This window comes from Chryseobacterium oryctis (assembly GCF_025971925.1).
Lineage (GTDB): Bacteria > Bacteroidota > Bacteroidia > Flavobacteriales > Weeksellaceae > Chryseobacterium > Chryseobacterium oryctis.
The window spans coordinates 296,492-527,177 of the sequence record NZ_JAPDHV010000002.1 but is presented as its reverse complement, the minus strand read 5'-3'; the positions used below and the strand labels follow the sequence as shown (position 1 = coordinate 527,177).

The window sequence follows — 230,686 nt, the reverse complement described above, 5'->3', positions numbered from 1 at the left end:
GAATCTCTTCTTCCTCTTCTTTTTCTTTTTGCTTTTCAACAACAGCACTTTTGCTTTCCTTCATTTTTCTTTCAACCTCTTCAATCAGACGACGCATTTCCTCTTCATGCTTATTTATATTAGATTGAGGAATTTCTGCTTTTATCTCTTCAACGGTAGTCGATTGAATTTTCACATCCGGTAAAAAGGACTCTGTACCGTGAAAACTAAGTTCTGAAGCATTATCAACAACTTCTTTCTCTGTTTCAGATTCTATTTTATCTTCATCAATAACCGTTTCAGGAGTAAATTCTGCAACTTTCTCAACCTCATTATCAATTACCTTTACATCAATTTCTTCTTCGTTTGAAGATTGGGTTTCCTCTGTTGCTGGTTTTTCTTGTGTCTGTGTGACTAGAGTTCCAGATTCTAAAGTAGATTCCAAATCAATAGTTTCGACATTTGTATCATCTAGGAAGTTTTCTTCTCCCTCAAATAAAATACGATTTCTCTCACCATTTATATAAATAGGTTCCGACTGTGACGTATTCTGTAAAAGGCATGAAGCCTCTTCATATTTATCTTTTTCTTCTAAAGTTTCTTTATTATCAACAACCTCTTCCTTAGTTTCAACAGGTTTTTCAACTTCACTAACAGGAATTGTGATGCTGTCAATCACTTCGTTTTTGGGTTCCTCTCTTCTTAACGGAAAACTATTTGCCTGATAAACATATTTAAATGTACTCTTAGGTTCTAATGTATTCTTAGATTCTTCAGTTTTTTCAGGTATTGGTTTTATCGTTTTTTCAACAATTTCCAGATTTGGTTTTTGTTGAATCTTGCCATTAATCAGTTGATACAGAATTTTTTTATCCGTAGTATAAGCAGCCGTTGTTGATAGCTCTTTCTGGTAATTTTCTTTATCAAAGAGATGCACTCCATATAAATGCAAAGCTCTGATATTCTGAATATACGGAAAAGAATCAATCTCGCCCTTCAAAAGATCTAAATCTTCCGACTGAATATGTTTTGGGTTCTTTAATAATTCTAAAACTCTAGGATTCATCTTACCAATTCGCTACGATATCGTTAAATATTTTGTTTATAATTCTGTCTGTTACAATTTTTACTTGTGAAGCTTCTATGTCGGCCTGAGACAGACTACTATTGAATACTGCCTCGTCAGAATATGTTCTGTCAAAGCTAGAATCCGGATGTAATTTATTTTCGTAATGTACTTTTACCGTAATTGTAAGTTTATTCTGAGACTCCTGAACCACCCCTCCTACATTATTACTCATTGTATTTGAACTAATTGTTGTGGGAGAAATTGAGTAATCGGTAATTTCACCTTCAATCAAAATATCCGGATTTTCTTTTGTCCCTTTTAAAGTAGTTCTTTGTAAAAATCTATTCTGAATATCTGTAGAAAACTGTTGCGCTAAAGTCGGATTCACCAACGCAGCATTATTAGGAAATTCATTGATTTGAACAGTTTTTTCATCTGTAAGAGATGAACCCGTAAAAGAGTAACAAGATTGTAAAAATCCTAAACTGATAACCAAAATCCATGAGAATTTTAGTTGAAATATTTTAACCTTCTTTAATTTAATATTCATTTTTTAGTCCTATTTCTTGTATTTCGTCATGCTCAATCTGCTGCATTGCATCTTCAAAAGCGAAATAATTAGCTGTATAAGAATATGGCATCGTTAATAAAATACCTATCCCACATGCGATAATACCTAATTGAGAAAGAAACCCGACAACAATTGAAAAAAGCAAGATATTCCAAATATTTCCTTTTGTCATCACTTTAGACATATTCCATGCGGTTTTGACATCTTTTACTCCACCAAGAGAGATAAGCGCCGGCATATAAAACCCTTTTAAAACTACAGCAAAAATTATAATATACATAATTGCCAAATAAGGAAACAAAAGAACAGAACCTAAAGCAGAAGGCTCTCCATTTTGTTGCGTAGCAAACATTATGATAGCCAAAGGAATATATAAAACCAATATTCCTCCAATAATTATTAATTGTAAAATAAAATACGGTGTAAAATTATCAAAATTAAAAATTTCTCCAGCTCCAACGTTTTCTCCTTTTCTTAATTTTCTTAGATAAGTATATAAGTTACCCATTCCCAACATCGCGCAAAAAGGAATAATAGCCATAATAATGCAAAATATTACTGCTAAAAAAATGTTTCCAAAGTTAGCTTTCAAAAACTCATATCCTTTACTGAGATAATCATTAAATTTAAAATTGATTGGCTTTACACTAATTCTCATGATTTATTTCTTTAATTAATATTTAGTGATTTATTCTTCCAAATTGTATTGTTTTATTTTTCTATATAGAGTTCTTTGAGAAATACCTAATTCATCAGCAGCTTTATTCCTCCTTCCTTTATGTTTCTCCAACGCTTTGATTATTAAATCTTTTTCATTATTTTGGAGAGACAAAGATTCAGGTCTTTCGTCCTCAATTTCTATATCTTCCACATCTTCATAACTTTCTTCAGGATTTGAAATTATTGTCGGATTTTGAACATTAGAATTGGTATTCATATTATTTTCAAAAAACAACAAAGAATTAGAACTTACAGGTTGTTGACTCTCCTGAGTATAAATCCTGTTAATCAAAGTTTTCTCCTGATTACTCAAATCATTACTTCCTCTGTTTTTAATTAATTCCGAAGTTAAGGATTTTAAATCATTTAAGTCGTTTCGCATATCAAAGAGAATTTTATACATAATTTCTCTCTCACTGCCGAAGTCATTTTGTTTCTGAGTATTAGGCGTGTTTACCACCATTGGAAGATGTGCATCCATTGGAATATATTCTGCCAGTTTTTCAACCGAGATATGTCTTTCTCTTTCAACTACAGTCATTTGCTCAACCAAATTTCTTAGTTGGCGCACATTTCCCGGAAAGGCATAATTTTCAATATAATGAACTGCACTTGGTTCCAGTTCAAGCTCAGGCATTCTGTATTTTTCAGCAAAATCGATTGCAAACTTTCTGAATAACAAATGAATATCCCCTTTTCTTTCTCTCAAAGGAGGCATATCAATCTGAACGGTATTCAAACGATAATACAAGTCTTCACGAAATCTTCCATCCTGAATTGCCTTCATCATATTCACGTTTGTAGCTGCCACAATTCTCACATTGGTTTTTTGGATTTGAGAAGAACCCACTTTCATAAACTCCCCACTCTCCAAAACTCTCAACAAACGAACCTGTGTTTGCAAAGGTAATTCCCCAACCTCATCAAGGAAAATTGTTCCGCCATCTGCAACTTCAAAATATCCTTTTCTGGTTGCTGTAGCTCCTGTAAACGCTCCTTTTTCGTGCCCGAATAATTCTGAATCAATCGTTCCTTCCGGAATTGCACCACAGTTTACAACAATGTAGGGCTGATGTTTTCTTTTTGATTCTGAGTGAATAATTTTAGGAATAAATTCTTTTCCCACACCACTTTCTCCGATTACCAAAACGGAAATGTCGGTTGGTGCCACCTGAATTGATTTTTCCAAAGCTCTATTTAAAGCCGGAAAATTTCCGATGATTCCGAAACGGTTTTTTATATTTTGCAGCTCGTTGCTCATAAGTAAATTTTAGATTATTGATTTAATTTTTGTCTACATTAATTATTCTTACTGTAAACACATCTTGAATATATGATGAAAAAAACATCATATTTAGCATGAATTAAATTATCAAATCTAAATAATCTTTGTTTCTAACTTTTGAAACTTTATTTTTTAAATATGTGCTAACACTAAAGTTATTTGTTTTGTTTTGTCTTTCAAAATTTAACAAAAATAAGTCAACCGTCCTAGTTTGAGAATACATGAACCCCAAGCTCTGAACATCAGAACCTATATTCCTCTGGAACCTTGGAAAGTATTTCTTAATAATATCAACGGCTCTACTTTTCTGATTTAACTTCTGAAAAGCGAGTTCTTCGGTTGAGCAAAATACCTGAAAATCATTATTGAAAATTTGGTGATGTACCTCACAAATCTTTTTACAACCGTTATTCTCAATAGCATCATTACTTATCTGAGCCGAGATATTACCATAGATTATTACCAACAAAACACCAAGGCAATATTTTTGTAATTTTTCCATTGTCTTTATATTAAGCTATTGATAATAATTTTTATTTTTTTTATTCGAAACAATTGTTACTCTGCAACTCTTCCTAAAAGTGTGCCTTGTGTGTTATCATATACAAAAACATCCACAATGTCACCAATTTTCTGTCCTTCAGACATATCAAAAACACAAACGGCATTTTGAGAATTTCTCCCTTTCCACTGATTTTTGTTCTTTTTAGAAACTCCTTCAATTAAAATTTGATGAACTTTCCCAACATAACCAGCCATTCTTTTTCTTGATAATTCCCCTTGCAAAGCAATTACTTCAGCCAAACGTCTTTGTTTTACATCTGCAGGAATATTATCCTCCATTTTTTTGTGAGCAGGAGTTCCTGGTCTTTCAGAATAAGCGAACATATAGCCGTAGTCGTATTCCACCTCTTTCATAAGGCTTAAGGTATCTTGATGATCTTCTTCTGTTTCATTACAGAAACCAACGATCATATCCTGAGAAAATGCTACTTCAGGAACAATTTCTTTAGCTTTTTTAATCAAATCTAAATACTCTTCACGAGTGTGTTGTCTGTTCATCGCTTCAAGCATATTATTACTTCCGCTTTGAACAGGGAGGTGAACGTATTTACAGATGTTATCATGTTTTGCCATCATTCGGAATACGTCTAAACTCATATCCTGAGGATTAGATGTTGAGAACCTGATTCTCATTTCAGGCACTGCTTTCGCTACCAAATCTAATAACTGTGCAAAATCAACCGCCGTTGCTTTCTGCATTTCTGATGCTTTAGCAAAATCTTTCTTAGGGCCTCCTCCATACCAAAGATAAGAATCTACATTTTGTCCTAAGAGTGTAATTTCTTTATATCCGTTATTCCAAAGATCTTTACATTCCTGAAGTATAGAATGTGGATCACGGCTTCTCTCTCGGCCTCTTGTAAACGGAACTACACAGAAGGTACACATATTATCACATCCCCTTGTAATCGTAACAAAAGCAGTGACACCATTTCCTCCCAAACGAACAGGATTGATATCTGCGTAGGTTTCTTCTTTTGAAAGAATAACATTGATAGCATCTCTACCATCCTCGGTTTCTTTCAAAAGATTGGGAAGATCTCTATATGCATCCGGGCCAACAACTAAATCAACAAGTTGTTCTTCCTCTAAAAATTTAGTTTTCAATCTCTCAGCCATACATCCAAGAACTCCAACCGTCATATTCGGTTTCTCCTTTTTAAGATTTTTGAACTGAGAAAGACGCATTCTTACTGTTTGCTCTGCCTTTTCACGAATCGAACAGGTATTAAGAAGTATAAGATCAGCTTCTTCTACCTTCATCGTTGTATTATATCCTTGTTCATTAAGGATCGATGCAACAATCTCAGAGTCAGAAAAATTCATCTGACATCCGTAACTTTCTAAAAATAATTTTTTAGAGTTTTCAGGTCTCTCTGCAATTGCAAAAGCCTCACCTTGTTTTGTTTCGTCTATATATTTTTCTTGCACGATAGTCTTTTTAAATTCAAAATTTAAAGTTCAAAAAAAAGATTTTAAACTTTAAAAAAGATTAGTTTGCAAAGATACAAAATATTGTGACAGAATGTCAGCTACATTTTAAAGAGAATTATTCATCTAATCTCCATGGTCAAAATGATCTGATGTAAAGTTAATTTTTATGACTTTTTTGGAAATAACAGGATTACCATCTTTGATAGCGGGTTTCCATTTCTTTTTTACTTTTCTAATGGCAAAATCCATATCCTCAATAAACATTTCACTATTTTTTACTTTTGGCAAAACGTCTAGATTTCCTATTTTCCCATCCGTATTCACATCAAATACAAACACAAATTGCCCATTCACAGCATACTTTCTCAAGTCAATATATGCATGAACCATCCTTAAAAACTCTTTAGTAAAAGCATCATCACCTCCTGGGAACTCAGCGTTTCTGGAAATCTCTGTGTTTTCTATTTTCATTTTTTCTTCTTGTGAATATCCTTTAAATCCAATAAAAAGTAAGAATAAAATTAAAATATATTTCCTCATATTCATACAATTACATATCGACAGAAACTGAAGAGAAATTCATTTTAAGTTTCATCTCTGATTTCACTGGTTGATTATTACACGTTGCCGGAACCCAGTTTTTCTTTATTCTTCTCACAACATACTGCATATCATCAAAAAAAACTTCACTGTTTACGACCTTCGGATCGCCTGAAACATCAACAACTTTACCCGTTTCATCAATAGTTAAAGTAAATGTAAAATCACCTGCTATCGTATAAAAATCAGAATTAAGGTATGTGTACATATATTTCCTTAAAATTTCTTTATAAGTTGCCGCACCTCCTTCAAAAGCTGCAGGTTTAAAATCTTTGCAACCTTTCACAGCGACCTGAAGAAAAGGTTCTTTAATATCAATCTTTAAAAGGTTCTTATTATTTTCCATAATAAAAGAATCGTCTCTATCTTCTAAATCAGACTGTGCAAATGCAAAGTTTGCAACAAAAAGTCCTATAAATAATGCTATTGCTTTCATATAATATTCTTTTCTATTTAGTACTATTAAAAACCAAAATTACACCAAAAAAACAAAGAAACTCCACTAAATAGCGAAGTTTCTTGTAAATATTTTCGATTCGATTGTTTTAAAATTATAATATTTCTATCTGATTTCTCAACAAATCTTCAAACTCATCTCTTTTTCTAATCAAATGGGCTTTTCCGTCTAAATATAATACTTCAGCTGGTTTTAATCTTGAATTAAAGTTTGAGCTCATCTCAAAACCATAAGCTCCTGCATTATGGAAAGCCAAAATATCACCTTCTCTTACTTCATTCAGTTTTCTATCCCAAGCGAAAGTATCTGTTTCACAAATATTTCCAACTACGGTGTAAATTCTTTCCGCTCCTTTAGGATTCGATAGGTTTTCAATCACATGGTAAGAATCATAAAACATTGGACGAATCAAATGATTAAATCCTGAATTTACCCCAACAAAAACAGTAGCTGTAGTTTGCTTGATAACATTAGCTTTCACTAAAAGATAACCGCATTTTCCTACTAAGAATTTTCCAGGCTCAAACCACAATTCGAATTTTTTTCCTGTAGATTTCGTGAATTCGGAAATTACTTTTTCTACTTTTTTTCCTAAAGTTTTCACATCTGTTTCTTCTTCCGTATCCTGATAAGGAATTTTGAAGCCACTTCCCATATCAAGATATTTCAAATTCGGAAAATGCTCAGAAAGTTCTAACATAATTTCCAGAGCCTGTAAGAAAACGTCCGGATCTTTTATTTCACTTCCTGTATGCATATGAAGCCCTTCAACATTCAGATTTGTACTTTTCATCACCCTTTCAATGTGACGAACCTGATGAATAGAAATACCAAATTTACTATCGATATGACCTGTAGAAATTTTATAATTTCCTCCCGCAAAAATATGTGGATTAATTCTTACTAAAATCGGATACGTATTTCCATATTTATTCCCGAATTGTTCGAGAATCGAGATATTATCTATATTAATATGTACTCCAAAAGTCATCGCTTCTTCAATCTCAACCAAATCAACACAGTTTGGAGTAAATAATATTTTTTCTTTGGGGAAACCTGCTTTTAGCCCAAGTTTCACCTCGTTAATTGATACACAATCCAAAGAAGCACCCAAATTCTTGACATACTTAAGGATATTAATGTTTGTCAATGCTTTCGCAGCATAGAAGAACTTTGTGTGTTTTAAAAAAGAGGATGTAAGCTTCTCGTATTGAGTTTTAATAGATTCAGCATCGTAAACGTACACCGGTGTGCCAAACTCATTGGCAATTTTTAATAATTCTTTTGAATTCATAATATCATTTTAACATAAAAAGGGCAGATTCTTCGAAAAGAGTCTGCCACAATAATTATTTTTATGCAAGACAACTCTTTTATACATTCCAAACCTTAGAGAACTTTACAGCCCCCTTTTTACCAGTTTTATTTAGTTTAAAATTATGCATTGCTTATTCTTATTTTTTTGCAAAAGTACTATTTATTTTTATTTTGAAAAAATCGAATTGAAAGTCAGATTTTTCTTAATAAAAACTCATATAGGAAAAGACCGCTCTTATTTTGGCAATGGCAACGTCTCAAAATCTCCACGGAGTAAAGCCAATTGTAATTCATTAATCAAATCTGAAGATGAAAAAACCAAATCGATTTTCAATTTAGAAATCTTACTTAATGTTTGTATTTGAGTAAACAATTCATAAAAACCATAAGAAACAACTTTACCATTTTCAATGATTATGAATAACTTTTCTCCCAACTTTCTTCCTTGTCCAAGCCAAAGCTCGTTTCTTTTTTTGAAATCTATCTTCTTTTTAAAAGCTTCAATATCATTAAACTCTTCCCGAGAACCAATAAATTGAATCGCCTTTGAGCCTTGTGTAAAAGACCTAAACTTAAGAATAGGCTTTTCAAGTTTATTTAACTTATTTTTTTCAACAACATATTTATTATTTCGATGATATAACCCAAACGGAAGGCTTTCTTTTTTCCTTATATTTTTAGAACTCAATATCAGTTTAGCAATAATATCCGTTCCTGTAAGCTCAAAATTAATCTGTTCAACATTTTTTTGAGTCTGCTCCCATTTTTTAGACTTGGAATTAAAAACTTTCTTTGAAAATTTATTAATGTCCTGCACATAATCCGAAAAGATAATTTTACCTTCTTCATCCTGAAAGTAAACAAACCCTCTTTCGTTGGGCAAATCCTGGGTCAACTCTTTGATTTTATTAATATAGGTTTTAGCATTTGTTTCATCATGATGTTTTTGAATAATTTCATTCTCTACATCTTTGGAAACCAAAAGCTTGAATAATTCCAACGTTGCCCTCGCATCACCTTCCGCTCTATGATGATTGGTTAAGGGAATCCCAAGTGATTTCACCAACTTCCCAAGAGAGTAGCTTACCTCATCCGGAATCAGCTTTTTAGCCAAAGGAATTGTATCCAATGTATTGATTTTAAAATCATAACCAAGTCGACTGAACGATTGACGAAGCATTCTGTAATCAAAATCTATATTATGACCAACCAAAGTTGTATTTTCCGTTATTTCCACTATTCTTTTGGCAATTTCATGGAATTTCGGGGCAGTTTTGACCATTTTTGGAGTAATATTGGTCAATTTTTGTACAAACGGAGTAATATCACTATCCGGATTGACAAGAGAAATAAATTGATCAACAATTTTCTGCCCATCATATCTGTAAATAGCAATATCTATAATACTTTCCTTTCTGTAACCCGCACCGTTACTTTCTATATCAATTATGGAGTACAACTTATTTTATTAAAATCAAGCCCTAAAATTAGGAATTATTTAATAGATTTTCTTCATCCCTTCATAATTTTTCACTCGCAAACGATAGTTCTCATACCAATGTGAGCCGAAAATCTAATTCCCAACAAACAAGAAAATATCATATATACTTGTGGGAAGTTATTTCATTCTCAAAATATTATATGCCATTCCTTTATTTAGAATTTGCTATTAAATTTTACATCTTTTTTGAAAATTAAAAACATAAATCTGTTTCTATAGCATTACCTCCTTCTTCCTCCTAAACCAAGCATTCCCAAAATCGCTTTTGCTCCTTCTCTCATCAAAGTACTTGTAAAGGTACGCCCTGCTTTACTTTGTAACACTTGCTCAAACATTCCAGGTTCTTCTTTTACAGGTTTCGTTTTTTGATTTGGAACAGCGTTTTGTGTTGCCTGTTCCATTCTCTTCACCAATATTTCATATGCTGACTCCGAATCCACAACTTCATCATATTTAGCAACTAAAGCCGATTTACTTGTCAAGTCAGAAATTTCAGCATCATTTAATATATCCATTCTTGATTCTGGAGAGATTAAATAAGTATGAACTAATGGCGTCGGAATTCCTTTTTCATCTAAAGCCGTAATAAACGCCTCGCCAATTCCCAAATTCTGAATCAAGCTTGACGCATTATAATATTCAGTTATCGGATAATTTTCGACTGCTTTTGTTATTTCTTTTTTATCCTTAGCTGTAAAACCTCTCAAAGCGTGCTGAATTTTCAACCCTAATTGTGACAGCACATTTTCAGGAACATCGCCCGGAATTTGTGTAATAAAATAAATACCCACTCCTTTTGAACGAATCAGTTTCACCATCGTTTCAATTTGAGAAAGAAGTGCTTTTGAAGATTCATCAAAAATCAAATGAGCCTCATCAATGAAAAGAACTAATTTAGGTTTTCCACTATCTCCTTCTTCCGGAAAAGTCATATAAATTTCGGCAAAAAGCGAAAGCATAAATGTTGAAAACAATTGCGGTTTATTCTGAATATCTGCAACTCTCAAAATATTTACAACACCTTTCCCATCTCTTGTTTGAAGTAAATCCTGAACATCAAAACTCAATTCTCCAAAAAAACTTGCTGCTCCTTGTTGTTCCAAAGCCACAATTGATCTTAAAATAGCACCTAAAGATGCAGTTGCAATAGAACCATAATTCGCAGACAATTCTGCTTTTCCCTGAGGATTTTCTGTTACATATTGAAGAACTTTTTTTAAGTCGTTCAAATCAATTAAAGGCAAACCTTTATCATCACAATATTTAAAAACAATTGACATGATACTTTGCTGAGTATCATTCAGTTCTAAAATTTTACTTAATAAAACAGGACCAAACTCTGTAACCGTAGCTCTCAATTTCACTCCTTTTTCTCCGGAAATTGTCATCAGTTCAACAGGGAAAGCCTGTGGCTCATACGGAAGTTGAGTTTTTGCATATCTTTCTTCTATTACAGAATTCATCTTTCCAGCCTCTGCAATTCCAGAAAAATCACCTTTAATATCTAAAACTAAAGACGGAACTCCGGCATGAGAAAGTTGTTCAGCAAACGCTTGTAAAGTTTTTGTTTTCCCTGTTCCCGTTGCACCGGCAATAAGCCCATGTCGGTTAATCGTTTTTAAAGGAATCGTTACATTTACCTCAGGAACGACTTCTCCGTCCAACATTGCCTTCCCCAATATTATATGTTCCCCTTTTGGAGTGTATTTTGAGTTTAGTTCTTCAATAAATTTCGCTTTATCTGCCATTTGATTTTTTTTAACACACTAAAGATATAAGTTTTTGAAAAAAAACAATTAATAAAATAGTATGCTTCATTTAATTTTTAATCAAAAAATAAACTTCAACTCCTTCAGACAAATTATAATTCTAAAAAAACATGATAAAAAACATTCTTGCAATCACATCACCTATTTCAACCTGAAAATAAAGGTTTTTTGAATAAATTCATCCCCTCAAAAAACCATAAATTGACAGTTCCTATTATGCAGATTTAAACATTTAATTTACATATCTGACAATACTTTGTATCTTTATCTAAATTTTTAAAATAAAAGCAATGAAAGTTGAACAAATATACACGGGCTGTCTGGCTCAAGGCGCCTATTATATTGTGTCAGAAAATGAAGCTGCAATTATAGATCCTCTTAGAGAAATAAAACCTTATCTGGATAGATTAGAAAAAGACAATGTAACTTTAAAATATATCTTCGAAACGCATTTTCATGCTGATTTTGTTTCAGGACATTTAGATTTAAGCAAAAAAACAGGAGCTTCCATTGTTTATGGTCCTACAGCTCAGCCTGCATTTGATGCCATCACTGCTGAAGACAATCAAATTTTTGAAATAGGGAAGATTAAAATAAAAGTTCTGCACACTCCTGGTCATACTATGGAAAGTTCCACTTTTATGTTGATTGATGAAAACGGTGCTGAAACTGCTATTTTTACTGGTGACACTCTATTTTTAGGAGATGTAGGAAGACCTGATCTCGCCCAAAAAGCGACCAATCTTTCACAAGAAGATCTTGCCGGTATTTTATATGACAGTCTGCAAAATAAAATTATGCCTTTAGCTGACAACATTACTGTTTATCCGGCTCATGGAGCAGGTTCTGCCTGTGGAAAAAATATGCAAAAGGAAACAGTTGATCTTTTAGGAAATCAAAAAAGAACCAATTATGCGCTAAATCAACCTAATAGAGAATCATTTATAAGAGAAGTTCTTGACGGATTAACTGCTCCTCCAAAATATTTTGGAATGAATGTAGCAATGAACAAAGGAGGCTACGAAAGTATTGACAATGTAATAAACAAAGGATTAACTCCTATTTCTGTTGAAGATTTTGAAGATTATGCAGAAGAAACAGGTGCTCTTATTTTAGATACAAGAAGTCCGCTAGAATTCCATAAAGGATACATTCCTAACTCAATAAATATCGGATTGAAAGGAGATTTTGCTCCTTGGGTAGGTGCATTAATCGTTGATGTAAAGCACCCTTTACTATTAATTACTGACGATGGAAATGAAGAAGAAGCCATCACAAGATTGAGCAGAGTAGGATTTGATAATGTCATAGGATATTTAAACGGAGGTTTTGAAGCCTGGAAAAATTCAGGAAAAGAAACCGATGAAATCAAAAGAATTTCTCCGGAAGAGTTCGCAGAACAATTTGATGAAAATTCAAAAGTTATCGATGTAAGAAAATTAGCAGAATATTCTGCAGAGCATATTGATAATGCATTTAATAAACCTTTAGATACCATTAGTGATTGGGTAAAATCTATTGATGATTCTGAACATTTCTTTATTCACTGTGCAGGAGGATACAGAAGCATGATTGCCGCAAGCATTCTTAATTCTCACGGAATCAGAAACTTCAGCGAAATAGAAGGAGGATTCAATGGAATTAAGAAAACAGAAAAATTTCCACTTTCTGATTTTGTTTGCCAGTCAAAAACAATGTAATAAATAATTAAGACTAATATTATAACTAAATATGTCTCAAAAATTTCAAGAAATAATTGACTCCGAAAGACCTGTATTAATTGATTTTTTTGCAACTTGGTGTCAACCATGCAAAGTACAGTCATCTGTATTAAATACAGTAAAGGAAAACGTTGGCGAAGGGGCAAGAATTATAAAAGTAGATGTTGACCAATACCCCGCTATTGCCGCTCAATACGGAGTTCGAGGTGTTCCGACTCTGGCCATCTTTAAAAAGGGTGAATTACTTTGGAAAGAAAGTGGAGTACATGATGTGAATACCCTCACGCAACTTTTACAAGAATATATCTAAACTGTGATTTTATCACAGTTTTTTTATTTCATTACAATCGAAAAATCATCTCTGTCATTCAAAAACTGAAAATGTTTTCTAAAATCTTTTAGTTCATCTAAATTCAATTCTGCTGAAACAATATTTCCTTTTTTTTGTGAAATTTCCGTTCCATCTGCAAAAAAACAGTGAGAACTTTCAGGATAAAAAAGACTATTTCCGTCTATCCCAATTCTATTTAAACCAAAAACAAACGACAAATTCTCAATCGCTCTTGCTTTCAGCAAATGTTCCCAAGCTCCAACTCTTTTTTCAGGCCAATTCGCAACATATAAAACAATATCATAATCTTCATTATTTCTTGCAAAAACAGGAAAACGAAGATCATAACAAACCTGCAATAAAATCCTGAATCCTTTATAATTTACTACCACTCTTTCCTTACCCGGAGTATAGACTTTATCTTCTCCCGAAAAAGAAAACAAATGCCTTTTATCGTAAAAATCTACTTTAGAATCTGGCTGAACGAAATACATTCTATTATAAAAACAACCGTTATCTTCAACAGAAACACTTCCACAAAATGCCGCATTTTTTTCTATCGAAATTTTCTTTAAAAATTCTAATGACTCCTGATTTTTGTCTGAAACTTCGGCAGCATCCATACAAAAACCCGTTGAAAACATTTCCGGAAGTAAAAATAAATCAGCCTTTTCATTTTGAAGCTCTTTTTCAATCAATTGAAAATTCTCTAATTTATTTTTCCAAACAATATCCTGGTTCAGCCCTACAATTTTCATTTTTTTATTTTAAATATTTCATAAAAATACTGTTTTTAAAATTTGCTACAAAAGAAGAAACATCATTTTAATAAGTATGATTTTTATCACTAGAAAGTGATTTAAGTTTCTATTTTATCTATTTTTGTTTTGAACTAAATCTAAAAAATTATGAAAAAGTTTATTTTTGCCCTTCTTGTATTTGTTTTAGGGAGTTGTGCCAGTAATAATTTGGATGAAATCCAAAATGAAAACCATACCGTAGCTCACGGTAAAATGGCAAATACTGTTACACAATATGATATTTTTTTAATCGCCGGACAGTCTAACACTCATTTTGGTGTAGGTTACGATCCACGAATAGATACTACAGACCCTGATATTTTTCAAGTAGGAAGAATTTTTCCGTATAATAAACAAATTATCGCTGCATCTGAGCCACTTCAACATTGGACAGCTCTCCCAACTAATATAGGATTTGGACTTACCTTTGCAAAAAACTATAAAAAAAATTCACTAAAAGAAAACAGAAAAGTTTTACTTGTACCTTGTGGTTTCGGAGCTACCCCGATTGAGCTTTGGGAAAAAGGAACCCCTTTATATAATGACGCTGTAGAAAGAACATTAAAAGCATTGAATGACAACCCCGGAAGCACTATAAAAGGTATTTTATGGCATCAAGGAGAGTTCAATGTAGGAATTCCTAACTATACTCAAAAATTAGACAAATTAATTCTCGATTTTCGCACAGATCTTGGAAATCCTGACCTTCCGGTTGTATTAGGAGGAATGGTACCTTTCTGGACAAATCTACTTTCTATAAGAGTTACTCAACAAGAAAAAATTAAAGACACCCCGAATAGAGTCCCCAAAACGGCTTATGCAGATCCTACCGTTCCATTTGTTATAAAAAAACCAATCAATTCTATTGATGCCATTCATTTTGATGCTAATGGACAACGAGAATTAGGCCTTAGATACTACAATCAATATAAAACATTAGAGTAAAGCCGTTTTTCTGAATTACAAACAATCCTTAATATTTCTAAACATAAAAAAATTGATTTCTTAATAAATTATAAAGTATTCTATTTTTGCAGATAAAAAACTATTTCGGTTCTATTTTTGCTGCAAAACAATCTTAGTAATAACATTAAAAATGAAAAATCTATGAAGAAATTGATTTTTATGTTCACAATGCTCTTTTTCGGAGCTACAGCAAATGCTCAAGCTTGGACGGGAAAAGGAGACCAAAAAATTCAGTTAGGACTCAATGCCTGGGGATACGGAACCGGTGTAACAGGAACATATGATTATGGTTTAAACAAGCTTCTTTCCATAGGAGGAGGACTGAATGCTTATTTCGACGGATATAAAAACAATGACAAAGACAACAAAGTTTTTATTTTTGGTAGATTGAATTTCCACCTTCAGGATGCCTTAAATTTACCTTCAAAATGGGATATTTATCCTGGTGTTGATTTAGGGGTCCTTGGTAAAGAGTTCGGAATCGGAGCACACATTGGCGCACGATACTACTTCAATGATAAAGTTGGAGTTTTTGCAGAGGTTGGAAACAATGGAAGCATAGGGGTTTCTTTTAATTTATAAAAAATCATCATATTATATGACAAAGCTTCTCATTTCGGGAGGCTTTTTATTTGGCATAGTTTTGATAATTGTTACCTTTGCAAATTAAAATCTAAAACATATTAATGGAAATAGCAATTAAACTCTTTCAATTCATATTAAGTATTTCTATTTTAGTAATTCTTCATGAGCTTGGGCACTTCTTACCCGCAAAATGGTTTAAAACCAAAGTAGAAAAATTCTATTTATTCTTTGACCCTTGGTTTTCTCTTGTAAAAAAGAAAGTTGGCGAAACTGAATACGGTATCGGATGGCTTCCTTTTGGTGGATATGTGAAAATTGCCGGAATGGTAGACGAAAGTATGGATACTGAGCAATTGAAACAACCTGCACAACCTTGGGAATTTAGAGCAAAACCGGCTTGGCAAAGATTAATTATTATGCTTGGAGGTGTTACTGTAAACTTTTTCTTAGCCTGGTTAATTTATAGCTGCCTTTCTTTATTTAATGGAGAAATGTATACTGACCTTACCAAATTCAACAACGGAATTGGTGTAAGTGAAGCAGGAAAGAAAATGGGCTTCCAAACTGGTGATAAAATTGTAAGCATAGACGGAAAACCAGCAGAAAGATTAGAAAACGCTTCTATTAATATACTTTTTAGTAATAGTGTTACTGTACTTAGAGACGGAAAAGAAGTTACATTCAAGGTAAATGATGAAGGTGTAGCAGATGTTATCAAACAAAGAGAAGCAAAATTGTATATTACACCAAGAATCCCAATGATTATCGATTCTTTGGCAACACCCGCTTCTCAAGCTTCAGGCTTAAAAAAAGGAGACAAAGTAATTTCTATTAATGGGAAGCAAACTCCATACTTTGATGAAGTTGCTACAACACTAAATGAAAACAAAGGAAAAACCATCGAAATTGAAGTTTTAAGAAACGGAAAACCAGAAGTTGTTTCTGCATCTGTAGATAAAGACGGAAAATTAGGTGTTGGTGTTGACCAAAAAAGCATGTTAAACTTTGTTACTAATAAACAATATTCTTTTGGAGAATCAATCCCGAGAGGTTTCGCAAGAACTATTGAAGCGTTGACAATGCAGGTTAAACAATTTAAAATCATGTTCAATTCAAAAATTCAAGGATATAAAAATGTCGGAGGACCTATTGCCATCGTAAAATCTATGCCTGTAGACAGGGATGCAGACGGAGGTTTTGCGATCAACTGGCCTGCATTCTGGAGTTTTACAGCAATGTTTTCAGTTTGGTTAGCATTTTTAAACTTAATTCCTATTCCTGGATTAGATGGCGGACATGTTCTTTTTACTTTATATGAAATTATCGTAGGAAAACCTGTTCCTCAAAAAGTATTGGAAAATGCACAAATGATTGGAGTTATCTTCCTGTTAGGCTTGATGTTACTAATTTTCGGAAGTGATATTTTTAAAATCTTCACCGGAAAATTATAATATTTTTGAAATTTTTATTAAAAATATTTGTAGGGTATAAATATTCGTCCTATATTTGCACCACTTAAAAAACAAAGGACATTCCTCCTTAGCTCAGTTGGTTAGAGCATCTGACTGTTAATCAGAGGGTCGCTGGTTCGAGCCCAGCAGGAGGAGCTAAAAAGACTTACATTTTTGTAAGTCTTTTTTTTATTTTCATAATCCTGGTACAAACTCTAAAATTTCAATTCAAAACTTCCAAGCTATAAACACCAACTCGTTTTAATACAGACACAAAGTGTCAATAATTTTATAATAAATATATTGGAAAGTCTAACAGCAGATTGTTTCTTTCCAAAAAAAACGTCACTTAACTCGAAAAAAGTAAATGACGGTCAATTATTTTTAAACTTCGCTTAAACCGAACTCAGGTTAAATAACAATTATTTTCACCCTCTAGCTGTCAGATAAAGTTGTGACTATTAAAGATTATACAGAAGTATGATACAAAACAGACATATATTAAAGCCTAAACAGATTTCATACTAAAAATTTTTTTTCCACTTGGAAATTGTATTTCTACTCAGCTTAAATTCATTAGCCAGCTCAGTATTATTGAGTTTATTTTCTTTTTGATAGTGTAAGATTTTAAGGATTGTCTTTTTATCGTAGGAGCGAAGTCTTTGATTAAGAACACGTCCATCTTCGTCCGCACCGTTGACTATAATATTATTCAATTTTATTATATCTAAAATTGTCAACTTTTTTTTCTTGAGAATACTTTCACAATCACTTTTCTTATGCGGATATTTCCTTGAAATCATATCTTCATATATAAGTTTATAGTTGGGTGATAAATTCTTCATAACTATCATATTTATTTTACAATTCTCATCCTCTAGCCATTCTGACTATCAATTGTGTTGGAGAGCAATTGTTCATTATCATTATATTGTCCATTAGTTGGTTCTTAGGAATATGGAGACTGGAGGATGAGAATTGTAAATTATTAACTAATCCACTTCTATTATTGTTTATATTGAAGGAACAACAGAAGCTTCAAACAAACTTAATGAACATACTAAATATTGTTAAACTGAACAGCCTCACTTTTTTTGATTAAAAATGAATGTATTATTAAAGCAGATATTGATTTGATTACTATAGATGGTTTGATGTATCTTATCAATCCAATGATCTGATCCAAAACCGTTCGCGGGATTTGGAACCGTAATTAAGTCTCCCTTTGTGAGAAAATCATACGATATATTAAGTATAATTTATTAATCTGAATGTTTGATCTATGTTTTCGCTTATTCTCAATTTTTTGATTGCAAAACAATAGGATCTCCCAAATATTGCTTTATCACATATATGTAATAACCAATTTATGTGACCTAGTTAAAATGGGAGACCTATCTTTAAAAACTTTTACATTAGAGTCTATTTGATCTTTGGAATTTCATCTTTAATTTCAACTTAAAAGAGTAGAATATTTTTTTAAATTTCCCTAGATTATTAGTTATTATAAATCAATACCTGCATCTTTGAAAGCATACTTTCAGTATCCCCATCATATCCGACATAAGTAGTTGGAATAACATTTACTGCTTGGGAACCAGACCATGCTTTAAATTGCACTTTAAAAGTGTACGTCCCTTCTGACAAAGTGACAGCTTTTAAAAATGTTACAGGGACAGGTAAATCAAGTAACCCTCCACCATTTCCCACTTTCGATACATACGCCGAAGATATTTTTACATTATCTTGTAGTAATATAAACACTCCTTGTGTTGCCGTACCTGTCACAGCCGTGGATCCCACATATCCTAGAATTGAAAACAAAAGTGTTTGAGTTCTTCCAGCAGGAACAGTATGGGTAAATACCAATCCTGGCACATCAGCCGTTTGCCCAGCATTAACATTTACAGTTGATGTGCCCTGAAAATAATATACGTTAGAAACAAGCCCACTTATAATTGAGCCAATATTAGCCCAGCTAGGAGCAACATTTGGACCATTAGAAGTGAGTATTTGTCCCAAGGCACCAGCATTCCCAGCTGTATTAGAATTTCCTCCAACATTCAATTCATTGGTTAGCTGTATAGAACCATTAACATGTAGTGTCTTCTGAGGAGTGACAGTATTAACCCCAACCTGAGAGAAAGTTGCTATAGGGAAAATAGTTATCCCTGCTAGTAATAAAATTTGTTTTTTCATCTTAAATTATATTAAATTAAACTAAATTATGTAGTTATAGTGATTTTAAAAATTGTAGTCTAACAGACTCTTTTTATGTTATTTTTTTATTAGCTTATAGATTTATTTATTATTTGAAATATTGAAAACTTCCAAATCGATTCTACAATCTATTATTAAGTTATTAATTTAAAGCAAGTTACACCCATCCCAATCCACTGATTTCAATCAAATAAACAATATTTTTTTTCTTTTTTCCATTCATAATATGCAACAGATTAATTAATCCATTTCTATTTATCGTCATATTTTGACACCCATTTATAAAGCGTTGTTTTGGGAATCCTATATTCTTCAATAATTTGCTGCTTAGTCTTTTCCCCCGTATTGATAAGTTCCAAAACAAAATCTATTATTTCTCTTGTATAAATATTTTTTCTGAATTTCGGTAGCATCGTTTTATTTTTTTTTAGGTTTCTGGATAAAGGCGGAGCAAATAAAATCAGATGCTGAGTATAAAACCTGAAAAAATCATATTCCAGCAGCTTACTCCATTTCAGCAAAACATCTGTGTTCATATCTTTTTGTAAAAACATTTCTTGCAGTACATGTTCATTACATTTCATGAAATTACATATACGCAGCGTTTCTACATTAAGCTCCTTTACCCGTTGCTTAATCAACGAGCCTATATGAATATCCTTAAAATTGTTGAGCATGTTTAATTATTTTATTTATCATAATTTTAAACCAAAGAATATCCTTAAAAACCTTCAACCATGGTAATTCGGTATCAGAACTTATGAAAAACTAACACCTCACTACCAGGCTGAAGATATATAAGTTGATCTATCACATTACGGCTTCCAATAAGACCATACTGTACCATTGTATACCGCAAGCTGCCTTGCTATAGTATCATACACCATCATTCCTGGCGCAGGATTCACAATATTTAAATGGGGGCTGGCTACCTTAGGAAGAATCATCGCCTTGTTGCTTTCCTCCAGAACCAAAATCCCATCTACAGATGTTGGTATGCCTATGCTCACTTTCGCCTCAGACTTTTCTGTTTTGGAGCTCTGTATAGACAAGTCTACAACGCCTGTTCCATCTACACTCAGATCAAACCAACTTCCTCCTTTCAGGTATTTCACTTTCTTATCTGCTACATCGAAGATTACCGTTCCGTTTTCCGTAATTCCGCTACTGTCTTCTATGTAAGGGAGCACAAGACCCCTGCCCTCGCTGTCGGAAAACTCCAAAGACACAGAAGGGTTACTTACCGCTGTTTTACCAATAGCCACCTGCCCATGCAAGAAAGCCATACCGAATAATGTGATAAGCGCTATTATTTTTTTCATTTTCTTGATTTTTATATTTAAACCTGTAAGCAAAAGCTACTCAATAAACTTTTCACTTTTGCTTAAGGTTTACATTATTTATTAATCAGGACATGCCTGAGTATTCAAACACTGCCAACTAAAGGTAGCTCCTCCATCTGTGGATGTATACATCTTCAGACAGTTGTTGGTTATATCGTACACCAGCATACCTTCAACAAAATTAGATGGGGGAATTCCTACTGGTTCATTGGATGCATTAAAGGCAACACGGTTTACTACAAATCCTTTAGTTTTAGATTCAAGCACCATCCATGCTCCTTTACGAACCATCGGCCAATTATCCGGGTCGGCTATACCCGCTCTGCTTAGTGAGGTAATACCTACTTTACTATCCAGTAAGGTACCCCCTGTAAGCCCTGGTTTGTAACAATATGCTGTACCATCAGTCACAATAAGACATTGTGGAACAATGGTGGTGGTATTAAGAATACCACCTTGCGGAATGGTAATATTTGAAGAGCCGTTTGTAAAAGCAGAAGGATTGGTTGTACACGACACATTAAGCTCACCAGATACGTTTGTTATATCCACAGTAATAGTTGCACTTTCTCCTGGGTTAAGCAGCAATCCTGAAACCGTAACATGCCCAGTGTTAGGATCAGCAGTTACAACTCCACCTGTGCCACCAGTAATAGAAGCATTAGGCACAGCCGCAACTTTTATACTGCTTGGAAGATTATCCGTAAAATCAATTGATTGAAAAACAGCATCTGCCGCATTGTTGGTAACCGTCCATATATAAGAGGTAATACCTCCATCTGGTATGGAATTTACAGATAAGTTTTTTGTTAATACTGGAGGGGTTGCCACATCTATTGATATAAAGTAAGACCCACTTACCACAACATCTCCCGATCCATATTGTTCAAAAACTACATCAACAGGGGTTGAGGAAGGGGCAAGAATTCCTGTGATATCAAAAATATCTGCATCAAAGTCATAACTTTCTGCTGGACCATCCCCCCAATTCCACTGGCTTATCGGATTACGTGCCGTATAGTTTCCAGAAATTGCTGGGCCTCCGTCTGCCGATACATTATTATTGACAGCCCATGCAATAGAGCTATTCATTACATCAGTAGTCGATCCTGTCATAGGGTCTTTCAGATTTGTTAATGTAGTGCCTACTTTACCAAACCTCAGATAATCTGCCCCGGGTCTGTCACCATAAGTTCCCGTTATTCCTATTACTCCCTTTACGGTACCTGAAGCTGGAATTTTCACCCCAGAAACAACCTTTGTAATAGTTGTAGGGGGAGAAATCTGCCAGGAGTCTGTTACCAAAACGTGTCTATATTTAGAGTTGGCATTTTTATAAACAACAATCATCGACCATCCTCCCATATAAATATAAGCTGGCGCCGGAGTAGGCTGTGCCACAAAATATCTACCTCCAGCTCCTCCTCCCGCAGTACTTACATATCCGTTTGCAGGAATCATGGAGGTAATATCCCATATCATCTGTGCGTACCCGTTGGTTCTGTTAGCTATGCTCGTTGCAGCTGTCAAAGTAGTGTATGATGTGCTTCCTGGAACTTTCAGCATCACTGAAGTGAAATTAGCAGCTCCACTTTTTTCTGCTGACAGCAATACTTTTTCAATGGTGGATCCTGGCGGTAAAATAAGATCTGCCGATGTAGACCAGGTTGTAGTAGGATCATCATCCACATCTGGTACTATTGCTGTAGTACTTCCCGCATTAGCTCTGTACCAAGAATTCCCTATCATAGTTACTCCCCCTTGTATAACATCGTTATATCTAATTGTAGAGATTACAGGAATTTGATAATCCTCTATTTCTCCAAATGCCACAACAGGAGAGTTTGCAGAATTAGTCGCTGTCGTTGCGCTATTTCCCACACTCCTTTCATCAATTAAAGCACCTCCACTTGCTGACGTTGTGAAATCAACTAAACTTAAATTAGAAAGTCTAAGTCTTAAATAAATCTTCAAAGTTCCATTCACAATTGTAGCAGTTTGTGCCGCCGTCCATGTTAAGGTAATATTTGTATTAGAAGTCGCCGTTGTTGTTGCTGTTGCCACTTCTCCTACTTGAAAACGTCCATCTCCATTCAGATCAAGCCAACCGTATAAGTATTTAGTTCCAGCTAATGTTGAAGGGATACTCACAGGTACTGTGATACTATAAGACGTCTCTCTATCTACGCTTGCAAAAGCAGTAAGCCCATCCTCATCTGCCGTTCCGTCGGCATTATCTCCTGCGGTATTATTTTCATTAGGAGATACAACTGATGCAGGAGCACTTTCCACATCCAGAAGACTTCCTAAACTAAAGCCTGTTAGTGGTGCATGTAATGCAGGTAAAGGATTACCGTCCTTATCATTCTCAAAACTGGTAGGTACATCTCCATAATCAAAAGTATTCACTACTTCGATTTGATAATCTTCTACTTCTCCATTGGAAGCCGTACTGAAATCCGAGGCATTCGTTGCACTAGCTGCTCCATTACCTACACTTCTTTCATCGATTAACGCTCCTCCGCTCGCTACTGTGGTAAAATCTACCAAAGCACGATCTGAAAGCCTTAATCTCATATAAAGTTTGGTTACCCCAGAAACAATTGTCGCTGTTTGTGCTGCTGTCCAGGTAAGGGTTCTATTGGTAGCTCCCGTTACTGTAAACGTTGTAGTTGCAACTTCTTCTGCCTGGAACTTACCATCGTTATTAAAATCGATCCAACCATATAAATATTTGGTTGCTGTAGTAGGATTGGTAACTGGAACCGTTAAAACATAAGGAACACCAGCCCTAATCTGATTAGCAGATACATCAATTGCATCTTCATCACTACCATCACCATTTGTACCATTATTATCCGCACCTGCCGCTACACTAAGCGGAGACAGCTCAAGATCTGGAACTATACTTCCCAAGCTAAGCCCAGCAAGAAGACTGTGTCTTGCTGGAACATATACTCCATCTTTAGTATTATCATAAGAAACAGGTGTATCACCATAATCATATCCTGCAGCCATTACACTATTCCAGGTACTTCCTACATGGATGCCATCCACCTCAAGAGTCGGCGCATTTACAGCTGTACCCTGCATTAAGGCCACTGCAGAAAAACTTGAAGCGTCAGTTCCTACCGCTGCTGTATATTCAACTGTTGCAACCGCTGGCTCTGCTGCCGGCCCTGGATTAACATATAGTTTTACACCATCATTCGTTGTGCCGGTAACCACCTCATATTTTAATACAACCAAAATATTGGTATTAAATGGCCTTACCGTTGTTTCGTACACAGGTGTTCCTCCTGTTCCTCTCAGTACTCCAAAACTAAAGCCCGTACCATTAGCTCTTATAAACAGCTTGGCTCCCACGGTCGTAGCAGGAGCTGTCGTAGTACCAATGGAATAAAAGAAATCCCCTGTGGCATTTGCTGCTGATACGTTAACAATTAAAGAGGAATAAATTGGTGCATTGGTAGCAGTAAAGGACCTGTATACATCCTGCCCGTTGTTGGTAATGGAAACCTTGTTTCCCATTCCGTTACCCAAAGAGCCGACATACGCCAGGTTTCCACTGGAAACCGCAACATTATTGGTACCCGTACCTGCAATAGCTACCCAATTGGCAGAAGTAAGCAGGGTACCTGGTGCATAGTTGAAATTCTCAGAAAGAACCGTCTGCGCCCTAACAAAGGAAAAGATCATCAGCATGACACACATACAGACGAGCTGAGCACTACGTTTTATTAATGTATAATTTATTAATTTCATTTTTAAGTCAATATAAATTTTTATCATCTTGTGTTTCAATTAATCAATATCTTTTCATCATTACATTTTTTTATTAATTGAAACCTTAGATTACCTGTTTTGTAATATTTGTTATAAACATCACCTAAAAAATCAGGTGATAGTACCTTTAGAATAAGGAGGAGGCCGCAACCTAAATACAGTCAGGAAAATGAAGATTATAAACAATAAAACATCCTTAGACGGAAAATCTATCGGATGTGATAGGTATTTATTAATTACCAAAATATTATATGCTTTTACGGCAATATTTTTCTTAAAGGAAAATTGAATGCTACTAACTACGAATTGGGGAAAAAACTTCCAGGCTCCTGAACCAAAAAAAATGTCGGATGGAAAAATAGAAACAGAACTCTTTCTATTTATATCAGGTTGCTTTTTTTCTTTAACAACAAATTTTTCCTGAAGCTTATGTGGAGAAGTCAATTTTAGTTTCGAAGGAGTCGTTTTTTTACGAATGATTTTAACAACTGATTTATCTAAACCTGTTATTATAGTATTTTCCACCACATAAATTGCCGTCTTTTCCTGAGAAACCTTCGAAACAACCGAATCGGAGAAATACAGTACAGCACCTCCCGAGACTGTAAAACCAGAGCCATTACCAGCTTTAACAAAGGCACACACGTGAACCAGAAATAAAAAAATCCATTTCTGAATGATAATTGAAGGATGTATTTTTTTTATCATTTTTCGCTCAATTGTGTAAGTGTAGTCCTAATTAGACTACAATTTCACAACTCAACACTTTGTAGTACTTATTTGGCAGATGATTGCGGATTTAATAATTTCAAACAATAAACATTTATAACATAATTATCAATAAAACTAGAGACTATGCAAAAACAAAAAATCAGAGGTAACAACTTAAACACTAATCACATATATAGAATTTTTTTTACTATATTTGCCTCATAAAAGTAGTCTAATTAGGACTATTAATTTGTTTATATTTGCAGAAAATATTTACATTTTATGAATTTTGATTTTTCGTTGTCTGGAAATGGAATAAATAAGAATATTGATTTATGTATTATTGACAATCGATTCGAAAGATTAACTATTTCAACTCAGTTGGGCATCCCTAAGGCTGAATGGGACTATGAAAAACAACGTCCTTATAATATATACCGAAAGAAAAATAAATTACTAAACAAAAAACTAGATACTATTAAGGTAATTCTTTCGGAATACATCGAAAGCACTATTTTGCAAAAGAAAAAAGTCACTTCTAAAAAAATAGAAGACATTATAAATATAATCTGCTTCCAAAATAATTTTGAGAACTCAGAAGATTCTTTACTTTTCTATATAGACCAGTACATCAGTACACGCTATGGAATAATTTGCAGTTCTACTTATAAAAGATATAAAGTATTTTATAATCTCATTGAACGTTTTGAAGGTTTTTTGCAGTCGAAAATAAAAATAGACAAGATTGATAACAATTTTGCCAAAGAGTTTCTGCTTTTTGGAAGAAATGAGTCTTATAGTGAAGCCACCATCTTCCGTACCTTAAAATTTATCCGTACTATTTTGAATTTTATAGAAAAACAGGGTAAGGCTACAAGTATACGTAATTTTGAATTTAAAAAAGAAAAACAAGAAAAAGAACTTATTACTTTAAATGAAGAAGAGCTACTACGAATTAAAAATACAAAAGTCCCAGAAACTCTACAAAGCTCTAAAGACTGGCTTCTCATTAGTTGCTATACAGGTCAGCGAATTTCGGATTTTATGAATTTTTCTAAAGACAAGCTTTTGGAAATCGAAGGGAAACTTTGCATTAATTTTACGCAACAAAAAACAGGTAAAAATATTTTCCTTCCTCTACATCCGATAGTTCTGGAAATTATTAATAAAAACAATAACAACTTTCCTAAACCTCTAAGCCCTCACGTTTATAACAGGAATATAAAAAAGATAGGAAAAATAGCTCACATTGATACAAAAATTAAAGCGAGAAAAAGAATCGGGCACAGGGTAAAGAATCTTAATATAGAAAAATGGGAAGCATTAACCAGCCATATTGGAAGGAGAAGTTTTGCTACCAATTTTTATGGTAAAATTCCTACCTCACTTCTGATTAATGCCACAGGACATGGAACTGAAAAAATGTTCCTAAATTATATTAATCCTATTGATAAAGATCAGATTCTGGGTTTAGGTAGATATTTTGAACAAACTTACAACCCCAAAACGCGGTAAAAAAGCAGGGATCTTTCATCAAATTTAAAAAACTTTATGGCATTCTGTTGCTAAAAATCTATCCACTTATTTTCCTATCACACAAATCCATAACTGTTGTCAAATACAAAAATCTTTCTTTGGTTTGAATATAAGTAATATGAGAAACACAAATATGTGGAGGATCGATGGTTCGAGCACAAAAGAAGTAGCCATTAAAAATCAAACACTTACATCAACTTGTGAGTGTTTTTTGATCTCTATTTTTGGATTTCACAAAGCGATAGCTAACTTCTATAAAATAATTACAGAAAAATACCCTTTGTCTCCAAGCAACGTTTAACCGGATAATTGCTCTCTTATGTCTTTTAAATAATGGATGATATATACAGAAGCGGGACTTAAATCTACACTTTGAAAAATACCGCTAAGAGAACAGACTGCATGAATTTTGTAACCGTAAAAGTGCATTTGTTGAGAAGAACAAAACATCTAAGATTCTTTTGTAATTTGCATATAAGTTGTCCATTGCAAATGTTTTGACTTTAATTCAATTTATTGATTTTCAATCAAATGAAAAACTTTTTACTTTTTTTATTCATAATGTACAACGGAATATATAAAAGTTAGCTTTGATTTAGAAACATTAAACAAAATATCAATTGCTAAAACACAACTTATGAAGAAACTATTTGATGATGAGTAGAGTGATGATCTTTCCTAGTTCAAGATCATAAGATTTAAGCAAGGGATTTATAGGTCATAAAACGCTTTGGATAACCATATACTCTCCTGATTACCCAACTGGTTTTAGTTTAATAGTAATGATTTTATTCTCAGAAATGGTTTTTAGTTTTGTGACCCATTTAGGATTAAATGGAATTACTTATCCTCATAAAAAGATATTATTCTGAACATAGAAAAGTATACCCCATACATTTTCAGGAATTTAATAGTAAGTTTACAAAATGAAAAGACAGTTACCGATATTACTATTTGTAGTTTCCTTTTTATTTGGTATAAATCTCTGTTCATCACAAACGAGATTTACCAATACTAAAACAAAATATGCAGAACGTGAAATAGACAGTCTGCAAAATGCTATTACTCCTTTCCTTAGGAGCCAAGGCAAGTTCCAAGAAGTTATATCCTTAAATAAAAAATTAATAGAAAGATCAAAAGAGCTTAAATATTCTAGAGGAGTTGTCAGTGGTTATATTCACATTGCAAATGTCCTTTTTCTTGTTGGGAAATACGATGAAAGTCTTCGTTTTTTACAGTTGGCAGATAAAGAGAATAACAGACAGGATTATTATTTGTCAAGTTGGTTGGCTATTGAATTTGGAAACAACTTTGATGTATTGGGGTTTAAAGAAAGAGCAAGTAAAGACTTTAGTAAAGCCATACAGTATGCATCAAAAATTGATAATGATTTGAATAAGAAAAGAATGCTTTCGTATGCATATAACCGGAAAGCTGTTTGTAAATATATTGCTGAGATTCCAGATTCTTCACTTTATTATTTAAAAAAATCTGCAATTATCCTTCCCGAAGAACCTAGTTCCACCATAAATGTTGGTGATTGGTATGCAATAAGAAATCAAGCGGATTCAGCAAAACATTATTTTCATAAGGCTGAAGAAATTATTAAAGATAGGCCCGATTTTATTTATCAGAAAGGAAGCCTTTATTGGGCGTATGGAACTTTATACGATGCCGATAAACAATACAGCAAGGCTATTGATTCTTATAACAAGGCCCAAAATATTTTTCAGCAACTCAATCAGCCTAATGATTTAATGATCTTATACAAATTAATGGCTAATACATATGATAGCATGGGAATGAAGAAGCAGTCAGAAGTGTATTTTTATAAACATACTTCCTTAAAAGACAGCTTGAGTAATATTAAACAACCTGCACTGGATACATCTGTAATCTATTTTTTGGAAGAGCAGGAAAAAGAGAATCTTTCCTCTCGTTATCGTTTGTATTATATTATTGTAGGAATTAGTATAGTCAGTATTATTGTCGCGTTGCTAGGGCTAACTTATTATAAAAAAAATAAAAGAAAAAGTATTTTAATTGACGAAAAAGATGAAGAAACAGAGTCACTTAAACAGAAAGTGAACGAGAGTTTTGAGGAGATCATACAATTGGCCAAAAACAACAGCCCTGAATTTTGGGGGCGGTTTCAGGAAATATACCCTGAATTTCGGGAAAGAATCCTTGAGATTAATCCTAACCTCAAGACTTCAGAACTTATTCTGTGTGCCTATATTTATTTGGGGTTTAATACCAAAGACATAGCAGAATATACTTTCAAAGCAGTACAAACCATAAAAAATAACAAATACAATCTTAGAAAACGATTAAGTATTCCGCCTCAGAAAGATATTGTAGTTTGGATAAGAAAACAAACGGAGTCCTAAAGTTTTATGATATTAACAAAATTGCCAACTGATTAGTTTTGGTTGGTTCTTGTTTAAGAGATGTTTCTTTGAGAGAAGAACTTTATTTAGAAATTCATGCTTCTCAATTGTTCATAAAGCTCAACACATTATGTTATCTATAATAATCAATTTGACAAATGATTTCCAATTCATCATTAACGGTTTTTTCACTTGTTTTTATATGAAGTTCATGATATACTTCGCAGTTCGATGACAGAAAATTTTCTGAGTAAACTTTTGTCAGACATCGTCATCATAGAGTTACTTAGAATATTTCTACTTTTTGTGTAAAGTCTTTATAAAATTGACACATAATTGTAGGGGATAGAAAAATTGTGTCAAAAGAATTCCTTTTATTTTACATAAGTTAATGAAATTGAGTACTTTTGAACTTGACAAAAATTAGAAGCCTACACAATTTTACGCCTAACAGAACTTTTTCTAATCTTATGAGGCGAATATGATAAATTTTTAGAAAGTTTTAATAAATAAAGAAAACGATATGAAAAATCAGCTGAGATTGTTTTTCTTTTTGTTATCATTCAGTATATCCTATTCTCAGAAGTTGTCTCCTGTGGAAATAGATAGATTACAAAATGAAGATTTATATCTCCAGAAAGGCAAAATATATGAAGGAATTGAGCATAGTAAAAAGACGATACAATTATCAGAAAAGATAAATTATGCCAAAGGCAAAGCAAGAGGATATATCCAGATTGCACAATATCTTCATAATCTAGGGAAATACCGTGAAGAACAACAATATCTGGACAAAGCAGAGGTGTTGTATCCTGAGTATAAAGATGACCCGATATTATCATCATCGTTTTTTACTGCCTATGGAAGAAATTATTATGAACTGGGGTTGATTGGAAAATCCAATGAAACTTATAATAAAGCCCTAAGAGAGGCTTTAAAAATAAAAGACAACACACAAAAGCGAAAATGTCTACACTATATTTATGGAAACATGGTAACCAACTTTGGGATACTTCAAAATAGAGACTCATCCTACTATTATATTCATAAAGCGTACAAGAATATGCCGAGGGTAATAGAAGTAACCAATCTTATAGATTATTTTATTTTGCAGAAAAATCAGGATTCCGCAAAATTTTACCTAGATAGAGCCGAAGATCTTTTAAAAATATCACCGGATATGTTTGACCATATAGTATTCAACTATATGTCAGCACGTTACTATCAAGATAAAAAGGAGTATAAGAAAGCACAGACATTTTATGAGAAATCTCTCGAACTGTCTGTTAAAATGAAGAGACCTAAAAATATAATGAAGAATTATAGAGGATTAGCCGATGTGTATAATCTACAGAATAATGTCTATAAAGCTAACGAATATTTACATAAGTATACAAAACTTAAGGATAGCTTTGCCCAAAATAACCTTATAGCTTTACAAACTTCCGAAAAAAAAATTGTTTCGGATGAGAAAAAACAGCGTGAGGCTTCGAAAAGGAAAATGTCTTATATTTGGGGAGGTTTGTTATTAGCAACTATTATTATAATAAGTATATTAAGTTTCTTGCATTACAGGAAAATCAGAAAAAAAGATTTATTGCTGAAAGAAAGTAATAATGCCATTTTACAAAAAAATAATCATGTAAAAGAGCTGGAACAAAAAATCAATGAAACCTTCGAGGAGATCATACAATTGGCCAAAAACAACAGCCCTGAATTTTGGGGGCGGTTTCAGGAAATATACCCTGAATTTCGGAAAAGAATCCTTGAGATTAATCCTAGCCTGAAGACATCAGAACTTATTCTGTGTGCCTATATTTATTTGGGATTTAACACAAAAGACATTGCACAATATACATTTAAAGCAGTTCAAACCATAAAAAACAACAAATACAATCTCAGAAAACGGCTAAGCATTTCTCCTCAAGATAATCTCACTGTTTGGATAAGAGATCGTACAAACGCCTAACTATTTAATTTTATATCAGTTACAAAACAAGGTACTTTGTTGGTACCTTGTTTTTTTGATTTCAAGCATGACTTGTTTTGCTTTGTATACCTAGAACCACAAAAAAAATTTAAACACAAATGAAAAAATTCCTTCGCAAGAAGATATAATAGTATGAATAAGAAACCACACGGATAGATCCCATGTCTCAAATTTCGCAACCAAAATTAATTAATACTAGGCTTTAATGTGAAATCAATCGAGACCAAAAACCCAAAACCATTTCAAAAAACACACAACTGCAAACAACTAAAAATCAATGCAATATACTTAACAGTACCTTATTGGTACCGATGCTTTTTGCTTAAACTGAAATATTTTTAGTGATTTGTATGCAGAAAACACAGCCTCATGTACTGATGAAAAAATACAGTATTTCTACTCACTATATAATGCACATTTCCACTCTTCATATGGTGCATATTTTCTCATGCATATTAAGTAAGTTGACATTGGGAAAAAATATTTACTCAACACATAATGTTTAATATAACAAAAATTAATTTTGATGAAAAAAAATGTAATTATTTTAGGAACTATTTTATTCTCCACACTTGCTTACTCACAAGTTGGAATCAACACATTAACACCAGCAGCAACCTTAGATGTAGTAGGTAAGCCCTCAGACACTTCCAAATTAGATGGAATTATCGCTCCTCGTTTATCAGGAGATGAGCTTTCGGCAAAAACCTATACGCCTACCCAAACAGGAGCATTAGTATATGTAAATGCTGCTGCAGGTTCTCTTACCGGTCAGGTGGCCAATGTAGATGCACCCGGTTATTACTATTTTAATGGAAGTGTTTGGGTAAAATCTGGCGGTGGTTCCGGTGGAGCGGATACCGAGCCATGGTATAACCAGCTAACAAATACAGGAGCTACCAGCAATGTACAAAACGTTTATATGGGAGGTAGTGTAGCAATTGGTAAAACCTTCAACCATGGAGGTCCTGCTACTAGTGGTGGTACTATGTTAGATGTACAAGGTGCTGTACGCGGTGGTTCCAGTCCAGAAGGCTCCGTAGGAGAATCCTCTGTTGGCTTTGGTGCTCAGGTAGAAGCCTCTGGTGATTATTCAGCCTCATTTGGTCTGGCATCAGTAGCAAGCGGTAAGGCCGAATTTGTAGCGGGAACTTTTAATGCCATTACCACAGGAAGCACAGCAATCCTTCAGGTAGGGAATGGAGCCGACGGTGCAAGATCTAATGCTTTAACTATCCTAAAAAATGGGAACATTGGTACAGATCTAGCCATTGCTCCAACTGAACGATTAGATATAGGCTCTGGTAATGTACGTATCAGAGATATTAATGCCAACACAGGAACTTCTGGTGACAAATATGTTGTGGCAGATGCCAACGGTGTACTAAAAACTGTTACAGCCTCTCCTACAACAGCTCCTATGAATGTTACTTACCAGACAGGTAACTATACTGCATCGGCTACTGATGACATTATTTTATACACTACTGTAGCCGGTTTTAATCCTGTTTTAACCTTACCGACAACCGGAGTTCAGGTAGGTAAGAAAATATATATTTCTGTTATAGGGGACACATCAGTAGAACTTAACCCGTTACCGAGGGAGACATCTAATGTACTATGCTATCCGGGACAGGGTAATATTTTAATTTATACAGGTGATGCCACCTCCCCATGGTCTATTATATCAGGCTATTAACCAAAAACACAATTAACATAACTTAGTTAAAAAGGATGAAAAAAGAAATAAAACAAATTATACTAATCGGGGGAATGCTATGGAGCGGAATAGCCCAATCACAGGTAAGAATAGCTAACAGTAACTTGAACATTGCTCTTCCCGGAAGTTCAGCTTTTATAGATGCTTCTTCCAATCTCACCTATAATTCTACCACCAATGTAGGTAAAGGATTGCTTTATCCCAGAGTGGATTTGTCTGTATTTACAGCCTTTGGAGGTGTGCCGATAGGTATTCCAGGCTCATTTCCTACTTACTATGATGGGTTTGTGGTATACAATATAAAAGAAGGAGGAATAGCAGGAGTAGGTACTACACAAGGAACCTTAGCTCCTGGGTTTTGGTATTATGACAATAAATCCGGAACCATTAACGGAGGTACTTGGAAGCCTCTTGGTCTGTCATCAGAAGGTACATCCATTACCAATGCGTTAAGCAGTACAGCCAATACACTTACTTCTACAGTGAATGGAGTATCGGCAACTGCACCTGTTGTCAATACCAATACACTTTCCTTATCTGGAAGTAATATTACTAGTATAGTGAATGGTGTATTAAGTAATTCTTTGGATTTAACACCTGCAATTTCAACAGCAACCACCAACAGCTTAACCTTGTCTGGAAATAATCTTACCAGTACAGTTAACGGAGTTGCCTCCACGGTAAATATTTCCTCACTTGGAGGAGGAGGTTCTGATACGACAAATGTTTTGAGCAGCTCAGGAAATACTATGACCTCCACAGTTAACGGAGTAACAGATACTGCGCCTATCATCAACAGTATTATCAATACAGTTTCAGGCAATACACTGACAACAAGGGTAAACGGAGTTTCCTCAAGCTCCGTTACTCTTCCGCAGGGCGTAAATATTTACAATTCTGATGGAGCATTAACTGATAACAGAATGGTTTCAACTAACAGAAAAATGCTTTGGTTTCAAAACGGAATTATTAATGATAATAACCATATAGCATTTGATGTTAATGCTACAATTTCTGGAAATACAAGGATTATTACCAGGGGAAGTTCCACATCAATGGTAAGAGCTTTAGTAAACTCAAACCGTATGCTGGATATGGAACTCTTAAGTAACGGTAGCTCTAGATTATTCTCTACAGGAAGTACAGAACTTTTTGTAGGGACTAATACAGCTTCAGGGCCATTAGTTTTTGGAGTGGGAACAAACAGGGCAATATTAGCAACTAATGGAAATTTCGGAATAGGTTTAATCAATCCTTCCTACAAATTGCATGTTGCAGGTGATGCAAAAGCCGATAGATTTATTTCTAATACGAATTACTATCCAGATTATGTGTTTGAAAACTATTATAAAGGAACTTCTGCTATTAACCCCAATTATAGTTTCAAACAATTGAATGAAGTAGAAGAATATATAAAAGAAAAAGGACATTTACCTGGCTATGATTCTATTGAAGATGTCAGGAAAAACAATATGACCATTGATGTTGGGGAAAATTCAATAACCAATATGGAAAAAATCGAAGAGCTTTATCTACACGTTATTGAACTCAATAAACAAATAAAAGCATTACAGCAAAAAAATGAGCAATTAGAAAAGTTGTTAACTAAACAATAAAAAACACCTTACTTAACCTAAGATGTGTGTTAGAAGTTGTGCTTCTTTCTCCTTTTCGAGATAGAAGCTCCAACTCTAATTAATGAAAAAACGTCATACAATTAAAAATTTACACATTATGAGAAATTCAGTTTTAATCCTATTCATAGGTATTTCTGGGTTTTCCTACTCGCAGGTAGGAATCAACACAGAAATACCAGCAACAACATTGGATGTAGTAGGTAAGCCCTCAGACCCCTCCAAATTAGATGGAATCATTGCTCCTCGTTTATCAGGAGATGAACTTTCTGCTAAAACATATACGTCTGCCCAAACAGGTGCATTAGTATATGTAAATGCTGCTGCAGGTTCTCTTACCGGTCAGGTGGCCAATGTGGATGCACCCGGTTATTACTATTTTGATGGAACCGTTTGGGTAAAAACTAGCGGATCGGATACAGAGCCATGGTATAACCAGCTAACAAATACAGGAGCTACCAGCAATGTACAAAACGTTTATATGGGAGGTAGTGTAGCAATTGGTAAAACCTTCAACCATGGAGGTCCTGCTACTAGTGGTGGTACTATGTTAGATGTACAAGGTGCTGTACGCGGTGGTTCCAGTCCAGAAGGCTCCGTAGGAGAATCCTCTGTTGGCTTTGGTGCTCAGGTCGAAGCCTCTGGTGATTATTCAGCCTCATTTGGTCTGGCATCAGTAGCAAGCGGTAAGGCCGAATTTGTAGCGGGAATTTTTAATGCCATTACCACAGGAAGCACAGCAATCCTTCAGGTAGGGAATGGAGCCGACGGTGCAAGATCTAATGCTTTAACTATCCTAAAAAATGGGAACATTGGTACAGATTTAGCCATTGCCCCAACTGAACGACTAGATATAGGCTCTGGGAATGTACGTATCAGAGGTATTAATGCCAACACAGGAGCTTCAGGTGACAAATATGTTGTGGCAGATGCCAACGGTGTACTAAAAACCGTCACGAAACAAACTGCATTGTTGGTGGGTGGTGATCTTAGCGATGCGTTGCTCAGTACTTCTACTATAACAGCTCCTTCTGGAGGAAACACTTTTACCTCAAATGTTCTGGGGACCTATACGCTCAATATAACACAAAAATCACTGGTAAGCTTTAGTTATGATGTAAGTTATTCATGGAGTCCTCTTTCAACAATAGACAATGGGGCTCCTCGCATGGCTGCAACTTATATGCAGTTTACCGCTAAACCAGCATCAAGTACCATAGCTCTCAATACTGCATTTGCCAATCAGAGACTTCCTATTACTGCAAGTACTAACGTAGGCGCTCCTGGATATTATTTCCATAGTACCTCTGCAAGATTGGTTTTGGAGCCCGGTAGTTATACAGTAGAACTCAGAGGAGGGCTTTATTCTCCTTCCGGACCAGCAACGCTTACCTTTGGAGGGACTCAGGATAATATAACCATTGTTGCAGACCCTATTTTTTAAAAAATAAATTAACCTATTGTATTTACGATTTAAATTGAAGACTATTAACAATTAGATAGTCGAGTTTCCAAGTCTGGAATTTTTGGTTCTTTCGGTTTAACACAAAAGAGCAGATATTTAAACAGCTATGTTTTTATTTCTAAATGCACAACATTTTAGTTCATGAAAAAATTAAACTTTTTAATTTCAATCTTTGCTGTATTTTTATTCCTCTCTTTAGGAATGAACATGGTAAAAGCACAGGATTTTGATGGTGATGGTATTACAGATACTGTCGACATTGATGATGACAATGATGGTATTCCGGATGCGGAAGAATCTCCTAATTGTTTCTATAACTTTTATGAGGCTAACAGAATAGCATCTGTAACTTCAGCTTTGAACGGAGCTGTAGGAGATCCTCTGGCAGGAAGTGATATTCCGTTATTATATAATGACAATACCAATGACGGAACGGTTCTCACAGCCTATAATTTTGCCGCTCTACAGACCATTACTACGGGAACAGCTCTATTTACCATCCAGTATCCGACAGCGGTTATTATAAAATCCTTGGCAGTTACTCAGGCAAGCAGCGGAATGGCAGCGAGCGGATTTGCAAAATTATATGGCTCCAATGATGGAAGCGCTTATACACTCCTAACCACAGGGAGCGGGATAAGCATATCCACTTCCACTGTCACGTTCACCAATACTTCAACAACGGCCTATCAGTATTATCAGATCAGGTATATTGGAACAGCTTCTGGAGGTAATGCCACCTCAGTAACAGCAGGAACAGCTGCTATCCACGAAATAACTTCGCTACTTGCCACAACACCTGCTTATAATCCTTCGGCTCATCCGAAACTAGGGTCTTGTATGGATGATATTGATGGAGATGGCTCCCCTAATCACCAAGATATAGATAGTGATGGAGACGGATGTTCTGATGCTTATGAAGGGGGAGCTACCAATAATAAAACCCTTAGTACGTTGCCGGGACCTTACGGAGCCAATGGCTTAGCCAATTCCGTAGAAACCACTGCAGACAGCGGACGCGTAAATTATATATCTACTTATGCTAAATATGCTAATAATTCTTCTCAGGTTCTGTGTATGGATACCGATAATGACGGGGTACCCAATCCTATTGACGTAGATGATGATAACGATGGAGTATTGGATACCACAGAAGGAGATTTTTGTGGAAGGATAAACAGAAATATCAAGATAGGCTATTTGGCAAGTGGTGTAGGTGATGATGGTTTACCTATCAATATGTTATTGAACCTGAAGAATTTTGGGCCATATGGCACCTATAATAAAGTTGCGGGGATTACACTGGTTCCTTTTGCTACCGAAGCCAGTATCACAGAGGCAGCTTTGCTTGCCAATGAAATAGATGTGTTTTTTGTAGGTTCTACGGTCAATAATTCTACAGCCAGCGGAGAAAAAGTTTCCACAGCGCTTAATACCCTGCTGGCTAACTGGGCAAAAAATAATAATAAATCCATATTTGCGGTTCAGAATAATGCGTGGGATTACGGTTATATTCTTGCCAATAATAATGCGAATCCCAATACTCCAATCGGAGCAATTGGTATTAATACCTATACCAACGGCTATTGGCCTGCTACGTCTTTAATTCAGTCAGGAGGAGTACAGATGACCATTTATTCTACAACAAGACCGTTTGACATACTGATGGCCGATGCCAATCTGAGACCAGTCGTTGTTACCGATAAAGAATATAACTTATTAATCTTTCCAGATGCTACAATATTCAATGATAATGATGGTATCGTAACTCCATCTCCAACCTCAAATGACCAGAAAACCATAGCAGATACCTGGACCTATTTCTTTGACAGAATTGTGGCTACCCAATGTACCACATTGGATACTGATGGAGACGGAACACCGAACCATTTAGATCTGGACTCCGATGGAGATGGTTGTAGCGATGCTATGGAAGCAGCGGCGACCACCTCATTAACTGCTAATTTTGCTTTTGTTTCCCAGGCTGGTACGACAACAGATGCCAACAGCGACGGTTTGGCTGACATTATAGATGCTAATAAAAACGGAATTCCAGATTATTTAAGCTTTTATGATCCTAGAGCACTGGATAATACCACTAAAACATGTTTAGACAGTGATGGAGATACTATTCTTGATATTAATGATTTGGATGATGATAATGACGGAATTCTGGACATCAATGAAGGCAATGCCTGTGACGGCACACTCGACAGAAACCTAAGAATTGGTTATGTAAATACAACAACAGGACAATATGGACTGATGATGAATATGTTAAACAATCCTGCAAATTTTGGTCCTTCAGGTACCTATAATAAAATTCCGGGAATTACCTTTGTTCCATACGCTTCGGAAGCAGCCATTACAGAATCCCAGTTATTGGCAGATAATATCGATATTTTCTATTCGGGCTCTACCAATAACGTAGATAAACTGTTGACAACAACGAATGCGATATTAGCAGATTGGGCAGATAATAACAACAAAGGCATTATTTCTATGCAGAATAACGCACTTGACTTTGGCTTTCAGCTTACCAGTAACAATCTAAACCCAGATACCCCTTATGGAAATACCGGTGAAGCTGTATTTATCAACGGATATTGGCCACAAGCTACTTTTAATCAATCTGGAACCGCACAATACACGGTCACTCCTATTACAAGAGACTTCGAAGCTATCATGGTAGATGTGAATGGTAAGGCCGTTTTTGTCCGTGATTTAAACAGAAAGCTAGTGGCAATTTCAGATGCTACAATTTTTGGTGCACCAAATCAAACACAGCCTAACATCGGTAGTAATATTACAATGAGAATAGCAGCGGATGTATGGGCATATGCTTTTGATGTCTATTTAGGTAGTCTGGATATCTGTACCTCTATGGATACTGACGGAGATGGTATTCCCGATCATTTGGATCTGGATTCGGATAACGATGGTTGTTTAGATGCTTTAGAAGGAGATGCAAATATCACTTCCAGTCAATTGGTTACTGCCGCAAGTGGTGTTTCTGTAGGGTCAGGGTCATCTGCTTCTAATATGAACTTGTGTGCCAGTTCTTCATGTGTGGATGTAAGCGGAATTCCTACAGTTGTAGGTACCGCAGGTCAAGGCATAGGAGACTCACAGAATGCTGCCGTAAACTCAGGTTGCTTCTGTTATAAACCTGGGGTAACCTCTGGTACAACCTTAGAGACCAAACATGGTATTACTGCATTAGGAAGAGCGGGAACAAATAATGATAACTGGCCAATGGTACGTAAAGGAGCATGGTCCGCTTTAGAATCCAAAGAAAAAGGATTGGTGATTAACAGGATACCAACAACTGCAGAGGTAGAGGCGATTTCTAATCCAGTGGAGGGAATGATGGTATATGATGAAGAAGCAGATTGTCTGAAAATTTATACGACTAAAGACAATGGAGCTACGTTCAGTTGGCAGTGCTTTAATACCCGAGCTTGTCCAAATTAATAAAAACACACAAATGCTTATATAGAACTGATGGAAGGCATTTAACTTTTATAATTAAAGGCCTCCGGAAGTTAGAATTAATTAAATTTTTTTAAAATGAAAAAAATCACAATAATATTTACCATCCTCATTACCTCTTTATCAATAGCACAAGTGGCAATTGGTAAGAATGGTATAACTAAATTATCTGATGGTGTTACCCCAAACCCTAGTATCTCTTTGGAGTTTTATGATGCTGCAGATAATGCAAAAGGAATAGTAGTTCCCTGGGTATCTACAGTTGCTGATAATCCCGTGATATATAATGCTACAACGAGAGCTGGCTATCGAGGAATGCAGGGAGCAATAGTAGACGGAACCATCATTTTTGATCTTTCGGATAAGAAGATGAAATATATGAAAGATGGTTCGTGGTTTGATCTTACTGGAAATATTGTCTTTCCTTTAACGGTCAAAGATTCTTCGAATAACGACATTACATTTACCGCTTTCAATACTATTGATTCTTCTTTACAAGACAATAAAAAGGAGCAGGAAAATGCCAAAGCAGCCATCGGAATCAATAGTGCTACGGATACAACTACAGGGATTTTAGTACTTACCGATACTGACAAAGCAATGGTTTTGCCGAAAGTAGCAAGTCCACACCTTAACATTATCAACCCTTCTGCGGGTATGATGGTATATGATACAACAGCCAAACAATTAGCAGTTTATAATGGAACTGTTTGGAGTTTCTGGAAACCATAACGCAAATTCAATAAATGAACGTTTTTTTATAGACTGCATTCATAGAACATTTTCAACCATTTAAAGAAAAGCAAATGAATTTCAAAAATATCCATATCGGAGAAATGATGGAAAAAAGGGTTGCAGAAAGTGGAATAGAAATATCCCGCATCTGTAATTTCCTGAAGTGTACAGAAGATGATTTGAAAAAAATGTATGGTGCTCATAGCATAGATACCGAAACTCTTTTGCGTTGTAGCAAACTTTTAGAGTATGATTTTTTCAGAATCTATTCGCAGCATTTGATATTGTATGCACCACCGTCTGCGGAAGAAAGAAATGAAAAACAAAGTAGCAAAGAAACAAAGCTTCCTCAGTTCCGGAAAAACATTTATACCAAGGAAATCATTGAATTTATTCTAGAAGAGATTGAATCAGGAAAAATGACAAAAACACAGGTGATTGAAAGATATAGGATTCCCAAAACAACATTATATAAATGGATCAGTAAGCATAAGACATAATTGAATTCTTAAAACCTGAAAAATCCAGAAGAAATCTTCTAGGCAAAAGTGCCGATGAGATAGAAAGCAGATACAATCTTCTTCCACAGCAGCAGGATACAGAAGAGAAAGTGTATGTACCGCAAACATATTTTGGGGATTTTTTAAGAAGCGACTGTATTTGTTTTTTCATCAAGGAATGATACGAGAATATTATATAGGTTTGTTATTGTACTTGACAGTTCAAAATATGAATAATACTAGTAATTATAGCTTGGATGTATCTATTCTCCTTGGGAAAACCCATCAACAATCATTGAGGTTTTAGGAGACATAGTAGAAAAATAGAAATTAAGATTAAATATTGATTCCTCAAGCAGATATGGTGTTCCAAATAGGCACTGTAAGATACTGGCGGACAGAATAGTTATCTTCTAGTACGTTGCACAGCGTAGTCGTCCGCCAATTTCATCAATGTATTTCGCCGACGCACCTAAGCAATGCATCGGCATTTTATAAAAACAAAAATTTTATACATATGAATACAATTAAAAACAGACCCAATTATCAGAAAATTTACCATGATATGATTATGAAAAAGTTTCCTGATCAAATGGATAATTTCAAAACATTATTGGGTCAGGAGAATCTCTCCACCCTAACTATTCTGAAAATAAATGATAAATTGTTCGGAATGAAGAATAGAGAATCATATCTTCAAAATACAAAACTGGCTTCCTATACCAAGTCCGACATCCTACAAATGCTAGACTACCAAAGGAAAAACCAACTAAATAATACACAACTTGCCAATCACTTTGGATTAAGCAGAAATACCGTAGGGAAATGGAAAAAGAGATTTTTAATCTAGCTCAATTTTACTTAAAGAACATATTTGGTAAATTTGGTGTATTACTTAGAGCAAATCAAATCGTTCCATCGCACTAATTTTAATTTTATCAGCAATATCTATGTAAGGTTTCATTGCGCTATAATCACTATCCCAGTTTGTTTGATTACCACTTGTGGTGAAATACACAAAGATAGAGCATTACAAATAAACGTTCTGTGACCAATGTGCGTTCTAAGCAAAGAATATTTTGGAAGAGCTTCATCAATTCTGTCTTTTCATCTATAATAAGTTTGAGTGACAGTTTCGTTGATTTCAGCCAATTCAGCAATTCTTTCAAATACTCATTCATTTTTTGATTGCTGATCACGTGAAGAGCTTTATTATCAGCGAAGTCTTCTGACTCTTATTTTTTAAAATTTTGCGACTATGTTCATTTAGTTCATTCACTGAATATCACCTCTAACCGCTTCGAAATGGTGTCAATAGGATGAGCAAAAAAGACTTACAGCAATGTAGGTCTTTCTTTTATTTTAAAAGTCTTATTTTTTCTCTAATTATCCATAATTTAAAGTACTGAAAAATAGCAAAATACCTTCTAAAAGCCTTTAAACAAGAGAATTTTTCAATTATTTACAATTAAAAATTTGCTTAATATTAATATTCATATTATATTTGCATCACTTAAAACAACAAGGACATTCCTCCTTAGCTCAGTTGGTTAGAGCATCTGACTGTTAATCAGAGGGTCGCTGGTTCGAGCCCAGCAGGAGGAGCAAAAAAGACTTACAGAAATGTAGGTCTTTTTTTATTTCTACTCAATTTCTGTGGGTTATCCTTATGTTTAGGGGATTTCACAATATTCTAAATATTCTATTTCCCATATTTTTATTAAATAATAGGCTTCCAAAAAGGTATACCTTCCTTTTAGCTTTGGAACACCATAATTTTTTAAGAGCTGGAACACCACTTTTAAACATTGGAACACCATTCAAACCTCTATTAATTCTACAAAATTATGAACACTATAAGCATACTCTTTGTATTAGACAAAGCAAAGACAAACACTAAAGGTTTAGCCCCATTAAGATGTAGAATAACATATTTGGGAGAAAGAAAACCATTTGCTACAGGATTATTCATTAACCCTAAATATTGGGATAGTAAACAGCAGAAAACTAAACCACCCAATGAAGAACACAATTATATCAACAACCAATTAAGCCTGATTAAGAATAAGATTAATCAGGCTTTTTTATTACTCCAGCTCCAAGATGAAAACTTTGATGTAGATGATATTTACAGACAATACAGGGGTGAGACTCTAGTGAAAGATTATTCTTTACTAGAGTACTACAAACTCTATCTTGAAAGACTTAAAAAGCTTATAGGAATTGATATTAAACAACCTACCTATGATAAGTTTGAGTATATTAAAGATGATCTGGAAGAGTTCATAAGATTCAAATTCAAGAAATCAGATATAAAGTTAAAGGATTTAGATTTTGACTTCATTTCAGAGTTTGAATATTATTCTAAAACTGAGCTGAAACATAGTCAGATTACTATTAACAAAGCTATTCAGAGAATTAAGAAAGTAGTTAAAAAAGCTGTATCACAGAAGCATATAGAATCTAATCCTTTTGAGGAGCATACACCTAAAAAAGTGCATCCTAAAATAATATTCCTCACTCAAAAAGAACTCAATCAGTTAGAAAATCATATATTCCAGTCTGAAATATTAAATAAAATCAAAGACTGCTATCTATTTTGTTGTTATACAGGATTAGCATATAAAGAAATGTTTGAACTTAGGAAAGGAGATTTAATTACTAAGCCTGATGGAATTACATGGATCTATAAAGAGAGAGGAAAGACAGGAAGAAATTTCTCAGTTCCCCTAATACTTCCCAAAGCTCTTGCTGTTATAGCTAAATATTCTTCTGAAAGTGAATATCTATTACCCAGAGTAAGCAATCAATATTTTAACAGACTACTTAAGGAAATAGCCTCTGCACTAGAAATATCTAAAAAACTTACCCACCACACAGCAAGAAAAACTTTTGCTTCCACAGTCTTATTGAGTAATGATATCCCTATGGAAGTTATATCTAAACTTTTAGGTCACTCTAAGATTAACACTACACAGGAATATTATGCAGAGATAATGCCTGAAAAATTAAGCTTGCATTTAAGAGAATTGGAAAAAAAGTTGAATCATTAAAAAAGAATGAAATAACAGTGTTATATTTATTAATTATTTATAACACTGTTAATCTTAATATTTATGAATGTTAATGACCATTTTAATGATTTTCCAATAGATTATTTTAATCTTGAAGTTCTGAACTTTATTGATAATGTAGGTTTAAGAAACATTGAAGAAGCTAATGCACATTTGGAAAGATCTGAACAATTAATAACAAAGGAAGAACCTCTAGAGCTTAATTCTTATGGATATATTAAAGATTCTCTTTCAGAAAAGTTAAATTTAAATGTAAGGAATACCTCTGTCATAAATTGTGCTGTTGGGCAAGGAAAAACAACTGCAATTTTAGAAATAGTTAAAGAACATATACTTAGCAATGCTAACACATATATAATCATAGCAGTGCCTTTAGTGAGCTTAATTTCTCAATATAAAAAGGATTTATTAAACTTGGGATTCACAGAAGAACAAATATACTCCTATGAAAACATTAGAAATAAAGATCAAATTGATTATCTAAATCCTCTTTTTAGAATCCATTTAGTTACAGTCAATACTTTATTAGGAAACCCTGGAGACAATGCTCCTTTACAATCTGAAGCTAAGAATTCTTATTTGCAGAAACTTTCAAAGCAATTTGGAGATAATAATAAGAAAGTAATATTTATTTATGATGAAATACATGAGGCTATCAGAAATTTTAGCAAAATTGGAGAGGCTCATTTATATTATTTTTCCAAAGTTATAGCAAAAAACATTTTATTAAGTGCTACCTATAATGTACAATCTATTCCAGTAATAAAAATGCTATCAAAATTAACTGATAACAAGATTCAAATCCTAGAGTCTAAAAGAGAGGTTATAAATGAGCAAAGTAGATTATTTTTACATTTCACAAACTCATACAACACATCAAGTCATACTCCTATTTCACAATTAGTCAGACAGTTAATCAGAGAAGATAAGAATATAGATATTTTATGTTATTCAAAAAAACTATGCAAGAACCTTCTAGACCCTAATACTGAACCTGGAAACTTACTTACTGAAAAATTTGGTACACTAAGAGATTGTACATCAAATCTAGAAGATAACCAGAATAATACTGATGAAGATATTTCTACTAATAGATATGACAATAATTTTTGTAATATTGGAACCAACTTTAAATCTGGTGTAAGCATAAATAAAGAGGATCATGCTTTCATAATAATTCTTCCTCCTAAATCTAAAGGTCCTTATTTTTCTAACAATGGAATCTTCACAGAAGGAATAAATTCTGTTATTCAATCCATTGCAAGACAAAGAACAATTGGAGAAATACATATTATTTTACCACATCCTATTTTAATGGATTATAGTTCTTTAAGAAATATGTCTGAAGATCAAAGGAATCACTTTATACAAGCTTATAATGAAATAGCTATTGATCCTAACAGAACTAGGAATAGAAATGGAGTAACTACACCACTAGTTAGATATATCCCATTTTCAGAACATTTTGAGATTATCAGTAATAAGTATTCTGAGTTAATAACAAGATTAATGATTCCCTATTTAAGAAATTCTAACTTAGACATTCCTGACCTTTATGATTATATCATGGAAAATGGAGAAATGATTCTAACCTTAGAAGGATTTCTTGGTAAGAACCTATCCAGTTTTGTGACTTACTCTGCCTTTACTAATCAATTTTACAATGCAAGGTTAGCTGGATTTTATTATGCTCCTGCATTAGATGAAGAAGAATTTAGAGAAGTTATGAGAATAGCATATGAGGAATATAATGAGGATTCAAATAACACACATAAACATTTGTCAGTTAAATATAGAGAACTAAGAGATAAAATAATTGGCTCTATCCCATTAAGCTATGATTCAAACACTGTAGCAAAATTAAAAACAGAGATTTATAAGTATGTGACAACACAAGCTGAAATATCAGGAATATTCCCTAGAAAATTACCTTTGAAGTATCTTGCTGTTGAATATGCAAATTTTAATGACAACTCTACTCCTGAAAGGAGAAATTTCTCTGAAAAGATTAAAAGTTTTATAGACAAGGTACATAACAGTATGATAGCTAGTGTAAATAATGAGCCTGCATATTTTAAAAACTATGAAGAAGTTAAAATCTTTGAAAATGAAGAAAATGAACTTTTAAACTTAATTCAAGAGATTAAAGAGAAAAATCCTGCATTAAAATTAAATGGTGCTAATTTCTTCAGAAACATAAAACTGGAAGATATTGCCCCAAAATTTTATTATTATATTATTGATTCATTCTATGAAACTGCAAGTTATAGACCCAGAGATGGAGAAACACAAAAAAATTACAAAAGAATAGTTTAATAAAATGAGTTGCTTTTTGTAATCTAACATATATAAGTAATTACAATTTTTTACTCAATACATCATGAACACCCAAGAGTTGGGTGTTTTTTTATGTCCAAATTCTAACAATTAAATTTTAAACATATGCAATTAAAACAATCACAAAGACAACAAGTAAGGCTAAAATTAGGATTTTCAGGTGCAAGTGGATTTGGAAAGACCTACTCTGCCTTGCAATTAGCCTATGGAATGACAGAGGATTGGAGTAAAATAGCTGTTATAGATACAGAAAATTCCTCTGCTTCCTTATATTCAGACTTAGGAAATTACAATGTACTGGATTTACAGGCTCCTTATTCTCCTGAAAGATACATACAAGCCATAGAACTATGTGAAAACTCTGGAATAGAAGTAATTATTATAGATTCTATTACCCATGAGTGGAATGGTACAGGAGGATGTCTTGACATTCATGAAAAGTTGGGAGGAAGATTTCAGGATTGGGCTAATGTTACTCCAAGACATCAGGCTTTTATTAATAAGATACTACAATCAACATGCCATGTCATAACCACTACAAGAAGAAAGATAGACTATTCTTTAGATGTTGGAAGTAATGGAAAAACCCAAGTAGTAAAGCATGGTACTAAGGAAATCACTAGAGATGGCTTTGAATATGAATTGACTATTAATTTTGAGCTAGTGAATGAGAACCATTTAGCTAAGGCTTCTAAAGACAGGACAGGACTCTTCATGAACCAGCCAGAATTTATCATCACCTCTGAAACAGGAAAGATGATTTTAAATTGGTGTAATTCAGGTATAGAATCTGAAAGTAAATCTATGCCTATGAAAACTCCTTCCCAAATTCAACAGAGAGTCTCTACAGAAGAAGAAGTATATAAAGCTATTCAGGGATGTAATTCTATAGCTGAACTTTTAACTTTATATAAAGAGTTTCCCCAATATCACAAGACTTTAAAGCCAGATTTTGAAGCTAGGAAAACATTATTAATCCACACCAATAACCCAAATAATCAATTCAGTAGAAATGGATATGAAAAATAAAATTAAACCTGCTTCTCTAGAGGAAGCATTTGATGTAGAAATTTCAAAAACTACTAACATAATAGAGATAAATCATAGGAATATTTCTATCCCACCTGATTTACAGCTTAAGAGAGTGAATAATTTATCAGATAAGAAATCTCTAGGCAATATTTTCCTTGATAATGAAGAGATTGGAGATGCAGAAATATTCTATCCAAGCAGGATGAATATTCCTGAACAGCCCAAAAGTGAATCCAGTACAGTAAACAATAAGCCTGAATCTTTAAATGTAGTTCAGGCTTCTTTTATGCCCAATTCCAAAGCAGAAAGTTACTCTAGTGATATTACTGCTGGAAATAATCAGCCCAGCCCATTTATTATGGCTAATACACTGGAAGCTACATTACATCACTTACAGAATGATTGCATCATTCCTGTATTCTCTAGAGACAATGAGAAAACTATTGCACATCAGGAATTTATAGAATGTATTATTAATGCTGTAAATAAAGCATTCCCTTATCACAGCATCACAGCCCCTGAAATTAGGGTATCTCATCAAATTAAGGGTAGAACTCCTTCAGCTATTTATAAGCCTGTAAAAGAGCTTTTAGAGCATGAAAAGACTATCTATTATGAAAGAATGGCTTTTATTATTAAAGTTCCTTCCATTACTGATATAGTGAATGGTAATGAACTTTCTCTAACTATTGGTGGAGTAAGAGCATACAATCAGGAGAATCTCTACAGTAAGAAATCTTTAGAAAAGTTTAAGTTCTTTATTGGATTTCAGAATAAAGTATGTTGTAACCTTTGTGTATCTACAGATGGGTTCCTTGAAGATATAAGAACTTCTAATGCTGATGATTTATACAGCAAAGCAGTAAAAACCATACAGAACTATAATGCAGAGCTACATCTCGTGGAGATGAAGGAACTTACACAAGATTACCTTTCAGAACATCAATTTGCCCAACTTATAGGTAAGAGTAGGCTGTATCAACACTTACCTAAAGCAGAAAAACAGAATATTCCCCTACTTCATTTTAATGACAGCCATATTAATACTATGGCAAAGGATTACTATGAGGATAACAATTTCTGTAGAGAAGATGATGGAAGGATTAATCTCTGGGATGTTTATAATCTTTTTACACAAGCTAACAAGAGTAGTTATATAGACACTTTCCTTGACAGGAATTTAAATGCCTTTGAGTTTACCAAGGGTATTCAAAAAGTACTCAATGGTAATTCAGATTATCATTGGTTTTTGAGTTAACTTTATCCATCTCACAATTTTGTGGGGTGGATTTTATTTTTTATAATTGTTGGTATGCAGGAATTCATTACTTATAACTACATTAGAAATAAAATAAAAAAGTTCAGTAGAAAAGAACTATTGATAAGTCTATATTCACTTTTAAAAAGAGTTGATTTAAAAGATGACAACAAACCTTCTGCTATATGGCAAGTATTTCTTCTAATAAAATGGACATACCTTAATGGGGAAGAGCCTTATAATCCTAAAAAGCTTTCAGATAATGAAATTCTGCAGTTACTTAATTATATAGAAAAGTTTGAAAGTATAACCCTTAATCCTTATGTTAAAAAGCATGATTGGGATAGCTTTTTTCAAATAATTGGTTATCAACAACTCTATTTACAAAAACAAATTCATTGGGTGTATTTTGCACAACAACTTAAACTTTACACATCTATTACTTCAAAGTATGATATTGAAAAATCATTTCTAAGTAAAACAGGAATAACTATTTATGATTTTCTAGCTACTTCTTTTATACTTTGGATGTACACAAATATGAATTCTATTTTAAAACAATATACTTACAATGGTTTTATTGGTACAGATGTTTATGAAGCTTATTCTTACTGCTTGCCTATTGAAACACTAGATAAGTACCTAAAACTTTTATTATTAGAAGATAAGAATGCTCAAAAAATAATTAATTCATACAAGAAATCTCTTATTAAAAATGAATTTCAACCATTTGAAATTTCTTTTTTTACAATGTTCCCATTTCAGAATTTATCCAATAGCATCAATATTATTCATAAATCAATATTTGCTCACACATGCTGCTATTATATCTATGATTATTTGAAAGAAAATGATGAGAGCTTTACAGAAGAGTTTGGAAAAAGATTGGAAAAGTATATAGAGATAGGACTGTTAGAAGCTAAAATAAACTTTATAACAGAAAATGAATTAAGGATATTGTATGGTAAAAATGAAAAAGTTGTTGATTATTTAGTAGATGACTGTGTTCTTATTGAATGCAAAGGAATTGAACCAAAACCTTTACCATCAGTAAATCCATCAATAAATCTAGTTTATAATGCTCTTAAAGATTCAATTATAAAGGCATATACACAGCAAATGCTTAATGTAATAAAGAATAAAAAAAATGAAAAAGAATACTTTGGGATTATTATAACATATAAAACATTTTATTATTCTTCTTTACAAGATTTATGGGAGATATTGAAAGATGATGTTGAAAAGTTCTGCACCAAAAATAATCTTAAAGAAAATCCTCTCCCTCCAGAAAATGTATTTATAGTTGATCTCTTAACTTGGGACAAAATAGTTCAAATACTAAAATGTGAAAATATCAGTCTCTTTGAAATTTTAAAACAAGCCAAAAACTCTAATAATATTGAAAAATCATTATTATTTAGTAGCCATTTAGATAAGTTTGAAAATGAATCCTGTGATCTTAATTATCTACAAGAAGAATATAGAAAATTTGATATATTATTCTCTAAGAATGAATCTTAACAATATTCCTGTCAGATTAAATTGTGACTATCTCAGATTATCATTGGTTTTTGAATTAATCCTACCTTACTAAAGCTGTAAGATGGGTTTATTTTAGCAAATCAATGTCATATTCTGGTTCCTCATTCCATTCTTGACCTAATAAAATTCTTCCATTAGCTTTTTTACTTCTTTTTACTCCATCAGCTCCCCATGTTCCCCATTGTTTAAAGAAAAATGCAACATTCTGTTCATCACATTGTCTTTGAATATCAATTGCCCATTCAGCCTTCATAGGTCTTGCTTTATGACCACTTTCACCACCAACAATTACCCAATGTATATCTTCAAGATTTAGCTTTCCTACATCAGATATAAGAGGTTCTACTGATAAAAATCTTATTTCAGCATCAATTGTCCTTAATACATCAATTCTTTTCTTTGTAGCAGCATGTTCCACTGTTACCCCCAACCAAACATTTTTGGGAACAGCTCTAGTTGAAAAATAATCTGCTAGAATATTTTCTCTTTTGGTTAAAATTTGATATTGATGATGTGGAGTTTTTTTTATTGTATCAAAAACTTGATCCAAAAATTCAAAAGGCATTCTTTCATGAAATAAATCACTCATTGAGTTAACAAAGAATTTTGTAGGCCTTTTTATTTTAATTGGAGCATCAAGTCTATCTGGCATTAATGTAAAATCAAAACCATTTTCATACCCTGGAGCCCCCATTGCTTTTAATCTTTTAGCCATTACTTCTGCATAACAGAACTTACAGCCAGATGTAATTTTATTACAACCAGTAGAAGGATTCCAAGTTGCATCAGTCCATTCTATTTTAGATTGTTTCATTTTTTAATTAAGATTTCTACATCAGAATATTTTGCTAAAGTATGGATTTTTTCAGACTTTAATTTTCCATCTATAACAATTCTTTTTTCTTTCTCTAACTTTCTGAGATAATCATTACAATGCTTAGCTAAGCAACCAAACTCCAGTGTTTTAACATATAAATTATAAAGAGAATTCTCATTCTTTTCAAAAATATTTCTTTCTAATTTTTTATTGAGTAATTCTATTTTTTTAATTGTATTATACTCTTCAAACAAAGAAGCTATTCCCTCAGCTATTGTTTCACCATCTATATTGTAATTTGCATCTCCAGTATGAGGATTTATATTCCATCCTACTTTTAAAAATTTTTCAAGTCCATAAGTATGATTAGATCCAAATATTAATCCATAAATATTAATTCCTTTTTTAATTGAAAATGGAGCTAATCTATAATCATTATTTATCAATGATTTATAGTAATCAAATACAACTCTGTGAGAATGAAATGGTTTGCTTTCATCAAAATCTTTTTTCTTTATTTTTATATAGTTTGAAAACTCAGGAAGCTCATTAAATCTTCTTACAAATGATGATGATATGAAAAATACAAAGTCTGTCCTTTCTAAGGCAATTAGTTTTTTAAAAATTTCTTCTGTAATTTCTTTTATGCCAAACTGATCTAAAATCATTAATCTAGGGATTTTAGGCTTTTTAGACATTAATGGGAAAATCTCATTAAATAAGGTATTAAAAGGCTTATTATACAAAACAACTTCAATTTTTTCTCTGTTATATTCAAAGCTGTTAATATTGTTTTGTAATTGAATTAAAGAACTATAATTTGCCTCATTAAGTATAACTTTAATTTTTACACCAGTAGACTTAACTAAATCATTATATTTATTTAATATTTCTAAAATTAGTAATGGACTTCCATAATTTCCTTGGACATCTTTGCCTTCACCTGCAAAAAAATCATAAATAATAATATTCTCCCAGTAATTATTATTTTTAGAAGATATAAAGACAGGCAACCATTCTGTAAGATATTTTTTAAAAATCTCTAGCTTTGCTTTTGTTCCATCATCAAAAGGCTTTGAAAAGTGTTTTTTTGCTTGCATTCTTAATATTATGTGAAATACTAATTTAATCAAAACTTATAAAATTATCAAAAAATACCTAATTGAATTTATATTTATTAAAGTAATTGCTATTAAAAATAAAAAGTCTGGAAATTCCAGACTTATATTATTTTTAATTTTTTTAAAATGACTTAGTATTATTCAATACATATTTTATTAATGAATCTCTCTCTCTTTTCTTAATCTGATTGAAACCTTCATCAATTGAAATTACTCTTCCTTCAGCTTTTCTAGATTCAACTTTAATAGACATTTTCTCAAAATCAAATCTTAATTGCTGACTTGTTACTTGTGGCTTAATTGGGGGGTGTTTTTTCATAATTTTGAGCTAAAGAGTGAACTGCTTGTTGTTCTAAGGTTGATAATGCTTGTAAGGATTTGGCTGTCTTAGGACTTATATTCTTATAGTTACTTCTTATTAGTTTGCCTTTTTTGTCTTTTCTTTCTGCAAAATTAGTAAAAAAAGTAAGATATCTTCTAGGAGCAACTCCATCAAACATTAAAATCTTAACTTTATTTGTCTCTTTTTCATTCTCTGTCATTGAATCACTATGAAGAGTTAAACATAAACTCTTAACATAAGGCTCAATGAAGTAAACTTCCTCTATTCCAGCTGCAACTATGTGTCTAGCACAGTTATGACAAGGATAAGTTGTACAAAACAGTTTTCCTCCTATCATTTTATCACCAGTAGTTTGACTACCCTGTATTATAGCATGCATTTCTGCATGAACTGATCTAGAAAATTCAATTAGATCTTTAACTTTTGTATCTTTTATACTTTTTTTAACTTCATTTAAAAGATCATCTTTCAGATCACCATTATCATCTTTAAATATAGCCTTAATTTTATCATTAGTTAAAAATCCATCAATAATATTTTCTACTAACCTTTCTTTATGTGCATCATTACTACAATATCCTTTATTATAACATCTATTATCAAGAGATGTGCCAGATGAAGAGTATAAATTTCCTCCATATTTAGGAACATCATTCCATCCTGTAGAAAGTAAATTATTATTACTATCAATTATACATGCACCAACTTGTCTTGATAAACAGGCTGAGTTTCCTGATGCAGATTTTGCATTATACATTGATAATTCTTCTATAGTAGGAGTGACTATTGCACTTTCAAATATTAGGTTAAGATATCTTTCTATTTTTCTATTAAGATCAGGTATATTTTCTTCAGAAATTCTAACAAAAAAGTCTCCATCAACAAATGTTCCTCTTACATTTTGGCCATATTCTAGATTTTGTTTGTCATCTATCTCTATAATTCTCACTATTTCTTCTGGACTAAAACCTTTATTTTTAAGATTTTCTTTCCTATCATTTAAAGAAGAAAAAACACTTATTTGATAAAAATTATCAGTATAGACTTTTCTTAATAATTTTAACTCATCTGTTGTTTTCAAGGAGTCAATTATATAACATTTTCTTCTTGATTTAAAATCTTCAGATTTTGGCTCATCTATACCATTTTCTTTAGCTTCTCTTAATCTAGACAAATGTATTTCTTGGATAGCTAATTCAGCTAATATAGTATTATTCTGATTTTTTCTTATAATATTTCCTTTACTAATTTTTTCTAAATAGTCATTAAAAATTCTACTTTTACCTGGCTCTTTAATTATTTCTTTTTCATCCTCACTATCTACTTTATAAGAATTTATAAATTCACTTAATTTTATAACTTCTACAGTATACCCATATTTAACAAATAAGTTATATTTTAAAGTCTCTATTACATTCTCTTTTAATGAGCCAATTGGTGAGCATATACCAAAAAATAATTCTGCTGTTAGAGTATTATCTACTTTTTGTAATGTTGTACTATTCTCATTTTTAAAGCCTTCCTGGCTTATTAACTTTACTGCAGCTTGTGTTTTCATAAGTTCATTAGTTACAAAAACTAAAATATAAAATTTTTAATTAATATAAAATAAAATATGAATATACAAGTTCCCTCATATCAAACATCCCCCTTTTTCAAAAAAGTAAATACCCCCACCCCCTTCTGAACTACTTAGATAAATTCTCTGGAGAGAAATAAAGATGTTCTGATTTATTTTACATCTTTAGAATCACCTCATATCTTTTTACTCTAGCTCACTGCCCCCCACAACTTTCTATCATCTCTGACATATTTTGAGTATAACTCAAAAATATATCAATTATGAAAAGACAATTTAAAGGATTTGTAGCTAAGGTTGAAATGTTAAAATCTGAAAAAGCTAATGAAGACAAAAATGGGCTTATGCCTGTAATTCTAATAGGTATTGCAGGGGAAATTCCCAGTAAAACTGTTATTAGTGGTACTGTAGCTCAAAGAATGGGAATATATGAAGGAAGTATATACCTGTTTCAGGCTAATGAAATAGAAGTAGATCCTTTGTATGGAAGGCAATTTAACTTCATGGCAATATCTAAGGAATTATCAGCTATAGAGACATTACAAGCTAGTGACTTTGTAGGTAAACTGAGGATAGTAAAGGTAGATTCTCCAGAGGATTTTGAAGAATTTATACCAGAGTCTCTACAGCTAGAAAATGCTTAATAAAATGCCACCTTATTAATTTAGGGTGGTATTTTTCTTATTAATCTTAACTTTTGAGTTAAATTCTGTAATTACATATATAAGTACAATTACAAATTTCAACTCATTTTATCACAATCTAACAAATACAATAGTATATCTTACTCTAGAGGCTCCATGTAGATTTAAAGAGAGAGGGCATTTAGGTAGAAATCCCTTTACAACAAAATAGAATATATATTATATAGATAGCCTTTTTAAGCTTCTGTAATTTTTATATCAAAGAATTCCTTTGGATGAACTTCCAAAGCATCTGCAATTCTGAAAAGAGTATAAACTGTAGGATTGGTCCTTCCTTGTTCTATTCTTGAAATATTAGTTACATCAATATTACCTTCCATTTTTCCTACAAGATCAAGCTGAGAAAGACCTTTAGTTAGTCTTATCTCCTTAATCTTATTTCCTACTGATTTTAAAATTTCTAACTTCTCCATATTGACATATTTGGCAATTAAAGAAAAGTTTCTTAAGTTTATAATGTCATATATGGCAATAATGAAATTTTAACTATGAAATACACTTATTACTCAATCTTAATTATTTCTTTTATCATAGTGGGGCTACATCAATCTTTAAAAGGTAAAATGAAAGATGAAGTTAGAGAAGAAATCACAGAATATTTTCTGGGACAAATTAAAATTCTTAAACTATTCCAAATATTATCAATTCTAGCTCCTATTATAATATTATTACTAAATGAAAAGTGGTATTGGGCTTTACTTAAATACATTGTATTATACTTCTTAATAACTTTTTTGATAATAATTAATACTCTTAAAATCAGCAACAAATCAAAAATATATTTAATAATTATTCTAGGTCTTACTAACATTTTACTATTGATAACATACATTAACAATTAAATCAAATATGAAAAACAATTTTTTATTTAGTCAAAGTAAATTTCTTGAAGGAAATAATGAATTAAAAACTAAAACAATGAAAAAGCTAATTATAATTTGTATATCATTTATACTTGCAAATTCTTGTAGTAGAAATGATTCTACAGAAAGCTCAGATACAAATGAATCAAACTTAATTGGAGTTTGGAAAAAAAGCAAAGAAGTCATTTATAGTGGAAAAAACAATCAAGTTCTTGCAACTTATTATCCAGCAGATGATTGTGAGAAAAAATCAACATCTGAATTTACAGGTGATGGAAAACTTATTACAAAAGAATTCTATTTAAATTCAAATAATGCCTGTGTTTCTTCACCAACACAAACAAAAAGTTATTATTATGATTCAAGCACAAAGAAAATAAACATTAATAATGCTTTTTATGGGGATATTTTAAAGTTAACCACTGGAGAATATGAATGCAGAGTAAATTACCATTATGATCATAATGGAGATGGTATTGATGATAATTATGTAGAATACTATTATAAATAATAATTCATTAGTTTACAGTAGAAGCCACTCCCAAAAAGAGTGGTTTTTTAATACATCAATCTTTATGAAACCAAAAATACCTTTTAGAATAGGCTCCCAATATGATAATTGGGAGTTAAATCTAATGAGCATAGCTGATAGTATATCTGACAATTCTTATTGTAGTTATTTGTGGGTAGGAAGTGAAATAAAGAAGTTTTTAAACTTTACTCCACACAGGACAGAACTTATATTTTACTGGGATATACTGGAAGTTGTAATACTTGAATTTGATAAGAAATCTGAACATTACTACAACAGGATAAATAAAGCCTTATCAGATAGAGTGGAAAGAGTAAATTTTGAAATTCTTCCTGATGGTATGATTATACACAAGTTTATAACTAGTAAAGTTCATTATTGGAATATCTATTTTCCTGCTAGTAGAGAAATAAGACTGATTTACTTTTCAAATTCTTTTACCTATATCAATGTGCTTTTAGAATGAAAAGGCATACTTTTAGGCATACCCTATTAAAAGTTAACATCTAAACAACTAAATATCAACATGAAAGACCTTAAGTATTGAGCCCAGCAGGAGGAGCAAAAGACTTACATTTCTGTAAGTCTTTTTTTATTCGGTGTATTCTTTCAAATTATATCATAGATTAGCTTATCTTCAATAAACACTGCCTTTTTTTCATTACATTTGCAGCTTTATAAATTAAAATCATTAAAGTTTAAAACATTTTCACTTTTTATAGTAAAAACAGCATACTTTTTGTTTAATGCTATTATCTTGAAAAACAACAAATGTCGATAATCAATACAAAATATCATTTCCTTTTCTTTATAACCTTTATTTCTGGTTTAGTATATGCACAAAACACAGCAAACGGAAAAATTGTAGACTCTAAAACAAATAAAGAAATCAGTGGTGTAGATATTTTTATTAACGACAACAATAACCCCGCTATTACAACTACTTCAGGTAATTTTAGCGTTCAATCAGACAGCGTTATTTATAAATTAAAATTTCTAAGAAAAAACTATGCTTTGGAAAGCATAAATATAACTCCGGAAAATTCCAATAACATATTTGTAAAACTTTCTCAAGAAAAAGTAGGAAACATTCAGGAAGTTGTAATCCACAACGAAAAACCAAAATATAAAAACAAAAAGGAAAATCCAGCTTATGCAATCATGCAAGAAATTTGGAAAAGGAAAAGAAACAACGGATTAGACAAATTCAACACCTATACTTATAAAGAATACGAAAAAATTCAGTTTGACGCCAATAATCTGGATAGCACCTTCATGAAGAAAAAAATCTTCAACAAGCTAGATTTTATTTTCGATTATGCAGACTCTACAGCAAGTGGAAAAATGGCGCTTCCTATTTTTTTAAATGAATCTATCTATGAAAATTATGGTGAAAACAAGCCTAATAAAAAGAATAAAAGACTTTTAGTTGCTCAAAAAACATCAGGATTTCAGGATAATCAAGTACTTACCGTTACTGCAAAAAACCTTTATCGAGACATCAATATTTACGATAATACTTTAAATTATTTCGACATAGGTTTCCCTAGCCCTGTAGGAACTGACGGCTTCAGCACATATGATTATAATTTAACTGATACTATTTCTGTAAATGGAGAAAGAGCATACAGAATACGGTATCAGCCTAAAAGAACAGAAGTATTAGCTTTTCAGGGTTATCTTTATATAGATACCGACAGCTATGCGGTTATTGGAGCTACATTAAAGTCAACCCAGAAGATAAATGTAAACTTCATCAACAGTATATCAACCGAATTAGAATATGATAATCCTGATGATGAAACTTTCTTACCTAAAAAATTCGTTACAGCAATTGAACTAACTCCTTTTGCGAAAAAGAAAAAATCGAAAAGTATTATTGCGAGACGCTCAGTCGATTACTATCAGTATGATTTCAACAAGCCTTTGGATGAGAAGATTTTCGTAAGAAAAGAAGAGGAATATGATGATAAATTTGTAGATAAAGACGAAGAATACTGGAATAAAACAAGGCCGGATTCTCTTACCAAAGCTGAACAAGGGGTATATGAAATGCTCGACAAACTTAAACAAACTCCAAAATTCAATCGAATTGTAAAATTATATGAAACATTAGGGTCTCGTCACTACAATATTACCAAAGGAATAGATTTAGGACCTATTTTTTCAATATATGGCTTTAATGAAGTTGAAGGAAACAGAATAAGACTTGGAGCCAGAACATATTTTACACAAAATGATCCATGGAGAGTACAATTCTATGGAGCTTATGGTTTTAGAGACCAACAATTCAAATATGGAGTTGAAGGTAGATATATGTTTAATAGAGTCAATAGATTTACTCTCGGAATAGGAACAAGAAGAGATATTCTTCAGTTAGGGACACAGCTAACCGATGATGATGGAATTATGTCTCGTTCTTTCGCTTCTTCAACTGTATTTGCAAGAGGAGAAAACGCCTCATTAAGCTCAGTAAATCAAACAAACGTATTTGCGTCTATTGAACCTTGGAAAAATTTCCAAATCAGAGTTGACGGAACGATGCAAAGTATAAAATCTGCCAACCCAAGCGGATTCAACTTAATGTATTACAGAAATGGAGAGTTAAGGCAAACCGTAAATGATTCCCACGTTACTTTAAGCTTAATTGCAAGACCAGGCGCAAAATTCTCACAAACCGGGGTAGACAGATACGAACACGGAACTTTAGCTCCAACCATTGTTTTAAAATACACAAGAGGTATTGAAGGTTTATTTAATGCTGATTACAATTATAATAAACTTCAGTTTCTATTCCATAAACCATTTTTAATAGGAAGTTGGGGTAAAACTTTAATTAATTTTGAAGCTGGAAAAAATTTTAACACCGTTCCTTTAGCACTACAAAACGTAATTCCTGGAAATCAATCTTATGGGTTAGTTCCGAATACTTTTGCTCAGCTTAATTATTATGAGTTTGTTGCTGACACATACGCAACACTACATCTCGAGCATCATTTTAACGGTAAAATCCTTTCTTATATTCCTTTAATTAAAAAACTAAAGCTTAGAGAAGTCGCATTTATCAGAGGAGCTTATGGAACGTTAAGTAACAAAGCAAAAGCCATCAATGTTGACGGACTAAGGTACACTGCTCCAAGTGATCATGTTTATTACGAATACGGTTTCGGAATTGAAAATATAGGCTTCGGAAACCTAAGAATTTTCCGAGTAGATTTCAACTGGCGAGGAAATTATCTCGACAAACCTGATGTTTCAAAATTTGGGATAAAAGCAGGTTTTCAGATTGGTTTTTAAAATAAAACTATACAATATATTTAGCAATTACATGGTGTATCTATTACACCATTTAAGCAATCTGTTTTGCCTGCTGTCCAAATACTCCATTTGGAGCACCAATTGACAGTTTAAAGCTGCTACTGTAAATAGTTTTTCTTTCTTGTTAATTTTTTTAAGTTGTTCGTAATAGTTTGTTTTAGTTTGTTGCTTACTCTGTCTGCTTTTCGGCTACCACAAATATTTTATAATGCGATCGTTATCATATACTATTTTTCGCAACAAATTGAACAAAAATTTTAGGCACAAAAAATCCTCAACTAATGTTGAGGATTTTATTTTTTATAAAAACGCTTAAATAAATTATGCGTTTGCTTCTACAGATACAAAAGATCTGTTATTTGCTTTCTTAGTGAAAACTACTTTACCGTCTACTAGAGCAAACAAAGTGTGGTCTTTACCGATTCCCACGTTTGCACCTGGGTGGTGTTGAGTACCTCTTTGTCTAACAATAATGTTCCCGGCAATAGCATCTTGACCTCCAAAAATCTTCACACCTAATCTTTTAGAGTGAGATTCTCTACCGTTTTTGGAGCTACCAACTCCTTTCTTGTGTGCCATTTTATTAGTGGATTATTATTATTTATTAAGTGCTTTAAAAAGTTCAATATTCTTTACGATAGCAGCATCAACTTCTTCGTGAGTAAGAACTGTCTTTTCTAATTCAACTTTAACTGCTTTACCTAAAGTAACTAAAGCTTCTCTGTTTTCTTTTGACTGAGACAATCCGTTTTTCTTTAAGTGATAGTTCAACTCGTGATCTTCACCAAAGTTAACAGTTGCGTTATCAGAAAGAACTTCAGCTTTAGATTCAGCCTTTGCTGTTTCTTTTTTAGCAGCTTTCTTTGGAGCTCCTTCAAAACCTGTAATACCAGTAATTTGAATTTGAGTCAAAGATTGTCTGTGACCATTTTTCACTTTGTAACCTTTTCTTCTTTTCTTTTTGAAAACTATTACTTTATCAGCTTTTACATGATCAAGAATCTCTGCCTCTACAGTGATTCCGCTTACAGCTGGGGCGCCTACAGTGATTGCACCGTTTACAGTAAGAAGAACTTTATCGAAAGAAACTTTTCCTCCTTTTTCTCCTTTTAAACGGTTTACAAACAACTTCTGGTCTTGCTCAACTTTATATTGAAGCCCTGCTATTTCTACAATTGCAAACATTGTTTATAAATTTTTAGTTATTTCGAGGTGCAAATATAAGAATTAATTTCCAATTACTTTATAATCAAACCCATCTTTTTTCATATACAAAACAAGTTTATATTTTTTTCAATTTTTTCACCACAACGTGATGATTTATATCATATAAATTTATAACTTCGTTTTACCAAAATATTTTATATGAAAAACAATTTTAATTTCCGCTTGCTAGCGGGGGCATTTGCTGTTTTTACATTAGCAGCCTGCAACAACGACAACACTGAAGAATCAGTATTACCACAAGCTGAAACTAACAGTTTACAACTTGATCCACCGAGTGACCTCGAAAAAGCATGTCAATATGTAGATGCAAATTGGAGTTCTAATTCTGTTTTAACAACAACATTAAAAACAACAACAGACACAAACTTCATGAACACACAAATGACAAAGATCGCAGGTCTTTGGGGAAGAACAGCTCCTACACTTCGTTTTGTAAATGATGCAACGTCTCCCAATTCAACCTACAATGCTATCTCATATTCCAGCGGGAAAATTTACTATGGTTATGCCATTTATTATGACGCAAAAGCTAAAGGTGGTGATATTGTAAATGCAATGATTCTCGCTCATGAATATGGGCATCAGCTACAATACATCTTTAACCTACCAACCGTAAATGAAAATACGTATAGACCTAATGAACTAGAAGCTGACGGTTTTGCTGGATACTATTTAAGAAGACCAAATGGATACAACCAAACAACGTTTGCACAAATTGCTTCAGCTTATGAATTTGCATATAGTATTGGCGATAATCAAACAACAAATGTTAATCACCACGGAACTCCGGCACAAAGAAGATCTGCTGTTCGTTTAGGATTCTTATTAGGACAATACGATCTTACAGCATCTGCTTTTGACTATAACTTCTTTTATTACTATCAAGGCGTGCTAAATGGAACATATAAAATGGCTAAAAACTCTCAATATCCGGAACTTGATGCTTATATGAGTCAATATATGGATGAATTGAGAAAAATTCAAACGGGAGAAATCTCTGCTGAAGAATTTAAACAACTTAAATAAACATTCATCATTAATATATTTCGAGAAATGAGGTAAGACATGTCTTACCTCATTTTTGTTTTTAGCAAATATTCCTAAAGATTATCTATTTTTGAACATTATACATAAACAATGAACAGAGACCTATACATTGATTTTGCAAAAGGATTAGCCACCCTTTCTATTATATTCATCCACACAGCTTTTTGGTCGGGACAATTCTACATTCCTACTGAAGTCAGGGTGTTTTCTTTAGTATTCGATGTCGCATTGTTTTACGCTTTAAGCGGAATCACCTCCGGTTCAAATATTGAGAAAACATTTTATAGATTATTGAAGCTACAAGTAACATACATGATTTTTGTAACTCTTCTATTTTTCCTCGATTACTTTTTTAAAGTGTTTGGATTAAGTTTTTTTTCTCTTGAATGGCTCCAAAAATTTTATTCCACATTTGGTTCAAAATATAGTACAACAAATATTTCAACCGTTCCTCAATGGCAAAATCTAGGAAATTGGTATCTTCACCAATACACCAATGCAGATACTTTCCCTGTTGTAATGGGAAGCTTTTGGTATCTTAAAGTTTATTTTATTCTCACTGTTTTTGGTGTTTTAATTTTAAGATTTTTTCCAAAACATGTCAATTGGTTTATCGGACTTTGCATTACTTTAACCATAATTTTTAATGCATATCCTTGGTTGTATCCTACAGGACAGGTTGGTTATGTTGCATTTTACTTAGCTGTTTTCTTAATAGCAAACAGAATGAGAGGCAAGAAAATACCCGCGAAAATAATCCCAATGCTTTACGTTTTGGTTGCTGTAGCTTTAGCAACAATGTTTTGGTATTATGGAAATGACATTTTCTACAAGATTAATAAAAATAAGTTTCCTCCTAAAACACCTTATATAGTCTGGACATTATTTTTGTTACTTACCTTATTTGTTTTTTACAACAGATTAAAAATTACAAAAGAAAGTTTTGTAACCCACATCGGAAAGAATGCTATATTTTTCTATTTCGCACAAGGAATAAGCTCTTCTTTAGTTTATTTTTTAGTAGTTCCGCTAAAAGAAAATATGCCTTGGTGGATTTTAATAATTTTAATTTATGTTATTAATGTTATTTTAGCATTCATCATCGCAGCAGGACTAAAAAAAGTTGACACTTTAGGCTGGAATATTTTAGCATTTTTACGAAAGAACACTGCTTCCGAAATAAAATAACTGCTCTTTTCGCAATTTAGTTTATTTTTACAAAAAATTTTAAAACATGTTCAAGTTGAAACTTCCTACCGACCCAAGGTGGGCAAATATTGCAGAAGGAAACATTGAAGAAATTTTAACAGACCATGCTTGGTGTGAACAAAAAGCCGCTACAAATGCGATTGGCTTAATCACAATGCTTCCGGAACACACTGAAATAGTAACAGAACTTCTTGCCATTGCTCAGGAAGAGCTAGACCACTTCAATCAGGTACATGAAATCATCAAAAAAAGAGGATATCAATTCGGAAGAGCAAGAAAAGATGATTATGTGAATGAACTGATGAAATTTATCGTTCAGGGAAGCAGAGAAGATTTAATTGTTGATAAAATGCTTTTTGCTGCTATGATTGAAGCAAGAAGTTGTGAAAGATTCAAAGTTCTTACCGAGAACATTCAAGATGAAGAACTGAAAGTATTTTATCGAGAATTAATGATTTCAGAAGCCAATCATTATACAACATTTATCGGGTTTGCAAGGCAGCTTGGTGACCCTGAAAAAGTAAATGCAAGATGGGAAGAATGGCTTGAATATGAAGCAAAAATCATAAAATCCTACGGTAATAAAGAAACAATTCACGGTTAAAAAAATTAAAATAGCAGATAAAACGTAGTGAAAAAGCCAACTTTAGAAAATATTGTCAATTCATTCCTTAAAAGTTTCTTTCAGGGATTAGTAATTATTGGTCCAATCGGGCTTACCATTTTCGTAATATGGTATATAGTAAGCTCAATCGACAATATTTTCCCTTCTGTTGCAAAGCAGCTTCCGGGATTGGTTTTTGTTTCTACGATAGTATTTACAGCAATTTTAGGATATTTAGGAAATAAATTTGTGGTCGGGAGATTCTTTTTTGATACAATGGATAGCTTATTAGAAAAAACCCCTGGCGTAAAACATATTTACACCCCAACAAAAGACGTAATGTCTTCATTTGTTGGAGATAAGAAAAAATTCAATGATCCGGTTTGGGTAAAAACAAATGAAAACCCGGAAATCTGGAGAATTGGATTTTTAACTCAAAAAGAAATGGCTGATGTCGACAAACACAATTATGTTGCGGTTTATCTTCCTCATTCTTACGCTATTTCAGGATGGGTAATTGTTACTGAAGAAAAGAACATCAAACCTGTAGTCGGAATGACGGCTGCTTCTGCAATGAAATTTGCGGTAAGTGGCGGTGTAGCAGGCTTCCATTCGGATGATAATATTTTTAAAGCGCCAGAATAACTTCTTTTTCTTGCTTTAAATATATTTTGATGAATTTGAATTATTTCAAATAAATTTTCTTTACAAACAATCTAATAAATAATTATCATGAATTTACCGTACGCGGAACCTTTCCGCATTAAAATGGTTGAGGAAATCCGTCAATCAACAAGAGAAGAAAGAGAACAATGGCTTAAAGAAGCAAACTATAATTTATTCAACCTAAAATCATCACAAGTTTTTATTGATTTATTGACTGATTCCGGAACAGGAGCAATGTCTGATAAACAATGGGGAGCATTAATGACTGGTGACGAAAGTTATGCCGGTTCTCGTTCATTCGAAGACTTACAGAAAACCGTTGAGAGAATCACCGGTTTCAAATATTTATTGCCAACTCACCAAGGTAGAGCTGCTGAAAACGTTTTATTTTCAGTTTTGGTTAAAGAAGGTGACGTTGTTCCAGGGAATTCTCATTTTGATACGACCAAAGGTCATATAGAGTTTAGAAAAGCTCACGCAATTGACTGTACAATTGATGAAGCATTTGATATTAACGACCCTCATCCATTCAAAGGAAATATCAATCTTGAAAAATTAGAGGAAGTTTATAAAAGTCATCCAAAAGAAAACATTCCTTTCTGTTTAGTTACTATTACCTGTAACTCTTCAGGAGGTCAGCCTGTTTCTTTGGAAAACATGAAAGCAGTAAAAGAACTTTCTGACAAATACGGAATCCCTGTATTTTTCGATTCTGCAAGATTTGCCGAAAATGCATATTTCATCAAAAAAAGAGAAAAAGGACAAGAAAACAGAAGCGTCAAAGAAATCTGTAAAGAAATTTTCTCTTACGGAGACGGAATGACGATGAGTTCTAAAAAAGACGGGCTGGTAAACATCGGAGGTTTCATCGCGTTGAATAACGAAGAAGTTTTCAGAAAAGCATCAAACTTTACTATCATTTACGAAGGCTTCATTACCTACGGAGGAATGGCAGGAAGAGATATGGCTGCATTGGCAGTTGGTCTAGACGAAGCAACTGAATTTGCTTATTTGGAAAGCAGAATTTCTCAGGTTGAATACCTTGGAAACAAATTAATTGAATACGGAATCCCAGTTCAAAAGCCTATTGGAGGTCATGCTGTTTTCATCGATTCATTGAATTTTTTACCAAAAGTTGACCGTTCAGAATTCCCTGCACAGACTTTAGGCCTTGAAATTTACAAAGAAGCTGGAATCAGAACTGTAGAAATCGGAACATTGTTGGCAGACAGAGACCCTGAAACAAGAGAAAACCGTTACCCAAAATTGGAATTAGTTCGTCTTGCAATCCCTAGAAGGACTTATACAAACAATCACATGGATTATATTGCCGCAGCCATCAAAAACGTATACGAAAGACGCGATGAAATAGCAAAAGGTTACAAAATTACATGGGAACCAGATTTGTTAAGACACTTCACAGTACAACTTGAAAAAGCATAATATTAAAACCGAAACTTGTTTTCGGTTTTTTTATTGTTTTTTTTTAGAGTTAAGCGCTAAAAATCAATAAAGCATATTTATATTTTATTCAGTTTTTACACATTACACTCAATTGAAAAATATTTATCAATAAAAAGTGATTTTTTTTAACAATTTAAAACTAAATTTTAATAATTTTGACATAATATACAATCCGAAAAACTGAATAAATATGAAAGTTAAATATATTAGTGCAATATTTCTTGTCACAACATCAATGTTTTATTCCCAAGAGGTAAAAGATACCCTTTCAAAAGAAGCTAAAATTGAAGGAGTATCTATCACAGGAAGTAGAAACAAAAAACGAACTGTTGTAAACACCCCAGTCCCTATTGATGTTATTGATATAAAACAAGTCAGCCAATCAACTGGGCAGATAGAAGTTAACCAACTTCTTCAGTTTGCTGCTCCCTCATTCAATTCTAATAAACAATCGGGTTCCGATGGTGCAGACGCAGTAGACCCAGCAACTTTAAGAGGTTTAGGACCTGACCAGACCTTATTGTTATTAAATGGCAAAAGATATCATCAATCATCATTAATCAATCTTTTCGGAACCAAAGGACGCGGAAATACAGGTTATGACATGAACACCATCCCAATCGGAGCAATAAAAAGAGTTGAAGTTCTTCGTGACGGAGCTTCTGCACAATATGGTTCTGATGCTATTTCAGGGGTTGTAAATGTTCTTTTGAATGACAGAGATCATGGCTTTGAAGGAAATGCTTTTTATGGCATGAATCTTTTCAAAAGTCCGGGAGACAATGATGTCATTTCAGACAAAAAAATTGACGGAAGTACATTTAATTTCAACGGAAATTTCGGAACTAAAATAGGAAATAATGGAGGTTTCGGAAACTTTACTGCAGAATTCAGCAATAAAGAATATGCTATCAGAAATGCAAATCCAGAAAAATATGAAGCTCCGAGACAACGTTTTGGTGATGCGAAAGCTCAAAATATTTATTTTTTCGGAAATATAGAAGTCCCTTTATCTGATAATCTGAAATTTTATTCCCATCCAGGATTTTCACACAGAAAAACAGATGCTTATGCATGGACGAGAAGTGCAGATGCTGACGGAAATATTCCTGAAGTTTACCCAAACGGATTTAACCCGATTCAGGCAACAACCATCACAGATTTTACTTTTGATAATGGGCTAAAATTTAAAGTAGCCGATTGGGATGTTGATTTTTACAATGCTTTCGGAAACAACAGGTTTACTTATCAAATCGAAAATACAATTAATGCCACTTTGGGGGTAAATTCTCCCACAAGCTTCAACGCAGGTGGACATTCTTTGCTTCAAAACACTACAGGATTTAATGCTACAAAACAGTTTAAACTTTTAGAAGGATTAAACATTGCTTTCGGTTCAGAGTTTAGATATGAAAAATTCAATATCATCAAGGGAGAGGAAGCTTCTTATGCGATGTATGATATTAACGGAAATATTGTAACCAACGATACCGATGAGAGTTTATTAGTAAAAAATCCTTTAACCGGAGAAATAAGACCGGGAGGTTCACAAGGATTTCCGGGATATTCTCAGGAAATTGGTAAAAGCAGAAATAATTTTGCAGCCTATGTAGACACAGAGCTAGACATCACGAAAGATTGGATGGTAAGTGTTGCCGGAAGATTTGAAAATTACAATGATTTTGGAAGCACAATTAACGGAAAGTTCGCAACAAGGTACGCCTTTACTCCTCAATTCGCTTTCAGAGGATCTGTTTCTACAGGGTTTAGAGCGCCTTCTTTGGCTCAAAAATATTATAGTTTGCAGTTTACCAACTTTCAGGGAGGAAATTTAGTAACAATACAATTAGCTTCAAACGATAGCGAATTAGCTAATGAAGTAGGAATACCTCAACTGAAACAAGAAACATCCGTTAACGGAAGTGCCGGATTTACTTATAACACAGGAAAATTTACCGCAACAATTGACGGCTATTATATCAATGTAAAAAACCGAATCGTTTTAACAGGAAATTTTACTCAGGATGATGACGCAATTGGTGGTATTTTAGCTGAAAATCATATCGACCAGGCACAATTCTTTACCAATGCCGTTGATACCAGAACAAAAGGGGTTGACGTAATTTTAAGTTACAATGAAAATATAGGAAAAGGAAAACTGACAGCAACTTTAGCAGGAAATTACAATGAAATGGAAATTACCGCCATTCATACTTCAGAAAAATTAAAAGGAAAAGAAGAGATATACCTGAGCCCAAGAGAAAGAGCATTTATTTTAGCCTCTGCTCCTAAAACCAAAATCAATTTAAATTTAAACTATAAAATCAACAAATTTAATGCTAATCTACAATTGGTAAGATTCGACAAAGTAACTCTGATTGGCTACAATGGAGCTGATGACTACCAAACCTACAAACCAAAAGTAACCACAGATTTATCTTTTGGATATGAATTTTCAAAAAACCTAAGCCTTACCATCGGAAGCAAAAATTTATTCAATAGATATCCTACGTTACAAAAAACAGCTGTATCTGACGGAAATACAGAATCGGGAGGAATTTTTGACCCTGTTCAGATGGGATTTTCGGGAAGACAGGCATTTGCGAGATTTAATTTCAAATTTTAATATTTTTTCAAAAGACTTCTGAATTTCGGAAGTCTTTTTACTTTACTTTTTGGAAATTCTAAAAAGTTTTCCACTATCGGTTATGGCATAAAGATTACCATCAATCCCGTCTAAAACATCTCGGAATCGTTCATTTTTATCCTCAAGCAAACGCTCTTCACCAACAACCTTATTATCTTTTATTATCACTCGGTTAATATGCTCTCCACTCAGGCATCCAATCATTAAATTACCTTTCCATTCATCAATATTACCTGTATAGAACGTAATTCCGCTTGGTGAAATTACAGGATCCCAATAATAAACAGGTTGCTCAGTTCCTGTCTTTTGCGTTGTTCCATTATTTATTTTTTCACCTGAATATTCAATTCCGTAAGAGACATCACCCCAACCATAATTTTTCCCCGCTTGAATCAGGTTAATTTCATCACCTCCTCTTGGTCCCATTTCCGTTTCCCAAAGATTTCCTTTTTCATCAATTGCCAAACCTTGAGGATTTCTAATTCCGTAGGCATAAATTTCAGGCATAAATCCTGATTTCCCAATAAATGGATTTCCGGGAGCTGGTTTCCCATCTTTGGTTATTTTCAATATTTTACCCAAATAATTATCCGTTTTTTGAGCATACACTCTTGTTACTTTATCAGACCTCTCTCCTGTACTTACAAATAAATTTCCTTCTTTATCAAAAACCAACCTGCTTCCATAATGTTTATCTCCATCATAAGAAGGTTCTGCCCTAAAAATCACCTTCACATCAGAAATATTTTTTAAATCTTCAGAAAGTTTACCTTTTGCAACAGAAGTAAGATTTCCTTTACCAAAAGGTTCTGAAAAACTGAAATAGATAATATTATTGGTTTTAAAATCCGGATCGATTGCTACATCAAGCATTCCTCCTTGCCCTTTTGAATCTACTTTCGGAAATCCTCCAATTTTTGCAACTACTTTTCCATCACCGGAAACCACATTCATATAACCTCTTTTATCTGTAATCAAAAACTTTCCGTCAGGTAAATTGACAATTCCCCAAGGTCTTCCCAAATCTTTATTTAAAATTTCAATAAGATATGGCGTAGAAGTTTTTACTGCTTTTATTCTCGTCTGCCCGGCAAATGCCAGTTTGTAATTAGAATTTGGTTTCTCGGTTTCCACACTACCATCTCCTCCTATTTGTTGTGCATTGATATTGTTTTTTTCGCAAGACGACAAAAAAAGTAATAAACAGAAAGATAAAATATGGATATTATTGATTTTCATGATGGTATCGTAAATTAATTCAACATTATGAATGGAAAAATAATGCCATAAAATTTGGTAGTTTAAATTTTTATTCTACATTTGTAGAACGAAATATAAAAACGTAGAACATGAAAGAAATAAAACTGACAGATTCCGAAAAAGACCTCATGGAAATTCTTTGGGAAAAAGAAAAGGCATTCATGAAAGATATTTTGGAGTCTTATCCCGAACCCAAACCTGCGACCACAACAATTGCTACACTTCTAAAAAGAATGCAAAACAAGGATTTGATAGGCTATAAATTGTATGGAAATTCTCGCGAATACTTTCCAAAAGTTGCAAAAGGAGAATATTTCAAGGAAGAAATGACTTCCATGATTGATCGTTTTTTCAATAGCTCAGTAACACAGTTTGCCTCTTTTTTTACTTCAAATGCAAAACTTACTCAAAAACAACTGAAAGAACTTCGTGAAATAATTGATGAACAGATAAAAGAATAAAAAAAATGGAATTAATTATTTTCAAAATAATTCTGTGCTCTTCTTTACTAATTGGATTGTATTATATTTTCTTGGAAAAAGAAAAAATGCATCAGTTCAATCGGTTTTTCTTGATTTCATCACTATTATTTTCGTTGGTTGCTCCCTTTGTTTCCATAAAAACAGAAATTCCGAAATCGGTAAGCAATCCAAAAATATTATTTGAAGAAACGACTCAACAAGTTTTAAACCTTACTTCAAAAGAAGAAACTTTTAGTTGGATTTATCTTATTGGGATTATCTATGGAACAATAACACTCATTCTTTTAACTAAAATAATAGTTTCCGTTATAAAAATTAAAAAAATAAAAGGAAAAAAGATTGCTTATCAAAGCGTCAACATCATAATTACCAAACAACAGCTTCCACCTTTCACATTTTGGAAAACAATTTATTTAAGTGAAAATTACTTCGTTAACAACAAAATAGATGAGCGAGTTTTTTTGCACGAGAAGAGTCATTTGGAACAAAAACACAGTATGGATTTACTTTTTATTGAATTTTTAAAAGCTATTATGTGGTTCAACCCTGCATTATATTTTTATAAAAAAGCAATTATTACAAACCATGAGTTTTTAGCAGATGAAACCGTTCTAAAAAGCAACTTCAATGTAAAAGAATACCAAACATTGATTCTTGATGAAATCATTTCGTCTCAAAATTATAGCCTTACCCATACATTTAATTTTAACAACACCAAAAAACGATTTATTATGATGAACAGAAAAAAATCTAACCTTACAGGAATCAAAAAAATAATCAGTATTCCTGTATTAATTATTGCTTTCGGTCTATTTGTACAAAAAACATACGCAAATGCCCCAGTAACTCAAATCACAAAACACATACAACCCCAAAAAACACAAAACATACCTTCTCCTTCTATTCAGGAAAGATTGGATGAAGAAAAACAATTAATTGAAAATAAGGAGGTAAAATACACAAATGATGAAAAAGAAATCTTAGACACAATTCGACCAAATCACAAAACCCATACAAAAGAGGAAGCGCAGTCAATTCAAGGAAATCCAGCCGAGAATCCGGAGAACAACGCCAACTTCGTACAAGCTGAATATCCTTTAGGAATGAATGTCCTAAGAAATGAAGTTGCTCAAAATTTTAATACAAAAAATATTGAAGGAATAAAAAAAGGAGTGTTAAAATCTACAGCATTTATATCCATTGACAAAGAAGGAAAAATAAAGACAGTTTCCGTAACAGGAAATAACGAAGCAATGAACACTGAATTAGGAAGAACAATACTAGCTGTTACTAAAGACACACCTTGGAAACCCGCAACTCAAGACGGACAACCAGTAGATACAAGATTTACCCTGCCCGTAACGATGAGTTTTGAATAAGCATTAAAAACAAATTTAACAAGAGTCCGATTCAGGACTCTTTTTTATTTCATAAATTTGATGTATGAAATTCAAGCTTCAATCAGAATATCAACCAACCGGAGACCAACCCACTGCCATTAAAAAACTTACCGAAGGAATAGAAATCGGTGAGAAGTACCAAACTTTACTGGGGGTTACTGGTTCGGGTAAAACATTTACCGTTGCCAATGTTGTGCAAAACGTTCAGCGTCCGACTTTAGTTTTAGCTCATAACAAAACTTTGGCAGCTCAGCTTTTTATGGAATTTAAAGAGTTTTTTCCTGAAAATGCTGTAGAATATTTTGTAAGTTACTACGACTATTATCAGCCTGAAGCCTATATTGCCACAACAGGAACTTATATCGAAAAAGACCTGAGTATCAACGAAGAAGTAGAAAAACTCCGTCTTTCAGCAACAGCAAGTTTGCTTTCTGGGAGAAGAGACGTATTGATAGTCGCTTCGGTTTCATGTATTTACGGTATCGGAAACCCTAATGAATTTCATAAATCATTAATCTCTCTTGAAATTGGAGAAAAAACAACAAGAACAGCCCTTCTACACTCATTAGTTAGTGCACTATATTCCAGAACATTAAACGAATTTCAAAGAGGTACATTTCGTGTAAAAGGAGACGTCATTGATGTATTTCCTGCTTATGCGGACAACGCTATAAGAATTCAGTTTTTTGGAGATACTATTGAAAAAATTCAAAGTTTTGACCCTGTTTCAGGAAATGTAACCGGTAGTTTTGACCAAATTCAAATTTATCCCGCTAATCTTTTTGTAACATCAAAAGAAACTTTAAACGGAGCAATCAGAGATATTCAGGATGATATGGTAAAGCAGGTTGATTTCTTTAATTCTGTTGAAAAACCATTAGAAGCTAAAAGATTACAGGAAAGAACCGAGCTTGACCTTGAAATGATAAAAGAATTGGGCTATTGCTCTGGAATTGAGAACTATTCTCGTTATTTAGATGGCAGACTTCCAGGTACAAGACCTTTCTGCCTGATTGATTATTTCCCGAAAGACTTTTTGATGGTAATTGATGAAAGCCACGTTACTATTCCGCAAGTTCATGCCATGTACGGAGGAGACCGAAGCAGAAAAGAAGCCTTGGTAGAATACGGATTCAGGCTTCCCGCAGCAATGGATAACCGCCCTTTAAAATTTAATGAATTTGAAGAAATGCAGAATCAGGTGATCTATGTTTCTGCAACACCAGCCGACTATGAAATGGAAAAAACAGGCGGTGAATACGTTGAACAAATTATTCGTCCCACAGGACTTTTAGACCCAATTATTGAAGTACGACCTTCTTTAAATCAAATCGATGATTTAATGGAAGAAATTCAGAAAAGAGCAGATGCAGACGAAAGAGTTTTGGTAACAACTTTAACAAAAAAAATGGCGGAAGAACTCACAAAATACTTTACAAAATTTGGAATAAGAACCAGATACATCCACTCTGACGTTGAAACACTTGAGCGTATACAAATTATGCAGGATTTACGTGTCGGACTTTTTGATGTGTTAATCGGTGTGAATTTATTAAGAGAGGGACTTGATTTGCCTGAAGTTTCTTTGGTTGCAATTCTTGATGCTGACAAAGAAGGAATGCTAAGAAGCAGAAGGTCTATGATTCAGACGGTTGGTCGTGCCGCAAGAAACATCAACGGAAAGGCAATCATGTATGCAGATAAAATTACAAAATCTATGCAGGCAACTCTTGATGAAACGGAATATCGTAGAGCAAAACAAATGAAATACAATGAAGAACACGGAAAAGTTCCTCAAGCTCTTAATAAAAAGATTTCTGAAAGCTTAGTCGGAAGAAGTAAAGATTTTCCTGATGAAAAATACACTCAGAAACAAATTTTACAGAAAGTTGCCGAAGCAAAAGCAAATTATGGAAGCGAAGACATTGAAAAAATGATTGCTCAAAAACAAAAAGAAATGGAAGCGGCAGCAAAAAATCTTGATTTCATAAAAGCGGCAAAACTTAGAGACGAAATTGCAGCATTGAAATCATAATTAAATCATAGCATAAGAATATTTTCGGCGGCATCTTCGATGCCGCCGAAAATATTTTAGAATTTATATGTTTTAGTTTTAGGCTTATTATAGTTCGGTGCATCTCCCCGAATGGGAATTAGCAAATCTGTCAATCCATTCAGTTTTATCTCATAAATGGTTGAAAGTTGCATTCCAAGTTTACCTTTAGGCATTCCTTTTCGGTGAAACCACTCAAGATAGCTTATTGGCAAATCAGCAAGAATGGTTCCTTCATATTTTCCAAACGGCATTTTTACAACACAAATTTCTTTTAGTATTTCCGGGTTTATTCCTTCTTCCACAATTTTATATTATTATATCAATTTTCTTTTCTAGTTTTTCGTGACTATCGGGTAATTTCAGTTCAGGGGTATCATCATCTGAAAACTCGTCTCTATACACTTGAATCAGCAAAAGGGTAAGAGAAATCAAAATAGGACCAAAAATAAGACCCATAAAACCAAATAAATTCATTCCCATGATAATCCCGAAAACGGTATTCAACGGATGTATATTTTCTAATTTTTTTAAAAGAGTAAATCTTAATAAATTATCCGTTAACCCAACAACAATCAAGCAATAGGCAGCCAATCCCAATCCACTTCCGGTATTCCCTTCCGCAATCATAAAAATACAGATAGGAATATAAACAATCGCAGCGCCAACAACAGGAATCATAGAAGCAGCCGCAGTTAAAGCGAATAACAGAACCGGGCTAGGTGCTCCAAAGATAAAATACCCTATCAAAGCCATAATCCCTTGCCCAAGCGCAACAACCGGAATTCCGATAGCATTTGCTATGATTAATTTTCTCATTTTATCACCAATCAAAGAGATATTTGCTCTTTTTAACGGAGCCGAAGAAGTAAGAACTCTTTCAAAAAGCCTTGGTCTTTCCAGCATAAAATAAAGAATAAAATACAGTGACGCGATTACAGTAAGTGTATTGAAAGTACTACTCAAAGCCTTTGTGGAAAATTGAGCCACTGAGTTTTTCAGCTTATCCATATTCTCTTTGCTCAAAATATCAAAACCTACTTTTGAATAAATATAAGAATGTATTTTCTCTAAAAACATATTGAATTTATCCATGTAAGCTTGAGCATTTCCGAGCTTTTCAATCAATAAGTCTCCTATAAAATAAATGGGTAAAATAAGAATAATCAAACTGGCAAGCATTAGAACCAAAGCCGAAGCCCAAGGTTTCCACTTTTTTTCTTCCTGTAGATAAAAATTATATTTTCTACAAACCACATAGATAGTAATTGCACCTAAAACAGAAGGTATAAAAAGAGCTAAATTAAAACATATTAACCCCGTAAGTACCAATACAATAGCTATCAAAGCTACTTGCTTTATTTTCACATTACTTATTTGATCTTCTTTATTCATTTTTTATAATATTTGCCTTGGTTTTCCTAAAAAAGCACAATAGGTAGAATACATCACTGCCGTAATATAAGTTCCTGTTACCAATATCCCAATACAACAAGCCAAAAAACCACAGAAACTCAATATTAATCCTAAAAATGAAACACCCAAAAATGTTCCATAATTATCTTTTGCTATTTCATACGATTTTTTCAGAGCATCCATAGCTGTTGCATTTTCAAAAAGAAGAATAGGATATCCTAAAAGAAAAAGTGGAAAAACAAAAAAGAACGGAATTCCACACATTGCCAAAGCTATTCTTAAAACCACATGCGTAATTAAGCTATAAATGAAAATATTCAGAAAGTTCTGTCTATATCCTATAAATAAATCGGAGAATTCAACTGCGCTTTTTGTATTGTATTTGTTCAAAATAAAAATCAACCCGATATACAAAGGTGATAAAAGCGCTCCCCAAACACTAGAAAAGGAATAATACAAAGATAATCCTGGGGAATGATAATATTTGAAATTTGAAATATCCCCGTCTGAATCTTTCATCTCCTCAACCATACTCCAAGAATTAAAACCTATAATAGATTGCAAAACAGAATCTGCTATTACATAAATGAGCATTGCAACAACAGCGTAAAGAATTACTCCTTTATACATTTCAAAAGCATGTGAGATAATAGCTCCGGTTTCTTTGGTGGGAACGGAGCCTTGCTGGTCAAATTCTTCAAATTCAGACATGGTTTAATGTTTTATGGTTTTAACCAAATTTACCTTTTTTTGGTAAAACATTTATACCAAAAGTCTTATTTTTTTAATTTTTCTCAGTAAAAATAGTTGTATACAAAGAATAAATCATTGCATTCCAAAACGGAAAAGTAAATAGTCCTCCTATAAGAAATAAAGCAAATCCAATATATTTAAAGAAAAAAGCAACCATTACACAAACGGCAATTTCAATAAAATACATTTTCAGTACTTTAAAGTTAATTGAAATCGCTTCAAAAATTCTTTTGTTCGTAAAAAACATGAGCGGAGCAACAAACAAAGTAACAAAAACCCATATAATTGGGAGAATAATAGTTTGAGTAACCATTAGATAAGTAAAGAACCAGAAGATATAATATCCTATATATTTAAAGAAATTAAATCCGTTATATCCCGCAAAAAGATCTCCCAACACAATTTTCTCTTTCAAATCTATTTTTCTGAAAATCTGAAAAAACCCAAGGTTCAGAGGATACAAAAAAATCAAAGTTCCCATAATTCCGTATAAAAATTTTTGATAATTTTCTGTAGAACTAATTTCTGCAACCTTTTCTAAGTATTCATTTGTTCCAGTTTTAAAAGCTTCTGCTACTTCATATCTCATTTCAAGAATTCCGAATCTAGAATCTAAAAAGAAGAAACTTGTAAAAAATATTGCAAAGTAAATAATGGAAAACATAAGTTGGAAAACCAACGTTTTATTCCAATAGAAAAAAGCCTGCTTCAGTATAAAATCTATTCCCGGTTTCTGTGGATATTTGTTCTGCATCAAAAAAATTTTGTGCAAAAGTAAACATCAATAATTACTTTTGTCGAATGTTTTCAATTAATCATCAAAAATTTATGGAAATGGACGAGCTTTCTCTTCAGAAGGTTCCCTATTTTTTTATAATTGATTTTCTTTCAGAGAATGTAGAAATATTTAAAGAAAACGAATTTGAAAAATCAGGTTTATTAATTGATTTTCAGTCATTTTCAAACGCAAAAAAGAAACAAGATTTAAACAAAAAAATAGAATGGAAATCGTTCCCGGAAAATTTAGAAAACTTCAAAACCGGTTTTGATAAAGTTCAAAAAAATATTCGTTTAGGAAATTCTTATCTCACAAATTATACCCGAAAAACTAAAATTGAGACCAATTTAACGCTTGAGGAAATTTTTTACCATTCAAGTGCGAAATACAAGGTTTTTTATAAAGATTTTTTTGTATTTTTTTCTCCTGAAACTTTTGTAAAGATTATTAACGGAAAAATTCTGACTTACCCAATGAAAGGCACTATTGATGCATCATTGGAAAATGCAGCGGAAACCTTGAAAAATGACAAAAAGGAAAAAGCAGAGCATTACACTGTCGTCGATTTACTCCGAAATGATCTTAGCATGGTTGCAGATGAAGTGAAGGTTGACAAATTTCAATACATCGATTTTATAAAAACCCAGCAAAAAGATTTGTTGGCTATGAGTTCTGAAATTTCGGGCTATATAAAACCTGAATTTGACGGAAAAATAGGGAGCATTATGAAAAAACTTCTTCCGGCAGGTTCTATTTTAGGTGCACCAAAACCTAAAACGCTTGAAATAATTTTGGAAGCAGAAGGCTATGAAAGAGGCTATTACACAGGTGTTTGTGGCTGGTTTGATGGTAAAGACCTCGACAGTTGTGTAATGATACGTTTTATTGAAAAAGAAGGAGAAAATCTTTATTTTAAAAGTGGTGGAGGAATCACTCACCAGAGTAAATTAGAAGACGAATATCAAGAAATGAAAAACAAAATTTATGTCCCAATTCATTGAAAGCATTAAAGTAGAAGACCAGAAAATTTATTTATTAGATTTTCATCAAAAACGTATAAATCAAACTTTTGCCCATTTCGGGAAGGAAGGTTCAATTGATTTAGAAAAAATTTACAAAAGCCTGGAGCACGATGAAGACGGTCTTTACAAATTGAGAATTGTGTATGATTTAGATAAAAAAATCCGTACACAAATGATTCCTTATGCAATCCCTGAAATTCATAGCTTTCAACTGGTTGAGAATAATAATTTTGACTACTCATTCAAATTTGAAGATAGAAAAGAACTTGAAAAAATGAAGATGAAATCTAAAGCAGAAGAAATCATCATCGTAAAAAACAATCACATTACAGATACTTCTTTCTCTAACCTTTTATTTCTAAAAGGCAAGGAATGGTTTACACCTGCAACCTATCTTTTAAACGGAGTTCAAAGGCAACACCTTCTCAAAAACAAGAAAATTAAAGAAACAGAGATCACATTGCAAAATATTAAGCAGTTTTCTCATTTTCAACTTATTAATGCTTTGAATGACTTTGATGATATGTTTATTTATCCAATTAATAAAATTACCAATTTACCCGGAAATGAAGAGTATTTAGACCTTTAGTTTTCACTCATAAAATTGAAATAAGCCTTCAAAATATCTGCACTATTTTTTCCGTAGGTATTAACTTCCAATATTTTAGGTTGAGCATCAGGTTTAAAGAAATTCTCCAAAACTCGGTCTAATGTTGGCTCATCTTCAACTTTTGTGTATAAAAACCCGAAGTGCTTCGCTATATTTTCAGCATTTTTACGATGTTTTGTAGCAATAAATTCATCTAAAGTATTTGAATTTGCATTTCTTGGCCCAGGAATAATCTTGAAAATATTACCCTCTCCGTTATTAAAAATAATAATTCGTACAAAAGGAGGAATATATTGATTCCAAAGTCCGTTGATATCATAAAAGAAACTCAAATCTCCCGTAATCAAAACGGTAGGATTTGTATTTTTAATAGCAAAGCCCATTGCTGTTGAAGTTGCACCATCAATTCCGCTTGTTCCTCTATTGCAATAGATTTTTCTCTTGCCAAAATCAAACAACTGTGCATATCTGATTGCCGAACTATTGCTAAAATGAATATTATAATTTTCAGGAATCGTTTGTGAAGCCTTATTAAAGAAATAAAAATCCGAAAACTCAACCATATTCAAAAACTGATTATGTTTTGCATCTTTTTTATCTCTTAAAACATCCCAAAGATTAAAATAAGCTCTAGGCTCAAGGTTAATGAATTTCAACAATTTAGAAAAGAAAACTTCTGGTTTTACTTCTATTTTCTCTGTCAAAGAATAATAAGTATCTGGTTGCCAAACCTCATCCAGATGCCAATGCTGTTTCGGACGAGCACTTCTTAAAAACTGTTTTACTTTTTTAGAAACAACATTCTGTCCCACAGTAATCAATAAATCAGGAGCATATGTTTTATAATCTTCTTCTGTAAAATTGAAAATATATCGATCTATATGACTAAAGAATTTTTCATGTTTTAAGTTAGAATTCGCCTCACACAAAACAACAACCGAATGATTTTTAACCAATTGCGTCAATTGATTTTCAAGCTCAGGACTATAATCCCTTGTCCCAACCAAAAGCATGATTCTTTGTGATGTATTCCAATCTGCAACAAGGTTAGAAGGAATTTCATATTCCTTTATTTTAATCGTTTTTTCAACGGTAGGGAAAGTTGGAAGTTCTGAAACCAAATCATACAAAGGCTCTTCCAGCGGAATATTGATATGAACCGGACCTTGCTTTTCAAAACAAAGTTCGATTGCTTTTTTAATGATATCAAAATTAATATCCTCAGCATTTTCTTTACTATCTTCCAAAAGCTGAAAATCTCCGTAAGAGTGTTGATGAAAAAGATTATTCTGTCTAATTGTTTGTCCGTCAAAAATATCTACAAAATCAGTAGGTCTGTCAGCCGTTAAAACCAACAACGGAACATTCGAATAAAAAGCTTCAGTAATTGCAGGGTAATAATTTGCCGCCGCAGAACCGCTCGTACATGTAATAGCAACAGGTTTCTTTTCACTCATTGCCATACCCATTCCTACAAAAGCTGCACTTCTTTCATCAACAATGCTATAACAATTGAACACATCCATTTCTGAAAAATGAATAGCCAAAGGTGCATTTCTTGATCCTGGTGAAATTACAATATCTGAAATTCCGTACTGCTGTAGAAGATGTGCAAGTATCTGAATACTTCTCTTAGAAGAATATTTTTTCATACAGCAAATTTAACTGATAAATGCTTAATACAAAAAAAGAATTTAATTAAAAATCTGTATTTTAGCAACTCGTTAAATTTCTATAAATGGATAAAATACCTAGTGTAGACCTGCGTGATTTCCTTTCGGGTAACCCGGAACGCAAACAGAAATTTGTAAATGAAATCGGTAAAGCTTATGAAGAAATCGGATTTGTTGCTTTAAAAGGACACTTCCTTGATGATAAGCTGGTAAGTGAGTTATATGGTGAGGTAAAAAACTTTTTTGAACTTCCTACGGAAACAAAACAAAAGTATGAAATCCCGGGAATTGGAGGACAAAGAGGTTATGTTGGTTTCGGTAAAGAAACCGCAAAAGGATTCAAAAAAGGAGACTTAAAAGAGTTTTGGCACTTCGGACAATATTTGTCTGATGATTCAAAATACAAAACTGAGTATCCTGATAATGTAATCGTTGAAGAACTTCCAAAATTCAACGAAGTAGGTAAAGAAGCCTACCAAATGCTTGAAAAAACAGGCCAATATGTTTTGAGAGCTTTAGCTTTGCACCTTGGTTTAGATGAATTTTATTTTGATGACAAAATCGCAGAAGGAAATTCTATCCTGAGACCAATTCATTATCCGCCAATCACAGAAGAACCGGATGATGCAGTAAGAGCTGCAGCACACGGAGACATCAACCTAATCACTCTTTTGATGGGAGCACAAGGAAAAGGTCTTCAGGTTCAGAATCACAATGGAGAATGGATTGATGCCATTGCTGAAGCAGATGAGTTGATGATTAACGTTGGAGATATGTTGTCAAGACATACCAACAACAAATTAAAATCAACTATTCACAGAGTGGTAAATCCGCCAAGAGAATTATGGGGAACATCAAGATATTCAATTCCTTTCTTTATGCACCCAATTAGCGCAATGTCATTGAATGCTCTTGAAAACTGTGTTGACGAAAATAATCCTAAGTTATACGAAGACACAACCGCTGGAGAATTTTTATACGAAAGACTTGTAGAATTAGGATTAATTAAAAAATAAACATTTATCATTAAAGAATATACTTTTTTAATTAACTTTACTTACTATCAAATTTTAAATTAAAACAATATGAAAAATTTAAAAAAACTAAGTAAAGACCATTTAAAAAGTATTTCAGGAGCAGGAATCACACTTCCGGAACCGGAATTTTGTATGTACTATTGCAACGGAGTTGTAATTTGTGCAGCCTGTAATAATGATTTCGTATGCCCTGATGATTCGATGTAAAAAATTATCAATCATATTGATTAGAGACCGTTCCTTTTGGAGCGGTTTTTTAATTTAATCAAACAATCTTAATTGTTGAGCTTTCGTTCCCGTAAAGTTTTCAATAGATAATTTTGGAAACTCTTTCCCATCAAAGAATTTTTTTCTACCTATTTTAAATGTATTATGAATCATCTCAGCAATATTACCTTCTCCTTTTTGTCTATCAAAGTCTTTTTTTTCACCTAATTTACCACCTCTCATAGAACGTATTAAGTTTAAAACTTTTTGAGCTTTATCAGGATAACAGGTCTCTATCCATTTCACGAAAACAGGTTCTACAGTATCATTTAATCTCACCAAAGTATACCCGAAACTTTGAGCCCCGGCTTCCGAAATTGTTTTTAAAATACTCAAAGGCTCATCACTGTTCAGTCCCGGAATAATTGGCGCAATCATAACATTCACAGGTATGCCGTTTTCTGAAAGAACTTCAATAGCCTTCAACTTATTTTTTGCGGAACTTGTTCTCGGCTCCATCTTCCTTCGTAAATCTTCATTGATTGTAGGAATACTTAAAGAAACAGACACTAAATTCTGCTCTGCCATCGGCTTCAAAACATCTATATCTCTTAAAACCAAAGCATTTTTTGTAAGAATACTGACAGGATGTCTGTAATCCAGACAAACCTGCAATATTTTTCTTGTAATCTCAAATTGTCGTTCCGCAGGTTGGTAACAGTCTGTATTTCCAGAAAGTAAAATCGGAGCGGGTTTATACCCTCTTTTTTGAAAAAACTTCTCTAATAATTCCGGTGCATTTTTTTTGACCATAATTTTCCTTTCAAAATCAATTCCCGCACTGTATCCCCAATATTCATGAGTAGGTCTTGCAAAGCAATAAGCACAGCCATGTTCACAACCCTGATAAGGATTCATGGAATACTCCATTGGTAAATCTTCGCTTTTCACCCGATTTACAATAGATTTAGGGAAAACCTCGATAAAAGAAGTCTTTACAATTTCGAAATCCTCATCATCAGGTTCATAAGTATACCTATCGAAACGATTGATAACATTTCGCTGAGCTCCCTGACCTTTTATGATGTTTTCATGTTCCATCCCAGATGTAAAATTAGAGTGTAATTTTCCGAAAATAATGAGTTTTAACATTAAAGTTTTCCACAAAAAAATCCAACACTTTCAAAAGCGTTGGATTAAACATAATTTAATATATTTTTTTACTACTTCAGCGCGTAAAATTCCACTCCGTGATGTTCATCGTAGTGGTATTTTTCATCAAAGTGTCTGTGATAGTCTGAATAGGTATCACTATATTTTTTATCTTTTTTGTGTAATATTTTTTTAATTCCTATTATGCCTAATACCGCCAAAAGACCAACTCCTCCCGCCAGTAAAATGCCAACCTCTTTTTTCATACTTTGTCTGATTTATTAAAATGTCTATTGCAAAAAGTATACCCAACACAATTTTTGATATTATAAATTGTGTTAACATCAATGCCAATCATTGGAAAAAATATAATTCATCAAAACACTCCAATTTCATTATCAATGGTTTAATTATTGTACTTTAAAAGAAAAATATCATTATGGAAAACACAGGAAATACTGATAAAATGACAACGCTTAGCCAAGTTATGGAAAAATTAAAAGAAAGAGGTATCTATAAAGAGTTTAGAATGAATGAGCAGGGTGAAATGAAGTTTGAAAATTCAGATAAAATCTACCTCTCATCCGACCTTATTATATTAAAAACATATCGTTTTGAAGGCGACAGTAATCCTGACGACAGTGCAGTATTATATGTTTTGAAAGACAATAACGAAAATACAGGAATGATAATTGATTCTTATGGAGCAGACAGCAATTATCCGGGAGAAAAATTCGATGAATTTCTGAGAAACATTCCTATTCACGAAAATGAAGAATTTAATTTTTAAAATAAAATTCAATGTATAAATGAACTCCCGAAACTATTCTGTTTCGGGTTTTTCTTTTTTCTTAAACCACCCTTTCATAAAGCCCTTTTTAGGTTTTTCTTCTTTAGATACCTTATCTCCTTTTATTTCCTTTTTCAAATCTTTTACAGATTGTTTTACATCTTTTACGGCTGAAACCGTATTATCAACAGTTTTTTTTGCTTTATCTACATTTATCCCAATCAGGGTTTTCTTTAAGCCTTGTTCAATCCCTTTCCAGAAAAGATTAAAAAAAGATTTTGTAGGATCTCGTTTCACATCCTCTACATCTACCGCTTCAGGCAAATTTCCGGAATCTGAGCGTACAACCAAGTTGGCAATTGCCGTAAGAACTCCTTTTTTCTCCTGATTGTTTTTGTCTAGAATAGCAACTTTTAAATCTTTATGTTTAAGATTAAATGTTCCGCCTAAACTAGTTGGATTTCCTTTAAAATTAAATAACATCTCCTGAATCATTCCTTTTGCCGTTACATGAAGATACGGACGAATAAAAGGGTTAATTCCTTCCGCAGGAAGGTTCACTGCCTTACCTGAAATATTAAACACATCATTTTGATTTGCTACATCAAAATTCCAGTTTACAGATAACGGAGCAAGTTTCATGAACGAACAATCAATCTTTATATCAACACGAGTTGGTTCTCCTTTCATTTTTGCAGAATTAAGATTTTTGACATTCATATTAAAATTGCTGAACGTAAGTTTTCCTGGCCCTGCACTTTCCGGAGTATCTTCTTCGTACACTAAAACTGAATTTTTCAAATCCAGATTATTTATTTGCATCGGAATTTTTATCGATCTCAACATTCTGGAATACAAAGGCTTTTCTTTGGGATCGTCTTTAGGTATTTTACTCCTAAAAATATTCGCATCCGCAGATTGAATCGTTACATTTGAGGCTCGAATAAATTTATTTTGAGAAAATAAATCCCAATTTCCTTCCGCCATAATTTGATTGGCTTTAATATCATACAAATCCTTTTCAACAGGTATCATTTTGATAAACTGAGCTCTCGAAACAAGAGGTTTCATTGCAAAATTATTAATCTGAGCCTTGTTTTTGTTTAATTTTAAAAGTCCAACACTTAAATTATAAAATTGAGTTTTATAAACGAAATTTTTAGTTGTTAGAAAATAATCTTTAACATTAATTGTATTCCCTAGGTTATTCGGTTTGGGAGCAATTTTAATATCGTTTAACGTTGCATTCAAATCGTTAAAAACCAATGGCTCTCCACCTTTATCATACGTAATATTTGAGTTTTTAAGCGTTACCTTTCTCACCAAAACAAACTCAATCCTACTCTCTCTTGGTGTTTTTTTTACTTTTTTCTCACTGTCTCCTATCTTTATAATTCCGTTTGCATGATCAACTAAGACATCTTTGATATCAAGATTAAGTTTCTTATTTGCAAAATCTAATGTATTGATATTAAATACTGCATGATTTACCTTAAGTCCGATAGATCTTCTTCCTAAATTACTTTGATTGGGAGTAACAGAAACATTCCTTAGCTCTCCTCTTTTAGGATTAAAAACAATATTTCCAATTGCAAAATTCTGATGATTCGAATACAAAATATTATTCCCCGAAAACTGAAAGTCTTTATACCCAAACGGAATAACTTCTTCAGATGTTTTTTTGTTATATTTTAATTCATCAATATTTAGCTTAAAGTTTTTAGCAAATAAACTATTACTTCCATCCGGTTTCAAAACCTGAATTGTTGCATTATTCAGATTAATATTATCCAAATTAATCTCATAATTTAACAACTTCGTGGACTTTTTCTCTGCAACAACATTCGTATTGTAAATTGTGAGAACAGGATTTTGGAAACTTGCTTTAGAAAGAGAAACAGGATTTTTCTTCAATGCTATATCTTTAAATTCCATTTCAGGAATATTACACTGAAAAAGTTTTGCTTTTTGGGGATAAAACCTTTTGAACTGTTCAAAACTCAACAATGGAATCAGATTGAAATTTTCTACTCTCACCTGTTGATTAGAGGTCTTTATTTCATTGATTGTTAACGCGTAAACATTATTTACTCGAAAGAAAAACCCTTTCCCTTTAATATCATATTTATCAAAAACAATGGGTAATTTATTTTCTTCCGACTCGTCTGCCATCTGAAGATTTTCAACAGATAAATTTAGTTGCTGAATAGATAAAAGTTTTTGTTTTGTATGTCTGAAAACATTGATTTTACCCTTGCTAATTTTAATATTTTCAAATAAAAATGGGTTTTCTTTTTTACCTTTTTTTTTATCCGTCGGTTTTGCAAGAATAATATTCAGATTGGGACCTGCCAACAATATATCTGATGAACTTATCCTCTTATTAAAAAGAGCATCATAAATCCCAAATCGATTTATTTTTAATGTATCAATCGTTCCCTGAACACCTAAAATATTACTATTTTGAGGGGTTTTAGAATTCACAGAAATCCCCGTGGAAAAAATATTTCCCGTTCCTAAGTCTACATCCAAAGTTTTATAAGAAACCCTATAGTCCGTATTATCTTTAATATACTTTGGAAGCTGGGTTTTAAGCCAAATATTCAATCCAAAATTTGCCAATAACAAAACGGCAAAAAATACCCCAAGACCGAAAAGTAATTTTTCAACCCATTTTTTCATTTTTGTGATTTGGTTTAATCAATCTTGAATAAATATAAGATTAATTTTTCACAACCAACTCAATCACATATCCTTCGTGACCTCTTATATTGATAAAATTACTATTATCAAAACTTAAATACTGCCCTTTTATACCCGTTAATTTCCCTGTGAATTCAGGCTTTTTATCCAATGTAAACGAATTTATTTTCTCCGGTTTTTCAAAAGGATAATCAAACTTCCAAAGATTTTCACCTTCGCTGTAAAACTTTTTGAAATCTTCAGGAAAATATTCTTTTATTTTTTGTTGAAAATCAGACAAATCAACTTCATCTTCCAAATCATCCTGAAGCATTTTCCTCCAATTTGTTTTATCCGGTATATGTTCTTTTAGCGCAACTTCTATCATTCCTGCTTCATATCGGTTTTCTGTAACAGCAATCGGCAACGCAAAAGTAGCGCCTTGGTCAATCCATCTTGTGGGAATTTGAGTGTTTCTTGTCACCCCCACTTTCACATCTCCAGTGTATGCTAAATATACTGTATGCGGTTGTAGTTGAATTTCTTTTTCTACTTCCAAATCGCGCTCTGCAATTCCAAGGTGTGCTGTAGAAAGCTCAGGACGAATAATTGTGTCACTTGCGTAAGGGCTCTCAAAAAAGCAGCTTTTACAAAACCCCATTCTATAAATAGGCTTGTTTTCCTGACAATTCACACACTGATATCCTGTATGTTTAATAGTTAATTCTTTTCCAAACAACTCATTCATATGAATTAAATCACCGGAAAGATTGAGATAATATTGTATAGGCTCCGCATTGAAGCTCGTCATTTTTAAAATTTGCCCCTGAAACTGCATATTATTATGTTACTTTTTTAAGTAAATTTAATGATTATATTTTCAAAAAGTAAATTTTATATTTTTGCACAAAGAAAAAATCACAGATGAACTATCTTGTAACAGGAGGAAGCGGGTTTATTGGTTCTCACTTGGTAGAACAATTATTAAAAAAAGGACATTCTGTCATAAATATTGACAATTTTGATAATTTCTATAGTTATCAGATAAAAATTAAAAATACTTTAGAGTCAATTGGTGAAAATTCGAATTTCGAGTTCTCTGATAAAGAAAACGACATTCAAAATTTGATTTCAATATCTCGCTCTGATAATTACACCCTTTATTACCAAGATATTCGTGATAAAAAAGGACTTGAGGAAATATTTAGAAATCATAAAATTGATTTAATTATTCATCTTGCCGCACTTGCAGGAGTACGTCCTTCTATAGAAAGGCCTCTGGAATATGAAGAAGTGAATATTCGAGGAACAATGAATTTGTGGGAACTATGCAAAGATTTCAATATCAAAAAATTCGTTTGTGCTTCTTCATCAAGCGTATATGGAAATAATGAAAAAATCCCGTTTGCTGAAACCGACAATGTAGACAACCCGATTTCTCCTTATGCTGCAACAAAAAAATGTGGGGAAATTTTAGGTCATGTTTATCATGATTTATATAAAGTTGACATGATTCAATTAAGGTTCTTTACAGTTTACGGACCCAGACAAAGACCTGATTTGGCTATACATAAATTCACAAAACTCATTTCAGACGGTAAAGAAATTCCATTCTATGGAGACGGAACTACCGCAAGAGATTACACCTATATTGACGATATAATTGACGGAATTACAAAATCGATTATTTATTTAGAGCAAAATTCCGATGTATACGAAATCATCAACCTTGGAGAAAGCCAAGTCATTAATCTCAATGAAATGCTTTCTACCATAGAAAATACCTTAGGAAAATCTGCCATTCGAAAAAATCTGCCAATGCAGCCCGGAGATGTACAAAAAACCAATGCAGATATTACAAAAGCTAAGATATTAATTGGCTACAAACCTGACACAAACTTCCAAAATGGCATAAAAAAATTTGTGGAATGGTTTTTGAGAAAATGACATCAAGTTTAGTTACTGACACAGCTATAATACAGTCTATTAAGCAGTAATGAACAAAAATTAATAAAAAGAATTGAAAATCAGGTATAAAAAAGCGTATAATATACTCTATTTTTATACTTTTGCAAAAAAATTAGAAAATTATGTACTGGACATTAGAATTAGCTTCATATTTAAGTGACGCACCTTGGCCAATGACAAAAGCAGAGCTTATTGATTATGCAATCAGAACTGGTGCACCAATGGAAGTAGTAGAAAATCTTCAGGCGATTGAAGATGAAGGAGAAATCTATGATGCAATTGATGAAATTTGGAGTGACTATCCAACAGACGAAGATTATCTTTGGAACGAAGACGAATATTAATTAAAGTGATAAGCTTTAAGTAATTTCTTAGAGCTTATCTCCTTTTTTTTAAATATTAATTTTACACGTAAGTGTTAACAAAAACGCTTAAAGGGCATATCTTTAAGCATAAAGCAAAAAATTTATGAGTTTTTTAAACAAAGTTCTAAAAGGGTTTTTGGGAGACAAGAAAGCGCAGGACCTAAAAGAAGTAAAAAAAGTTGTAACAAAAATCAAAGCTGTTGAACCAAACATTCAGCAATTGTCGGATGATGGTCTTAGAGAAAAAACTGTTGAGTTTAAAGAAAATATTAAATCTGCAACAAGTAAAATCACAGCTCAAATAGAACAGATACAAGAGCAGATAAAAAATTCGAAAAACGTTGATGAAAAAGAAGCGCTTTTCTCGAAAATTGAGTCTCTGAAAAAAGAATCTTACGAAATTGAAGAAAAAGTTTTGAGCCAAATTCTTCCTGAAGTTTTTGCATTAGTAAAAGAAACAGCAAGAAGATGGGCACAAAACGGAGAAATTCGTGTAAAAGCATCTGATTGGGACAGACAATTAGCTGCAGCAGGAAAAGATTTTGTAGAAATTCAAGGAGATACTGCTGTTTGGAAAAACTCATGGGATGCTGCCGGAACGCCAGTAAACTGGGATATGGTACATTACGATGTTCAGTTCATCGGTGGGGTTATTCTTCACAGTGGTAAAATTGCCGAAATGGCAACCGGTGAAGGTAAAACGTTGGTAGGAACTTTACCAATTTTCCTAAATGCACTTCCTGGAAGAGGTGTTCACGTTGTAACGGTGAACGACTATCTTGCAAAAAGAGACTCCGCTTGGATGGGACCATTATATCAATTCCATGGTATGTCTATCGACTGTATAGATAATCACCAACCCAACTCGGAAGGAAGAAGAAAAGCATATAATTCAGATATCACTTACGGAACAAATAACGAATTTGGATTCGATTATTTGAGAGATAACATGGTAACTTCACCTTCAGAATTAGTACAAAGAGAATTAAACTTTGCTATCGTTGACGAGGTTGATTCTGTATTAGTAGATGATGCAAGAACTCCATTAATTATTTCAGGTCCTGTTCCGCAGGGAGACAGACAAGAATTTGATGTTCTGAAACCATCTGTCGACAGAATTGTTGAAGTGCAAAAGAAAACCGTTTCTGCTATTTTTAATGAAGCTAAAAAATTAATTGCAGCAGGAAACACGAAAGAAGGAGGATTTAAGTTACTTCAGGCTTACAGAGGTCTTCCTAAAAACAGACAACTCATTAAATTCTTATCGGAAAGCGGAAATCGTGCATTACTTCAAAAAGTTGAAGCTCAATATATGCAGGATAACAACCGTGATATGCCGATTGTAGATAAAGATCTTTACTTTGTAATCGAAGAAAAAAACAATCAGGTTGACTTGACAGATAAAGGAGTAGAATACATGTCTCAAGGAAACTCTGACCCTAATTTCTTCGTTCTTCCGGATATTGGAACTGAAATCGCAGAACTGGAAGCTAAAAATTTATCTAAAGAAGAGGAATTTGAAGCTAAAGAAAAACTTTTCGGCGATTTTGCTGAAAAATCTGAACGAGTTCATACGATGAGCCAATTGCTTAAAGCATATACATTATTTGAAAAAGATGATGAATATGTGGTAATTGATGGTGAAGTAAAAATCGTTGACGAGCAGACAGGTCGTATCATGGAAGGAAGACGTTATTCAGACGGTCTTCACCAAGCGATCGAAGCTAAAGAAAATGTAAAAATTGAGGCTGCAACTCAAACTTTTGCTACTGTTACGCTTCAGAACTATTTCCGTATGTACAACAAACTTGCGGGGATGACGGGTACAGCAGAGACAGAAGCAGGAGAGCTTTGGCAAATCTATAAATTAGATGTTGTTGTAATTCCTACAAACCGTCCGATTTTAAGAAAAGATAAACAAGATTTAGTTTATAAAACCAACAGAGAAAAATATAATGCCGTAATTGAAGAGATTGAAAGGTTAACAGCTGCAGGAAGACCTGTACTTGTTGGTACTACTTCAGTTGAAATCTCCCAATTATTATCAAAAGCATTACAATTAAGAAAAATACCTCATCAGGTTCTTAACGCAAAACTTCACAAAAAAGAAGCTGAAATTGTTGCAGGAGCAGGACAGCCAGGAGTAGTTACTATTGCTACAAACATGGCTGGTCGTGGTACCGACATTAAGCTTACAAAAGAAGTAAAAGAAGCAGGGGGGTTAGCAATTATCGGTACTGAAAGACACGACTCCAGACGTGTTGACAGACAGCTAAGAGGTAGAGCGGGACGTCAGGGAGACCCGGGAAGTTCTCAATTCTATGTATCTCTTGAAGATAACCTAATGCGTTTATTCGGTTCTGAAAGAATTGCTAAAATGATGGACAGAATGGGTCATAAAGAAGGTGAAGTTATTCAGCATTCAATGATCAGTAAATCTATCGAAAGAGCTCAGAAAAAAGTTGAAGAAAATAACTTTGGTATCAGAAAAAGACTTCTTGAATACGATGATGTAATGAACAAGCAACGTGACGTTATCTATAAGAGAAGAAGAAATGCGCTATTTGGAGATCACTTAAAGTACGATATCACAAATATGATTTTCGATGTAGCCAATTCTATTGTTGCTAAAGGAAAATCTACAGGAAACTATAAAGATTTCGAATACGATATCATTAAAACTTTCACAATGGAAGCTCCTGTTTCTGAAAATGACTTTAAGAATAAAAACATTCAGGATCTTACCAATATTTTATTTAAAGCAGCACAGGAAGACTATCAAATGAAACTGAACTTATTGAAAGAGAAATCGTTCCCGATCATTGAGAATGTATATCAAAATCAAGGTTCAATGTTTAAAATGATTCAGGTTCCGTTCACGGATGGTAACAAAACAATGACTATTGTTGCAGATCTTAAAGAAGCTTATGAAACTCAATGTGAAAGCTTAATCAACGATTTTGAAAAGAACATCACTTTATCAATTATCGATGAAAACTGGAAGCTTCACCTTCGTGAAATGGATGACTTGAGAAGATCTTCACAAGGAGCCGTTTACGAACAAAAAGATCCACTTGTAATTTACAAACAAGAATCTTTCCATTTATTCAGTGAAATGGTAGATAAAATGAATAAAGAAATCATTTCTTTCTTATATAAAGGAGAAATTCCGGCATAAGAAAAATTAATCTATACAAAAAAAAGTCAGGACTTCGGTTCTGACTTTTTTATTATCATTAATCAGAAAGGGTTATTACAACTGTTTTTGCTACAAATATTCTACTTTTATTACATAAAATTAATTGCATAGATTTTTATTGATATTCATAATTAATTTAATGATAAGATAAACAATAAACATAAAATTTATTATTTTTAAAAATTCAAAATTAAAGCATGTCATTAATAGATTTATCAAAAAATGTTGCCCTTGGAATTGACATTGGAGGCACTAATACCAAATTTGGAGTTGTAAACCATCGTGGTGAAGTTCTTGAAAAAGGAAACCTACGTACAGATGCTTACGAAACGGTAGAAGAATACATCGACGCACTATATGAAAGCATTTATCCTCTAATTGAAAAACATAGCAAAGAAAGAACTTTTGATGGAATCGGAATTGGAGCTCCTAATGGAAACTATTACAAAGGAACCATTGAACAGGCTCCAAATTTACCTTGGAAAGGCGTAATTCCTTTTGGTGAAATGATGACAGCTAAATTTAACCTTCCAACGACGGTTACCAATGATGCCAATGCAGCAGCTTTTGGTGAAATGCTTTTTGGAGCAGCGAGAGGAATGAAAGATTTCATCATGATAACTTTAGGAACAGGCGTTGGTAGCGGAATTGTTGCAAGTGGAAAACTAATCTACGGACATGACGGATTTGCAGGAGAACTAGGTCATACTATTGTAAAACCCGGAGGTAGAAAACATTGGAGTACAGGTTCTGAAGGAAGCCTTGAAGCTTATGCTTCTGCAACAGGAATTACCATTACTGCAAAAAAAATGAGAGCAGAATTTCCGGAATCTATGCTTAATCAGTTTCCTGAAGAAGAAGTTAACTCTAAAACGGTTCACGAGTGTGCTTTAAAAGGAGATCCAATCGCCATTGAGGTATTCAGATATACAGGTCAGAAATTAGGAGAAGCATTGGCAAATTTTGTCATGTTTTCTTCACCTGAAGCCATTCTTCTGTTTGGTGGAGTTATCAAAGCTGGTGATTTTATTTTAAAACCGGCAAAGCTTCATATGGAAAGAAATCTTCTTCCTATTTTCAGAAACAAAGTGAAATTGGTTTTCAGTGAACTGGATGAAGCTGATGCCGCTATTCTTGGTGCAAGTGCCCTAGTTTGGGAAAAATAATTAAATAATATTGAGTTTCCTAGAATGAAGAAGAACAATTTAGAGCAAATCACTTTTGGTGGCGGATGTTTTTGGTGTGTAGAAAACTGTTTCAATTTACTAAAAGGGGTAGAATCTGCCATTTCAGGATATTCCGGAGGTCACAAAGAAAACCCCACTTATCAGGAAGTTTGCACAGGCGAAACAGGGCATGCAGAAGTCGTACAAATTACTTATAATCCGGACATTATTTCTTATGAACAATTGATGGATGTATTTTTCTTTCTTCATGATCCCACACAATTGAACAGACAAGGAAATGATATTGGCACTCAATATCGTTCTGTAATTTATTATAAAGATGAAACTGAAAAGGCAAAGGCAGAATTGGCTATAAAAACATCTCAGGAAACAGGAAGATGGCAGGGAACTTACGTTACAGAATTAACCCAATTCGACAGGTTTTGGCCTGCAGAACAATATCATCAAGGATATTATACTGAAAATCCAACGCAACCTTATTGCAGTACAGTTGTTGGTCCTAAAATTCAAAAATTCAAAAAACATTTCGGGGAATTAGGAATGTTGAATATATAAGAAAAAGCGAAGAAACTAATCTTCGCTTTTTTTCTAGATATAAACTGAAGAATAATTATTCTATACTATCATTTTCTTGATTTCCAGCATATTTTTCAATCATAAGAGATGTTGACTTCTTAAGCTCTCTTCCAGTATCTGGATCTACTCCATCTTTTGTAAAAAATTCAACATTCCCATTAAATTTAGAATACCAAGTTTTCCCAACTGCATTTTCAAAAGTTAATGTATCTTTTCGTAAAATTCTTTTAAAAAACTCCAGCTCAACCTCATCAACAGGAATTTTATTATCATATAATGGGTTTTTATCATCACAATCTACCAATTTATACTCACTACCATTCCAGTACATACATTCAGGTTTAGGTAAAAGATTAGCAAAACCATATTTCTTCTTGGGATTATTAGAAAAAACGACACTTCCTGTGACAATGCATACCAATAAAAACACCTCCATTATTCCCAAGCCATTGTTTTTGATAAATTCTGGCATTGAAAGAATTGGCTTATTGATAATTTGTATAACAACTTTAGAAATTCTCTCACTTATTGAATATTCAACCGTTTTCCATTCTGCGCAATATTCTTTAAAATTATTATATCCAAGGTAAACACTTAGTTCATCTAAAATCCTAGGTTTAATGTTGTAATCTTTCTCTTGTATCACCAAAGTATTATAGTAAGTTTCGAAAGTTTTATAACTCAAACTAATTTTATAATCATCCCACAAAGAATATTCCAAATACTTAAGAATACCGCTGAATGACTTTTCAGTGGTATTGTTAGATGCTTTTTCAAATACATCTTCTAATAGTTTTTTTCTTTCATCAAAAAATTTTGACATTTTCAACAGGTTATTATTCATAAAATTAAATAATCGGCAGAACATTACGTTACGGCTTCCCGTATTTCTCATTGAAAATTTCCAAAAACTCTCCAAAAACTTTCTAACCCTCACCTTTCGATTTGTTTCATCTTTGCTTCAGAAATCAGTGATAAACAAAACATTAGAATAACAAATTTACAAAACTGATTTCAAAACAACCAGATAAAACGGAGGAAAACTCTGGATTGGGAAGCAGTAGTTTCTCTTCCGTTTTTGACGGTTCACTTCCCTAAAAATTTTAGAAGCGCTTCAAAAATTTAAAAAAACGTGTAACACTACTTGTGATCTGTTTCACAAGGAAGAACACCTAAAGCTAACAACAAAATTTTAAGGAAATGATCCAATTTATATTAATGCTATTAGGTTTAGCATTTTCAAATAACAACGCAAATACAGCATGTGATAACACTCAAACCCCAACAACTGTACTAAGTACAACAAATTCCGGAAGCAGTTTAGATCCGGGAGGGAGCGATGATGATACAAGCGGAGGAAGCGGACAAAAACCACCATTTAACTAAATTTATATAAGAGAGCTGTTATATACAGCTCTTTTTTTTAAATTAGTAAGCAAATTATTAATCTTGAAATATTTATTTGTATTATTAACTTTATTAGTTATTCTTTCTTGTGAAAAGAAGGCGAATAAAAAGCTATATAATAACAATGAAAATAAATTTTATATACTGGCAAAAAAATCTAAAGATGAAACCACGGCATATAAACTTTTCAATTACGCAAAAGAAGATTTCATAAATAAAAAAGATTCTTTGATGGCGGGAAAAGCCCTAATAAACATGGCTATAATTATGTCTAATCAAGGGGATTACTATGGAAGTTTACAAACATCTATTGAAGCTCGTAAAATATTACTTCCAAAAGACTCCCTTCATAATGAAGTTATTGCTTCAAACTTTAATTGTATGGCCATCGCTTCCGAGAACCTTAAACAATATAACAAATCTGTTGAATATTATCAAAAAGCTCTATTTTATACACATGATTCAATTACAAAACTAGCTTATATAAACAACATTGGAAATTCTTATTTACAAAAAAAGGATTACTCAAAAGCATTAAAATACTTTAATTCTGCGCTCAAGAATAAGAATGTCAAAATCAACAAAGTTGACTATGCAAGAGTAATAAACAATTATGCTAAAACTAAATATCTTATAAATCCAAACTATAATCCCATTCCTGCATACAAAGAATCACTCTCAATAAGAGAACAGACTAATGATTTATCAGGTCAAAATTTTGTTCTATCTAGTTTTATTGAATTTTATAAAGACAAAGATATTAAAACAGCTATAGCATATTCATTAAAAAGATTAGCAATTACTAAAAAAATGAAAAATCCGGATGATCAAATGGAGACATTACAACAGTTGATTATTCTGGAGCCTTCTAATTATCTAAAATACTTTACTGAATATCAAAAAATAAATGACAGCACACAATTAGCAAGAAATGCTGCAAAAAATCAATTTGCCTTAATACGTTTTGAAGCAGAGGAGCATAAAGTTGAAAATCATAGGTTAAAAATTGAAAATACCGAAAAAGAAATCGACCTTTTACAAAGAAACATTGGTCTTGGTATCCTATCAATAATATTAATCGGTGGTATATTTTGGTACAGAAAAAGAAAGCAGCGCCTCGAACAAGAAAAAGAACTCGAAATAAAAAATACACAACTAAAAATATCTCGAAAAGTTCATGATGTGGTTGCTAATGGCATTTATCAGGTGATGACAAAAATTGAAAACCAGAAAAATTTTGATAAAAACAAGGCTCTTGATGAGCTTGAATTTGTTTATGAAAAATCAAGAAATATTTCTTATGAAGAAATAAAATTGGAAGAAGAGATCCCTTTTGAAGAAAGAGTTTCAAGCCTTATTGCTTCATTTAAAAATGATAACATAAACACATATGTGGCAGGAAACAGCAAAAATATTTGGTTGGGTCTAAACGCTACTGCCCAAGATGAAATCTATCAAATCATTCGGGAACTTTTGGTGAATATGAAAAAACATAGTCAGGCAAACAGAGTGGTTTTTAAGTTTGAAAGAAATGACAACAACATAAAAATTCAGTATACAGATAACGGAATTGGCATTTCGGGAGATATCATCCGAAAAAATGGGTTGACTAATACGGGAAACCGTATTGAATATCTAAACGGAGAAATTATTTTTGATCCCCAAACCGAAAGGGGACTTAGAATCAACATTTCATTCCCTGTTTTTTAAAAAAGACAAAAAAATGTTCAAAAAAATTTTAATAGCCGAAGACCACGAAAGCATCAGTATTTCTGTTCAGAAAACATTAGAAGAACTCAATGTTCCAACCGTTGATTATGTATATTATTGTGATGATGCATTATCTAAAGTTCAAAAATCTATTCGCGAAAAAGAACCTTATGACTTATTAATTACCGACCTTTATTATGAAGATGATCATCGTGAACAAAAAATAAAAGATGGTAAAGAATTAATCGAGGAGATTAGAAAAATTCTTCCTGAATTAAAAGTCATTGTTTTTTCTGCCGAACATAAATCCGGAATTATAGATTCACTTTTTACTGAATCAAAAATCAATGGATATGTCCGAAAAGCAAGAAATGATTCAAAAGAACTTAAAAAAGCTATTGAAACGGTACTTAATAATAAAAATCATTTGTCTTTAGATCTAAAACAAGACCTAAAAAACCTTAATAGTTACGAATTTTCAGACTATGATATTACTCTAGTCTCTCTTTTATCACAAGGCATTTTACAAAAAAACATCCCTGTATTTCTTAAAAACAACAACATAAAACCCAACAGCCTAAGTAGTGTTGAAAAAAGATTAAACAGCCTGAAAGAGGAATTGGAAATCACAAGCAATCAGCAATTAGTTGCTTTTTGTAAAGATTTAGGAATTATTTAATTCCAAACAAAATACATTTCATATAAGAACCTTTCATTTTTTTGAAAGGTTTTTTCATTTTACGGTTTCCCGTAAGGATTGGTTTTTAAAGGGTTATACTTTTGGAATGTTAAATACAAGTACATATGGAATATAAAGTAATCCCTTTTGTTGCAACCGCAACTCATCAGAATATGAGTTCAATCAATATTGCACAACAATTAGAAAAGCTAATCGCCACTCAAACCAATGAAGGGTGGAAATATATAAGATTAGAAAGTGTCTCTACCTATATTCAGCCAACATATGGTTGTTTTGGAATAGGAGCCAAACATGGTTATATGGCGTATTATCAAATGGCGATCTTTTCAAAAGAATAAAATGAAATACTTACTTATTCTTATTATTAGAATCTATTGGCTAATCTTTCCTCCAGAAAAAAGAAGGAAATGTATCTTCAAAACAAGTTGTTCAAAATATGTTTATCAAGAAACTATTGAAAAAGGAATCATTTCAGGACTTAAAGCCTTAAAATTCAGATTCAGAAATTGTAGGTCAACTGCTATTCTTCACAAAAATCCATCAACAAATAATCTTCAAGTCATCTTGCCTAATAATCAAATACTTGAAGAGAAAGACATTTCAGAATATCTATTAAACAAAAACAATTATGGGAAAATTTATTATTAAAAAAAGAATTAACAACGAGTATCAATTCAATTTAAAAGCAGGAAACGGAGAAATAATCCTAACAAGTGAAGGCTACGTCCAGAAAGCATCTTGTCATAAAGGGATAGAGTCAGTAAGAATTAATTCTCAAGATGATTCAAGATACGAACGAAAAGTCGCGGTAAATGACAAATATTATTTTGTACTAAAAGCAAGAAATGGTGAAATCATTGGTAAAAGCCAATTATACAATTCAAAATCTGGGATGGAAAACGGAATTGAATCCGTAAAAAAGAACGCTCCTCTTGCTGAAGTTATCGACGAAACCATCTAAGAATATAACAATGGAACTTAAAATTAAACTAGAGCAGTTACATCAAAGAGTGGTTGGATTGAAAGATCAAATTACAACAGAAGAAGCAACAAAAAATGCTTTTGTAATGCCTTTTATACAGATTTTAGGATATGATATTTTCAACCCGACCGAAGTAATACCAGAATATATATGTGATATTGGAACAAAGAAAGGTGAAAAAGTAGACTATGTAATTAAAAACCAAGACAATCCAATTTTAATCATAGAATGCAAACACTGGAAAGAAAATGCTGATGCACACAATTCTCAACTTCATCGTTATTATCATGTTTCAAAAACTAAGTTTGGAGTTCTTACCAATGGGATTATTTACAACTTCTACGCAGATCTTGAGAAACCCAACATTATGGATGAAAAGCCTTTTCTTACCATAAATCTTGAAGATCTGAAAGACAGTTCAATAAAGGTTCTTGAAAGTTTTACAAAATCCAGATACAATCTTGAAACCATCCTAGATTCTGCAGAAGCATTAAAATACATCAAAGCCATCAGAAAAGAATTTGAAAAAGAGATAGAAAATCCGTCTGATCAGTTTGTTAAACTTTTAGTAAGTAGATTTTTCGACAAACCTATCAATGCAAACAGATTAGTTTCATTTAAAGAATATACTAAAAAGGCATTAACAACTTCTATTAATGAATCAATCAGCTTCAGGCTAAAATCTGCTTTAAACATCAACGAGCAAATTGAAAAGCAAGATAATACAAATATAAACCCGATTGATGAAAACAACGAAGCACCGAAATTAATAACAACAGAAGAAGAGCTGGAAGGATTCCAGATTGTAAAAGCAATTTTAAGAGAAAAAATTTCGTCCGAAAGAATCGCTCCTAGAGATACCCAATCTTATTTCGGAGTATTGCTGGATGACAACAATAGAAAACCAATTTGCAGATTCCATTTTAATACTTCCAATAAATATTTAGAACTATTTCATAACGGTAAAGACTCAGGCGAAAAAACACTTTTGAATACTCTTGATGATATATACAACTATAGAAACGAACTTCATACAACATTAGAAAACTATAACTAAACTTTTTATTATGAAAAAACTATTACTTACAAGCCTTTTAGCATTTGGTTTATTATTACCTGCATCTGTTTCTGCAACAGAAAACACTACAACTTCAACAGAGTTTTTCTCTAAAAGAACAAAGAAAAATAAAAGCAGAAAAGCAAAAAGAACAAAATCAAGAAGTTCAAGATCGTATTCTAAAAGTGGCGGATGTACCTATAACGGACACCAACTGTACGTTGGTTCAAGAGGAGGATGTTATTATTATGCCGGTAACAGCAAAGAATATGTAGACAGAGCATATTGCTCAGGATGCAAATAAAACCCCAAAGCCCAACTAAAAAATTAATAACCATGAAATACCTCATCATCGTTGCAGCAATTTGTTGTTTCATTGGAATTGTTGATTTACCATTGAGTTACTACTTTTTTCTCAGAATTTTAGTCTCTTTGATGGCGCTCATCATTATCTTTAACGAATTCAGAAGCAGAAGTTTCTGGCTAATTGCTTTCATCCTCATCTTCATACTTTTCAATCCTTTTTGGCCAATTTATTTCTATTTAAAACCCTTTTGGATTGTTATTGATATTCTAGTTGGGCTTTTATTCTTCTATTATTTTTCCACATTAATTCCGAAAAAGGAAACAAAAGAACCTGAAGCCATCGACATTCAACATGAAGAAATTACCAAAACCCGAGACCGAATAATTAAATAAAATATGGAAACAATACAAATACCTGAAAAAATAAAAGCTCACTTTTTAAGACTATATCAAATGGCTATTTGTGATGACGATTTTAGCACACATGAGCTCAAATCACTTTATAAACTCGCTGAAGAAAGAGGAGTTTCACAGAAAGATTTAGACGAAATTCTTTTAAACCCAATTCATTCAAAAACTATCATTCCTGAAACCCTCGAAGAAAAAGCAGAAGCATTGTATGACCTTACTGTAATGGTTTGGGCAGACGGAATTGTCTCAGAAAACGAATACTCTATGATGGAAAAATATGTTTCCATGTTTGGCTTTGTGGAAGAAAATGTAAAAAGCATTGTTGATTATTTTTTAGATGCCGTAAAACAAGGTAAAACAAAAACTGATATTCTTAATGACCTTAAAAATTAATTATCCATGAATGCAATGACCTCAAATATCAAAAATATTTTCAGATTAAAACCTGTTCCAATCAATAATTCTAATAACGAACCTGTAAATCCGAATCCTGAACAAAATCCAGAAATTACAGAAGAAACCAGAAAGAGAACTTACCACGAATCAGGATACAGAGACAGCTCTAGAAATAGTGGAAATCACACGGCATTATCCATTTGTCTGGATGCGATTTATTCTAAGTTTCAAAATGAAGAAAAGGAACTTGTAGAAAAACAAAACAAGCTGAAAGAACCTTATCTGAACGAGCAAAAAAATAAAGAAACTGAAATAAAAGGTCTTACCGTTTCTTTAGATAACAAAGAAGAACAGTTAAAAAATGTCGGAGATAATATTAAAAACGTTCAGGATACCATTGAAAAAATAAAATTCGAAATCAACGATTTGCCAAGAAACCCTGAAGTATACAATATAAAAGCAACCAAAGGAGCTTCCACAAAATTTTGGATAGGTCTTATTATTCTTATTCCAATAAGTTTGTATCTATTTACCTTTTATATTTCCACTTCATATTCTGCCTTTTTTAAAAATTTTGACGCCAGCGGAAATATCATACAAAGCGTTTTAGACGCTCAGGCCTTCAACAAAGCATGGGATGAAGGCTCTTTGGAAGGAGCTTTTGTTACACTAATTCCGTTTGTTTTCTTAGGATTAGGATATCTCATCCATATGTTTGGAGAAAATAAAAGTTTTGCCAATTACTCAAAAGTTGCTTTACTTTTTATTATCACATTCGTTTTTGATGCTATTTTGGCGTATGAAATCGAGTCAAAGTTATACGAACTCAACAAAACATTCAACTCTCCTCCTTTCGATCTATCGATTGCTTTTACAAAAAATCAGTTTTGGGGAATCATTTTCGCTGGATTTATTGTTTACATCATTTGGGGACTTGTTTTTGATTTTGTAATGAAAGAACATAAAGAAAAAGACAAGATAAAACACGAACAACTCAAGAAACAAAAAGATATTCTCGTTCATCAGGAAAAAATTCAGGAATTTGAAAAACAAAGAGACGAAATAAGAAATAATATCGGAAGCATTAAAGAACTTATTGCAAAGGCTAAAGGAAGAATAGAAGAGCTTCAAAATATTATCGATGGAGTAATTATCCCTACGAAAGACTACAAATTATACGCTTCGGAATATATGCAAGGCTGGATTACGTTTGTTAACGAAAAACTGGCGGTTTCTCATCCTGTAAAACAGGAAATAATTGAAGAATGTAAAAAACAATATATCTACAACCTCAACAAAGTAGGTGCTAATTCTGATAGTCAAAACTCTGTTTATATGTCCGTTTTATAAAAAAATAACTATGAAAAAATTAATCTGCTTTTTAGCATCTGCTTTACTTTTCATACAGTGTGGAAAGCCAAAAGCTCAGACTTCCGAAGGTTCTGGTCAGGCAAATAACTCTTCAAATACTAAAAATCTTAATGTTAGTATTTTGATTGATCTTTCGGATAGAATTGACCCTGAAAAAAATCCGAACCCAACAATGGAATATTTTCAAAGAGATATCGAATATATTAAAGCCGTAAACAAAGGTTTTTTAAATCACATCAAAACTAAAAAAGTAATTCAGCTTGATGATCAGATGCAGGTTTTCTTCAATCCGGAACCCTCAAATCCCAAAACGAATGAGCTTACAAAAGAATTAAAAGTTTCTTTTGATAAAAACACAACCAAAGACAATATTGATTTAGTTGAAAGAAAATACACTTCTTTGCCTTTGCAGATTTATCAGTCTGCAATCAAGGATAAGCAATATGTAGGTTCTGATATTTGGGAATTTTTTAAAAATAAAGTAAAGGATTATTGCATAAAAGATAATCACCGAAATATTCTTTTCATTCTTACAGATGGATATATATATCATAAAGATTCCAAATTTTCTGAAGGCAAAAAATCATCTTATCTCACTCCTGAATTGGTAAAATCTTTAAAACTAAATTCTTCGGATTTCAAAACAAAAATTCAGGATTCAGGACTCGGTTTTATAAAAGCCAATGATGAATTAGAAAATCTGGAAGTCGTTGTATTGGGTATAAATCCTGCAAAAGGTAATCCGTTTGAAGGAGATGTCATTAAAGAATACTGGGAAAACTGGTTCAAAGAAATGAAAATCAAAAACTATCAAATCAAATCTGCCGACCTTCCTTCTAATCTGGAACCTATTATTTTAAAAGCAATTTCAGGGAAAAACTAAAACACTCCATATATTAACTATCAAAAAAGGCGAAGATGAATCTCTTCGCTTTTCTTTATTTTCTTAGCATTTCCGTATGCGGAATATCGTCTTCCAAATATTTCTTACCTGTATCTTCAAACCCAAATTCTGAGTAGAATTTCAGCAAATAATCCTGCGCAGAAATCCTGATTTCAGTAGTATGAAATCTATTTTCAATGGCTTCAACGGCATATTGTATAAGTTGCTTTCCTAAATTTTTTCCTCGTGCTTTTTCAGTAGTCAAAACTCTTCCTATTGATGCCTCATCATATTTTATGCCCTTGTCAAAGATTCTGCAATTTGCCAAAACTTCTCCATCTACTTCCGCCCAAATATGTATTGCTTTTTGGTCATAATTGTCCAAATCAGGATAAGGACAGTTTTGCTCAACAACAAAAACATCTATTCGGGCTTTTAATACGTTATATAACTCCGGAACAGTAAACTCATCAAAAGACTTAATCTTCCAAATAATATTACTCATCAAAACTTACACTATTTTGAGTTAAAAAATCATTGGTTTTCTCAATAAAATTTAGGATTTCTTCGCATCCTTCTTTTTTTTCAGCAGAGGTAACATATAATTCAGGCAAATCTTCCCATGTTTTATGAAGTTCAGCTTTATAATCCTCTACATTTTTAATCACAGCATTAGGTTTCAACTTATCTGCTTTTGTAAAAACGATAGAAAACGGCACTCCGCTTTCTCCACACCATTGAATAAATTCTAAATCAATCTTTTGAGGATTGTGTCTTATATCTACCAAAACAAAAAGATTCACAAGGTTTCTTCTGTTTAAAATATAATTGGTAATCAGTTTCTCAAAATCTTTCCTGATAGACTTTGAAACCTTAGCATATCCATAACCTGGTAAATCGGTTAAGTACCAGTTTTCATTAACTAAAAAATGATTAATAAGCTGTGTTTTTCCTGGAGTTTGAGAAGTTTTAGCCAAATCTTTATGATTCATCATCGCATTAATCAGAGATGATTTACCAACATTTGACCTTCCTATAAAAGCATATTCAGGAATAGTAGGTTCCGGGCAGTCTTGCCATTTTCCGCTACTCTTTACAAAATTTGCTGTTTTAATAACCATTTTAAAATCTTTTTAGAAAAACAAACCATTAAGAAAAGCTCTTAATGGTCATTTATATTTTAATTTAAACTTTATCTTTTATCCAGTTGTATAGAATTTCATTGAATTCATCTGGCTTTTCCATCATGGCTGCATGACCACATTTATCAATCCAGAATAAATCTGAATTTGGAATAAATTTATGCATATCTTCTGCAACCTCTGGTGGAGTTACATTATCTTGTTTTCCCCAAATCAGACAAGTTGGTGTCAAAATTTTAGGTAAATCGTTAAGCATATTGTGTTTGATGGCACTTCTTGCCAACATCACTGTTTTTATACCCTTCATTCTATCGTTTACAACAGCGAAAACCTCTTCAACCAGATCATCTGTTGCTACAGCTGGATCATAAAAAACCTCTTCTGTCTTCTTTCTTATATAAGAACGGTCATTTTTTCTCGGAAAACTATCCCCGAAAGTTCTCTCATATAAACCAGAACTTCCTGTAAGAACAAGATTCTTAACCAAATCTGGTCTCGCCAACGTTAAGATAAGTCCAACATGTCCTCCCATTGAGTTTCCTACAATAGAAACAGGACCATTGATATGACTCTCGATAAACTTTATAATATATTTTGCTAAAGTCGTAAGATTAGTATTGAGTACCGGCAAATCGTAGATTGGTAACTGAGGCACATATACTTTGAACCCCCTGTCTGAAAAAAAATCCACCATCTTATCGAAATTACTCAAACCACCCATTAAACCGTGCAACAGCACCAATGGATGTCCTTCTCCCGCCTCTACAAAGGTATATTTCTTTTCTTTTTTTGTACTAAATATCATATAACGCCTTTAATAAAGCCTTGCAAAAATACGAATTAAACCTCAAAAATATTTTGATTACCCTAATTTAAAATAAAAATAATACAATAATCCCTTTTTTAACTTTTTTTTTGAAAATCTCACCACCAAAGAACTTACAATAGATTTCACAACATCCATTTTATCAACCATTTACACTATAAAAATATTATAAATCATAAAACTTATTAACATTAAGGGAAAAAGTGGGAAAAAGTGGGAGATTTTGGAATTTATTATATAAATTTGTCCCAAATGAAAAATTTCATTGGAACATATGAGTGCAAAATTGACGACAAAGGTCGCTTAAAAGTTCCTTCATCTTTAATAAAACAGATGGAAAACTTTGATGACAAGACTTTTGTAGTCAAGAGATCTGTGTTCCAACCTTGTCTGGAAGTTTACCCTATGAATGCATGGGATAAATTGATGGGCAAAATTAATAAACTAAACAGATTTATTAAAAAGAATGCTGATTTCATTAGAATGTTTACGGCAGGTGTAAAAACAGTTGAACTGGATAGTGCAGGAAGATTACAAATTTCAAAAGACCTCACTCTCTTTGCAAGTCTTCAGAAAGACATTGTGATTACAAGCGCAGGAGAATTATTTGAAATTTGGGATAAAGAAGCCTACGAAAAGGTAATTTCCACCAATGAAGTTGATTTTGCAAGCCTTGCCGAAGATGTGATGGGCAGTTTCGATGAAGAATAATACGCTAATTAATAAAAGCGAGAAAAACACAACTTAGACATGTATCATAACCCCGTTTTGTTGAAACAAAGTGTTGATGATTTGGTGACGAATCTGGACGGAATATATGTAGACTGCACTTTTGGCGGCGGTGGTCATTCAAGAGAAATACTAAGTAGACTTTCTGACAAAGGAAAGCTGTTTAGTTTTGATCAGGATTTAGATGCTCTTAAAAATACGATTGATGATCCTAGATTTACATTAATCAATCAAAATTTCAGATTTCTGGAAAACTCGTTATTAATGTATGGAGTTTCTCAGATTGATGGTGTTTTAGCAGATTTAGGGGTCTCTTCTCATCAGTTTGATGAAGCAGAAAGAGGCTTCTCCACGAGAAGCAACGCTCCTTTGGACATGAGAATGAACATAATGCAGGGTTTGGATGCGAAAAGAGTTATCAATGATTATGATGAAGAACAACTTGCCGACATCTTTTATTATTATGGAGAATTGAGAGAAGCCAGAAAATTAGCAAGAGATATTGTTCATCACAGAAAAACAAAAAGTATTGAAACAACGGAAGATTTGAAAAAGCTATTCAGTTATCTTCCTCCACATAAAGTAAATAAATTTTATGCTCAATTGTTTCAGGCAATAAGAATTGAAGTAAACCAAGAACTTGAAGTCTTAAAAGAAATGCTTGTTCAGGCACACAACGTTTTAAAACCTGAAGGAAGATTGGTGGTTATCTCTTATCATTCATTAGAAGACAGATTGGTAAAAAGATTCTTAAAAAACGGAATGTTTGAAGGTGAGCCAGAAAGAGATATCTACGGAAATTATAAAAAAGCATTTGAACTAGTAAAAAGCAAAGCTATTATTCCTAATGATAAGGAAATTGAAGAAAATTCAAGAGCCAGAAGCGCAAAAATGAGAACAGGAATAAAAGTGTAAAAAATTTTCACTCACCATTCCCCTCCTTTGGAGGGGTGTCAAAAAATGAAAATTTTTGACGGGGTGGTTAAAAAGATAAAATTTGGCAAAAAGAACAACATATCGCCCTCAAAAGAAACTGACCTTTATAGATATTATAAAAGGTAATTTCCTTAATCGTGATGAGATAAAAGTACACTACAAGTACTTTTTGTTGTTGTTTGTATTAATGATGGCTATGATTTACAGCAATCACCTTGTCAATAAAAAAATAAAAATTGTAAACGCATTAAAGGAAGAAACAGAAGAATATAAATCCAGAAACGCTTACGCACAAAGTAAGCTGATAAAAGTAAAAATGGAATCGCAATTGGGGAAAGAGGTTGCACAAGACTCTTTAATGACCTTGGAAAACCACCCTCATAAACTGCTAATAAAACTTGACAGTACAGATGCAAAAGCAAAATGAATACGATAACAAACGTAAAAAAACGTTAAGATGGGGCTACCTCTTCGCAGTGGTAGCTTTGTGCGTGTTTGTAATGTTTTTGGCAAGAATTGTAATCCTTCAAAACACTAATGTTCAAGAGATTAAAGACGATTACATTAATAAAAACTACCGTGAAGCGACATTAAAAGCTGCGCGAGGAAACTTATTCGCTTCTGATGGTTCTATTCTCGCAACAACCGTAATGCGTTATGACATTTATCTTGATTTCAAAACAATAAAAGATACTGTTTACACAAATAATATTGGTGCTTTAACAGATTCTTTAAGCAAAATGTTTGGAAAACCAAGGAGTGAGTTCAGAAAAAAGTTTGACGAACAAAGAAAAAAGAAAAACCAGTACTACACTCTGGCAAAAGGTCTTGATTTTGACCAATACGACAGAATAAGACAATTCCCTATCTTTAAAAAAGGTAAAAACAAAGGTGGTTTTATTGTAGACAGAAATTACAAAAGAGAATTGGCAACTTCTGAAATCGGAGCCGGAACCATTGGTATGGATAATGGTGAATACAGTTCTGGTCTTGAAGGTGCGTTTTCAAAATACTTAAGGGGAACCGACGGAAAAAGATTAGAGCAAAGAATTAACTCTTCTCAATGGAAACCTATTGATTACTGGAAAGTTCAAGAACCTGTCGACGGAGAAGACGTTTATACTACCTTAGACCTGAGAATTCAGGATATTGCACACTCAGCTTTAGAAAAACAACTTGTTAATTATGAAGCAAAACACGGAACTGTTATCGTAATGGAAGTTGAGACAGGGAAGGTTCGTGCAATGGTGAATTTGAAAAGAAATGAAGATGGAAACTATGAAGATTCATATAACTATGCTCTAAAAGATAATATTGAACCTGGATCTACTTTTAAAACGATTTCGTTATTGGCTGCGATGGATGATGGTTTTATTGATGAAAATACAACCGTAAATGTTGGAAATGGAGTTTGGGTATATGCGAAACAAAGAATTTCAGACGGTCATGGTGGTGGAACTTATGAAATTAGTGATGTTTTAGCCAAATCCAGTAATGTGGGAACAGCTAAACTGATTACGAAATATTATGCAGAAAAACCTCAGATTTTCCTAGACCATCTGAAGCGTTGGAAGCTATTCGACAAAATGGATATTGAGCTTCCAGGAATTACAAAACCAAAAATAGTAACACCTGAAAATAAAAGATGGAATGCTGCGACATTAGCATCAATATCTTACGGATATTCGTCTAATATCAACCTATTACAATTAGCAACTTTCTACAACGGAGTTGCTAATGGTGGCAAAATGCTCAAGCCTTTATTCATCGACAAAATCATGAAAGACGGAAAGGTGATGTACAGCTCAAAACCTGAAGTTATGGTCAATAAAATGGCTTCTGAAAAAGCTATTAAAATGATGACCAGCGCATTAACAAAAGCCGTAGAAAAAGGAACAGCAAAAAGTATTTTTACACCCAATTTAAAAATGGCAGGAAAAACCGGTACTGCAAGATTTGAATATTGGTTACCAGGTCCTATGAAATATCGTGCTTCTTTCGCAGGATTTTATCCCGCTGACAATCCGAAGTATACTTGTTATGTAATGATAAGTGAACCCAATACATCAAAAGGATTTTATGGAGGAGCTGTTTCTGCACCCGTTTTTAAGGAAATTGCAGGAAAAACATTCCTAAAAACACCTCAAAATATTGAAAAGGAAATGCTTGTTGATAAAAAAGTAAACCTCAATAAAATGGTTGAGCCTAACGTGAAGGTAGCCGTTAATAACAAGCAAATGCCCAGTGTAGTTGGATTAATTGGTAAAAACGTAATTCCTCAATTAGAAAATTTAGGATATAGAGTTGAATATAAAGGAGTAGGAAGAATCAAAGAACAATTCCCTTTAGAAGGTACAACAATTAGTAAAAATCAGAGAATTTATTTGTCTCTGCAGAATTAAAATATAAAGCATCAAAGAAATGCAATTAATTGAATTATTAAAAAGAATTCCAGTTTTAGAAATTCACGGTAATGATACTTGTGAAGTTTCAGAATTGGTATTTGATAGTAGGAAGGTAACTGAAAACTCATTGTACATTGCAATGAGAGGAACAGTTGTGGATGGACATTCATTTATTGCATCTTCCATTGAAAAAGGGGCAAAAGCTATTATTTGTGAAGAATTCCCCGAAAATATTATTGAGAATATTACTTATGTTAAAGTAAAAGACCCTTCAAAAGCTTTAGGACAATTAGCATCCAATTTCTATGGAAATCCTTCCGAAAAATTAAAATTAATCGGAGTTACAGGAACCAACGGAAAAACATCTGTTTCTACCCTGCTTTTTGATGTTTTCAAAAACTTAGGATATGATTCTGCTTTACTTTCTACTGTGGAAATTAGGGTTGGAGACAAAGTAATTCCGGCTACACATACAACTCCTGACGTTATTACAATCAATAAAATTTTAGCTCAGGCCGTAGAAGAAGGTTGTGAGTTTGCTTTCATGGAAGTAAGTTCTCACGGAATTGTACAGAACAGAATCGAAGGTCTTCATTTCAAAATAGCAGGTTTTACCAACCTTACACACGACCATTTAGACTATCATAAAACTTTTGAAGAATATTTAAAAGCGAAAAAAAGATTTTTTGATGGTTTAGAAGATACAGCCGTTGCAATTACTAATGTTGATGACAAAAACGGAAATGTCATGCTTCAAAATACTAAGGCAAAGAAAAAGTCTTATGCTTTGAAAACAATGGCAGATTATCACGGAAAATTGTTGGAAGTTGATTTCAACGGAATGTTGTTAAACTTCAACGGAAAAGAATTTTGGACAACATTGACAGGAAAATTCAACGTATACAATTTATTATTGGTTTTCGGGATTGCTTCTGAACTTGGTTTTGAGCAGGATGAAATTCTTCAGGCAATAAGTAAGTTGAAAAGAGTTTCCGGAAGATTTGAAACTTTTAAATCCGATGGTGGAATTTTCTTCATTGTAGATTATGCACACACTCCAGATGCTTTAGAAAATATTCTGGATAGCATTAATGATATCAGAACCAAAAACGAAAGATTAATCACAGTTTTCGGATGTGGAGGTGATAGAGACCACTCAAAAAGACCAGAAATGGGAAATATTGCTACTAAAAAATCAACATTAGCAATTATCACTTCTGATAACCCGAGAACAGAAGACCCTTCATCTATTATAAAAGAAATTGAAGCAGGTGTTGAGCCTCAAAACTTCAGCAAATACACTTCAATTCCTGATAGAAAAGAGGCAATAAAAATGGCAATAAAATTTGCAGAACCAAAAGATATTGTTCTTGTGGCAGGAAAAGGTCATGAAACATATCAGGAGATAAATGGTGTGAAACATCATTTTGATGACAAAGAAGTAATTAATGAGCTTTGGAAATTAATGAGTAAGTAAATTGTTAATTTAAAGATTGAATTGATTTAAAAATTTAAAAATTTGATGATGACAAAAAATTTTGAAAACTTTCCAGTTTACATCAAAAGTTTAGATTTAATTGAAAAAGTTTATCAATTCCTTCAAGACAAAAGCCTTGAGAAAGAATTTGAATTTAATAACCAAATAAAAAGAGCGAGTTTTTCAATATCAAATAATATTGCGGAAGGCTCAGAGTATAATAACAACAAACAATTTATTAAGTATTTAAAAATTGCAAAAGGTAGTTGTGCCGAAGTTAGAAGTATGATGATTGTGAGTAAAAGACTAGAACTGGGAGATAAAAATAATGCTGATGAAGTTATCAATCTATCAAGAGAAATTTCTTCTAATATCTCAAACTTTATTAAATATTTAAACGAAAATATTGAGAAGCCACAATCTTTAAATCTTTAAATAAATTAAATTTTTAAATCAAAAAGAAATTATGTTATACTATCTATATGAATATTTAACCAGCCACGGAATCCATGTGCCAGGATTAGGAATGCTAAAATACATTTCTTTTCGTGCAGGTATGGCTGTACTTTTCTCTTTAACCATTGCTCTTGTTTACGGAAAAAGAGTTATCAACTACCTGCGAACAAAACAAATGGGAGAATTGGTTCGTGATTTGGGATTAGACGGACAAAAACAAAAAGAAGGAACTCCTACAATGGGAGGGCTTATCATTATTTTAGCAACCATTATTCCTGTTTTGTTATTTACCAGAATTACAAACGTTTACATTGTTCTTTTATTGGTTTCAATGCTTTGGATGGGTGCAATCGGGTTTTTGGATGATTATTTAAAAAAGATAAAGAAAAATAAAGACGGACTTAGCGGAAAATTTAAAATTGTAGGACAGGTTGGACTAGGCTTAATTGTCGGAGTAACAATGTACTTCCACCCGGATATTACAGTAAAAAGAAAATATGCTGATGCAAAAGTGGTGAACCGAAACAATGTAGAGCAGAACTTTATGCCTACTGAAAAAATTGCTGTTTCCACTGTTCCTTTTACTAAAAATAACGAATTCGATTATAGCGGAATTCTATTTTGGATGGATGATAAAGACGCTCACGAATGGGCTTGGATTGTATTCATACCTATTGTAATATTTATTGTAACAGCCGTTTCAAACGGAGCGAATATCACTGACGGGATTGATGGTCTGGCTGCAGGAACAAGTACAGTCATACTCCTCACTCTTGCTCTTTTTGCATACCTTTCAGGAAACATCATTTTTGCAGATTACCTCAACATCATGTTCCTTCCAAACATGGGTGAAACCACCATTTTTGCAGTTGCAATGGTAGGTGCTGTTATTGGTTTTTTCTGGTACAATACCTACCCTGCTCAAGTTTTTATGGGAGATACAGGAAGTTTAATGTTAGGTGGAGTTATAGCTGTCTTGGCAATTATCTTAAGAAAAGAATTACTTATTCCGGTCTTGTGCGGAATATTTTTAATAGAAAACCTATCTGTAATGCTACAGGTTGCTGTTTTCAAATACAGAAAAAGAAAATACGGGCTGGAATACGCTCAAAATAATAGATTATTTAGAATGTCACCACTTCACCATCATTATCAAAAAGGAGGTTTTCACGAAAGCAAAATCGTGAACAGAATGATAATCATTGGGGTAATATTGGCGATTGTGTGTCTCATCACATTAAAAATGAGATAAAATTAATTTAAAATTGAAGAACATAATGTGTACCCTTCAATCATTAAATCAGAATAATATGAAAATAGTTGTTTTAGGAGGAGGCGAAAGCGGATGCGGCGCTGCTTATTTGGCTAAAAAACAAGGTATGGAAGTTTTTCTTTCAGACAAGGGAACTATTAAGGATAACTATAAGCAGTTTTTGACTGAAAATGAAATTGAATTTGAAGAAGGAAACCATGATGAAGAACGAATTTTAAATGCAGAATGGATTGTAAAAAGCCCCGGAATTCCAAAAAAGGCAGAAATTATCAACAAAATTCATGAGAAAGGTATCAGACTTTCTTCTGAAATTGAGTTTGCTTCAGAGTTTACCGATGCAAAAATAATTGCTATAACTGGAAGTAACGGAAAAACAACAACAACTTCTTTAATCTATTATATCCTTAAAAATGATGGATTAAATGTTGGCTTAGGCGGAAATATCGGCTATAGTTTTGCGAAACAGGTTGCAGATGAGAATTATGACTATTATGTATTGGAAGTAAGCTCTTTCCAATTGGATGATATTCAGAGTTTCAGACCATATATTTCTTTATTATTGAATTTGTCTCAGGATCATTTAGATCAGTATAATTACAATTATGAAGAATATGCTTTAGCAAAATTCAAAATAACTGAAAATCAAGAAAATGACAATTTTTTCATCTACAACAAAGATGATGAGATGAGTAAAAATATTCTTGAAAAACTGGAAGTAAAAGCTAAAATGATTCCTTTTTCAGTAAAAGAAAAATTATCAGAGGGAGGTTTTATTAATGATGATAAAATTATACTAAAGCTACAAGATGAATTTTCAATGAAAATCGAAGATCTTTCATTATTAGGAACTCACAATGTAGCCAACAGTTTAGCCGCTTCAATCGCAGGTAAAATACTAAATATCAGCAACGAAAGCATTAGAAACTCACTGATGACTTTCCAAGCAGTTGAGCACAGACTTGAGCTTGTTACTGAAATTGATGGGGTAAAATACATCAACGATAGCAAGGCAACCAATGTCAATGCAACTTATTATGCTTTAGAAAGCATGAAAGCTCCAACGGTATGGATAGTTGGTGGAAAAGACAAAGGTAATGACTATACAGAAATTGAAGATTTAGTCAAAAGGAAAGTAAAAGCAATTGTTTGTCTGGGAATAGACAATAAAAAAATTATAGACTTCTTTAAAGATAAAAAAGAGTTTATATATGATACCTCAAGCATGGAAGAGGCTGTAAAAGTTTCAAAGTCTTTAGCTAAAAAAGGCGATACTGTTTTATTATCGCCTTGCTGTGCAAGCTTTGATTTGTTTAATGGTTATGAAGACAGAGGTAATCAATTTAAAGAGCAAGTGCTAAAAAATTAAGAATTAACAATGAATAATTAGCAAATTAAACGTCAAAAGCTTAATTATTAATTCTTCATTATTCATTACAAATATGAACGAACAAGATACAGAAAACAGATTTGAATTTCTAAAGGGAGATAAAGTACTTTGGATGGTCATTATATTGATCTCCATATTCTCTATTTTCCCGGTATATTCTGCGAGTTCGAATCTGGAATATATTGTAAATAACGGAACCACAACTGGTCACGTTATCAAGCATATGTTCTTTGTGGTCTTAGGTTTAGGAATCATGAGAATTGTGGGCATGATAAAATACGAATACATCGGAAAACTCAGTAGCATATTACTCGGGTTAATGATTATTCTATTGATTATCACGATGTTTACAGGACAAACCATTGATGGAGCAAGTGCTTCAAGGTGGTTAAAAATTCCCGGAACACCTATTTCTTTTCAGCCTTCTTCGTTTGCATTTTTGATGTTAGTTATTTATTTGTGTAGATACTTAACCAAGAAAATCACCAGAGAAAGACTTCCGATTGAGAACATTATGTACATTTTCGGACCAATTTTACTGGTTTTCGTGTTAGTTGCAAAAGATAACGGTTCTACAGCATTAATGATTTTAATGGTTTCCGTAATCGTATTGATTATTGGTCAATTACATTGGAAATACATTGCCGGGTTTATTTCATCATCATTTGTTGCAATTGTTTTGTTTTTATTAATTGCTTTAAATACAAATTTAATTGGCGGAAACCGTGTACATACATGGATGAGTAGAATCGAAACATTTACATCAAGCAAAGCAAAAACTGCAGATGTAGATGACGAAAGTGTAAAGGCAAAAAACTATCAGGTAATGCAGGCAAAAGCAGCCATCGTTCACGGTGGAATTACCGGAATGGGTCCCGGAAAAAGTGCATTAAAACAAATGCTTCCGCAATCCGCATCCGACTTTATTTTTGCTGTAATTGTCGAAGAATATGGACTGATTGGTGCAGCTTTTCTGATATGTTTATATTTAATCATGATGATTCGTATTGTCATGATAGCCAGTAAAATGCCTGCATTTTTCGGTTCGTTGCTTGTTCTCAGCCTCGGAGTCATGATTTTCATACAACTCTCTGTAAATATAGCCGTTGCAGTTAATCTTATTCCGGTTACAGGGCAACCTTTGCCTTTAATAAGTTATGGAGGGACATCAATGTTGGTAACCTATTTGCAATTAGGAATTATTTTAAATATCAGCTCAAGAATTCAGATTTATGATGAAGAAGGAATGGGCAAAAAACAAAGTATAGTAGAAATTAATGATATAGCATAAAAATGAGTAAAAAACTAAAAGTATTATTATCCGGCGGAGGAACAGGAGGTCATATATTTCCTGCCATTGCGATTGCTGATGAAATCAAAAAAAGATTTCCAGATACTGAGTTTTTGTTCATTGGAGCCAACGGAAAAATGGAAATGGAAAAAGTTCCTCAGGCTGGCTATAAAATTGAAGGAATTGACATCGCAGGAATCGACAGAGGAAATATATTATCAAACTTAGGATTGCCTTTTAAAATTTTAAAAAGTTTATCAAAATCAAAGAAGATAATCAAAAAATTTGCTCCAGATTTTGCGGTGGGAACAGGCGGCTTTGCAAGCGGACCTGCTTTATATGAAGCGAGCAAATTAGGAATCCCGATTTTTATTCAGGAACAAAATGCACATGCAGGAGTAACGAATAAAATTTTAAGTAAAAAAGCACAAGCTGTCTTTACGGCTTATCCGAAAGTAGAAGGCTTTCCTGCAGAAAAAATAAAATTTCTGGGTAATCCTATTCGTGAAAATATTGTTTCAGGAATGAAAGATGCAGCTCAGGCTAAAGAGATAATTGGTTTAGATAAAAATAAACTTACCATTCTATCCGTAGGAGGTTCTTTAGGTTCAAGAACATTGAATAATGCTTGGAAAGCAAATTTAGACCAAATTATAGACAAAGATTATCAGCTTATCTGGCAAACGGGAAAGCTAGATTATAAAGATATTATTGAAGAAACAAAAAATATTAACAGTGGAAATATTCAGATTCTTGAGTTCATCAAAGATATGGTAACAGCATATTCTGCGGCGGATATTATTGTTTCAAGAGCAGGAGCAATTGCCATTTCGGAGTTAGCGGTTGCACAAAAACCTGTTGTATTGGTGCCCTTCCCTTTTGCAGCGGAAGACCACCAAACCAAAAATGCGATGAATCTTGTTGAAAAAGGTGCTGCCAGAATGGTAAAAGACTCTGAAATGCAGGAAAAATTCTGGAATACCCTTTCAGAAATCTGCGAAAATGAAAATGTAAGAAAAGAAATGTCTGAAAATCTTAAATACTTTGCCAAGCCAAATGCTGCAAAAGAGATTGTAGACGAAATTTTTAAAGTGATAAAATAATAATGAAAGTTTTAGAAACATATCAAAATTTTTACTTCGTAGGAATCGGAGGTATTGGGATGAGTGCTTTAGCGCGTTATTTCCATGCTTCGGGTAAGAAAGTTTTGGGCTACGATAAAACCAACACAAAACTTACTCAAACTTTGATGGATGAGGGAATTGATATTGTTTTTGAAGATATCATTGATGAAAGAATCACTTCACTTCAAAAAGAAAATACACTAGTAATCTATACTCCTGCAATTAAGATTTTAGGAATTTTAGATTATTTTAATGACAATCAATTTGAAGTTCTAAAAAGGGCAAAAGTTTTAGGTTTAATTACAGAAAATACAGATTGTATTGCCGTTGCCGGAACTCATGGTAAAACAACAACTTCTACTCTTGTTTCACATTTGTGTAAAGAAGCCAACTTGCCTTTTTCATGCTTTTTGGGAGGGATTTCTGAGAATTTTAAATCGAATTTCTTGTACAACGGTAATCAGTATTCTGTAGTAGAAGCCGATGAATATGACAGAAGTTTTCTAAACCTTTCTCCGGATTGGGCGGTGGTAACTTCCATTGATGCAGATCATTTGGATATTTATGGAGATAAAAACCATATTGAAGAGGGATTCAGACAATTTGCAGCTTTGGTTCCTGAAGACAAACAGCTTTTTGTAAAAAAAGGAATCGAAATCGGCAGACCTCACCATACCTATGCTGTAAATGAGAAAGCGGATTATTATTCAGACAATCTTAGAATGGATTATGATAAAATCTACTTCGATTTTCATACACCAACGGAAACTATAAAAGATTTTGTTTGGGAAATTCCGGGAATTCACAACGTAGAAAATGCAACGGTTGCTTTGGCCATACTTTCCAATTTAGGGGTTGATTTTGATGTTTTGAAGAAAGCTATTGCCAATTTCAAAGGAATTAAAAGAAGATATACCAAGCATATTTATAAAAACGGGAAAATATATATTGATGACTATGCACATCATCCAACAGAAATTAATGCTGTAGTAGGCTCAATCAGAACATTTTATCCTGATAAAAAATTATTGGTCGCATTTCAACCGCATTTATTTAGCAGAACCCGAGATTTTGCAGAAGGATTTGCAGAGAGCTTGAGTAAAGCCGATGAGCTTATTTTACTAGATATTTATCCGGCAAGGGAGCTACAGGAGAATTTTGAAGGAATCAGCTCAAGCTGGTTGTTAGAAAAAGTAACATTAGATAAGAAAGAAGTATCTACATTAAATGATGCTTTCTATAAAATAAAGGAAAAAGACTTCGATATTTTACTGACAGTAGGAGCAGGAAATATAGATACATTATATGACCCGATTCAAGATTGGTTGTCAAATAATTAAGATTTAAAAATGAAAAATAAGTACAGAATATTAAAAATTGTCATCACAGTAATCATTCTTGGTTTCCTGCTGAGTTTTTCTTTGAAAAAATTCAGTGGTCAGAAGATTACGGACGATAAGATTTCTGTAAAAATGAACGAAAAAACACCCGTTTATTTCATTGATGAGAAAGATATCCGCGAAATTGTAAAAAAAGAAAATCCATCGGGTAAAGTTGGGGATTTAAATATTCCGGCTCTGGAGAAAAAAATTAATAATCTTCCGGCTGTTGACAGCGCGAATGTTTATTTAAACTTAAATGGAAAGTTAAACTTAGATATTAAACAAAGAGTTCCTGTTTTCAGATTAAATAAAAACGGAAAAGACTTCTATGTTGATGAAAAAGGTATTGAATTTCCTATTTCAAAAACGTATTCACATCCTTGTATGCTCGTTACGGGAAATGTGAAAAAAGATGAATATCAAAAATTGGCCGAATTGGTTGATAAAATAGACAAGGATGATTTCAGTAAAAAATATTTTATCGGAATCTCAAAAGATAAAAACGGAGATTATAATCTTCTTACGAGTGAAGGAAATTATAAAGTAGAAATCGGAGATTTAGATAATATTGATTTCAAAGTAAAAGGTTTTAAAACATTTGTGGAAAAATATTTGGTGTTTCAGGAACCTCAAAAGTACAATATGATTTCGGTGAAATATCAGAATCAGATTGTAACCACTTTAAATCCCCATTTCAAAGAAAACGACAGTATTCTGAAAGTAGGACATAAAGAATTGGCAAAAACATCGGCTCCGATAGCAATAAAAAAACAGGAAACCGCGGTTAGTCCAAAAAAAGCAGAAACTAAAAAAAATAGTACTTCTGTATCAAAACCTAAAGAAACTAAAAACCAAAATACAACAACTAAACCCAAGGAAACTAAAAAAACAGAGGAAAAACCGAAGAAAAAAGCAAAAGTTAAAATAGAATAAAAATCAAATCGATATAGACAAATGGAAAATCAAGAGTATTCAGTAGGTCTGGACATTGGGACAACAAAAATTGTCGCCATTGTCGGAAGGAGGAATGCACACGGGAAAATAGAAGTTCTCGGTGTTGGGAAGGCCAAAAGTCTTGGAGTTCACAAAGGGATTGTGAATAATATTTCGCAAACCATTAATTCAATCAAAGCAGCTGTATCAGAAGCACAATCCAGCGCGGGTGTTCCTATCCGTAAAGTTACGGTTGGGATTGCAGGAAAGCATATTCGTTCTTTACAGCACTCTGATTATATTATGCGTGAACATCCGGATAAATTTATTACAGATGATGATATTGAAGCACTAAAAGACCAGGTAAAAAAACTGGTTATGCTTCCTGGTGAAGAAATAATCCATGTACTTCCTCAAGAATATAAAGTAGATTCCGAAGGTGAAATTCAGGAACCTGTCGGTATGCACGGAAAACGTTTAGAAGCAAACTTCCACGTTGTAGTTGGGCAAATGGGTAGCATCAGAAACATTGCAAGATGTGTTCGTGAAGCAGGATTAGAAATGGAAGCTCTTACTCTGGAACCTTTGGCATCTTCAGAGGCTGTTCTTACAAAAGAAGAAAAAGAAGCTGGAGTTGCCATAGTAGACATTGGTGGTGGAACAACAGATATTGCTATTTTTAAAGATAATATTATTCGTCATACCTGTGTAATCCCTTACGGAGGCGGAATTATTACAGAAGACATCAAAGAAGGCTGTTCGATTATTGAAAAACACGCAGAACAATTAAAAGTAAAATTTGGTTCTGCTGTTCCTGAGCTTGAAAAAGACAGTACTTATGTTACCATTCCCGGACTTCACGGAAGACCAGATAAAGAAATTTCTTTAAAAACTTTGGCACAAATTATCAATGCAAGAGTTGAAGAAATTCTGGAAATGGTAAATACAGAATTAAAAGCGTACGGAGCTTTCGAACAAAAGAAAAAACTGATTGCTGGAATTGTTCTTACCGGTGGTGGTTCAAACTTAAAGCACCTTCGCCAGTTGGCAAATTATACAACAGGTTTTGATAGCAGAATTGGTTTTGCAAATGAATATATTGCAAACGATAAAAATCAATATCTTAAAGGACCCGAATTTGCAACTTCTATTGGTTTACTAATGGAAAGTTTGAAAATCAGAGACAAAAAGCAACCTGTAGAAGAAGAAATCACAGTTCAGGAACAACCTAAAGCAGAAGCTGCAACAACTAATATTGAAACTGTTCAACAACCAATACAACAAACTGAAACAATTCAGCAACAAGAAGTTGTAAACGAACAGCAAGAAAAAAAATCAGCTAAACTGACTTTCGGGCAGTCGCTAATGGAAAAAGTAAAAAAATTCTTTGAAGAAGTAGAGTAAAATATAAATGATAAACGATAATTAATTATTGATGAATGAATTTCATCAGCAATTAAGAGTCAATTAAGAATTATAAAAAATTATAATTATGGAAAATTTAGGAACTCAAGGATTTTCATTTGATTTACCAAAAGGAAATTCATCAATAATAAAAGTAATCGGTGTTGGTGGCGGTGGAAATAACGCGCTAAAACACATGTACGAAAAAGGTATTCACGGTGTTGATTTCGTGATATGCAATACAGATGCTCAAACTTTAGATAATAACCCTGTTGCCAACAAAGTACAGTTGGGAACTTCTATCACAGAAGGTCTTGGTGCGGGTGCAGACCCGGAAGTTGGTGAAAAATCAGCTATCGAAAGCATTGAAGAAATTAAGGCTGCAATGGGACAAAATACCAAAATGGTATTCATCACTGCCGGAATGGGAGGTGGTACAGGGACAGGTGCCGCTCCGGTTATTGCTAAAGTTGCAAAAGACATGGGAATTTTAACGGTAGGTATCGTTACTGTTCCGTTCAGTTTTGAAGGTAAAAGAAGACTAGAACAGGCTGAAAATGGTCTTGAAAAATTAAGAAACAATGTTGATTCACTTATTGTAATCAATAATGATAAACTAAGACAACAATTCGGAAATCTTGGATTTAAACAAGGATTCTCAAAAGCCGATGAAGTTTTAACCAACGCCGCAAAAGGTATGGCTGAAGTTATCACAGGTTACTTTGATGTAAACATTGACTTTAGAGATGCTAAATCTGTTCTTCAAAATTCAGGAACTGCATTAATGTCTACAGGGACTGCTTCGGGTGAAAATAAAGCAGAAGAAGCTGTAAGAAAAGCTCTAGATTCTCCTTTATTGAATGACAACAAAATTACAGGTGCTAAAAATGTTCTATTGTTGATTAGAAGTGGTGCAGAAGAAGTTACGATGGACGAAATCGGTATCATTATGGACCACATCCAGAAAGAAGCAGGAAATACAGCTGATATCATTTTTGGAGTTGGTGCTGATGAAGAATTAGGAGATGCGGTAAGCGTTCTTGTAATTGCAACAGGATTCTCAAATGAAAATAAAAAATTTGCAGGACCTACAGAGAAAATCAAAATTAGCTTAAATGACACTTTTGATGCTCCAAAAACGTCTCCATTCAAAACAAGAGAAGAAAGAGAAATAACCTCTGAAACAGCTCAGGATTTTGGAGGAAAAAACCTTTTCAGATTAGATGATGAAGATAATGATACCCCACAGTTCAATATTACATCTACTGAAAAAAAAATGATTATTGAAGAAGAGGAAGTAAAAACTGAAATCAAATTCTTTGATAAAGAAGAAGATACACTTGACAATCCTGCTCAGAACTGGAGAAACAATGACGGAAATCAGGAAGAATCATTCAATTTATTTTCTTTGGACGAGGAAGGAGAAGATGCAAACGACTTAGAAATTGAATCTTTCAAGTTCGATTTTGAACAGAAAAAAGAAGAACCTCAGTCAAATACTTTCAACAACTCTTATTCACAAGAAAAACCGGTTGAATTCAGTTTCTTCGTAAATGAGCCTATCAATAATGAACCAAAATCAGATTTTGGACAGCCAAAGGCAGAACTAGTTACAGAAACGCATACAACAATAACTGAAACTTCTTTTGAAAAAACTGAAATATTCAATACAATTCAAGAGGAAGCAAAGCCAATTGTTGAAAATAAAGTAGAAATTGAAACTCCAAAACCTGCAGAATCTGAATTTACTTTCGTGAATAAGACTGCAGACCAGGAAAGAATAATGGAAAGAAGAAACAAATTAAAAGAATTCAATTCTCGTTACCAAAGTTTTGATAGCTCTAGCGAATTTGAGTCTATTCCTGCATTCAAGAGAAAGAATATTTCTATTGACGGAACTAATGCTTCAGACCAAAATATCAATACTTATTTATCTGAAAACAATGGTTCAATGCAAATCAGAGAAAACAGATTTTTAAATAAAGATGTTGACTAAATAATATAACAATGTAGAAATGTACCAATGTAACAATAACACTGTCATGCTAAGCATAGTCGAAGCATCTCATTGCTAAACTGTTACATTGATACATTGTTAAATTTGAAAAAATGAGTTTAGAAAATACAATAAACGAAGCTATAAAAACAGCAATGAGAGCTAAAGACAAAGTTGCTTTAGATTCTCTTCGCGCTGTAAAATCTCAAATTCTATTGCTGAAAACAGAAGCCAGAGGTGCCGAAGTTTCAGCAGAGCAGGAAATTGCTATTCTTCAGAGAATGGTAAAACAACGTAAAGACTCTTCCGAGCAATTTACTGCTCAAGGAAGAGCTGATTTGGCAGAAGTAGAGGATGCTCAAATGAAAGTAATTGAACAGTTTTTGCCAAAACAACTTTCAGCAGAAGAATTGGAGACTGAAATGAAAAATATTATTGCCGAAACCGGAGCTGAATCTATGAAAGATTTAGGAAAGGTGATGGGAATTGCTTCAAAAACATTAGCCGGAAAATCTGATGGGAAAAGTATCTCTGAGATGGCTAAGAAGCTACTTTCTTAGTTGATTTTTCAACTATTTTATACGGATATTCAACCTTTGCATATCGATTTGATTAAAGAAGCCCGAAACTAATTGTTTCGGGCTTCATTACTGTATAGATATTCAAAACTTTTTTTTTCTTTAATTCATCACTATTTTAGAAAATAAATTAAAGCGAAAAACTTTATTCTTTTTCAAATATCTATAAATACTTCATAATAAAAATCACTTTCAAAATGAGGGAAATGTATTAATACATTTTTTTCTTCACGGTTACTTTGTTTTTAGAATCATTTCAAATTTAACATTTTTTTTGATTTACACGTATATTTATTTTAATTTTTTTTAAATATTTGTAAATTATTAACAATCAATTGATTTTATTTTACTAAAGCATCAATAGTTATTATATATTGAACAAACGTAAAGAATTGTTTAACTTTGCATAGATTAAAAAAACAAAAATATGTATCCAACAGATTTAGTAATGCCTATGAAGGCAGAACTTACAGATAAAGGCTTCCAAGACTTGACAACTCCGGCTCAAGTAGAAGAAGCATTAAAACAATCAGGAACAACACTATTGGTAATCAACTCCGTATGCGGATGCGCAGCGGGAGCAGCAAGACCAGGAGTTGTATATTCGTTAACTGGAGAAAAAAAACCAGACCATTTAACTACTGTTTTTGCAGGTTTTGATACAGAGGCCGTAGTAGAAGCAAGAAAACATTTGGCACCTTTCCCTCCAAGCTCACCATGTGTAGCTCTTTTCAAGGATGGAGAATTGGTTCACATGCTGGAAAGACACCACATTGAAGGAAATCCTGCAGGAGCTATTGCAGCAAATCTTCAGGCTGCTTATGACGAATATTGCTAAGAAACAATAATTCTAAATACCAAACCGCAACAAAATTGTTGCGGTTTTTTTGTATTTTAATGCTATAAAAATTCCTTAAAAAATCAAATATCATTATATTTGTTGGAATGGCAACGAAGGCACTTTTCAACACTGTAGTTAATTGGTTTATTCGTCAAAGAATAGATCAAATACAGAATTTTATGGATCATCCCATTGAAACACAGAAGGGAATTTTATTTTCACAATTATTCCATGCCGAAGATACAGAGTATGGAAAAAAATATGGGTTTAATTCTATTTCAAGTTATCAGGACTTCAAAAATAAAGTTCCAATTGTTACTTATGAAGACTTCGAACCCTATATTGAAAAAGCCAGACAAGGACAGAAAGATATAAGTTGGCCAGGATATATAAAACATTTCGCAAAGTCTTCAGGAACTACAAACGCAAAGAGTAAATTTATTCCTATTTCAGATGAAAGCCTGGAATACTGTCACATGAAGGCAGGAAAAGATATGGTTTCTATTTATGCAAACAATCACCCAGAAAATCAGCTTTTCACCAACAAAAATTTACGTTTAGGCGGAAGCTCAGAACTTTATGCTGATTTCAATACTAAATTTGGAGATTTATCTGCTATTTTGATTGATAATCTTCCTTTCTGGGTTGAAATCACAACCACTCCAAGCAAAAAAGTTTCTTTAATGGGAGAATGGGAAAGCAAACTGAAAGCGATTACATCTGAGGTGAAAAATGAAGATGTAGGAAGTATTTTGGGAGTTCCAAGCTGGATGATGGTTTTACTTCAAAGAGTTTTAAAGGAAACTGATGTTAAAAATATCTCTGAACTCTGGCCCAATCTGGAAGTTTTCTTTCACGGAGGAATTAGCTTTAAACCTTATCGCGAACAATACAAACAAATCATAGGAAAAGACATTAACTACTATGAAATTTATAATGCTTCTGAGGGCTTCTTCGGAATTCAGGATAGATCAAACAGTGATGAAATGCTTTTAATGCTAGATTATGGTATTTTTTATGAGTTTATTCCTATGGATCAGTTTCATTCTTCCAATCCTAAAGTTGTTAGCTTAGAGGATGTTGAATTAGGAAAAAACTATGCAATGGTTATTACAACCAATGGTGGACTTTGGAGATATTTGATTGGGGATACAGTTATCTTTACCTCAACCAATCCTTTCAGAATAAAGATTACAGGAAGAACTAAGCACTACATTAATGCTTTTGGGGAAGAATTAATGATAACCAATGTAGAATCGGCATTATCAAAAGCGTGTGAGGCAACAGAAGCAGCCGTAACCGATTTTACGGGAGCTCCCGTTTTCATGAAAGAAAATGAAGGTGGAGCTCATGAATGGATTTTTGAATTTTGTAAAAAACCAAACGATATAGAAAGTTTTATTGATATATTCGACCAACATCTAAAATCAATCAACTCAGATTATGAAGCGAAACGATACAATAATATGACCCTTAAAAGACCTATTGTACATATTGCAAAGCCTAATTTATTTTATTCATGGTTAGAATCAAAAGGGAAACTTGGTGGTCAAAACAAGGTTCCTAGACTTAGTAATGACAGAGAATACATAGATCCTTTACTGGAACTAAACAATACCCTATAAAAAAAACCGCAGTCTGGCTGCGGTTTTTATTTTACTTTCTTAAATCTTCTTTTAATTTTTTAGCAGCATCTTCTACTTTTGACGCTCCTGTTGCTGCGGCATCTTTCACGTCTTTACTTACCTCTTGTGCTCCTTTCTTAATATCCTTGCCAACCTTGTTTGCTTCATCTTTGATGTCTTTTCCTGCTTTATTGATATCTTCTTTTGTTTTCTGAGCGGCAGCATCTATTTTATTCCCAGCCTCATTTGCTTTAGCTTTTACATCGTCTTTAGCCTGATTAATTTTCGCCGTATCTACCTCCACCCCGGGAGTTTGAGTAACCGTCGTTGATGTCGTTGTAACCGTTCCATCAGGATTTTCTACAGTTTCTGTTTTAGTTGTTGATTTTTTACAAGCTACAAAAGCAAGAGAAATAATCCCTGCCATTAAAATGTGTTTTTTCATATATTTTATTTTTTAAAGTTTTTTAATTAGTTAGTCGTTGATTGAGTTTCAGAAGATTTTTGCTTTTTCTCTTCCTCAGCTTTCTTCTTTTCCTCCTCTTGTTTTTTCTTATTCTCTTTTTCCAGCTCTTCTTTTATTCTCTTTTCTTCAGCCTGAAGTTTTAAAACCTCTTTTATTGAATCCTGATATTTTTGAGAAGACATTCTTATCTGTCTTACAATATCAACAGAAGTGGCTCCATTTGAAAAAGAATCAACTGCTATGGTATCATAAGTTGCTTTTGAGCTTTCCTGAGGATACAAATCAACAGGTTCTTTTTTACCACAAGACATCATCAAAAAAGAGAAAAGAAAACATCCAAACAAAAAATTTTTCATAAAACTAATTTAATAGAAATTCTGCAATTACAGGATAATGATCTGATAATTTTACAGAATAATCTACTTTATAACTTAATGGTGTTATTGAACTAGAGGTAAATATATAATCTAGTCTTAAAGGAAATTTATACTCATGGAAACTCGTTGAAGCTCCATGCCCTACTTTTATAAAAGCATCGTCAAGATTTTTACCCAAATTATAATATTCATAAGAGTTGGGAACAGAATTAAAATCTCCCGCCAAGATAACTGGATATGGAGAGGCATCAACCGCTCTTCTAATCTTTTTTATCTGATGTTCATGAGCTTTAAAAGTCGGTATTAAACGGGAAAAAATCATTCCTAATTTATTGGATTCCTTTTCCATCCCATCAAACTCAATCATTGATTTATGCAGTCTAAAAGGTTCCAAATAAACATTGATAATTCTTACAATTTTCCCATTAATATCAACATCTGCATAAAAAGAATTTCCTCTTGAGGTTTCTGTAATTAATTCTTCCTGCCTCAGAATTTTATGCTTTGTTTTTAAAATTACCGTTGGATATTTAACCAGATTTTCTTTCAAAACTGTACTTGTATCTTTTTCCTGAACCAAAATGATATCTGCATTTTGTGATCGTATATATTTTTTAACAGTATCCCATCCACCAACAGTACCATACTTCACATTGAATGTCAATACCTTAATATCTCTTTTAGGTTTTGCCTCTTTTTTTATTTGAGGAGAAAAATTAATCCATCTTCTAATAGGATTATAGAAAATAAATGTGCTTACAACAAATAGAATCGCTATTTTTTTCCTTTTAACAATCCAAATGAAAGTCAATAAGAAATGGAGAAGAATGAGATAAGGAAAGCAAAGTGAAAGAAGATTTAGTTTGCTAAAATAATTAGGAGGAATCCAAGCATTAGCAAACGTACATAAGAGTAAAAAAAGTATTGTTAAATGAAAAAAAAGGGTGATTTGGCTCGGTTTCATAAAAAAATTATTGATTCCGAAGATTTTTTCAGCAAAAATCCGACCAACAGCCTCGGTTTTAACGAACTTTATGATTCCTATTTTTTAATAGAAAATGTTGCAATAACAGGAAAATGGTCTGAAATTTCTACAGTTCTGTCGACCTGATAGCTAATTGGCCTTACTAAATCCGAGGCGAAAATATAATCAATTCTCAATGGAAATTTATAATCATGAAAACTGGTAGAACTTCCGCTACCTGCTTCAACAAAAGCATCATTTAAATCTTTTCCCAAATGATAATACTCGTAAGAATTAGGAACTGCATTAAAATCACCTGCTAAAATTATAGGATATGGTGACTCATCGATTGCCTTTCTAATAATTTCTACCTGTTCCTGATGAATTTTAAAGGTTGGAATAAGTTTTTTGACTACATTTTTAAGCTTTTCTTTATCCTCATCACTATTACCATCAAGTTTTACCATTTGTTTCTCAAATTTGAATGGTTGCAGATATACATTAATAAAGCGGTAAATATTTCCTTTTATTTCTATGTCATTTAAATCTGCATAAGAATTAAAATCCTCATAATTCCCGGAAATTAATACTTTCTTATTAATTACATTATACTTAGAATATAAAGAAACTATAGATACATTTTTCGATTTTTGAAGATTATTAAACTCTATTTCTTTGTCAGCATCTTCCTGTAAAAAAACAATATCCGCATTTTTTGAATTAATATATTCTTCGATATTTTTCAAACCCAATCCTCCTCCCTTTACATTTAAGGAAATAATTTTCAAATCAGGAATTTCTTTACTTTCAGAAGAAAAATTTACCCACCTTTTAATAGGGTGAACAAAAGCTAAACTCCACACCAGGAATATAATTGCTCTTTTTTTCCAGGAAAAAACCCAGAAAAGACTTAATAGAAAATGTCCTATAATTAATCCCGGAAAAGCAAGAGAAAGAAGATTAAACCATGGAAATACTTTCGGCGGAACATATGCATTCAATAGCATACAAAGCAAAAGGAATAATATCCCCAAATGCAATATAAAAAGTATTAACCGAACGACCTTCACAAAAATATTTTAATTAAATCTGTATAAATGTTTTTTCCAACTTCTTGCTAATAACCAACCTACCAGCGCTCCACCCACGTGAGCCAAATGAGCAATTCCTCCTCCATTTCCAGATACACCTAACCAGATTGAAATAATAATTATAATAGGTAATAAATATTTAACTTTTATAGGAACAGGAATAAACATAATTCCGATTTTAGCATCAGGATAAAGTGTTGCAAAAGCCGCTACAACCCCAAAAATAGCACCAGAAGCTCCAACCATTCTTCCTAAGTAAATTTCTGCCAAGTTTTTTTCTTCTTCATTAATAATTGGCGTTTGATCTAGATTATTTATCAATGAATTCAAAAAATCTTTTACATCAATATTCATTGATTGAAGTTGCGAAACCAACTGCTGAAATTCAATAAAATTCCATAGATTAAACAAGAAAAATGCTCCTAAGCCACTCAAAAAATATAAAATCAAATATCTTTTATCTCCTAAAGTTTGTTCTAAAACCGGTCCAAAACTAAACAGCGTAAACATATTAAATAAAATATGCATAATTCCTCCACTTTCTTTGACACTAGCATGCATAAACATATGAGTAATGATTTGCCAAGATTTAAAATTCGGAGAAAAAGGATAATAACCAGAAAGAATATCATATAATTGTGGAAATATAAAATTAGCAACAATAAATACTATTACATTGATAATGATAATATTTCTTGTAATGGGTGGTATATTATTAAACATTTATTCTAAAATTTATTTTTAAAATCATTAAACGGAACTTCATAAAAGCATCTTTTTCCATCCGGTAAAAACTCAGGAAAGCCAAGAGTTGTAAAATCCTTGATAAGTTGTTCAGCATCAACTTTATAAATAAAATCAAAACGAGATTTTGATTGCATTTTATTCCATTGATTCTGATAATATTGCATAAATTCTTCCTCCGTTTTATACTCCAAAATCTCAAAAAGACTTTCCAGAAACTTCATCACCTGAGTTTCTTTCATTCCTTCCGGAACAGCGTCTATTCTTAATACGTTTTCGTGAGCTGTGGTCATTTCAAATCCCAAAGCCGGAAGATATTTTTTGAAAGATTTAAACTTCGTCTTTTCAATCTCATTCATATGATATTCGAGAGAAAAAAGAAGTGAATGACTGTTTGTTTTTGATTTTTTTGAACTCTTATTATTTTCCGAAACAACCAATCTATGCATTCTTCCCAAATCCAACATTAACGTTCTGTCTCCTTTATTAAAAAGCCAATATCCATTAGGCAGCCTCATCAAATCTTCATCGAAATCCTCTTCCTCAAACAAATTAATTTTTGAAGGTTCTGCAGAAATATTCTGATGATACATCTCTGCAAGGTTTTGGATTTCAACCTGTTTTACTTCTCTTTCTTCCAAAAACGGATTATAATCTTTATCTACAATGATTTCAGGCATTTTTATAGAACCTCCTCCACTATTTCCTTTACTAGGAAATGTTTTTTGCATGATTTCATCCAATTGAGGATCTCTTTCAAAATCTAAACTTGGTGCTACATTGTAAATTCCTAGCGCTCTCTTAATCGTGGAACGAAGCAAAGCAAAAATAAGATGCTCATCTTCAAACTTTACTTCCGTTTTCTGAGGATGGATATTAACATCTATTTTTTCAGGATCAAGGTTTAAAAAAAGGAAAAATGTAGGGATATACCCTGGCAAAAGCAATCCCTCAAACGCCTCTTGAACTGCTTTATTAAAATATGGACTTTTAAAATACCTTCCATTAACAAAAAGAAACTGCTCTCCTCTCGTTTTTTTTGCTCCTTCTGGCTTTGCAACAAACCCGTGAAGCTGACACCAAATAATATCTTCTTTAATAGGAATTAATTGTGGTTGTAGTTTTCTCCCGAAAATATCCACAATACGCTGCATCTGACTGCCTTTTCTTAGTTTAAAAACAGCTTCGTCATCGTGAAATAAAGAAAATTCTAAATGTTCATGAGCTAATGCAACGCGCTGAAATTCATCAATTACATGTCTGAATTCGATATTATTATTTTTAAGGAATTTTCGTCTTGCCGGAACATTGTAGAAAAGGTTTTTTACTAAAAAATTAGATCCATCCGCTGTTTGTACAGGATCCTGAAACTGAAAAACACCTCCTTCAATATAAATATTTGTACCTATTGCAGCATCTTTCTGTTTTGTTCTCAACTCAACCTGGGAAACAGCAGCAATGGAAGCCAACGCTTCACCTCGGAAACCCTTTGTTGCAATTTTAAAAATATCCTCCGTTCCTCTTATTTTAGATGTTGCATGTCTTTCAAACGCCATTCTTGCATCCGTTTCAGACATTCCTTTCCCATCATCAACAACCTGAATAAGATTTTTCCCGGCATCTCTTACAATCAACTCTATTTTTGTCGCATCTGCATCAATGGCATTCTCCAAAAGCTCCTTTACAATAGATGCAGGTCTCTGCACCACTTCTCCTGCCGCGATTTGGTTAGCTACGTGATCCGGTAAAAGCTGAATAATATCTGACATAAACTCTCTATCAACTTACAAAAATAAGTAAACCAAATAAGAATAAAAATACTAAAACTCTGAATTAAAATTAAATTATCAACATATTAACAATCCCACACCCCATTTACCGCAAGAAATTTTTATATAAATGTATAATTATTAGAAAAAAAAAGAGAACAAATATTAATGTAATTATAGAATATTAGATGAAATCAAACTGACCAAAAAACAAAAAACCCTCTGTTAACCGAAGTTACAGAGGATCTAGAGTACCCCAGGCGGGACTTGAACCCGCACGCCAAAAGAGGCACAGGATTTTAAGTCCTGCGTGTCTACCAGTTCCACCACCAGGGCATGGAGTGGAGCGAAAAACGGGATTCGAACCCGCGACCCCAACCTTGGCAAGGTTGTGCTCTACCAGCTGAGCTATTTTCGCAAAACGTGTGCGGATGAAGGGACTCGAACCCCCACGCCTCTCGGCACCAGATCCTAAGTCTGGCGTGGCTACCAATTACACCACATCCGCGTTGTCTAATTTGAAAACTTATTTTTAAAGAACTTGTTTCGTTTTTCCGTTTTCAGTGGTGCAAAGATAGGATATTTTCTTTTTCCTCCAAACTTTTTCAAAGAAAAAAAATAAAATTTTGCATTTTTTTTTACTTACCCCTTTTATTACATTTCATTTTCTTACTTTTACACGGTTAATAATTATGTTATGGAATTACAAGGAACGGTAAAGAAACTTTTTGATACTCAAACATTTGCAAGCGGTTTCCAAAAAAGAGAAATGGTTATTTTGACGCAAGAGCAATATCCACAACCAATCAACATAGAATTTTTGTCTGATAAAATAAGTTTGCTAGATAATCTTACAGAAGGAGAAAATGTAAAGGTGGGAATCAATATTAGAGGAAGAGAATGGGTATCGCCTCAAGGAGAGACTAAATATTTCAACTCTATTACGGGTTGGAGAGTGGAAAAAGTTTTTGATAATGCTTCAGAGCCAACTCAAGCTGCTCCATCACAGTCTGCATCTCCTGTATCAAACGAGAATCCTTTCGCTGGAGACGATGATGACGATTTGCCTTTTTAATTAAAGAATATATCCAATAATAAATCCTGCTTTTATTTAAGTAGGATTTTTTTTCACTAAAATGATTCGATTAGACGAAAACGAAATATCATTCCCCGATCCTGCATTATATGATGGACATGAAGGAATTGTTGCTTTTGGTGGCGATTTATCCATTGAAAGACTATGGTTTGCCTATCAATTAGGTATTTTTCCTTGGCACAATCCTGACGAAGAGATTCTTTGGTGGTGTCCCGACCCTAGATTTGTTTTATATCCTAATGAATTGAAGGTGTCAAAATCGATGAGAAAAATCCTAAATAGAAATATTTTCACTTTTACTGAAAATAAAAACTTTAGAGAAGTTATAAAAAACTGTCAGGAAGTAAAAAGAAAAGGACAGTCCGGAACCTGGCTTTCTGATAAGCTTATGGACTCTTTTATCAAGCTGCATGAATACGGCCTGGCAAAAAGCGTTGAAGTATGGCAAAATGATGAGTTGGTAGGAGGTTTTTACGGATTACAGGTAGGAAATGTCTTTTGTGGAGAAAGTATGTTTGCGAAGGTAAGTAATGCATCAAAAGCAGGGTTTATTCATTTTGTAGAAACCCACAAGAATGATTTGGAACTAATTGACTGCCAATCTCACACAGAACATTTAGAAAGTCTTGGAGCAAGAATGATTCCTAAAAAAGAATTTTTAAAAATTTTACACAAAAGCAATGAACGCAGATAAAGAAAAATGGATATTACTCATTGTATTAAGTATTATCTGGGGCTCTTCATTTATTTTAATTAAAAAATCTTTAAACCATTTCAATCCTTATCAGGTTGGTGCTTTAAGAGTTTTAATTGCCGGAATTATTCTAATGCCAATTGCCATTTCAAAATATAAATTATTTCCGAAGAGATACCTAAAATGGCTTATTTTAGCCGCTCTTACAGGAAATTTTATTCCTATGTTCTTATTTCCGATTGCTGAGACCAAAGTAAGTAGCAGTATTGCAGGAATTATTAACTCAATGATGCCTATTTTTGTAATTATTGTGGGCTCATTGTTATGGAAATTTGAAACAACAAAACGACAGATTACGGGAACTTTAATTAGTTTCACTGGGGTTTGTTTGTTAGCTTTTGGAGGAAACAGCGAGGAAGGAAGTTTTAAATTGATTCCCATTTTATTATTATTACTGGCAACTTTGTGTTATGCTGTAAGCACAACAACCGTAAAGTCAAAATTAATGGAAATTTCTTCCACCGTATTATCAGCTTTTGTTTTTTCTTTTGTTTTATTTCTACCTTCAATAATCGCTTTATTATCAACAGGTTTTTTCTCTACATTCCGTTTTGACAAAAATAATTTGACCGGATTAATGTTTGTCAGTTTATTATCAATTTTTGGAACAGGACTGGCTATGATGATGAATTACCGGTTATTAAAAGTTTCCTCTCCTCTTTTTGCATCAACTGTAACCCTCTTAATGCCAATTGTTGCTATTATTTGGGGTATTTTAGATGGTGAAAAACTAAGCATTTTACAATTTGTAGGTACAGGAATTATTATCGCCGGATTAATCTTTTTAAGAAAAAAGCCAACCTTAAAAAAAAATAAAAATATATTATAAATTCACATATCTTTGAGCACTCATAATTAGCTTACATATACATATGAAAAAAATTATTTTATCCGGGTCTATTTCCCTACTTATTTTATCTTGTAGTTCAGACAACAATACAGTTACTGATAATACAGATCCTACACAGCAAAATGTTATTCTTCCTGTAAAGATGAGCATTGATGGAGAAACCATGAAAATCAACTATGACGGAACCAAAATTACTAACCTGATAAGTACAAGTAATTCCGGGAACAAACTTGTTTTCGAATATAACGGAGATTTGATATCTAGCATTAAATTCTATGAAGGAAATGTGTTGCAAACGGCTCAGGAATACACCTATAATTCAAACAATCTTTTAGCAAAAGCTGTAAATAAAGAGTATGCAAGTAATGGAATTACTATACAATATTCTACTACAAACACATATACTCATATAAATTCGAATAGCATTACTGTGAAAAGAGAAATGTATTCTCCTACCCCTCAGCCTGTAATGAATACTACATATACTTACAACAACGGAAATATTGTAGGATCTACAGGAAGTGGCTCTTTAACTTATAATGGAGTAACTACAAATTATAATGAATCATCAACTTATACATTCACTGATAAAAATTATCCTTTCAAAAATGTAAAAGGTTTTGATAAACTTGTACATACTGATGACAGAGGAGACGGATTATCTTTCTTATTTTCTAATATAAAGAATAATATTAGTTCTTACAAATCAACAACTTCATGGACATCACCTTCTGGAACAGGAACCTCTTTTTCATCATATAAATATACAACAACCTTCAATACTGCCGGCTATCCAATTTATGAATCTAGAAATTCTTTAGATGCTAATGGAAATCCCGACATGTCTCAACCAGAAATTCATACTTACGAGTACAATCACTAATAAAAGAAAATCCTGCAGTGATGCAGGATTTTTTCTATTTGAAATTAATTTTTCTTTTTCACTTTAGCTTTAGCCTTTTTAACCTCATCTTTAATATAAGGATACTTCTTCTGCATATCTGAAGCTAAAGAAGGATCTAAATCCAATGCCTTTTGAAGCGATTCAAGTCCTTTTCCCTGTTCTTTCAAATTAAAATAGCAGTTACTAAGCTGGTAAAATAATTCTGCTCTGTGATGAGCTTTCACTGCTTTATTTAAAACAGTAACAGCCTCTTCATATTCACCCAAAAGCATTAAAACTTCAGTATAAGCATACCAGTTATAAAATCTTGTTGGTTCTGCTTCTACTAGTTTTTTCAGGCAAGAAAGGCTTTCTTCAAACTTTCCGGAATCAATGAACAAAAATGCCAGCCTTTTTTGATAGTCAAGGTTATTTTCATTTAAATGAGTTGCTTCTCTTGCAAAATGCAACGCTTCCGTCATTCCCCCCATTTCCTCGTAAATATAAGACTGCTCCATCATTGCCAGATAAAACTGAGGATCTTCTCTCAAAGATTTCTGGAAAGCATTCAAAGCTATAATTGGTTGTTTTAATGTTTTATAACACAATCCTATTTTATAAAAAGTAAATGCTTTTGTATATTCTAGCTCCAGCATTTCTTCATAAACTTCAACCGCTTTTTTGTATTGACCTAAAGCTTCATAACAAGCTGCTTTATTTGCATAAACTCCCACAGAATTGGAATTAATTGCCAATAAATAGTCATATCCTTTTATTGCTTCTTCATAGTTTTTTCTGTTGAAGTAAAACTGTCCGTATTCGAACCAAGCAACCTCAGAATAAGCAAATTCATCTAAATATTCATTAAGAAAAGCAATGGCTTCTTCACTTTTATTTAAATCTGAAAAGCAAACCATACAATTTTCTAAAGCATAATCGTCAGTAGGATCTTCTTTTAGAGCTTTTCTGTAATGTTTAAGTGCATTAAACGGATCTCCAAGATTTACATATTCATCAGCAATAAAATTGTGAAGGAAGTTTTCTTCCTCTTTCAATTCCAAAGCCTTTTTACAAATTTCTATAGATTTTCTGGGATTTCCTAAACTTGAATAATACTTCGCATAGCAAACCAAAAAGTCTGTACTTTCCATTGATGAACCTTTCAATTCATCTATAAGTTCTTTTGCTGTATTAAAATCTTCCCATTCCAAAAGAATCTCAAGCCTTTTAATCTTGATATCCAATGAATTAGGATGAAGCTTTAGACCATAATTAACCGCAGTATCGGCATAATTAAAATCTCCCAGCTCCAGATAATAAACAATAATGTCTTCCAACTCTTCTGTATCGAAGTAGAATTCATCATTATTTTCCATCATTTCTTCGAACTTTTTTACAAGTTCATTTCCAAAATATTCTTCCAATATAAACCGTTTTAAGATTTAAGACCTGAGATATGAGATATACAAATACTCGTTTCTGAAAATCTTAATATAAAGTTAGTAATTTTTAAATTTCAAAATGATGAAATAGACGTTAATTTTTTTAAATCAAACTATTGATTTTAGCTATCATTTCATCACCTAATTTGTCGGCTTCTTCCTGAGATTTAGCCTCTGTATAAATTCTGATAATCGGTTCTGTATTAGATTTTCTAAGGTGGACCCAATTGTTTTCAAAATCTATTTTTACTCCATCTACTGTAGAAACCTCTTCATTTTGATATTCTTTTTCCATTTTAGTTAAAAGAGTATCTACATCGATTTCGGGAGTCAATTCTATTTTCTTTTTACCCATAAAATAGCTTGGATAACCTGCTCTTAATTCAGAAACAGTTTTGTTTTCTTTTGCCAAATGAGTTAAAAATAATGCTACCCCTACCAAAGAATCTCTTCCGTAATGCAAATCAGGATATATAATACCTCCGTTTCCTTCTCCACCAATTACTGCATTTTTCTCTTTCATTAAAGTAACCACATTTACTTCTCCTACAGCACTTGCAAAATATTCTGAATTGTGAGTTTGAGCAACATCTCTCAATGCTCGACTTGAAGAAAGATTTGAAATAGCTACTCCATTCTTATTTTTCAATAAATAATCAGCAACGGCAACCAAAGTATATTCTTCCCCGAACATTTCGCCTTTTTCATCAATTAACGCTAATCTGTCAACATCAGGGTCTACAACTACTCCAAAATCTGCACCTTCTTTTTTCACCAATTCGCAAATATCTCCTAAATGCTCCTTCAACGGCTCCGGATTGTGTGGAAAATGACCTGTCGGTTCACAATATAATTTTACTGTTTCACAACCTAATTTATCTAGTAACATTGGAATTGCAATACCTCCTGTAGAATTTACAGCATCCAAAACCACTTTGAATTTCTTAGATTTAATTGCTTCTGCATCTACCATTGGTAAATCTAGAATCTGCTGAATATGAATATCAAAAGCATCGTCTCTTGTTTCATATTTTCCTAAATTATCAACCTCAGCATAGTTAAAGTTTTCACTTTCAGCCAAAATCAAAACTTCTGCTCCGTTTTCTCCACTGATAAATTCTCCTTTATCATTTAATAATTTAAGAGCGTTCCACTGTTTTGGATTATGAGAAGCTGTAAGAATAATACCTCCATCAGCTTTAAGCTCAGGAACCATTATTTCAACAGTTGGAGTTGTAGAAAGCCCTAAATCAATCACGTTGATTCCAAGCCCTTGTAAAGTAGCTGTAACCAATGAGGAAACCATTTGACCAGAGATTCTGGCATCTCTTCCTATTACCAGCGTTAAATCTTTTCTATTTTTATTATTCTGAAGCCAAGTCCCGAATGCGGAAGCAAATTTTACTACATCAAGCGGAGTCAAATTATCATTTACTTTTCCACCAATAGTTCCTCTGATTCCTGAAATGCTTTTTATTAATGACATTCTAAGTGTTTTATAATTTTACTTTTTTTCTATTTAATTAAAATTAAGCAAAATTAGATATTATTTACCACATCACGTCAGAAAGTTATGAACATCCGCAATCTTTATCACAGTTTGTTCTTTTGGAACTGAATCTCTTTGGTGCAAAGTTTCTCCTGAGTACTTTAAATAAAGAGAAACAGGCAAATGCAACAATAATAAAGATAATTATGTACTGTACAATTAATGAAAAATCCATTATTTTAAAATCTGATAAACTATCATCGACACAAAATATGCCAAACCTGTCATCATAACAACCTGAAAAACTGTCCATTTCCAGCTTTTGGTTTCTCTGTAGACTACTGCAAGTGTAGAAACACACTGCATTGCAAATGCGTAAAATAAAAGTACTGAAATACCCGTCGCAAAACTGAAGACTTTTTCGCCATTTGGTTTCACATCTCTACGCATTTTATCAATTACTTTCACTTCAGGAGCATCATCTTCCAAACTGTACAATGTTGACATCGTACCTACAAAAACTTCTCTAGCTACGAAACTCGTAAGAATACCAACTCCCATTTTCCAATCATAACCAAGAGGTTCTATCATTGGTTCAATTGATTTTCCCATTTTTGCTAAATAAGAATGGTCTAACTCTACATCTGTTGCAACAAGCTGATTAGGTTCCTGTTTTGGACCAAAATAACTTAAAAACCAGATAATAATACTTACAATGAAGATAATTTTACCCGCTCCTGTAATGAATTCCCAAACCTTACCTAAAACCATTTTGAAATCGTATCCGAAAAGTGGTTTTTTATAAGTAGGTAAATCCATTACCAAATAAGTTTTTCCTTTATTTTTAATGAATTTATTAAGGATTGCTGCCGAAAATAAAGCAACTAAAAACCCTAATAAATACATCCCCATTAATACCAAGGCTTTATATTTTACTCCTAAAAATGTTCCGTCTGAAATAATTAAACCAATAATGATACTATAAACAGGTAACCTCGCTGAACACGTCATAAAAGGAGTTACCAAAATGGTTAGCAATCTTTCCTTTACATTTTCAATATTTCTTGTTGATATTACAGCAGGAATAGCACACGCCGTTCCTGAAACTAATGGAACAATACTTTTCCCGTTCAAGCCGAAAGGTCTTAAAAGTCTATCCATAAGGAAAACAACTCTCGCCATATATCCTGAGTCTTCCAGTAGATAAAGGAAATACAATAGAATTCCAATTTGAGGAGCAAAGACCACAATACCTCCAATTCCCGGAACAATTCCGTTTGAAACCAATGAATTGATAGGTCCTTCCGGTAAATGTTCTGTCGTAAAAGCAGATAACCAAGAGAAGAAATCTTCAATCCAAGTCATTGGATATTCAGCCAAAAAGAAAACACTCTGGAAAATGATTAACAAAATCATCATAAAAATCACATATCCCCAGAATTTATGAACTAAAATTTTGTCTAGCTTTTCCGTTAATAATTCTTTGAATTGAGCTTTTTTCGATATAACGTTTGATAAAACCTTATCAATATTCTGATATCGCCTTACGGTTTCTTGAACCTGTAATCTTTTAGGAACCAAACTTTTTGAATCTGGATCATTCATTTGCTCGGCAACAGATTCTATTCTTCCTAAATCTGTTCCGAAAGAAAGACTCATCCAAGCTTTATATTCATTCTCAAACCCTTTTTGAGAGGCTATTTTCTGAATAAATTCTTTATGTTCACTTGGAGTTTCAAATGATGGATTGTCTTTTTTTACAAATTGATTATTTAAAATTGCTTCTTTTATTTCTTCAATACCAATTTGCTCTTTTGCATTGGTTTTAATAATTTTAATACCTAAAGCCTCTGAAAGTTTTTGAGTAGCAATAGAAATACCTCTCTTTTCTGCCTGATCAATTTGATTAACCACTAAAATTGTTGGAATTCCCAAATCCTGAATCTGCTGAAACAAAAGAAGTCCTCTTTTTAAACTTAGCGCTTCAAGAATGTAGATAACTCCTGCATAGTTTTTTTGTTCGTCGATAAGAAATTTAGAAAAAATAGCTTCGTCTTCCGAACTTGGATAAACACTATAAGAACCTGGTAAATCTACCACCTCAACATCTTCATTCTTAAAGGTATAATTCCCTGAATGACTTGCAACGGTAACCCCTGCATAGTTGCCGGTTTTTTGTTTTTTATTACAAAGAGCATTAAAAACCGTTGATTTTCCTACATTCGGATTCCCTACTAAAAGTACCTTTTTTTTCTTATTGTTCTGCATTAATTCAATTCTTCAACAATGATAAAATCCCCTTCCTCTTCACGAAGAGCGATACGGCTTTTTTCTTCACCAAATTCAACATACATTGGACCATTAAACGGAGCCTGGTACAAAATTCGGAAAACAGTTTCTGGCAAAAGCCCCATTTCAATGATTTTATTGGGCATTTTAAGATGATCATTATCATATCTCAAAATCTTTCCCATTTTGTTTTTAGGAAATCCGCTCAACTTATGTAAATCTTTTACTTTCAAAGCCTACTTTTTTGTCATGCAAATATACGTTATTTAAATTTAATCTAAATAACTGTGTTACACAAAAAAAATCAACCCAAACATAATAATATGTTTGGGTTGATTTGCAATATAATTTAGTTGACATGAAATTATTTTTTCTTTTTATCCGAAGGTTGAGATTGTACCTCTTTTTCGATTGGATTATCAATAGCACTATAAAAGTCTTTGTATTGTTTTTCTTGTTTCTTCATCATATCCCCAATCGTTCCATCCATCCCGGGAATCGTTTTAGATAACATTTCTTGCGTCATCATAGGTCTTACTGATGCAAAAGGATCTTTTTTGTAATCATTAAATGTTTTTTCAAACTTTTCACGAGATAATTCATTTACTTTTCCTCCTTTAGCATGCATCAGATTTTCTATATAAGAATATTCTGTATAATCATTAACTTTCTTATTTCCTTGTAAAACCCAAGAATAATTTTTCTCTTCATCTTCAATTTTAACAATCAGCCCTGGAAGCCCTGAAAATTTATAGGGTCCGTCCTGAAAAGGAATATCTGTGCTAAACCAAGCTGTCCATTTTCTACCTCCAAATTCCGTTGTTGCTTTTTGAGTATTATAAGCTCCAATTTTTTCTTTATCTGCTAAAATTTTCCAATTAAATTTAATCTCTTCATTGTAACCAATATTACTAGGAGTGAATCCGTTGGCAATTTTATCCACATATTGTACTTTCATACTTGGATAAAATTTATAGATTCTTGCAGACATTTTAGGCTGTCTTATTGATTTTGAAAGGTCTTTCATTGTGCCTGCTTTTTGCATTGCTTCAATTTCCACTTTCATGATAGAATCCTGAACAATGACAGTATAATCTTGATAAACCGATCTGTTTTTATCTGTTATATCAAGAATTGTATGCACTTTATCAATTTTTGTAGAGTCTTTTTTAGGTTTAAAAGTCAACTCATAAATAAAACGATTCGCGGTTTCTTTTGATTCATTTTCCTGCGCGCTTACAAAAGCAACAATAGCTATAAAAAATACTGAAAAAAGTTTTTTCATTGTAATAATCTTTATTAATTAGTTTATCCTTCTTATTTTTTGTTACAGATTTTTTCAACTTTATTATTTCATATTTTATAACATCACCGCTTAAATAAAAAACCAACCTCGGTGAGATTGGTTTTTATTTTTATTTAAAATTGAATTTTACCGTAAACATTACTTGGCTCGGGCGAAGCTGCATTTTTGTTTGTGTAATTGTAGCATCTCCTACATTTATTCTCTCGAAAACTTTTTTATCTGCAATGTTCATCCATTTTAGTTCAAAATCAATTTTCTTTTTAGACCAAGTAAATTGATAGGAAACATCAAAAAACCCATTGTTTAATTTGGTTTGTCCTAGATTTGAGTTAATTTGATCCCAATAAAATCCTAATGTATGATTTTCTATAGGATAGAAGAATACATTTAAGTTATGAGTATATCCTTCTGTTTTACCAAGATCATTTTGAATAATGCCATTGGATTGCTTATTCCATGACTTTGTCATATTAAAATCTATACTCATCCAAGAGAAATAGGTGTTATTAAATTTAAACCCTAGAGAATTTCCTTTATTTGAAGTATTAATATCCTGATTATTTCTTCTTGATTGAGATTTTGAATTGGTATCACTGAACGTTAATGATGCATTGGTCTTAAATTTAGGAAAATACTTACCAATTTCTGCATAATAACTGTTACTTGTTCTTTTATTTTCACTTTCTATGTATTCAATTACACTAAATCCTAATTCGTTAACAGCACTAGATGCTAATAGATTATTTTTTGTATCACTTAAATTATATCCAACATTAAAGAAAAGATTATTCAAAGGATTTCTATACTCTAATCTTGCCCCCGCACTTTTTGAATTGGTTTCAGGAATAGGATTTTTAGGATTCATCACATTAAATCCTCCCGGATTTGTCAAAATATATCCGGCATATGCCGTTTGTATATCACCAAAAGTATTGCTAATATTTCCATTTATACTTGCTTTAAAAAATGAAGCAAAGGAATATTGTGCAAAAACATTTGGAGTAAAAGTAACTTTATTTAATGATTTAGAAACCCCTCTTAAATCATCTTCTGCTTTAATATTATTGAAATTAACCGGAAAATTAGCAAACAAATTCCAAGAATCAGATTTATAATTAACCCCTAATGATGCAGTTGGTTTAAATCTTGTAAATTTTAAGTTATTTTCATAAGAAAAACTACTAAAGTCTGGGAAATTGCTTGTTGTAAAGCCATCAAAATTGGTTGTTAATTTATCTGTTGAGAAATCCAATCCAACTTGAGGAGTGAAAGTCCATCCTTTTGTTGAAAAGCTTACATTAGCAGAATGAGATGTTTCTAAACTTTTAATCCTAAAGTTTTGTATTGCCTTACTACCTGAAATAAATTCGATCGTTGTAAAATCTCCTGTAACTGGATCTTTATATGGAAACTGTAAATAGTCTGCCGGGAAAATTTCTAGCGTTTGTTTATCATCCTGATAACTAATGAATGACCTGAAATTTACCATTTTTTCTTTCCAAGGAATAATAGTACTTAAAGAGTTTTGGAAAGATGAAGTTGGTGATTCTACAGATTGATTTCCAGATCTTCCTGCTCTATCTGCAAAACCTCTATCTGCATTCCAGAATTGACTAAAGCTTGTTGTATTTTTGAAAAATCCTTTTTTAGCGTTTTTAGTAAAAATCAACTCTCCTTTTAGTTTATCAGTATAAAAATTATTTAAAAAATTCATGTTATACTGAGTTCCTTGCTGGATATCAGTTACAACACTATTAGATTCTCTTTCTACTGCATTATTAGTGTAATTAGCATTTGCTTTAAACTCCCATTCTTTTTTACTATCAATATTTGTAAGATAGTTGGCTGACAGAAAATGAACATTATTCATTAAATATCTTTTCACAGGTAAGTTGGGCGTACTTGCTGTTTCAATATTGAGCCAGTTATTTTGAGACATACTTGATCTTCTCCCCTCCCACATATTCATACTTCCCAATATATTTCCTTCATTTTCTACCTGCTCTCCCATGTTATTGGTTTTATAATTAACCACCCACTGGCTTTTCTGTCCGAAAAACATAGGCGTTAATTTTACATTCCATAATAAAGGACTTCCTCCAATACCTACTTCTCCTCTACCTGTCATTGTAACAGAGTTTTTCAACTTAATATTAATAGCAGCTTGATCTGAAGGTACTTTATCCTGAAGAATTTTTACCGGCTGATGATTTTCAAGAACTTCAACTTTTTGTACGGCATCTTTTGGAAGCGAGTTATTGATGGTTCCATAACCTCCTTCCATAAGGTCTTTTCCGTTTACATAAAATTTATTGATGGCATTACCCTGATACAGAATACTCCCGTCTGCATTTACTTCAATTCCCGGAATTTTTTTCATCACATCGGCAAGCGTTCTGTCACTTTTACTGTCAAAAGCTTTAAGATCATAAGCAATCGTATCTCCTCTTGAGGTTATTAATTTAGTTTTTATCTTAACCTCTTTGATTTCAGTAGCTTCAGACTGCATTTTAAAACTTAATGTCTGATCACTATTGCTTATTTGTTTCGTTAGTGGCTTTTGATTGAATGCTTTTATTTTTAAATCCACATTAGGTTCAGAAGAAGTGAAGGTTACCTTATATTCTCCTTTTGAATTGGTAATTCCGTAAGCTAAAATAGCATCCTTTCCTGGCTCTTCTACCGTCACACTTGCACTAGGAATTGCAACTCCGTCCTCATCAGTCACTTTCCCTGAAACTGTCTTTTGCGCAAAAATCACAACAGAGAAAAGCATCATTAGAACCAAATAAATTTTCTTTATCATAATAGTATATTATTTAAGTAATTAGTCATTACGTATGAATATTTGTTACACTTATTAAAGATTCAATTCTATTTAAAAAGTTAAACTTAAATTTATAACTACAAAAATAGTGATATTATTTTAAAAACATATTTCTGCTAATTTTTTTTAAATCAAAATCATATTTTTTAGTAATTTTATTTTTGCTTTTATCTGTTCTATATATTTAAAATCATGATTTGAATCATAGATTAAAAAAAACTTAATCTTAATATCATTAAGTAATTATTTAATAATTTTGTAACATAAAATTTATAAAATGGGAATTATTTTAAAGCCTATAGATGTTGTTGATGATATTACTCAAGAAGAATTTATAGAAAAATATTTAAAACCTAGAAAGCCCGTTGTCATCAAAAACATGGCTAGAAAATGGCCCGCTTATCAGAAATGGACAATGGAATACATGAAGGAAGTTGTTGGAGATATTGAAGTTCCACTTTATGATAGTTCTAAAGCCGATCCTTCGGCTCCTATAAATGCTTCTGCTTCTAAAATGAAATTCGGAGACTATATAGATCTTATTCAAAGAGAGCCGACCGATCTTAGAATTTTCCTTTTTGACCCTATAAAATTTGCTCCTAAATTATTAGAAGATTATATTTCGCCAAAAGAATTAATGGGTGGATTTTTAGATAAATATCCAAACATGTTCTTCGGAGGAAAAGGTTCTGTAACCTTCCTTCACTTCGATATCGATATGGCTCATATTTTCCACACCCATTTTAACGGAAGAAAACATATTCTTCTTTTCGATTATAAATGGAAAGAAAGATTATATCAAATTCCTTATGCAACGTATGCTTTAGAAGATTATGATATTGAAAATCCAGATTTCACAAAATTCCCTGCATTAGATGGTGTAGAAGGTATCGAATGCTTCCTTGAGCACGGAGACACTTTATTTATGCCTACAGGATGGTGGCACTGGATGAAGTACCTTGACGGAAGTTTCTCTATTTCTTTGAGAGCTTGGGACAAATCTTGGGCAGTAAAAGCACATTCTTTATGGAACCTTACCGTTCAACGTAAATTTGATGACATAATGAAGAAGAATTTCAAGAAGAAATATATGGATTGGAAAGAAAAAATCGCCATCAAACGAGCTGAAATTGCTTTAAAAAGAGGTTTACCAAAATAAAAAGAAAGACGTTTCTCCATTGAAACGTCTTTTGTTTTTTACAGTACAATTCTGTAAATAGGGTATTGCCTGAAAGTTTTATCTTCGAAATAAGGAGAATTCATGTAAACCCAATCAAGCTGAGCATTACCGTCTTCTGCAAACCCCTTTTCGGATAATTTTTTAGCTTCAAATTTTTGTTTTAAATCTTTATCTTTTTTCAATAATTCTGCAGCTGTATCTTCAAAAATATATGCCGAATAATATTCTTTTTGTGATAAAATACCATCAAAGAAATTCCAGTTGAAGAAGGAATCCAACGCTTCCGGTTCCAACGTTTCAATAATATACTTTACCCCTTCCTGATTGGTTGAAACAATATAATCTCCTGTTGAAAAAGTCAGATTTTTATTCAATTTATCAACTTTTGTTTCAAAATGAAGATAATGACCTTCGTAAGGACTTTTAACGGTTTTAAAATCTTTGATTTTATAAGTCTCAACAGCAATTGTACTATCCTTTTGAATCATTTCCATTTGAATCTGATTTCTTTTAAATTCCTCAATTACACGATATTGCGACTGCGGAATTACATAATATTTCGGAATTGTAATATAACCTGTAGGAACTGCTGTTGTAAACAGTTTTATGCTCTTGGTGAAAGGTTTATTTCTGTCATAATACAGTCTTGGTTTCCCGGAAATTTCACTTGGTTTGTACTTTCCTTCAAAACCTTTAAAATCCATCATGGAATATTGTGTAGAATCTATTTTCCATCGAATTCCGTACTGCATTCCTGCCTGATATTGCTTTAAGTTTTCAATTCGAAGCTGTTTTATTTTTTTATAATCTTTGTCTAAATTTTGGAGATTTACGAGCATATATTTGTACGTTGCATCAACTCTTTTGTCATAAGGTTTCAACATGTGTGTTTCAGGAACGGTTCCCAAAGAATTAAATAATGACGTATATCCTGTAGAATATCTGGGTGAATCTTCAAACGATGCGAAACCAACTTCGGGAATATCTCCATGAATATTCACATAAGGTGTACTTTCGTAACCCAATTTCTTTAAATCTTCAAGATTCCTTACCTGATAATCATTGTGGAAATATTCGCCCAAAACATTTCCCAAACGTTCCTTAAAGGTAGAAATGTAAGTAAAAGTATACTGATAATCCGCTCCGTTACTCACATGATTATCGATAAAAACATCAGGTTTCAGCCATTGATAAATTTCCTGAAAACTTCTGGCGTTTTTGGAATCTGCTTTTATAAAATCCCGATTCAAATCATAATTTCTGGCGTTCCCTCTGAAGCCATATTGTTCAGGACCATTCTGGTTGGCTCTTGAAAACGAATTACGATTCAGCATTCCGCTCACATTATACGCTGAAATTGCAGCAACAATAAAATTCTGTGGAGTTTTTATTTTCTTTGTCGCTAAATCTCTCATCATCATCATCGTTGCATCAATTCCGTCCGGTTCTCCCGGATGAATCCCATTGTTGATAAACAAAATAGCCTTTTCTTTTCTTAACTGATTTAAATCTTTTTCAGGGAAAGGATTAAAAACAGCCACATAAATTGGTTTTCCGTTGTCATCTTCACCCTTTTTCAGATATTGAATTGTATTAAAGTTTTTCTCCAAGTTTTGATAATAAACATTCATTTCATCATAGGTAACGGTTTGATTACCATTTCCTTTTTCAAAAGGAGTCTGAAATTGAGTTTGAGCAAAAAACAAAGACGAAGCGAAAGAAAATAAGAGGTATTTCAGTTTCATTGAAGTAATATTTCAAGGTTTAAAATTACTCAAAGTTTGGATACTGATTGCTTATTTTTTAGTATTGAATGGAACGAAGTGGAGTGAAGAATCTATATTATCTAACTTGAGATTCTTCCTTCGTCAGATTGACAAAGTTTGCACTTAATTTTTTCTCTCGCAGATTGTGCAAATGGAGCAGATGGTTAAACCTTTAAATATATTCTTTTTGGTTTATAAAAAAGTTCAAATTGTCTTTGCGCTCATATTATCTGCATTTCTTCCTTTCTCATCAGGATATAAAATTGGAAGCGGTTCGCTTTGCCAAAATTCTTTTGTATTAATATCCATAATTGTTAATGAACCCGTGAAAGCTGCACCTGTATCTAAATTCCAAATATTAGCTTTGTTGATTGGTTCTTTGATTCCTAAATGCAAAGTCGGAGTGTGACCAATGAAAATTTCTTTATATAAAAGCAATCTTTTTGGATATAGTTCCGAATTTTTTGAAAGTTTTTTGTCCATTGCGACAGCAGTTTCCCAAAGTGTCCTGTCCCATCGGTAATTACTGGAATAAACTTCTTTTTCGGGACCATGCATAGACGAATATCCCGCATGAATAAACAAACGGTTTTCTTCATCTACATAGTAGTTTTTCATCCTTTCAAAAAATTCTAAATGAATTTCCAATTCTTCCAAAGAATATCCGGAATAACTATCAACAGTGCTTTTTCCACCATTGAAAAGCCAAACATCAGGAGCGTTTCCGAAAGAAAGCCAATCTTCGGTCCAAGCATCATGATTTCCTTTGATAAAAACACATTCCTGTTCCTCAGAAAGCTCAATTAAGAACTGAATAATTTGGGAAGATTCGCTCCAGCCATCGACATAATCTCCAAGAAAAATTAATCTATCATTTTTCATGACATTTGCTCTTTCCAAAACTTGTTTTAAGGCTTTAAATCCTCCATGTATATCTCCTATCGCTAATGTTCTTTTCATATTTTGGGAATAAATACAAACCATTTACCGTTATTTTCTCCTTGACCTCCAATTTTCATTCTCAATTCCGTATTACAATGTGGACAAGTTTTCTTATAATTCCAAACGCAAATAGCTGGTTTATTATCAATTTTTTTTCTCGTACTCTTAAAAAACAATCTATGGCTATATTAAATTCAAAACTTCTATTACAATTAGGACATACAGCTCTACTCATCTTGAAATATATTTTTTATCCACAAAATCCGTCAGCCAGACATTATTTTCTGAAAGATAAAATACAATTCCGTTTTCAAACATTTTTCCTGTTCTGATAGTCAAAATTTTAGGTTTTCCGTGACGCATTCCAACCTTAGCTGCAGTTTCCTTATCCTGACTCAAATGAACATGTTGACGACTTCTTTTTTCGATTCCTTTTTCTAAAATGGAAGAAATATTAGCTTCTGCCGTTCCATGATAAAGATATTCGGGAGGTTGCTGTGGCTTCAATGCCAAATCTATATCAATCGAATGTCCCTGATTGGCTCTTATTTTCGTTTTATCTTCATTAAAAATAAAACGTTTTTTATCATTGGTTTCCACAACCTCATCGAGTTCTTCCAAAGTGAAATGTATATTATTTTTAGCAGATTTCAATCTTAATTCTTCAATGTTTGCCCAGCCGTTTTCATCTAATATTAAATTGATGGTTTCAGGTTGATGCCGAAGAATCAGACTTAGAAATTTGCTTATTTTTTTCTTTTGTGCTTCGTTCATAATTTGTGTTTTTACATTAATTTCTTTTCCAATTTTTCACACAGTTTTTCAATATCTTCTTTCCTAACCAACTCATTTATCCATTCTTGAGGAATATTTTCAAATCCGTAGTAAATTCCTGCGATACCTCCTGTGATGGCTCCCGTTGTATCGGTATCTTCTCCTAAGTTCACTGCTTTTAAAACCGCTTCCGAATAGCTTTTTGAGTTAAGAAAACACCATAAAGAGGCTTCCAAACTGTGAAGAACATATCCGCTGCTTCTAATTTCATCTTCAGGATAATCTGAAATACTATTCTTTAAAATTTTTTCAAAAAGAGCTATTTCAATTGGGTTAAATCCTTCTTTTTCAGCAAACTTTAATATAATATTTTGCATGTAATTATATGCTTCTTTTTTATCCTTTCCTTTGATAAGCTCAATAGCGAAAATTACATAAATAAAACAAGCAAAAACAGAACGAAAATGAGCATGTGTAATAGATGAAACTTCTTTTACAACAGAATATATTTTATCAATATTTTCTTCATCTTTAAGATAAAAAGATAAGGGAAGAATCCTCATCAAAGAACCATTTCCATTATCTTCTTCAAAAATATTTCCTGAAAATTTGGGGCTTTCTCCTTTTATTAATCTTGCAATAGAATGTCTCGTTGTTCCACCAATATCAAAAAGCTTTCCGTGGGCTGTCCAATGTCCGTATTTTACCCATTTTACAAAACTTTGTCCTATTTTTTCTAAATCATATCCTTTCGTTAATTCATCAGCTAAACAAAGTGTTAATGAACTGTCATCACTCCAGGTTCCTTTTGGTTGATTCCAAGACATATATTCTAAATAATCTGTAACAGGAGATTTTTTTAAATCTTCTCTTTTCTTAAATTCCACTGGAACACCTAAAGCATCTCCAATACAAACCCCAAAAATCCCGGATTTTACAGCATTTTTCATTAGGCTAGATTTACTAATTTATCAAACAGCTGTTTCATTCCCTGAGTAGCCGTTTCTTTCATTACAACCGCTCTTTGCCCGTATCCGAAGCCTGTTTCATTTGGGTTGATAACTATCAAAAGACAATCATCTTTTATATCATGAAGCAATCCCGCCGCAGGATAAACCTGCAAAGAAGTTCCGATTACGATGAAAATATCTGCTTCTTTTGCTAATTTGGTTGCTTGTTTCATCAATGGAACATCTTCTCCGAACCAAACGATAAAAGGGCGAAGTTGCGCTCCATCTTCCGCTTTATCTCCGATATTGATGTCTCCTTTTTGTTCATAAATCAGGTTTTTATTGTTGCAAGAACAAGATTTAAATAGTTCACCATGCAAATGAAGAATATTGGTAGAACCTGCTCTTTCGTGCAAATCATCGATGTTTTGAGTGATAATCTGAACTTCGAAATGTTTTTCCAGTTCTGCTAATAATTTGTGTGCTTCATTGGGCTGAACCTCGTGAAGCTGACGACGTCTCTGGTTATAAAATTCCAAAACCAAAGCTTTGTCTTTTCGCCATCCTTCCGGACTTGCCACATCTGTTATATTATGATTTTCCCAAAGACCGTCTCCGCCTCTGAATGTTTTTATTCCGCTTTCGGCACTTATTCCTGCGCCGGTTAATATGGTTAATTTTTTCATTATTCTGTTTCTGTAATTTATTTTAACGCAAAGTCCGCAAAGTTTTTTGATTAGACTCTCGTTTTTAAGTTAGCAAAGACGTTTCACTCAACAAAGAGTATAAGTTTTTGAAATTATTATCCCAATAATTTTTTATAAATCTCTTCATTTTCATCATCAAAACAAACAAAGATAACTTTCTCAATGTTTTTTGATTTGAAATTTTTTACCTCATCAACGGCTATTTTTGCTGCCTGTTCCTTTGGAAATTTATACACTCCTGTACTGATATTCGGAAAAGCAATTATTTTACTATCAAGACTTTCTGCTAAATTCATTGAATTTCGATAGCAATTTGCCAGAAGTTTTGAGTTTTTTTCTTCGTCTCCGTTCCAAATTGGTCCAACAGTGTGAATGACATATTTTGCAGGGAGATTTCCGGCTGTTGTTACTACCGCTTCTCCTGTTTTACATTTTCCTTGTCGATTTCTTATTTCCTGACATTCTTCCAAAACCTGCTTTCCTCCTGCACGATGAATCGCACCATCAACTCCTCCACCTCCAAGTAAAGATGAATTTGCTGCATTAACTATTGCATCAGCTTCAATCTTAGTGATATCACTTTTTATTAATTCAATTTTCATAAAATTTGCTATTTTTCCAACTTTCAACATTATTTATCCAATCGGGAATTGTTTCTTTGTCACAACATAAAATAGTAATTCCTCCGACCATAGCACAAGTTGTATCTCTATCTCCTAAAGCTGAAACTGTATTCCAAAGACATTCTTCTAAACTTTTTCTGTATCTCGAAAGCATCCAGATTACAATTGGAACAGTGTCTTGAGCTGTCATTTTTGTGCCATTTCCAAGAGTTTTTACCAACAACTCAATACTTGGATTTCCATCCAAATACATTGCCTTATTCAATTTACTTTTCATATCAGAATCATCCAATTCATTTTGGATGACTTGAATATAATCCTGTTTATTCAATTGTATCAATCCTAATTTTTCCTGAATTACAAAAGCTGCTGCCAAAGCTATTGCTTTCGTTCCTTCAATGGCTTCTTTATTAGCATGAGTAACTTCGCATGAAAGCTCTGCATTTCTTTTAAGCTGAACTAAATCATCATAAAAATATGCTCCAATTACAGCTGCTCTCATTGCTCCTCCATTTCCCATTGAACCTTGTCCTTCAAATTTTGAATAGGAAATTTCTTTCCAACTCTCCTCATTTTTTACAGCTCTAAAATATTGATGCATTGATGGTCCGTAACCTCTGTTAATATCTAAATAATAATTTTTTGTAAACTCTTCTGCTAAAAAATCTTGATTTATTTCTCCGAATTTTTCCAACGATTTAAAAACAGCAATCGCCATAATCGTATCATCCGTAAAGTCCAGTGAGCTTTCAGGAATAATTCTTTGATGAATATAGGTTTTAATCAATCTTTCTTCTGCAAAAAAGCTCTCTCCAAATGCATCACCAATAGAAACTCCTGTTAAAGATTTTGAGGCAAGAAGTAGTCTATCCATTTTCATTTTATTTCTTCAAAAGGTGTTATCATTTCCTCTTTCTTTGTAAGAATAGCAAAAACAACTCTTTTAAATTTGTTTTTATACTTTCCGTGAAGATGTTTTTTGAAAAGCTCTGCAATTTCTTTTGGGTCATTCTTGAAAACTCCACATCCCCAAGCTCCTAAAATTAAGGTTTCGTTACCTTGATGTAAAGCTAAAGCCAACATTTTATCGGTTCTTACATCCATCGCTCCAAAAATTTCACCTTCTCTTTGCGGTTCTTGACGTTTTACGACTCCTGCATTCACTGCCGGAGAAGTAATAAAATTACATAAAACAGGTTTCGATAACAATTCTCCTTTATCTTTTCTGAAAACCGGAACTTTCGGGCTATAAATCATCATATCTGTATAAAAACAAGACGTCATTGCTCGATGTGTTTCGTAATATTCCCAACCCTGAAGCAAAGTCTCATACAAGCCTGAAGTTCTCGCCAAACTTTCTTCCTGAGCTTCTGCCCCATTGATAAAACCTCCTCCCGGATTTTTTGCAGAAGCAAAATTCAGACACATGATTTTTTCCTGATTTTCTTCTTCTGCTAATTGTAAAATAGCTTTCACAGAACTGCATTTCCAGACTTCAAATTTAGTTTCAAAGTTTGTATTGGGAAGTTCTTTTTCTTTCATTTCAGAAAGTTGTTCTGATGAAAATAAAACTGTCCCTTTTTTGCTATTTTCGAGTTCGTTTTCTATACTTATTCTTTCATTTTGTTCGTTTATATAATATTTTCTGGCTAAGATTTCTAAAGTATCTTTTGCCATACCTTTATTTGTCATCGTGAGTTTTTTTATGTTTAATAATAAATCTTCTAGTTCAGTATTTACTGGTTTTTTAAAGTCTTTCCCTATAAATACTTTTATCACTTCAATATTCCCGACAATTGCCTGATTAAATGTTTCTAATTCTTCCGAAGGAATCCACAGTTCATTATGATTTTTTGCTCCAACATTTTGTACTTGATATCGATTAATAACTTCTTCCAATACCTCAAATTTGGTAACAAATCCGAGATAGTTTCCAAATTCATCTCTTGTATTCCATTTTTCGGCAATTTCTGAAGCATAATCTTCATCCAAGACTGGATAAAATATAGGTTGCCATTCTAATCTGGGAGGAAATTTTTTGTAATTACTTTCTATAATTAACACCATCTCCTTTTCGCCTACCGGTCTGTAAAGTGTTGTTGTTTTCATCATTTTCTATTCAAAATCATAGACATAGACATCAATATTGTTTTTCAATAATGTCTCAAAAATTATATTCTCTATCTCTTCCCATTTTCCTCCTGCCAAACCACATCCTATTCTTGGCATATGAATACTTGCGTTTATTTTTAGTGCTTCATCAGCCAATTTTTCCAAACATTTTTCAACCGCTTCATATCTAATTGGCGGAACTTTTGTGTGGGTTGTAATTTTATGTTGGGCAATCATATTGCAAACCCAAATATCATTTTCAACGGAAACCAGTTGAATTTCTCCAAGATTAAAATTTTCTCCTTTTTTAAACCAATTTCTATATTCGCTTTCGGGATTTTTCCATCTTTTGGAAATTGCTAATACAAAACCTTTTCCCCATCCTCCAACATCATTACAGATATGAGTAATAATTTTATTTCCGTAAACTTTTGGAGCTGTTGCATCTCCTTTTAAGTAGTGTATTGTTTTCATTTCTTTTTTAATAAATTCTTTTAAAATCTTTTGAATATGGAGAATAAGAACCGTAGACAGCATCAAATTTTATTCTGAGTTTTTCCATTTTAAATTCTTCTTCAACCTGATCTAAACATGTTACAACAAGATTCTTTTTTTCTGCAAATACATAAGCATCATCCAACTGCAAAGCATAATTCAATAAATTATAATCCAAATCTCCGAAACGCAAATCCTTTTGAAATTCATTAAAAGTACAGGTTTCTTCTTCATTATTTTTTAGTTCTAAAGGCTTTTCATTACTCATCCAACCATTTCCATGACGTGTAGAATAAGTTCTTGTAACGTAAAATAACTCTATGTCTTCTATATTTAACAATTGGCAAACTTCATAAGCATTTTTTGAAGTTGTCTTAGCATACGTCACGTTAGGAAAAACACCATGATCCATATCAAGCAAAATACCCTGACTTCCTTCAAATATAAGATTATCAAACGATTTCAGATAATTATATCCTTCTATTTTCCATTCTATTTGGTCTATTGCCTCTAAGAAATAGTTGAGTTCTTCTTCAATTTCAGTTCCATCAACGATGCCGTAATAATTGGCTATTCCTTTTAGTTTTTCTATCAGCATTGGTCTTGGAGCAATTAAATCAACCGCAAATAGTTTATAGGGAGTTTCGTTCCTTTTCATTGTAGCTCCTACTCCTTTCCCACACGTTCCGTGCTCTATATTTTTTGTGTTTTTTCTGTTATACCAAACATCAAAAGGTGTTGTAACCTTTGCTAGCGGATGTATATGTAAATCAATATTTCCATTTTTCTTTTTTAATTCTTTGAGTTCGTTCCATAAAAAAGTAGGATGAATGGTACAATGTTCTGTAAAATAAGAAGGTAAACCTCTCAACGCTCCACTTGCAAAGCTCGAATGAACGTGTTTTCTATCATCAATCATCACAGTATGTGCAGCCTGTTGGCCTCCCGAAAACCTAATAACTACAGACTCAGGATTTTGTTGAGCCAAAAAATCTGTAGTGATACCTTTTCCCTCATCACCAAAACCTAAGCCTATAATTATTTGTGCTGTTTTCATTTTTTAAAGCATTTGAATATTATTTAATCCTTTCCAATCATTTGTTTCGGAAATTTCATTTTTAAATTTTCTGCAAACCACATTTTTAATTACTGTTGGAACATCGCGATAGTCTTCAATTGACAGGCAATTCTGTCCCAATAAATCTTTCCAGCCTTTGTTTGCTTGAATCGCCTGGTCAGAATGTAAAACACTGATATGATAAACGTCGTATCGTTTTTTTACAGCTTCCAATAATTCTGTGTGTGTATACGTTTGCTGTCCTGTATCCATAATTTCTCTAATAGCTGAAGCAGGAAGCACTTTCAAACAAGGTTCATCTCCAATGGTAAATAACAATCCTTTTTGGTTTCTTTTTTCCCAAGCATCGGTTTTAGTATGAAAAGCAGCAAAATACCAAGCCAAAAGATAACTTTCTCCGGTATTTCCCCCTCCTCCCGACTCTATATAAGTACGGGTAAGCCACATATCCAATTCTGCATCTCCAGATTCAAATTGCCCTACTTGTAAAGGATAATTATCGCATTCATGGTCACCAATTCCTAAAAATAAAAGAGCTGTATCAGGAACTCCTTCCTGAATAATTCCTCCCATTAATTTTGGCAAGCCTTCTTTGATGAGTTCATGAGGTATATGTCCCATACTTCCTGTTACATCCAATCCTAAAATTACAGGAAACGAATTGGGATGAACAGATGAATCTCTGGCTTCTCTGAAAGATATTCCTTTAGGATTCATGGATTCGTGAGCCATTCTCTTGGCATTCTGAGTGAAAATTTCACTGGCACTTTTATAAGCGTAGCCTTCTCTTCTTGCTCTGTCATATCGAGCGTCTATATCGTATCTTGTACTTCCCATAACTAAATTTTTTTACCAAATAAATACTCAAATCTTTTTCTTGTTACTTCTAGTTGAATATTTAAGTTCCTGATTGTTAATGATAATTCTATGTCTTTCTGAACAAATGTCTCCGAGTTGAAATCTGCAAATGTTAAACTGTTTTTGTCTAATGGGCTGATATCTATTAAACCTTCCTGCTCTCTTTCAAGCCTTTTGATTTTCAATTGTATATCCTCCACAACACGTTTGTAAATCAATTCTGCATCTTCTCCTATCGTTTGTGCACGGTCTTCTCTTATTTGATCATTATTTCTTTTTAATGCATCAATAAATCTGGGTTTTATTTCTTCTTCCATATTTTATTTTTATTTGTGTTGTTTTTACGCTAATTAAAAATTGCATAGTTTCTCAATAATTTACAGCAAATTATTTTAGACTTAAATTTCTTCTAAAGAGTGATAGAACATGAATTCAATTAACATCATTTGAACTATCATTGCGTTATTTTTACACAAATTTAAGTGAATATAATTTTATTAAGCAAATTTATTTGTGTTAAATTTACACTAATAAATATAAATAATTGATTTTCAGATACAAAAATTATAATCCATTTATTTTATTTCAAAATAAAATCCTTGCTCTTCAAGTTCTTTGTATTTCTCCTGATTAAAAGTAAATAGCTTTCCTGGTCTTCCACTTCCTTCTTTTTTCACATTATTTGTTTCATTAAGAAGTCCGTAACTCATTATTTTTTTCCGGAAATTTCTACGGTCAATTTCTTGTCCTACAATAGTTTTATAAAGATTCTCAAGATCTGAGAAAGGAAATTCATCATTAAGAAGATTAAAACCAATTGGTTGGTATTGAATTTTTGTACGAAGTCTTTTCAGCGCAATATCAATAATATTTTGATGGTCAAAAGCCAATTTAGGAAGCTTATTGACACTAAACCATTTTGCATCATCCGCGTCAGAATCAGCAAAAAGTTCATGATAAGAAGGATTCACAAGCCCCAAATAAGCTACAGAAACCACCCTATTTCTTGGATCTCTCCCCACATTACCAAAAGTATATAGTTGTTCTAAAAAATCGGGCTTTATACCTGCTTCTTCATATAATTCTCTTCTTACAGCTTCCTCAAGATTTTCATCATCCAACACAAGTCCTCCAGGAAGAGCCCAACCTCCTTTAAATGGTTCGATATTCCTTTTTATTAAAAGAATTTGAAGGTCTTTTTTATCAAAATATCCGAAAATAACTGCGTCTACAGCCACTTTTATATCCTGTAATTTTTTTGGAGAATCCATTATATTATTTTGCGTTATGAATACACAAAATTACAACATAGATTCTATTAAAAAAAACTATTTAATTCATAAACACAAAAAAACCGGTAAAATTACCGGTTTTGTATATATTAATCGTTTAGTTTTAAAACTGCCATGAAAGCCGATTGTGGTACTTCTACTCTACCAATCTGCTTCATTTTTTTCTTACCTTCTTTCTGTTTCTCAAGAAGTTTTCTTTTTCTTGAAATATCTCCTCCGTAACATTTCGCAGTAACGTCCTTTCTTAAAGCTTTAATAGTTTCTCTGGCAATAATTTTCGCTCCTAAAGCAGCTTGTACTGCGATATCAAACTGTTGTCTTGGAATAAGTTCTCTCAGTTTCTCGCACATTTTTTTACCTATAGAATAGGCATTAGAATCATGAATTAATGAAGATAAAGCATCTACCATATCACCATTAATCAGGATATCCATTTTCACCAATTTTGATGCTCTAAAACCTATCGGATGATAATCAAACGATGCATATCCTTTAGAAATAGATTTCAGTCTGTCATAGAAATCGAAAACAACTTCTGCCAAAGGCATATTGAAAATAAGTTCTACTCTATCTGAAGTTAAATAACTTTGATTTACAATTTCTCCTCTTTTTTCAATACAAAGGGTCATTACCGGTCCTACAAAATCAGATTTTGTAATGATAGAAGCCTTGATATAAGGTTCTTCCACACGATCCATTGTCATAGGATCCATCATTTCTGATGGGTTATTGATAAGAATCGGGACTTCAGGTTCCTTTTTAGTATACCCGTGATATGATACGTTAGGAACTGTTGTAATAACGTTCATGTTAAATTCTCTATCCAAACGTTCCTGAACAATCTCCATATGAAGCATTCCCAAGAATCCGCAACGGAATCCAAAACCAAGAGCAGCTGAACTTTCCGGTTCGAAAACTAAAGAAGCATCATTAAGTCTTAATTTTTCCAAAGAAAACCTCAATTCTTCAAAATCTTCAGAATCAATAGGATAAATACCTGCAAAAACCATTGGTTTTACTTCTTCAAAACCTTCAATTGGTGCTTCAGCAGGATTTTCAGTTGTCGTAATAGTATCTCCTACTTTTACTTCTCGAGCATCTTTAATTCCGGAAATGATATATCCTACATCTCCTGTTAAAATCTCTTTTTTAGGAGCTTGTTTCAATTTTAAAGTTCCAACTTCATCAGCTTCATAAGTTTTACCTGTTGCCATGAATTTCACTTTCTCTCCTTTTTTAATGCTTCCATTTACAACTTTGAAGTAGGCTTCAATTCCTCTGAAAGGATTGTAAACAGAATCAAAAATCAAAGCTTGAAGAGGAGCATCTGGTTCACCAACCGGAGCAGGAATTCTTTCCACAATTTGCTCTAATAAATTGTGAACACCCTCTCCTGTTTTCCCTGAAACTCTTAATACATCTTCGTATTCACAGCCGATCAAATTCATGATTTCATCGGTTACTTCTTCAGGATTTGCAGAAGGAAGGTCAATTTTATTTAAAATTGGAATAATTGTCAAATCATTTTCCAAAGCTAAATACAGATTACTAATCGTCTGTGCCTGAATACTTTGCGCAGCATCCACAATAAGAAGAGCACCTTCACAAGCAGCAATAGAACGAGAGACTTCATAAGAAAAATCTACGTGTCCCGGTGTGTCAATTAGGTTTAAAATATATTTTTCTCCTTTGTATTCATAATCCATCTGGATAGCGTGAGATTTAATGGTAATCCCGCGTTCTTTCTCCAAATCCATATCATCCAGCGTCTGAGCCTGTAATTCTCTTTGAGAAACTGTATTGGTATACTCCAAAAGACGATCTGCCAAAGTACTTTTACCGTGGTCAATATGAGCGATTATGCAAAAATTTCGTATGTTTTTCATTTAAGAACTATGTAATTTGCAAAGATAAAAAAATGTGAGAGATATTGTCATTCTTATTTTAAGTCTGTATAAGTTTATTTTAATCTAATCAATCATAAATTAAACGACTCTCACAAAATAATTGTAAGAGTCGTCCAACATTAAAAAAATAAACTATTATGGGTTTTGTCTAGGTTTTGAAGCATTTGGTTTCCCATGAGGTTTTCTTTCGTTCATTTTATCTCTCATCATGCCTTCTGATTGAAATAATTTCAAAACTTTCTGACAAGGAATTACCTGCTGCATTTTATCAGCATATTTTTTTCTGTTATCTAATAATTTCTGGCCAACATCAAAGCTTTGTTGTAATTTAACCTTAGCTTCTTCATCAGATAATGTTTCAGGATTAAAATTGGAATTAAACTGACTTTTAATTTGTTTTTGATTTTCCAAATATTCATTATAAAGTTGAGTAAACTCATCTTTATCCTTTGGGTCAACATTAAGATTATCCATCACCATATTGTTCCTAAATCTGGTAAGAAGTTCTTTTCTTTCTTCTGGAGAAAGGTTGTTTATTACTTCTTTTCTTTGTTTAGGATCCATCTTTTTCCAATCATAATCTGACCTTTGGGCATTTAAACCAAAACCATAAATAATTAAAAATGTAAATAATATCTTTTTCATCTTTCTTTATTAATTGTATAAATCCAAATAAACATCTTGGGTTGAATTACTTGCCAACTCTGCAATTTCAGAGTTTGAGAAAGAATCCAGATACTCATTCATTTGAATTTCATTTTGTTTTGAAACAGTTTTTACTGTTTGATTATTTGTTTTAGTTTTAATTTTCTCTTCAATGTTACTTTTTGTATCAAAAGTTTCTTTACTTTTCTGATTATCAGCTATTTGATTATTTTCAATAGAATTCAAATCAGATTTTAAAGTTTCATAAGCAATTTCGCTTTCCGTTTTTGGCTCTTGACTGTTCAAAGCATAGGTCCCTTGCATATTTCCTGTATTTGCTGAACTACCATCAGAGTTGTAAACAAAAACTACTCCAAAAATCAAAGCCAATGATGCAGCTACAGCATAAGCCCAGCTCAATTTAAATATAGGAGCTTTTTTCTTTGCTTTCACATCATTCATTACTCTTTCCTGAATATTTTCAAACAAATTATCAGGAACCTTGTAAATATTTTTACGTTCAAGTTTTTCTAGGTCGAACTCTTTCATTTCTAAGTCTTTCAAAAATTATCTTTCGTAATTTTCTTTTAAATATTCTTCAATTTTCTGTTTAGCATAATGATAATTTGTCTTTAAAGTTCCTACCGACATATCAACAATTTTAGATATTTCTTCGTAAGGTAAATCATCATAATACCGCATCATAAATACCAGTTTCTGCTTTTCGGGCAGGCTTTGTATAGCATTCTGTAACAAGATTTGTATTTCTTCGGCATCTTCTTCCGTATTATCTGCGACAAGATTCTGCATATAATATTCCGGATCTTCGTCAGTTTTTTGCATTTTCTTCAGCTTATTTATCTGTTGCAATGCTTCATTGGTTGCAATTCTGTACAACCAAGTATACAATTGACTATCATTTTTAAACTGGTGAAAATTCTGATAAGCTTTTATAAATGTTTCCTGCAAAGTATCCTGAGCAAGATCTCCATCAACAATAATGCGTCTGATGTGCCAATACAATCTACTCTGATAAGCATCCATCAACGCGCGAACTCCTTTTTCCTGAGTACGTGGGTTTTGCATCAACGAAATAATTTCCGTGTCCTTAATCTTCATAAGATGCTTTCAATGTTTTGGATTACAAAAATATCTAAAAGTTAAATTACTTATTCAATTTTTAGTCCAAATATTAAAAATAATATCAATAAGTTACGTTATACAACCTAAACTTTGTACAATGAAGAAATTAAAAAATTACTAGTCCTCATATCCTTTAAACTCAACACAAAGCCTTATATTTGTTATATGCAAATTGTAATTATTGGCTCTGGAAATGTAGCCTATCATATCACAAAAGCTTTCGTTTTTAATAAAATTCCATTAGTTCAAATTTTTGGAAGAAACGAAAAAGAATTAAGTAAAATTTCTGAAGAATTAAATATCCCATTTTCATCAGAAAAACTGGAAGACGCAGATTTGTACATCATTTGTGTAAGTGATAATTCTGTGGAAGAAATCTCTAAACTGATTTCTAAAAAAAATTGTCTAGTTGCTCATACTTCCGGTTCGCTTCCAAAAGAAATTTTGGTAGGGGAGTACAGAAAATCAAGTTTTTATCCTTTACAGACATTTTCAAAATCTAAAGAATTAGAATATAAAAAAATTCCTTTTTTCATAGAAACTGAAAATGAAGAAGATAAAAAGATACTTTTTGAGATAGCTTCAAAAGTATCGGAAAATGTAATGGAAAGTACTCACGAAAAGAGAAAATACATTCACCTTACTGCAGTTTTTGCTTGTAATTTTGTAAATCATCTTTTTTCAAGAGCTAAAGAAATTTCAGATTCACAGGAAATCCCTTTTGATTATTTTTTACCATTAATTGACGAAACTGTTCAAAAAATTCATGAAATTGAGCCCAAATCAGCTCAAACAGGTCCTGCAGTAAGAAATGATAAAAGAGTTCTGGAATTACATGAACAATTATTAAAAGACGAAAGTCTTGAAATTTATAAGGTAATGAATCATTCTATTCAAAAAATGTATGAGTTATAAAGAAAAATTAAAAGATATTAAAGCATTTGTATTCGATGTAGACGGAGTTTTCACAGACGGAAGTGTTTATCTACTTCCGGAAGGAAATATGTGCAGAGTAATGAATGTTTTAGATGGGTATGCTGTCGTTAAAGCTCTGAAAAATAATTATTTAATCGGAGTAATAACAGGCGGAAACGATGAAATGGTAAAACATAGAATAAATTATCTCGGAATTAAAGATTATTATGCCAAATCTCATGATAAGTTATCCGATTTTGAAGATTTTAAAAAGAAATATAATCTTAAAAATGAGGAAATTTTAACGATGGGAGACGATTTGCCAGATATTCATATCATGGAAAATTCGGCAATTGCAGCGTGTCCTGAAAACGCAGTTCCCGAAGTAAAAGGTATTGCTGATTATATTTCTCCTAAAAAGGGTGGAAGTGGGGCAGTACGTGATGTAATTGAGCAGGTAATGAAAATTCAGGGGAATTGGCATGATGACAACACCCAATCAATTTAATTAATTGAAAATGAAATTATTACTAGCATCACAATCTCCCAGAAGAAAAGAATTACTATCAAGTCTAGGATTTGATTTTGAAATTGTAAAAATCGATTGTGAAGAAATTGTTCCAGAAAACATAAAAGTAGGAGAGGCTGCCGCTTATTTGTCTGAATTGAAGGCCAATGCTTTTAGAGAATTATTTAATGATGAAGTTTTATTAACAGCTGATACAGTTGTAGCAATTGACAATCAGTTTCTTGGAAAACCTAAAGATGAAGATGATGCAAAAAAAATGCTGAAAATTTTATCAGGAAAAACTCATCAGGTTTATACAGGAATTACCATAAAAACAATAAATAAAACTTTTACGGAAACAGATGTTGCCAACGTAGAATTTGATGAAATAACAGATGACGAAATAGAATATTATATTCAAAATTACAAACCTTTTGACAAAGCAGGAAGCTACGGCATCCAAGAATGGCTCGGAATGGCAAAAATAAAAAGGGTAGAAGGTAGTTTTTATACCATTATGGGACTTCCCACTCATTTGGTCTACAAAATTTTGAAAAAGATTTAAATATTTCCAATATAAAATTTTATTATTTTTACAAAATCATCAAACTTTCTATAATAAAAAGTAGATTAGTGAGTTATATTGAATAAATGAAAAAGAATATATTATTCCTTTTAACAACTTGTATCGTTATCTCTTGTGGAACAAAAGTGAAGAAGCCAGAGCAACGATCAAAGTTCATGAAAGGTTTTTCCACATATTACAACACTCTATTTAATGCAAAAGATGCATTGAATAGTGAATTTGATACCAGAGATAAAGCGCATAAAGATAATTTTTATGCTCCTTACATCCCAATTCTTACCTATGAAGATCAGCCATTGGGAAGTGATCTTGGTCAATCTGCTGCTTTTGCCGAAAATTCGATGAAAATGGCAGAAATTAACAGAGCTCCTACTAATAATGGTAGAAATTCTGTGCCAACACGTCCTGGTGAAGAAAACTCTATGGTTGGTAATATCCTCGGAAGAGGAGGAAAAAATCAAACAGAACAGACAGAGACAAAAGGTGCAACCGCACTGGAAATTGCAGAAGCAAAAGCTCTGAAAGCTATTAAAAAATATTCTGTAATCAGAAACGGTGAAGAAAAAAACAAGAAAATTTTTGATGCTTATATGATTCTTGCTCAGTCAAGAATTTATAGAGGAAAATCTTTGGAAGCATTAGATGCCTTGAACTACGTTTTCACGCATATGAAAGACGATAAAAGACTTCCTTTGGCAAGAGTTTATCAAGGTTTAGCATATTCTCAACTTAAAGATTATCATAAAGCACACGAAACTTTTGCTAAGCTTAAAGATGAAAAAATAAGTAAAAACTATGATAAATTATTAAGTATTTATCATGCTGAATCTCTTTTGGATGATAACAGAAAAGAAGAAGCTGTAAAAGAGCTTGATCGTGCTTTTGAACTGAATAGCAATAGAAAATTGAAGAGTAGAATTGCTTATTTAAGAGGTCAGGTTTTACAAAATTTAGGGCAAAGTGAAAGAGCCAGAGAAAGTTTTGTGGCTGCTTATAAATATGCCAATGATTTTGAATTTGAAGTAAAATCTCAGATAGAAGTTGCAAAAACATTTAATGGGAAGGGAGACTATGAAGGAGCAAAAAAATATCTTGAAAATATAAGTGAAAAAGGAACTTATGGTTCCAGAAAAAATGAATTTTACTACGCTTTAGGTTTAATGGCTAATAAAGCAGGTAAAAAAGATGAAGCACAACAGTTTTTCAGAAAATCATTAACAGAAAAAGTATCAGATCCACAGGTTCGTGGTTTGGCATATTATGAAATAGGTAATCATTATCTTGGTAATAATGACTATATCGGAGCTGGAAGTTATTATGATTCTGCATTGGCTGTAATGACCTATGAACCTTCAAAAGTTCTTTTAAAAGATCAATCGGAAAATATCAAAAAGATTTCCAAGAACTATTATTTAATAAAGAAAAACGATAGTATTTTATCTTTAGCAAAGATGAGTCCTGAGCAAAAAACCGATTTTTTCTCAAAACATATTGCTAAATTAAAAGCTAAAGAAGAAAAAGAAGAACTGGAAAGAAAACGTGCTGAAAGAGCAAAAGGTTTTGATACAGGAGATTACGGTGCCAATTCAATCTTTGCAAACAGTTCAAATTCTTTTGAGGATTTCGGAGTAGCGACAAAAGGCTTCTATTTCAGTAATGTAGGAACCGTAAGTAAAGGAACTTCTTCATTTAAACAAGTTTGGGGAGACAGAGCACTAGTTGATAACTGGCGTTTCTCTAAAAAAATGGCTTCTATTGAAGATATGAAAAATGAAGCGCTGGGACAGACTTCCGCTCCAAACCCAAGACGTTTTGAAACCGCTTATTATATCGAACAAATACCAACCGATGCAGGAAAATTATCTCAATTGAAAAAAGATAGAGATACAGCATCTTTGGGATTAGGTATTATGTATCAGAATTATTTTACCAATACTTCTTTAGCTACAAAAACTTTATATGATTTGGTAGATGTAAAACCTGAAGAAAAGGTAATGTTACAGGCTCTTTACGAGATTTTTGCAATGAATTATGAGAAAAATCCTCAAGCTTCAGAAAGAGCAAAACAAATCTTATTAAATGATTATCCTTACTCTTCCTATGCTGAATTTGCGAGAAACCCTAAAAACACTTCGTTCGTAAAATCTTCAGAAGAAGTAGAAAGTGAATATAAACGAGCTTATGCATTGTTTGAAGCTGAAAAGTTTTCAGAAAGTAAAGATATTATTGAGCAAACAATTCAAAAGTTTCCAAAAGATGCTCTTGTACCCAAATTATCACTTTTAAATGCATTTAATGCAGGAAAATCGAGTGGGAAAGAGGTAATGATTCTACAGCTGGAACAAATTGCTCTTAATTATTCTAAAACACCTGAAGGTATAAAAGCAAAAGAAATGCTTAATTATCTGAAAAGTGATTTGAGCTTCCAATCGACTGATGATAAAGGAAATGTTATTCCACAAAGACCAGGTGAAAATAATGTGGTTCAGTCACAACCATCATCTCCTGTTCAGAATAATAACATTATTCCTGATAACAAAAATCTTCAAAATAATAAATTACAGCAGCCTGTTCAAAATAATAACAACCTGCTTTTAGATGAAATTAATACGACTCAGCAAGTACCTGTTCAGCAAAATAAAAAGCAGCAACAAAAACAACAGACCCAAAATTCTGTTCCTCAAAGACCACAAGAAAAATAATCAAAAATAAAAAGCGAAGAAATTAATCTTCGCTTTTCTTTTTCTTTACACCATGGAAATCTTTAAGATAAAATGGTTCGAAATATGCAATATCTTCAAACTCTTTTTTATCTATTTTCTCCAATGTTTTCTTGATTAAATATTGTGCAGAAGGGTAGACGTTTTCATTGTAATCAGCATTGGGAAGCTGTAATATTTCCTTAGCTTTTTTAGCCCCATCTCCTACAAATACTATTTTTTTATCTTTGAATTCTTCAAAAGAAGTTTCATCTAAAATTTTTGCTTCCGTACCTGATATTTCATTTCCTGTTTTACCATCATAAACAGCCGTATAGACCTCCATTCGCCTTGCATCAATCAAAGGTACTATATAATCATAGTTTTGCCCTAAAAAAGGCTCTATCATCGTTTCTAAAGAATTAACAGCAACCAAAGGAACTTTCAGACCATAACAAAACCCTTTAGCCGAAGAAGAACCAATCCTTAAACCTGTATAAGAACCCGGCCCTTTTCCTAAAGATATCGCTTCAATATCTTTTAGTGAAATTCCTGCTCCTTCCAAAGCCCATTCTACAAAAGTGTGAAGACTTTCTGATTGTTTATAGTTTTCAGAAACTTCCTCCGTCAGACAAAGCAATTTTTCATTATCTGAAATAGCAACCGAACAGTTTTTTGAAGATGTTTCTAGATATAAAATTTTCATTTTTTAATTTTAAGTTTGCAAAATGCATTGTAAATTTCTGCAAATTTATGGCTTTATTTCTACACTTTGACGACTCCAAAGTTTCCAAACCAATTTCTCCTTCTTCCAGATTTCGAGCAGAGAAAGTATGATTTCAAAATCATTGTTTTTGTAAGTACCAGAAACGTTTATTTTTCTTCGTACAGAATATATATTTTTATGTTTTCTGATATCAGAAATTTCAATTTGTTTGATGTCTTTATAAGTAACCTTTTTTGAATTAAAATCTTCTTTAAAATCCCCAAGATTTTGAACCCAACCATTTGAATGACCAAAAGAAACATCCGAACATAAAATATCAACTATTCTTTCATCATTATCTTTCATAAATTGGTCCAAAAGCTGAATACTTTCAGTTAATTTTGGTTCAGTTAAAGAAATCTTTGTTGTTTGAGAATTCCAAAAACTTAAGAAAAAGAAAAAAATTAATGATAAAAATCTTCTCATTCTATTATTTTCTGTAAATAGTTCTTGGTTCGGCTTGAGCTGTAGGATAAATCGTCATATCCGAAATACAAACATGTTTTGGCGCATTTACACAATATGCAATAGAATCTGCAATATCTTCAGCTTTTAAGGCTTCATAACCTGCATAAACAGTCGATGCTTTTTCACTGTCACCTTTAAATCTTACTAAAGAAAAATCGGTTTCTACAGCTCCGGGTTGAATATTAGTTACTTTAATCCCAAATTCCGTTAATTCAAGTCTCATTCCTTCGGAAATCACATCTACAGCTTTTTTGGTAGCACAATATACAACTCCATTTACATAAGTTTGCCTTGCAGCTACAGAACTTATATTCACAATATGTCCTGATTTTCTTTCTTTCATTCTAGGAATAATCATTTTAGAAACGTATAAAAGTCCTTTTACATTTCCATCAATCATAGAATCCCAATCATCAGTTTTTCCTGCGGAAAGAGGATCTAAACCATGTGCATTTCCTGCATTATTAATTAAAACATCAATATTTTTCCATTCTTCAGGAAGCGAATTGATAGCATTTTCAACTTCTTCCAAATTCCTTACATCAAATTTTAAACTAAAAATTTCGGTATAAGCAGAAAGTTCAGTTTTCAGAGACTCTAAAATCTCACTTCTTCTTCCACAGATAATAATTCTATTTCCTTGTTTTGCAAGTAATTCTGCTGTGGATTTTCCAATTCCGGAAGTGGCTCCGGTTACCAATATTGTTTTCATAAAAAATGTAAATTTTTAGTGTAAAAATCTAAGAATATAACAATTGCTGCATTGATAAATTATTATATTTTTCAGTTAGCATCAAATGCTGTAAAAGCATCTTCTATATGCTCTATATTTAGATTTCCTTTTTGATCAGGAAGCACAGAAATAATATCAAATCTTACTTCTTTATCTTTATTAAACTCTTCCAAATAATGATTCGCAGCAGAAATAATCAACTTTATTTTAGATTTTGTAACAGCTTCTTGAGGTAGCATAAAAACGTCAGTAGAACGGGCTTTTACTTCAATAATAATGATTTGATTTTCTTTCTCGGCAATAATATCAATTTCTGCTTTCTGAAAACGATAATTTCTTATCAAGATTTTATAGCCATTTTTAATCAAAAATTCAACAGCCAAATCTTCTGCTTTTTTCCCGAAATCGTTGTGAGTTGCCATTTTTTATATCAAAATAATTGATAGTTTTCGAAACAAAAAACTTAGAATTCTACTTTTACTTTTTTATTTTCAATTTTTAGCTTCACTTTTCCACCAATAATCAAAGGTCTGTTGTCTTTAATATGACCATTTGGGAAACCAAAAACTACCGGGAATTTATATTTTGAAATTCTTTCAGAAATTAATTTATAAGCAAACTCATCAAAACTTTCTTCATATTGCTTATTGTCTTCTTCATCTCCCATATTGGTCATTCCACCAACAATTAAACCTTTTATTTTTTTGAAAACTCCTGCTAATTCAAGACTCATTATCATTCTGTCAAGAGCATAAAAGTTTTCACCAATATCTTCAATGAATAAAATTTTATCCTTGAAATCATAAGAATATTTAGTTCCTAAGAGTGCATAAATAAGGGCTAAATTTCCACCAACCAATTCTCCTTCAATATTTCCTTCTCTATTAAATTGATGTGATTTTAGGCTATATTTTGGTGTCTTTCCTTTTAAGATATCAAAAATCAAATCATAGCTTTCATCAGTCACACCAAAGCTGGAAGTTTTGATGGTTTGCCCATGAATTGAAGTAAAACCTTTATTCAATAAATAACTTTGAATAACTGTATTATCTGAATAACCTATATACCATTTCGGATTTTTAATGAAATTTTTCAAATTCAAATGCTGGATTAAATGCTGACATCCATATCCACCTCTGGAAGCCCAGATTGCAGAAATTTCTTTGTCATTTAAAGCCCAGTTAATATCTTTTATCCTTTCCTTTTCTGTTCCTGCATAATTGTATCCATTCGAAAACTTAGTATAGAGATGTTCTCCTAAAACAGGTTTGAAACCTTTGTTTTTAATCATCTTAATTCCTTTTTCAAGCTGATTGGCATCTACAGCTCCCGCAGGAGAAATTATAGCTATTTTATCACCTTTTTTTAGTGACTTTGGAAAGATATTTTTCTTCATTTTGCTTTTTGATATTTTACTTCAGTTTTTTCTGCTTCTTCTAATTGCTTATCAAACTGATTGAATTTTTTGAAGCTCTGTAAGAATATAAAAAAACTGAAAATTATAAGAATTCCGCCAACTATTTTTCTGATTTTATTGGCTACTTTTTGCGTTAATTTATCATGAAATTGTTTTGCTAAAAAGATTTTAGCAAGGTCTATACACAAATAAGTTCCAATGACAATGCTTATATAAAGAATAAAATTAGAAGTATCCGGATACTGGTTTCTCACAGAAATAACAGTAACCAGCCAGAATAAAATAACACCCACATTCAGAAGATTAAATAGAAAACCATTCATAAATGTTTTAAAATAATTCTGACTAATGATTTTATCTTCACCGGGTATATGCATTTTTGTTTTCGTTACCATCATTACAATACCATAAATAAAAATAATAAGAGCCGTAATTCTATAAAAACCTGGATGTTTATCTATAATTTTCACCAAATCTGCACTTGCATAATATGATGCAACAATACATAGTATATCAGCAGAAATAACGCCTAAATCTAATGCTAAAGCATGTTTAGGACCTCGGGAAAAGCTGGTTTCAATCAGAAGGAAAAATATTGGTCCTATAAAAACCAGACTTAATAGTGTTCCTAATCCTATTGCATTTCTATAAAATTCAAAATCTAGCATTTTGTAAAATTATGAAATTTACAAATCTTATTATTTAAACTTTCTGATTTAATTAATCAACAATCTTAAAATCCAATTGTTTTTGAATCAAGTTTGCCTTTACCACTTTTATTTGTACTTGGTCTCCCAATTGATATTTTTTACCATGTCTTATTCCGTAAACAGCATGTGTTTTAGCATCATACATATAGGAGTCATCTACTAAATCTCTCAGTTTTATCAAACCTTCCGCTCCGTTTTCAGGGATTTCTACCCAAAAACCAAACTCTGCAACTCCAGAAATCACACCATTGAAAGTTTCTCCCAAATGTTTTTCCATGAATTTCACCTGCATAAATTTGATAGAATCTCTTTCTGCATCAGCTGCCAACCTTTCCATCGAACTACAATGTTTTGCTTTTTCTTCCAGTTCTGGTTTGTTTGGAGATTTTCCTCCATCCAAATAATGTTGAAGAAGTCTATGTGCAATCAAATCAGGATAACGACGAATAGGAGAGGTGAAATGGCTATAATAGGCGAAACCAAGACCATAATGCCCGATTGGTTCGGTAGAATAAACCGCCTTGCTCATACTTCGCATTGCCAAAGTTTCAATCATATTTTCTTCACCTTTGCCTTTCACATCGTGAAGTAATTTGTTTAAAGATTCTGCTACTTTTTTGGTATTTGCTAAATCCATTTTATATCCGAAAGTGGAAACAAAATCTCTCAAAGATTCTAGTTTTGCAGGATCCGGATCATCATGAACACGATAAATAAATGTATTCTGAGTGATATCTCCTTTTTGATTTACAGAAATAAATTCTGAAACTTTTCTGTTGGCAAGAAGCATAAATTCTTCAATCAAATGATTTGCATCTTTGCTTATTTTGAAATAAACCCCAATCGGTTCATTATTTTCATCTAAATTGAATCTTACTTCACTTCTATCGAAAGTAATTGCACCGTTTTTGATTCTTTTCTGACGCATTATTTTCGCCAATTTATCTAAAACCAGAATTTCTTCTTTAAAATCTCCATCTTTACCCTCAATTATTTCCTGTGCTTCTTCATAAGTGAATCTTCTATCGGAATGAATAACCGTTCTACCAAACCATTGTTTCTCGATTTCGGCTTTATCATTGAGTTCAAAGACTGCTGAAAATGTATACTTATCTTCATTCGGACGAAGTGAACAAACATCGTTACTCAAAACTTCCGGAAGCATCGGTACAACACGATCTACCAGATAAACAGAAGTAGCTCTCTGATACGCTTCATCATCCAAAATAGTTCCTGGAACTACATAATGGGAAACATCCGCAATGTGAACTCCAATTTCCCAATTTCCATTTTTCAGTTTTCTTATTGAAAGAGCATCATCAAAATCTTTTGCATCTTTCGGGTCAATAGTGAAAGTTGTAATTCCACGCATATCCCAACGTTTTGCTACCTCTTCATTGCTGATACTTCTGTCGATTTTATCTGCATCTCTCTCCACTTCTTCAGGAAAAGCATAAGGTAAACCATATTCTGCAAGAATAGAGTGAATTTCTGTTTCATGTTCTCCCGGAGCACCTAAAACCTGTATAATTTCACCTTCGGGATTTTTATCTCCAGGTTTCCATTCCGTCATTTTTACAATAACTTTGTCACCATCTTCAGCACCTCCGAATTTTCCTTTAGGAATAAATATGTCTGTATTAATCGTTTTTTTATCACAAACAACAAACCCGAAGTCTTTATGAGTAACAACTTGTAAAGTTCCCACAAATTCGGTTCTTGTTCTTTCTAAAACCTCCAAAACAGAGCCTTCTAATTTTTTACCTTTATAAGTATAGGTTACAATTAAAACTTTATCACCCTGTAAAGCATCTTTTACATTTTTAGAATGGATGAAGATATCATCTTCCAATCCTTCTACATTTACATAAGCGTTTCCGGATTGGTTAAAATCTATTATTCCTGTAAGTGTACCTTTAATATTAAGGTTTACAATATATTTTCCTTTTTCAGTTTCTTTTATTTTTTCTGAACCCTGAAGTTTATGCAAAGCCTGAATTACAAGCTCTCTTTGTCTTGGGTTTTTATAATCAATTCCATCTGCAATCTGTTTATAATTATAGATTTTAGTAGAATTTTCATTCATAAAACGTAGGATTAATCTTCCGATTTCCTTCAGTTTATGTTCATTTTTCTGACTTATATATTTTCTTTTTTTTGGCATTTTATATTTAGTTATTTAATTATAGTTTTAATCTAAAATTAAAACCATTTTAAAATCATCTTAAAAGATAATTTTTAGCATTTTCTTTTTTTACTTTTATTAGTAATTCAACATCATCAATTTTCCTTCCAAATATTTTACAATGGAATTGAAGTTTTTTATAAAATTACTACAAATTATGAAGAAACGGAGAGAAAAACCTTTTATTAAAATGTTTTAATATTTCTTTAGGTTTAAGTGGAAATAATAGACTGGTAAATTCTATTGGACTTTGCAAAGATACAAATTAAAAAATAAATAAGGCTTGTAATTTGATTTACAAGCCTTTATATATTTAGCAAAATGCTATTTTATCAACTCTGTTTTGATGTCTGCCACCTTCAAAATCTGTAGAGATAAATTTATCTACAATTTCAATAGCCAGTTCTTTAGATATGAATCTTGCCGGCATGGAAATCATATTAGCATCATTGTGTTGTCTTGCCAAACTTGCAATTTCAGGCATCCAGCAAAGAGCACAACGAATTTTCTGATGTTTATTTGCTGTAATTTGTACACCGTTTCCACTTCCGCAAATTAATATTCCTAATTCATTTTCCCCATTTTCAACAGAAGTTGCAGCAGGGTGTACAAAGTCAGGATAATCCACACTGTCTGTGGAAAACGTTCCAAAATCCTGAACTTCAAAGTTTTCTGATAAATAGTTTTTAACAATCTCCTTATACTCGAAGCCAGCATGGTCTGCAGCAATAGCTATTTTTCTTTTCATAATACTTGTATTAAGCTTTCTTTAGATTTATTTCGGTACAAAGGTAAGAATAATAACAAAGCTTGTGAGTCATTCGGGAGTAAATTGTGAAAAGCAATGTGAATAACTGTGGATAAGTATGACAAAATAAATATTTGATCGAACTATAAAAATTTGTAATGAAAACTATCTGCAAAAATTTTAACAAATTTTTTAAGAAACTTTCTCAGGAGAATTCTCTAGCTTTTCCATAAATCAGTTATTAATAAAAGAAATTGGGGAAAAGTTATCAATAATTGTTAGTAAAAGACCGAAAAAACAGATTCTCAGAAAATTATAATGTAAATAAGATGTGAATTTATATGAAATTAAATGTTATGAATTATTTCAGAAAAACTTATCCCCTAAACTAACAAGACTCAACAACAAAGACATATTTTTTTTTTTAAGAGAAAAAAAAATGTTGATTAATGATTGTTGGGTCGATGGAAAACTTTTTTGATAACTTTTATCAGGTTGGGGCTTTTCAAAAAGTTTAAAATCTTACATTTGTGAAACGAAAATTCTACGGTATTTATGAAAACAATCAATGATTTCAATTTTAAAGATAAGAGAGCTCTTGTAAGAGTAGACTTCAATGTTCCACAGGATGATCAGCTAAAAGTTACTGATAATACAAGAATTGTTGCGGTAAAACCTACAGTTGATAAAATTCTTAAAGATGGAGGTTCTGTAATTTTAATGGCACACCTTGGAAGACCAAAAGGGGAAGTAAAAGATGAGTTTTCATTAAGACATATTGTAGATGAAGTTTCTAATGTACTTGGTCAGGAAGTAAAATTTGTAGATGAATGTGTAGGTGAGAAGGCTGAACTTGCTGTTTCTGAGTTAAAAGCTGGTGAAATTCTATTATTAGAAAATTTACGTTTTCACAAAGAAGAGGAAAATGGTGATGAAGCTTTTGCTGAACAGCTTTCTAAGTTAGCTGATGCTTATGTAAATGATGCTTTCGGAACAGCTCACAGAGCACATGCTTCAACTGCTGTTATTGCTCAATATTTTCCTTCAACTAAATTTTTCGGTATATTAATGGGCAAAGAACTTCAGGCTATTGATAAAGTTTTGAAAAGTGGTGAACGACCTGTTACGGCTATTTTAGGAGGTTCTAAAGTTTCAACTAAAATTACCATTATAGAAAATATTTTACCTGCTGTTGATAATCTTATTATTGGTGGAGGTATGGCATTTACTTTTATAAAGGCTCTTGGTGGTAAAATCGGAAATTCTTTAGTTGAAGAAGATAAATTACCTTTAGCATTGGAAATTCTTGCTAAAGCTAAAGAAAATAATGTAAAGGTATATCTTCCGTCTGATGCTATTGTAGCTGAAAGTTTTAGCAATGATGCTGAGAGAAAAGAAGTTAATATATACGAGATTAGTGAAGGCTGGATGGGATTAGATGCAGGTTCTAAATCAAGAGATCAATTTAATGATGTATTATTAAACTCAAGAACTATTCTTTGGAACGGACCAATCGGAGTTTTCGAAATGTCTAATTTTGCCGGAGGAACTGTAGCTCTTGGCGATAGTATTGCTGAGGCTACAAAACAAGGTGCTTTCTCTTTAGTTGGAGGAGGTGACAGTGTTGCCTTTGTTAAGCAATTCGGATATGGAGAGAAAGTTAGCTATGTTTCTACAGGAGGTGGTGCAATGCTTGAGAGTTTAGAAGGTCTTGAACTTCCTGGTGTAGCTGCTATAAATAATTAAATTTAATTATATAAATTGAAAGAAAGGGAATCAAATGGATTCCCTTTTTTATTTAATATTCTACTACTAAAAATACTTTTATGCCTAAAGTCTGGCTCCAAGCTTCTATAGTTTCTACTTGAATGTGGATTTTATCATTATTTGCTAAAAAATAACCAGTATTAGCTGTTAATTCTAATTTATTACTAGTATTTAATTGTCCTGTTGCTATAGGATCTGGAGTATTAGTTTTAAGGACTTTTACATTATAAGTTTGACCTCCATATCCACCTTGCCAAGCTTTATCAAAAATAATTTTAATTGAATGGATTGGAACGTTTGGAAGATCAAAAGATACGAGATGTTTGTATCCTACTGTATTTTGTCCTAAATCGGCATAAACTCTATCTTGTACAACACTAGTTTCTTCTTGTATTGTACCATTATTTCGAGATCCTTTTGAAATTATTTTCTTACTTATTTTATAGTAATCGTTGTTTAAGAAAAAAGTATCACGCCCAAAAGGCCTATAGTATGAGTTTAATCCACAATTTTCAAAAACATAGATTGGGTATCCACCTGTATTAAATACTTCATTGCATGATCCATTATTAATAAGTTCCAGATCCGGACATGTATTTATAAATTTAATTTTTGCTGGATGTAAGTATGAATCTGCATTTCTTACTTGATGTTTAAATTTAAAGTTTTGGTAATTAGTACAATTATCAAAAATGAAATTGCCTTTTCCTTTTATATCAATAGTATAAATTGAAGTATCTAGATTGTAACCTCCCATACCACAATTATCAAATTTTGCTGAAAATTCTACATCTTCATTGTCAATTTTTATGAGTTTTGTGTTATCTCTTAGTTCAAATCTAACTCCATTTATTTGTAATTGTGGAGAGTTTCCTGATCCAAATTTATTGGGATCTGCAACATTATTAACTCTGAATATTATTTTTTCTGTAGTGTGTTTTGAAATGATTGAACCCTGATAATATGATATGGTAGAACCAGCATAAAAATCAAATATGATTCCGAAGTTATTTTCAATATCAGTAGAATAAAATCTCCAATTTACTGCTTGCGGATTATTAAGTTTAAAAAGAACTGAGTTTTCTGGAGCATCCTTTATTTTACAATCTCTAAATGTAATTTCAGACATCATTGTATCTCCAGTAACATCTAGAATAGTTTTAAAGTAATTAAAACTACAACCTGTAAATAGTAATGATTGAGCATTTCCATTACCTCCTCCAATTGCATTCATAAACTTACCTGAACCATTTGAAATGAATCCAATATTTGAAAAGGTTGTATATCCAAAAATTTTATCGTTGTTAAATAAAAATTTTTCAGTATTTGGTTCAAATTTTATAATAGTATTTTGATAACCTTCACCTTCTAATATAAATTTTCCCGCATTTACATCTAATGAAGTGTCTATAAGTGTGTCTGTTACTAAAAATTTTCCTGTTGGGATTTTTATTTTTAAGGGTTCTTTCCAACCATTTGTAGTTTGAGATAATTGATAAGCCATTTTAATTACAAATTGCAATAGTTTTGTAATATCTGGATAATTACGATCAATAAAATTATTTAAATTAATAACATTATCGTGAAAAACTGCTTTATAGTAATAACTACCATCTTTTATGTATATTTTATAATTGTTTTCGTCAATCCATAAATCTGTTATATCTTGCCCATCGAGGTTTTTTGTTACTAATTCATAGTTTAGTATTTCTTTTGAATTTGGATTGTGTGTTACTAAAACTTTTGGTGTTGCTGACGTTGTTGTATAAATTGTTTCCATAAAAAGTATATTTTATTTGAAACAAAAATATTTAGTCACAACGTCAAAACTTGGCGCTTAATATATAAATAATAAAAAAGTGGTCAAGTGACCACTTTTTTTATTTAGTTTATTGAACATAAGCTACATAGCATTCATTAATTGCTCCTCCGAAAGATTTAGCAAAGAATGAATAATCTATCCAAAAGTATCCGCTTTGTCCCCATGAAGTTCCCCATGAGTTTTGAACTTTAAAGGCTTGTTTTGCATCGTCATATCCTACGACACAAATGGCATGTCCTCCATAGTTTTTTCCTGAATGAGATTTCCAGATCCAACCTGTAGAACCCATATTATAAAAAGCATCATCTACAGTAACTGCTATAATTACAGGTAATTTCATGCTTAATAATGTTTTTACAGCCGTTAAATCAGTTTTATTTACAGTAGCCCAAGATGTGAATTTATGTGTACTTGCAGCATTTTTTTGAGCAGTATTTGGAAGGGTGGAGCAGCTAGTATCTGTGTATGGCATTTCTGACCAACTGCAAACTCCTTGGTTTTTTATTAAATTCAAACCTGTAGTCACATAAGCACCTTGAGCACAAGTTCCGATTTTTATCTGATTATATACATATTCGGGACTTCTTGTAGCATTTGGAAATGTCATTCCTTTAAAATTGTATTCTAGTGAACTTGCTGCAGCATATGCTGTTGCCCAAGCTACACAAGATCCTTCGGCTCCTTGGTTTCCTACGGGTGAGCTTGTTATCGTATAACTTGAGGGTAATGTCGTTTTTGCAGCTGATGCATTTTTGCCCATGTATTTCATGGTTAAAGCTTCAAGATCTACTTTTTGATAAGATTCATAAGTTTGAGGATCTACAAATTTTGCGCCCAATGAGTACATTTTTTGATTTACCTCTGGTTCATTAGCTTGTTTAATTTCTTCAGATGAATTGTCGCATGAAGAAATTGATAGCATTCCTAATAAAAATGCAATTAATTTAAAGTTTTTCATAAAAATATTTATTTTGGTTTGTAATGCGAATATATAATTTATTCACTTATAATTGATGTATTTATTTTATTTATTTTTGATTTTTGTTGAATGTTATTTATTAGATATGCTCTGAAGTATTACTATTGCTAATATTTTTTAATTTTTTATGATTTTATTTCTATACCTATTTTATTTATATTTTGCTTTTTTAGTTAGTTTTTGTATTGAATATTTTTCATTATTATTTAAAATATTTATCAAATATGTTTTCTTAAATAGTTTTCATATATTTTATTTTTCTATTTTATTTAAAGATTTGATGTAGATTGAATTTTCAAAGTTTATTAAAATGTAATATTTAAATCTTAAGAAACAATTTTGAAAAAATTATATAAGAATTTTATTTTAGTAATTTTTTAATTTCTGATCAAACAACTGAATTTTTGATTTAAGTCTAAATCAAATAAATTTTACAAAAATTCGAATTGCACAAAAAATAAACTCGGGAAAATATCCCGAGTTTTTGTTTTTTAATTTGAAAACGACAAAAATCGACCTTCAGAAATAGGGTAAAAATCGATTTTCTATTTTTTTTCGATAATATATATCAAACTTGAAAATTCGTTTGAAAATAATGCTTTTACGTTCGAAATCGTTCCGTGGATGATCGCTTTTAGCCAAAAAAGAGACGATTTTTGATATTTCTCGCTCAACATGGAAATGTAATATGAGTCTAGAAGTAAAGGTTTAATTTTTCTCATTTTCCAGTTTGGCTTTTTTGAAATCAGATTTTCCATTCCTTTTTTTGAAAAATGATAGATGTGTCTAGGTACATCATACGCTGCCCAAAATTCTTTGTAATGCTTTGCATCATAAGAAGTAGGGTTGGGAACAGCTATGATTAATAAACCTTTGTCTTTTAATTTTTTATTGAAAATCTCAAGCATTTCATCTTGATTTTCTATATGCTCGAAAACGTGCCATAAAGTTATAGCATCTAAACTCTTATCTTCAATAAGATTGATATTGTCTAAAATTGTAGCCTTTGAAATTTTATTTTTTGCAGCTTTTTTTGCATCTGAGTCTGGCTCAAACCCAAATGTCTGAAAATCATTTTCTATATATTTTACAAATTCTCCTGCTCCGCAACCATAGTCTAAAACTTTAGAATTTTTATCGATTCTATCTAAAAGAATTGTTTTTTTGTACTGTAAATTGAAAGACTGTAAAAATTTGTAGAGTTTTTCTTTTAAACCTCCTGAATCCTGATGGTGGGAAATGTAATCTTCACTTTCGTAATATTTTGAAATGTTGGATGGAATAGGGGAGGTCTTGAAAACACCTTTTGTTTCAGTTTCCTTAATTTCAAAAATTTCTTGTGATAGAAAATGATCTTTTATTTTCATTTAATTTTCATTCATTTAAATTAAAAATTAAGATATCTAAAAGTTAAAATAAGCTCATAAATACCTTAATTTTCGATTCTATTTTATTTATGTTTCACGTGAAACATTTTTAATTTAACGTCCTAAATAGACAAGTAAAACGTTTATATCGGCAGGTGAAACGCCACTTATCCTTCCTGCTTGTGCTATAGTTTTTGGTTTTACTTTTGACATTTTTTGTTTAGCTTCTGCGGAAAGACTAGATATTTTAGAATAATCAAAGTCTTCAGGAATTTTAATATTTTCCAAACGATTTAGTTTAGCAACATTTTCTTTTTCCTTTTCTATATAGCCTTTATATTTAATATTAATTTCAGCTTGTTCCCTTACTTCATTATTGAACGTGGAAGAAACTTCATTAATAAAATCAATTTCGTCAAGTTTTTCTAATGTCATATTAGGTCTTGTAAGTATTTGTGCTGCTCTGAATGCTTGATCAACAGGACTACTTTCAATACTCTCAAGAATAGGATTGATAATACCTGGTTTTAAAGAAGTTTCTCGAAGAAAGTTCTCAAGTTGTTCACTTTTAGCTAGTTTATCTTCAACTTTTCTTAATCTTTCTTCTTTTGCTAAACCTAACTGATAAGATTTTTCTGTTAATCTGATATCAGCATTATCTTGTCTTAAAAGAAGTCTGTATTCTGCTCTTGATGTGAACATTCTATAAGGTTCTTCTGTACCTTTAGTAATTAAATCATCAATTAAAACTCCAATATAAGCCTCATCTCTGTTAAGAATAAATTCTTCTTTTTCATGTACTTTGTTATGTGCATTTATACCAGCAATTAAACCTTGACCTGCAGCTTCTTCATAACCTGTTGTACCATTGATTTGACCTGCAAAATATAAATTATCAATTAATTTTGTTTCTAATGTATGCTTTAATTGAGTAGGAGGGAAGTAGTCATATTCAATAGCATAGCCCGGACGAAATACTTTTACGTTTTCAAAACCAGGAATGTGTTTCATAGCTTTTATTTGTACATCTTCAGGTAAGGAAGAGCTGAAACCGTTAACATAAATTTCTACTGTTTTCCATCCTTCAGGTTCTACAAATAATTGATGTCTGTTCCTTTCTGCAAAACGATTGATTTTATCTTCAATACTAGGACAATATCTGGGTCCTAAACTCTGAATGGTACCATTAAACATTGGACTTCTATCAAATCCTTCACGTAAAATATCATGTACTGTTTCGTTTGTGTAAACGATATGACAGCTTAATTGTTTAGTTAATTTAGGGGTATCTAAATAGCTGAATTTCTGAGGATTTTCATCACCTTTTTGTTCTTCCATTTTAGAATAATCAAGGCTTCTTCCATCTACTCTGGGTGGAGTACCTGTTTTCATTCTTCCGGCTTCAAATCCTAAAGAAACAAGTTGTTCTGTGATACCAAATGCTCTCGGTTCTCCCATTCTTCCACCTCCTAATTGTTTGTCTCCAACGTGTATTAATCCGTTTAAGAAAGTTCCGTTTGTAAGAACTACAGATTTACTTTTTATTTCGATTCCTAACGAAGTTATTACTCCGGTTACTTTATTATTTTCAACAATAAGTTGTTTTACCATATCCTGAAAGAAATCAAGATTTGGAGTGTTTTCTAGTGCTAATCTCCACTCTTCTGCAAAAAGCATTCTGTCATTCTGCGTTCTTGGAGACCACATTGCAGGGCCTTTAGAAAGATTAAGCATTTTGAATTGAATTGCAGATTTGTCAGCTACAATTCCGGAATAACCTCCCATTGCATCTATTTCACGTACAATTTGTCCTTTTGCTATACCACCCATTGCAGGGTTGCAGCTCATTTGTCCAATTGTTTGCATATTCATTGTAATAAGCAAAGTTTTTGAACCTAGATTGGCAGCAGCAGCAGCAGCTTCACATCCTGCGTGACCTGCACCTACTACAATTACATCATATATTTCTGAAATCATTTTATTGCTTGTTTTAAGCCTTAAATTTTAATCTTTTTTACAAATGTTTCACGTGAAACATTGTTCGGAAATAAGTTCTAAAAACGGCCTGTAATAAGGCTTATTTCGGTTTTATTTATATGAAATATTATATTTAGATAAATAAAAATCTTCCTTTCCTCGCATCTGATTTTGTTCTTCTTCAGTTTTATCTTTATATCCGCAAAGATGAAGAATACCATGAGCTAAAACTCTTCTCAATTCTTCTTCGTATTCTTTGGATAGGGTAGAAGCATTATCAGAAATGCGTTGCAAAGATACGAAAATCTCTCCGCTTATAGTTCTGCCTTTTACATTGTCGAAGGTAATGATGTCTGTGTAGTAATCATGTTGTAAATAGTCTTGATTTACTTTTAATAAATATTCATCATCACAGAAAATGTAATTAATATCACCAAGTTTTTTTCCTTCTGAAAGAATAAGATCTTCCAGCCATTTTATGTAATCTGTATTCACAGATTCAGGTAAGTTTTCGTAAAAGAATTGTATCATTGTATTAAAACCAGTGTCCTAATATAACACTGAATATGCCTTTTTGATTATTTTTAAGTGAATGACTAAAATTTAATTTTATTTGTCCGAAAGGAGATTTGTAGCCTACGTTTATTCCTAATGAGCTATAATTTAGTTTTACAGCATCTTCAAAACTGATATCATTAGAAAGGTTTGCAAAAGAGAAATTTCCGCTTACAAAATAGTTTTTATTAAACTTGAACTGAATATCGTTCGAAATTAAAATAATATTGTTTGTATTCAGCTGGGCAAAATAGAAACCTCCAAAAGTTTTGAAATTGACAATATTTTGTTCAAAAATTCCTCCAAGCCTATATTTGTAATAGTGGGGTAGTTCTTCTCCAATTGTAATTCCTCCATATAGATTTAAACGATAAGTAAACTGTTTAGATAAAGGAATATTGATTCTTATGTCTGCTTTTACCTGGATTGGTTTGCTTTCAACCTCGGAACTCAACAAGTCAATTAACTTTCCTTCAGCAGAAAAATAAATTCCCTTTGTAGGAAAATCTTTGTCATCCTGAGTATCACTTTTCAGAAAAATATAAGGATTGAGATATCTGCTGTATCTTTGGTTACTTCCATTATTATCTATTTCAAAATAATCATGACTGATACCTCCTCCTATTGCATACTTATCTCTCCAGATAGATTGAATGTAGGCTTCATTTCTTAGCCATGACCAAGATTCAGAAGATTGATTATTTTCATCTTTTGTATTAAAACTCATTCCTGAAGAATAAATACCAAAACCAGGAATGTATCCGTTATCTATAAAATAGTTCAAATAATATCTCGGTTTATCACCTACAATAACATCTAATGAAAGGTTGGTATTTTTAAATAAGAGACGCTTTGCTGAATAATTTAAAAGTAATCCTGTCTTGAAAACTTCATCATAATGTAATCCGAATTTTATGAAATGACGAGCTTCATCTTCAGTTACATATAATTTCAAATAATTATGGTCATTTTCAGGTACAATATCATAGTTAATAAATCTATAGTTATTGGTTGCAATAAGCTTATCAATTCTTTTATTGATACTTCCATAGGTCTGCATAGAAGGAAGTCTAAGTCCCATTTTACCGAGAACATAGTTTTTACCGTAAATTTTACTGCCAATTAATGAAATACTATCAATCTTATAAACATTAGAATATATTGGATTTATGCGCTGTCTAAGACGATCAAATGATCTTTTAGGTAATTGATCCAGAATATTGGTGTATTTCATACCTTCAACATAGCCACTATCAAGAATTTTTTTCTTTTCATCGTAGCTTGTAGCGGTCATTCCTTTTAGATTCGGCTTAATATTAATATCGGTGTATTTGTATTGTCTTCTTGTATCTTTTTGTATACCAAAGTCAATAACCTGATTTAAAATGGCTATAATACTGTTTAAATCCTCTCTTTTCGATAAATCCTGGTTAAGGTCCACACCGATAACAATATCGATTCCTTTGTCCTTTAATGGCTTTGAGGGGTAATTTACTGTCATGGCTCCGTCAATGTAGATACTGTCACCAATTTTTACAGGATCCATTAAAGAAGGAAAGGCAGAACTTGCCATAATAGATTGTACCAAATCTCCTTTTTCAAAAATTTCCATATTTCCACTTTCCAAATTTGTTGCAACGCACATAAATGGAATGGGGAGTTTGGAAAAATCATCTATATTGGAAACATTTTTAAAAAGTTCTTTAAGTAAATAAACATTTTTTTGTCCCGTACTTATAGAAGAGGGAAGGGTAATTTTACCATTTTTTAATGGAATTGATAGTAAGTATTTGTCTACAGACTTATTAAAAAATGTAGTTTCTTGGCGGGTAGATTTCGGATCCATGATTAAAGAATAGAAATCTGTATCCATTACAATTTTTTCTATTTCTTTTCCGGAATATCCTGAAGCGTAGAGACCTCCAACAATAGCTCCCATACTCGTTCCGGCAATATAATCTACCTTTACTCCTAATGAATCTAATACTTTGAGTACTCCAACATGAGAAAATCCTTTGGCTCCTCCTCCTGCGAGAGAAAGACCTATTTTCGGGTTGTTTGGAATTACCAAATTTTTCTTTACTTGAGAATTGATTAAAAAAAGTTGGAATATAAAGAGGATTGTCAGGAGCTTTTTCATATAATTTAGTCTTTGATGTAAATCCGTTTCACACGAGGCGAAATAGATGTTAATACTTCGTATGTGATGGTGTTGCAGTAATCTGCGAATTCTTTTAAACTAGGTTTTGAATTAAAAATTGTAACAGTATCTCCTTCTTTTACGTTGGGAACATTGTCTACATTTATCATCATCATATCCATACAAATACTTCCTACAATCGGAGCTAAAGTTTTGTTTATTCCTACATTTCCTACCTGATTTCCAATTAATCTAGGTATTCCGTCCGCATATCCTACAGGAATTGTTGCTATTTTTGTAATATGGTCAGTTTTATATTTTCTGCTGTAACCTATTGATTCTCCGTTTTCTACTTTTGAAATTTGAGAAATTACAGTCTTGAAGCTTACAACAGATCTTAATTGTTTCTGTATTTCACTATTTGGTGATTCTCCTAACATTCCAATCCCTATTCTTACCATATCATATTGGTAATTGGTATAACTGGTTATTCCTGAAGAATTTAGAATATGACGGATAGGAGTGTAGCCTAATTTTTCTATTAAATAACCTGAATTTTTATCGAAAGTTTCTAATTGGTTTAGAGTAAATTCTTTCTCGTTTGGCATATCTGCCGATGAAAGATGGCTGAAAATACTTTGAACTTTTACATTTTTATTAGCTAAAGTTTCACTTAATGATTCTAATTCAAAACCTTTAAACCCAAGACGATGCATTCCTGTCTCCAATTTGATGTGGATAGGATATTTCTTGTCATAACCCGATTTTTGAACGGCTTCATAGAATAATTCCAAGACTCTGAAACTATAAATTTCAGGTTCCAGATTATATTCAATAATTGTTTCATAGCTGTGTTGTTCCGGGTTCATAACTATGATAGGAGTTGTAATTCCTTTTTTACGAAGTTCAACACCTTCATCAGCAAAAGCAACTCCCAAATAATCAATATGATGATGTTGTAAAAATTCCGAAATTTCATAACTTCCTAAACCATAAGAATTTGCTTTTACCATTGCCATCATTTTAGTGGTTGGTTTAAGCAAAGATTTATGATAATTGATGTTGTGTAAAATAGCATTTAGATTTATTTCTAAAACAGTATCATGCTTTCTGAGCTCAAGAATATCTTTTAATTTTTCAATTTCAAATTTTCTGGCTCCTTTTAGCAAAATAAGCTGATTTTCTAATTCTGTAATATGTTTACTATCAATTAGTTCTTTAGTATCAATGAAAGTAAATGTTTTAGATTTAAATAATTCACTAAAACTTGATATTTCTTTACCGATTAGGAAAACTGAATCAAATTTTTGTTCATTTACCAATTCAGAAACTTCTTCATACAATTCTTTTGAATTGGAATTTACTCCTACAATATCCGTTAGAACCAACGATTTTTTAGGTTTATTATATTCATTCAGAAATTGTAGAGCAGTTTTAAGAGAATCTAAATCGAGATTGAAAGAATCGTTGATGATAATATTGTTTTTGATACCTTCAATAGCTTCAAGACGCATTTCTACAGCCTTTAAAGTATTGATTTTTTCAACAATTTTATGATTTTCGATGTTCAGTTCCTTTAAAATGGTTATGAGTGCTAAAGCATTGGTTAATGTAGCCTCGTCCTTCTGCTGAACAGGAAAACTTATTTCTTCATCAAAGTATTTCACAACAACATTTTCATCTTTAGAAATATTGTTTTTAAAATGAACCTGATTATTTTCCTTTAATCCGTATGAAATTAATTTTTTACTTGAATATAATTTTCTTATCTTTTTATCAACCAATAAATTATCACCATTGAAAATAATGACTTCAGAATCTTTAAAAAGTTTGACTTTTTGGTCAATTAATTCTTCTTCAGATTCAAAATTGGCAAGGTGTGCAGTTCCGATATGAGTAAGTAAACCAATTTTCGGATGGAAAATATTTGCCAGTTTTTCCATTTCATTAGGTTTAGATACTCCTACTTCAAAAATTCCAATCTCATGTGAGTCATTGATTTGAAGTAAAGAAAGAGGAAGGCCAATCTGCGAGTTAAAACTTTTAGGGCTCTTCACTGTAGAAAATTCATTCCAGATACATTGATAAAGCCATTCTTTTAAAATCGTTTTACCATTACTTCCCGTTATCCCTACAGATTTTAAGTGAGAATTTTCAAAATGATATTTAGCTAAGTTTTGAAGAAAATCTACTGAATTTTCAACGATAACCCATGTAATATTTTCAAATTGAGAATAATGATGCTCAGAAATAATTACATTGATACCTCTGTCAATCGCAGATTCAATAAATTTTTCCCCTGAGTTTTTGTGCGTATTTATTGCAATAAATGCTGTATTCTTGGTAGAGTAAATAATTCTGCTGTCAAAAGCTATATTTTTGATAATTAAATCCTCATCTCCAATAATTTGAGCATTGGTGATATCTGCAATTTGTTTTATTGTATAATTCATTGGTACCTACCTCCTTTATTTTAATAGAAAATTCAAAAGTAAAATCACAAAAGGGCTTAAAAAAAAGCTGTATGGGAAAAACTACAACTTCACTCTTTTGTCTTTATAAAATTATATATTTTTCTTCTTCAAAAGTACTTCTTCAATAAAAACACGACGGCTTACAGCTTCATAACTTTCAGTTTCTCCCAATTCAACCAAATCATCTCCCTGAGAAGTTCTCATAGAGTAATTGGCAAGGTTTCCTGTTCTTTTGCAAATAGCATGCACTTTTGTAACATATTCTGCAGTTGCCATCAAATTGGGCATAGGTCCGAAAGGCCTTCCCAAAAAATCCATGTCCAAACCTGCAATTACCACTCTCACACCACTATTTGCCAACTGATTGGCTACATCAACGATGCCTTCGTCGAAAAACTGAGCTTCATCAATTCCTACTACATCACAGTTGGAAGCCAATAAAAGAATTTCGTTGGGATTTTCCACTGCTGTGCTACGAATTTTATTCTGATTATGAGACACAACATCTTCTTCAGAATACCTGGTATCCAGTTTTGGTTTAAAAATTTCTACATTCTGTCCTGCCATTTCTGCCCTTCTCAGCCTTCTGATCAGTTCTTCGGTTTTTCCTGAAAACATTGAACCACAGATAACCTCCATCCAACCACTCTGCTTAGAATGATTAATTGTATTTTCTAAAAACATTTGTTAAATTAGCCGTATATTTTTATTACATCAAAAGTAAGCAATTTTAACAAGATTCTTATATGCAAAACATCCAAGATTTAAAGGAAAAAATTTTTTTTGAATCCAAGAATATCATTGATATTTTGGACAAAATTAACAATGTAGACGAGCTGCTTTCAAAGCAAGATCTTGTGGATGAGCTTGGTAATAGAATTTCTTTCTTGAGATTACTTGAGAAAAATATAGAATACTTTATACCTGAAAATAATTCTCAATCTTCAGAAAGCAAACAAAATATTTCTCTCACGAATAGTACTGAACCTGAAAATCATGAATCAGCAAATGAAGTAACGGAAGAAGAAGCTATTTTTAACAATGAGTTGAACGAAATTGATGAGAATGAAGAGAATACTCTTGATGATTTCACTCATAAAAAGGCTGAAAATGAAACTTTTAATAGCCAATTGAATGAAATAGAAGAAAGCGAATTGTCTGAATATCACGAAAGTACGCTGAGTTTTGTAGATGAAGAAAGAATTTTGGCTAATTCTGAACCTGAAAATGAGGATGATATCAATGAAGAGATGTTTAATCAGGAAACAACAGAAGAAGAAGCCATATTTAATAATCAGCTTAATGAAATTGATGAATTTGAAAATGAAATTTCTGAAAATCAAGGTAATAGTATAAATGATTTTGATGAAGAAGAAAAAATTCAGTTTAGTTTTGAGCCGGAAAAAATAAAGAATGAAGCCTCTGAAATAGTAGAAACTATACCAAGTATTTTTGATAGTGAAATTATTGATGAAGAGGAGATTTTAGTAGAAGAAAATGAAGATCAGTTTGTTGCTTCAAATATTTCTATTGAGCAAGGAGAAATGGTAACGGAAACTTCGAATGTTGAAAATGTTTTGAGTGAAATAAAAAATGAAGCTCAAATTGAAGAAAAAAATGAAGAGATTTTAGTTTCTGAGTCTATCGACAGAAGAAAAATTGTTGATATTGACAAACCTGTTTCTGAAGCAAAAGAAAATCAACCTTCTGATGAAAGTTTTGAAAACACAGATACTTATCATCAGGATAAAAAAATAAAATTAGCCAATATTAAAGGTCTAAAAGCAGTTCAGACTCTTTTTGATGATGATCCTTTGGAAAGAGAAAATCCTGTAGAACCTTCAGTAAAAGATGATGTAGGAAGTATTTTGAAAACAAATATTCCTACGGATTTCATGGAAGCAGAAAAAGCAAAACCCGAATTTAAACTTGATTTAAATGATAGAATTGCTTTTTCAAAAATGTTATTCGGAGGAAGTCAATCAGAATTGAATGAAGTTGTTTCGGAACTTAACCGTTTCAAGACATTAGACGACGCAAAAGAATATTTGAGCGATCTATATTATGCCAAAAAGTGGCATAAAGTAGACGAATATGCTCAAAGATTATGGATATTGGTAGAAAATAAATTCTTATAAACTAAATTTTGAGCGGGATTCTGTATTTTGTTCCTACACCGATCGGGAACTTGGAAGATATGACTTTCAGAGCGGTGAATGTACTGAAAGAAGTAGATTATATTTTATGTGAAGACACCAGAACTTCCGGAATTCTTTTGAAGCATTTCGAAATTTCTAAGCCTTTGAAATCTTATCATTTGCACAATGAACATCAGGCAACAGAAAAGGTGATGACAGACCTTAAAAGCGGTCAAAATGTTGCCATTATTACAGATGCTGGAACTCCCGGAATCTCAGATCCTGGTTATTTATTGGGAAAAGCAGGAGCAGATAATAATATCGAAATGATTTGTCTTCCCGGAGCGACAGCTTTTGTACCGGCTTTGGTGGTTTCAGGACTTCCTAATAACGAGTTTTTGTTTGCCGGATTTTTACCTCAAAAAAAAGGAAGGCAAACGAAACTAAAACAACTTGCAGAAGAAAAAAAGACCATCGTTTTATACGAAAGTCCTCATAAAATAAATACGACTTTAGAACAAATCAAAGAATTTTTTGGTGAAGAAACTAAAGTAAGTTTAAGCAGAGAAATTTCGAAAAAATTCGAAGAAACTAAACGTGGAACAATCAATGAATTAATTGAGTTCTCTAAAAGTAAAACTTTAAAAGGAGAGATTGTTCTTATTATAAATAATTCCATTTAATTTTTAATTGAAAACACTTGTTTTTGTATTGTTTTCATCAGTTTGTGCAGCGCAGCAAACGGATCAGTACACTCAGATTTTATTATCAAAAAAACTTAACAAAGAAGTAAGTTCATATTCTAAAGGATATGGTATAATTGTAGATTCGGAAAAGGGATTTTCAGGAATTATTGATTCTTTAGGAACAGTTACTTTTAATTATCCTTTCAAAAGTGAAATTCTGCATTTGCATAAAAATAGGTTTATTTTAAAACTGAAAGACGGTAAAACAGCTTTGATTGATGAGAAAGGAGAACAATTGATATCTCTTGAAAATCAGAAATTTAATACAAATTTTCAGATTAAGAAAAGACTTATTTCGTCAAAAGAGGGAAAACAAAGTTTGTATGATTATAACGGAAAGCAAATAATACCTTTTTCCGATAAAATTGAGTTTGCAGGAGAAAACAGGTTTTTTGTAAAAAAAGATAGTAAATGGTTTATTTATAATGTTGAAGGTCAACAAGTTTCTGATAAAGAATTTTCAAATAATCTCTATTTTTATAAAGGCAAAGCATTTTTAGACTCAGGAGATAAGAAAGGGCAGGTTATTGATAATGATGGGAAAATTCTTACAACAATTTCCAAATATTCGATTGATGATATAGGTGCATATCCTTTCTTGGTTACAAAAAATGGTAAAAATAAATACGGATTAATCGACAATGAAGAAAACCTGATTGCCGATGAAGTTTATGATCAGATTTTTTTAGGAAACAGATACATTTACCTTATAAAAAATGAAAAAGTAAGCGTTTTTTCAAAAGCTGAGAAAAAATTATATCCTACAGATTATTCTTACGTAAAGGCATTATTCAAAGATCTTTTCAGTACTCAGAAGAATTTTAAAAGTCCTAAAATGGCAATTGTACGTCTTGATGGCGAGGTTGTCATACCTAAAGAATTTGATGATATTGAAGGAGTTAAAATTTCAGGGCAAGATTTTATTTACCTTAAAAAAGGAAAAGAACAAAAACTTTTAGATAAGGATTTGAATGATATTCTGGATGATGCATATCAAATAGAAAAAATATTTCCTAATAGTTTGATTCTGAGTAAAAATAAGGCCTTTTATGTATTTTCAGTATTAGATAAAACATATAAAGAACTAACAAATATTTCTGAAATAAAGCAAAACGGAGTTTTTTATTATCCAACCTCTATTTTTCCGGCAATGGTTTGTAAAAATAAGGAAAATCTTTACGGGATTATCGATGAGAAAGGAGATGAACTGGTTCCTTTTGTGTATGATGATATTTCTACTTTTATTTCAGCAAATGAAATAATTGTAAAAAAAGGTAACAAATACGGTGTGATAAACTATCAAAACGAACCTTTAAAAGAGGTTGTTTATGATAAATATTCCATCGACAGAAAATGGATTAAGCTTACAAAAGACAAAGAACCAGAATTTCTTTATTTTACAGATTCGGAAGATTTGAAAACGATAGAGTAAAGAATTTGTATTGAAATAGTCATAAATTTTTACTAAAATACTAGTCAAAGCATGGTAAATGCTTAAATTATAATATCTTTGCAAACCGTTTAATTTCACTAAATTAAATGTATTAATAAATTAGTTAAACTTCAAAAGGCTAGTTATTAGTTATAAAGAAATAATTGTCATAGATATGAAACTATTAGAAGGAAAAGTAGCGCTAATTACGGGAGCTACAAGAGGAATCGGAAAAGGTATTGCAGAAGTTTTTGCTCAACAAGGAGCAAAAGTAGCATTTACTTATGCAGGTTCTGTAGACAAAGCGAAAGAATTAGAAGCGGCTTTAAGTTCTGTAACTCACATTAAAGGTTACCAATCTGATGCATCGGATTATGATGCTGCTCAAAGTTTAGTTGATGAAGTATTGGCTGAATTCGGGCAGATTGATATTTTGGTAAATAACGCAGGTATTACCAGAGACAATCTTTTATTAAGAATGTCTAAAGATGATTGGGATACAATTATAAAAGTAAATTTAGATTCTGTTTTCAACCTTACAAAAGCGGTTATTAAGCCAATGATGAAGGCAAAATCAGGGTCTATAATCAATATGAGCTCTGTTGTAGGAATTAAAGGAAATGCAGGACAGGCAAATTATGCAGCTACTAAAGCTGGAGTTATTGGGTTTACTAAATCTGTTGCTCTGGAATTAGGCTCAAGAAATATCCGTTGCAATGCTATTGCTCCGGGATTTATTGAGACTGAAATGACGGCAGCTTTGGATGAAAAAACTGTTCAATATTGGAGAGACGGGATTCCGTTGAAGAGAGGAGGATTACCAACAGATATTGCAAACGCTTGCGTATTCTTTGGAAGCGATATGTCTGCATACATTACAGGTCAAACATTGAATGTTGACGGAGGAATGTTGATGCCTTAATAAGATTTCTATCAAATTATAAATAAAAAATCCGTCTCAATGACGGATTTTTTGGTTTCATTTTAGAGCCTTGTTATAAATTTCTTTGACTTGAAGGTCTCCATAACCAAGCGCCCCAAACTCTTTCTGAAATTCTTCAAAAACTAAATTAAAATCTGTAACACCTTTCTTTATTAAATTTTCAATAAAATCTTTGGTTTTTTTATTCAGATATACATCAATTACTTCTTCTAAATTTCTAAAGCAAAGAGATTGATTTTTAGATAATTCTTTTAAATCTTGAGAATCACTATTTTGAAAAGCTCTCCAAAGTTTTAAAGCTAATTCAATATCATTTTCATTAAAAAGTACTTTCAAATATAAAGATTCTTCAAGGTCAGAATGAGTGGAAGTGGAAAATCCTTTCCATTTTTCTGATGATTTAGGAAATATTCTGTAGATTTTTAAATCTTTATTTCTTGAAAGCAAAAGAATGCAAAACCATAAATTTACCTGACAAAATAAATCATCTTCAAACCAAAGATTCGCTTCTGAGTTTTCAGGAATATTTATAATCTTTTTAAATTCAACAACAACCTTTTCATAATAATCATTTTGAGTGGTACTGTATTCATTTGAAATAAAATCAGCTCTTAATTTCCAGAAATCATCCAGATTTTCAAATTGTAAAGACCCTTTAATTAAAGCTTCCCTGCAAATAATTATATCTCTTGCGATTTTAGCTTCCTTTAACTGTTCCGCCAAACAATCTCCGTTTGCTATATTAAATATTTTATTCAATTATTAATCTTTAAATATTTGATTTTCTTGTTCTTGTACTCTTATGAATGTTGTTCTTTTTGATAATTCTTTCAACTTTGAAGCACCAACATAAGTACACGTGGAACGAACTCCCCCTAAAATATCTTTTACGGTTTCTGAAACAGAACCTTTGTATTCAACTTTTACAGTCTTTCCTTCAGAAGCTCTGTACTCAGCAACACCTCCGGAATGTTTATCCATTGCGGTTTTGGAGCTCATTCCATAAAATAAACGATATTTCTTGCCATTTTCTTCGATGATTTCTCCTCCACTTTCATCATGACCGGCAAACATTCCTCCTAACATTACAAAATCGGCGCCTCCTCCAAATGCTTTGGCAACATCTCCGGGAACTTTACAGCCTCCATCTGCTATAATTTGCCCTCCTAAACCATGTGCAGCATCAGCACATTCTATAATTGCTGAAAGCTGAGGATACCCAACTCCTGTTTTTACACGGGTTGTACATACAGAACCCGGACCAATACCTACTTTTATAATATCTGCACCTGCTAAAAGAAGCTCTTCAACCATTTCTCCTGTGACTACATTTCCGGCAATAATAATTTTATCAGGGAAATTGGCTCTTGTTCTTTTCACAAATTCTACAAAATGTTCAGAATAACCATTGGCTACATCTATGCAAAGAAAATCGATTTTTGGGTGTTTTTCGAGGATGTTTTTTATTTTTTCTTCATCCGATTTTCCTGTACCTGTGCTTAAAGCAATGTATTGATGAATGCTTTCTGGCTGATTTTCTAAAAAAGCTGTCCATTCTTCAACAGTATAATGTTTGTGAATCGCTGTAATGATTTTATCTTTTGCAAGTTCTACTGCCATTTCAAAAGTACCGACTGTATCCATATTGGCAGCAATAATGGGAGTGCCTTTCCATTTTTTTTTGGTATGCTTGAATATAAATTCTCTTTCTAAATCAACTTCTGAACGGGATTTAAGAGTGGAACGTTTCGGACGAAACATTACGTCCTTAAACCCTAATTTTATATCATATTCTATTCGCATTTTGATAAATAATTTTAATTGTTTCTTAAATAAAATTAGCAAATAATATGAAATATCTTACTTTTGAGGGTATGGATTTTCCTGTTACTTTTCAGATTTTTGGTAAAACCATTCTTGCACATCCGCTTTTTGAGGCAATAGGGATGTTTATAGGAATGCGCTATTATTTTTATTTGAAAAGAAAATCTAAAGAAAAACTTCCTTTTAATATTTCTATTTCTGTTTTAATAGGTGCAACAGCTGGAGCTTTATTGGGGTCTAAATTGATAGGAAATCTTGAAAATCCGTTTAAACTTTTTGAGAGTTTTGATATTGCAGCCATTTGGTCTAATAATACCATTGTTGGAGGGTTGGCTTTCGGATTAATAGGGGTAGAGTTGGCAAAAAAAATAGTAGGGCATAAAGAAAGTACAGGAGATTTAATTGTTTTTCCTTTAATATTGGCGATGATTATCGGAAGAATTGGCTGTTTTCTCACGGGAATTTACGAAGAAACTTACGGAATTCCTACGACCTCAATCTTTGGAATGAATCTCGGGGATAATTATTTGAGGCATCCTGTTGCATTGTATGAAATAGTATTTTTAATTCTTCTTTGGATAGTTTTAAAAGTAATTCAGAAAAGAAATATTTATCCTTCGGGTTTTATATTTCAAATATTTATGTTGAGTTACTTCACGTTTAGGGTTATTTTGGATTTTATTAAACCAAGGCTAGAAATTGTAGGAAATTTGGGAACGATTCAAATAGTATGTATTTGTGTAATTATTTACTACATTTATAAAATAAAAAACACACTGCCTTCACAATATAAAAAATACCAATCATGAAATTTATAACACTTTTGGAAGTAGGCAATCTCGCAGGAGTTGTTTTAATGATTATTTTGCTAATGATCTTTGGGGCTTTATTTATTTCTGCAATAGTAGCTCTCATTGTAAAAGTTATTTATGAACTAAAAGATGGAAGAAAATTTTCGAAAAAGCAGTTTCTTCAGACCATGCTTTTGTGCTTGTTAATTTGCGGATTGATTAGCGGATATATTTGTGGAGGAGGTTTTTAAAAATTAAATATGCCGGTAAGAAATTATACATATTACGATTACACCATAAGTCTTTGTCCTGAATGTTTAAAAAGAGTAGGAGCTAAGATTATTATTGAAAATGAAGCTGTTTTTATGACGAAAAGATGTCCGGATCATGGTTTCTTTAAGACAAAAATTGCTTCTGATGTTCATTATTACAAAAATATCAGAAATTACAATAAGGCTTCTGAAATGCCTTTGCATTTTGGGACAGATGTTGAATACGGATGTCCTTATGATTGTGGTTTGTGTGTTGATCATGAACAACATAGCTGTCTTTCTATTGTTGAAGTTACCGATCGTTGTAATTTGACCTGTCCTACCTGTTATGCAATGTCATCTCCTCATTATGGAAGTCATAGAAGTTTGGAAGAGATTGAAGCAATGTTTGATGTAATTGTAAAAAATGAAGGCGAACCGGACGTTGTTCAAATAAGTGGAGGAGAACCAACGATTCATCCAGAATTTTTCAAAATAATGGATATTGCAAAATCCAAACCGATTAAACATTTGATGTTGAATACAAATGGGGTAAGAATTGCAAATGATCCTGGGTTTGCTGAAAAATTAGCAACTTATGCTCCGGAATTTGAAATTTATCTTCAGTTTGATTCTTTCAAGCCCGAGGTTTTAGAGGATTTTAGAGGAAAAGATTTAACGGATGTAAGAATGAGAGCTTTGGAGAAACTGAATACCTTAAATCTCTCTACAACGTTGGTTATTGTCCTTCAAAAAGGTAAAAATATTGATGAAATCGGTAAAATCATTGAATTTGCTTTAAAACAAAAATGTGTTCGCGGAATTACCTTTCAGCCTGTAGAAATTGCAGGAAGAAACAGAGAAGATTCTTCACATGAGAAAATTACGCTTACAGAAGTTCGTCAGGAAATTTTAAATCAGTTTCCTTTGCTGAATTCTGATGATATTATTCCTGTTCCGTGTAATCCGGATGCTTTGGCGATGGGGTATATTTTAAAATTAGAAGGCGAAACAATTCCTTTGACAAGATATATCAATCCAGCCGATTTATTGAATAATGAAACCAAAAATACTATTGTTTATGAGCAGGATGAAGGCTTAAAAATGCAGCTTATTGATATCTTTAGCACAGGTATTTCAGTAGATAAAGTAAAACCGAAAGTAAACCAATTGCTTTGTTGTTTGCCGGAAGTTTGTGCTCCGGATTTAGATTATGATAATCTCTTTAGAATCATCATTATGAATTTTATGGATGCCCATGATTTTGATGTTCGAGCTGTGAAGAAATCATGTGTTCATATCGTCAATAAAGATTTAAAACTGATTCCTTTTGAAACAATGAATCTTTTCTACAGAGATGATAAAAAGAAGTACTTGGAAGAACTCAGAAAGGAGGATAAAGTATTATTTTAAATTTTTAAAAATAAAAAGAGTGGAAAATGTTCCACTCTGTATTTTTAATTAAAAATTCATTACTTCTTCCAAAGTTTTCATGTACTCGTAAGCTGTTAAATCAAATTTTACAGGAACAATTGAAATATATCCGTTGGCTAAAGCGGTTTCATCAGCATCTTCAGATTCATCCATATTATTGAAATAACCTGTAAGCCAGTAATATTTTTTTCCGTGCGGATTTACTCTTTCATCAAAACTTTCTTCCCATTTTGCATCAGCTTGTTTACAAACTTTTATACCTTTTATTTCTTCTTTTGTAAGCTTAGGAATATTAACATTTAATACAATACCTTTCGGCATTGGATTTTCCAAAGTTCTTTTAACGATATTTTGAATATGTTCTTTAGCCTGAGAAAAGTCTGCATCCCAACTGAAATCAAGCAATGAAAATCCGATAGCAGGAATACCTTCAACTCCGGCTTCAACCGCTGCAGACATGGTTCCCGAATAAATTACATTAATTGAAGAATTTGCTCCGTGATTGATTCCGGAAACAACAATATCTGGTCTTCTTGTAAGGATTTTATCAAGTGCCATTTTTACACAGTCTACAGGAGTTCCGCTACAAGAATAGTCTTTTTGCGGACCTTCCAAATTTACTTCTTCATAACTCAAGGTAGAATTTATGGTAATAGCATGTCCTTTTCCGCTCTGTGGAGAATTGGGTGCTACTACAATTACTTCTCCTATTTCGTTCATAAAGTTTACAAGATTTCTGATACCTGGTGCTGTAATTCCATCATCATTTGTTACCAGAATAAGTGGTCTTTCCATAAAATATTTTAATTTTAACAAATATACAATTTTGTGTATTAGAAATTATTCACATAAAATTGTTTATTCGTGAATAAATTGAGAATTTGAAAAACTGTATTCTTTATTTGAAAATTTTGATACATGAAGTAATATTATTCAGGTATTTATAGATTTATTTTATAAATTTTAAATATTTATATCTCTTATAATAAAAAAATTCAAAAGTATTCGATATTTCTAAATAAGGTATTAAATTTGATAGCTTGTAACAGTTATTAGATTGTTACTACAAATTGAATAGCTGATTTATAAAAAATTAATAAAAATATATTGCCAGATTTATGTGGAAAAATTTTAAACTAAATAAATTTTTACTCTTAATTCCATTGACAAGTCTTGTTTTTTGTTTCAATTCTCCTAAGAATGACGACGAAAAGATGCAGACAATAATGGTGAGTGTGAAAAACACTCTTTCTTATATACATTACAGCCCAAAGCCTATTAATGATGCTTATTCCAAAGATGTTTATAAGCATTATTTTGAGATGGTGGATCCTGCAAAGAGATACTTCCTACAATCGGATATGGACGAATTCAGCAAGCATGAAACAAAGCTTGATGATTATATCAATATGGGAGATCTTACATTCTATAAGCTTACAATAGACAGACTTTATCAAAGAGTCGACGAAATTGATAAGATTACTCAGGATGTTTTTAGCAAACCTATTAATCTAGAAGAAGATGAGACTCTTACTTTGGAGCCAAAACTGAAAAAAGTACCGGCAAATAAGCAGGAACAATACAATGAATGGAAAAAGTTCATTAAATACAATATTCTTCAGGAGATTGAGTCAATGAACAGCAAAGAACAGGCTCAAAAAGAGAAGAAAGATTCTGTTCAAAAACATAACTTAAAAGATACTATAAAACTTCAAATTCTTACACCTGAGCAAAAAATAAAAAAAGCTACAGATGAAGTTAAAGATCTTGTAAAAGAAACATTTACGAGATTCAAGAAAAGAAAGAAGATGGATTGGTTTACAGTCTATATGAATGCTTATACAGAAGTTTTTGATCCGCATACAAACTATTATTCGCCAAAGGATAAAGAAGATTTCGACACTACTTTTAAAGGTAAAGTAATAGGAATTGGTGCCCTTATTCAGGAGAAAAAAGGGAATCTTTATCTGGGAGCATTAACAATTGGTGCTCCGGCTTGGAAATCGAAGCAACTTTCAGAAGGTGATAAAATCTTAAAAGTAAAGTCTAAACCAAAAGATGATGCTGTAAATGTTGTAGGAATGCTTTCTGATGAGGCAGTAAGGTTGATCAGAGGGGAAAAAGGAACTCCGGTTACTTTAACGGTTCAGAAAAAAGACGGAACGATAAAAGATGTTACCATGATTCGTGAAGAAGTTGCTATTGAAGATACTTTTGCAAGAAGTATTATAGTAAATTCTCCAAACGGTAAAAAATATGGCTTCATTAATTTACCAAGTTTCAATGCAGATTTTGAAGATGCTAAAGGAAGAAATGCTTCAGATGACATCAAAAACGAAATCCTTAAACTTAAAGAACAAAATATCGAAGGAATTGTGCTGGATTTAAGAAACAATGGAGGAGGATCTTTAACAGAAGTTGGTGATATTATGGGACTTTTCATGAAATCAGGTCCTTACGTTCAGGTAAAAGATGGAAACGGGAAAATTCAGACATTAAAAAATAAAAATGAAAATCCGATATGGACGGGACCGCTTGTAATTATGCAAAACGAACTTTCCGCTTCTGCTTCTGAGATTTTAGCAGGTGTAATGCAGGATTACGGTAGAGCAATGGTTATAGGTTCTCCACAGTCTTTCGGAAAAGGTACAGTTCAGACATTTGTTGATTTAAACAGATTCTTGAATACTGAAGATGATTTTGGTTCTCTAAAACTGACAATTCAGAAGTTTTATAGAATTACGGGAGAGTCAAACCAAAGAAAAGGTATTGTTTCGGATATTCAGATGAAAGACTTCTTTACATATGCTGAAATAGGGGAAAGATATGATGATTTTGCTCTTGCTTGGGACAAAATTCCTTCTACTAATTTCCAAAAGTTGAATTATTTCAATATTCAGGCACTTGAGAAAGCCAGTTCAGAGAGAATGGCAAATAACAAAAACTATCAGTTGTTATTAGAGTCTGCTCAATGGAGAGAAAAATTAGACAAAGAAGAAAGCATTACATTGAATATTAACAAGTTCAATCAGGTGATGAAGGAGAGAAAGGCTCAGATTGAGAAATTTAAGGCTTTAAGTAAATATGAGAATGGTCTTAAATTCACTATGTATCCTTCTGAGATTGAAAGAGAGAAAAAAGATGAAGTATTCAAGAAAAAATCTGAAATCTGGATAAAAGGTCTTAAAAAAGACCCTTATTTACAGGAAGCAATGAACATTGTTGCAGATATGGGTACAAAATCATAAAAATTAAAAAATAATAAAAAAACCGCAAATGAAAAATCGCGGTTTTTTTATTTGAAATAACGTAAGGTTATTTAATTTCTACACATCCAACTCTTCCCCCCGCATTTCCTGTTGGTTGAGTATGAAAATCGTCTGCTGCAGCGTGTACGATGAGACCTTTTCCGATGATATTTTTAGATTCATCTGTACAGCCAAGACACCATTTATTTGTTTTGAATGTCAAAGTTGCTACACCATTTTGGTCAGCAACAAGATTTCCTATATCTCCCATGTGAAAATGTTCGGCTCCCCATTTTCCGTGGTCATGTTTTGAAGGATTCCAGTGTCCTCCAGTAGAGGTTCCGTCTGCTGCAGAACAATCACCTTTTTCATGAATATGCACAGCATGAATTCCAGGTGTAAGATTGGTTATATCAAGTTTCATGATAACTTCCTCTCCTTTTTGAGTAAATTTTGCAGTTCCTCCTGTTTGTGTATTGCTTTTAGACAAGACTTGATACGTATTTGTCGTTCCGCAAGAAACAGCAAATAAGGTACATCCAGCCAATAAAGCTAATGTTTTACCTTTCATTTTTAAATGATTTTAAGTGATTATTAGTATAAAATTAAAAAAGATATTCCAAAGAGGGGTAAAATTTAGATTTTTTTATTCAGGAATAATAATTACCATTCAGGATTGAAAAATAACCGTTCGGTGAAAAAAAATAAGAATAAGAGTGTTTTTGCTCTTATTTTTGATTCGAAATTTAATAACAATGAAAGCTCAACAGCAAAAAATATTTTTTTTAATTTCCTTTTTAGTTTTTACATTGCAATTTGCACAGGTAAAAATTTCAGGAAAAGTAATTTTTAGAAATAAAGGGATAGGTGATGTAAATGTTACTTTAAAAGATACTTATGATGGTGCAACGACAGATACAAACGGAAATTTTTCTTTTGAAACCGTAGAAAAAGGAAGTCATTCATTAGTTTTTACACATCCGAAATATATCGATGTTGAAAAAAATATTAATATTGATAATCAGGATGTTGTAATGAATATCGATTTGAAGGAGCAGATTAGCGAAATAGATGCAGTAGTTGTTTCTGCTGGTTCTATTGAGGCAAGCGATAAAAAGAGAGCAACAGCACTTTTAACACCAATTGATATCTACACAACAGCAGGAGCAGACGGACAGATTTCTTCAGCTTTAAATTATCTTCCAGGAGTTCAGAAAGTGGGCGAAACAGAAGGATTATTCATTAGAGGAGGAACAGGTACAGAATCTAAGATTTTTATGGATGGAAGTTTGATTAATAATTACTTCTCAAATTCAGTTCCCGGAATTGCAGGAAGGGATAGATTTAACACTTCGCTTTTCAAAGGGAATATTTTTTCAAGTGGAGGATATTCAGCTTTATATGGTCAGGCTCTTTCAGGAGCTTTGATGTTGGAGAGTGTTGATTTACCGGATCAAAGTTCTTATGATTTTGGAATTTCGCCAATATTCTTAAATGCAGGATTTCAAAAGTTAGGTAATAACAAAAACAGTTCTTATGGTGCATCTTTGGGATATTCTTTGCTAAGCTTGATGCAGAAAGTATTTAGTTTTAATACAGATTTTATTGATGCCCCTCAAGGTTTGAATGGTGATTTTAATTTTAGAATCAAAACAAAATCAGGAGGTTTCTTTAAATATTACGGAATGTACGACTCTAATAAAATGGGTGTGAAAGTACCAAGCTTAGAAAATGAAGATGAATATAATTTGATAAGATTAAAAGGGAAAAATACCTATCACAACCTATCTTTTAAACAAAAATTCGGAAAATATTTACTGAATGCAGGAGCTTCTTATTCTTATAATCGTTCGAACCTTAATTTTTCGTCAGAAAAAAATAAAATAGAAGGCGAAAAATCCCAATTACTGAATGATGGAAATTATATCAACTTCAAAGCGGTTTTAGAGAGAAAAATCAATAAAATAAGCGCAATAAGAGGAGGTTTTGAGCTTAATAATACCGATGAGAAATTAAATTTTGAAGAAGTAAACAAAAATTATAAAGATTTGATATCTTCTGTTTTTTTAGAAACAGATTTAGGGTTTAGTAACCGTTTTTCGACGAAAATAGGTTTAAGAGCAGAAAATTCTTCCTATTTGAATAAAAATAATGTTGCTCCACGTTTTGCATTAGCGTATCGTTTGGCTAGAGAGTGGACAACCTCATTTGCTTACGGATTATTCTATCAAAATCCTGAAAGTAAATATATTAACTTTCCTGCCGACTTAGATTTTCAAAAATCTCAACATTATATTTTTCAGGTTCAGAGGAGCTCAGAAGGAAGAAGTTTAAGATTTGAAGCATTTTACAAAAAATATGACCAATTGATTAAAACATTCACGATTAATCCCCAGGAAAACCAAATTCAGACAGCTTTGAATAATCAAGGATATGGCTATGCAAAAGGATTGGAATTATTTTGGAGAGATAAGAAAACTTTTAAAAATATAGATTATTGGTTAAGTTATTCATTCTTGGATTCTAAAAGAGATTTTATGAATTATCCGATGAGTTTGAAACCAAATTTTGCCTCAGAACACACTGTTTCTGCAGTTGCAAAGAGATTTATCCCAGAATGGAAATTGGGTGTTAACCTTTCTTATACCTATGCAAAAGGACGTCCTTATTACGATATCACCACCAAAATGGAAGGGGACAAATTTGTAAATTTTACCCGAAACGAAGGAAGATTAAAAGATTACAAAGCGCTTAATCTGAGCTTTAATTATCTTCCGAATTTAGGAAAAAAAGATGCTAAATCTTTCACGGTTTTTGTTTTGAGTATTTCCAATATTTTAGGTTCAAAAAATGTTTACGGATACAATTTTTCACAAGACGGATCTAGAAGTTCAGCGGTTGTTCCTCCAGTAAACACATTTGCTTTTGTGGGAGTTTTTATAAGTTTTGGAGTAGATAAAACTCAAGATGCAATCAATAATAATTTGTAAAAAACAATGAGAGTTCAACTAAAAATATATCTTTGATTAAACAGAAAACAACATTAAAAAATATAGAAAAAATGAAAAAATATCTATTAACCTTTGCTTTAGGTTTTGTGAGCTTAACGTCTTTTGCTCAGAGTACTTATGAAAAAATAATGATAGAGAAAATTGCCAAATTAGAAACATGTAAATCTGTTGATGATTTTCAGGTTTTGGCAAATGATTTTGATAGAATAGGTAAAAAAGAAGTAAAAGAATGGTTGCCATCTTATTATGCTGCTTTTGCTTATATCCAGAAAGGAAGACTTCTGATGAGAGATGGAAAAATGACCGAACTTTCGGCTCAGGCAAATATTGCTGAAAAATATTTGGATCAGGCTGAAACTATTGCCGGAAAAGATAATTCTGAAATTCATTTGCTTAAAAAAATGGTGTTTTCTCTAAAAATGATGGAAAATCCTGCTGAAAGATATATGACCGACGGAATGAAAGCTATGGAAGAACTAAAATTAGCAGAAAAACTAGACCCAACCAATCCCAGAGTTACTTTAATTCAGGCAGAGGATACTTATTTCACGCCGGAGCAGTATGGTGGAAGTAAAGTAAAAGGTTTGGAGCAGTTTAAAACAGCTTTGGAAAAATTTAATGCTTTCAAACCCAAAACGACATTAGATCCAAATTGGGGAAAAGGTGAAGCTGAGTATTTTTTAAGTTTAGATTCAAAAAAATAAAAACATTCGAGATAATTTGAAAGCCTTCTTATCAAAAGAAGGTTTTTTTGTGCGATTCGGTAATGAAAATCTACTGTTCGGCAAGAAAATATTTTTAATACTTTTAATAAAAACTAATTTTGAATCAAGAAAACGGATAATGAAACGTAAAGACTTTATAACATTAATTTGGATATCATTAGCAACATCCTTGTTTTTCTTCTTTGTATTCACAGATGAGAAGAATATTGAAGGTTTTTTGTTTACAATACTTATTTCATCCATGTATTCGTTCGTTTTGGGGATAGGAAACGGGCTTCTTAATGATTTTCTGAATAAAAAATTTCCTTGGTCCGAAACCACCACAAAACGTGCTGTTATAAGCATTGTTTCTATTCTTATCATTAATATTATTTTAGTCTATTTCTGTAATTACATGAACTTTGTCGTATTCCAAAAGTCGGCAACTACGGAAGAATATTTTTCAGGAAAATACAATTATGCCAATTGGTTTACGATAAATATAGCTTTATTGATTTCTGCTTTTCTTCATGCGAAGAACTTTATGGAAGAGCTGAAAAAAACTTCCAAAAAAGAGGTTGTTGAGCAGAAATTGATTGCAAAATCTGCCAATGCACAGTTTGAAAGCCTTAAAAACCAGCTTGACCCACATTTTCTTTTCAATTCTTTAAATGTTTTAAGTTCGTTAATTGATGAAAATCCGAATCAGGCTCAGAAGTTTACTGCTTCAATGTCAAAGATTTACAGATATGTTTTGGAACAAAAAGATAAAGAATTGGTAACTGTAGAAGATGAGATAGAATTTGCCAAAACCTATTGCGATTTGCTGAAAACAAGATTTGAAGATAGTGTGGATTTTGTTTTTGATGTTAAAAAAGAAGATTACCGATTATTTGTGGTTCCTCTTTCGTTACAATTGCTTTTAGAAAACTGTATTAAACACAATTTTGCAACTTCTTCAAAACCGTTAAATATCAAAATTTTCTCTGAAAACGGAACACTTTGTATTGAGAATAATTTGCAGGTGAGAGAGCAGATAAAAGAAAGTTCGGGTATTGGCTTGGCAAATATTGTTCAGCGATATTCTTTGCTTACCAAACGAAATGTTTTTATTGAAAAATCTGAAGATTATTTTAAAGTAAAACTTCCTGTATTGGAATCTAAGCCTAATGTTATCAATATAAAAACAGAAAATAATGATATGGCTTATGAAAGAGCTCAAAAAAGAGTAAAAGAAATAAAAAGTTTCTATGGGAATCTTATTTCTTATTGTATTGTGATTCCGTTTTTGGTTATTCTAAATCTTATAACAAGCCCGAAATCGCTTTGGTTTTATTTTCCGATGTTGGGCTGGGGAATAGGTGTTGTTGCTCACGGAATGAGTGTGTTTGCGATGGGTAAAAACTGGGAAGAAAAGAAAATCAGAGAAATTTTAGAAAAACAAAACAAAAAATAAAACTTACAATCATGGAAAATATTAGTCAAAATGATATTCGATATAAAGAGGCAGAAAAAAGAGTGAAAAAAATAAAAAGTTTTTATATGTCTGTTATTATTTATGTATTTGTGAATATTTTTATTTTATTCTTGAATTACAAAGCATTAAAGGCAGAACAAACAATTTGGGAATTAAAATATTTTGCACTTCCTTTTTTCTGGGGAATGGGTTTACTTATTTACGGAATGGTAGTTTTTATTCCTGGGTTTTTCTTAGGTAAAAATTGGGAAGAAAGAAAAGTAAAACAGTTGATGGAAGACGAAAATAAGTACTAAATACAAAGAAAATAGTATAAAATTAAAATCCCGGTTCTCCATTGAGTCGGGATTTTTACAATTCAGGTGTTATTTTCTACGGTTCGGTCATATAAAATTGATTTGGGGTGGTTTTCGGGCATACATTTGTATCAATAAAACGGACAAAACAGGTTTAAAAACTTAGAAATTATGGAAACAACATTCAATACCAACGAAAATTTAGCTTATCAAAAAGCGGCAAAAAGAGTAAAAGAACTGAAAGGATTCTATGGAAATCTTACTTCTTATTGTTTGGTAATTCCTTTTTTAGCAGCTGTAAATATTCTCACAGACAGAAATTATTTATGGTTTTTCTGGCCGATGTTGGGTTGGGGAATAGGTATTGCGGCTCACGCAATTAATACTTTCGGAATAGGAAAACATTGGGAAGAAAGAAAAATCAAAGAATTGATGGAACAGGAGAGAAAAAACAACAAAACTCTTTAAATAAACTAAAATAATCTTAAAAACATATCAAAATGAACTATAACCAAGCACAACAAAGAGTAAATGACCTGAGAAAATTCTACAAGAACCTTACATGGTTCGGAATCGTAGCATTATTTATATTTTTTAACCGTGTTTTTGAAAATGGAAAGATAAATTTGTCTTTATTTCATGGGTCATTAATTTTAACAATTTGGGCAATTATTTTAGTTGTGAAAGCTGTAAAACTATTCGTCTTAGATTCTGAATGGGAGAGAAAAGTAATGCAAAAAGAAATAGAAAAGAGTAAAGAGAATTTTTAATTATAAAAACCGATAACTTTTAAGTATTTTTATTTCTGAATTTTAAAACTAAAACCGGAATTTGATGATAAAAACAGTCATTATTGAAGACGAAAAACCAGCTTTGAGAAAATTGGAGAGAATGTTGAGCGAATTTACTGATATTGAAGTTGTTGGCAAGGTAGAATCTGTAGAAGAAGGCGTTCGATGGTTTTCTGAAAATGAACAACCGCAACTTATTTTTTCGGATATTGTTTTAGGAGACGGATTATCTTTCGATATTTTTGAGAAAGTTCCGACAAAAGGTTTTATTATTTATACTACAGCTTTTGACCAATATACTTTAAAAGCATTCAAATTAAATAGTATTGATTATCTTTTGAAACCGATTTTGAATGAGGATTTGCAGAATGCAATTGATAAGTTTAAATCTTTTCTTCCTACGGATAATTCTGTTAATTCACAGGATATTAAGCAATTAATTAAGAAAGATAAAACTACGCTTTCCAGAATTTTGGTTAAGATAGGATATAACCTGAAAATTGTTCAGACGAATGAAGTAAGCTGTTTTTACAGCGAAAATAAAATCGTATATCTTCAGACGAAAGAGAGGACTTATCCGTCAGATTTTACTTTAGATGAACTTGAAGATGTATTGGATGAGAAGAAATTTTTTAGGGTAAATCGGCAGTTTATCATTAATTCAGATTATATCAAAAATATTCACACTTCACCCAACTATAAAGTTGAGTTAGAGTTTCAGCCACAAGAAGAGATTACGGTGAGTAGAGACAGGGTGAAAGATTTTAAAGATTGGTTGATTGGTTAATTATTTGTAATCTATTCTGTTAGATTCTGTGTCTTCAAGCTGTTTTATAATTGACTTGGGTATTTCATCACTGTCGATAGGGAAACTTATTGAGTCTGTTATAAAAGTCTTTCTGTCTACTTTTTGGAATATTTCGAACAGAGCAATCGGCTCTTGGTTAAAACTAATACATGTACTTATAAAATGCAATTCATGGAGCTTGTAATCTGGATTTTTAAGTTTTTCCTTGATATCTTTTATTCTTGAAATAAAATGTCTTTGGCGTATGAAAGTATTACTGTTCATGATGATAAAAACATAATCTGAATAGGCAGTTACTTTTCCAAAATATTTATGTCTGTCACCTCCGCTTCTTTCTATAAGATACTCTCCTGTAGTTTCAGACTTATAGACTTCTGTTGCAGAGCGCCAGATTCGGTTATCTTTTGCCTGCAAAGGGTTTTCAGGAAGGTTTCTGTTATAAGATTACCAACAACCAACTAAACTGTCTAAAAGCTCTGTATTTTGCTTTACATTGTGCATCTCTATTTTCAAATCATTGAAATTGAAAGTTTCAGTATTTGTATTGATAAAATCTATATAATTTGAATAACCCAACACCTTTACAATCAGACTTAGTTTTGCCAGATTGGGTTTGCTTAATATTGTGTTTTCGTTTTTGTAATATTTCTTTAGTTTATTGATTATCAAGTGTTCATATAGATAGTTTGAACCTAGTAAATCAGGTTTCTTTTTGATGTTTTTCTCAGAATTTTCAGTGATTATTAAATCATTTAGTTCTGAAACAATATAAGACCATTCCGTTTTGGTAACATCTTGCCAATGATTTTTCTTTAAAAAATGCATACTCAAAAAGTTCATCAGCTTTTCTAAATGTAGAATATCTTCTTTTTTCATCAGAATTTTATATTTAAGACTAATATAAGATTTTTTTAAGTCTCAAAAATATTTTCCCAAGACTTTTATATTTCAATAAGCAAAGATATTTGAGTAGAAATTAAAAGACAAAACAATGGAAACAAAAAAATTATTAAAAAATGATTCTCTTTGGAACAGGATTCAGAGTTTTTCCATAGATGATACTAATTCAGATTTTCCTTTCTCAAAAAAATTGGCAAAAGAAGAAAACTGGAGTTCAGGTTTTACTCAAAAAGCGATAGACGAATATAAAAAATTTGTTTATCTGTGCTGTATTCTTCCCAATGGAGCTTCGCCGAGCGAAATTGTAGATAAAGTATGGCATATGCATCTCATCTATACACAAAATTACTGGGAAAAATTTTGCCCTATTATTCTTCAACAAAAGCTTCATCATAACCCATCAAAAGGAGGTTCAGAAGAAAAATTGAAACATATAAATTGGTTTGAAGATACATTGCAAAGCTATAGGGAAATCTTTGGGCAGGAACCTCCGGAAGAAATCTGGAAGAAAAAAGAAAAATCTAAAAATAGAAGATTTTGGTTAAAAGGTGTTGGAATGCTTTCAGTTCTATCATTGTTTTTTATTTTAAATTCATGTTCAAAAGACTCAGATAACTTATTTTTTTCGGGTTTGATGGGTTTTATAATTTTTGTAGTTATTTTTTTTATTTCAGGCTCATTCAAAAATGATAAAAAAGATAAAAATAAAGGAGACGGAGATTCATGGGGAAGTTGTGGAGGAAGTTCATCAAGTTGCAGCAGCAGTTCTTGTGGAAGCAGTTGTGGTAGTGGTTGCGGAGGCTGCGGTGGTGGAGGAGATTGATATAAAAGCAAAAAATTATGAGAAAAATAATCATCCATTCAGTTCCTATAGTGATAAGTTTTGTCTGGCTTATTTTGGTGAATCATACGCTTAATCCAATTACTTTGCGAGGACCTTATTTTCTGCAGTTCTATCTCATTCTCCTTATGGGATTTTATATGTCAATTCTTGGACTAAAAACCTTAAGAGAAAAGATTTCAAAAACTACAGCTTGGATTATGATATCTATTTTCTTATTGGGAGTTATAAAATTAATAAGAGGAATTGTTTTAGGAAAACCGGTAGGTTTTTTGATTGGGATATTAGCTGTGGAATTAATTGTATTTCTGTTGTTTAAATTGGTTGAATTAAATAATAAGATGAAATGATTTTATGACAAATTATTCCAAAAATAACCCCGAAACGTTAATTGCTTCGGGATTATGTATTCTTAGTTGGTTAAATTTAATCTACGAAATCACACCGCTTCCTAAAAGTTCCTCATCAATATACCAAGCCGCAAACTGACCTTCGGCGATGGCAGATTGTGGTTCTTCAAATTCAACATAAAATGCTTCTTCAAACTGATATAAAGTTGCTTTTTGCAAAGGTTGTCTGTATCTGAATCTTGCCATTACTTCCATTGATTCACCATTTTTCAATTTTAAATCTTCGCGAACCCAGTGTAATTCAGAATTATCAATTTTTAAAGCTCTTTTTAATAACCCAGGAAACTGATGACCTTCTCCAACAAAAAGGATATTATTTTCCATATCTCTTGAGATGATAAAGCAGCTTTCTTTGTGCCCGCCAATTCCTAGTCCTTTGCTTTGTCCGATAGTGAAAAATTGAGCACCCTGATGTTTTCCAATTACTTTTCCGTCAGGTTTTTTATAATTGATTTTTCGGCTTAAAAACTCAAGTTCTTCCTGTTTTGAAGCAAATTCTGGTAATTCTTTCGCAAAAAGAGGTGAATCTTTGAAAATTTCTACAATTTCACCTTCTTTTGGAGTCAATTGCTGTTGTAAAAACTGTGGTAAACTTACTTTTCCGATAAAGCATAAGCCTTGAGAATCTTTTTTATCAGCTGTTACTAATCCTATTTCTTTGGCAATTTCTCTTACCTGTGGTTTAGTAAGTTCTCCGATAGGAAATAATGCTTTCGACAATTGATCCTGGCTCAACTGACATAAAAAATAAGATTGGTCTTTATTATTGTCTTTTCCTGCTAAAAGATGAAAAGTTTCTTTTCCGTTTTCATCAAAAGTTGAAGTTACTCTGGCATAATGCCCTGTTGCTACTTTATCTGCACCTAAAGACATTGCTGTTTTCATAAAAACGTCAAATTTTACTTCTCGGTTACATAAAACATCGGGATTTGGAGTTCTTCCTTTTTCGTATTCAGCAAACATATAATCTACAATACGCTCTTTGTAAAGATCGCTCATATCAATTACCTGAAATGGGATTCCTAATTTTTGAGCAACCATTAAAGCATCATTACTGTCTTCAATCCAAGGACATTCATCTTCCAATGTTACAGAAGCATCATTCCAGTTTCTCATAAATAATGCCACCACTTCATGACCCTGTTGTTGCAACAGATATGCTGTAACGCTAGAATCTACACCTCCGGAGAGGCCAACTACTATTTTCATTTTATTTCAATTTTACGAAACTCTTAACGGGAGTTCTTAGTTTGATTCGACAAAAATACAATTAAAAAAATTCGTAAAAAAACCATAATTTTAAGCATCGAAAAAAACAATATTATGAAAAAGGGTATTATTTCATTGGTTCTTTTAATTTCTGGTTTAGCATTTTCTCAGATTTTAGTAGGTACAACACAACAGGATAATAATAGATGGACTTTTGGAGGAGGAATTGGTTTGGGTTTTGGAAGCCAGAGTTCTTTTTATTTGCAGGCTTCCCCGAGAGTTGGTTACAGACTAACAAATGACCTTGAAGCAGGAGTAGTTGGAAGTGTTTCCTGGCAAACTTCAAATTATTATCGTTCTACAATGTTTGGGATTGGTCCTTTTGCGAACTATTATATTGCAAGGTCTTTTTATGTAGGGGCAAATCTTCAGCATTATTTCATTAATTATAAAGATAAATATTATGATTATAAAGTGAATGAAGAAGAAACTGCTTTATACTTAGGAGGAGGTTATATGCAGAGAATCGGGAATAATTCTTATATGCAAATTGGGGTAATGTACAACGTACTTTGGAAAGAAAATTCAAGTGTTTTTTCAAGTGGTTTGATTCCAAATATAGGTTTTGTAATGGGACTTTAAAATATTGATAATAAAAAAGCATCGGTTTTCCGATGCTTTTTTATTATAATTAAACTATTTATTTATGCTTGAGAAGATTTTTCAGCAGACTTTTTGGGTTTTGAAGTTTTGCCGACCAATCCGTCTTTAGCTTCATTTAGATCAAGAACTACTGTTTCTCCTTCAGATAATTGCTTGTTTACCAACATTTCTGCTAATAAATCTTCAATATATTTCTGGATAGCTCTTTTTAATGGTCTAGCTCCGAAATCTTTATCCCAGCCTTTTTCAGAAATAAAGTCCTTAGCTTCTTCAGTTAATTCAACTTTATAGCCTAATTTTTCAAGTCTGTTGTAAAGTTTACCCAATTCAAGATCAATGATTTTCTTAATATCTGTCTGCTCAAGAGAGTTGAAGATAATAATGTCATCAATTCTGTTTAAGAATTCAGGTGCAAACGCTTTTTTAAGAGCATTTTCAATCGTACTTCTGGCTCTTGTATCTGAGCTTGATTTCTTAGCGGAAGTTCCAAATCCTACACCATCTCCGAAGTCTTTAAGATCTCTTGTTCCAATGTTAGAAGTAAGGATAATAATTGTATTTCTAAAATCAATTTTTCTTCCTAAACTGTCTGTAACATGACCTTCATCCAAAATTTGAAGCAAGATATTGAATACATCGGGGTGAGCTTTTTCGATCTCATCCAAAAGAACCACTGCATAAGGTTTTCTTCTTACCGCTTCAGTTAATTGTCCACCTTCTTCATAACCTACGTATCCTGGAGGCGCACCAACCAATCTTGAAACTGCGAATTTTTCCATGTATTCACTCATATCAATTCTAATCAAAGCTTCATCAGAATCGAATAATTCACGAGCCATTACTTTAGCCAACTCAGTTTTACCAACACCAGTTGTTCCTAAGAAAATGAATGTACCGATTGGTCGGTTAGGATCTTTAAGACCTGCTCTGTTTCTTTGAATTGCTTTCACAACTTTTTTCACAGCGTCTTCCTGACCAATAACTTTTCCGTTCAGTTTATTGTCCATCTGAGCTAGTTTATCAAGCTCGTTTTTACCAACCTTCGTTACAGGAACGCCACTCATCATAGAAACAACTTCTGCGACATTTTCTTCTGTTACGGTTTCTTTTTTCTCTTTAACATCTTTATCCCATTTATCTTGAGCAGAATTTAGTTCCATTTGAAGTCTTTCTTCTTCGTCTTTCAGTTTTCTGGCTTCAAGATAATCCTGAGCTTTTACAGCTTTCTGTTTTAATTCCTTGATATCCTCAATTTTCTTTTCAAAATCAATGATTTCTGTAGGAACTTTCATGTTTTTAATATAAACACGAGACCCAGCTTCATCCATCGCATCAATTGCTTTGTCTGGTAAGAAACGGTCTGTAATATATCTTGATGTCAAATTGACACATGCTAAAATCGCTTCAGGAGTATAAATTACATTATGATGTTCTTCATACTTATCTTTAATCTGATTTAAAATCTGAACCGTTTCCTCAATAGAAGTTGGCTCAACCATCACTTTTTGGAATCTTCTTTCTAAAGCACCATCTTTTTCAATATACTGACGATACTCATCCAAAGTAGTTGCTCCGATGCATTGGATTTCTCCTCTTGCTAAAGCCGGTTTGAACATGTTTGATGCATCTAGACTTCCTGTAGAACTTCCTGCACCAACAATAGTATGAAGCTCATCAATGAAAAGAATAACATCTCTGTTTTTCTCCAACTCAGTCATGATGGCCTTCATTCTTTCTTCAAACTGACCACGATATTTTGTTCCGGCAACTAAACTTGCTAAATCTAAAGTGATAACACGTTTGTTGTAAAGAACTCTCGAAACTTTCTTCTGCTGAATTCTCAAAGCTAAACCTTCCGCAATTGCAGATTTACCAACTCCTGGTTCTCCAATAAGAAGAGGGTTGTTTTTCTTTCTACGCGATAAAATTTGAGAAACTCTTTCGATTTCCTTTTCACGACCAATTACAGGGTCTAATTTCCCGTCTCTTGCCAAAGAAGTTAAGTCTCTACCAAAGTTATCCAAAGTTGGAGTTTTGCTTTTTGCAGAACCTAAATTTCCTGTAGGTTTTCTCATTTGCTCAAAATCCTCTCTTTCATCATCATCATCATAAGCACTCATTTGTGGCGCCTGTCCTGAATTTTTAAGCATTGTTTGGTACTCTTTTGATACTCCTTCATAATCAATGTCGTAAGCTCCTAGAATATTTGAAGTAGGGTCCTCATATTTATAAAGAATGCCTAAAAGCAAATGAACGGTATTAATTTCAGAGCTTTTATATTGTCTGCACTCTAGTTCTGCACGTTTAATAGCATGATCTGCCATTTTAGTGAAAGAAATATTTGTAACCTCCTCAGAAATAGGATTAAGACTTGCTGTATTTAGAGTTTCAATTTTTCTTCTGATTTGTGTTAAATCAGCATTAAGGTTTTGAAGGATTTCTTTTGCAGAGTTTTCTGTTTTTATAATACCTAAAAGTAGATGTTCTGTATTAAGAAATTCACTTTTCAGCCTCTTCGCTTCGCTTTTGCTTTGTTTGAATACTTGGCTCAAACCTTGTGAAAACTTATAATCCATAATATATCTCATTAGAATAAAGGCAACATTGCCCCTTATTCATAATCTAAATTACAAATATTTTACCAAAAATCAATAAATGACTTTATGGCAGAAAAAATTTTATTATCTTATTGAAAATGATTAAGTTTGTAATCCTTAAATTTTTCTCCATGAATCCCGAAATTGCTACATATATCGGATATTCCGCTTCACTTTTTATTGTATTGAGTTTTATTCTAAAAGATGTAAGAAAAATAAGAATTGTCAATATGGTTGGCTGTATCTGTTTTGTGATTTACGGAATATTTAGTGGGATGCTTTGGCCGGTGATTATTCCGAACGGATTAATCTGTTTTATTCAGATCTATCACCTTCTGGCGGATAAAAAGAAGTAATGAATGACGAGCAAAAAAGTTATTATATCTGCATTCAGTAACTTATATACAGATCAACGTATTGAAAAGATTTGCCAAACATTGCATGAAAACGGATATGAAATTGAATTGATAGGAAATGATTGGGGAGGTGCGGAAAAAATGTTCCGACCTTATTCTTTTACAAGAATACACTTGGTTTCAAAAAGTCTAAAGACGGCCTATTTTGAATTTAATTGGAAGTTATATAAAGAATTAAAGAATAGGACAGATAATAATACGATTCTTTATGCCAATGATTTAGATGCTTTACTTCCGAATTATTTATTGTCAAAAAATCTGAATATTCCTTTGGTTTTTGACAGTCATGAAATTTTTTCGGAAATGCCTGCAATTCAAGGCAAAATGTCACAAAAACTTTGGAGATATTTAGAAAAGAAAATAGTTCCGAATATACAATTTATGATTACGGCAAGTTCAGGATATGCCAATTGGTTTCGAAATAAATACAGTGTAAATCCTATTGTTGTTCAAAATGCTCCCAGAAAAATAAATTCTGTTATAGAAATTCCTGAAAATAATCCTAAAATTCTTTTGTATCAAGGAGTAATTAATCCTTTTCGTGGAATTGACAAAGCTATTTTGGCTATGCATTATTTGGATAATGTAATTTTCAAAATTGCTGGTGATGGACCAAGAAAAAAAGAATATGAAGATTTGGTAATTGCAGAGAATCTTCAGGATAAAGTTCAGTTTTTAGGAAAATTATTACCTGAAGATTTAAGAAAAGTAACGTTAATGGCAGATTGTGGAATGAGCATCGAAGAGAATGGTGGTGAGAGCTATTATTATTCATTGCCGAATAAAGTTTTAGATTGTATTCAGGCAAGAGTTCCTTTGATTTTATCAAATCTTCCCGAAATGCAAAACATCAAAAGTAGATTTAATGTAGGTGAAATTATTGATAACCATCAACCCGAAAATATTTCAAAAGCCATTAAAAAAATTTTAGATAAAGGAAGAAAAGAATATCAACAGGAACTGGAAAAAGCCGCAGAAATTCTTTGTTGGGAAAATGAAGAAAAGAAACTGTTAGAAGTTTTTCAAAAAATATCTTAGGAAAAAAATAATTATAAATAGATTTCAGATTAAATCAGTGTTAAATTATCTTTTATAAATTGGTTATCTTTGCGGAAAGAAATTTTAAAATGACCATTAAAGAAAAACAGCAAGAAATAATTGATGAATTTGCGTTTCTTGAAGATTGGGAACAAAAATATGAATACATTATTGACCTTGGAAAAGAATTGAAAGGTCTTTCTGAAGATAAAAAAACTGAAGAAAATCTTATTAAAGGTTGTCAAAGTAAAGTTTGGATTGATGCAGAGTTTAAGGATGGAAAATTATTTTTTGATGCAGATTCTGATGGTATTTTACCGAAAGGAATTGTTTCACTCTTAGTTAGTATTTACAGTGGTCATTCTACTCAGGAAATTTTAGACTCTGATTTCGAATTTATTTCTGAAATAGGATTACAGGAATTTCTTTCTCCTTCTAGAGCCAACGGATTAATGGCTATGACAAAACAAATTAAGTTTTACGCTGTTGCATATCAACTCAAGACGTAGTCGTGACAAGAATTTTAGCATATCGTTTTTCGGCTTTTGGTGATGTTGCAATGACAGCTCCGGTTTTCCGTGAGTTTTTGGAACAGAATACTGATGTGGAAATTGTTATGGTTTCCAGAAATAATTTTGAAAGCTTATTTGCTGATATTCCGAATGTTATATTCAAAGGAATCAATTTGGATGATTATAAAGGTTTCTTTGGACTGAGAAGGCTGGCTAATGAATTGGTTAAAGAGTTTAATCCGGATTTGATAGCAAATCTTCACGATGTAATCAGAACAAAAATTCTGGATAAAATATACAGAAGAAGAGGGCTCAAAGTTTTTAAAATCAATAAAGGAAAGGAAGAAAAAGAGCGCCTTACAGATATTTGGAATCTTGAAAAAGTACAACTTAAAACAACCGTGGAACGTTATGCAGATGTATTCCGTGAAATGGGGTATAAGGTGCAACTTTCTCATCAATTGAGACCGGTTTCAGTGGAAAAAGCAGGGATTGGTTTTGCTCCTTTTGCCCAACATAAAGGTAAAATGCTTCCTTTAGAAAAGTCTTACGAGTTAGTAAGAGTGTTGTCTCAGAAATATACAATATATTTTTTCGGTGGAGGTAAAAAAGAAGTAGAAACATTGGAAAAATGGGAAAAAGAAATTCCAAATACTTTTAGTTTAGCAGGAAAACTTTGCCTTAAAGATGAACTTCAAAAAATTTCCGAATTAGAATTAATGATTTCGATGGATTCCGCAAATATGCATTTGGCGAGTCTTGTTGGGACGAGATGTATTTCAGTTTGGGGAGCAACACATCCTTATGCCGGGTTTTTAGGATTCGGACAGAGCGAAAAGGATGTTGTTCAGGTAAAAGATCTTACATGCAGACCTTGCTCGGTTTTTGGAGATAAAGAATGTTATCGTGGAGATTGGGCTTGTTTGGAAGAGCTTAATATTCAGAAAATTATAGATAAAATTTAAATAAGCCCTTTCATTTTTTGGAAGGGTTTATTTATGCATAAACTTATTCTTCAGTGTTATTTTTTTGAATAATATTTAGTTTTCGAAAAAAGTTTTATATTGTTGAAAACTAAATCGCTATGAAAATTATTAAAGAGTTTAATAACGGAGGAAGGCTTTTTTATGATAAAGGAAATTTTGATAAATGGTGCATTTTCTATGAATGTGAGCCTAGGGAAGTAAAAAAGTTTGCTCCAACGGATAAGTTTTATTTTAAACATTTGTTAGATTCTAGTAAAAAATATATAACAGTTTATGATGATTTGATGGATATTTTCCACAAGACAACAAATGAATTTGATGAAAAAATATTACATGATATAGAGTTTATTTGTCAAAAATATGGGGAAGATGCATTGCAAATAGAGATTACTTTTATTGTTGTTTATTGTGGGATGATTGCGGAGGAGAAAAAAGCCAATACGAAGCTAGGAAAAAGAATCAAAATGTTAGGAATTCATCAGCTTTTAAAAGAAAATTTTGGAATTGATGAAGCTGCTGACTTTAGCAGAGGCAAAGGATGGAGAATCTTAGATGAAGAATGTAAAAAATATGGATTTTGAGACTAATAATTTTTGATTAAAAGTTCTGTAATATTCCCTCTTGCTGTTCCTTTAGAATTAATACTTCTTTTTGCTAAAACCCTTTCAATGTTAAAATCTTTGTATAAATCATCAAAGTACTGATTTTCAATATCAATGTTTTTCATATCTGAATTGCTTAATAGCCAAAAAACGTCTTTTTTTTGATTGATTTTTTTACAAAAATCAGATAATCTTTCCTGTTCCGAATCAGAAAAAATTTCGAAATTATAAGAATTGAAAGAAGCTGTTTTTGTTAAAGGCTTATACGGAGGGTCGAAATAGAAAAATGTTTTTCCGTTGATGTATTTTTCCGTTTTACTATAATCGGCATTAAGAATAGTTACCTTTTTTAGAAACTTATGGATGTTTTTAAGATTTTCGAAATCATAAATTCCGGGGTTTTTGTGCTTTCCGAAAGGAACATTGAACTCATTTTTTTTGTTAACACGATACAGACCATTAAAACAAGTTTTATTCAAATAAATGAATAAAGCTGCCTGTTTGTGTTTTTCATTTATTTCTGAGTTGAATATTGCTCTGTTTTCTAAGAAAAAATCTCTTTTTTCGTCTATATTGTCAATGGAATTGTGGGTGTTTTTGAGTTTCTCCAGCTCATTAATGAAATTTTTGAAGTCATATTTAATACTTAGGTACGTGTTGACTAATTTTTCATTTTTGTCAGCAATAACAAACTTTTTGATGTTTTTGAATTGGCAACCAACTTTGAAAAGCATTGCTCCGCTTCCAATAAAAGGCTCAATATAGGTGTCGAAGGAATCAAAATCAGATGGAAGATTCCCTATCAAGGATTCCATAAGCTGAGATTTTCCGCCTGCCCATTTCAAGAAAGGTTTTATATTGCTGTTTTTCATTAATTATTCCAAAAAAAATTCCTTTAAAAAAGGAAGGAAAGAAAGATTCAAAGGTATTAAAAATGTGACATTAAATAAATACAAAAATGAAAACTTTGAACATTATAAAAATAAAAAATCTCCCAATTTCTTGAGAGATTTTGTGGGTCCTAAGGGATTCGAACCCCTGACCCTCTGGGTGTAAACCAGATGCTCTGAACCAACTGAGCTAAGAACCCGAATTTTTTTGAAAGGTTTCGTTTCCTTTTCTGTGGGTCCTGAGGGATTCGAACCCCCGACCCTCTGGGTGTAAACCAGATGCTCTGAACCAACTGAGCTAAGAACCCTCTTTATCTTGTTTCCTCGATTAGAGTGGTGCAAATATACGACTTATTTAGAAATCTCCAAATTTTTTTCTAAAAATTCTCCCACTACAAAGTTACTTCCACCAATAAAAATCATTTCTTGATTTGTACAGTGTTCTTTAGCAGAAAGATACGCTTCTTGTACAGAGTCGAATATTTTATAAGAAATTTTTGTTTGTATTAGTAAATCTTCATAATCTTTAGGGTGTCTTCCTCTATGAATGGAGGGCTTTGCAAAATAAAAGTGAGAGTTTTCAGGTAATAATTTCATTACGTCATCTATTTTTTTATCATTTACAAAGCCTAAAATGATGTGCTTATGCTTATCAATTGAGTTTAGTTGTGAAAAAACATACTCTAAACCAGCCTGATTATGTCCTGTGTCACAAATTGTCAAAGGATTTTTTGAAAACTCAAACCAGCGTCCGATAAAATTAGTGTTTTTATACACCTGTAAAAGACCTTCTTCTAAGTTTTTATCAGAAATATTAAAGTTTAATTTTCTTAACTCTTCAACTAAAGCTAAAACAACCTTTATATTTTTTTCCTGATAATTTCCCTTTAAATCAGATTTTAACTCTGTTTCAATTTTTGTAGCATCAATGAAAGTAGCGTTTTCTTTTACAGCCTCAGTTTTAATAATGTTTTTTACCGAATCATTTTCATCTCCAGAAATGATAGGGGTATTATTTTTAATAATTCCTGCCTTTTCTTTAGTGATTTCTTCAATTGTGTTTCCAAGAATATTTTGATGGTCAAGCTGAACATTGGTAATAGCCGAAACTAAAGGATTAATAATATTCGTTGAGTCTAATCTTCCTCCTAAACCAACTTCAATAATTGCTACATCTGCATTTTGTTGGAAGAAATATTCAAACGCCATAATTGTTGTAAACTCGAAAAATGAAGGAAGAATATTTTTTGGAAGATTTTTAAGTTTTTGAATAAAACTATAGACAAACTCTTTATCACAATTTTCCCCATTTACTTTTATACGTTCCGTAAAATCAATAAGATGAGGTGAATTATATAATCCCACTTTATAGCCAGATTCTTGCAGTACCGAAGCGAGCATATTGCTTGTTGAGCCTTTACCATTTGTACCACCAATATGAATGCATTTTATTTTTTCCTGAGGATTACCAAAAAATTCACAAAGTTTAATGATATTATTCAAACCAGGTTTGTAGGCTTTTTGACCATCGATTTGATAGTTAGGAGCCTGTACGAAAAGCCAGTCTACAGCTTCTTGGTATTGTTCGTTTGTCATGTTGCAAAATTCACAAAAGTTTTTTAAAAAAAAATATTAATTTTTAGAAACTGTAACTTTTTTATATTTGATTCGTCTAATTTGGAAAAAGCTTAATATGAAAAAAGTTTGGATTATTGTTTTTGGATTAACTTGTTTGGGTATGAATGCTCAGAAAAAGTGGTCTTTGAGAGAGTGTGTGGATTATGCTGTAAAACATAACCTCCAGGTGATCCAAAACGAATACTCAAAACAAATTCAGGATAATAGTCTAAAAATTGCTAAGAAAAATGCATTACCATCAGTAAGTGCAAGTGTCGGAAATACAGTAAGTTTTGGGCAGACCTCTTTTGGGACAGGAAGTTTGAGGAATGATAGATTTAGTAATAGTGCAAACATCGGAGCTGATGTTCTAGTGTATAATAATGGAAGGTTAGATAAAACAATTAGAAAAGCTGAGTTTGATGTTGAGGCGAGTCAATTTGATATTGAAACCATCAAAAATGATATTTCACTTCAGATTGCACAACAATACTTAACAACTTTATTAAATAAAGAAATTGTAAAAATTTCTGTATCTGCAGTAGAAAATGCTAAAAAACAACGTGACAGAGCAAAAATTACAACAGATGTTGGAACAACCGCTCAAACTGTTTTAGCGGAGGCAGAATCGGCTTTAGCAAGAGAAAAACAAAACCAGAAAACGGCTGAAATTAATGTAGGAAGAAGTTTATTTGCATTGGCTCAATTGCTTCAACTTCAGGAATATAAAGATTTTGATGTGGAAGATGTTGCTGTTTCAGATCAATTGGCTTCGGAATTAAAATCTGTTGATGAGGTTTTAACAACTGCTTATAGTAATCAACCTCAAATAAAAGCAGCTGAAAGCAGAATAAAATCGGCAGAAGCTCAAATTGCAATCGATAAAACTGCTTTTTGGCCTACAGTGACTGCAAGTGTTGGTGTAGGAAGTTTTTATAATAACCTTCTAAATACTAATATTACAGGCTACTCTAATGGTATGGCAATTAATGAAGCAAATTTTTTCCAACAATATAAAGATAATTTTGGTCAACAGGCAGCACTATCTGTAAATATTCCTATTTTTAATAAAGGAATTACAAAATTGCAGGTAGAGCAGTCAAAAATTAATGAAAGTGTTGCGAAAAACTCATTGGAGCAACAAAAACAAGCTGTTAGGCAGAATGTTCAAAAAGCACAGTTTGATGTAGATGCAAATTATGAAATATATCTATCAGCTGTAGAAACAGAAAAAAGTACCAAACTTGCCCTGGATTTTGCTGAAAAGAGTTACGCAGCAGGAAGATCAACAATATATGATGTGAATGTGGCAAGAAATAATTATGCTAATGCACAGGGATCTGTAGCTCAAGCTAAATATAATTATCTTTTCAGTCTTAAATTATTGAATTTCTATGCAGGAATTCCGTTAAGTTTGTAAAATGTCAATTCAATCATTAGAAAAATATTTACCTCAGAATACACTTCAATACTTAAAAATTTGGTTTTCAGATTACTATATTCATATTAAGATAACTAGAAATAGAAACTCAAAACTAGGAGATTACAGAAAGCTTCCAGACAGCTCTCACGAGATAACAATAAACTCTACACTTCAACCGCAGCTTTTTTTCTTTGTTTTGACTCACGAATTGGCACATTTACTTGCCTTTGAAAAATATGGGAGAAGAATTTCTCCTCATGGAAATGAATGGAAGCATACTTTTAGGCAAATGCTTTTACAAAGTATTGATGTTTATGAAGAAGATTTAAAACCCTTATTAATAAAATTTTCAAAGTCTCCAAAAGCAAATTTTATGGCAAGTCCGGATTTGGTAAAATACTTTCATATTGGAAAACAAGATGATAACCAAGTTTTTGTTGAAGAATTAAAAAAAGGTGATTTTTTTCTCTATCGTAACGAAAAGTATTTATTAGAAGGTCTGATTAAAAAAAACTATCTTTGTCTCAACTTGGCTACAGGAAGAAAGTATTCTTTCAAACCTTTAGCTAGGGTTGAAAAATATACTTAATAATGTCAAAGTCAGATAAATACTGTGTGATAATGGCGGGAGGAATCGGAAGTAGATTCTGGCCTATGAGTACACAAAAATTTCCAAAACAGTTTCAAGATATTTTAGGAGTTGGGCGTACTATGATCCAACAGACTTATGATAGAATTAGTAAGCTTATTCCCAAAGAAAACATATTTGTAATTACAAATAAAGAGTATATAGAGCTTTCTCATCAGCAACTTCCAGAAATTCCCCAAGAGAATATTGTAGGAGAGCCTTTAATGAAAAATACAGCAGCATGTAATCTTTATATGGCAAATAAAATAGCAGAAATAGATCCTAATGCTACAATGGTTGCCTTACCTGCAGATCATTTGATTCTAAAGGAAGATATTTTTTTAGAGAAAATAGAATTAGCCTTCGAACTTGCCTCAAAACATGATTATTTGGTTACCTTAGGGATTACCCCAACAAGGCCAGATACAGGCTATGGATATATTCAATTTGTTGATAAGCACAATTCTGATTACTACAAGGTGAAAACATTCACAGAGAAGCCTATTTTAGAAATAGCTAAAAGCTTTCTTGAAAGTGGTGATTTTTTATGGAATGCAGGAATTTTTATTTGGAATGTAAAGAGTATTCATCATGCATTTGAAACCTATCTTCCGGAAATGACACAGCATTTCACAGCTTGTGAATACAATGCCGAAAGTGAAAAAAGCTGTATTGAACTTATTTATCCTAAAGTTCAGAAAATTTCTATTGATAACGGGATTTTAGAAAAAGCAAAAAATGTTTATGTAATCCCTGCAGATTTGGGATGGAGTGATCTTGGAACATGGACTTCTGTTTATGAAAATACGGAAAAGGATGAAAATGGAAACGCTGCTAAATTGAAGCATCTTCTCACGTATAATTCTAAAGGAAATATTATTCGCTTGAAAAATAATAGCAAAGCAGTAATTATTGATGGACTTGAAAATTATATCATAGTAGATACAGATAAAGCATTATTGATTTGTCCAAGAGATCATGATCAGCTTATTAAAGATTATGTTTTAGATTTGAAGAGTTTTAAAAAAGGAGATAAATTCATATAAAAAGTGGCATAGTTTCTGCCAAAGACTTCTTATGATAAAAATGGCATCCAAATTCACGTTGTTTATCTTATTGATATTAGGTATTTCAGCTTTTTCTCAAACAAAGAAAAAATTTACTAATATTCCTTCAGTTCTTAATGGAATTATTCCAAATGACAGAATAGATTTTTGGATATTGGTCCATAATGAGTACGGAAAAGATAAAGAAGTAAGAACTTCAGGTACTAAAAAAGACTATGTCTCTCAATCTTCAGGGTTCAATTTATTTCCTGACGAAGACAGTTTTTATTATATTGTTTATTCTTCTGCTGGAAAGATTAATTATGTAACTGATTTTGATGCCCTGAAAAGCTTTATAGGGAAAATAGATAATGTGGAAGAAGCTTCTATTGCTGCAACAATTGATGGTTATCTTATTGATGAAGAGTTCAAAGATGTTGCCGCAAATTATTATGAAGATACATCGAATTATTATCTGGATTTAGGTAAACTTACGTCAAAAGAATGTCCTTACCAAAAAAAACATTTTACTTTAACGGTAAATAAAAAATCGGGAACTATTACCGATATCAAGGATAACGGGACATATATTGAGCTTTATAATAAGAAGTGCACCAATAATCCAAGGCTGTTAAAAATAGAGAAAAAAGAAGAACCTAAAGATGAGCCTAAAAAACCTACAAAACGTAGATAAATTCTACGAAACAGAACGACTTATTCTTCGTCCGATGTCTTTGGATGATAAAGAATTTATTTTTGAACTTTATAACTCTCCAAAGTTTATTAAATATATTGGGGATAGAAATATTAAAACGGTTTCTGATGCCGAAAACTATATTAAAAACAGGTTTCTTCCTCAGTTTGATAAATTAGGTTTTGGAAATTATTTAATGATTACAAAAGAAGGAAATCATAAAATAGGAGGTGTAGGAATATTTGAAAGAGAAGGGTTGGATGTGGTAGATATAGGATTTTCTCTTTTAGAAGAATTTGAAGGAAAAGGATATGCTTATGAGGCTTCTTTGAAGGTAAAATCTATCGGAATGGATGATTTTGGTCTAAAAAAGATTTCGGCAATTACAACAAGAGATAATTTTTCTTCCCAGAAACTTATTGAAAAGCTAGGTCTGAAGTTTCAGAAATTTGTTACTCTTCTTGATGACAATGAAGAACTAATGTATTACGAAACAGAATAATTCTGTATTTATTTGCCATTCTGACGAAGGAAGATCTAAGTTTACGATTTATAGATTCTTCATTTCACTTCGTTTCATTCAGAATTACAATTAAGAAATCCAAACCTATCCTTCCAAAATTTGCTCTGCAGCTGTTTTTGAAGTTACTTTTTCAATAACTCTTGTACAGATTCCTTTTTCATCGAAAATGAAAGTGGTTCTTACAATTCCCATGTAGGTTTTTCCAAAGGTTTTCTTTTCTTGCCAAACACCGAATTTTTCTAAAATATCGTGGCTTTCATCTGCAATTAAGTCATAAGGAAAGGCGTGTTTGCTATGGAAATTTTTTTGTTTTTTTACAGAATCTCCGCTTATTCCAAGGAGTTGAAATCCAGCTTTTTCAAGCTCTGAATAATTATCTCTCAAATTACATGCTTCAACGGTGCATGTAGGAGTACTTGCCTGAGGATAAAAGAAAATAATTAATTTTTTTCCGATTAAATTTTCAGAGTTTACCGCTTCTCCATCTTGATTTATTCCTTCAAATTGTGGTAATTTGTCTCCAACTTTCAACATAATGATTTAATTTTGTTCAAATTTAGTGGTTAAATGACAAAAAAGCAAAGAGCAGACCTTGTTCAAATAGAATTAGAAAAATTATATCCTGAAGTTCCTATTCCGCTGAATCATACAGACCCTTACACATTAATGGTTGCGGTTGCGCTTTCTGCTCAAACTACAGATAAAAAAGTAAATGAAGTTACCCCTAATCTTTTCAAAGTAGCCGGAACGCCTGAAAAAATGGCAAAATTGGAGGTTGCTGAAATTAAAGAGTTGATTAAAGAAATAGGGCTTTCCAATACAAAAGCAAAGAATCTCAAAAGAATGGCAGAACTTCTTTTGGAAAGACATAATGGAATAGTACCACAAACTTATGAAGAATTGGAGGCTTTGCCTGGAGTTGGGCATAAAACAGCTTCTGTTGTGATGAGTCAAGGTTTTGGGTTTCCTGCTTTTCCTGTAGATACTCATATTCATCGTTTAATGACTCAATGGAAACTTACTTCCGGAAAAAACGTAGTTGAGACAGAAAATGATGCAAAAAAACTATGGAAAGAAGAACATTGGAACAAACTTCACCTTCAGATAATTTTCTACGGAAGAGAATATTCTCCTGCAAGAGGAAAAGGAGAGAAAGATTTTATTACAAAAATGTTGTTTGAGAAGTAGATAGAATATCGTTTTCTATTTAATTATAGTTTTAAAATAACCTCTAAATATTTTTATTACTGTTGAGTCTATATTAGATTTATAATTGATAAACCCATAAATGCTATCATTTTTCTGAAAACTACTTTTATTCAGAACAAGTTTTTGGTAAATGGGCTTTGAATTAATGAACTTAGTTTCACCTTTTAATGTTTTTGGATTAATATCCTTGATTATAAATTTTTCATTAAAAATTTTAACAAAAACACCATTTCCGAAATAACCATTGTTATTGTTTAGGCTAATCTCAATCGTATCATCTTTGTAAGTAGCTTTACATTTATAATCTTCAAAATGAAGTTTTTTTGTTTTGAATAATCCATCAAAATAACCTGATTCCTGAATGATAAATGCAGTTCTTGTTGGGCTCTCTATTTTTTCATTGTTGAATAACTTTAGTTCAGGATATTTTGAAAGGAGTTTAAAGGTGTCATTATAAACCAACCTATCATCAATAGTTATTTTTTCAAATATTTCCTTCTCTTTTTGTGATTGACAACTTATAAAACACAATATAAGAACAATAACGATGTTGATATAGAGCAGTTTTTTCATAATATTATTTAAGTGTAAAGCTAAATAAAAAAGCCACAAAAACTAATTTGTGACTTCAATATTTTACTTCTGTTTCTTTGCCCAAAGTTCCATTTTTCTGTTTAAAACATCCAAAGGAAGACATCCTTGACTTAGAACTTCATCATGAAAACTTGCTAAATTGAATTTGTTCCCAAGTTCTTTTTGGTATTTTTCTCTCAAATCACGGATTCTCAAAGAACCTATTTTATACCCTAAAGCTTGTCCCGGCATTGCCATATATCTTTCTATTTCCGCTGTTGCACTTGCTTCATCGTAAGAAATATTACTTAAAAAATATTTGATGGCTTCTTCTCTGGTCATTTTTCCTGAATGTATTCCCGTATCTACAACCAATCTTACTGCTCTTAACATTTGGTCGCTTAGATACCCCATTTTTTGGTAAGGGTCTGTATATAAGCCGAATTCTGGACCTAATGTTTCACAATAATGTGCCCATCCTTCACCGTAAGCTCCTAACCATCCAAATCTCATGAATTTAGGAAGTTTTGTGTTTTCTTGTTGAAGAGAAATCTGATAATGATGACCAGGGATTGCTTCGTGTAAGAAAAGAGACTCCATACCTGAAGTAACATTGAATTTTGATGGGTCAGGAAGTGGCATATAGAAAATTCCGGGTCTTTTTCCGTCGGGTGTTCCCTGAATATATTCTGCACTTGCACTGGCTTCTCTGAATTTTTCAGTTTGTCTGATTTCAAATTTGGTCTTTGGTGTTACACTGAACATGGTTTTCAGTTTAGGAGTAATTTTTGTCAAAATTCCATTGAAAGCATCTAGAACCTCTTTTGAAGTTTTATAAGGCATTGCTTTTTCATCTGTTTTTACATGATTGATGAATTCTTCTAATGTTCCTGTAAAACCAACCTGTTGCTTTACTTTTTCCATCTCAGAACGAAGCATAGCAACTTGCTGAAGCCCTGTTTTATTGATTTCATCTGTTGAAATATTAGTAGTTGTCCAGCTTTTTGCATAAAATTGGTAGATTTCTTTTCCGTTAGGCAGACTATTGTAACCATCCGTTTCTCTGGATTTTGGAAGATATTCTTTTTCTAAAAACTCACCCATTTTAAGATAGGCGGGAATAATTTTTTTGAAAATAGCATCTCTGTAAAGTGCAGAAAATTTGTCTTTTTGAGCCTGAGCTAAGTTTTTAGGAAAGTTTTTAATAGGTCCGTAAAAAATGTTTTTATCTAAATCTTTTGAAGTGATTTCTTCAGCTCTCATTTGAGGAATCATTTTGATAACCAATTTTTTAGGTAATACAAACTTGTTATTAATTCCTTCTCGGAAATTTTCCTGTGCGGCATCCATCCATTCCGGAAATTTTTCCATTCTTTTCAGCCAGTCACTGTAATCTTTTTCTGTTTTAAAAGGCTGACTTCCTTCTCCGCTTCCGTATAAAGGGAAAGTTAAAGGAAGACCACCAAATTGTGTAAAAGGAATATATTCTGGATGATATGCGTAAGCCTCAACTTTATCTTTCAATGTAAAATCTAAGACATCATATACTACTTTATCTTCATCAGAAAGACTTTTATAATCAACATTATTCAGTTGTTTCTGAACCGAATTGTAGAATGCTATTTCACTTGAAATGAAGTCTTTATCAATGTTAATGGGTAATTGGTCATTATATCTTGTGTCACCTTGGGAAGTTGCTTCCAAAGGGTACAGTTTGAGGTATTGTTCATAATAATTTGATGCAATAGAATCCAGATTGGTAGGTGTTACTTTGGTTAGAGGAGAATCAGATTTTTTGCAAGAAGCAAGACCTATTATTAAACCTAAACCTAAAATGCTTTTTGATAAAATGTTTTTCATTTTTCAGAATCTTTATGAAAACAAAAATAAGTATAATTTAGAATAAGCAGAATCATTAATTGAAGTTGATTTTTTAAAAATACTTTTCAAAAAATTTTTCACATTCAATCAATTTTTTATCTTTGCTGAAAACGTTTAACAATCATATTATTACAGCTCTTTTTTAAGAAAAAATGAAAGGGATTTTAAAAATTTACCATCCGGATGAAACGCTAAAGTACAATATTAGAAATACTTATTGTAAAGCAGTTTACAGCAACCAGCAACATTTTTTAGAGGTTGAGATTATTACGGATGACAGTTTGGATCATGTGGATGATGATTCACTACAATACAATTTTCCTCAACTTTCACTTGAAATCTTCGATTTCCCTATTGATTCTTCGGAATTAGAAGGAAAAACAATCAACATCAGTGATTCTGATGAGGATACCTATACAGAAGTTGATTTGTTTGATGATGAAGAGGCTTATATCTATGATAATGAGCTTCTTTTTGAAAAGAACGAAGAAGGAGAGCTTCAGGTAATATGGAAGGGAACGATTGATGATTTCTATACAGGATCTGACAATCCCATTCCTTTTAAACTAAAATGCGAATTTAAGCAAGACGATATTGAGGTAGATGAAGATTAAATAATCTTAAACCTTATTATTTTTTTTATATCAAATTTCTTTTCAAACTGGTTTTGGAAAGAAATTTGCTGCTTATTGGAAATAACACTTTTTTAAGTGGTTTTTAAGCAATTTTTAAGAGCTTAATTAATAATATTCCATTATTTTTGTCGTTTAAACCTTTATAAAATATTCACAGTAATGCTGTTAACTGAACTTACTCAGATTTTATTTGCCCAAATCGCTACACCTGCAATTGCTGCAGACGATTTAGAATTTTCATTTTGGAAAATAATGTTTCATGGAGGAGCTTTCGCTAAGATAGTTATGGTAACTGTATTGGCTTTGGGAGTATTTTCTGTATATCTATTTTTTGAACGCTTTTTCTTTATTAAAAGATTAACATCAAAGACGGATGCTAATTTTATGGATAACATTGAAGATTTTATCAAAGAAGGAAAAATAGAATCTGCAGCAGACTATTGTAAGAGACAAAATTCTCCTGAAGGTAGAATTTTAGAAAAAGGAATTTCAAGATTGGGACGCCCTGTTTCTGACATTGTAAGTGCGATGGAATCTCAGGCTCAGGTTGAGGTTGCCAATATGGAAAAGAACCTGAATCTTTTGGCTGTTGTACCAAGTATTGCCCCGATGTTAGGTCTTTTAGGTACGGTAATCGGGATGATTATTGCATTCTTTAATTTGTCCCAGGCAACGGGTTCTTTTTCTCCAAAAACGTTGTCTGAAGGTATTTACACAGCTTTGGGACAAACAGCGGTTGGTTTGGCAGTTGCTATTCCTGCAAACTTTTTCTATAATATACTTTTAACGAGAATAGACAAGTTTGTATTGAAAGCGCAGAATATGTCCGGAGAATTTTTAGACCTTATCAATAAACCTTTATAAATCTTTCTTATGAAACCGTAAGGTTCCGTCTGATAATTAGAAAAATAAGAGTAAACAGATGAAAATTCAAAGAAGAAATAAAGCGAATCCGGAATTCAGTTTAGCTGCGATGACAGACGTTATCTTACTGATGCTGATATTCTTTATGGTAACTTCTTCGGCTGCCAATCAGAGTGCAATCGATGTGAAATTACCCAAAGCGGATACGGTGGCTGATAATATTCCTAACCCATTGGTGGTAAGTGTAAAGCCTGATGGTTCGTATTTTGTAGATGATAATCCTGTTACAAGAGCTCAGCTTGAGTCTACAATTGTAAATAAGTTGAAAAATCAGACAAACAAATCTTTTACGATAAGAGCTGATGAAAACACGATGCATAAAGATGTTGTTTTTGTGATGGAAATTGCTGAAAAATATAAATTTAATATCGCCATTGCAACGGTTAAAGATTAATAGTACGTCCGGAAAATCCGGCAAAGATCATTTTAAGATGAGAAGCCAGATTGTAAATAAAGATGAGCAAAATAGAGACAGGATAAAGAGCGCACTGCTTTCTATCCTTATTTGGTCTGCTATTTTGTTATTCGTTTTTTTATATAAATTAAAACCGGATCTACAACAGGAGCCGGAAGTTATTACAACCATGTTGGTGAATTTTGGAGATAATAGAAATGGAGATGGAGTTGAAGAACCAGCAGAACAGGAGGGGAGTCTAGCTTCTGTAACGGAAGAGGTAACATCAGAACCTATAGAAACACCTGTTCCTGAAACTAAAACTATTATTAAGCCAGAACCCAAGCCAGAACCTGTAATTAAAAAATCAGAACCCAAAGATAAAGTTGTAACAGGAAATAATTCTAAAGTTAGTGCTCCTAAGAAAGAGGAGTCAAAAAAGTCTGATATAAAAGAAACTGTAGCTTCAAGTTCTTCAAAAAACACTAAAAAATCTGGAGCAACAACGGCAAATTCTAAAACAGGAAGTGGTGACGGGAAAGGAAATGCTGCAATCGGTAATCTAATTAAAGGAAGAGGAACGAAAGCAGGAAGCCAAGGAGATGGAACTGGAATTGGGAATGCAGGAGATCCTTTAGGAGGTGATGGAAATGGAGACAGTAAAGTAGGTATTGACAGAAAGTTAGTCGGATTTATACCAGGAACGATGGGTAGAGGAGGCTCGCAACCCGCAAATAATTGTACAGCAAGCGGAACAATTACAATTGCATATACAGTTGATAAAGCGGGGAATGTAGTTTCAGCAAGAAGATCCAGTGGAACATCAGACCCTTGTATCAGTTCGAATGCTATTTCCTGGGTTAAAAAATATGTAAAAGCCGAAAAAGCTAACACTTCTTCAACAGGAACGTATAAAATTACTTTTTAAAAATATAAAAGCACTTTAATCAAGTGCTTTTTTTATTTCTGAGATTCTATTGATAATTGGCAGTGCAAAAATACCACTTGTTTGAAGGTATAATTCGTAGAAAGTTTTTGCTTTGTCTAAAAACTCATTATTGTTTGTTGTTTTACCATGAAAATAGAAAAGGTTGCCAAGCATTTCATAATAATCTTTGTGGTCTCTTTCCTGTCTTTCGTTGACGATTTCGATAAGTTCTTCTTTAGTCTTTGAAGAAACTTCCGTGAAATTCATTTTGAAAATATCTCGCATTAAAGTATCGAAATCCAATTCTTTTTGCATCAAACTTTCCTCTGGTTTGTCTAAAATCAGTTTTTCTAATGCTTGAGATAGCTGACGTATTAGTCGTAATGTGAATTCTTTATCGGTAATCATACTTTGTTTGTTGTTTAATTAAAAATTTAAATAATCTTCAGTTTGGGTGAGTTCACTCCATCTTGCAGAGAGAAATTTTGCATAGTTAGAGGATGATAGGCCATAAGTTCCTAATGAATGTCCGTCATTAACTTCCACTAATATGGTTTCTCCTTTCTCATTGACTCCGAAATCCAAAGCATACGAGTTGGGTTGAGATGTGAATGAATTTATGGCTGATACAATCGTTTTTAAATCTATTTTCGTATCCCAGTCGCCTTTATATCTTCTTATGTCTAGAATCTCTTTATATCTGATAAAACACCTCCATTCTGTCTTAAAATCAATAAGTTCGGAACATAGTACCTCAATGTCTTTTTCTTCATTAATAATTCCTAAAAAATCCATTTCAGTTTGGATTACTTTTCCAGCAAATAATTTTGTTTCTGTTTTAGGTTTAATGAAAATGTTCCAACTAGATTTATCTGCAAAAACTTGATTAATTGTTGATTCCCAAATGTTCCTTTTTAAAAAAGACTTTAGTTCTTCAGGATAGTCAATTTCTTTATCTGGGCGACGAATATTTAAATTCTGTAGCCTTTTTCTGATGTTTCCGATTCCTCCAACAACTATATTTTCAGGATTATTGTCTGAGATTTCGTGTGCATCAACAAACTTTTCTATTTCGTAACCAAAATTTTTAAAACCTTCAAAAGCTACAAATGCGTTTACATTATAGAATTCTCCACTTTTGTTTGTTTGTATATAGGCCTTCATTTACGCAAAAAATAAATATGCCAACGCAATTGAAGTAATAATACCTACTAAATCCGCCAAAAGCATGGCAATTACCGTGTATCTTGTGTTTTTCACAGCTACAGCTCCAAAATAAACGGCAATAACGTAAAATGTGGTATCTGAGCTTCCCTGAAGAACTGCAGCCAATTTTCCCTGAAAACTATCTGCTCCAAATGTTGCCATCGTATCCACCATCATTCCTCTGGCTCCAGAACCAGATAAAGGTTTTATTAAAGCTGTCGGAAGACCATCCACAAATCTTGAATCAAAATGAGCCATATTTGCAACCCATTTCATTCCGTCAATAATCACATCAAAAACTCCCGAAGTTCTTAGTAAAGAAATTGCAATCAGCATTCCAACCAAATAAGGAATGATTTTAACGCAGGTTGTAAAACCATCTTTTGCTCCTTCAATAAAGGCATCAAAAATATTTATTTTTTTATAAACCGCACCTAAAACTATGGCTAGGAAAATAAAGAGAATCAAACCGTTGCTTAGAACTTTACTAAAATCATCAAGTTCGTTTTTACTCAATTGTACCAAATAAACAACCAATAAACCAATAATTGCAGAAATACCTCCAACATAAACAAGAACAATGGGTTTTAACAAATTTATCTTTTGATATAAAGAAACGATAATCATTGCGGCCAATGTTGCTGCAAAAGTTGCAATCATACACGGGAGAAAAATATCCGTTGGTGTTTTTGAACCCATCGATGCTCTGATAGCAATGATAGAGACAGGAATTAAGGTCATTCCTCCTGCATGAAGACATAAGAACATGATTTGAGAATTACTCGCTGTGTCTTTATTGGGGTTTAAAGTTTGGAGACTTTCCATTGCTTTTAATCCAAAAGGAGTTGCCGCATTATCCAAACCAAGAAGATTGGCGCTAAAATTCATCAACATATGTCCAAAAGCAGGGTGGTTTTTAGGGATGTCCGGAAATAATTTTGAGAAAAAAGGTTGAATCAATCGGCTTAGTAGATTAATTCCACCAGCTTTTTCAGCAATACTCATGAATCCCATGAAAAGAGTCATAATTCCAATTAAACCAAGACATATTTTTACGGCAGTTTCTGAGGTACCGATAACTCCATCAGCTTCCTGAACTCGGTAAACTTTTACATCTTGTTTCAGAGAATCTGTTTTATAATGAATTCTACTGTCTGCAAAATCAGGTTTTTTCATCAAACTATCTTGTACGATAGGTGAGAGAGAATTCATTTTCTGTATTGCAATCTGTACCGTATCACCTCCTTTACCAACAACCATATCATTGAAAATGGTTTTGTAATGGTCTGATGAAATGTATTTTATACTTGCAATGGAAATTGCTATAATAATAAAAGCCGACCAAATTCTGCTGAGAACCATTTGATTAAATTAAAAATATTGAGAAAAGATAATAAATTAAAATAAACTGGAGAAAAATTATTCCTGAAGATATACTAAGAATCCTTCAAAATTATCATCCAGATTTTTTAGAACTTTTACTTCTTTCATTTTCTTCTCCAAACCATCAACAAAAAAGCTTTTTTCAAAAAACTGACGATGAATTCCGGGTAAAAGTTCCATGAAATAATCCATTCCAATTTTATTGTTGTGTAGATCCATTTTTGTTTCTAAAGGTTCGTTCGGAAATAATTCTTCGTGCAAATCTGTTATTTTTTTACAAAAAACCAAAGATTTTTCAGGAGATGAAACTTTACAGCAATACATCATGATGAAGGCGCACCAAAGTGCATGTCTGAAAGCATTACCAATTCCGTTATTAGAAGCTGTTTTTGGATATTTTTTCTGAGCAATTGTAAATGCCTGAACCGTTGCATGAAAACTTAATAAAGAAAATAGAGGATGTGGTAAAACAAGCGATAAAAGACGTATTATCTTTTTAAAGCTCAAGCTCCGAATCGTATTAAAAAATATTTTAAAAGTTCTCATAAATAAAAATCTCTCCCTAATTAGAGAGAGACCGTATTGTATTGGTTACAAATTTAAGCTTTTGCGGCTAATAAATTTACTGTTTTAGATACAGTTTCTTTAATTTCAGTTCTTTTTACAATGAAATCAACAAATCCTTTTTCCTGAAGGAATTCGGATGTTTGGAAACCTTCCGGTAAATCTCTACCGATAGTTTCACGGATAACTCTAGGACCTGCAAAACCGATTAAGGCTTTTGGCTCTGCCATGATGATATCAGCAGTCATTGCAAAAGAAGCAGTAATACCTCCAAATGTAGGGTCGCAAAGATAAGCGATGTATAAAAGACCAGCTTCAGAAAGTTGGGCTAATTTTGCCTGTACTTTGGCCAATTGCATCAAAGAATAAGTTGCTTCCTGCATTCTTGCACCTCCTGATTGACAAATAATCATATAAGGAAGTTTTTTTGCGATACAGTAATCAACAGCTCTTCTTATTTTTTCGCCCATTACAGAACCCAAAGAACCTCCAATAAAAGCGAAATCCATACAAGAAACCACCATTTTTGTTCCGTTTACTGTACCAACAGCATTTCTGATAGAATCAGTAAGTTTTGTTTTTGCTTTTACCTCTTTTAAACGGTCTGTATAAGCCTTTGTATCTTTGAATTTTAGAATATCTATACTTTCAACATTAGCGTCTAATTCAGTGAATTTACCTTCGTCAAAAAGGATGTCGAAAAACTCGGCACTTCCTATTCTTACATGAAATCCGTCTTCCGGAGAAACATAGTTATTTCTTTTAAGCTCTTCATGCTCAACTATTTTTCCTGAAGGAGTC

Annotated in this window: 217 protein-coding genes, 7 tRNA genes and 2 pseudogenes (2 of these 226 cut by a window edge); 118 read left to right on the top strand and 108 right to left on the bottom strand. The window is 32.4% G+C overall.

What is annotated here, in order from left to right; all coding sequences use genetic code 11:
- From OH806_RS06230 to OH806_RS06180, 11 genes are all read right to left on the bottom strand, one after another.
- On the bottom strand, positions 1-1,045 hold the 5' portion of the coding sequence (locus OH806_RS06230) for a tetratricopeptide repeat protein (protein ID WP_264742804.1). The gene continues 902 nt to the left of window position 1, outside the view; the window shows 1,045 of its 1,947 coding nt (coding positions 1-1,045); its start codon is at positions 1,043-1,045; its stop codon lies off the left edge, out of view.
- 1 nt (position 1,046) lies between these two features.
- Complete coding sequence (locus OH806_RS06225; protein WP_264742803.1) at positions 1,047-1,598, bottom strand: LptE family protein; 552 nt, start codon at positions 1,596-1,598, stop codon at positions 1,047-1,049.
- Positions 1,588-2,277, bottom strand: a complete 690-nt coding sequence (locus tag OH806_RS06220; protein WP_264742802.1) for a hypothetical protein — start codon at positions 2,275-2,277, stop codon at positions 1,588-1,590. Before OH806_RS06220 ends, OH806_RS06225 begins: the two co-directional genes overlap by 11 nt.
- Positions 2,278-2,307: 30 nt before the next feature.
- Positions 2,308-3,600 (bottom strand): sigma-54 interaction domain-containing protein, encoded by a 1,293-nt coding sequence (locus OH806_RS06215; protein WP_264742801.1) that lies wholly within the window; start codon positions 3,598-3,600, stop codon positions 2,308-2,310.
- Positions 3,601-3,703: 103 nt separating this feature from the next.
- Entirely contained in the window at positions 3,704-4,126 is a 423-nt protein-coding gene (locus tag OH806_RS06210) for a hypothetical protein (RefSeq protein ID WP_264742800.1), read from the bottom strand.
- A gap of 56 nt (positions 4,127-4,182) precedes the next feature.
- The gene (gene miaB, locus OH806_RS06205; protein ID WP_264742799.1) at positions 4,183-5,619 is read right to left on the bottom strand and encodes a tRNA (N6-isopentenyl adenosine(37)-C2)-methylthiotransferase MiaB; all 1,437 of its coding nucleotides are present in this window, start codon (positions 5,617-5,619) and stop codon (positions 4,183-4,185) included.
- 126 nt (positions 5,620-5,745) lie between these two features.
- Positions 5,746-6,093, bottom strand: a complete 348-nt coding sequence (locus OH806_RS06200) for an energy transducer TonB (RefSeq protein WP_264742798.1) — start codon at positions 6,091-6,093, stop codon at positions 5,746-5,748.
- Between the two features lie 79 nt (positions 6,094-6,172).
- Positions 6,173-6,658 carry an energy transducer TonB gene (locus OH806_RS06195; RefSeq protein ID WP_264742797.1) on the bottom strand — a complete coding sequence of 162 codons (486 nt, stop codon included), beginning with the start codon at positions 6,656-6,658 and terminating at the stop codon, positions 6,173-6,175.
- Between the two features lie 115 nt (positions 6,659-6,773).
- Entirely contained in the window at positions 6,774-7,973 is a 1,200-nt protein-coding gene (gene lysA, locus OH806_RS06190; protein ID WP_264742796.1) for a diaminopimelate decarboxylase, read from the bottom strand.
- Positions 7,974-8,231: 258 nt separating this feature from the next.
- Positions 8,232-9,455 carry a 3'-5' exonuclease gene (locus tag OH806_RS06185; protein ID WP_264742795.1) on the bottom strand — a complete coding sequence of 408 codons (1,224 nt, stop codon included), beginning with the start codon at positions 9,453-9,455 and terminating at the stop codon, positions 8,232-8,234.
- Between the two features lie 263 nt (positions 9,456-9,718).
- Complete coding sequence (locus OH806_RS06180) at positions 9,719-11,245, bottom strand: DUF853 domain-containing protein (protein WP_264742794.1); 1,527 nt, start codon at positions 11,243-11,245, stop codon at positions 9,719-9,721.
- Between the two features lie 311 nt (positions 11,246-11,556).
- On the opposite strand from OH806_RS06180, the gene OH806_RS06175 reads away from it, so the two are divergent.
- Together OH806_RS06175 and OH806_RS06170 are read left to right on the top strand one after the other, a co-directional pair.
- On the top strand, positions 11,557-12,966 hold the full coding sequence (locus OH806_RS06175; protein WP_264742793.1) for an MBL fold metallo-hydrolase: 1,410 nt from the start codon (positions 11,557-11,559) through the stop codon (positions 12,964-12,966).
- A gap of 31 nt (positions 12,967-12,997) precedes the next feature.
- A complete protein-coding gene (locus OH806_RS06170) occupies positions 12,998-13,297 on the top strand; it encodes a thioredoxin family protein (protein ID WP_264742792.1) in 300 nt (99 codons plus the stop codon).
- A gap of 23 nt (positions 13,298-13,320) precedes the next feature.
- On the opposite strand, the gene OH806_RS06165 is transcribed toward OH806_RS06170, so the two are convergent.
- Complete coding sequence (locus OH806_RS06165) at positions 13,321-14,076, bottom strand: nitrilase-related carbon-nitrogen hydrolase (protein WP_264742791.1); 756 nt, start codon at positions 14,074-14,076, stop codon at positions 13,321-13,323.
- A gap of 150 nt (positions 14,077-14,226) precedes the next feature.
- On the opposite strand from OH806_RS06165, the gene OH806_RS06160 reads away from it, so the two are divergent.
- The 5 genes and pseudogenes from OH806_RS06160 to OH806_RS16645 all read left to right on the top strand — a co-directional run.
- A complete protein-coding gene (locus OH806_RS06160) occupies positions 14,227-15,063 on the top strand; it encodes a sialate O-acetylesterase (RefSeq protein WP_264742790.1) in 837 nt (278 codons plus the stop codon).
- Positions 15,064-15,225: 162 nt separating this feature from the next.
- The gene (locus OH806_RS06155) at positions 15,226-15,666 is read left to right on the top strand and encodes a DUF6646 family protein (protein ID WP_264742789.1); all 441 of its coding nucleotides are present in this window, start codon (positions 15,226-15,228) and stop codon (positions 15,664-15,666) included.
- A gap of 104 nt (positions 15,667-15,770) precedes the next feature.
- Positions 15,771-17,120, top strand: coding sequence for an RIP metalloprotease RseP (gene rseP / locus OH806_RS06150; RefSeq protein WP_264742788.1), 1,350 nt, complete (start codon positions 15,771-15,773; stop codon positions 17,118-17,120).
- Positions 17,121-17,202: 82 nt separating this feature from the next.
- Positions 17,203-17,276: transfer RNA gene (locus OH806_RS06145), tRNA-Asn, on the top strand.
- Positions 17,277-17,393: 117 nt separating this feature from the next.
- A pseudogene (locus OH806_RS16645) lies at positions 17,394-17,519 on the top strand (IS982 family transposase); the annotation flags it as partial.
- A gap of 125 nt (positions 17,520-17,644) precedes the next feature.
- Here OH806_RS16645 and OH806_RS06140 read toward each other — a convergent pair.
- From OH806_RS06140 to OH806_RS06115, 6 genes are all read right to left on the bottom strand, one after another.
- Positions 17,645-17,965 (bottom strand): helix-turn-helix domain-containing protein, encoded by a 321-nt coding sequence (locus OH806_RS06140; protein ID WP_264742787.1) that lies wholly within the window; start codon positions 17,963-17,965, stop codon positions 17,645-17,647.
- A 652-nt stretch (positions 17,966-18,617) separates the two neighbouring features.
- Positions 18,618-19,319 carry a hypothetical protein gene (locus OH806_RS06135; RefSeq protein WP_264742786.1) on the bottom strand — a complete coding sequence of 234 codons (702 nt, stop codon included), beginning with the start codon at positions 19,317-19,319 and terminating at the stop codon, positions 18,618-18,620.
- Between the two features lie 272 nt (positions 19,320-19,591).
- Positions 19,592-20,017 (bottom strand): transposase, encoded by a 426-nt coding sequence (locus OH806_RS06130; protein WP_264742785.1) that lies wholly within the window; start codon positions 20,015-20,017, stop codon positions 19,592-19,594.
- A 138-nt stretch (positions 20,018-20,155) separates the two neighbouring features.
- Positions 20,156-20,530, bottom strand: coding sequence for a hypothetical protein (locus tag OH806_RS06125; RefSeq protein WP_264742784.1), 375 nt, complete (start codon positions 20,528-20,530; stop codon positions 20,156-20,158).
- A gap of 213 nt (positions 20,531-20,743) precedes the next feature.
- Positions 20,744-24,448, bottom strand: coding sequence for a GEVED domain-containing protein (locus OH806_RS06120; RefSeq protein ID WP_264742783.1), 3,705 nt, complete (start codon positions 24,446-24,448; stop codon positions 20,744-20,746).
- Between the two features lie 132 nt (positions 24,449-24,580).
- Entirely contained in the window at positions 24,581-25,177 is a 597-nt protein-coding gene (locus OH806_RS06115) for a hypothetical protein (protein ID WP_264742782.1), read from the bottom strand.
- A gap of 285 nt (positions 25,178-25,462) precedes the next feature.
- Between OH806_RS06115 and OH806_RS06110 the strand changes: the two genes are divergently transcribed.
- Positions 25,463-26,695, top strand: a complete 1,233-nt coding sequence (locus OH806_RS06110; protein WP_264742781.1) for a site-specific integrase — start codon at positions 25,463-25,465, stop codon at positions 26,693-26,695.
- A gap of 321 nt (positions 26,696-27,016) precedes the next feature.
- Here the strand turns inward: OH806_RS06110 and OH806_RS06105 are convergent.
- A pseudogene (locus OH806_RS06105) lies at positions 27,017-27,163 on the bottom strand (IS982 family transposase); the annotation flags it as partial.
- 479 nt (positions 27,164-27,642) lie between these two features.
- On the opposite strand from OH806_RS06105, the gene OH806_RS06100 reads away from it, so the two are divergent.
- The 15 genes from OH806_RS06100 (at position 27,643) to OH806_RS06025 (ending at position 49,864) form a co-directional block, all read left to right on the top strand.
- Positions 27,643-29,106, top strand: coding sequence for a helix-turn-helix transcriptional regulator (locus tag OH806_RS06100; RefSeq protein WP_264742780.1), 1,464 nt, complete (start codon positions 27,643-27,645; stop codon positions 29,104-29,106).
- A gap of 523 nt (positions 29,107-29,629) precedes the next feature.
- On the top strand, positions 29,630-31,075 hold the full coding sequence (locus OH806_RS06095; RefSeq protein ID WP_264742779.1) for a hypothetical protein: 1,446 nt from the start codon (positions 29,630-29,632) through the stop codon (positions 31,073-31,075).
- Between the two features lie 547 nt (positions 31,076-31,622).
- Entirely contained in the window at positions 31,623-32,795 is a 1,173-nt protein-coding gene (locus OH806_RS06090) for a hypothetical protein (protein ID WP_264742778.1), read from the top strand.
- A 35-nt stretch (positions 32,796-32,830) separates the two neighbouring features.
- Positions 32,831-34,432, top strand: a complete 1,602-nt coding sequence (locus OH806_RS06085; RefSeq protein WP_264742777.1) for an autotransporter outer membrane beta-barrel domain-containing protein — start codon at positions 32,831-32,833, stop codon at positions 34,430-34,432.
- Positions 34,433-34,550: 118 nt separating this feature from the next.
- Positions 34,551-35,894, top strand: coding sequence for a hypothetical protein (locus tag OH806_RS06080; protein ID WP_264742776.1), 1,344 nt, complete (start codon positions 34,551-34,553; stop codon positions 35,892-35,894).
- Positions 35,895-36,056: 162 nt separating this feature from the next.
- A complete protein-coding gene (locus OH806_RS06075) occupies positions 36,057-39,389 on the top strand; it encodes a hypothetical protein (protein WP_264742775.1) in 3,333 nt (1,110 codons plus the stop codon).
- Between the two features lie 96 nt (positions 39,390-39,485).
- The gene (locus OH806_RS06070; protein WP_264742774.1) at positions 39,486-40,139 is read left to right on the top strand and encodes a hypothetical protein; all 654 of its coding nucleotides are present in this window, start codon (positions 39,486-39,488) and stop codon (positions 40,137-40,139) included.
- A gap of 74 nt (positions 40,140-40,213) precedes the next feature.
- Positions 40,214-40,642, top strand: a complete 429-nt coding sequence (locus OH806_RS06065) for a transposase (protein WP_264742773.1) — start codon at positions 40,214-40,216, stop codon at positions 40,640-40,642.
- 517 nt (positions 40,643-41,159) lie between these two features.
- Complete coding sequence (locus tag OH806_RS06060; protein ID WP_264742772.1) at positions 41,160-41,492, top strand: helix-turn-helix domain-containing protein; 333 nt, start codon at positions 41,160-41,162, stop codon at positions 41,490-41,492.
- 681 nt (positions 41,493-42,173) lie between these two features.
- A tRNA-Asn gene (locus OH806_RS06050) sits at positions 42,174-42,247 on the top strand.
- A gap of 242 nt (positions 42,248-42,489) precedes the next feature.
- Positions 42,490-43,695 (top strand): site-specific integrase, encoded by a 1,206-nt coding sequence (locus tag OH806_RS06045; RefSeq protein WP_264742771.1) that lies wholly within the window; start codon positions 42,490-42,492, stop codon positions 43,693-43,695.
- Between the two features lie 63 nt (positions 43,696-43,758).
- Positions 43,759-46,032, top strand: coding sequence for a DEAD/DEAH box helicase family protein (locus OH806_RS06040; RefSeq protein WP_264742770.1), 2,274 nt, complete (start codon positions 43,759-43,761; stop codon positions 46,030-46,032).
- 126 nt (positions 46,033-46,158) lie between these two features.
- Entirely contained in the window at positions 46,159-47,082 is a 924-nt protein-coding gene (locus tag OH806_RS06035) for an ATP-binding protein (RefSeq protein WP_264742769.1), read from the top strand.
- Positions 47,072-48,343: a DUF3871 family protein gene (locus OH806_RS06030; RefSeq protein ID WP_264742768.1), complete on the top strand. Its 1,272-nt coding sequence runs from the start codon at positions 47,072-47,074 to the stop codon at positions 48,341-48,343. Before OH806_RS06035 ends, OH806_RS06030 begins: the two co-directional genes overlap by 11 nt.
- A 54-nt stretch (positions 48,344-48,397) precedes the next feature.
- The gene (locus tag OH806_RS06025) at positions 48,398-49,864 is read left to right on the top strand and encodes a hypothetical protein (protein WP_264742767.1); all 1,467 of its coding nucleotides are present in this window, start codon (positions 48,398-48,400) and stop codon (positions 49,862-49,864) included.
- Positions 49,865-49,952: 88 nt separating this feature from the next.
- On the opposite strand, the gene OH806_RS06020 is transcribed toward OH806_RS06025, so the two are convergent.
- The 4 genes from OH806_RS06020 to OH806_RS06005 form a co-directional block, all read right to left on the bottom strand.
- Entirely contained in the window at positions 49,953-50,699 is a 747-nt protein-coding gene (locus OH806_RS06020) for a DUF5131 family protein (protein WP_264742766.1), read from the bottom strand.
- Positions 50,696-51,802 (bottom strand): three-Cys-motif partner protein TcmP, encoded by a 1,107-nt coding sequence (gene tcmP / locus OH806_RS06015; protein ID WP_264742765.1) that lies wholly within the window; start codon positions 51,800-51,802, stop codon positions 50,696-50,698. The genes OH806_RS06020 and tcmP overlap by 4 nt, the downstream gene beginning before the upstream one ends.
- A gap of 142 nt (positions 51,803-51,944) precedes the next feature.
- On the bottom strand, positions 51,945-52,142 hold the full coding sequence (locus tag OH806_RS06010) for a hypothetical protein (RefSeq protein WP_264742764.1): 198 nt from the start codon (positions 52,140-52,142) through the stop codon (positions 51,945-51,947).
- On the bottom strand, positions 52,120-53,724 hold the full coding sequence (locus OH806_RS06005) for an anti-phage dCTP deaminase (RefSeq protein WP_264742763.1): 1,605 nt from the start codon (positions 53,722-53,724) through the stop codon (positions 52,120-52,122). The genes OH806_RS06010 and OH806_RS06005 overlap by 23 nt, the downstream gene beginning before the upstream one ends.
- Positions 53,725-54,008: 284 nt before the next feature.
- Here OH806_RS06005 and OH806_RS06000 point away from each other — a divergent pair, with 284 nt between their 5' ends.
- Positions 54,009-54,389 (top strand): hypothetical protein, encoded by a 381-nt coding sequence (locus tag OH806_RS06000; protein WP_264742762.1) that lies wholly within the window; start codon positions 54,009-54,011, stop codon positions 54,387-54,389.
- A 236-nt stretch (positions 54,390-54,625) separates the two neighbouring features.
- Here OH806_RS06000 and OH806_RS05995 read toward each other — a convergent pair whose 3' ends face one another.
- Positions 54,626-54,862, bottom strand: coding sequence for a helix-turn-helix domain-containing protein (locus OH806_RS05995; RefSeq protein WP_264742761.1), 237 nt, complete (start codon positions 54,860-54,862; stop codon positions 54,626-54,628).
- Between the two features lie 505 nt (positions 54,863-55,367).
- On the opposite strand from OH806_RS05995, the gene OH806_RS05990 reads away from it, so the two are divergent.
- The 3 genes from OH806_RS05990 to OH806_RS05980 all read left to right on the top strand — a co-directional run bounded on the left by OH806_RS05990 (position 55,368) and on the right by OH806_RS05980 (position 59,141).
- Positions 55,368-55,823 carry a hypothetical protein gene (locus OH806_RS05990; RefSeq protein ID WP_264742760.1) on the top strand — a complete coding sequence of 152 codons (456 nt, stop codon included), beginning with the start codon at positions 55,368-55,370 and terminating at the stop codon, positions 55,821-55,823.
- Positions 55,824-55,947: 124 nt separating this feature from the next.
- A complete protein-coding gene (locus tag OH806_RS05985; RefSeq protein WP_264742759.1) occupies positions 55,948-56,310 on the top strand; it encodes a hypothetical protein in 363 nt (120 codons plus the stop codon).
- 305 nt (positions 56,311-56,615) lie between these two features.
- Positions 56,616-59,141: a DUF5686 and carboxypeptidase regulatory-like domain-containing protein gene (locus OH806_RS05980; RefSeq protein WP_264742758.1), complete on the top strand. Its 2,526-nt coding sequence runs from the start codon at positions 56,616-56,618 to the stop codon at positions 59,139-59,141.
- 342 nt (positions 59,142-59,483) lie between these two features.
- Here OH806_RS05980 and rpmA read toward each other — a convergent pair whose 3' ends face one another.
- Together rpmA and rplU are read right to left on the bottom strand one after the other, a co-directional pair.
- Positions 59,484-59,741 carry a 50S ribosomal protein L27 gene (gene rpmA, locus OH806_RS05975; RefSeq protein ID WP_072963606.1) on the bottom strand — a complete coding sequence of 86 codons (258 nt, stop codon included), beginning with the start codon at positions 59,739-59,741 and terminating at the stop codon, positions 59,484-59,486.
- 18 nt (positions 59,742-59,759) lie between these two features.
- Positions 59,760-60,347 (bottom strand): 50S ribosomal protein L21, encoded by a 588-nt coding sequence (gene rplU / locus OH806_RS05970; protein WP_264742757.1) that lies wholly within the window; start codon positions 60,345-60,347, stop codon positions 59,760-59,762.
- A gap of 180 nt (positions 60,348-60,527) precedes the next feature.
- On the opposite strand from rplU, the gene OH806_RS05965 reads away from it, so the two are divergent.
- From OH806_RS05965 to OH806_RS05940, 6 genes are all read left to right on the top strand, one after another.
- Positions 60,528-61,415, top strand: a complete 888-nt coding sequence (locus OH806_RS05965; RefSeq protein ID WP_264742756.1) for a neutral zinc metallopeptidase — start codon at positions 60,528-60,530, stop codon at positions 61,413-61,415.
- 111 nt (positions 61,416-61,526) lie between these two features.
- Positions 61,527-62,624 carry an acyltransferase family protein gene (locus OH806_RS05960; RefSeq protein WP_264742755.1) on the top strand — a complete coding sequence of 366 codons (1,098 nt, stop codon included), beginning with the start codon at positions 61,527-61,529 and terminating at the stop codon, positions 62,622-62,624.
- 46 nt (positions 62,625-62,670) lie between these two features.
- On the top strand, positions 62,671-63,249 hold the full coding sequence (locus OH806_RS05955; protein ID WP_264742754.1) for a MiaE family protein: 579 nt from the start codon (positions 62,671-62,673) through the stop codon (positions 63,247-63,249).
- A gap of 27 nt (positions 63,250-63,276) precedes the next feature.
- The gene (locus OH806_RS05950; protein WP_264742753.1) at positions 63,277-63,894 is read left to right on the top strand and encodes a DUF502 domain-containing protein; all 618 of its coding nucleotides are present in this window, start codon (positions 63,277-63,279) and stop codon (positions 63,892-63,894) included.
- 87 nt (positions 63,895-63,981) lie between these two features.
- The gene (locus tag OH806_RS05945; RefSeq protein WP_264742752.1) at positions 63,982-65,358 is read left to right on the top strand and encodes a tryptophanase; all 1,377 of its coding nucleotides are present in this window, start codon (positions 63,982-63,984) and stop codon (positions 65,356-65,358) included.
- A gap of 211 nt (positions 65,359-65,569) precedes the next feature.
- Positions 65,570-68,005 (top strand): TonB-dependent receptor plug domain-containing protein, encoded by a 2,436-nt coding sequence (locus tag OH806_RS05940; protein WP_264742751.1) that lies wholly within the window; start codon positions 65,570-65,572, stop codon positions 68,003-68,005.
- Positions 68,006-68,047: 42 nt separating this feature from the next.
- Here OH806_RS05940 and OH806_RS05935 read toward each other — a convergent pair whose 3' ends face one another.
- A complete protein-coding gene (locus OH806_RS05935) occupies positions 68,048-69,265 on the bottom strand; it encodes a PQQ-dependent sugar dehydrogenase (RefSeq protein ID WP_264742750.1) in 1,218 nt (405 codons plus the stop codon).
- Between the two features lie 110 nt (positions 69,266-69,375).
- On the opposite strand from OH806_RS05935, the gene OH806_RS05930 reads away from it, so the two are divergent.
- The 3 genes from OH806_RS05930 to uvrB all read left to right on the top strand — a co-directional run bounded on the left by OH806_RS05930 (position 69,376) and on the right by uvrB (position 73,203).
- The gene (locus OH806_RS05930) at positions 69,376-69,747 is read left to right on the top strand and encodes a BlaI/MecI/CopY family transcriptional regulator (RefSeq protein WP_264742749.1); all 372 of its coding nucleotides are present in this window, start codon (positions 69,376-69,378) and stop codon (positions 69,745-69,747) included.
- Positions 69,748-69,752: 5 nt separating this feature from the next.
- The gene (locus OH806_RS05925) at positions 69,753-71,147 is read left to right on the top strand and encodes a M56 family metallopeptidase (RefSeq protein ID WP_264742748.1); all 1,395 of its coding nucleotides are present in this window, start codon (positions 69,753-69,755) and stop codon (positions 71,145-71,147) included.
- A gap of 64 nt (positions 71,148-71,211) precedes the next feature.
- The gene (uvrB, locus tag OH806_RS05920) at positions 71,212-73,203 is read left to right on the top strand and encodes an excinuclease ABC subunit UvrB (protein WP_264742747.1); all 1,992 of its coding nucleotides are present in this window, start codon (positions 71,212-71,214) and stop codon (positions 73,201-73,203) included.
- Between the two features lie 56 nt (positions 73,204-73,259).
- Here the strand turns inward: uvrB and OH806_RS05915 are convergent, their stop codons facing one another.
- The 4 genes from OH806_RS05915 to OH806_RS05900 form a co-directional block, all read right to left on the bottom strand.
- Entirely contained in the window at positions 73,260-73,514 is a 255-nt protein-coding gene (locus OH806_RS05915; RefSeq protein WP_264742979.1) for a DUF3820 family protein, read from the bottom strand.
- A gap of 16 nt (positions 73,515-73,530) precedes the next feature.
- Positions 73,531-74,616, bottom strand: a complete 1,086-nt coding sequence (locus tag OH806_RS05910; protein WP_264742746.1) for an AI-2E family transporter — start codon at positions 74,614-74,616, stop codon at positions 73,531-73,533.
- Between the two features lie 3 nt (positions 74,617-74,619).
- Positions 74,620-75,348 carry a beta-carotene 15,15'-monooxygenase gene (locus tag OH806_RS05905; RefSeq protein ID WP_264742745.1) on the bottom strand — a complete coding sequence of 243 codons (729 nt, stop codon included), beginning with the start codon at positions 75,346-75,348 and terminating at the stop codon, positions 74,620-74,622.
- 73 nt (positions 75,349-75,421) lie between these two features.
- Complete coding sequence (locus OH806_RS05900; protein ID WP_264742744.1) at positions 75,422-76,144, bottom strand: hypothetical protein; 723 nt, start codon at positions 76,142-76,144, stop codon at positions 75,422-75,424.
- 47 nt (positions 76,145-76,191) lie between these two features.
- Here OH806_RS05900 and OH806_RS05895 point away from each other — a divergent pair, with 47 nt between their 5' ends.
- Positions 76,192-77,169, top strand: coding sequence for an aminodeoxychorismate synthase component I (locus OH806_RS05895; protein WP_264742743.1), 978 nt, complete (start codon positions 76,192-76,194; stop codon positions 77,167-77,169).
- Entirely contained in the window at positions 77,153-77,779 is a 627-nt protein-coding gene (locus OH806_RS05890; RefSeq protein WP_264742742.1) for an aminotransferase class IV, read from the top strand. The genes OH806_RS05895 and OH806_RS05890 overlap by 17 nt, the downstream gene beginning before the upstream one ends.
- Here OH806_RS05890 and menD read toward each other — a convergent pair.
- Complete coding sequence (menD, locus tag OH806_RS05885) at positions 77,776-79,452, bottom strand: 2-succinyl-5-enolpyruvyl-6-hydroxy-3-cyclohexene-1-carboxylic-acid synthase (protein WP_264742741.1); 1,677 nt, start codon at positions 79,450-79,452, stop codon at positions 77,776-77,778. The genes OH806_RS05890 and menD overlap by 4 nt on opposite strands.
- An 86-nt stretch (positions 79,453-79,538) precedes the next feature.
- Between menD and OH806_RS05880 the strand changes: the two genes are divergently transcribed.
- Both OH806_RS05880 and OH806_RS05875 read left to right on the top strand, forming a co-directional pair.
- Positions 79,539-80,489 (top strand): isopenicillin N synthase family dioxygenase, encoded by a 951-nt coding sequence (locus OH806_RS05880; protein ID WP_264742740.1) that lies wholly within the window; start codon positions 79,539-79,541, stop codon positions 80,487-80,489.
- Positions 80,490-80,558: 69 nt separating this feature from the next.
- Entirely contained in the window at positions 80,559-80,717 is a 159-nt protein-coding gene (locus tag OH806_RS05875; RefSeq protein ID WP_264742739.1) for a bacteriocin-like protein, read from the top strand.
- Between the two features lie 54 nt (positions 80,718-80,771).
- On the opposite strand, the gene OH806_RS05870 is transcribed toward OH806_RS05875, so the two are convergent.
- Together OH806_RS05870 and OH806_RS05865 are read right to left on the bottom strand one after the other, a co-directional pair.
- Entirely contained in the window at positions 80,772-81,818 is a 1,047-nt protein-coding gene (locus OH806_RS05870; protein WP_264742978.1) for a PA0069 family radical SAM protein, read from the bottom strand.
- Between the two features lie 122 nt (positions 81,819-81,940).
- Positions 81,941-82,135, bottom strand: coding sequence for a hypothetical protein (locus OH806_RS05865; RefSeq protein WP_264742738.1), 195 nt, complete (start codon positions 82,133-82,135; stop codon positions 81,941-81,943).
- A 173-nt stretch (positions 82,136-82,308) separates the two neighbouring features.
- Between OH806_RS05865 and OH806_RS05860 the strand changes: the two genes are divergently transcribed.
- Positions 82,309-82,659 (top strand): hypothetical protein, encoded by a 351-nt coding sequence (locus tag OH806_RS05860; RefSeq protein WP_264742737.1) that lies wholly within the window; start codon positions 82,309-82,311, stop codon positions 82,657-82,659.
- 33 nt (positions 82,660-82,692) lie between these two features.
- Here the strand turns inward: OH806_RS05860 and OH806_RS05855 are convergent, their stop codons facing one another.
- Positions 82,693-85,341, bottom strand: a complete 2,649-nt coding sequence (locus tag OH806_RS05855) for an AsmA family protein (RefSeq protein ID WP_264742736.1) — start codon at positions 85,339-85,341, stop codon at positions 82,693-82,695.
- A 40-nt stretch (positions 85,342-85,381) separates the two neighbouring features.
- Positions 85,382-86,179: a DUF2797 domain-containing protein gene (locus tag OH806_RS05850; RefSeq protein ID WP_264742735.1), complete on the bottom strand. Its 798-nt coding sequence runs from the start codon at positions 86,177-86,179 to the stop codon at positions 85,382-85,384.
- A gap of 86 nt (positions 86,180-86,265) precedes the next feature.
- Here OH806_RS05850 and OH806_RS05845 point away from each other — a divergent pair, with 86 nt between their 5' ends.
- The 5 genes from OH806_RS05845 to msrA all read left to right on the top strand — a co-directional run bounded on the left by OH806_RS05845 (position 86,266) and on the right by msrA (position 92,615).
- Positions 86,266-87,288 (top strand): GDP-mannose 4,6-dehydratase, encoded by a 1,023-nt coding sequence (locus tag OH806_RS05845; RefSeq protein WP_264742734.1) that lies wholly within the window; start codon positions 86,266-86,268, stop codon positions 87,286-87,288.
- A 143-nt stretch (positions 87,289-87,431) separates the two neighbouring features.
- Positions 87,432-87,653: a DUF2795 domain-containing protein gene (locus tag OH806_RS05840; protein WP_027382805.1), complete on the top strand. Its 222-nt coding sequence runs from the start codon at positions 87,432-87,434 to the stop codon at positions 87,651-87,653.
- A 124-nt stretch (positions 87,654-87,777) separates the two neighbouring features.
- Positions 87,778-90,852 carry a preprotein translocase subunit SecA gene (gene secA / locus OH806_RS05835; RefSeq protein WP_264742733.1) on the top strand — a complete coding sequence of 1,025 codons (3,075 nt, stop codon included), beginning with the start codon at positions 87,778-87,780 and terminating at the stop codon, positions 90,850-90,852.
- 218 nt (positions 90,853-91,070) lie between these two features.
- Positions 91,071-92,039, top strand: coding sequence for an ROK family protein (locus OH806_RS05830; protein ID WP_264742732.1), 969 nt, complete (start codon positions 91,071-91,073; stop codon positions 92,037-92,039).
- 24 nt (positions 92,040-92,063) lie between these two features.
- A complete protein-coding gene (gene msrA / locus OH806_RS05825; protein ID WP_264742731.1) occupies positions 92,064-92,615 on the top strand; it encodes a peptide-methionine (S)-S-oxide reductase MsrA in 552 nt (183 codons plus the stop codon).
- A gap of 55 nt (positions 92,616-92,670) precedes the next feature.
- Here the strand turns inward: msrA and OH806_RS05820 are convergent, their stop codons facing one another.
- Entirely contained in the window at positions 92,671-93,459 is a 789-nt protein-coding gene (locus OH806_RS05820) for a hypothetical protein (protein WP_264742730.1), read from the bottom strand.
- A gap of 377 nt (positions 93,460-93,836) precedes the next feature.
- Between OH806_RS05820 and OH806_RS05815 the strand changes: the two genes are divergently transcribed.
- The 12 genes from OH806_RS05815 to OH806_RS05760 all read left to right on the top strand — a co-directional run bounded on the left by OH806_RS05815 (position 93,837) and on the right by OH806_RS05760 (position 101,859).
- Positions 93,837-94,022, top strand: coding sequence for a hypothetical protein (locus OH806_RS05815; RefSeq protein ID WP_264742729.1), 186 nt, complete (start codon positions 93,837-93,839; stop codon positions 94,020-94,022).
- A gap of 63 nt (positions 94,023-94,085) precedes the next feature.
- Positions 94,086-95,753: an ATP-binding protein gene (locus OH806_RS05810; protein WP_264742728.1), complete on the top strand. Its 1,668-nt coding sequence runs from the start codon at positions 94,086-94,088 to the stop codon at positions 95,751-95,753.
- 13 nt (positions 95,754-95,766) lie between these two features.
- On the top strand, positions 95,767-96,432 hold the full coding sequence (locus OH806_RS05805) for a response regulator (protein ID WP_264742727.1): 666 nt from the start codon (positions 95,767-95,769) through the stop codon (positions 96,430-96,432).
- A 125-nt stretch (positions 96,433-96,557) separates the two neighbouring features.
- The gene (locus tag OH806_RS05800) at positions 96,558-96,791 is read left to right on the top strand and encodes a hypothetical protein (protein WP_264742726.1); all 234 of its coding nucleotides are present in this window, start codon (positions 96,558-96,560) and stop codon (positions 96,789-96,791) included.
- A 1-nt stretch (position 96,792) separates the two neighbouring features.
- Positions 96,793-97,101 carry a membrane protein insertion efficiency factor YidD gene (yidD, locus tag OH806_RS05795; protein WP_264742725.1) on the top strand — a complete coding sequence of 103 codons (309 nt, stop codon included), beginning with the start codon at positions 96,793-96,795 and terminating at the stop codon, positions 97,099-97,101.
- A complete protein-coding gene (locus OH806_RS05790) occupies positions 97,082-97,414 on the top strand; it encodes a YegP family protein (protein WP_264742724.1) in 333 nt (110 codons plus the stop codon). Before yidD ends, OH806_RS05790 begins: the two co-directional genes overlap by 20 nt.
- A 10-nt stretch (positions 97,415-97,424) precedes the next feature.
- Positions 97,425-98,492 carry a type I restriction endonuclease gene (locus tag OH806_RS05785; RefSeq protein ID WP_264742723.1) on the top strand — a complete coding sequence of 356 codons (1,068 nt, stop codon included), beginning with the start codon at positions 97,425-97,427 and terminating at the stop codon, positions 98,490-98,492.
- Positions 98,493-98,502: 10 nt separating this feature from the next.
- Complete coding sequence (locus OH806_RS05780; protein ID WP_264742722.1) at positions 98,503-98,796, top strand: hypothetical protein; 294 nt, start codon at positions 98,503-98,505, stop codon at positions 98,794-98,796.
- A 32-nt stretch (positions 98,797-98,828) separates the two neighbouring features.
- Positions 98,829-99,191: a DUF6804 family protein gene (locus OH806_RS05775; RefSeq protein WP_264742721.1), complete on the top strand. Its 363-nt coding sequence runs from the start codon at positions 98,829-98,831 to the stop codon at positions 99,189-99,191.
- A 3-nt stretch (positions 99,192-99,194) separates the two neighbouring features.
- Positions 99,195-99,602, top strand: coding sequence for a hypothetical protein (locus tag OH806_RS05770; RefSeq protein WP_264742720.1), 408 nt, complete (start codon positions 99,195-99,197; stop codon positions 99,600-99,602).
- Positions 99,603-99,608: 6 nt separating this feature from the next.
- Positions 99,609-100,955 (top strand): beta-carotene 15,15'-monooxygenase, encoded by a 1,347-nt coding sequence (locus tag OH806_RS05765; protein WP_264742719.1) that lies wholly within the window; start codon positions 99,609-99,611, stop codon positions 100,953-100,955.
- 10 nt (positions 100,956-100,965) lie between these two features.
- Positions 100,966-101,859, top strand: coding sequence for a hypothetical protein (locus OH806_RS05760; RefSeq protein ID WP_264742718.1), 894 nt, complete (start codon positions 100,966-100,968; stop codon positions 101,857-101,859).
- A gap of 55 nt (positions 101,860-101,914) precedes the next feature.
- Here OH806_RS05760 and OH806_RS05755 read toward each other — a convergent pair whose 3' ends face one another.
- The 3 genes from OH806_RS05755 to OH806_RS05745 all read right to left on the bottom strand — a co-directional run bounded on the left by OH806_RS05755 (position 101,915) and on the right by OH806_RS05745 (position 103,806).
- A complete protein-coding gene (locus OH806_RS05755; protein ID WP_264742717.1) occupies positions 101,915-102,364 on the bottom strand; it encodes a GNAT family N-acetyltransferase in 450 nt (149 codons plus the stop codon).
- On the bottom strand, positions 102,357-102,980 hold the full coding sequence (yihA, locus tag OH806_RS05750) for a ribosome biogenesis GTP-binding protein YihA/YsxC (protein ID WP_264742716.1): 624 nt from the start codon (positions 102,978-102,980) through the stop codon (positions 102,357-102,359). The genes OH806_RS05755 and yihA overlap by 8 nt, the downstream gene beginning before the upstream one ends.
- Positions 102,981-103,044: 64 nt before the next feature.
- A complete protein-coding gene (locus tag OH806_RS05745) occupies positions 103,045-103,806 on the bottom strand; it encodes an alpha/beta fold hydrolase (protein ID WP_264742715.1) in 762 nt (253 codons plus the stop codon).
- Positions 103,807-104,079: 273 nt separating this feature from the next.
- Between OH806_RS05745 and mraZ the strand changes: the two genes are divergently transcribed.
- The 17 genes from mraZ (at position 104,080) to OH806_RS05660 (ending at position 123,664) form a co-directional block, all read left to right on the top strand.
- Entirely contained in the window at positions 104,080-104,538 is a 459-nt protein-coding gene (gene mraZ / locus OH806_RS05740; RefSeq protein ID WP_264742714.1) for a division/cell wall cluster transcriptional repressor MraZ, read from the top strand.
- Positions 104,539-104,577: 39 nt separating this feature from the next.
- Complete coding sequence (gene rsmH / locus OH806_RS05735; RefSeq protein WP_264742713.1) at positions 104,578-105,471, top strand: 16S rRNA (cytosine(1402)-N(4))-methyltransferase RsmH; 894 nt, start codon at positions 104,578-104,580, stop codon at positions 105,469-105,471.
- An 82-nt stretch (positions 105,472-105,553) separates the two neighbouring features.
- Positions 105,554-105,919, top strand: coding sequence for an FtsL-like putative cell division protein (locus tag OH806_RS05730; protein ID WP_264742712.1), 366 nt, complete (start codon positions 105,554-105,556; stop codon positions 105,917-105,919).
- Positions 105,903-107,894, top strand: a complete 1,992-nt coding sequence (locus tag OH806_RS05725) for a penicillin-binding transpeptidase domain-containing protein (RefSeq protein ID WP_264742711.1) — start codon at positions 105,903-105,905, stop codon at positions 107,892-107,894. Before OH806_RS05730 ends, OH806_RS05725 begins: the two co-directional genes overlap by 17 nt.
- 19 nt (positions 107,895-107,913) lie before the next feature.
- Positions 107,914-109,374: a UDP-N-acetylmuramoyl-L-alanyl-D-glutamate--2,6-diaminopimelate ligase gene (locus tag OH806_RS05720; protein WP_264742710.1), complete on the top strand. Its 1,461-nt coding sequence runs from the start codon at positions 107,914-107,916 to the stop codon at positions 109,372-109,374.
- Positions 109,375-109,422: 48 nt separating this feature from the next.
- Positions 109,423-109,809: a four helix bundle protein gene (locus OH806_RS05715; protein ID WP_264742709.1), complete on the top strand. Its 387-nt coding sequence runs from the start codon at positions 109,423-109,425 to the stop codon at positions 109,807-109,809.
- A gap of 31 nt (positions 109,810-109,840) precedes the next feature.
- Positions 109,841-111,082: a phospho-N-acetylmuramoyl-pentapeptide-transferase gene (gene mraY, locus OH806_RS05710; protein ID WP_264742708.1), complete on the top strand. Its 1,242-nt coding sequence runs from the start codon at positions 109,841-109,843 to the stop codon at positions 111,080-111,082.
- Between the two features lie 58 nt (positions 111,083-111,140).
- Positions 111,141-112,469, top strand: a complete 1,329-nt coding sequence (gene murD, locus OH806_RS05705) for a UDP-N-acetylmuramoyl-L-alanine--D-glutamate ligase (protein WP_264742707.1) — start codon at positions 111,141-111,143, stop codon at positions 112,467-112,469.
- A 73-nt stretch (positions 112,470-112,542) separates the two neighbouring features.
- Positions 112,543-113,781, top strand: coding sequence for an FtsW/RodA/SpoVE family cell cycle protein (locus OH806_RS05700; protein ID WP_264742706.1), 1,239 nt, complete (start codon positions 112,543-112,545; stop codon positions 113,779-113,781).
- A gap of 2 nt (positions 113,782-113,783) precedes the next feature.
- Positions 113,784-114,884, top strand: coding sequence for an undecaprenyldiphospho-muramoylpentapeptide beta-N-acetylglucosaminyltransferase (gene murG / locus OH806_RS05695; RefSeq protein ID WP_264742705.1), 1,101 nt, complete (start codon positions 113,784-113,786; stop codon positions 114,882-114,884).
- A 2-nt stretch (positions 114,885-114,886) separates the two neighbouring features.
- The gene (gene murC, locus OH806_RS05690) at positions 114,887-116,245 is read left to right on the top strand and encodes a UDP-N-acetylmuramate--L-alanine ligase (protein ID WP_264742704.1); all 1,359 of its coding nucleotides are present in this window, start codon (positions 114,887-114,889) and stop codon (positions 116,243-116,245) included.
- 9 nt (positions 116,246-116,254) lie between these two features.
- Entirely contained in the window at positions 116,255-117,220 is a 966-nt protein-coding gene (locus tag OH806_RS05685) for a cell division protein FtsQ/DivIB (RefSeq protein ID WP_264742703.1), read from the top strand.
- A gap of 21 nt (positions 117,221-117,241) precedes the next feature.
- Positions 117,242-118,624 (top strand): cell division protein FtsA, encoded by a 1,383-nt coding sequence (gene ftsA / locus OH806_RS05680; protein WP_264742702.1) that lies wholly within the window; start codon positions 117,242-117,244, stop codon positions 118,622-118,624.
- 88 nt (positions 118,625-118,712) lie between these two features.
- Positions 118,713-120,620 carry a cell division protein FtsZ gene (gene ftsZ, locus OH806_RS05675; protein ID WP_264742701.1) on the top strand — a complete coding sequence of 636 codons (1,908 nt, stop codon included), beginning with the start codon at positions 118,713-118,715 and terminating at the stop codon, positions 120,618-120,620.
- Between the two features lie 113 nt (positions 120,621-120,733).
- Positions 120,734-121,180, top strand: a complete 447-nt coding sequence (locus OH806_RS05670) for a GatB/YqeY domain-containing protein (RefSeq protein ID WP_264742700.1) — start codon at positions 120,734-120,736, stop codon at positions 121,178-121,180.
- 445 nt (positions 121,181-121,625) lie between these two features.
- On the top strand, positions 121,626-122,036 hold the full coding sequence (locus OH806_RS05665; RefSeq protein ID WP_264742699.1) for a BrxA/BrxB family bacilliredoxin: 411 nt from the start codon (positions 121,626-121,628) through the stop codon (positions 122,034-122,036).
- Between the two features lie 107 nt (positions 122,037-122,143).
- Complete coding sequence (locus OH806_RS05660; protein WP_264742698.1) at positions 122,144-123,664, top strand: GH3 auxin-responsive promoter family protein; 1,521 nt, start codon at positions 122,144-122,146, stop codon at positions 123,662-123,664.
- A 31-nt stretch (positions 123,665-123,695) separates the two neighbouring features.
- Here OH806_RS05660 and OH806_RS05655 read toward each other — a convergent pair whose 3' ends face one another.
- The 9 genes from OH806_RS05655 to OH806_RS05615 form a co-directional block, all read right to left on the bottom strand.
- Positions 123,696-124,109 (bottom strand): hypothetical protein, encoded by a 414-nt coding sequence (locus tag OH806_RS05655; protein WP_264742697.1) that lies wholly within the window; start codon positions 124,107-124,109, stop codon positions 123,696-123,698.
- A gap of 26 nt (positions 124,110-124,135) precedes the next feature.
- On the bottom strand, positions 124,136-124,486 hold the full coding sequence (locus OH806_RS05650) for a hypothetical protein (RefSeq protein WP_264742696.1): 351 nt from the start codon (positions 124,484-124,486) through the stop codon (positions 124,136-124,138).
- Positions 124,487-124,490: 4 nt separating this feature from the next.
- A complete protein-coding gene (locus OH806_RS05645) occupies positions 124,491-125,471 on the bottom strand; it encodes an endonuclease/exonuclease/phosphatase family protein (RefSeq protein WP_264742695.1) in 981 nt (326 codons plus the stop codon).
- A gap of 77 nt (positions 125,472-125,548) precedes the next feature.
- Entirely contained in the window at positions 125,549-126,478 is a 930-nt protein-coding gene (locus OH806_RS05640; protein WP_264742694.1) for an endonuclease/exonuclease/phosphatase family protein, read from the bottom strand.
- A gap of 72 nt (positions 126,479-126,550) precedes the next feature.
- Complete coding sequence (locus OH806_RS05635; protein WP_264742693.1) at positions 126,551-127,285, bottom strand: rhomboid family intramembrane serine protease; 735 nt, start codon at positions 127,283-127,285, stop codon at positions 126,551-126,553.
- 5 nt (positions 127,286-127,290) lie between these two features.
- Positions 127,291-129,075, bottom strand: a complete 1,785-nt coding sequence (gene mutL / locus OH806_RS05630; protein WP_264742692.1) for a DNA mismatch repair endonuclease MutL — start codon at positions 129,073-129,075, stop codon at positions 127,291-127,293.
- Between the two features lie 252 nt (positions 129,076-129,327).
- Positions 129,328-129,411: transfer RNA gene (locus OH806_RS05625), tRNA-Leu, on the bottom strand.
- Positions 129,412-129,417: 6 nt separating this feature from the next.
- A tRNA-Gly gene (locus OH806_RS05620) sits at positions 129,418-129,493 on the bottom strand.
- Positions 129,494-129,501: 8 nt separating this feature from the next.
- Positions 129,502-129,583, bottom strand: a tRNA-Leu gene (locus OH806_RS05615).
- Between the two features lie 189 nt (positions 129,584-129,772).
- Here OH806_RS05615 and OH806_RS05610 point away from each other — a divergent pair.
- The 4 genes from OH806_RS05610 to OH806_RS05595 all read left to right on the top strand — a co-directional run bounded on the left by OH806_RS05610 (position 129,773) and on the right by OH806_RS05595 (position 132,658).
- A complete protein-coding gene (locus OH806_RS05610) occupies positions 129,773-130,150 on the top strand; it encodes a DUF3127 domain-containing protein (protein ID WP_264742691.1) in 378 nt (125 codons plus the stop codon).
- A gap of 61 nt (positions 130,151-130,211) precedes the next feature.
- Positions 130,212-130,865 (top strand): leucyl/phenylalanyl-tRNA--protein transferase, encoded by a 654-nt coding sequence (gene aat, locus OH806_RS05605; RefSeq protein ID WP_264742690.1) that lies wholly within the window; start codon positions 130,212-130,214, stop codon positions 130,863-130,865.
- Positions 130,852-131,754 carry a DMT family transporter gene (locus tag OH806_RS05600; RefSeq protein WP_264742689.1) on the top strand — a complete coding sequence of 301 codons (903 nt, stop codon included), beginning with the start codon at positions 130,852-130,854 and terminating at the stop codon, positions 131,752-131,754. Before aat ends, OH806_RS05600 begins: the two co-directional genes overlap by 14 nt.
- 43 nt (positions 131,755-131,797) lie before the next feature.
- Positions 131,798-132,658, top strand: coding sequence for a hypothetical protein (locus tag OH806_RS05595; protein WP_264742688.1), 861 nt, complete (start codon positions 131,798-131,800; stop codon positions 132,656-132,658).
- Positions 132,659-132,702: 44 nt separating this feature from the next.
- Here the strand turns inward: OH806_RS05595 and OH806_RS05590 are convergent, their stop codons facing one another.
- From OH806_RS05590 to OH806_RS05565, 6 genes are all read right to left on the bottom strand, one after another.
- On the bottom strand, positions 132,703-134,082 hold the full coding sequence (locus OH806_RS05590; protein WP_264742687.1) for a tetratricopeptide repeat protein: 1,380 nt from the start codon (positions 134,080-134,082) through the stop codon (positions 132,703-132,705).
- A gap of 121 nt (positions 134,083-134,203) precedes the next feature.
- Entirely contained in the window at positions 134,204-135,586 is a 1,383-nt protein-coding gene (glmM, locus tag OH806_RS05585) for a phosphoglucosamine mutase (protein WP_264742686.1), read from the bottom strand.
- 237 nt (positions 135,587-135,823) lie between these two features.
- Positions 135,824-137,857 carry a ferrous iron transport protein B gene (feoB, locus tag OH806_RS05580; RefSeq protein ID WP_264742685.1) on the bottom strand — a complete coding sequence of 678 codons (2,034 nt, stop codon included), beginning with the start codon at positions 137,855-137,857 and terminating at the stop codon, positions 135,824-135,826.
- A complete protein-coding gene (locus OH806_RS05575; RefSeq protein WP_264742684.1) occupies positions 137,857-138,111 on the bottom strand; it encodes a FeoA family protein in 255 nt (84 codons plus the stop codon). The genes feoB and OH806_RS05575 overlap by 1 nt, the downstream gene beginning before the upstream one ends.
- A gap of 131 nt (positions 138,112-138,242) precedes the next feature.
- Positions 138,243-139,163 carry a GLPGLI family protein gene (locus OH806_RS05570; RefSeq protein ID WP_264742683.1) on the bottom strand — a complete coding sequence of 307 codons (921 nt, stop codon included), beginning with the start codon at positions 139,161-139,163 and terminating at the stop codon, positions 138,243-138,245.
- 130 nt (positions 139,164-139,293) lie between these two features.
- Positions 139,294-141,990, bottom strand: a complete 2,697-nt coding sequence (locus OH806_RS05565; RefSeq protein ID WP_264742682.1) for a carboxypeptidase-like regulatory domain-containing protein — start codon at positions 141,988-141,990, stop codon at positions 139,294-139,296.
- A 298-nt stretch (positions 141,991-142,288) separates the two neighbouring features.
- Here OH806_RS05565 and OH806_RS05560 point away from each other — a divergent pair, with 298 nt between their 5' ends.
- Complete coding sequence (locus OH806_RS05560) at positions 142,289-143,170, top strand: cupin-like domain-containing protein (RefSeq protein ID WP_264742681.1); 882 nt, start codon at positions 142,289-142,291, stop codon at positions 143,168-143,170.
- Between the two features lie 38 nt (positions 143,171-143,208).
- Here the strand turns inward: OH806_RS05560 and OH806_RS05555 are convergent, their stop codons facing one another.
- The 17 genes from OH806_RS05555 to OH806_RS05475 form a co-directional block, all read right to left on the bottom strand.
- Complete coding sequence (locus OH806_RS05555; RefSeq protein WP_264742680.1) at positions 143,209-144,936, bottom strand: M14 family metallopeptidase; 1,728 nt, start codon at positions 144,934-144,936, stop codon at positions 143,209-143,211.
- Positions 144,937-145,161: 225 nt separating this feature from the next.
- Complete coding sequence (locus OH806_RS05550) at positions 145,162-145,917, bottom strand: metallophosphoesterase (RefSeq protein WP_264742679.1); 756 nt, start codon at positions 145,915-145,917, stop codon at positions 145,162-145,164.
- Positions 145,918-146,130: 213 nt separating this feature from the next.
- Entirely contained in the window at positions 146,131-146,673 is a 543-nt protein-coding gene (locus OH806_RS05545) for an RNA 2'-phosphotransferase (protein ID WP_264742678.1), read from the bottom strand.
- 11 nt (positions 146,674-146,684) lie between these two features.
- On the bottom strand, positions 146,685-147,623 hold the full coding sequence (locus tag OH806_RS05540; protein ID WP_264742677.1) for an ADP-ribosylglycohydrolase family protein: 939 nt from the start codon (positions 147,621-147,623) through the stop codon (positions 146,685-146,687).
- A complete protein-coding gene (locus tag OH806_RS05535; protein ID WP_264742676.1) occupies positions 147,623-148,309 on the bottom strand; it encodes an SIR2 family NAD-dependent protein deacylase in 687 nt (228 codons plus the stop codon). Before OH806_RS05535 ends, OH806_RS05540 begins: the two co-directional genes overlap by 1 nt.
- Before the next feature lie 116 nt (positions 148,310-148,425).
- Positions 148,426-148,932: an O-acetyl-ADP-ribose deacetylase gene (locus tag OH806_RS05530; RefSeq protein WP_264742675.1), complete on the bottom strand. Its 507-nt coding sequence runs from the start codon at positions 148,930-148,932 to the stop codon at positions 148,426-148,428.
- Positions 148,922-149,827: an ADP-ribosylglycohydrolase family protein gene (locus OH806_RS05525; protein ID WP_264742674.1), complete on the bottom strand. Its 906-nt coding sequence runs from the start codon at positions 149,825-149,827 to the stop codon at positions 148,922-148,924. Before OH806_RS05525 ends, OH806_RS05530 begins: the two co-directional genes overlap by 11 nt.
- A 2-nt stretch (positions 149,828-149,829) precedes the next feature.
- Positions 149,830-151,062 (bottom strand): TIGR02452 family protein, encoded by a 1,233-nt coding sequence (locus OH806_RS05520; protein WP_264742673.1) that lies wholly within the window; start codon positions 151,060-151,062, stop codon positions 149,830-149,832.
- A 6-nt stretch (positions 151,063-151,068) separates the two neighbouring features.
- On the bottom strand, positions 151,069-151,539 hold the full coding sequence (locus OH806_RS05515) for a macro domain-containing protein (protein ID WP_264742672.1): 471 nt from the start codon (positions 151,537-151,539) through the stop codon (positions 151,069-151,071).
- Positions 151,540-151,546: 7 nt separating this feature from the next.
- The gene (locus tag OH806_RS05510) at positions 151,547-152,617 is read right to left on the bottom strand and encodes an adenylosuccinate synthetase (RefSeq protein ID WP_264742671.1); all 1,071 of its coding nucleotides are present in this window, start codon (positions 152,615-152,617) and stop codon (positions 151,547-151,549) included.
- Between the two features lie 3 nt (positions 152,618-152,620).
- Positions 152,621-153,475, bottom strand: a complete 855-nt coding sequence (locus OH806_RS05505; RefSeq protein WP_264742670.1) for a hypothetical protein — start codon at positions 153,473-153,475, stop codon at positions 152,621-152,623.
- A 2-nt stretch (positions 153,476-153,477) separates the two neighbouring features.
- Positions 153,478-153,813, bottom strand: a complete 336-nt coding sequence (locus tag OH806_RS05500; RefSeq protein WP_264742669.1) for a hypothetical protein — start codon at positions 153,811-153,813, stop codon at positions 153,478-153,480.
- 258 nt (positions 153,814-154,071) lie between these two features.
- The gene (locus OH806_RS05495; protein ID WP_264742668.1) at positions 154,072-154,767 is read right to left on the bottom strand and encodes an NUDIX hydrolase; all 696 of its coding nucleotides are present in this window, start codon (positions 154,765-154,767) and stop codon (positions 154,072-154,074) included.
- 110 nt (positions 154,768-154,877) lie between these two features.
- Complete coding sequence (lepA, locus tag OH806_RS05490) at positions 154,878-156,674, bottom strand: translation elongation factor 4 (RefSeq protein WP_264742667.1); 1,797 nt, start codon at positions 156,672-156,674, stop codon at positions 154,878-154,880.
- Between the two features lie 156 nt (positions 156,675-156,830).
- On the bottom strand, positions 156,831-157,340 hold the full coding sequence (locus OH806_RS05485; RefSeq protein ID WP_264742666.1) for a hypothetical protein: 510 nt from the start codon (positions 157,338-157,340) through the stop codon (positions 156,831-156,833).
- A gap of 9 nt (positions 157,341-157,349) precedes the next feature.
- The gene (locus tag OH806_RS05480) at positions 157,350-157,889 is read right to left on the bottom strand and encodes a hypothetical protein (RefSeq protein WP_264742665.1); all 540 of its coding nucleotides are present in this window, start codon (positions 157,887-157,889) and stop codon (positions 157,350-157,352) included.
- Between the two features lie 18 nt (positions 157,890-157,907).
- Complete coding sequence (locus OH806_RS05475) at positions 157,908-158,459, bottom strand: RNA polymerase sigma factor (RefSeq protein ID WP_264742664.1); 552 nt, start codon at positions 158,457-158,459, stop codon at positions 157,908-157,910.
- A 189-nt stretch (positions 158,460-158,648) separates the two neighbouring features.
- Here OH806_RS05475 and OH806_RS05470 point away from each other — a divergent pair, with 189 nt between their 5' ends.
- From OH806_RS05470 to porW, 4 genes are all read left to right on the top strand, one after another.
- Positions 158,649-159,398, top strand: coding sequence for a Rossmann-like and DUF2520 domain-containing protein (locus OH806_RS05470; protein WP_264742663.1), 750 nt, complete (start codon positions 158,649-158,651; stop codon positions 159,396-159,398).
- Positions 159,388-159,906, top strand: a complete 519-nt coding sequence (locus tag OH806_RS05465; protein ID WP_264742662.1) for a KdsC family phosphatase — start codon at positions 159,388-159,390, stop codon at positions 159,904-159,906. Before OH806_RS05470 ends, OH806_RS05465 begins: the two co-directional genes overlap by 11 nt.
- Positions 159,907-159,916: 10 nt before the next feature.
- Positions 159,917-160,471, top strand: coding sequence for a Maf family protein (locus OH806_RS05460; protein ID WP_264742661.1), 555 nt, complete (start codon positions 159,917-159,919; stop codon positions 160,469-160,471).
- An 86-nt stretch (positions 160,472-160,557) separates the two neighbouring features.
- Complete coding sequence (gene porW / locus OH806_RS05455; RefSeq protein ID WP_264742660.1) at positions 160,558-163,194, top strand: type IX secretion system periplasmic lipoprotein PorW/SprE; 2,637 nt, start codon at positions 160,558-160,560, stop codon at positions 163,192-163,194.
- A 22-nt stretch (positions 163,195-163,216) separates the two neighbouring features.
- On the opposite strand, the gene tsaB is transcribed toward porW, so the two are convergent.
- The 8 genes from tsaB to rpiB form a co-directional block, all read right to left on the bottom strand.
- Positions 163,217-163,897, bottom strand: coding sequence for a tRNA (adenosine(37)-N6)-threonylcarbamoyltransferase complex dimerization subunit type 1 TsaB (gene tsaB / locus OH806_RS05450; protein ID WP_264742659.1), 681 nt, complete (start codon positions 163,895-163,897; stop codon positions 163,217-163,219).
- A gap of 45 nt (positions 163,898-163,942) precedes the next feature.
- On the bottom strand, positions 163,943-164,383 hold the full coding sequence (locus tag OH806_RS05445; protein WP_264742658.1) for a hypothetical protein: 441 nt from the start codon (positions 164,381-164,383) through the stop codon (positions 163,943-163,945).
- Between the two features lie 4 nt (positions 164,384-164,387).
- Complete coding sequence (locus OH806_RS05440; RefSeq protein ID WP_264742657.1) at positions 164,388-165,137, bottom strand: SDR family NAD(P)-dependent oxidoreductase; 750 nt, start codon at positions 165,135-165,137, stop codon at positions 164,388-164,390.
- A 71-nt stretch (positions 165,138-165,208) separates the two neighbouring features.
- Positions 165,209-165,580, bottom strand: coding sequence for a YraN family protein (locus tag OH806_RS05435; protein WP_264742656.1), 372 nt, complete (start codon positions 165,578-165,580; stop codon positions 165,209-165,211).
- Between the two features lie 41 nt (positions 165,581-165,621).
- A complete protein-coding gene (locus OH806_RS05430) occupies positions 165,622-166,554 on the bottom strand; it encodes a S66 peptidase family protein (RefSeq protein WP_264742655.1) in 933 nt (310 codons plus the stop codon).
- Complete coding sequence (locus tag OH806_RS05425; RefSeq protein ID WP_264742654.1) at positions 166,551-167,243, bottom strand: LysE family translocator; 693 nt, start codon at positions 167,241-167,243, stop codon at positions 166,551-166,553. The genes OH806_RS05430 and OH806_RS05425 overlap by 4 nt, the downstream gene beginning before the upstream one ends.
- Before the next feature lie 52 nt (positions 167,244-167,295).
- Complete coding sequence (gene rnr, locus OH806_RS05420) at positions 167,296-169,449, bottom strand: ribonuclease R (protein WP_264742653.1); 2,154 nt, start codon at positions 169,447-169,449, stop codon at positions 167,296-167,298.
- A gap of 334 nt (positions 169,450-169,783) precedes the next feature.
- Positions 169,784-170,218 (bottom strand): ribose 5-phosphate isomerase B, encoded by a 435-nt coding sequence (gene rpiB / locus OH806_RS05415; protein WP_264742652.1) that lies wholly within the window; start codon positions 170,216-170,218, stop codon positions 169,784-169,786.
- Between the two features lie 555 nt (positions 170,219-170,773).
- Here rpiB and OH806_RS05410 point away from each other — a divergent pair.
- On the top strand, positions 170,774-171,964 hold the full coding sequence (locus tag OH806_RS05410) for a phosphoglycerate kinase (protein ID WP_264742651.1): 1,191 nt from the start codon (positions 170,774-170,776) through the stop codon (positions 171,962-171,964).
- A 52-nt stretch (positions 171,965-172,016) separates the two neighbouring features.
- On the opposite strand, the gene OH806_RS05405 is transcribed toward OH806_RS05410, so the two are convergent.
- The 8 genes from OH806_RS05405 to OH806_RS05370 form a co-directional block, all read right to left on the bottom strand.
- Positions 172,017-173,765, bottom strand: a complete 1,749-nt coding sequence (locus OH806_RS05405; protein WP_264742650.1) for a hypothetical protein — start codon at positions 173,763-173,765, stop codon at positions 172,017-172,019.
- A 109-nt stretch (positions 173,766-173,874) separates the two neighbouring features.
- On the bottom strand, positions 173,875-174,765 hold the full coding sequence (locus OH806_RS05400) for a C1 family peptidase (RefSeq protein ID WP_264742649.1): 891 nt from the start codon (positions 174,763-174,765) through the stop codon (positions 173,875-173,877).
- A gap of 566 nt (positions 174,766-175,331) precedes the next feature.
- On the bottom strand, positions 175,332-176,153 hold the full coding sequence (locus OH806_RS05395) for a class I SAM-dependent methyltransferase (protein ID WP_264742648.1): 822 nt from the start codon (positions 176,151-176,153) through the stop codon (positions 175,332-175,334).
- Between the two features lie 114 nt (positions 176,154-176,267).
- Positions 176,268-178,130 carry a tRNA uridine-5-carboxymethylaminomethyl(34) synthesis enzyme MnmG gene (mnmG, locus tag OH806_RS05390; RefSeq protein WP_264742647.1) on the bottom strand — a complete coding sequence of 621 codons (1,863 nt, stop codon included), beginning with the start codon at positions 178,128-178,130 and terminating at the stop codon, positions 176,268-176,270.
- Between the two features lie 111 nt (positions 178,131-178,241).
- Positions 178,242-178,661, bottom strand: coding sequence for an rRNA maturation RNase YbeY (gene ybeY / locus OH806_RS05385; RefSeq protein WP_264742646.1), 420 nt, complete (start codon positions 178,659-178,661; stop codon positions 178,242-178,244).
- 4 nt (positions 178,662-178,665) lie between these two features.
- Positions 178,666-180,825: a patatin-like phospholipase family protein gene (locus tag OH806_RS05380; RefSeq protein WP_264742645.1), complete on the bottom strand. Its 2,160-nt coding sequence runs from the start codon at positions 180,823-180,825 to the stop codon at positions 178,666-178,668.
- A gap of 5 nt (positions 180,826-180,830) precedes the next feature.
- Complete coding sequence (locus tag OH806_RS05375) at positions 180,831-183,278, bottom strand: bifunctional UDP-N-acetylmuramoyl-tripeptide:D-alanyl-D-alanine ligase/alanine racemase (RefSeq protein WP_264742644.1); 2,448 nt, start codon at positions 183,276-183,278, stop codon at positions 180,831-180,833.
- 111 nt (positions 183,279-183,389) lie between these two features.
- On the bottom strand, positions 183,390-183,983 hold the full coding sequence (locus OH806_RS05370) for a thymidine kinase (protein ID WP_264742643.1): 594 nt from the start codon (positions 183,981-183,983) through the stop codon (positions 183,390-183,392).
- 62 nt (positions 183,984-184,045) lie between these two features.
- Here OH806_RS05370 and OH806_RS05365 point away from each other — a divergent pair, with 62 nt between their 5' ends.
- The 4 genes from OH806_RS05365 (at position 184,046) to fabG (ending at position 188,537) form a co-directional block, all read left to right on the top strand.
- Positions 184,046-185,437: a Rad2 family DNA repair protein gene (locus OH806_RS05365; protein WP_264742642.1), complete on the top strand. Its 1,392-nt coding sequence runs from the start codon at positions 184,046-184,048 to the stop codon at positions 185,435-185,437.
- Positions 185,438-185,445: 8 nt separating this feature from the next.
- Complete coding sequence (rsmI, locus tag OH806_RS05360; protein WP_264742641.1) at positions 185,446-186,120, top strand: 16S rRNA (cytidine(1402)-2'-O)-methyltransferase; 675 nt, start codon at positions 185,446-185,448, stop codon at positions 186,118-186,120.
- A 7-nt stretch (positions 186,121-186,127) separates the two neighbouring features.
- Positions 186,128-187,615 carry a WG repeat-containing protein gene (locus OH806_RS05355; protein WP_264742640.1) on the top strand — a complete coding sequence of 496 codons (1,488 nt, stop codon included), beginning with the start codon at positions 186,128-186,130 and terminating at the stop codon, positions 187,613-187,615.
- 175 nt (positions 187,616-187,790) lie between these two features.
- Positions 187,791-188,537 (top strand): 3-oxoacyl-[acyl-carrier-protein] reductase, encoded by a 747-nt coding sequence (fabG, locus tag OH806_RS05350; RefSeq protein WP_264742639.1) that lies wholly within the window; start codon positions 187,791-187,793, stop codon positions 188,535-188,537.
- 57 nt (positions 188,538-188,594) lie between these two features.
- Here the strand turns inward: fabG and OH806_RS05345 are convergent, their stop codons facing one another.
- Together OH806_RS05345 and OH806_RS05340 are read right to left on the bottom strand one after the other, a co-directional pair.
- On the bottom strand, positions 188,595-189,317 hold the full coding sequence (locus tag OH806_RS05345) for a DUF1835 domain-containing protein (protein ID WP_264742638.1): 723 nt from the start codon (positions 189,315-189,317) through the stop codon (positions 188,595-188,597).
- A gap of 3 nt (positions 189,318-189,320) precedes the next feature.
- A complete protein-coding gene (locus OH806_RS05340) occupies positions 189,321-190,361 on the bottom strand; it encodes a GMP reductase (RefSeq protein ID WP_264742637.1) in 1,041 nt (346 codons plus the stop codon).
- Positions 190,362-190,408: 47 nt separating this feature from the next.
- Between OH806_RS05340 and OH806_RS05335 the strand changes: the two genes are divergently transcribed.
- From OH806_RS05335 to OH806_RS05325, 3 genes are read left to right on the top strand one after another with little or no spacing between them, the layout of a single operon-like run.
- Positions 190,409-191,191 (top strand): prolipoprotein diacylglyceryl transferase, encoded by a 783-nt coding sequence (locus OH806_RS05335; RefSeq protein WP_264742636.1) that lies wholly within the window; start codon positions 190,409-190,411, stop codon positions 191,189-191,191.
- Complete coding sequence (locus OH806_RS05330; RefSeq protein WP_264742635.1) at positions 191,188-191,424, top strand: hypothetical protein; 237 nt, start codon at positions 191,188-191,190, stop codon at positions 191,422-191,424. Before OH806_RS05335 ends, OH806_RS05330 begins: the two co-directional genes overlap by 4 nt.
- A 9-nt stretch (positions 191,425-191,433) precedes the next feature.
- Positions 191,434-192,837 carry a radical SAM protein gene (locus OH806_RS05325; RefSeq protein WP_264742634.1) on the top strand — a complete coding sequence of 468 codons (1,404 nt, stop codon included), beginning with the start codon at positions 191,434-191,436 and terminating at the stop codon, positions 192,835-192,837.
- A 48-nt stretch (positions 192,838-192,885) separates the two neighbouring features.
- Here OH806_RS05325 and surE read toward each other — a convergent pair whose 3' ends face one another.
- On the bottom strand, positions 192,886-193,653 hold the full coding sequence (gene surE, locus OH806_RS05320; RefSeq protein ID WP_264742633.1) for a 5'/3'-nucleotidase SurE: 768 nt from the start codon (positions 193,651-193,653) through the stop codon (positions 192,886-192,888).
- 323 nt (positions 193,654-193,976) lie between these two features.
- On the opposite strand from surE, the gene OH806_RS05315 reads away from it, so the two are divergent.
- On the top strand, positions 193,977-196,106 hold the full coding sequence (locus OH806_RS05315; RefSeq protein ID WP_264742632.1) for a carboxy terminal-processing peptidase: 2,130 nt from the start codon (positions 193,977-193,979) through the stop codon (positions 196,104-196,106).
- Positions 196,107-196,173: 67 nt separating this feature from the next.
- Here OH806_RS05315 and OH806_RS05310 read toward each other — a convergent pair whose 3' ends face one another.
- A complete protein-coding gene (locus OH806_RS05310) occupies positions 196,174-196,677 on the bottom strand; it encodes a superoxide dismutase family protein (protein ID WP_264742631.1) in 504 nt (167 codons plus the stop codon).
- A gap of 184 nt (positions 196,678-196,861) precedes the next feature.
- Between OH806_RS05310 and OH806_RS05305 the strand changes: the two genes are divergently transcribed.
- The 7 genes from OH806_RS05305 (at position 196,862) to OH806_RS05275 (ending at position 203,172) form a co-directional block, all read left to right on the top strand.
- Positions 196,862-199,096 (top strand): TonB-dependent receptor, encoded by a 2,235-nt coding sequence (locus OH806_RS05305; RefSeq protein WP_264742630.1) that lies wholly within the window; start codon positions 196,862-196,864, stop codon positions 199,094-199,096.
- A 71-nt stretch (positions 199,097-199,167) separates the two neighbouring features.
- The gene (locus OH806_RS05300; RefSeq protein WP_264742629.1) at positions 199,168-199,821 is read left to right on the top strand and encodes a hypothetical protein; all 654 of its coding nucleotides are present in this window, start codon (positions 199,168-199,170) and stop codon (positions 199,819-199,821) included.
- Positions 199,822-199,960: 139 nt separating this feature from the next.
- On the top strand, positions 199,961-201,277 hold the full coding sequence (locus OH806_RS05295; protein ID WP_264742628.1) for a 2TM domain-containing protein: 1,317 nt from the start codon (positions 199,961-199,963) through the stop codon (positions 201,275-201,277).
- Positions 201,278-201,288: 11 nt separating this feature from the next.
- Positions 201,289-201,594, top strand: coding sequence for a 2TM domain-containing protein (locus OH806_RS05290; protein WP_264742627.1), 306 nt, complete (start codon positions 201,289-201,291; stop codon positions 201,592-201,594).
- A 171-nt stretch (positions 201,595-201,765) separates the two neighbouring features.
- Positions 201,766-202,062, top strand: a complete 297-nt coding sequence (locus OH806_RS05285; RefSeq protein ID WP_264742626.1) for a 2TM domain-containing protein — start codon at positions 201,766-201,768, stop codon at positions 202,060-202,062.
- A gap of 32 nt (positions 202,063-202,094) precedes the next feature.
- Positions 202,095-202,364 (top strand): 2TM domain-containing protein, encoded by a 270-nt coding sequence (locus OH806_RS05280; protein WP_264742625.1) that lies wholly within the window; start codon positions 202,095-202,097, stop codon positions 202,362-202,364.
- 64 nt (positions 202,365-202,428) lie between these two features.
- Positions 202,429-203,172, top strand: coding sequence for a LytR/AlgR family response regulator transcription factor (locus OH806_RS05275; RefSeq protein WP_264742624.1), 744 nt, complete (start codon positions 202,429-202,431; stop codon positions 203,170-203,172).
- Here OH806_RS05275 and OH806_RS05270 read toward each other — a convergent pair whose 3' ends face one another.
- Positions 203,173-203,607 (bottom strand): hypothetical protein, encoded by a 435-nt coding sequence (locus tag OH806_RS05270; RefSeq protein ID WP_264742623.1) that lies wholly within the window; start codon positions 203,605-203,607, stop codon positions 203,173-203,175.
- Positions 203,608-203,637: 30 nt separating this feature from the next.
- Positions 203,638-204,069: a hypothetical protein gene (locus tag OH806_RS05265; protein ID WP_264742622.1), complete on the bottom strand. Its 432-nt coding sequence runs from the start codon at positions 204,067-204,069 to the stop codon at positions 203,638-203,640.
- Positions 204,070-204,184: 115 nt separating this feature from the next.
- Here OH806_RS05265 and OH806_RS05260 point away from each other — a divergent pair, with 115 nt between their 5' ends.
- Both OH806_RS05260 and OH806_RS05255 read left to right on the top strand, forming a co-directional pair.
- Entirely contained in the window at positions 204,185-204,916 is a 732-nt protein-coding gene (locus OH806_RS05260; protein ID WP_264742621.1) for a glycine-rich domain-containing protein, read from the top strand.
- A gap of 17 nt (positions 204,917-204,933) precedes the next feature.
- Positions 204,934-205,284 carry a hypothetical protein gene (locus OH806_RS05255; protein WP_264742620.1) on the top strand — a complete coding sequence of 117 codons (351 nt, stop codon included), beginning with the start codon at positions 204,934-204,936 and terminating at the stop codon, positions 205,282-205,284.
- 81 nt (positions 205,285-205,365) lie between these two features.
- On the opposite strand, the gene mnmA is transcribed toward OH806_RS05255, so the two are convergent.
- Positions 205,366-206,553 (bottom strand): tRNA 2-thiouridine(34) synthase MnmA, encoded by a 1,188-nt coding sequence (gene mnmA / locus OH806_RS05250; protein ID WP_264742619.1) that lies wholly within the window; start codon positions 206,551-206,553, stop codon positions 205,366-205,368.
- A 114-nt stretch (positions 206,554-206,667) separates the two neighbouring features.
- Here mnmA and OH806_RS05245 point away from each other — a divergent pair, with 114 nt between their 5' ends.
- Positions 206,668-207,195 (top strand): hypothetical protein, encoded by a 528-nt coding sequence (locus OH806_RS05245; RefSeq protein WP_264742618.1) that lies wholly within the window; start codon positions 206,668-206,670, stop codon positions 207,193-207,195.
- Between the two features lie 62 nt (positions 207,196-207,257).
- On the opposite strand, the gene OH806_RS05240 is transcribed toward OH806_RS05245, so the two are convergent.
- Positions 207,258-209,792 carry an ATP-dependent Clp protease ATP-binding subunit gene (locus OH806_RS05240; RefSeq protein ID WP_264742617.1) on the bottom strand — a complete coding sequence of 845 codons (2,535 nt, stop codon included), beginning with the start codon at positions 209,790-209,792 and terminating at the stop codon, positions 207,258-207,260.
- Positions 209,793-209,944: 152 nt separating this feature from the next.
- Here OH806_RS05240 and OH806_RS05235 point away from each other — a divergent pair, with 152 nt between their 5' ends.
- The 5 genes from OH806_RS05235 to OH806_RS05215 all read left to right on the top strand — a co-directional run bounded on the left by OH806_RS05235 (position 209,945) and on the right by OH806_RS05215 (position 213,346).
- Complete coding sequence (locus OH806_RS05235) at positions 209,945-210,169, top strand: uroporphyrinogen decarboxylase (RefSeq protein ID WP_264742616.1); 225 nt, start codon at positions 209,945-209,947, stop codon at positions 210,167-210,169.
- Between the two features lie 3 nt (positions 210,170-210,172).
- Positions 210,173-211,267 carry a glycosyltransferase gene (locus OH806_RS05230; protein ID WP_264742615.1) on the top strand — a complete coding sequence of 365 codons (1,095 nt, stop codon included), beginning with the start codon at positions 210,173-210,175 and terminating at the stop codon, positions 211,265-211,267.
- An 89-nt stretch (positions 211,268-211,356) separates the two neighbouring features.
- Complete coding sequence (locus tag OH806_RS05225; RefSeq protein WP_264742614.1) at positions 211,357-211,776, top strand: SufE family protein; 420 nt, start codon at positions 211,357-211,359, stop codon at positions 211,774-211,776.
- Between the two features lie 2 nt (positions 211,777-211,778).
- On the top strand, positions 211,779-212,744 hold the full coding sequence (locus OH806_RS05220; RefSeq protein ID WP_264742613.1) for a glycosyltransferase family 9 protein: 966 nt from the start codon (positions 211,779-211,781) through the stop codon (positions 212,742-212,744).
- Between the two features lie 119 nt (positions 212,745-212,863).
- The gene (locus tag OH806_RS05215) at positions 212,864-213,346 is read left to right on the top strand and encodes a DUF7004 family protein (protein WP_264742612.1); all 483 of its coding nucleotides are present in this window, start codon (positions 212,864-212,866) and stop codon (positions 213,344-213,346) included.
- 2 nt (positions 213,347-213,348) lie between these two features.
- Here OH806_RS05215 and OH806_RS05210 read toward each other — a convergent pair whose 3' ends face one another.
- The 4 genes from OH806_RS05210 to OH806_RS05195 all read right to left on the bottom strand — a co-directional run bounded on the left by OH806_RS05210 (position 213,349) and on the right by OH806_RS05195 (position 215,853).
- On the bottom strand, positions 213,349-214,239 hold the full coding sequence (locus OH806_RS05210) for a DNA adenine methylase (protein WP_264742611.1): 891 nt from the start codon (positions 214,237-214,239) through the stop codon (positions 213,349-213,351).
- 143 nt (positions 214,240-214,382) lie between these two features.
- A tRNA-Val gene (locus tag OH806_RS05205) sits at positions 214,383-214,457 on the bottom strand.
- A 33-nt stretch (positions 214,458-214,490) separates the two neighbouring features.
- Positions 214,491-214,565: transfer RNA gene (locus OH806_RS05200), tRNA-Val, on the bottom strand.
- Positions 214,566-214,608: 43 nt separating this feature from the next.
- Entirely contained in the window at positions 214,609-215,853 is a 1,245-nt protein-coding gene (locus tag OH806_RS05195) for a bifunctional folylpolyglutamate synthase/dihydrofolate synthase (RefSeq protein WP_264742610.1), read from the bottom strand.
- A 97-nt stretch (positions 215,854-215,950) separates the two neighbouring features.
- On the opposite strand from OH806_RS05195, the gene OH806_RS05190 reads away from it, so the two are divergent.
- Genes OH806_RS05190 through OH806_RS05170 form a run of 5 tightly spaced genes read left to right on the top strand, consistent with a single transcriptional unit; the run spans position 215,951 to position 220,167 of the window.
- Positions 215,951-217,294 carry a TolC family protein gene (locus tag OH806_RS05190; protein ID WP_264742609.1) on the top strand — a complete coding sequence of 448 codons (1,344 nt, stop codon included), beginning with the start codon at positions 215,951-215,953 and terminating at the stop codon, positions 217,292-217,294.
- Position 217,295: 1 nt separating this feature from the next.
- On the top strand, positions 217,296-217,886 hold the full coding sequence (locus OH806_RS05185) for a SprT-like domain-containing protein (RefSeq protein WP_264742608.1): 591 nt from the start codon (positions 217,296-217,298) through the stop codon (positions 217,884-217,886).
- Positions 217,887-217,888: 2 nt separating this feature from the next.
- On the top strand, positions 217,889-218,971 hold the full coding sequence (locus OH806_RS05180; RefSeq protein WP_264742607.1) for a mannose-1-phosphate guanylyltransferase: 1,083 nt from the start codon (positions 217,889-217,891) through the stop codon (positions 218,969-218,971).
- 40 nt (positions 218,972-219,011) lie between these two features.
- Positions 219,012-219,665, top strand: a complete 654-nt coding sequence (locus OH806_RS05175; protein ID WP_264742606.1) for a hypothetical protein — start codon at positions 219,012-219,014, stop codon at positions 219,663-219,665.
- Positions 219,634-220,167: a GNAT family N-acetyltransferase gene (locus tag OH806_RS05170; protein WP_264742605.1), complete on the top strand. Its 534-nt coding sequence runs from the start codon at positions 219,634-219,636 to the stop codon at positions 220,165-220,167. Before OH806_RS05175 ends, OH806_RS05170 begins: the two co-directional genes overlap by 32 nt.
- 105 nt (positions 220,168-220,272) lie before the next feature.
- Here the strand turns inward: OH806_RS05170 and bcp are convergent, their stop codons facing one another.
- A complete protein-coding gene (bcp, locus tag OH806_RS05165; RefSeq protein WP_264742604.1) occupies positions 220,273-220,722 on the bottom strand; it encodes a thioredoxin-dependent thiol peroxidase in 450 nt (149 codons plus the stop codon).
- Positions 220,723-220,755: 33 nt separating this feature from the next.
- Between bcp and OH806_RS05160 the strand changes: the two genes are divergently transcribed.
- Positions 220,756-221,376 (top strand): endonuclease III domain-containing protein, encoded by a 621-nt coding sequence (locus OH806_RS05160; protein ID WP_264742603.1) that lies wholly within the window; start codon positions 220,756-220,758, stop codon positions 221,374-221,376.
- A 15-nt stretch (positions 221,377-221,391) separates the two neighbouring features.
- Here OH806_RS05160 and OH806_RS05155 read toward each other — a convergent pair whose 3' ends face one another.
- Together OH806_RS05155 and OH806_RS05150 are read right to left on the bottom strand one after the other, a co-directional pair.
- The gene (locus OH806_RS05155; RefSeq protein WP_264742602.1) at positions 221,392-221,970 is read right to left on the bottom strand and encodes a hypothetical protein; all 579 of its coding nucleotides are present in this window, start codon (positions 221,968-221,970) and stop codon (positions 221,392-221,394) included.
- Positions 221,971-222,033: 63 nt separating this feature from the next.
- Positions 222,034-223,830, bottom strand: coding sequence for a DUF885 domain-containing protein (locus OH806_RS05150; protein ID WP_264742601.1), 1,797 nt, complete (start codon positions 223,828-223,830; stop codon positions 222,034-222,036).
- A gap of 173 nt (positions 223,831-224,003) precedes the next feature.
- Here OH806_RS05150 and OH806_RS05145 point away from each other — a divergent pair, with 173 nt between their 5' ends.
- From OH806_RS05145 to OH806_RS05130, 4 genes are all read left to right on the top strand, one after another.
- Positions 224,004-224,465 (top strand): hypothetical protein, encoded by a 462-nt coding sequence (locus tag OH806_RS05145; RefSeq protein WP_264742600.1) that lies wholly within the window; start codon positions 224,004-224,006, stop codon positions 224,463-224,465.
- A 180-nt stretch (positions 224,466-224,645) separates the two neighbouring features.
- A complete protein-coding gene (locus OH806_RS05140; RefSeq protein ID WP_264742599.1) occupies positions 224,646-225,350 on the top strand; it encodes a MotA/TolQ/ExbB proton channel family protein in 705 nt (234 codons plus the stop codon).
- 58 nt (positions 225,351-225,408) lie between these two features.
- Positions 225,409-225,804, top strand: coding sequence for an ExbD/TolR family protein (locus OH806_RS05135; protein ID WP_264742598.1), 396 nt, complete (start codon positions 225,409-225,411; stop codon positions 225,802-225,804).
- Positions 225,805-225,841: 37 nt separating this feature from the next.
- On the top strand, positions 225,842-226,732 hold the full coding sequence (locus OH806_RS05130; RefSeq protein ID WP_264742597.1) for a ferric siderophore ABC transporter substrate-binding protein: 891 nt from the start codon (positions 225,842-225,844) through the stop codon (positions 226,730-226,732).
- Positions 226,733-226,747: 15 nt separating this feature from the next.
- Here the strand turns inward: OH806_RS05130 and OH806_RS05125 are convergent, their stop codons facing one another.
- The 5 genes in view from OH806_RS05125 to accD are tightly spaced (at most 57 nt apart) and all read right to left on the bottom strand, a layout consistent with a single transcriptional unit that may run on beyond the window.
- Complete coding sequence (locus OH806_RS05125; RefSeq protein WP_264742596.1) at positions 226,748-227,140, bottom strand: hypothetical protein; 393 nt, start codon at positions 227,138-227,140, stop codon at positions 226,748-226,750.
- 18 nt (positions 227,141-227,158) lie between these two features.
- The gene (locus OH806_RS05120; protein WP_264742595.1) at positions 227,159-227,896 is read right to left on the bottom strand and encodes an ATP-grasp domain-containing protein; all 738 of its coding nucleotides are present in this window, start codon (positions 227,894-227,896) and stop codon (positions 227,159-227,161) included.
- Positions 227,897-229,300 (bottom strand): nucleoside recognition domain-containing protein, encoded by a 1,404-nt coding sequence (locus OH806_RS05115; protein WP_264742594.1) that lies wholly within the window; start codon positions 229,298-229,300, stop codon positions 227,897-227,899.
- A gap of 57 nt (positions 229,301-229,357) precedes the next feature.
- Complete coding sequence (locus tag OH806_RS05110) at positions 229,358-229,867, bottom strand: DUF6973 domain-containing protein (RefSeq protein ID WP_264742593.1); 510 nt, start codon at positions 229,865-229,867, stop codon at positions 229,358-229,360.
- Positions 229,868-229,920: 53 nt separating this feature from the next.
- Positions 229,921-230,686, bottom strand: partial view of an acetyl-CoA carboxylase, carboxyltransferase subunit beta gene (gene accD, locus OH806_RS05105; protein WP_264742592.1) — the 3' portion only. It continues 89 nt past the right edge of the window; only the last 766 of its 855 coding nucleotides appear in the window; its start codon lies beyond the right edge, outside the window; it ends in the stop codon at positions 229,921-229,923.

Excerpts from the sequence above, each read along its gene's own strand:
- OH806_RS05295 (WP_264742628.1), top strand. The coding sequence starts at position 199,961 with ATGAAACGTAAAGACTTTATAACATTAATTTGGATATCATTAGCAACA.
- OH806_RS05565 (WP_264742682.1), bottom strand. The coding sequence starts at position 141,990 with ATGATAAAGAAAATTTATTTGGTTCTAATGATGCTTTTCTCTGTTGTG.
- OH806_RS05180 (WP_264742607.1), top strand. The coding sequence starts at position 217,889 with ATGTCAAAGTCAGATAAATACTGTGTGATAATGGCGGGAGGAATCGGA.
- OH806_RS05130 (WP_264742597.1), top strand. The coding sequence starts at position 225,842 with ATGAGAAGCCAGATTGTAAATAAAGATGAGCAAAATAGAGACAGGATA.
- OH806_RS05770 (WP_264742720.1), top strand. The coding sequence starts at position 99,195 with ATGGAAACAATACAAATACCTGAAAAAATAAAAGCTCACTTTTTAAGA.
- OH806_RS05285 (WP_264742626.1), top strand. The coding sequence starts at position 201,766 with ATGGAAACAACATTCAATACCAACGAAAATTTAGCTTATCAAAAAGCG.
- OH806_RS05260 (WP_264742621.1), top strand. The coding sequence starts at position 204,185 with ATGGAAACAAAAAAATTATTAAAAAATGATTCTCTTTGGAACAGGATT.
- OH806_RS05650 (WP_264742696.1), bottom strand. The coding sequence starts at position 124,486 with ATGAAAAATTTTTTGTTTGGATGTTTTCTTTTCTCTTTTTTGATGATG.
- OH806_RS05875 (WP_264742739.1), top strand. The coding sequence starts at position 80,559 with ATGAAAAATTTAAAAAAACTAAGTAAAGACCATTTAAAAAGTATTTCA.
- OH806_RS05340 (WP_264742637.1), bottom strand. The coding sequence starts at position 190,361 with ATGCGAATAGAATATGATATAAAATTAGGGTTTAAGGACGTAATGTTT.
- OH806_RS05475 (WP_264742664.1), bottom strand. The coding sequence starts at position 158,459 with ATGAAGATTAAGGACACGGAAATTATTTCGTTGATGCAAAACCCACGT.
- OH806_RS06095 (WP_264742779.1), top strand. The coding sequence starts at position 29,630 with ATGAAAAATCAGCTGAGATTGTTTTTCTTTTTGTTATCATTCAGTATA.
- OH806_RS05745 (WP_264742715.1), bottom strand. The coding sequence starts at position 103,806 with ATGATATTTAGTACAAAAAAAGAAAAGAAATATACCTTTGTAGAGGCG.
- OH806_RS05255 (WP_264742620.1), top strand. The coding sequence starts at position 204,934 with ATGAGAAAAATAATCATCCATTCAGTTCCTATAGTGATAAGTTTTGTC.
- OH806_RS05855 (WP_264742736.1), bottom strand. The coding sequence starts at position 85,341 with ATGAAAAAATGGGTTGAAAAATTACTTTTCGGTCTTGGGGTATTTTTT.
- OH806_RS06220 (WP_264742802.1), bottom strand. The coding sequence starts at position 2,277 with ATGAGAATTAGTGTAAAGCCAATCAATTTTAAATTTAATGATTATCTC.
- OH806_RS06180 (WP_264742794.1), bottom strand. The coding sequence starts at position 11,245 with ATGGCAGATAAAGCGAAATTTATTGAAGAACTAAACTCAAAATACACT.
- OH806_RS05555 (WP_264742680.1), bottom strand. The coding sequence starts at position 144,936 with ATGAAACTGAAATACCTCTTATTTTCTTTCGCTTCGTCTTTGTTTTTT.
- rseP (WP_264742788.1), top strand. The coding sequence starts at position 15,771 with ATGGAAATAGCAATTAAACTCTTTCAATTCATATTAAGTATTTCTATT.
- OH806_RS05425 (WP_264742654.1), bottom strand. The coding sequence starts at position 167,243 with ATGCTAGATTTTGAATTTTATAGAAATGCAATAGGATTAGGAACACTA.
- OH806_RS05300 (WP_264742629.1), top strand. The coding sequence starts at position 199,168 with ATGAAAAAATATCTATTAACCTTTGCTTTAGGTTTTGTGAGCTTAACG.
- OH806_RS06110 (WP_264742781.1), top strand. The coding sequence starts at position 25,463 with ATGAATTTTGATTTTTCGTTGTCTGGAAATGGAATAAATAAGAATATT.
- OH806_RS05145 (WP_264742600.1), top strand. The coding sequence starts at position 224,004 with ATGAAAGGGATTTTAAAAATTTACCATCCGGATGAAACGCTAAAGTAC.
- OH806_RS06170 (WP_264742792.1), top strand. The coding sequence starts at position 12,998 with ATGTCTCAAAAATTTCAAGAAATAATTGACTCCGAAAGACCTGTATTA.
- OH806_RS05430 (WP_264742655.1), bottom strand. The coding sequence starts at position 166,554 with ATGAAGAAAAATATCTTTCCAAAGTCACTAAAAAAAGGTGATAAAATA.
- lepA (WP_264742667.1), bottom strand. The coding sequence starts at position 156,674 with ATGAAAAACATACGAAATTTTTGCATAATCGCTCATATTGACCACGGT.
- OH806_RS05495 (WP_264742668.1), bottom strand. The coding sequence starts at position 154,767 with ATGGATTCTCCAAAAAAATTACAGGATATAAAAGTGGCTGTAGACGCA.
- OH806_RS05140 (WP_264742599.1), top strand. The coding sequence starts at position 224,646 with ATGCTGTTAACTGAACTTACTCAGATTTTATTTGCCCAAATCGCTACA.
- rsmH (WP_264742713.1), top strand. The coding sequence starts at position 104,578 with ATGTATCATAACCCCGTTTTGTTGAAACAAAGTGTTGATGATTTGGTG.
- OH806_RS05890 (WP_264742742.1), top strand. The coding sequence starts at position 77,153 with ATGTCCCAATTCATTGAAAGCATTAAAGTAGAAGACCAGAAAATTTAT.
- OH806_RS05800 (WP_264742726.1), top strand. The coding sequence starts at position 96,558 with ATGGAATATAAAGTAATCCCTTTTGTTGCAACCGCAACTCATCAGAAT.
- OH806_RS06155 (WP_264742789.1), top strand. The coding sequence starts at position 15,226 with ATGAAGAAATTGATTTTTATGTTCACAATGCTCTTTTTCGGAGCTACA.
- OH806_RS05515 (WP_264742672.1), bottom strand. The coding sequence starts at position 151,539 with ATGAAAACAATACACTACTTAAAAGGAGATGCAACAGCTCCAAAAGTT.
- OH806_RS05940 (WP_264742751.1), top strand. The coding sequence starts at position 65,570 with ATGAAAGTTAAATATATTAGTGCAATATTTCTTGTCACAACATCAATG.
- OH806_RS05175 (WP_264742606.1), top strand. The coding sequence starts at position 219,012 with ATGGCATCCAAATTCACGTTGTTTATCTTATTGATATTAGGTATTTCA.
- OH806_RS05185 (WP_264742608.1), top strand. The coding sequence starts at position 217,296 with ATGTCAATTCAATCATTAGAAAAATATTTACCTCAGAATACACTTCAA.
- OH806_RS05545 (WP_264742678.1), bottom strand. The coding sequence starts at position 146,673 with ATGAACGAAGCACAAAAGAAAAAAATAAGCAAATTTCTAAGTCTGATT.
- OH806_RS05980 (WP_264742758.1), top strand. The coding sequence starts at position 56,616 with ATGTCGATAATCAATACAAAATATCATTTCCTTTTCTTTATAACCTTT.
- OH806_RS05310 (WP_264742631.1), bottom strand. The coding sequence starts at position 196,677 with ATGAAAGGTAAAACATTAGCTTTATTGGCTGGATGTACCTTATTTGCT.
- OH806_RS06040 (WP_264742770.1), top strand. The coding sequence starts at position 43,759 with ATGAATGTTAATGACCATTTTAATGATTTTCCAATAGATTATTTTAAT.
- yihA (WP_264742716.1), bottom strand. The coding sequence starts at position 102,980 with ATGGTTATTAAAACAGCAAATTTTGTAAAGAGTAGCGGAAAATGGCAA.
- yidD (WP_264742725.1), top strand. The coding sequence starts at position 96,793 with ATGAAATACTTACTTATTCTTATTATTAGAATCTATTGGCTAATCTTT.
- OH806_RS06065 (WP_264742773.1), top strand. The coding sequence starts at position 40,214 with ATGAATTTCAAAAATATCCATATCGGAGAAATGATGGAAAAAAGGGTT.
- OH806_RS05720 (WP_264742710.1), top strand. The coding sequence starts at position 107,914 with ATGCAATTAATTGAATTATTAAAAAGAATTCCAGTTTTAGAAATTCAC.
- OH806_RS05480 (WP_264742665.1), bottom strand. The coding sequence starts at position 157,889 with ATGAAAGAGTTCGACCTAGAAAAACTTGAACGTAAAAATATTTACAAG.
- porW (WP_264742660.1), top strand. The coding sequence starts at position 160,558 with ATGAAAAAGAATATATTATTCCTTTTAACAACTTGTATCGTTATCTCT.
- OH806_RS05725 (WP_264742711.1), top strand. The coding sequence starts at position 105,903 with ATGCAAAAGCAAAATGAATACGATAACAAACGTAAAAAAACGTTAAGA.
- OH806_RS06135 (WP_264742786.1), bottom strand. The coding sequence starts at position 19,319 with ATGAAAAAACAAATTTTATTACTAGCAGGGATAACTATTTTCCCTATA.
- OH806_RS05755 (WP_264742717.1), bottom strand. The coding sequence starts at position 102,364 with ATGAGTAATATTATTTGGAAGATTAAGTCTTTTGATGAGTTTACTGTT.
- OH806_RS05535 (WP_264742676.1), bottom strand. The coding sequence starts at position 148,309 with ATGAAAAAATTAACCATATTAACCGGCGCAGGAATAAGTGCCGAAAGC.
- OH806_RS05530 (WP_264742675.1), bottom strand. The coding sequence starts at position 148,932 with ATGAAAATTGAATTAATAAAAAGTGATATCACTAAGATTGAAGCTGAT.
- OH806_RS05435 (WP_264742656.1), bottom strand. The coding sequence starts at position 165,580 with ATGGCAACTCACAACGATTTCGGGAAAAAAGCAGAAGATTTGGCTGTT.
- ftsZ (WP_264742701.1), top strand. The coding sequence starts at position 118,713 with ATGGAAAATTTAGGAACTCAAGGATTTTCATTTGATTTACCAAAAGGA.
- OH806_RS05500 (WP_264742669.1), bottom strand. The coding sequence starts at position 153,813 with ATGGAAGAAGAAATAAAACCCAGATTTATTGATGCATTAAAAAGAAAT.
- OH806_RS05190 (WP_264742609.1), top strand. The coding sequence starts at position 215,951 with ATGAAAAAAGTTTGGATTATTGTTTTTGGATTAACTTGTTTGGGTATG.
- OH806_RS06165 (WP_264742791.1), bottom strand. The coding sequence starts at position 14,076 with ATGAAAATTGTAGGGCTGAACCAGGATATTGTTTGGAAAAATAAATTA.
- OH806_RS06200 (WP_264742798.1), bottom strand. The coding sequence starts at position 6,093 with ATGAAAATAGAAAACACAGAGATTTCCAGAAACGCTGAGTTCCCAGGA.
- OH806_RS06025 (WP_264742767.1), top strand. The coding sequence starts at position 48,398 with ATGCAGGAATTCATTACTTATAACTACATTAGAAATAAAATAAAAAAG.
- OH806_RS05230 (WP_264742615.1), top strand. The coding sequence starts at position 210,173 with ATGACGAGCAAAAAAGTTATTATATCTGCATTCAGTAACTTATATACA.
- mutL (WP_264742692.1), bottom strand. The coding sequence starts at position 129,075 with ATGTCAGATATTATTCAGCTTTTACCGGATCACGTAGCTAACCAAATC.
- rpmA (WP_072963606.1), bottom strand. The coding sequence starts at position 59,741 with ATGGCACACAAGAAAGGAGTTGGTAGCTCCAAAAACGGTAGAGAATCT.
- OH806_RS06140 (WP_264742787.1), bottom strand. The coding sequence starts at position 17,965 with ATGAAGAATTTATCACCCAACTATAAACTTATATATGAAGATATGATT.
- OH806_RS06080 (WP_264742776.1), top strand. The coding sequence starts at position 34,551 with ATGAGAAATTCAGTTTTAATCCTATTCATAGGTATTTCTGGGTTTTCC.
- OH806_RS05905 (WP_264742745.1), bottom strand. The coding sequence starts at position 75,348 with ATGTCTGAATTTGAAGAATTTGACCAGCAAGGCTCCGTTCCCACCAAA.
- ftsA (WP_264742702.1), top strand. The coding sequence starts at position 117,242 with ATGGAAAATCAAGAGTATTCAGTAGGTCTGGACATTGGGACAACAAAA.
- OH806_RS05595 (WP_264742688.1), top strand. The coding sequence starts at position 131,798 with ATGAAAAAAATTATTTTATCCGGGTCTATTTCCCTACTTATTTTATCT.
- murG (WP_264742705.1), top strand. The coding sequence starts at position 113,784 with ATGAGTAAAAAACTAAAAGTATTATTATCCGGCGGAGGAACAGGAGGT.
- mnmG (WP_264742647.1), bottom strand. The coding sequence starts at position 178,130 with ATGATTTCAGAAATATATGATGTAATTGTAGTAGGTGCAGGTCACGCA.
- OH806_RS06210 (WP_264742800.1), bottom strand. The coding sequence starts at position 4,126 with ATGGAAAAATTACAAAAATATTGCCTTGGTGTTTTGTTGGTAATAATC.
- mraZ (WP_264742714.1), top strand. The coding sequence starts at position 104,080 with ATGAAAAATTTCATTGGAACATATGAGTGCAAAATTGACGACAAAGGT.
- OH806_RS05945 (WP_264742752.1), top strand. The coding sequence starts at position 63,982 with ATGAATTTACCGTACGCGGAACCTTTCCGCATTAAAATGGTTGAGGAA.
- OH806_RS05965 (WP_264742756.1), top strand. The coding sequence starts at position 60,528 with ATGAAAAACAATTTTAATTTCCGCTTGCTAGCGGGGGCATTTGCTGTT.
- OH806_RS06005 (WP_264742763.1), bottom strand. The coding sequence starts at position 53,724 with ATGAAAACACAAGCTGCAGTAAAGTTAATAAGCCAGGAAGGCTTTAAA.
- OH806_RS05870 (WP_264742978.1), bottom strand. The coding sequence starts at position 81,818 with ATGGAACATGAAAACATCATAAAAGGTCAGGGAGCTCAGCGAAATGTT.
- OH806_RS05440 (WP_264742657.1), bottom strand. The coding sequence starts at position 165,137 with ATGAAAACAATATTGGTAACCGGAGCCACTTCCGGAATTGGAAAATCC.
- OH806_RS05660 (WP_264742698.1), top strand. The coding sequence starts at position 122,144 with ATGGCAACGAAGGCACTTTTCAACACTGTAGTTAATTGGTTTATTCGT.
- OH806_RS05895 (WP_264742743.1), top strand. The coding sequence starts at position 76,192 with ATGTTTTCAATTAATCATCAAAAATTTATGGAAATGGACGAGCTTTCT.
- OH806_RS06000 (WP_264742762.1), top strand. The coding sequence starts at position 54,009 with ATGAAAAGACAATTTAAAGGATTTGTAGCTAAGGTTGAAATGTTAAAA.
- OH806_RS05560 (WP_264742681.1), top strand. The coding sequence starts at position 142,289 with ATGGGAATTATTTTAAAGCCTATAGATGTTGTTGATGATATTACTCAA.
- OH806_RS05125 (WP_264742596.1), bottom strand. The coding sequence starts at position 227,140 with ATGATTACCGATAAAGAATTCACATTACGACTAATACGTCAGCTATCT.
- OH806_RS05955 (WP_264742754.1), top strand. The coding sequence starts at position 62,671 with ATGTTCAAGTTGAAACTTCCTACCGACCCAAGGTGGGCAAATATTGCA.
- OH806_RS05110 (WP_264742593.1), bottom strand. The coding sequence starts at position 229,867 with ATGAGAACTTTTAAAATATTTTTTAATACGATTCGGAGCTTGAGCTTT.
- OH806_RS05700 (WP_264742706.1), top strand. The coding sequence starts at position 112,543 with ATGAACGAACAAGATACAGAAAACAGATTTGAATTTCTAAAGGGAGAT.
- OH806_RS05790 (WP_264742724.1), top strand. The coding sequence starts at position 97,082 with ATGGGAAAATTTATTATTAAAAAAAGAATTAACAACGAGTATCAATTC.
- OH806_RS05215 (WP_264742612.1), top strand. The coding sequence starts at position 212,864 with ATGAAAATTATTAAAGAGTTTAATAACGGAGGAAGGCTTTTTTATGAT.
- OH806_RS06130 (WP_264742785.1), bottom strand. The coding sequence starts at position 20,017 with ATGCTCAACAATTTTAAGGATATTCATATAGGCTCGTTGATTAAGCAA.
- OH806_RS05485 (WP_264742666.1), bottom strand. The coding sequence starts at position 157,340 with ATGAAAAAGATATTATTTACATTTTTAATTATTTATGGTTTTGGTTTA.
- OH806_RS05225 (WP_264742614.1), top strand. The coding sequence starts at position 211,357 with ATGACCATTAAAGAAAAACAGCAAGAAATAATTGATGAATTTGCGTTT.
- OH806_RS05365 (WP_264742642.1), top strand. The coding sequence starts at position 184,046 with ATGCAAAACATCCAAGATTTAAAGGAAAAAATTTTTTTTGAATCCAAG.
- OH806_RS05335 (WP_264742636.1), top strand. The coding sequence starts at position 190,409 with ATGAAATATCTTACTTTTGAGGGTATGGATTTTCCTGTTACTTTTCAG.
- OH806_RS05275 (WP_264742624.1), top strand. The coding sequence starts at position 202,429 with ATGATAAAAACAGTCATTATTGAAGACGAAAAACCAGCTTTGAGAAAA.
- OH806_RS05280 (WP_264742625.1), top strand. The coding sequence starts at position 202,095 with ATGAACTATAACCAAGCACAACAAAGAGTAAATGACCTGAGAAAATTC.
- OH806_RS06215 (WP_264742801.1), bottom strand. The coding sequence starts at position 3,600 with ATGAGCAACGAGCTGCAAAATATAAAAAACCGTTTCGGAATCATCGGA.
- lysA (WP_264742796.1), bottom strand. The coding sequence starts at position 7,973 with ATGAATTCAAAAGAATTATTAAAAATTGCCAATGAGTTTGGCACACCG.
- OH806_RS05405 (WP_264742650.1), bottom strand. The coding sequence starts at position 173,765 with ATGGAAACAATTTATACAACAACGTCAGCAACACCAAAAGTTTTAGTA.
- OH806_RS06020 (WP_264742766.1), bottom strand. The coding sequence starts at position 50,699 with ATGAAACAATCTAAAATAGAATGGACTGATGCAACTTGGAATCCTTCT.
- OH806_RS05785 (WP_264742723.1), top strand. The coding sequence starts at position 97,425 with ATGGAACTTAAAATTAAACTAGAGCAGTTACATCAAAGAGTGGTTGGA.
- OH806_RS05325 (WP_264742634.1), top strand. The coding sequence starts at position 191,434 with ATGCCGGTAAGAAATTATACATATTACGATTACACCATAAGTCTTTGT.
- OH806_RS05610 (WP_264742691.1), top strand. The coding sequence starts at position 129,773 with ATGGAATTACAAGGAACGGTAAAGAAACTTTTTGATACTCAAACATTT.
- OH806_RS05685 (WP_264742703.1), top strand. The coding sequence starts at position 116,255 with ATGAAAAATAAGTACAGAATATTAAAAATTGTCATCACAGTAATCATT.
- OH806_RS05465 (WP_264742662.1), top strand. The coding sequence starts at position 159,388 with ATGAGTTATAAAGAAAAATTAAAAGATATTAAAGCATTTGTATTCGAT.
- OH806_RS05135 (WP_264742598.1), top strand. The coding sequence starts at position 225,409 with ATGAAAATTCAAAGAAGAAATAAAGCGAATCCGGAATTCAGTTTAGCT.
- OH806_RS05290 (WP_264742627.1), top strand. The coding sequence starts at position 201,289 with ATGGAAAATATTAGTCAAAATGATATTCGATATAAAGAGGCAGAAAAA.
- OH806_RS05845 (WP_264742734.1), top strand. The coding sequence starts at position 86,266 with ATGAACTATCTTGTAACAGGAGGAAGCGGGTTTATTGGTTCTCACTTG.
- fabG (WP_264742639.1), top strand. The coding sequence starts at position 187,791 with ATGAAACTATTAGAAGGAAAAGTAGCGCTAATTACGGGAGCTACAAGA.
- OH806_RS05505 (WP_264742670.1), bottom strand. The coding sequence starts at position 153,475 with ATGGGAAGTACAAGATACGATATAGACGCTCGATATGACAGAGCAAGA.
- OH806_RS05850 (WP_264742735.1), bottom strand. The coding sequence starts at position 86,179 with ATGCAGTTTCAGGGGCAAATTTTAAAAATGACGAGCTTCAATGCGGAG.
- mnmA (WP_264742619.1), bottom strand. The coding sequence starts at position 206,553 with ATGAAAATAGTAGTTGGCCTCTCCGGAGGTGTAGATTCTAGCGTTACA.
- OH806_RS06085 (WP_264742777.1), top strand. The coding sequence starts at position 32,831 with ATGAAAAAAGAAATAAAACAAATTATACTAATCGGGGGAATGCTATGG.
- OH806_RS05640 (WP_264742694.1), bottom strand. The coding sequence starts at position 126,478 with ATGCTATTGAATGCATATGTTCCGCCGAAAGTATTTCCATGGTTTAAT.
- OH806_RS05210 (WP_264742611.1), bottom strand. The coding sequence starts at position 214,239 with ATGAAAAACAGCAATATAAAACCTTTCTTGAAATGGGCAGGCGGAAAA.
- OH806_RS05865 (WP_264742738.1), bottom strand. The coding sequence starts at position 82,135 with ATGAAAAAAGAGGTTGGCATTTTACTGGCGGGAGGAGTTGGTCTTTTG.
- OH806_RS05520 (WP_264742673.1), bottom strand. The coding sequence starts at position 151,062 with ATGAAAACAACAACACTTTACAGACCGGTAGGCGAAAAGGAGATGGTG.
- OH806_RS05510 (WP_264742671.1), bottom strand. The coding sequence starts at position 152,617 with ATGAAAACAGCACAAATAATTATAGGCTTAGGTTTTGGTGATGAGGGA.
- OH806_RS05170 (WP_264742605.1), top strand. The coding sequence starts at position 219,634 with ATGAGCCTAAAAAACCTACAAAACGTAGATAAATTCTACGAAACAGAA.
- OH806_RS06175 (WP_264742793.1), top strand. The coding sequence starts at position 11,557 with ATGAAAGTTGAACAAATATACACGGGCTGTCTGGCTCAAGGCGCCTAT.
- tcmP (WP_264742765.1), bottom strand. The coding sequence starts at position 51,802 with ATGCAAGCAAAAAAACACTTTTCAAAGCCTTTTGATGATGGAACAAAA.
- OH806_RS05150 (WP_264742601.1), bottom strand. The coding sequence starts at position 223,830 with ATGAAAAACATTTTATCAAAAAGCATTTTAGGTTTAGGTTTAATAATA.
- OH806_RS05715 (WP_264742709.1), top strand. The coding sequence starts at position 109,423 with ATGACAAAAAATTTTGAAAACTTTCCAGTTTACATCAAAAGTTTAGAT.
- OH806_RS05155 (WP_264742602.1), bottom strand. The coding sequence starts at position 221,970 with ATGAAAAAACTGCTCTATATCAACATCGTTATTGTTCTTATATTGTGT.
- OH806_RS05315 (WP_264742632.1), top strand. The coding sequence starts at position 193,977 with ATGTGGAAAAATTTTAAACTAAATAAATTTTTACTCTTAATTCCATTG.
- OH806_RS05990 (WP_264742760.1), top strand. The coding sequence starts at position 55,368 with ATGAAAAAGCTAATTATAATTTGTATATCATTTATACTTGCAAATTCT.
- OH806_RS05195 (WP_264742610.1), bottom strand. The coding sequence starts at position 215,853 with ATGACAAACGAACAATACCAAGAAGCTGTAGACTGGCTTTTCGTACAG.
- OH806_RS06045 (WP_264742771.1), top strand. The coding sequence starts at position 42,490 with ATGAACACTATAAGCATACTCTTTGTATTAGACAAAGCAAAGACAAAC.
- OH806_RS05985 (WP_264742759.1), top strand. The coding sequence starts at position 55,948 with ATGAGCATAGCTGATAGTATATCTGACAATTCTTATTGTAGTTATTTG.
- OH806_RS05815 (WP_264742729.1), top strand. The coding sequence starts at position 93,837 with ATGATCCAATTTATATTAATGCTATTAGGTTTAGCATTTTCAAATAAC.
- uvrB (WP_264742747.1), top strand. The coding sequence starts at position 71,212 with ATGAAATTCAAGCTTCAATCAGAATATCAACCAACCGGAGACCAACCC.
- OH806_RS05910 (WP_264742746.1), bottom strand. The coding sequence starts at position 74,616 with ATGAATAAAGAAGATCAAATAAGTAATGTGAAAATAAAGCAAGTAGCT.
- OH806_RS05305 (WP_264742630.1), top strand. The coding sequence starts at position 196,862 with ATGAAAGCTCAACAGCAAAAAATATTTTTTTTAATTTCCTTTTTAGTT.
- OH806_RS05775 (WP_264742721.1), top strand. The coding sequence starts at position 98,829 with ATGAAATACCTCATCATCGTTGCAGCAATTTGTTGTTTCATTGGAATT.
- murD (WP_264742707.1), top strand. The coding sequence starts at position 111,141 with ATGAAAATAGTTGTTTTAGGAGGAGGCGAAAGCGGATGCGGCGCTGCT.
- OH806_RS05840 (WP_027382805.1), top strand. The coding sequence starts at position 87,432 with ATGTACTGGACATTAGAATTAGCTTCATATTTAAGTGACGCACCTTGG.
- OH806_RS05240 (WP_264742617.1), bottom strand. The coding sequence starts at position 209,792 with ATGGATTATAAGTTTTCACAAGGTTTGAGCCAAGTATTCAAACAAAGC.
- OH806_RS05820 (WP_264742730.1), bottom strand. The coding sequence starts at position 93,459 with ATGTCAAAATTTTTTGATGAAAGAAAAAAACTATTAGAAGATGTATTT.
- OH806_RS05375 (WP_264742644.1), bottom strand. The coding sequence starts at position 183,278 with ATGAATTATACAATAAAACAAATTGCAGATATCACCAATGCTCAAATT.
- murC (WP_264742704.1), top strand. The coding sequence starts at position 114,887 with ATGAAAGTTTTAGAAACATATCAAAATTTTTACTTCGTAGGAATCGGA.
- OH806_RS05330 (WP_264742635.1), top strand. The coding sequence starts at position 191,188 with ATGAAATTTATAACACTTTTGGAAGTAGGCAATCTCGCAGGAGTTGTT.
- surE (WP_264742633.1), bottom strand. The coding sequence starts at position 193,653 with ATGGAAAGACCACTTATTCTGGTAACAAATGATGATGGAATTACAGCA.
- OH806_RS06115 (WP_264742782.1), bottom strand. The coding sequence starts at position 25,177 with ATGATAAAAAAAATACATCCTTCAATTATCATTCAGAAATGGATTTTT.
- OH806_RS05370 (WP_264742643.1), bottom strand. The coding sequence starts at position 183,983 with ATGTTTTTAGAAAATACAATTAATCATTCTAAGCAGAGTGGTTGGATG.
- OH806_RS06100 (WP_264742780.1), top strand. The coding sequence starts at position 27,643 with ATGAAAAGACAGTTACCGATATTACTATTTGTAGTTTCCTTTTTATTT.
- OH806_RS06090 (WP_264742778.1), top strand. The coding sequence starts at position 31,623 with ATGAAAAAAAATGTAATTATTTTAGGAACTATTTTATTCTCCACACTT.
- OH806_RS05935 (WP_264742750.1), bottom strand. The coding sequence starts at position 69,265 with ATGAAAATCAATAATATCCATATTTTATCTTTCTGTTTATTACTTTTT.
- OH806_RS06075 (WP_264742775.1), top strand. The coding sequence starts at position 36,057 with ATGAAAAAATTAAACTTTTTAATTTCAATCTTTGCTGTATTTTTATTC.
- OH806_RS05930 (WP_264742749.1), top strand. The coding sequence starts at position 69,376 with ATGAAAGAAATAAAACTGACAGATTCCGAAAAAGACCTCATGGAAATT.
- OH806_RS05265 (WP_264742622.1), bottom strand. The coding sequence starts at position 204,069 with ATGAAAAAAGAAGATATTCTACATTTAGAAAAGCTGATGAACTTTTTG.
- OH806_RS05900 (WP_264742744.1), bottom strand. The coding sequence starts at position 76,144 with ATGCAGAACAAATATCCACAGAAACCGGGAATAGATTTTATACTGAAG.
- OH806_RS05115 (WP_264742594.1), bottom strand. The coding sequence starts at position 229,300 with ATGGTTCTCAGCAGAATTTGGTCGGCTTTTATTATTATAGCAATTTCC.
- rpiB (WP_264742652.1), bottom strand. The coding sequence starts at position 170,218 with ATGAAAAGAAAAATAGCTATTGCTGCAGACCATGCTGGCTTCGAGTAT.
- OH806_RS05780 (WP_264742722.1), top strand. The coding sequence starts at position 98,503 with ATGAAAAAACTATTACTTACAAGCCTTTTAGCATTTGGTTTATTATTA.
- OH806_RS06195 (WP_264742797.1), bottom strand. The coding sequence starts at position 6,658 with ATGAAAGCAATAGCATTATTTATAGGACTTTTTGTTGCAAACTTTGCA.
- ybeY (WP_264742646.1), bottom strand. The coding sequence starts at position 178,661 with ATGATACAATTCTTTTACGAAAACTTACCTGAATCTGTGAATACAGAT.
- OH806_RS05600 (WP_264742689.1), top strand. The coding sequence starts at position 130,852 with ATGAACGCAGATAAAGAAAAATGGATATTACTCATTGTATTAAGTATT.
- rplU (WP_264742757.1), bottom strand. The coding sequence starts at position 60,347 with ATGTTTGCAATTGTAGAAATAGCAGGGCTTCAATATAAAGTTGAGCAA.
- OH806_RS05925 (WP_264742748.1), top strand. The coding sequence starts at position 69,753 with ATGGAATTAATTATTTTCAAAATAATTCTGTGCTCTTCTTTACTAATT.
- OH806_RS05245 (WP_264742618.1), top strand. The coding sequence starts at position 206,668 with ATGAAAAAGGGTATTATTTCATTGGTTCTTTTAATTTCTGGTTTAGCA.
- menD (WP_264742741.1), bottom strand. The coding sequence starts at position 79,452 with ATGAAAAAATATTCTTCTAAGAGAAGTATTCAGATACTTGCACATCTT.
- OH806_RS06010 (WP_264742764.1), bottom strand. The coding sequence starts at position 52,142 with ATGAAAAAACACCCCCCAATTAAGCCACAAGTAACAAGTCAGCAATTA.
- OH806_RS06120 (WP_264742783.1), bottom strand. The coding sequence starts at position 24,448 with ATGAAATTAATAAATTATACATTAATAAAACGTAGTGCTCAGCTCGTC.
- OH806_RS05635 (WP_264742693.1), bottom strand. The coding sequence starts at position 127,285 with ATGTTTAATAATATACCACCCATTACAAGAAATATTATCATTATCAAT.
- bcp (WP_264742604.1), bottom strand. The coding sequence starts at position 220,722 with ATGTTGAAAGTTGGAGACAAATTACCACAATTTGAAGGAATAAATCAA.
- OH806_RS05470 (WP_264742663.1), top strand. The coding sequence starts at position 158,649 with ATGCAAATTGTAATTATTGGCTCTGGAAATGTAGCCTATCATATCACA.
- OH806_RS06070 (WP_264742774.1), top strand. The coding sequence starts at position 39,486 with ATGAAAAAAATCACAATAATATTTACCATCCTCATTACCTCTTTATCA.
- OH806_RS05525 (WP_264742674.1), bottom strand. The coding sequence starts at position 149,827 with ATGGATAGACTACTTCTTGCCTCAAAATCTTTAACAGGAGTTTCTATT.
- feoB (WP_264742685.1), bottom strand. The coding sequence starts at position 137,857 with ATGCAGAACAATAAGAAAAAAAAGGTACTTTTAGTAGGGAATCCGAAT.
- OH806_RS05395 (WP_264742648.1), bottom strand. The coding sequence starts at position 176,153 with ATGAAAATAAAAGATCATTTTCTATCACAAGAAATTTTTGAAATTAAG.
- msrA (WP_264742731.1), top strand. The coding sequence starts at position 92,064 with ATGAAGAAGAACAATTTAGAGCAAATCACTTTTGGTGGCGGATGTTTT.
- OH806_RS05960 (WP_264742755.1), top strand. The coding sequence starts at position 61,527 with ATGAACAGAGACCTATACATTGATTTTGCAAAAGGATTAGCCACCCTT.
- OH806_RS05670 (WP_264742700.1), top strand. The coding sequence starts at position 120,734 with ATGAGTTTAGAAAATACAATAAACGAAGCTATAAAAACAGCAATGAGA.
- OH806_RS05380 (WP_264742645.1), bottom strand. The coding sequence starts at position 180,825 with ATGAAAAAGCTCCTGACAATCCTCTTTATATTCCAACTTTTTTTAATC.
- aat (WP_264742690.1), top strand. The coding sequence starts at position 130,212 with ATGATTCGATTAGACGAAAACGAAATATCATTCCCCGATCCTGCATTA.
- OH806_RS05860 (WP_264742737.1), top strand. The coding sequence starts at position 82,309 with ATGGAAAACACAGGAAATACTGATAAAATGACAACGCTTAGCCAAGTT.
- OH806_RS05655 (WP_264742697.1), bottom strand. The coding sequence starts at position 124,109 with ATGAAAAAACACATTTTAATGGCAGGGATTATTTCTCTTGCTTTTGTA.
- tsaB (WP_264742659.1), bottom strand. The coding sequence starts at position 163,897 with ATGAAAATTTTATATCTAGAAACATCTTCAAAAAACTGTTCGGTTGCT.
- OH806_RS05120 (WP_264742595.1), bottom strand. The coding sequence starts at position 227,896 with ATGAAGGCCTATATACAAACAAACAAAAGTGGAGAATTCTATAATGTA.
- OH806_RS06035 (WP_264742769.1), top strand. The coding sequence starts at position 46,159 with ATGCAATTAAAACAATCACAAAGACAACAAGTAAGGCTAAAATTAGGA.
- OH806_RS05160 (WP_264742603.1), top strand. The coding sequence starts at position 220,756 with ATGACAAAAAAGCAAAGAGCAGACCTTGTTCAAATAGAATTAGAAAAA.
- OH806_RS05645 (WP_264742695.1), bottom strand. The coding sequence starts at position 125,471 with ATGAAACCGAGCCAAATCACCCTTTTTTTTCATTTAACAATACTTTTT.
- OH806_RS05540 (WP_264742677.1), bottom strand. The coding sequence starts at position 147,623 with ATGAAAAATGCTGTAAAATCCGGGATTTTTGGGGTTTGTATTGGAGAT.
- OH806_RS06030 (WP_264742768.1), top strand. The coding sequence starts at position 47,072 with ATGAAAAATAAAATTAAACCTGCTTCTCTAGAGGAAGCATTTGATGTA.
- OH806_RS05995 (WP_264742761.1), bottom strand. The coding sequence starts at position 54,862 with ATGGAGAAGTTAGAAATTTTAAAATCAGTAGGAAATAAGATTAAGGAG.
- OH806_RS06160 (WP_264742790.1), top strand. The coding sequence starts at position 14,227 with ATGAAAAAGTTTATTTTTGCCCTTCTTGTATTTGTTTTAGGGAGTTGT.
- OH806_RS05765 (WP_264742719.1), top strand. The coding sequence starts at position 99,609 with ATGAATGCAATGACCTCAAATATCAAAAATATTTTCAGATTAAAACCT.
- OH806_RS05805 (WP_264742727.1), top strand. The coding sequence starts at position 95,767 with ATGTTCAAAAAAATTTTAATAGCCGAAGACCACGAAAGCATCAGTATT.
- glmM (WP_264742686.1), bottom strand. The coding sequence starts at position 135,586 with ATGTCATTAATAAAAAGCATTTCAGGAATCAGAGGAACTATTGGTGGA.
- mraY (WP_264742708.1), top strand. The coding sequence starts at position 109,841 with ATGTTATACTATCTATATGAATATTTAACCAGCCACGGAATCCATGTG.
- OH806_RS05880 (WP_264742740.1), top strand. The coding sequence starts at position 79,539 with ATGGATAAAATACCTAGTGTAGACCTGCGTGATTTCCTTTCGGGTAAC.
- OH806_RS05235 (WP_264742616.1), top strand. The coding sequence starts at position 209,945 with ATGAATCCCGAAATTGCTACATATATCGGATATTCCGCTTCACTTTTT.
- OH806_RS05445 (WP_264742658.1), bottom strand. The coding sequence starts at position 164,383 with ATGAGAAGATTTTTATCATTAATTTTTTTCTTTTTCTTAAGTTTTTGG.
- secA (WP_264742733.1), top strand. The coding sequence starts at position 87,778 with ATGAGTTTTTTAAACAAAGTTCTAAAAGGGTTTTTGGGAGACAAGAAA.
- OH806_RS05410 (WP_264742651.1), top strand. The coding sequence starts at position 170,774 with ATGAAAACAATCAATGATTTCAATTTTAAAGATAAGAGAGCTCTTGTA.
- OH806_RS05570 (WP_264742683.1), bottom strand. The coding sequence starts at position 139,163 with ATGAAAAAACTTTTTTCAGTATTTTTTATAGCTATTGTTGCTTTTGTA.
- OH806_RS05460 (WP_264742661.1), top strand. The coding sequence starts at position 159,917 with ATGAAATTATTACTAGCATCACAATCTCCCAGAAGAAAAGAATTACTA.
- OH806_RS06060 (WP_264742772.1), top strand. The coding sequence starts at position 41,160 with ATGAATACAATTAAAAACAGACCCAATTATCAGAAAATTTACCATGAT.
- OH806_RS06225 (WP_264742803.1), bottom strand. The coding sequence starts at position 1,598 with ATGAATATTAAATTAAAGAAGGTTAAAATATTTCAACTAAAATTCTCA.
- OH806_RS05760 (WP_264742718.1), top strand. The coding sequence starts at position 100,966 with ATGAAAAAATTAATCTGCTTTTTAGCATCTGCTTTACTTTTCATACAG.
- OH806_RS05400 (WP_264742649.1), bottom strand. The coding sequence starts at position 174,765 with ATGAAAAACTTTAAATTAATTGCATTTTTATTAGGAATGCTATCAATT.
- OH806_RS05550 (WP_264742679.1), bottom strand. The coding sequence starts at position 145,917 with ATGAAAAGAACATTAGCGATAGGAGATATACATGGAGGATTTAAAGCC.
- OH806_RS05830 (WP_264742732.1), top strand. The coding sequence starts at position 91,071 with ATGTCATTAATAGATTTATCAAAAAATGTTGCCCTTGGAATTGACATT.
- rnr (WP_264742653.1), bottom strand. The coding sequence starts at position 169,449 with ATGCCAAAAAAAAGAAAATATATAAGTCAGAAAAATGAACATAAACTG.
- OH806_RS05665 (WP_264742699.1), top strand. The coding sequence starts at position 121,626 with ATGTATCCAACAGATTTAGTAATGCCTATGAAGGCAGAACTTACAGAT.